General features: G+C 63.7%; 206 protein-coding genes, 1 other RNA gene, 2 pseudogenes and 1 riboswitch (1 of these 210 running past the window's edge). Of the genes and pseudogenes, 82 read left to right on the forward strand and 127 right to left on the reverse strand.

Annotation, left to right across the window (positions count from 1 at the left end; genetic code table 11):
• Window positions 1-62 precede the first annotated feature (62 nt).
• The 13 genes from LJY18_RS04720 to LJY18_RS04780 form a co-directional block, all read right to left on the reverse strand.
• On the reverse strand, window positions 63-1,916 hold the full coding sequence (locus tag LJY18_RS04720) for a Na/Pi cotransporter family protein (protein ID WP_238040632.1): 1,854 nt from the start codon (window positions 1,914-1,916) through the stop codon (window positions 63-65).
• Window positions 1,917-1,937: 21 nt separating this feature from the next.
• Window positions 1,938-2,276 carry a multidrug transporter gene (locus LJY18_RS04725; RefSeq protein WP_238040633.1) on the reverse strand — a complete coding sequence of 113 codons (339 nt, stop codon included), beginning with the start codon at window positions 2,274-2,276 and terminating at the stop codon, window positions 1,938-1,940.
• Window positions 2,277-2,353: 77 nt separating this feature from the next.
• Window positions 2,354-2,932: a lysophospholipid acyltransferase family protein gene (locus LJY18_RS04730; protein ID WP_238040634.1), complete on the reverse strand. Its 579-nt coding sequence runs from the start codon at window positions 2,930-2,932 to the stop codon at window positions 2,354-2,356.
• A gap of 27 nt (window positions 2,933-2,959) precedes the next feature.
• Complete coding sequence (gene mutM / locus LJY18_RS04735; RefSeq protein WP_238040635.1) at window positions 2,960-3,772, reverse strand: bifunctional DNA-formamidopyrimidine glycosylase/DNA-(apurinic or apyrimidinic site) lyase; 813 nt, start codon at window positions 3,770-3,772, stop codon at window positions 2,960-2,962.
• Between the two features lie 238 nt (window positions 3,773-4,010).
• Window positions 4,011-4,400 (reverse strand): glycine cleavage system protein GcvH, encoded by a 390-nt coding sequence (gene gcvH, locus LJY18_RS04740; RefSeq protein ID WP_238040636.1) that lies wholly within the window; start codon window positions 4,398-4,400, stop codon window positions 4,011-4,013.
• 383 nt (window positions 4,401-4,783) lie between these two features.
• Window positions 4,784-5,881 carry a glycine cleavage system aminomethyltransferase GcvT gene (gcvT, locus tag LJY18_RS04745; RefSeq protein ID WP_238040637.1) on the reverse strand — a complete coding sequence of 366 codons (1,098 nt, stop codon included), beginning with the start codon at window positions 5,879-5,881 and terminating at the stop codon, window positions 4,784-4,786.
• A 205-nt stretch (window positions 5,882-6,086) separates the two neighbouring features.
• Window positions 6,087-7,703: an ABC transporter permease gene (locus LJY18_RS04750; RefSeq protein WP_238040638.1), complete on the reverse strand. Its 1,617-nt coding sequence runs from the start codon at window positions 7,701-7,703 to the stop codon at window positions 6,087-6,089.
• A gap of 134 nt (window positions 7,704-7,837) precedes the next feature.
• Complete coding sequence (locus LJY18_RS04755; protein WP_238040639.1) at window positions 7,838-8,839, reverse strand: extracellular solute-binding protein; 1,002 nt, start codon at window positions 8,837-8,839, stop codon at window positions 7,838-7,840.
• Window positions 8,840-9,043: 204 nt separating this feature from the next.
• Window positions 9,044-10,261 carry a 2-octaprenyl-3-methyl-6-methoxy-1,4-benzoquinol hydroxylase gene (locus LJY18_RS04760; RefSeq protein WP_238040640.1) on the reverse strand — a complete coding sequence of 406 codons (1,218 nt, stop codon included), beginning with the start codon at window positions 10,259-10,261 and terminating at the stop codon, window positions 9,044-9,046.
• Window positions 10,262-10,270: 9 nt separating this feature from the next.
• A complete protein-coding gene (locus LJY18_RS04765; RefSeq protein ID WP_238040641.1) occupies window positions 10,271-10,753 on the reverse strand; it encodes a DUF4442 domain-containing protein in 483 nt (160 codons plus the stop codon).
• Window positions 10,754-10,756: 3 nt separating this feature from the next.
• Window positions 10,757-11,944 carry a 2-octaprenyl-6-methoxyphenyl hydroxylase gene (gene ubiH / locus LJY18_RS04770; protein WP_238040642.1) on the reverse strand — a complete coding sequence of 396 codons (1,188 nt, stop codon included), beginning with the start codon at window positions 11,942-11,944 and terminating at the stop codon, window positions 10,757-10,759.
• A 4-nt stretch (window positions 11,945-11,948) separates the two neighbouring features.
• On the reverse strand, window positions 11,949-13,283 hold the full coding sequence (gene pepP, locus LJY18_RS04775) for a Xaa-Pro aminopeptidase (protein ID WP_238040643.1): 1,335 nt from the start codon (window positions 13,281-13,283) through the stop codon (window positions 11,949-11,951).
• A 35-nt stretch (window positions 13,284-13,318) separates the two neighbouring features.
• Window positions 13,319-13,873 carry a YecA/YgfB family protein gene (locus LJY18_RS04780; RefSeq protein WP_238040644.1) on the reverse strand — a complete coding sequence of 185 codons (555 nt, stop codon included), beginning with the start codon at window positions 13,871-13,873 and terminating at the stop codon, window positions 13,319-13,321.
• A 156-nt stretch (window positions 13,874-14,029) separates the two neighbouring features.
• Between LJY18_RS04780 and LJY18_RS04785 the strand changes: the two genes are divergently transcribed.
• The 4 genes from LJY18_RS04785 to LJY18_RS04800 all read left to right on the forward strand — a co-directional run bounded on the left by LJY18_RS04785 (window position 14,030) and on the right by LJY18_RS04800 (window position 15,414).
• Window positions 14,030-14,239, forward strand: a complete 210-nt coding sequence (locus tag LJY18_RS04785; protein WP_238040645.1) for a TIGR02449 family protein — start codon at window positions 14,030-14,032, stop codon at window positions 14,237-14,239.
• Window positions 14,236-14,556, forward strand: a complete 321-nt coding sequence (locus tag LJY18_RS04790) for a cell division protein ZapA (RefSeq protein WP_238040646.1) — start codon at window positions 14,236-14,238, stop codon at window positions 14,554-14,556. Before LJY18_RS04785 ends, LJY18_RS04790 begins: the two co-directional genes overlap by 4 nt.
• A 33-nt stretch (window positions 14,557-14,589) precedes the next feature.
• A non-coding RNA gene (gene ssrS, locus LJY18_RS04795) (6S RNA) lies at window positions 14,590-14,768 on the forward strand.
• A gap of 49 nt (window positions 14,769-14,817) precedes the next feature.
• Entirely contained in the window at window positions 14,818-15,414 is a 597-nt protein-coding gene (locus tag LJY18_RS04800; RefSeq protein WP_238040647.1) for a 5-formyltetrahydrofolate cyclo-ligase, read from the forward strand.
• A gap of 42 nt (window positions 15,415-15,456) precedes the next feature.
• Here LJY18_RS04800 and LJY18_RS22475 read toward each other — a convergent pair whose 3' ends face one another.
• Complete coding sequence (locus LJY18_RS22475; RefSeq protein WP_269137667.1) at window positions 15,457-15,588, reverse strand: hypothetical protein; 132 nt, start codon at window positions 15,586-15,588, stop codon at window positions 15,457-15,459.
• Window positions 15,589-15,786: 198 nt separating this feature from the next.
• Between LJY18_RS22475 and LJY18_RS04805 the strand changes: the two genes are divergently transcribed.
• Complete coding sequence (locus tag LJY18_RS04805) at window positions 15,787-16,236, forward strand: EVE domain-containing protein (protein ID WP_238040648.1); 450 nt, start codon at window positions 15,787-15,789, stop codon at window positions 16,234-16,236.
• Window positions 16,237-16,301: 65 nt separating this feature from the next.
• Window positions 16,302-18,143, forward strand: a complete 1,842-nt coding sequence (locus tag LJY18_RS04810; RefSeq protein ID WP_238040649.1) for a sensor domain-containing diguanylate cyclase — start codon at window positions 16,302-16,304, stop codon at window positions 18,141-18,143.
• Window positions 18,144-18,233: 90 nt separating this feature from the next.
• Here the strand turns inward: LJY18_RS04810 and LJY18_RS04815 are convergent, their stop codons facing one another.
• A complete protein-coding gene (locus LJY18_RS04815) occupies window positions 18,234-18,647 on the reverse strand; it encodes a flagellar basal body-associated protein FliL (RefSeq protein ID WP_238040650.1) in 414 nt (137 codons plus the stop codon).
• A gap of 177 nt (window positions 18,648-18,824) precedes the next feature.
• On the opposite strand from LJY18_RS04815, the gene LJY18_RS04820 reads away from it, so the two are divergent.
• Complete coding sequence (locus tag LJY18_RS04820; protein WP_238040651.1) at window positions 18,825-19,802, forward strand: NADPH:quinone oxidoreductase family protein; 978 nt, start codon at window positions 18,825-18,827, stop codon at window positions 19,800-19,802.
• Between the two features lie 115 nt (window positions 19,803-19,917).
• Here the strand turns inward: LJY18_RS04820 and LJY18_RS04825 are convergent, their stop codons facing one another.
• The 4 genes from LJY18_RS04825 to trxA form a co-directional block, all read right to left on the reverse strand.
• A complete protein-coding gene (locus tag LJY18_RS04825) occupies window positions 19,918-20,886 on the reverse strand; it encodes a CDP-6-deoxy-delta-3,4-glucoseen reductase (RefSeq protein ID WP_238040652.1) in 969 nt (322 codons plus the stop codon).
• Window positions 20,887-20,986: 100 nt separating this feature from the next.
• A complete protein-coding gene (ubiD, locus tag LJY18_RS04830; protein ID WP_238040653.1) occupies window positions 20,987-22,453 on the reverse strand; it encodes a 4-hydroxy-3-polyprenylbenzoate decarboxylase in 1,467 nt (488 codons plus the stop codon).
• Between the two features lie 185 nt (window positions 22,454-22,638).
• On the reverse strand, window positions 22,639-23,898 hold the full coding sequence (gene rho / locus LJY18_RS04835) for a transcription termination factor Rho (RefSeq protein ID WP_238040654.1): 1,260 nt from the start codon (window positions 23,896-23,898) through the stop codon (window positions 22,639-22,641).
• A 246-nt stretch (window positions 23,899-24,144) separates the two neighbouring features.
• A complete protein-coding gene (gene trxA, locus LJY18_RS04840; protein ID WP_079203790.1) occupies window positions 24,145-24,471 on the reverse strand; it encodes a thioredoxin TrxA in 327 nt (108 codons plus the stop codon).
• Between the two features lie 234 nt (window positions 24,472-24,705).
• On the opposite strand from trxA, the gene ppx reads away from it, so the two are divergent.
• The gene (ppx, locus tag LJY18_RS04845) at window positions 24,706-26,208 is read left to right on the forward strand and encodes an exopolyphosphatase (protein WP_238040655.1); all 1,503 of its coding nucleotides are present in this window, start codon (window positions 24,706-24,708) and stop codon (window positions 26,206-26,208) included.
• Here ppx and ppk1 read toward each other — a convergent pair.
• A complete protein-coding gene (gene ppk1 / locus LJY18_RS04850) occupies window positions 26,195-28,405 on the reverse strand; it encodes a polyphosphate kinase 1 (protein WP_238040656.1) in 2,211 nt (736 codons plus the stop codon). The two genes, ppx and ppk1, sit on opposite strands and share 14 nt — an antisense overlap.
• Window positions 28,406-28,422: 17 nt before the next feature.
• Window positions 28,423-29,436, reverse strand: coding sequence for a porphobilinogen synthase (hemB, locus tag LJY18_RS04855; RefSeq protein ID WP_238040657.1), 1,014 nt, complete (start codon window positions 29,434-29,436; stop codon window positions 28,423-28,425).
• A gap of 739 nt (window positions 29,437-30,175) precedes the next feature.
• Here hemB and elbB point away from each other — a divergent pair.
• Entirely contained in the window at window positions 30,176-30,835 is a 660-nt protein-coding gene (elbB, locus tag LJY18_RS04860; RefSeq protein ID WP_238040658.1) for an isoprenoid biosynthesis glyoxalase ElbB, read from the forward strand.
• A 96-nt stretch (window positions 30,836-30,931) separates the two neighbouring features.
• A complete protein-coding gene (locus tag LJY18_RS04865) occupies window positions 30,932-31,402 on the forward strand; it encodes a thioesterase family protein (protein ID WP_238040659.1) in 471 nt (156 codons plus the stop codon).
• Window position 31,403: 1 nt separating this feature from the next.
• Here LJY18_RS04865 and LJY18_RS04870 read toward each other — a convergent pair whose 3' ends face one another.
• Window positions 31,404-31,856 (reverse strand): YaiI/YqxD family protein, encoded by a 453-nt coding sequence (locus tag LJY18_RS04870; protein ID WP_238040660.1) that lies wholly within the window; start codon window positions 31,854-31,856, stop codon window positions 31,404-31,406.
• A gap of 139 nt (window positions 31,857-31,995) precedes the next feature.
• Window positions 31,996-32,471 (reverse strand): annotated as a pseudogene (locus LJY18_RS04875) (FTR1 family protein); the annotation flags it as partial.
• Between the two features lie 264 nt (window positions 32,472-32,735).
• On the opposite strand from LJY18_RS04875, the gene LJY18_RS04880 reads away from it, so the two are divergent.
• The gene (locus LJY18_RS04880; RefSeq protein WP_238040661.1) at window positions 32,736-33,509 is read left to right on the forward strand and encodes an SDR family NAD(P)-dependent oxidoreductase; all 774 of its coding nucleotides are present in this window, start codon (window positions 32,736-32,738) and stop codon (window positions 33,507-33,509) included.
• A 15-nt stretch (window positions 33,510-33,524) separates the two neighbouring features.
• Here the strand turns inward: LJY18_RS04880 and rhtB are convergent, their stop codons facing one another.
• From rhtB to LJY18_RS04900, 4 genes are all read right to left on the reverse strand, one after another.
• Window positions 33,525-34,154 carry a homoserine/homoserine lactone efflux protein gene (rhtB, locus tag LJY18_RS04885; RefSeq protein ID WP_238040662.1) on the reverse strand — a complete coding sequence of 210 codons (630 nt, stop codon included), beginning with the start codon at window positions 34,152-34,154 and terminating at the stop codon, window positions 33,525-33,527.
• Between the two features lie 80 nt (window positions 34,155-34,234).
• Complete coding sequence (locus LJY18_RS04890) at window positions 34,235-34,999, reverse strand: TerC family protein (protein WP_238040663.1); 765 nt, start codon at window positions 34,997-34,999, stop codon at window positions 34,235-34,237.
• A gap of 6 nt (window positions 35,000-35,005) precedes the next feature.
• Window positions 35,006-35,593 (reverse strand): mechanosensitive ion channel family protein, encoded by a 588-nt coding sequence (locus LJY18_RS04895; RefSeq protein ID WP_238040664.1) that lies wholly within the window; start codon window positions 35,591-35,593, stop codon window positions 35,006-35,008.
• Window positions 35,590-37,500, reverse strand: a complete 1,911-nt coding sequence (locus LJY18_RS04900) for an ATP-binding cassette domain-containing protein (protein ID WP_238040665.1) — start codon at window positions 37,498-37,500, stop codon at window positions 35,590-35,592. The genes LJY18_RS04895 and LJY18_RS04900 overlap by 4 nt, the downstream gene beginning before the upstream one ends.
• A gap of 50 nt (window positions 37,501-37,550) precedes the next feature.
• On the opposite strand from LJY18_RS04900, the gene LJY18_RS04905 reads away from it, so the two are divergent.
• On the forward strand, window positions 37,551-38,015 hold the full coding sequence (locus tag LJY18_RS04905) for a TIGR02444 family protein (RefSeq protein ID WP_238040666.1): 465 nt from the start codon (window positions 37,551-37,553) through the stop codon (window positions 38,013-38,015).
• On the opposite strand, the gene LJY18_RS22480 is transcribed toward LJY18_RS04905, so the two are convergent.
• The 8 genes from LJY18_RS22480 to LJY18_RS04950 all read right to left on the reverse strand — a co-directional run bounded on the left by LJY18_RS22480 (window position 38,012) and on the right by LJY18_RS04950 (window position 46,309).
• Entirely contained in the window at window positions 38,012-38,941 is a 930-nt protein-coding gene (locus LJY18_RS22480; protein ID WP_330872714.1) for an AlgP family protein, read from the reverse strand. The two genes, LJY18_RS04905 and LJY18_RS22480, sit on opposite strands and share 4 nt — an antisense overlap.
• Window positions 38,942-39,360: 419 nt before the next feature.
• A complete protein-coding gene (rsd, locus tag LJY18_RS04920) occupies window positions 39,361-39,849 on the reverse strand; it encodes a sigma D regulator (protein WP_238040667.1) in 489 nt (162 codons plus the stop codon).
• A 404-nt stretch (window positions 39,850-40,253) separates the two neighbouring features.
• Complete coding sequence (locus LJY18_RS04925) at window positions 40,254-41,501, reverse strand: heme biosynthesis HemY N-terminal domain-containing protein (RefSeq protein ID WP_238040668.1); 1,248 nt, start codon at window positions 41,499-41,501, stop codon at window positions 40,254-40,256.
• Window positions 41,498-42,646 (reverse strand): uroporphyrinogen-III C-methyltransferase, encoded by a 1,149-nt coding sequence (locus tag LJY18_RS04930; protein WP_238040669.1) that lies wholly within the window; start codon window positions 42,644-42,646, stop codon window positions 41,498-41,500. The genes LJY18_RS04925 and LJY18_RS04930 overlap by 4 nt, the downstream gene beginning before the upstream one ends.
• 16 nt (window positions 42,647-42,662) lie before the next feature.
• Entirely contained in the window at window positions 42,663-43,436 is a 774-nt protein-coding gene (locus tag LJY18_RS04935; RefSeq protein ID WP_238040670.1) for a uroporphyrinogen-III synthase, read from the reverse strand.
• A complete protein-coding gene (gene hemC, locus LJY18_RS04940; RefSeq protein WP_238040671.1) occupies window positions 43,433-44,371 on the reverse strand; it encodes a hydroxymethylbilane synthase in 939 nt (312 codons plus the stop codon). The genes LJY18_RS04935 and hemC overlap by 4 nt, the downstream gene beginning before the upstream one ends.
• A 112-nt stretch (window positions 44,372-44,483) precedes the next feature.
• Window positions 44,484-45,230, reverse strand: coding sequence for a LytR/AlgR family response regulator transcription factor (locus LJY18_RS04945; protein ID WP_238040672.1), 747 nt, complete (start codon window positions 45,228-45,230; stop codon window positions 44,484-44,486).
• Window positions 45,227-46,309: a sensor histidine kinase gene (locus LJY18_RS04950; protein ID WP_238040673.1), complete on the reverse strand. Its 1,083-nt coding sequence runs from the start codon at window positions 46,307-46,309 to the stop codon at window positions 45,227-45,229. Before LJY18_RS04950 ends, LJY18_RS04945 begins: the two co-directional genes overlap by 4 nt.
• Window positions 46,310-46,565: 256 nt before the next feature.
• Between LJY18_RS04950 and argH the strand changes: the two genes are divergently transcribed.
• Window positions 46,566-47,960 (forward strand): argininosuccinate lyase, encoded by a 1,395-nt coding sequence (argH, locus tag LJY18_RS04955; RefSeq protein ID WP_238040674.1) that lies wholly within the window; start codon window positions 46,566-46,568, stop codon window positions 47,958-47,960.
• Window positions 47,961-48,068: 108 nt separating this feature from the next.
• Here argH and LJY18_RS04960 read toward each other — a convergent pair whose 3' ends face one another.
• On the reverse strand, window positions 48,069-48,734 hold the full coding sequence (locus LJY18_RS04960; protein WP_238040675.1) for a glutathione S-transferase family protein: 666 nt from the start codon (window positions 48,732-48,734) through the stop codon (window positions 48,069-48,071).
• A 142-nt stretch (window positions 48,735-48,876) separates the two neighbouring features.
• Here LJY18_RS04960 and LJY18_RS04965 point away from each other — a divergent pair, with 142 nt between their 5' ends.
• The 3 genes from LJY18_RS04965 to LJY18_RS04975 all read left to right on the forward strand — a co-directional run bounded on the left by LJY18_RS04965 (window position 48,877) and on the right by LJY18_RS04975 (window position 52,511).
• The gene (locus LJY18_RS04965; RefSeq protein ID WP_238040676.1) at window positions 48,877-49,155 is read left to right on the forward strand and encodes a hypothetical protein; all 279 of its coding nucleotides are present in this window, start codon (window positions 48,877-48,879) and stop codon (window positions 49,153-49,155) included.
• Window positions 49,156-49,292: 137 nt separating this feature from the next.
• Window positions 49,293-49,538 (forward strand): TIGR02647 family protein, encoded by a 246-nt coding sequence (locus LJY18_RS04970; protein WP_238040677.1) that lies wholly within the window; start codon window positions 49,293-49,295, stop codon window positions 49,536-49,538.
• Between the two features lie 117 nt (window positions 49,539-49,655).
• Complete coding sequence (locus LJY18_RS04975) at window positions 49,656-52,511, forward strand: class I adenylate cyclase (RefSeq protein ID WP_238040678.1); 2,856 nt, start codon at window positions 49,656-49,658, stop codon at window positions 52,509-52,511.
• A gap of 42 nt (window positions 52,512-52,553) precedes the next feature.
• Here LJY18_RS04975 and rnk read toward each other — a convergent pair whose 3' ends face one another.
• The 3 genes from rnk to cyaY all read right to left on the reverse strand — a co-directional run bounded on the left by rnk (window position 52,554) and on the right by cyaY (window position 53,610).
• Complete coding sequence (rnk, locus tag LJY18_RS04980) at window positions 52,554-52,961, reverse strand: nucleoside diphosphate kinase regulator (RefSeq protein ID WP_238040679.1); 408 nt, start codon at window positions 52,959-52,961, stop codon at window positions 52,554-52,556.
• 120 nt (window positions 52,962-53,081) lie between these two features.
• Complete coding sequence (locus tag LJY18_RS22645; protein WP_372867054.1) at window positions 53,082-53,390, reverse strand: DUF1289 domain-containing protein; 309 nt, start codon at window positions 53,388-53,390, stop codon at window positions 53,082-53,084.
• A complete protein-coding gene (gene cyaY / locus LJY18_RS04990; RefSeq protein WP_238040680.1) occupies window positions 53,278-53,610 on the reverse strand; it encodes an iron donor protein CyaY in 333 nt (110 codons plus the stop codon). The genes LJY18_RS22645 and cyaY overlap by 113 nt, the downstream gene beginning before the upstream one ends.
• Window positions 53,611-53,916: 306 nt before the next feature.
• On the opposite strand from cyaY, the gene lptM reads away from it, so the two are divergent.
• From lptM to LJY18_RS05020, 6 genes are all read left to right on the forward strand, one after another.
• Window positions 53,917-54,042 (forward strand): LPS translocon maturation chaperone LptM, encoded by a 126-nt coding sequence (gene lptM, locus LJY18_RS04995; protein ID WP_238041117.1) that lies wholly within the window; start codon window positions 53,917-53,919, stop codon window positions 54,040-54,042.
• A gap of 9 nt (window positions 54,043-54,051) precedes the next feature.
• Complete coding sequence (gene lysA / locus LJY18_RS05000; protein ID WP_238040681.1) at window positions 54,052-55,305, forward strand: diaminopimelate decarboxylase; 1,254 nt, start codon at window positions 54,052-54,054, stop codon at window positions 55,303-55,305.
• 10 nt (window positions 55,306-55,315) lie between these two features.
• The gene (gene dapF, locus LJY18_RS05005) at window positions 55,316-56,146 is read left to right on the forward strand and encodes a diaminopimelate epimerase (RefSeq protein ID WP_238040682.1); all 831 of its coding nucleotides are present in this window, start codon (window positions 55,316-55,318) and stop codon (window positions 56,144-56,146) included.
• On the forward strand, window positions 56,143-56,847 hold the full coding sequence (locus LJY18_RS05010; protein WP_238040683.1) for a DUF484 family protein: 705 nt from the start codon (window positions 56,143-56,145) through the stop codon (window positions 56,845-56,847). The genes dapF and LJY18_RS05010 overlap by 4 nt, the downstream gene beginning before the upstream one ends.
• A 94-nt stretch (window positions 56,848-56,941) precedes the next feature.
• A complete protein-coding gene (gene xerC / locus LJY18_RS05015; RefSeq protein ID WP_238040684.1) occupies window positions 56,942-57,838 on the forward strand; it encodes a tyrosine recombinase XerC in 897 nt (298 codons plus the stop codon).
• Window positions 57,835-58,530 (forward strand): HAD family hydrolase, encoded by a 696-nt coding sequence (locus LJY18_RS05020; RefSeq protein WP_238040685.1) that lies wholly within the window; start codon window positions 57,835-57,837, stop codon window positions 58,528-58,530. Before xerC ends, LJY18_RS05020 begins: the two co-directional genes overlap by 4 nt.
• Window positions 58,531-58,548: 18 nt before the next feature.
• Here LJY18_RS05020 and sutA read toward each other — a convergent pair whose 3' ends face one another.
• The 4 genes from sutA to glnK all read right to left on the reverse strand — a co-directional run bounded on the left by sutA (window position 58,549) and on the right by glnK (window position 62,134).
• A complete protein-coding gene (gene sutA / locus LJY18_RS05025) occupies window positions 58,549-58,875 on the reverse strand; it encodes a transcriptional regulator SutA (RefSeq protein ID WP_238040686.1) in 327 nt (108 codons plus the stop codon).
• A gap of 234 nt (window positions 58,876-59,109) precedes the next feature.
• Entirely contained in the window at window positions 59,110-60,360 is a 1,251-nt protein-coding gene (locus LJY18_RS05030; protein ID WP_238040687.1) for an ammonium transporter, read from the reverse strand.
• An 80-nt stretch (window positions 60,361-60,440) separates the two neighbouring features.
• Window positions 60,441-61,754 carry an ammonium transporter gene (locus LJY18_RS05035; RefSeq protein ID WP_238040688.1) on the reverse strand — a complete coding sequence of 438 codons (1,314 nt, stop codon included), beginning with the start codon at window positions 61,752-61,754 and terminating at the stop codon, window positions 60,441-60,443.
• Between the two features lie 41 nt (window positions 61,755-61,795).
• Entirely contained in the window at window positions 61,796-62,134 is a 339-nt protein-coding gene (gene glnK / locus LJY18_RS05040; protein WP_003096476.1) for a P-II family nitrogen regulator, read from the reverse strand.
• Window positions 62,135-62,542: 408 nt separating this feature from the next.
• On the opposite strand from glnK, the gene LJY18_RS05045 reads away from it, so the two are divergent.
• A complete protein-coding gene (locus LJY18_RS05045; protein WP_238040689.1) occupies window positions 62,543-62,815 on the forward strand; it encodes an accessory factor UbiK family protein in 273 nt (90 codons plus the stop codon).
• Window positions 62,816-62,849: 34 nt separating this feature from the next.
• Window positions 62,850-64,346 carry a YifB family Mg chelatase-like AAA ATPase gene (locus LJY18_RS05050; protein WP_238040690.1) on the forward strand — a complete coding sequence of 499 codons (1,497 nt, stop codon included), beginning with the start codon at window positions 62,850-62,852 and terminating at the stop codon, window positions 64,344-64,346.
• A 254-nt stretch (window positions 64,347-64,600) separates the two neighbouring features.
• Here the strand turns inward: LJY18_RS05050 and LJY18_RS05055 are convergent, their stop codons facing one another.
• A complete protein-coding gene (locus tag LJY18_RS05055) occupies window positions 64,601-65,527 on the reverse strand; it encodes a LysR substrate-binding domain-containing protein (protein ID WP_238040691.1) in 927 nt (308 codons plus the stop codon).
• Window positions 65,528-65,652: 125 nt separating this feature from the next.
• On the opposite strand from LJY18_RS05055, the gene LJY18_RS05060 reads away from it, so the two are divergent.
• Window positions 65,653-67,083, forward strand: coding sequence for a NorM family multidrug efflux MATE transporter (locus LJY18_RS05060; protein WP_238040692.1), 1,431 nt, complete (start codon window positions 65,653-65,655; stop codon window positions 67,081-67,083).
• On the opposite strand, the gene LJY18_RS05065 is transcribed toward LJY18_RS05060, so the two are convergent.
• Window positions 67,053-68,726: a putative bifunctional diguanylate cyclase/phosphodiesterase gene (locus LJY18_RS05065; protein WP_238040693.1), complete on the reverse strand. Its 1,674-nt coding sequence runs from the start codon at window positions 68,724-68,726 to the stop codon at window positions 67,053-67,055. The genes LJY18_RS05060 and LJY18_RS05065 overlap by 31 nt on opposite strands.
• Before the next feature lie 267 nt (window positions 68,727-68,993).
• Here LJY18_RS05065 and rep point away from each other — a divergent pair, with 267 nt between their 5' ends.
• Both rep and LJY18_RS05075 read left to right on the forward strand, forming a co-directional pair.
• On the forward strand, window positions 68,994-71,003 hold the full coding sequence (gene rep, locus LJY18_RS05070) for a DNA helicase Rep (protein WP_238040694.1): 2,010 nt from the start codon (window positions 68,994-68,996) through the stop codon (window positions 71,001-71,003).
• Between the two features lie 27 nt (window positions 71,004-71,030).
• Entirely contained in the window at window positions 71,031-71,603 is a 573-nt protein-coding gene (locus tag LJY18_RS05075; RefSeq protein ID WP_238040695.1) for a xanthine phosphoribosyltransferase, read from the forward strand.
• Here LJY18_RS05075 and LJY18_RS05080 read toward each other — a convergent pair.
• From LJY18_RS05080 to dadA, 6 genes and pseudogenes are all read right to left on the reverse strand, one after another.
• Entirely contained in the window at window positions 71,587-73,710 is a 2,124-nt protein-coding gene (locus LJY18_RS05080; RefSeq protein WP_238040696.1) for an acetyl-CoA hydrolase/transferase C-terminal domain-containing protein, read from the reverse strand. The two genes, LJY18_RS05075 and LJY18_RS05080, sit on opposite strands and share 17 nt — an antisense overlap.
• Window positions 73,711-73,835: 125 nt before the next feature.
• The gene (locus LJY18_RS05085) at window positions 73,836-74,252 is read right to left on the reverse strand and encodes a c-type cytochrome (RefSeq protein ID WP_238040697.1); all 417 of its coding nucleotides are present in this window, start codon (window positions 74,250-74,252) and stop codon (window positions 73,836-73,838) included.
• Window positions 74,253-74,372: 120 nt separating this feature from the next.
• Complete coding sequence (locus LJY18_RS05090) at window positions 74,373-74,921, reverse strand: cupin domain-containing protein (RefSeq protein WP_238040698.1); 549 nt, start codon at window positions 74,919-74,921, stop codon at window positions 74,373-74,375.
• A gap of 101 nt (window positions 74,922-75,022) precedes the next feature.
• A complete protein-coding gene (gene alr / locus LJY18_RS05095) occupies window positions 75,023-76,096 on the reverse strand; it encodes an alanine racemase (RefSeq protein ID WP_238040699.1) in 1,074 nt (357 codons plus the stop codon).
• 127 nt (window positions 76,097-76,223) lie between these two features.
• Window positions 76,224-76,561: pseudogene (locus tag LJY18_RS05100) on the reverse strand (RidA family protein).
• Window positions 76,536-77,834: a D-amino acid dehydrogenase gene (gene dadA / locus LJY18_RS05105; protein ID WP_238040700.1), complete on the reverse strand. Its 1,299-nt coding sequence runs from the start codon at window positions 77,832-77,834 to the stop codon at window positions 76,536-76,538. The pseudogene LJY18_RS05100 and the gene dadA overlap by 26 nt, the downstream one beginning before the upstream one ends.
• A gap of 155 nt (window positions 77,835-77,989) precedes the next feature.
• On the opposite strand from dadA, the gene LJY18_RS05110 reads away from it, so the two are divergent.
• Entirely contained in the window at window positions 77,990-78,478 is a 489-nt protein-coding gene (locus tag LJY18_RS05110) for an Lrp/AsnC ligand binding domain-containing protein (RefSeq protein WP_238040701.1), read from the forward strand.
• 22 nt (window positions 78,479-78,500) lie between these two features.
• On the opposite strand, the gene LJY18_RS05115 is transcribed toward LJY18_RS05110, so the two are convergent.
• The gene (locus LJY18_RS05115; protein ID WP_238040702.1) at window positions 78,501-78,854 is read right to left on the reverse strand and encodes a YkgJ family cysteine cluster protein; all 354 of its coding nucleotides are present in this window, start codon (window positions 78,852-78,854) and stop codon (window positions 78,501-78,503) included.
• Between the two features lie 175 nt (window positions 78,855-79,029).
• Between LJY18_RS05115 and LJY18_RS05120 the strand changes: the two genes are divergently transcribed.
• Window positions 79,030-80,343, forward strand: a complete 1,314-nt coding sequence (locus LJY18_RS05120; RefSeq protein ID WP_238040703.1) for an NAD(P)/FAD-dependent oxidoreductase — start codon at window positions 79,030-79,032, stop codon at window positions 80,341-80,343.
• Window positions 80,344-80,395: 52 nt separating this feature from the next.
• Here the strand turns inward: LJY18_RS05120 and LJY18_RS05125 are convergent, their stop codons facing one another.
• Window positions 80,396-80,641: a DUF1127 domain-containing protein gene (locus tag LJY18_RS05125; RefSeq protein ID WP_238040704.1), complete on the reverse strand. Its 246-nt coding sequence runs from the start codon at window positions 80,639-80,641 to the stop codon at window positions 80,396-80,398.
• Between the two features lie 180 nt (window positions 80,642-80,821).
• On the opposite strand from LJY18_RS05125, the gene LJY18_RS05130 reads away from it, so the two are divergent.
• On the forward strand, window positions 80,822-82,243 hold the full coding sequence (locus LJY18_RS05130) for an aminotransferase-like domain-containing protein (protein ID WP_238040705.1): 1,422 nt from the start codon (window positions 80,822-80,824) through the stop codon (window positions 82,241-82,243).
• On the opposite strand, the gene LJY18_RS05135 is transcribed toward LJY18_RS05130, so the two are convergent.
• On the reverse strand, window positions 82,240-83,403 hold the full coding sequence (locus tag LJY18_RS05135; RefSeq protein WP_238040706.1) for an MFS transporter: 1,164 nt from the start codon (window positions 83,401-83,403) through the stop codon (window positions 82,240-82,242). The two genes, LJY18_RS05130 and LJY18_RS05135, sit on opposite strands and share 4 nt — an antisense overlap.
• 221 nt (window positions 83,404-83,624) lie before the next feature.
• Window positions 83,625-85,118 carry an aldehyde dehydrogenase gene (locus LJY18_RS05140; RefSeq protein ID WP_238040707.1) on the reverse strand — a complete coding sequence of 498 codons (1,494 nt, stop codon included), beginning with the start codon at window positions 85,116-85,118 and terminating at the stop codon, window positions 83,625-83,627.
• Between the two features lie 230 nt (window positions 85,119-85,348).
• Between LJY18_RS05140 and LJY18_RS05145 the strand changes: the two genes are divergently transcribed.
• Entirely contained in the window at window positions 85,349-86,686 is a 1,338-nt protein-coding gene (locus LJY18_RS05145; protein WP_238040708.1) for an aspartate aminotransferase family protein, read from the forward strand.
• A gap of 23 nt (window positions 86,687-86,709) precedes the next feature.
• Entirely contained in the window at window positions 86,710-87,075 is a 366-nt protein-coding gene (locus LJY18_RS05150; RefSeq protein WP_238040709.1) for a cupin domain-containing protein, read from the forward strand.
• A 224-nt stretch (window positions 87,076-87,299) separates the two neighbouring features.
• Here LJY18_RS05150 and rpmG read toward each other — a convergent pair whose 3' ends face one another.
• Window positions 87,300-87,455: a 50S ribosomal protein L33 gene (rpmG, locus tag LJY18_RS05155; protein ID WP_079203857.1), complete on the reverse strand. Its 156-nt coding sequence runs from the start codon at window positions 87,453-87,455 to the stop codon at window positions 87,300-87,302.
• A 10-nt stretch (window positions 87,456-87,465) separates the two neighbouring features.
• A complete protein-coding gene (gene rpmB / locus LJY18_RS05160; protein WP_010489195.1) occupies window positions 87,466-87,702 on the reverse strand; it encodes a 50S ribosomal protein L28 in 237 nt (78 codons plus the stop codon).
• Between the two features lie 362 nt (window positions 87,703-88,064).
• Between rpmB and LJY18_RS05165 the strand changes: the two genes are divergently transcribed.
• Complete coding sequence (locus LJY18_RS05165) at window positions 88,065-89,654, forward strand: ABC transporter substrate-binding protein (RefSeq protein WP_238040710.1); 1,590 nt, start codon at window positions 88,065-88,067, stop codon at window positions 89,652-89,654.
• 30 nt (window positions 89,655-89,684) lie between these two features.
• Here the strand turns inward: LJY18_RS05165 and radC are convergent, their stop codons facing one another.
• Window positions 89,685-90,359, reverse strand: a complete 675-nt coding sequence (gene radC / locus LJY18_RS05170) for a RadC family protein (RefSeq protein WP_238040711.1) — start codon at window positions 90,357-90,359, stop codon at window positions 89,685-89,687.
• A 240-nt stretch (window positions 90,360-90,599) separates the two neighbouring features.
• Here radC and coaBC point away from each other — a divergent pair, with 240 nt between their 5' ends.
• The 5 genes from coaBC (at window position 90,600) to LJY18_RS05195 (ending at window position 96,525) form a co-directional block, all read left to right on the forward strand.
• Window positions 90,600-91,808, forward strand: coding sequence for a bifunctional phosphopantothenoylcysteine decarboxylase/phosphopantothenate--cysteine ligase CoaBC (gene coaBC, locus LJY18_RS05175; protein WP_238040712.1), 1,209 nt, complete (start codon window positions 90,600-90,602; stop codon window positions 91,806-91,808).
• A 30-nt stretch (window positions 91,809-91,838) separates the two neighbouring features.
• Window positions 91,839-92,294 (forward strand): dUTP diphosphatase, encoded by a 456-nt coding sequence (dut, locus tag LJY18_RS05180; RefSeq protein ID WP_238040713.1) that lies wholly within the window; start codon window positions 91,839-91,841, stop codon window positions 92,292-92,294.
• A gap of 41 nt (window positions 92,295-92,335) precedes the next feature.
• Entirely contained in the window at window positions 92,336-94,903 is a 2,568-nt protein-coding gene (locus tag LJY18_RS22650) for a phosphomannomutase/phosphoglucomutase (protein ID WP_442964470.1), read from the forward strand.
• 24 nt (window positions 94,904-94,927) lie between these two features.
• Window positions 94,928-95,833 (forward strand): acetylglutamate kinase, encoded by a 906-nt coding sequence (argB, locus tag LJY18_RS05190; RefSeq protein WP_238040714.1) that lies wholly within the window; start codon window positions 94,928-94,930, stop codon window positions 95,831-95,833.
• A gap of 245 nt (window positions 95,834-96,078) precedes the next feature.
• A complete protein-coding gene (locus LJY18_RS05195) occupies window positions 96,079-96,525 on the forward strand; it encodes an acyl-CoA thioesterase (RefSeq protein WP_238040715.1) in 447 nt (148 codons plus the stop codon).
• A gap of 32 nt (window positions 96,526-96,557) precedes the next feature.
• Here the strand turns inward: LJY18_RS05195 and LJY18_RS05200 are convergent, their stop codons facing one another.
• Window positions 96,558-97,151: a DUF4124 domain-containing protein gene (locus LJY18_RS05200; RefSeq protein WP_238040716.1), complete on the reverse strand. Its 594-nt coding sequence runs from the start codon at window positions 97,149-97,151 to the stop codon at window positions 96,558-96,560.
• Window positions 97,152-97,176: 25 nt separating this feature from the next.
• Window positions 97,177-97,818: an orotate phosphoribosyltransferase gene (gene pyrE / locus LJY18_RS05205; protein WP_238040717.1), complete on the reverse strand. Its 642-nt coding sequence runs from the start codon at window positions 97,816-97,818 to the stop codon at window positions 97,177-97,179.
• Window positions 97,819-97,911: 93 nt separating this feature from the next.
• On the opposite strand from pyrE, the gene LJY18_RS05210 reads away from it, so the two are divergent.
• Window positions 97,912-98,691 (forward strand): exodeoxyribonuclease III, encoded by a 780-nt coding sequence (locus LJY18_RS05210; protein ID WP_238040718.1) that lies wholly within the window; start codon window positions 97,912-97,914, stop codon window positions 98,689-98,691.
• A gap of 61 nt (window positions 98,692-98,752) precedes the next feature.
• Here the strand turns inward: LJY18_RS05210 and LJY18_RS05215 are convergent, their stop codons facing one another.
• Both LJY18_RS05215 and rph read right to left on the reverse strand, forming a co-directional pair.
• A complete protein-coding gene (locus tag LJY18_RS05215; RefSeq protein WP_238040719.1) occupies window positions 98,753-99,121 on the reverse strand; it encodes a DUF4870 domain-containing protein in 369 nt (122 codons plus the stop codon).
• Window positions 99,122-99,152: 31 nt separating this feature from the next.
• Window positions 99,153-99,875, reverse strand: coding sequence for a ribonuclease PH (gene rph, locus LJY18_RS05220; RefSeq protein ID WP_238040720.1), 723 nt, complete (start codon window positions 99,873-99,875; stop codon window positions 99,153-99,155).
• Window positions 99,876-100,130: 255 nt separating this feature from the next.
• On the opposite strand from rph, the gene LJY18_RS05225 reads away from it, so the two are divergent.
• The 6 genes from LJY18_RS05225 (at window position 100,131) to LJY18_RS05250 (ending at window position 105,651) form a co-directional block, all read left to right on the forward strand.
• Window positions 100,131-100,994, forward strand: a complete 864-nt coding sequence (locus LJY18_RS05225) for a YicC/YloC family endoribonuclease (protein ID WP_238040721.1) — start codon at window positions 100,131-100,133, stop codon at window positions 100,992-100,994.
• A gap of 113 nt (window positions 100,995-101,107) precedes the next feature.
• Window positions 101,108-101,728 (forward strand): guanylate kinase, encoded by a 621-nt coding sequence (gene gmk, locus LJY18_RS05230; RefSeq protein ID WP_238040722.1) that lies wholly within the window; start codon window positions 101,108-101,110, stop codon window positions 101,726-101,728.
• A 187-nt stretch (window positions 101,729-101,915) separates the two neighbouring features.
• Window positions 101,916-102,179: a DNA-directed RNA polymerase subunit omega gene (gene rpoZ / locus LJY18_RS05235; protein ID WP_238040723.1), complete on the forward strand. Its 264-nt coding sequence runs from the start codon at window positions 101,916-101,918 to the stop codon at window positions 102,177-102,179.
• A 60-nt stretch (window positions 102,180-102,239) separates the two neighbouring features.
• Entirely contained in the window at window positions 102,240-104,348 is a 2,109-nt protein-coding gene (spoT, locus tag LJY18_RS05240) for a bifunctional GTP diphosphokinase/guanosine-3',5'-bis pyrophosphate 3'-pyrophosphohydrolase (protein ID WP_238040724.1), read from the forward strand.
• A 127-nt stretch (window positions 104,349-104,475) separates the two neighbouring features.
• Complete coding sequence (locus LJY18_RS05245) at window positions 104,476-104,856, forward strand: RidA family protein (protein ID WP_238040725.1); 381 nt, start codon at window positions 104,476-104,478, stop codon at window positions 104,854-104,856.
• Between the two features lie 54 nt (window positions 104,857-104,910).
• The gene (locus tag LJY18_RS05250) at window positions 104,911-105,651 is read left to right on the forward strand and encodes a hypothetical protein (RefSeq protein ID WP_238040726.1); all 741 of its coding nucleotides are present in this window, start codon (window positions 104,911-104,913) and stop codon (window positions 105,649-105,651) included.
• A 173-nt stretch (window positions 105,652-105,824) separates the two neighbouring features.
• Here the strand turns inward: LJY18_RS05250 and LJY18_RS05255 are convergent, their stop codons facing one another.
• A complete protein-coding gene (locus tag LJY18_RS05255) occupies window positions 105,825-106,691 on the reverse strand; it encodes an SDR family oxidoreductase (protein WP_238040727.1) in 867 nt (288 codons plus the stop codon).
• A gap of 95 nt (window positions 106,692-106,786) precedes the next feature.
• On the opposite strand from LJY18_RS05255, the gene LJY18_RS05260 reads away from it, so the two are divergent.
• From LJY18_RS05260 to LJY18_RS05270, 3 genes are all read left to right on the forward strand, one after another.
• Window positions 106,787-107,713, forward strand: coding sequence for a hydrogen peroxide-inducible genes activator (locus LJY18_RS05260; protein WP_238040728.1), 927 nt, complete (start codon window positions 106,787-106,789; stop codon window positions 107,711-107,713).
• Window positions 107,714-107,723: 10 nt separating this feature from the next.
• A complete protein-coding gene (recG, locus tag LJY18_RS05265; protein WP_238040729.1) occupies window positions 107,724-109,799 on the forward strand; it encodes an ATP-dependent DNA helicase RecG in 2,076 nt (691 codons plus the stop codon).
• Between the two features lie 97 nt (window positions 109,800-109,896).
• A complete protein-coding gene (locus LJY18_RS05270) occupies window positions 109,897-111,303 on the forward strand; it encodes an aminoacyl-tRNA deacylase and HDOD domain-containing protein (RefSeq protein WP_238040730.1) in 1,407 nt (468 codons plus the stop codon).
• Between the two features lie 142 nt (window positions 111,304-111,445).
• Here the strand turns inward: LJY18_RS05270 and LJY18_RS05275 are convergent, their stop codons facing one another.
• The 12 genes from LJY18_RS05275 to glcD all read right to left on the reverse strand — a co-directional run bounded on the left by LJY18_RS05275 (window position 111,446) and on the right by glcD (window position 123,725).
• On the reverse strand, window positions 111,446-112,198 hold the full coding sequence (locus tag LJY18_RS05275; RefSeq protein WP_238040731.1) for a hypothetical protein: 753 nt from the start codon (window positions 112,196-112,198) through the stop codon (window positions 111,446-111,448).
• 79 nt (window positions 112,199-112,277) lie between these two features.
• Window positions 112,278-112,670 carry a helicase gene (locus LJY18_RS05280; RefSeq protein ID WP_238040732.1) on the reverse strand — a complete coding sequence of 131 codons (393 nt, stop codon included), beginning with the start codon at window positions 112,668-112,670 and terminating at the stop codon, window positions 112,278-112,280.
• Window positions 112,671-112,851: 181 nt separating this feature from the next.
• A complete protein-coding gene (locus LJY18_RS05285; protein ID WP_172148432.1) occupies window positions 112,852-113,124 on the reverse strand; it encodes an HU family DNA-binding protein in 273 nt (90 codons plus the stop codon).
• A 188-nt stretch (window positions 113,125-113,312) separates the two neighbouring features.
• Window positions 113,313-114,497 carry an NAD(P)/FAD-dependent oxidoreductase gene (locus LJY18_RS05290; protein ID WP_238040733.1) on the reverse strand — a complete coding sequence of 395 codons (1,185 nt, stop codon included), beginning with the start codon at window positions 114,495-114,497 and terminating at the stop codon, window positions 113,313-113,315.
• 88 nt (window positions 114,498-114,585) lie between these two features.
• On the reverse strand, window positions 114,586-114,753 hold the full coding sequence (locus LJY18_RS05295) for a rubredoxin (protein WP_079203890.1): 168 nt from the start codon (window positions 114,751-114,753) through the stop codon (window positions 114,586-114,588).
• A gap of 152 nt (window positions 114,754-114,905) precedes the next feature.
• On the reverse strand, window positions 114,906-115,073 hold the full coding sequence (locus LJY18_RS05300; protein ID WP_079203891.1) for a rubredoxin: 168 nt from the start codon (window positions 115,071-115,073) through the stop codon (window positions 114,906-114,908).
• Window positions 115,074-115,280: 207 nt separating this feature from the next.
• Window positions 115,281-116,978 (reverse strand): L-lactate permease, encoded by a 1,698-nt coding sequence (locus tag LJY18_RS05305; RefSeq protein ID WP_238040734.1) that lies wholly within the window; start codon window positions 116,976-116,978, stop codon window positions 115,281-115,283.
• A 175-nt stretch (window positions 116,979-117,153) separates the two neighbouring features.
• Complete coding sequence (locus LJY18_RS05310) at window positions 117,154-119,331, reverse strand: malate synthase G (RefSeq protein ID WP_238040735.1); 2,178 nt, start codon at window positions 119,329-119,331, stop codon at window positions 117,154-117,156.
• A 90-nt stretch (window positions 119,332-119,421) separates the two neighbouring features.
• Complete coding sequence (locus LJY18_RS05315) at window positions 119,422-119,823, reverse strand: heme-binding protein (RefSeq protein ID WP_238040736.1); 402 nt, start codon at window positions 119,821-119,823, stop codon at window positions 119,422-119,424.
• Between the two features lie 117 nt (window positions 119,824-119,940).
• Window positions 119,941-121,158 carry a glycolate oxidase subunit GlcF gene (glcF, locus tag LJY18_RS05320; RefSeq protein ID WP_238040737.1) on the reverse strand — a complete coding sequence of 406 codons (1,218 nt, stop codon included), beginning with the start codon at window positions 121,156-121,158 and terminating at the stop codon, window positions 119,941-119,943.
• Between the two features lie 3 nt (window positions 121,159-121,161).
• A complete protein-coding gene (glcE, locus tag LJY18_RS05325) occupies window positions 121,162-122,220 on the reverse strand; it encodes a glycolate oxidase subunit GlcE (RefSeq protein ID WP_238041119.1) in 1,059 nt (352 codons plus the stop codon).
• 5 nt (window positions 122,221-122,225) lie between these two features.
• On the reverse strand, window positions 122,226-123,725 hold the full coding sequence (glcD, locus tag LJY18_RS05330) for a glycolate oxidase subunit GlcD (RefSeq protein WP_238040738.1): 1,500 nt from the start codon (window positions 123,723-123,725) through the stop codon (window positions 122,226-122,228).
• Between the two features lie 256 nt (window positions 123,726-123,981).
• Between glcD and glcC the strand changes: the two genes are divergently transcribed.
• The 6 genes from glcC (at window position 123,982) to LJY18_RS05360 (ending at window position 130,192) form a co-directional block, all read left to right on the forward strand.
• Window positions 123,982-124,758, forward strand: coding sequence for a transcriptional regulator GlcC (gene glcC, locus LJY18_RS05335; RefSeq protein ID WP_238040739.1), 777 nt, complete (start codon window positions 123,982-123,984; stop codon window positions 124,756-124,758).
• Window positions 124,759-124,937: 179 nt separating this feature from the next.
• Window positions 124,938-125,489 (forward strand): chorismate--pyruvate lyase family protein, encoded by a 552-nt coding sequence (locus LJY18_RS05340; protein ID WP_238040740.1) that lies wholly within the window; start codon window positions 124,938-124,940, stop codon window positions 125,487-125,489.
• Window positions 125,490-125,568: 79 nt separating this feature from the next.
• The gene (gene ubiA / locus LJY18_RS05345; protein ID WP_238040741.1) at window positions 125,569-126,480 is read left to right on the forward strand and encodes a 4-hydroxybenzoate octaprenyltransferase; all 912 of its coding nucleotides are present in this window, start codon (window positions 125,569-125,571) and stop codon (window positions 126,478-126,480) included.
• Window positions 126,481-126,687: 207 nt separating this feature from the next.
• The gene (phoB, locus tag LJY18_RS05350; RefSeq protein WP_238040742.1) at window positions 126,688-127,377 is read left to right on the forward strand and encodes a phosphate regulon transcriptional regulator PhoB; all 690 of its coding nucleotides are present in this window, start codon (window positions 126,688-126,690) and stop codon (window positions 127,375-127,377) included.
• Window positions 127,378-127,435: 58 nt separating this feature from the next.
• The gene (gene phoR / locus LJY18_RS05355) at window positions 127,436-128,770 is read left to right on the forward strand and encodes a phosphate regulon sensor histidine kinase PhoR (protein WP_238040743.1); all 1,335 of its coding nucleotides are present in this window, start codon (window positions 127,436-127,438) and stop codon (window positions 128,768-128,770) included.
• Between the two features lie 81 nt (window positions 128,771-128,851).
• Window positions 128,852-130,192 carry a hemolysin family protein gene (locus LJY18_RS05360; RefSeq protein WP_238040744.1) on the forward strand — a complete coding sequence of 447 codons (1,341 nt, stop codon included), beginning with the start codon at window positions 128,852-128,854 and terminating at the stop codon, window positions 130,190-130,192.
• A 5-nt stretch (window positions 130,193-130,197) separates the two neighbouring features.
• On the opposite strand, the gene LJY18_RS05365 is transcribed toward LJY18_RS05360, so the two are convergent.
• The 10 genes from LJY18_RS05365 to doeA form a co-directional block, all read right to left on the reverse strand.
• Complete coding sequence (locus LJY18_RS05365) at window positions 130,198-131,067, reverse strand: DMT family transporter (RefSeq protein ID WP_238040745.1); 870 nt, start codon at window positions 131,065-131,067, stop codon at window positions 130,198-130,200.
• A gap of 66 nt (window positions 131,068-131,133) precedes the next feature.
• The gene (locus LJY18_RS05370) at window positions 131,134-131,925 is read right to left on the reverse strand and encodes a maleate cis-trans isomerase family protein (RefSeq protein ID WP_238040746.1); all 792 of its coding nucleotides are present in this window, start codon (window positions 131,923-131,925) and stop codon (window positions 131,134-131,136) included.
• A 1-nt stretch (window position 131,926) separates the two neighbouring features.
• A complete protein-coding gene (locus tag LJY18_RS05375; protein WP_238040747.1) occupies window positions 131,927-132,871 on the reverse strand; it encodes a cyclodeaminase in 945 nt (314 codons plus the stop codon).
• Complete coding sequence (gene eutB / locus LJY18_RS05380; RefSeq protein WP_238040748.1) at window positions 132,858-133,853, reverse strand: hydroxyectoine utilization dehydratase EutB; 996 nt, start codon at window positions 133,851-133,853, stop codon at window positions 132,858-132,860. Before eutB ends, LJY18_RS05375 begins: the two co-directional genes overlap by 14 nt.
• 73 nt (window positions 133,854-133,926) lie before the next feature.
• Window positions 133,927-135,333: an aspartate aminotransferase family protein gene (locus LJY18_RS05385; RefSeq protein ID WP_238040749.1), complete on the reverse strand. Its 1,407-nt coding sequence runs from the start codon at window positions 135,331-135,333 to the stop codon at window positions 133,927-133,929.
• Between the two features lie 74 nt (window positions 135,334-135,407).
• Window positions 135,408-136,880, reverse strand: coding sequence for an NAD-dependent succinate-semialdehyde dehydrogenase (locus LJY18_RS05390; protein ID WP_238040750.1), 1,473 nt, complete (start codon window positions 136,878-136,880; stop codon window positions 135,408-135,410).
• A 221-nt stretch (window positions 136,881-137,101) separates the two neighbouring features.
• Window positions 137,102-137,578, reverse strand: coding sequence for an Lrp/AsnC family transcriptional regulator (locus tag LJY18_RS05395; RefSeq protein ID WP_238040751.1), 477 nt, complete (start codon window positions 137,576-137,578; stop codon window positions 137,102-137,104).
• Window positions 137,579-137,748: 170 nt separating this feature from the next.
• Window positions 137,749-138,810, reverse strand: coding sequence for a TRAP transporter substrate-binding protein (locus tag LJY18_RS05400; protein WP_238040752.1), 1,062 nt, complete (start codon window positions 138,808-138,810; stop codon window positions 137,749-137,751).
• 56 nt (window positions 138,811-138,866) lie between these two features.
• The gene (doeB, locus tag LJY18_RS05405; protein ID WP_238040753.1) at window positions 138,867-139,925 is read right to left on the reverse strand and encodes a N(2)-acetyl-L-2,4-diaminobutanoate deacetylase DoeB; all 1,059 of its coding nucleotides are present in this window, start codon (window positions 139,923-139,925) and stop codon (window positions 138,867-138,869) included.
• Between the two features lie 16 nt (window positions 139,926-139,941).
• Entirely contained in the window at window positions 139,942-141,129 is a 1,188-nt protein-coding gene (doeA, locus tag LJY18_RS05410; RefSeq protein ID WP_238040754.1) for an ectoine hydrolase DoeA, read from the reverse strand.
• Between the two features lie 359 nt (window positions 141,130-141,488).
• Between doeA and ehuR the strand changes: the two genes are divergently transcribed.
• The 3 genes from ehuR to LJY18_RS05425 all read left to right on the forward strand — a co-directional run bounded on the left by ehuR (window position 141,489) and on the right by LJY18_RS05425 (window position 144,869).
• The gene (ehuR, locus tag LJY18_RS05415) at window positions 141,489-142,889 is read left to right on the forward strand and encodes a MocR-like ectoine utilization transcription factor EhuR (RefSeq protein WP_238040755.1); all 1,401 of its coding nucleotides are present in this window, start codon (window positions 141,489-141,491) and stop codon (window positions 142,887-142,889) included.
• A gap of 148 nt (window positions 142,890-143,037) precedes the next feature.
• Window positions 143,038-143,574, forward strand: a complete 537-nt coding sequence (locus LJY18_RS05420; RefSeq protein WP_238040756.1) for a TRAP transporter small permease — start codon at window positions 143,038-143,040, stop codon at window positions 143,572-143,574.
• A gap of 17 nt (window positions 143,575-143,591) precedes the next feature.
• On the forward strand, window positions 143,592-144,869 hold the full coding sequence (locus tag LJY18_RS05425) for a TRAP transporter large permease (RefSeq protein ID WP_238040757.1): 1,278 nt from the start codon (window positions 143,592-143,594) through the stop codon (window positions 144,867-144,869).
• 239 nt (window positions 144,870-145,108) lie between these two features.
• On the opposite strand, the gene LJY18_RS05430 is transcribed toward LJY18_RS05425, so the two are convergent.
• Window positions 145,109-146,005 (reverse strand): peptidoglycan DD-metalloendopeptidase family protein, encoded by an 897-nt coding sequence (locus LJY18_RS05430; protein ID WP_238040758.1) that lies wholly within the window; start codon window positions 146,003-146,005, stop codon window positions 145,109-145,111.
• A 239-nt stretch (window positions 146,006-146,244) separates the two neighbouring features.
• Between LJY18_RS05430 and LJY18_RS05435 the strand changes: the two genes are divergently transcribed.
• Window positions 146,245-146,550 (forward strand): hypothetical protein, encoded by a 306-nt coding sequence (locus LJY18_RS05435; RefSeq protein ID WP_238040759.1) that lies wholly within the window; start codon window positions 146,245-146,247, stop codon window positions 146,548-146,550.
• A 269-nt stretch (window positions 146,551-146,819) separates the two neighbouring features.
• Here the strand turns inward: LJY18_RS05435 and LJY18_RS05440 are convergent, their stop codons facing one another.
• From LJY18_RS05440 to LJY18_RS05465, 6 genes are all read right to left on the reverse strand, one after another.
• On the reverse strand, window positions 146,820-147,743 hold the full coding sequence (locus LJY18_RS05440; RefSeq protein WP_238040760.1) for a response regulator: 924 nt from the start codon (window positions 147,741-147,743) through the stop codon (window positions 146,820-146,822).
• Between the two features lie 95 nt (window positions 147,744-147,838).
• Window positions 147,839-148,570 carry a phosphate signaling complex protein PhoU gene (phoU, locus tag LJY18_RS05445; RefSeq protein ID WP_238040761.1) on the reverse strand — a complete coding sequence of 244 codons (732 nt, stop codon included), beginning with the start codon at window positions 148,568-148,570 and terminating at the stop codon, window positions 147,839-147,841.
• Window positions 148,571-148,747: 177 nt separating this feature from the next.
• Entirely contained in the window at window positions 148,748-149,581 is an 834-nt protein-coding gene (pstB, locus tag LJY18_RS05450) for a phosphate ABC transporter ATP-binding protein PstB (protein ID WP_238040762.1), read from the reverse strand.
• 67 nt (window positions 149,582-149,648) lie between these two features.
• Window positions 149,649-151,325 (reverse strand): phosphate ABC transporter permease PstA, encoded by a 1,677-nt coding sequence (pstA, locus tag LJY18_RS05455; RefSeq protein WP_238040763.1) that lies wholly within the window; start codon window positions 151,323-151,325, stop codon window positions 149,649-149,651.
• Between the two features lie 15 nt (window positions 151,326-151,340).
• Complete coding sequence (locus LJY18_RS05460; protein WP_238040764.1) at window positions 151,341-153,626, reverse strand: ABC transporter permease subunit; 2,286 nt, start codon at window positions 153,624-153,626, stop codon at window positions 151,341-151,343.
• Between the two features lie 181 nt (window positions 153,627-153,807).
• Complete coding sequence (locus LJY18_RS05465) at window positions 153,808-154,776, reverse strand: PstS family phosphate ABC transporter substrate-binding protein (protein WP_238040765.1); 969 nt, start codon at window positions 154,774-154,776, stop codon at window positions 153,808-153,810.
• Between the two features lie 280 nt (window positions 154,777-155,056).
• Between LJY18_RS05465 and LJY18_RS05470 the strand changes: the two genes are divergently transcribed.
• Window positions 155,057-155,461, forward strand: a complete 405-nt coding sequence (locus LJY18_RS05470) for an acyl-CoA thioesterase (RefSeq protein WP_269137669.1) — start codon at window positions 155,057-155,059, stop codon at window positions 155,459-155,461.
• A gap of 811 nt (window positions 155,462-156,272) precedes the next feature.
• On the opposite strand, the gene LJY18_RS05475 is transcribed toward LJY18_RS05470, so the two are convergent.
• Window positions 156,273-157,373: a TRAP transporter substrate-binding protein gene (locus LJY18_RS05475; protein ID WP_238040766.1), complete on the reverse strand. Its 1,101-nt coding sequence runs from the start codon at window positions 157,371-157,373 to the stop codon at window positions 156,273-156,275.
• 190 nt (window positions 157,374-157,563) lie between these two features.
• On the opposite strand from LJY18_RS05475, the gene LJY18_RS05480 reads away from it, so the two are divergent.
• Together LJY18_RS05480 and LJY18_RS05485 are read left to right on the forward strand one after the other, a co-directional pair.
• On the forward strand, window positions 157,564-158,109 hold the full coding sequence (locus LJY18_RS05480) for a TRAP transporter small permease subunit (protein WP_238040767.1): 546 nt from the start codon (window positions 157,564-157,566) through the stop codon (window positions 158,107-158,109).
• On the forward strand, window positions 158,102-159,478 hold the full coding sequence (locus tag LJY18_RS05485; protein ID WP_238040768.1) for a TRAP transporter large permease: 1,377 nt from the start codon (window positions 158,102-158,104) through the stop codon (window positions 159,476-159,478). The genes LJY18_RS05480 and LJY18_RS05485 overlap by 8 nt, the downstream gene beginning before the upstream one ends.
• 298 nt (window positions 159,479-159,776) lie before the next feature.
• Here LJY18_RS05485 and LJY18_RS05490 read toward each other — a convergent pair whose 3' ends face one another.
• Both LJY18_RS05490 and LJY18_RS05495 read right to left on the reverse strand, forming a co-directional pair.
• Window positions 159,777-160,562: a general secretion pathway protein GspB gene (locus LJY18_RS05490; protein ID WP_238040769.1), complete on the reverse strand. Its 786-nt coding sequence runs from the start codon at window positions 160,560-160,562 to the stop codon at window positions 159,777-159,779.
• A 4-nt stretch (window positions 160,563-160,566) separates the two neighbouring features.
• Window positions 160,567-162,294 (reverse strand): AAA family ATPase, encoded by a 1,728-nt coding sequence (locus tag LJY18_RS05495; protein WP_238040770.1) that lies wholly within the window; start codon window positions 162,292-162,294, stop codon window positions 160,567-160,569.
• Window positions 162,295-162,501: 207 nt separating this feature from the next.
• On the opposite strand from LJY18_RS05495, the gene LJY18_RS05500 reads away from it, so the two are divergent.
• From LJY18_RS05500 to LJY18_RS05510, 3 genes are all read left to right on the forward strand, one after another.
• A complete protein-coding gene (locus LJY18_RS05500) occupies window positions 162,502-163,863 on the forward strand; it encodes a sigma-54 dependent transcriptional regulator (RefSeq protein ID WP_238040771.1) in 1,362 nt (453 codons plus the stop codon).
• Between the two features lie 134 nt (window positions 163,864-163,997).
• Entirely contained in the window at window positions 163,998-164,240 is a 243-nt protein-coding gene (locus LJY18_RS05505) for a hypothetical protein (protein ID WP_238040772.1), read from the forward strand.
• A 402-nt stretch (window positions 164,241-164,642) separates the two neighbouring features.
• Window positions 164,643-164,718: riboswitch (cyclic di-GMP riboswitch) on the forward strand.
• 61 nt (window positions 164,719-164,779) lie between these two features.
• Complete coding sequence (locus LJY18_RS05510; RefSeq protein WP_238040773.1) at window positions 164,780-167,092, forward strand: Ig-like domain-containing protein; 2,313 nt, start codon at window positions 164,780-164,782, stop codon at window positions 167,090-167,092.
• An 85-nt stretch (window positions 167,093-167,177) separates the two neighbouring features.
• On the opposite strand, the gene LJY18_RS05515 is transcribed toward LJY18_RS05510, so the two are convergent.
• The 17 genes from LJY18_RS05515 to LJY18_RS05595 form a co-directional block, all read right to left on the reverse strand.
• A complete protein-coding gene (locus LJY18_RS05515; protein ID WP_238040774.1) occupies window positions 167,178-170,144 on the reverse strand; it encodes a DUF11 domain-containing protein in 2,967 nt (988 codons plus the stop codon).
• 1,438 nt (window positions 170,145-171,582) lie between these two features.
• Complete coding sequence (locus LJY18_RS05520) at window positions 171,583-173,802, reverse strand: hypothetical protein (protein WP_238040775.1); 2,220 nt, start codon at window positions 173,800-173,802, stop codon at window positions 171,583-171,585.
• A gap of 763 nt (window positions 173,803-174,565) precedes the next feature.
• On the reverse strand, window positions 174,566-176,758 hold the full coding sequence (gspD, locus tag LJY18_RS05525) for a type II secretion system secretin GspD (RefSeq protein ID WP_238040776.1): 2,193 nt from the start codon (window positions 176,756-176,758) through the stop codon (window positions 174,566-174,568).
• An 18-nt stretch (window positions 176,759-176,776) separates the two neighbouring features.
• Window positions 176,777-177,454, reverse strand: a complete 678-nt coding sequence (locus tag LJY18_RS05530) for a hypothetical protein (RefSeq protein WP_238040777.1) — start codon at window positions 177,452-177,454, stop codon at window positions 176,777-176,779.
• Window positions 177,451-178,044 carry a type II secretion system protein GspM gene (gene gspM, locus LJY18_RS05535; RefSeq protein ID WP_238040778.1) on the reverse strand — a complete coding sequence of 198 codons (594 nt, stop codon included), beginning with the start codon at window positions 178,042-178,044 and terminating at the stop codon, window positions 177,451-177,453. The genes LJY18_RS05530 and gspM overlap by 4 nt, the downstream gene beginning before the upstream one ends.
• Window positions 178,041-179,147: a PilN domain-containing protein gene (locus tag LJY18_RS05540; RefSeq protein WP_238040779.1), complete on the reverse strand. Its 1,107-nt coding sequence runs from the start codon at window positions 179,145-179,147 to the stop codon at window positions 178,041-178,043. The genes gspM and LJY18_RS05540 overlap by 4 nt, the downstream gene beginning before the upstream one ends.
• A 43-nt stretch (window positions 179,148-179,190) precedes the next feature.
• Window positions 179,191-180,093 carry a general secretion pathway protein GspK gene (locus LJY18_RS05545; protein ID WP_238040780.1) on the reverse strand — a complete coding sequence of 301 codons (903 nt, stop codon included), beginning with the start codon at window positions 180,091-180,093 and terminating at the stop codon, window positions 179,191-179,193.
• Entirely contained in the window at window positions 180,071-180,736 is a 666-nt protein-coding gene (locus LJY18_RS05550; protein ID WP_238040781.1) for a prepilin-type N-terminal cleavage/methylation domain-containing protein, read from the reverse strand. The genes LJY18_RS05545 and LJY18_RS05550 overlap by 23 nt, the downstream gene beginning before the upstream one ends.
• Window positions 180,733-181,134, reverse strand: a complete 402-nt coding sequence (locus tag LJY18_RS05555) for a type IV pilus modification PilV family protein (RefSeq protein ID WP_238040782.1) — start codon at window positions 181,132-181,134, stop codon at window positions 180,733-180,735. Before LJY18_RS05555 ends, LJY18_RS05550 begins: the two co-directional genes overlap by 4 nt.
• The gene (locus tag LJY18_RS05560; protein WP_238040783.1) at window positions 181,118-181,648 is read right to left on the reverse strand and encodes a GspH/FimT family pseudopilin; all 531 of its coding nucleotides are present in this window, start codon (window positions 181,646-181,648) and stop codon (window positions 181,118-181,120) included. Before LJY18_RS05560 ends, LJY18_RS05555 begins: the two co-directional genes overlap by 17 nt.
• Complete coding sequence (gspG, locus tag LJY18_RS05565) at window positions 181,629-182,087, reverse strand: type II secretion system major pseudopilin GspG (protein ID WP_238040784.1); 459 nt, start codon at window positions 182,085-182,087, stop codon at window positions 181,629-181,631. The genes LJY18_RS05560 and gspG overlap by 20 nt, the downstream gene beginning before the upstream one ends.
• 14 nt (window positions 182,088-182,101) lie before the next feature.
• On the reverse strand, window positions 182,102-183,322 hold the full coding sequence (locus LJY18_RS05570; protein ID WP_238040785.1) for a type II secretion system F family protein: 1,221 nt from the start codon (window positions 183,320-183,322) through the stop codon (window positions 182,102-182,104).
• Window positions 183,323-185,044 carry a type II secretion system ATPase GspE gene (gene gspE / locus LJY18_RS05575; RefSeq protein WP_238040786.1) on the reverse strand — a complete coding sequence of 574 codons (1,722 nt, stop codon included), beginning with the start codon at window positions 185,042-185,044 and terminating at the stop codon, window positions 183,323-183,325.
• A gap of 155 nt (window positions 185,045-185,199) precedes the next feature.
• The gene (locus LJY18_RS05580) at window positions 185,200-186,396 is read right to left on the reverse strand and encodes an ABC transporter permease (RefSeq protein ID WP_330872719.1); all 1,197 of its coding nucleotides are present in this window, start codon (window positions 186,394-186,396) and stop codon (window positions 185,200-185,202) included.
• Window positions 186,396-187,610: an ABC transporter permease gene (locus tag LJY18_RS05585; protein WP_238040788.1), complete on the reverse strand. Its 1,215-nt coding sequence runs from the start codon at window positions 187,608-187,610 to the stop codon at window positions 186,396-186,398. Before LJY18_RS05585 ends, LJY18_RS05580 begins: the two co-directional genes overlap by 1 nt.
• A complete protein-coding gene (locus LJY18_RS05590; protein ID WP_238040789.1) occupies window positions 187,597-188,292 on the reverse strand; it encodes an ABC transporter ATP-binding protein in 696 nt (231 codons plus the stop codon). The genes LJY18_RS05585 and LJY18_RS05590 overlap by 14 nt, the downstream gene beginning before the upstream one ends.
• The gene (locus tag LJY18_RS05595) at window positions 188,289-189,434 is read right to left on the reverse strand and encodes an efflux RND transporter periplasmic adaptor subunit (protein WP_238040790.1); all 1,146 of its coding nucleotides are present in this window, start codon (window positions 189,432-189,434) and stop codon (window positions 188,289-188,291) included. The genes LJY18_RS05590 and LJY18_RS05595 overlap by 4 nt, the downstream gene beginning before the upstream one ends.
• A 138-nt stretch (window positions 189,435-189,572) precedes the next feature.
• Here LJY18_RS05595 and LJY18_RS05600 point away from each other — a divergent pair, with 138 nt between their 5' ends.
• Together LJY18_RS05600 and LJY18_RS05605 are read left to right on the forward strand one after the other, a co-directional pair.
• Window positions 189,573-190,490 carry a D-hexose-6-phosphate mutarotase gene (locus tag LJY18_RS05600; protein ID WP_238040791.1) on the forward strand — a complete coding sequence of 306 codons (918 nt, stop codon included), beginning with the start codon at window positions 189,573-189,575 and terminating at the stop codon, window positions 190,488-190,490.
• A 264-nt stretch (window positions 190,491-190,754) separates the two neighbouring features.
• Entirely contained in the window at window positions 190,755-191,213 is a 459-nt protein-coding gene (locus LJY18_RS05605; RefSeq protein WP_238040792.1) for a GNAT family N-acetyltransferase, read from the forward strand.
• Between the two features lie 161 nt (window positions 191,214-191,374).
• On the opposite strand, the gene LJY18_RS05610 is transcribed toward LJY18_RS05605, so the two are convergent.
• The 4 genes from LJY18_RS05610 to purE form a co-directional block, all read right to left on the reverse strand.
• Window positions 191,375-191,908: a DUF3299 domain-containing protein gene (locus LJY18_RS05610; RefSeq protein ID WP_238040793.1), complete on the reverse strand. Its 534-nt coding sequence runs from the start codon at window positions 191,906-191,908 to the stop codon at window positions 191,375-191,377.
• Between the two features lie 202 nt (window positions 191,909-192,110).
• Window positions 192,111-192,356 carry a GlsB/YeaQ/YmgE family stress response membrane protein gene (locus LJY18_RS05615; RefSeq protein WP_238040794.1) on the reverse strand — a complete coding sequence of 82 codons (246 nt, stop codon included), beginning with the start codon at window positions 192,354-192,356 and terminating at the stop codon, window positions 192,111-192,113.
• 132 nt (window positions 192,357-192,488) lie between these two features.
• On the reverse strand, window positions 192,489-193,574 hold the full coding sequence (locus LJY18_RS05620) for a 5-(carboxyamino)imidazole ribonucleotide synthase (RefSeq protein WP_238040795.1): 1,086 nt from the start codon (window positions 193,572-193,574) through the stop codon (window positions 192,489-192,491).
• A 98-nt stretch (window positions 193,575-193,672) separates the two neighbouring features.
• Window positions 193,673-194,164, reverse strand: coding sequence for a 5-(carboxyamino)imidazole ribonucleotide mutase (gene purE, locus LJY18_RS05625; protein WP_238040796.1), 492 nt, complete (start codon window positions 194,162-194,164; stop codon window positions 193,673-193,675).
• Window positions 194,165-194,590: 426 nt separating this feature from the next.
• Between purE and LJY18_RS05630 the strand changes: the two genes are divergently transcribed.
• From LJY18_RS05630 to LJY18_RS05655, 6 genes are all read left to right on the forward strand, one after another.
• Window positions 194,591-195,550 carry an SGNH/GDSL hydrolase family protein gene (locus tag LJY18_RS05630; RefSeq protein WP_238040797.1) on the forward strand — a complete coding sequence of 320 codons (960 nt, stop codon included), beginning with the start codon at window positions 194,591-194,593 and terminating at the stop codon, window positions 195,548-195,550.
• A 620-nt stretch (window positions 195,551-196,170) separates the two neighbouring features.
• Window positions 196,171-197,163: an AraC family transcriptional regulator gene (locus LJY18_RS05635; protein WP_238040798.1), complete on the forward strand. Its 993-nt coding sequence runs from the start codon at window positions 196,171-196,173 to the stop codon at window positions 197,161-197,163.
• Between the two features lie 123 nt (window positions 197,164-197,286).
• Window positions 197,287-198,321: a histone deacetylase family protein gene (locus tag LJY18_RS05640; RefSeq protein WP_238040799.1), complete on the forward strand. Its 1,035-nt coding sequence runs from the start codon at window positions 197,287-197,289 to the stop codon at window positions 198,319-198,321.
• 89 nt (window positions 198,322-198,410) lie between these two features.
• Window positions 198,411-199,520, forward strand: a complete 1,110-nt coding sequence (locus tag LJY18_RS05645; RefSeq protein WP_238040800.1) for a polyamine ABC transporter substrate-binding protein — start codon at window positions 198,411-198,413, stop codon at window positions 199,518-199,520.
• Between the two features lie 191 nt (window positions 199,521-199,711).
• Window positions 199,712-201,121: an aminotransferase class III-fold pyridoxal phosphate-dependent enzyme gene (locus tag LJY18_RS05650; RefSeq protein WP_238040801.1), complete on the forward strand. Its 1,410-nt coding sequence runs from the start codon at window positions 199,712-199,714 to the stop codon at window positions 201,119-201,121.
• 50 nt (window positions 201,122-201,171) lie between these two features.
• Window positions 201,172-201,918, forward strand: coding sequence for a helix-turn-helix domain-containing protein (locus tag LJY18_RS05655; RefSeq protein WP_238040802.1), 747 nt, complete (start codon window positions 201,172-201,174; stop codon window positions 201,916-201,918).
• Here the strand turns inward: LJY18_RS05655 and LJY18_RS05660 are convergent.
• A complete protein-coding gene (locus LJY18_RS05660) occupies window positions 201,915-202,823 on the reverse strand; it encodes a LysR substrate-binding domain-containing protein (protein ID WP_238040803.1) in 909 nt (302 codons plus the stop codon). The genes LJY18_RS05655 and LJY18_RS05660 overlap by 4 nt on opposite strands.
• Before the next feature lie 314 nt (window positions 202,824-203,137).
• Between LJY18_RS05660 and LJY18_RS05665 the strand changes: the two genes are divergently transcribed.
• The 4 genes from LJY18_RS05665 (at window position 203,138) to LJY18_RS05680 (ending at window position 208,286) form a co-directional block, all read left to right on the forward strand.
• Window positions 203,138-204,562 carry an aspartate ammonia-lyase gene (locus LJY18_RS05665; RefSeq protein ID WP_238040804.1) on the forward strand — a complete coding sequence of 475 codons (1,425 nt, stop codon included), beginning with the start codon at window positions 203,138-203,140 and terminating at the stop codon, window positions 204,560-204,562.
• A gap of 103 nt (window positions 204,563-204,665) precedes the next feature.
• A complete protein-coding gene (locus tag LJY18_RS05670) occupies window positions 204,666-205,925 on the forward strand; it encodes a dicarboxylate/amino acid:cation symporter (protein WP_238040805.1) in 1,260 nt (419 codons plus the stop codon).
• A 182-nt stretch (window positions 205,926-206,107) separates the two neighbouring features.
• Window positions 206,108-207,517 carry a mechanosensitive ion channel family protein gene (locus LJY18_RS05675; protein ID WP_238040806.1) on the forward strand — a complete coding sequence of 470 codons (1,410 nt, stop codon included), beginning with the start codon at window positions 206,108-206,110 and terminating at the stop codon, window positions 207,515-207,517.
• 148 nt (window positions 207,518-207,665) lie between these two features.
• The gene (locus LJY18_RS05680) at window positions 207,666-208,286 is read left to right on the forward strand and encodes an FMN-binding negative transcriptional regulator (protein WP_238040807.1); all 621 of its coding nucleotides are present in this window, start codon (window positions 207,666-207,668) and stop codon (window positions 208,284-208,286) included.
• Window positions 208,287-208,297: 11 nt separating this feature from the next.
• Here the strand turns inward: LJY18_RS05680 and LJY18_RS05685 are convergent, their stop codons facing one another.
• Window positions 208,298-209,116: a helix-turn-helix domain-containing protein gene (locus LJY18_RS05685; RefSeq protein ID WP_238040808.1), complete on the reverse strand. Its 819-nt coding sequence runs from the start codon at window positions 209,114-209,116 to the stop codon at window positions 208,298-208,300.
• Window positions 209,117-209,267: 151 nt separating this feature from the next.
• Between LJY18_RS05685 and LJY18_RS05690 the strand changes: the two genes are divergently transcribed.
• The 3 genes from LJY18_RS05690 to LJY18_RS05700 all read left to right on the forward strand — a co-directional run bounded on the left by LJY18_RS05690 (window position 209,268) and on the right by LJY18_RS05700 (window position 212,296).
• The gene (locus tag LJY18_RS05690) at window positions 209,268-210,713 is read left to right on the forward strand and encodes an alanine/glycine:cation symporter family protein (protein WP_238040809.1); all 1,446 of its coding nucleotides are present in this window, start codon (window positions 209,268-209,270) and stop codon (window positions 210,711-210,713) included.
• A gap of 64 nt (window positions 210,714-210,777) precedes the next feature.
• A complete protein-coding gene (locus LJY18_RS05695; protein ID WP_238040810.1) occupies window positions 210,778-211,767 on the forward strand; it encodes an asparaginase in 990 nt (329 codons plus the stop codon).
• Between the two features lie 73 nt (window positions 211,768-211,840).
• Window positions 211,841-212,296, forward strand: coding sequence for a GNAT family N-acetyltransferase (locus tag LJY18_RS05700; protein WP_238040811.1), 456 nt, complete (start codon window positions 211,841-211,843; stop codon window positions 212,294-212,296).
• Window positions 212,297-212,302: 6 nt separating this feature from the next.
• Here LJY18_RS05700 and glsB read toward each other — a convergent pair whose 3' ends face one another.
• The 5 genes from glsB to LJY18_RS05725 form a co-directional block, all read right to left on the reverse strand.
• Entirely contained in the window at window positions 212,303-213,211 is a 909-nt protein-coding gene (gene glsB / locus LJY18_RS05705; RefSeq protein ID WP_238040812.1) for a glutaminase B, read from the reverse strand.
• 359 nt (window positions 213,212-213,570) lie between these two features.
• Window positions 213,571-213,873 (reverse strand): P-II family nitrogen regulator, encoded by a 303-nt coding sequence (locus LJY18_RS05710; RefSeq protein WP_238040813.1) that lies wholly within the window; start codon window positions 213,871-213,873, stop codon window positions 213,571-213,573.
• A gap of 1 nt (window position 213,874) precedes the next feature.
• A complete protein-coding gene (locus LJY18_RS05715; protein ID WP_238040814.1) occupies window positions 213,875-214,816 on the reverse strand; it encodes a sodium-dependent bicarbonate transport family permease in 942 nt (313 codons plus the stop codon).
• A gap of 122 nt (window positions 214,817-214,938) precedes the next feature.
• On the reverse strand, window positions 214,939-216,765 hold the full coding sequence (gene oadA / locus LJY18_RS05720) for a sodium-extruding oxaloacetate decarboxylase subunit alpha (protein WP_238040815.1): 1,827 nt from the start codon (window positions 216,763-216,765) through the stop codon (window positions 214,939-214,941).
• Between the two features lie 69 nt (window positions 216,766-216,834).
• Window positions 216,835-218,250 carry an acetyl-CoA carboxylase biotin carboxylase subunit gene (locus LJY18_RS05725; RefSeq protein WP_238040816.1) on the reverse strand — a complete coding sequence of 472 codons (1,416 nt, stop codon included), beginning with the start codon at window positions 218,248-218,250 and terminating at the stop codon, window positions 216,835-216,837.
• Window positions 218,251-218,435: 185 nt separating this feature from the next.
• Between LJY18_RS05725 and LJY18_RS05730 the strand changes: the two genes are divergently transcribed.
• Window positions 218,436-219,398, forward strand: coding sequence for a LysR family transcriptional regulator (locus tag LJY18_RS05730; RefSeq protein WP_330872716.1), 963 nt, complete (start codon window positions 218,436-218,438; stop codon window positions 219,396-219,398).
• Here LJY18_RS05730 and LJY18_RS05735 read toward each other — a convergent pair.
• Window positions 219,340-219,564, reverse strand: coding sequence for a PA3496 family putative envelope integrity protein (locus LJY18_RS05735; protein ID WP_238040817.1), 225 nt, complete (start codon window positions 219,562-219,564; stop codon window positions 219,340-219,342). The two genes, LJY18_RS05730 and LJY18_RS05735, sit on opposite strands and share 59 nt — an antisense overlap.
• 176 nt (window positions 219,565-219,740) lie before the next feature.
• Window positions 219,741-220,607: a transcriptional regulator HexR gene (gene hexR / locus LJY18_RS05740; protein WP_238040818.1), complete on the reverse strand. Its 867-nt coding sequence runs from the start codon at window positions 220,605-220,607 to the stop codon at window positions 219,741-219,743.
• A 113-nt stretch (window positions 220,608-220,720) separates the two neighbouring features.
• On the opposite strand from hexR, the gene zwf reads away from it, so the two are divergent.
• The gene (gene zwf / locus LJY18_RS05745) at window positions 220,721-222,208 is read left to right on the forward strand and encodes a glucose-6-phosphate dehydrogenase (protein ID WP_238040819.1); all 1,488 of its coding nucleotides are present in this window, start codon (window positions 220,721-220,723) and stop codon (window positions 222,206-222,208) included.
• Window positions 222,209-222,296: 88 nt separating this feature from the next.
• Here zwf and LJY18_RS05750 read toward each other — a convergent pair whose 3' ends face one another.
• Together LJY18_RS05750 and LJY18_RS05755 are read right to left on the reverse strand one after the other, a co-directional pair.
• Window positions 222,297-222,683, reverse strand: coding sequence for a c-type cytochrome (locus tag LJY18_RS05750; RefSeq protein ID WP_238040820.1), 387 nt, complete (start codon window positions 222,681-222,683; stop codon window positions 222,297-222,299).
• A gap of 208 nt (window positions 222,684-222,891) precedes the next feature.
• Entirely contained in the window at window positions 222,892-225,768 is a 2,877-nt protein-coding gene (locus LJY18_RS05755) for a putative bifunctional diguanylate cyclase/phosphodiesterase (RefSeq protein ID WP_238040821.1), read from the reverse strand.
• Window positions 225,769-225,999: 231 nt separating this feature from the next.
• Here LJY18_RS05755 and uvrD point away from each other — a divergent pair, with 231 nt between their 5' ends.
• Window positions 226,000-227,853, forward strand: the 5' portion of a protein-coding gene (gene uvrD / locus LJY18_RS05760) for a DNA helicase II (RefSeq protein ID WP_238040822.1). It continues 336 nt past the right edge of the window; the window shows 1,854 of its 2,190 coding nt (coding positions 1-1,854); it begins with the start codon at window positions 226,000-226,002; its stop codon lies off the right edge, out of view.

Here is a 227,853-nt window from a genome sequence, read left to right on the forward strand (position 1 = left end):
GCCGCCGGAATCTGCGCAACCCAGCTTGGCGCCGACACGACTCGCCAAAAACCCTCGGAGTCTCAATCCGACCGGATCAGCGGTCCATCCTCGTCCACCAGTTGGCGCAGCGGGCGGAACAGTTCGTTACCCTCGCCCTGCCCGAGCAGCAGCACGTTGCGCAGGCTCTGCGTGATACGACTGACATAGCCCAGATCATTCATCAGCGAGCTGGCCTGCTGGCCATTCAGCCGGTGTTCGCGCACAGCGGCGAACAAGCGCTGGCGAAAGGCGCTGTCGAAGTCGGCCGCGCCCTCGTCGAGCAGATGCAGGCGCTCATCCCAGAGCGTATCGGGCAGCTCGAGCTGGCCCAGTTCGCGCACTTCGTGAAGCACCCCGAGCAGGTGTCGACGCAGCTCGAGATAGCTCTGACGGGCACTGCTGTCGTCCTGACGCAGGTAGCGACCGAGATTTTTCTGCAAATGCTTGGCATCTTTCACCGCATCGACCAGTTGCAGCGCTGCCAACTGGCAGCTGACCCAGAAGTGCTGATGCGCCTCATCGAGACTGACTTCAAGGCGACTCATGAAGCTCAGCAAGTCGCTGTACACCCCCTTGATGTGCCGCTGATAGAGTTGCTCGGCATCCAGCGCCCGCGGATCGGGGCGCGCGCTCAACAGGCGTTCGTCCTGGCGACTGCGTTCGAGCTGATCCACCGGCACATAGAGCGCGTGGCAAATCACCTCCAGACTGAGACGGGCCAAGTGTTGCAACTCCAGCACCACCGCTTGAGCCGCGCTATCGGCACTGGCCAGGGCGCTGTCGTCCAGGTAACGGGCGCGCGTCGGCTCAGTCGCCGGTTCGGCCACCTCGGTGATCAGCACCCGGGGTTCTTCGCGGTCGGGCAGCCAGCGCTCCAGCAGATCCGCCAGCCAACCTTGCCACGGCCAGAACAAGCTCACGCCCATGGCGTTGAACAAGGTATGGAACAGCGCCAGCTGAATCAGCAGGTTGCCACCAAGGCCCATCGGCGCCGTCAGCCACTGCACCAGCAGGGCCAATGGCATCAGCAGGGCCAGCGCCAGGACGCCGGTGGTCAGGTTGAACAGCACATGCGCCAGGGCCAGCCGCTGTCCGGCACGGGAACCGCCGAGGGCGCCGATCACCGCCGTTACCGTACTGCCCAGGTTTGAACCGATGGCGATTGCCAAGCCCTGTTCCAGCGCCAGCTGGCCACCCGCCAGGGCCGTCAGGGTGAGCATCAGGGTGGCATGGCTGGACTGCAGCAACACCGTGATCAGCAAGCCTGCGCCAATAAACAGCAGATGGCCGGCAATGCCGGGCAACTGATAGTGCAGGGGATTGAAGTCGCCGGCCACGCTGGAGAAGCCGGTCTTCATCTGGTCAATGCCAAGAAACAGGAAGGCCACACCCAAGACCACCCGACCGACAGCAGGCCCTCTCGGCCCGGTGAAACTGCCGAGCACGCCAAACACCAGCAAAGGCAACGCCAGGGGGCCGAGACTGACGTTCTGCCCAGCCAGGGCCAGCAGCCAGATACCACTGGTGGTGCCCAGGTTGGCACCAAACAGGATGGCGACTCCCGCCGCCAATTGGATCAGGCCGGTACTGAGGAAGGCGATGGTCAGCAGCGACACCAGTGAACTGGACTGCACCAGCATGGTGGCGCTCACGCCGAACATCAGGCTTTTGAAGGGCGTGGCAGTGCTCAGCGCCAGCAGGCGTTCCAGCTTGCCGCCGGCCAACTGGCGCAACCCTTCCTCGAGGCACTGCATGCCGAACAGGAACAGTGCCAGGCCGGCACAAAGGCCAAGCCAGCCGGCACTGAACCAGAAGCTCAGGGCCAGCAGGACAAACAGGAAAATCCAGCTGAGCGACCGTAATCGCAGATGCAGGTGGCGGTCGGACTCAGGCATTCAGTGCGCGGTCATGGGCAATCACTGACGCTTGTTGTAACCATCCCCGGTGCATCCCAGGCAGCGCACGAAGGCCGCCTTGCCCGGCTCGACCACCAAGGCCCGGCCGGCCTCACCAATACCACCACCGGTGGCAGCGAACGGCAACGCCACGACAAATACCCCGGCACCGATCACGGTAGCGGCGATCAGCAAGGGACGGGCAATCAGCAGATCCGCCACCATCGAGAAGGCACCTGGCGCCTCCGCCGTGTAGAGCGGATCGCCACTGGAATTTTGCACCACTTCCGCCTGTGCCGGCAGCGCCAGCAAGCCAGTGGTCAGCGCCAGGACAACAGCGGTTGAGCGAAACAGTTTCATCAGGGCGATCCTTCAGCTATTAGGAGTCAGTGCCAGTAACTATAACAGCGCTCTTGAAATTGTCAGCGTGACGTCCGTCAATCGCCATGAAAAGCGTACTCAGGTTTTTTCGGGATATACGGCCGGAAGAAGGCGAAAATTTCCTTGAGATCGGCCGCCTCGTCGCCCGTGGGCCAGAAGGTCGGGCCAATCACCGCGCGGCGATGCTGATAATCCAGAGCGCAGAGCACGATGGGCACACCGGCACCTTGCGCTATGTGGTAGAAGCCCATTTTCCAGCGAGCAACCTGCTTGCGCGTGCCTTCGGGCGACAGCACCAGGATGAACTGTGCGTGGTCACGAAAGGCCTGCACCGCCTGCTCAACGGTGTTGTGCTGACGATCGCGAAAGATCGCCAGACCGCCCCAGGCTCGCATCAGAGCGCCAAACGGCGGCCGAAAAATCGTTTGCTTGCCAAACCAGCGCACATTCAGGCCCAGGACGAACTTGACCGCGATAAAGATCACAAAGTCCCAGTTCGACGTATGGTGCGCACCGATCACCACGAACTTGTCGAGCTTCGGCAACTCGCCTTCAATGCGCCAGCCCATCAGCTTCAGGACGCCACATCCCAGCCATTCGGCCAGGCGGTTGCGCGGCGGGTAATTAGCGGACATCTCGGCCTCGGCGGTTGCTGTCGTCTGTCAGCGCTGGCAGCGCGGGCAGTAGACACTGGCGCGCTGCCCCAGCTTGAGCTCACGCAAAGTGGTGCCGCAGCGCTTGCAGAACTCGCCGCCGCGGCCATAGACGAACAACTCCTGCTGGAAATAGCCCGGCTGGCCGTCACCGCCGACGAAGTCCCGCAGGGTGGTGCCGCCGCGCTCGATGGCATGGGCAAGGATGCGCTTGATCTGTTCCGCCAGGGTCATATAGCGCGCCCGGGAAATCGAACCGGCTTCGCGCCTTGGGTCGATACCGGCGGCGAACAAGGCTTCGCTCGCATAGATATTGCCGACCCCGACCACCACCGCGTTGTCCATGATGAAGGGTTTGACCGCCATCGACCGGCCACGCGACTGCTGATACAAACGCTCGCCGTCGAACGACTCGGTCAGCGGTTCCGGACCGAGCTTGCTGAGCAGCACGTGATGCAAGGGATCAGTGCTCCAGAGCAGCGCGCCGAAGCGCCGCGGGTCGGTGTAGCGCAGCGCCAGGCCGGACTCCAACTCGATGTCGACATGCTCATGCTTGGCCGCCGGTAGACCGCACTCGACCAGACGCAGGCTGCCGGACATACCCAGGTGACTGATCAGGCTGCCGGTCTCGGCCTTGATCAACAAGTATTTGGCCCGCCGCTCGACACACTCGATGCGCTGGCCGGACAAGCGCACATCCAGGTCTTCCGGGATCGGCCAGCGCAAACGACGCTCGCGCACAATCACCTGGGTAACCCGCTGGCCCTCGAGAAAGGGAGCGATACCGCGGCGGGTGGTTTCGACTTCGGGCAGTTCAGGCATGGGCAATCAATCGGGCAGACAGGGGGTAGCGGATGTCTACCTTAGCAGGAAACCGCCCCTACCCAGGCGTTGGCGATGCCGCTGAACCGTCAGGCAACGGACGCAGGCGGGCATCACCAGGAGGATCAACGGCGCGTGAAATGCCCACAGCTCGACATCGCGAGACTCCATCGACCTGGGCAATACCGCGCACCCTGCGCACAAACCAGCCCGACAGGGCCGGTCTGGCGCGAGCCGATCAGGCGTCGTCGCCGGCTGCAGCCTTGTAGGCGGCCGCATCGAGCAGCTTGTCCAGCTCGCTGACATCGCTTGGCTTGAGCTTGAAGAACCAGCTGGCATAGGGGTCGCTGTTAACGCTCTCGGGACTGTCGGCCAGATCCTGGTTGATCGCGATCACCTCGCCGCCCACCGGCGTGTAGATATCGGATGCGGCCTTGACCGACTCCACCACCCCGGCCTCCTGACCGGCTGCCAGGGTCTTGCCGACTTCCGGCAGTTCGATAAAGACCACGTCGCCCAAGGCTTCCTGAGCGTGATCGGAAATACCGACGGTGACCGTGCCATCGGCTTCCAGGCGGGCCCATTCGTGGCTGGTGGCGTAACGCAGATCGGCGGGGATAGTGCTCATGTGTCGTTCCTCGTAAGACATGACGGCGACCGCGCCGTCAGGAGAATTTAGCAGGGGTTGGTCATAGTGGGTGCTTACAAAAGTAGCGAGCGATCGCCAGGCAAGGCGAAATCAGCCGAAACGCAGCGCAGCGGAGTAACCGCCGCCGGCTGCCCCGTAGGGCGAGCGAAGCAAAAACGCAGTGTACGAGTAGTACATGAGCATTTTAACTGGGCTCGCACTCGAGGCTAACTTCAACGCAGCATGGTCGAGCGCAGTAATGTGTAAACACCCTCTTAGCGAAAGCACGTCATTGCAACCATAGCGCACACAACCGCACCCAGCGGGTGGCGGCGCGTCCGGATCCATCCGGGTTACAGGCTTGAAGCAGCCTGCAGTCGCGTTCAGATCAGGGCCTTGCCGTGGCGAACAAACATCGGCTTGACCACCCTGACCGGAAACCATTTACCGCGAATCTCGACTTCGGCGCGATCGCCAGTGGCGGTCGGTACGCGCGCCAGGGCGATGGACTTGCCAAGGGTCGGGGAGAAGCTGCCGCTGGTAATCTCGCCCTCGCCCACCCCGCCAACCCTCACCACCTGATGGGCGCGCAGCACGCCACGCTCCTCCAGCACCAGACCGACCAGCTTGGACTGGGTACCAGCGCGCTTCAGTTCTTCCAGTACCTGGCGCCCGACAAACTGGCGACCGGCCGGTGCCCAGGCGATGCTCCAGGCCATGTTGGCCGCCAGCGGCGTGACGTTCTCGTCCATGTCCTGGCCGTACAGGTTCATCCCGGCCTCCAGGCGCAAGGTATCGCGCGCGCCCAGGCCGATCGGCGAGGTGCCGGCGCCGACCAGGTCATTGAAGAACGCCACAGCCTGATCGGCCGGCAACATGATTTCCAGGCCATCCTCACCGGTGTAGCCGGTGCGGGCGATAAACCAGTCGCCTTCGGCCAGACCCTGGAACGGCTGGAGCTCGTGGATCAGGGCGGCGCGGGCCTGGCTCACCAGTTCACAGGTCTTGGCGCGGGCATGCGGGCCCTGGATCGCGAGCATGGCCAGTTCGCTGCGCTCATTCAGCTCGACGGCGAAAGCACCACTCTGCTGACGCATCCAGGCCAGATCCTTGTCGCGGGTAGCGGCATTGACCACCAGACGATAGCCGCTCTGCCCCTCGGCCGAGTCGGTGAGGTAGACGATCAGATCGTCGATCACCCCACCTTGCTCGTTGAGCATGGCGCTGTACAGGGCCTTGCCGGAGAGCTGCAGACTCTCCACGTCATTGGCCAGCAGGTGCTGCAAATAGGCCTTGGCCTGACTGCCGGATACATCGATCACGGTCATGTGGGAAACGTCGAAGACCCCACAGTCGCGACGCACCTGGTGATGCTCCTCGACTTGCGAGCCATAGTGCAGCGGCATGTCCCAGCCACCGAAATCGACCATCTTGGCACCTAACGCGAGGTGCAGGTCATAGAGAGGGGTGCGCTGTCCCATGGGTGTCTCCTTCCGGGCTTGGCGAAGCTGCGGGCTAGTGCTGAAGCCGGCTGAGCCCTTTGCATCAGGGCACTGGCACGAGCTGTGGTAATGACGCGCCGCAGCGAATGGCGCGCATTGTAGCCGCAAGACCGCGGCGGGTCATCTTGGCCGTAGGCCATACTCGCGAAGCAGTACGCCGCATGGACCGGCGGCGCGGCCCGCCCTAGCCAGCCCGCCGCGCCGAGCGGCGGATCAGCAGGATCACCGGCAGCAGGCCGACCAGCACCAGGGTCAGGGCCGGCAACGCAGCGCGCGCCCATTCGCCCTCGCTGGTCATCTCGAACACCCGCACCGACAAGGTGCCCCAGCCGAAGGGGCGCATCAGCAGGGTCGCTGGCATTTCCTTGAGCACATCGACGAACACCAGCAGCGCCGCCGACATCGCCCCCGGAACCAGCAGCGGCAGGTAGACCCGGAAGAACAGGCCAATGCCGCCGACACCAAGGCTGCGCGAGGCTTCCGGCAACGACGGCCGGATCCGCGCCAGGCTGTTCTCCAGCGGGCCGTATGCCACCGCCATGAATCGAATCAGGTACGCCAGCAACAAGGCCGACAGGCTGCCGAGCAGGATCGGCTTGCCGGCGCCGCCGAGCCAAGTGGACAGCGGAATCACCAGTTCGCGGTCAAGCACACTGAAGGCCAGCATGATTGCCACTGCCAGCATCGAACCCGGCAACGCATAGCCGAGATTGGCCAGACTGACGGTCGAGCGCATCAACCGGGTCGGCGCTTGACGGCGGGCGAAGGCCAGCAGCAAGGCCACACTGACCGTGATTAACGCGGCCATGCCACCGAGGTAGAGGGTGTGCAGAATCAGGGCGGTGTAGCGCTCGTCCAGGTCGAAACGACCGCGCTGCCAGAACCACACCAGCAACTGCAGCACGGGAATCACGAAACCGCAGGCGAACACCAGGCCGCACCAGGCGCTGGCGGCCAGTGCCTGGCCACCCTTGAGGTGATAGAGCGCCTTGACCCGGGGCCGCTCGCTGACCGGGCGCACGGCGCCGCGGGCACGCCGCTCGCCATAGAGCACCAGCATCACCGCGAGCAACAGCAGACTGGCCAGTTGGGTGGCACTGGTCAGGCTGTAAAAGCCGTACCAGGTCTTGTAGATGGCCGTGGTGAAGGTATCGAAATTGAACACCGAGACCGCGCCGAAATCAGCCAGGGTCTCCATGATGGCCAGCGCCAGGCCGGCACCGATGGCCGGCCGCGCCATCGGCAGGGCCACCCGCCAGAACGCCTGCCAGGGGCTCTGCCCAAGCACCCGCGCCGCCTCCATCAGGCCCTTGCCCTGGGCCAGAAAGGCATTGCGCGCCAGCAGGTAGACATAGGGGTAGAACACCAGCACCAGGACGATGATCACGCCGCCAGTGGAACGCACCGGCGGCAGGCGCAAGCCGGCGCCAAACCAGTCGCGCAGCAAGGTTTGCAGCGGCCCGGCGAAGTCCAGCAGGCCGACGAAGACAAACGCCAGGACATAGGCAGGAATGGCGAAGGGCAGCATCAGCGCCCAATCCAGCCAACGCCGCCCGGGAAATTCGCAGAGACTGGTCAACCAGGCCAGGCTGACGCCGAGCACAGTGACGCCGACCCCGACCCCGAGCACCAGCATCAGGGTATTGCCGAGCAGGCGCGGCAACTGGGTCTGCCACAGGTGCGCCCAGATCTGCCGATCCACCTCATGCCAGCTGAACAGCAGCACGCTCAACGGCAGCAACACCAGCAGGGCAACGGCAAAGGCGATGGGGTACCAGCGACGCTGGGCAGGAAGGGCCACGCAGAATCCTCGAAACTATGTTTTCGACGGCATAAACACAACGCCCCGGACTAAGCCGGGGCGTGGAGTATAACTGCAGCCTTGAGCAGGAAACCGAATCGAACCTGCCGTAGGCACTCAGACACTGACCTGAATCAGTTCCAGCCGGCGCGATCCATCAACATGATCGCTTCGGCCTGACGCTTGCCGGCCACTTCCAACGGGATGCTGTCGGCCTTGAAGCTGCCCCAGGCTGCGACTTCGGCGGAAGGTGCGATCTGCGGATTGGCCGGGAATTCCTGGTTCAAGCTGGCGAACAGACCCTGGGCTTCCCCGCTGGTCATCCACTCCAGCAGCTTCTGGGCAGCCTCGGCGTGGGGCGCGTGTGCGGTGACACCGGCACCGGACAGGTTAACGTGCACGCCACGGTCAGCCTGGTTCGGCCAGAACAGCTTGGCCTTCAAATCAGGCTGCTGTTTGTGCAGACGACCGAAGTAGTAGGTATTGACGATGCCGACATCGCATTGACCGGCGTCGATGGCCTGGATCAGCGCGGTGTCGTCGGGGAACACGTCGGTCGCCAGGTTGGCGACCCAGCCCTTGATCAGCGACTCGGTTTTCTCGGCGCCATGGGTTTCGATCAGGGTGGCGGTCAGTGACTGGTTGTAGACCTTCTTGCTGGTGCGCAGGCACAGGCGGCCTTCCCAATTCTTGTCAGCCAGGGCCTCGTAAGTGGACAGCTCCTGCGGCTCAACCCGCTCGGTGGAGTAGACGAGGGTCCGCGCGCGCAGCGACAGGCCGGTCCAGGCGCCGGTGCTGGAACGGTACTGAGGCGGAATATTGGCCTCGATCACCTCGGATTTCAGCGGCTTGAGCACACCCTGCTGCTCGGCCTGCCAGAGGTTGCCTGCATCCACGGTGATCAGCATGTCGGCGGGGGTGTTCTCGCCTTCGGCCTGCAGGCGGGCCAGCAGCGGCGCTTCCTTGTCGGTGATGAACTTCACCGCGACACCGGTCTTGGCGGTGTAGGCATCGAAGACCGGCTTGATCAGTTCGTCGATACGGGCGGAGTAGACCACCACTTCATCGGCAGCCTGGACTGCGCCGGCCAGCGCGGTGAGGGTGAGAGCGGCAAACAAACGCTTACTTACCTGCATGGATCTTGCCTCTAGAGCGAAGGTGAGTCGAGACATCAAATAATAGTGAATGTCATTTCGTTTCTCAACCATTGTTCGCCGCGCAGACATTATCCGCCATGACTTGGGTCAATCCTTGCCAACCTTTTAATCCGCAGCAGGGCGCGCCGCGCCGCTAGAGGCGCAGCAACGGCTGATCCAAAGGGGAGAGCGGTGGCGACGGCTTCAGACGCGCGCCAGTTCCGGCAAGTCGCCACTGAGGCCCAGCGCCTGGCGGACGAACAGCGCCTTGGCCTCGGGCAATTCATCGACCCAGTTGAGGCCAGCGTTGCGCAGCCAGCGCAGCGGTAATGGATCGGCCTGGAACAGCCGCTCGAAACCCTCCATCGCCGCCATCATCGCCAGGTTATGCGGCATGCGCCGACGCTCGTAGCGACTCAGTACGCGCTCATCGGCCAGACGCTCGCCACGCGCCAGGGCATGCAGCAGCTCCTCGGCCAGCACGGCAGCGTCGAGAAAGCCCAGGTTGACGCCCTGCCCGGCCAGCGGGTGGATGCTGTGCGCGGCATCGCCGATCAGCGCCAGCCCATCTTCGATGTAACGCTTGGCGTGGCGCTGGCGCAACGGAATGCACAGCCGCGGATCGGCGTGCAGCACCGCGCCCAGGCGATGCTCGAAGGCCTTGCCCAGTTCGACACAGAAACCGTCGTCGTCCAGCGCCATCAGCCGCTGGGCCTCGCTCGGCGTGACCGACCAGACGATCGAACACCAGTGCTCGCCTGGCGCAGATGCCAAGGGCAGAAAGGCCAGCGGACCGTCGTCGGTAAAGCGCTGCCAGGCCGTGGCCTGGTGCGCCTCGGCGCAGCGCACGCTGGTGACGATGGCATGGTGCAGGTAATCCCACTCGCGGGTGGCGCAACCAGCCAGGCGGCGTACCGCCGAGTTGGCCCCATCGGCGGCGACCAGCAAGGGCGTGCGCAACTGGCGGCCGTCGGTCAGGGTCAGCAGCCAGTCGTCGCCGGAACGGCGCAACTGCTCCAGGCGAGCGTTGTTCAGCAGGCCGACATTGCCGTCGTGCAGACGCTCGAGCAAGGCGTCCTGCACCACACGGTTCTCGACGATATGGCCGAGCGTCTCGGCATGCACGCTGGCCGCACTGAAGTGAATCTGCCCGGTACCGGAACCGTCCCACACCTGCATCTCGGCATAGGGGCTGCTGCGGCGGGCGGCGACGCCCTGCCACACGCCGAGCCGCTCGAGCACCCGCTGACTGGCGATCGACAGCGCACTGACCCGCGGTTCGAAGGCCGCGGCAGGGTCGAACGGCTTGACGCTGAGCGGCCCGCCGTCGATCAGGAGAATGTCCAAGCCCTGCTCTTGCAGGGCCAGCGCCAGGGCGCTGCCGACCATACCGGCACCGACGATGATCAGATCCGCACGCATGTTGATTCCTTAAACTGCCTGTCGGGCACGGGGCTTGAGCCGCACGTACAAGGTCTTGTGCACCCGCGCCACCAGGGTTCCGGCGCCGTCACGCACCTCGACCTGAAGCTCGGGCAGGTATTTGTCACCAGCGGCGGTCTGCGCACGGATGTCCTGCAACAGCTCGTCGCCGATGCTGAAGTCGGCGTACACCGAACCTTTGCCCGGCGCGATGAAGTCGATGCTGGCGGCCTTGTCCCAGACGATATAGTCGCGCCCGAGGTTCTCCATCAGCATCAGCATGAAAAACGGATCGGTCATCGAATACAGACTGCCGCCGAACTGGGTGCCGACATAGTTACGGTTGTACCAGCCCAGGCCCATCCTGACCTGTACCTGGCGGAAGTCCGCGCCGATATGCCGCACCCACACCCCGGCGCCCAGGTAGGGCGGATAGATATTCATCGCCCAGCGCAGCATCCGCGCCTTGCGCGCCAAACGGCGAGCCGTCATGGCCTAGCGCTCCACACGGGTGCCCAGGCCCATGGCCTGGCGGGCAAACCAGCGCTTGGCCGGCGGCAGCAGGTCCAGGCCAAGCAGGCCCAGGCCGCGCCCGGCGGCCAGCAGCGGTTCACCACTGCTGAACAAGCGAGTGACCTGATCGGAAAAACCCACGGTCAATTGCTGGTCGACCCGCTGCCGCCGCAGGTAACCCTGCAAGGTGGCCAGATCGCCCAGGGGCGCACTGCTGGCCTGAAGCGTCTCGGCCAACGCCAAGGTGTCGCGCAGGGACAGGTTGTAACCTTGTCCCGCAATCGGGTGCAGGCTGTGCGCGGCATTGCCGAGCACCACCAGATGGGCGCGCACCTGTTCTTCGGCCGCGGTCAGCGCCAGCGGATACAGGTGCCGCGCACCAACCTGGCGCAAGGCGCCGAGGCGATAACCGAAGGCCTGCTGCAATTCCTCGAGAAAGCCTGCCTCATCCAGCCGCAGCAAGCGCTCGGCATCTGCCGTCGAGCGAGTCCAGACCAGCGCACAGCGCTGGTCTGCCAGAGGCAGCATGGCCATCGGCCCCTCTGCGGTGAAGCGCTCGAAGGCCTGCCCCTGGTGATCGTCCTGCGGACTGATATTGGCGATCAGCGCACTCTGACCGTAAGGCTTGTGGCTGACGCCAATGCTCAACTGCTCGCGCAGGCCGGAGCGGCCACCATCGGCCAGAATCGCCAGGTCGCAGGCCAGGCTGGACTCATCATCCAGGGTCAGTCGATAACCCTGCTCCTGCGCATCCAGGCGAGTCACCTGGGCCGGGGTGCGCCAACTGACCACCTGCGGATCCAGGGCCTGCCACAGGCACTGGCCCAACCAGGCGTTTTCCACCACATAGCCCAGCGCCGGCACGCCCTCGTCCTTGGCGCTCAGGCGCGCCGCGGCAAAGCGGCCGCGATCGGATACGTGGATCTGCCGTATCGGTTCGGCGCGCTCACTGATGGCCTGCCACAAGCCAAGGCGCTGGTAGATCAGCCGCGTGCCGTAGGACAGCGCAGTAGATCGCGCATCGTAGCTCGGCTGATAACCTTCGCCCGGCGCAAAAGGCTCGATCAGGCTGATGCGCCAGCCGCGCACCTTGGCCTCGTCCTGCAGGGCCAGGGCCAGACTGGCGCCGACCAGGCCGCCGCCGATGATTGCCAGATCGACTCGCTGCATGGGTTCAGGCCGCCACTGTGGGCGCGGCGGCCATCAGCGCCTCGATCTCGGCGACGGATTTCGGCACGCCATGGCTAAGCACCTCGCAACCGCTCTTGGTCACCACCACGTCATCTTCGATGCGCACACCGATGCCGCGCCATTTCTTCGCCACAGTGGCGTTGTTCACCGCGATGTAGATGCCCGGCTCGACGGTCATGGCCATGCCGACCTCCAGCACCCGCCACTCGCCGCCAACCTTGTAGTCGCCAACATCGTGCACGTCCATGCCCAGCCAGTGACCCGCGCGGTGCATGTAGAAGGGCTTGTAGGCCTCGGCGGCGATCAGCTCGTCGACCTCGCCCTGCAGCAGGCCCAATTCCACCAGGCCGGCGGTGATCACCCGCACCGTGGCTTCATGGGCTTCGTTCCAGTGCTTGCCCGGGGCAATGTGCTTGAACGCCTCCTCGTTGGCGGCCAGCACCAGCTCGTAGATGGCCTTCTGCTCGGGCGAAAACCTGCCGCTGACCGGGAAGCAGCGGGTGATGTCGCTGGCGTAGCAGTCGATCTCGCAGCCGGCGTCGATCAGCACCAGGTCACCGTCCTTGAGCGGTGCGTCGTTCTCGCGGTAGTGCAGGATGCAGGCATTCTTGCCGGCAGCGACGATCGAGCCGTAGGCCGGCATCTTCGCCCCGCCCTTGCGGAATTCGTAGTCCAGCTCGGCTTCCAGGTGGAACTCATGCAGGCCGGCACGGCTGGCCTGCATGGCGCGCACATGGGCGCGCGCGGAAATCTGCGCGGCCTCCTTCATCACCTTGACCTCGTTGGCCGATTTGTACAGGCGCATGTCGTGCAGCAGGTGGTCGAGGGCGACGAACTCGTTGGGCGGCTGCGCACCTTGACGCGCTTTGGAGCGGATCACGTTGATCCAGTCCATCAGGTGCCGGTCGAACTCCTGATTGGTGCCCATGGCGTAGTACACCCGCTCGCGGCCTTCGATCAGACCGGGGAGGATGTCGTCGATGTCGCTAATCGGGAAGGCATCGTCGGCGCCGTAATGGCCGATCGCGCCGTCCTGACCGGCGCGCAGACCATCCCACAGCTCGCGCTCGGGATCGCGTTCGCGGCAAAACAGCACGTATTCGCCATGTTCGCGGCCGGGAATCAGCGCGATTACCGCCTCCGGCTCGGGGAAGCCGGAGAGGTACTGAAAGTCGCTGTCCTGGCGGTAGACGTGTTCGACGTCGCGGTTGCGGATGTACACCGGCGCCGCCGGCAGGATGGCGATGCTGTTGGGCTCCATCTGCGCCATCAACGCCTTGCGCCGACGGGCGTATTCCGACTTGGGGATGCTGATCATGGGCAGGCTGGATCCATTTCTAAGGCGTAAAGAAGTCAGTGCAGCGACGGTTTGGCGGCTGCGGCTACAGGCTTGCTGCATTCACTGAACAGCAACAGCGGGGCCACCCGCAGGTATTCCATCACTTCCATGTAGTCGTTCTCGCCATCCTCCGAGTCTTCCAGGGCGTTCTGCACCTGGGCAATGGCCGAGAGATCCTGCAGCACCTCCATCGCCTCGGCGCTCAGGGCGCTGTCACGTGCGGTCAGGCCGAAGCCGCCGAGGAAACCCTGGCACCACTGGCCCAAGGCAACGGCACGCTCGCGCAGCGGCGCGTCATCGGATGGCAACAGCAGCACCACTGTGACCTCGTCACCGGACAACTCGCCCTTGACCATCTCCTGCAAACCAATCAATGCCTGGCGCACATTGTCTTGCGGCGCGGCGCCAAGCAACTCGGCGGCATCCACCAGCCAGGCGTCGACATCGAAGCCGGCACCGGCACAACTGCGGCCCAGCAGCAGGCCATGCAGCTCGGCCGGGGAAACGGGATGGCCACTGCTGGCGAGCAGGGCGGCGAAAGCGGTATAAGGAGAACTTGAAGTCGGCATAGATCACTAGGCGCCAAGCGGCGCAATCACTAGAATGAAGGTCTCGTATCCTAGCACCGGCAGGCGCGCCAAGACCATCCAAGGCCGGCGCAAGGTTTGACCTCATCCGGGTACAAGCCTATATAGTCCGGTCAATCCTTGCCTTAGCGAGACCCCATGGAAGACGTCGACCTGCACGCCCTCACGACCAAGCTGGACCAGCTGATCCAGCGCGTCGAGCAGCTCAAGGCCCACAATCGGGTTCTCCTGGCCAATGAACAGGCCTGGCGCGAGGAGCGCGCCCATCTAATCGAAAAGAACGAAATGGCCCGGCACAAGGTCGAATCCATGATTTCGCGCCTCAAAGCCCTGGAGCAGGACTCATGACCCAGTCGAATACCGTTACCGTCCATATCCTGGACAAAGAATATTGCATCGCCTGCCCGCCAGGTGAACACACCAACCTGGAAAGCGCCGCGCATTACCTGGACGGCAAGATGCGCGAGATCCGCAGCAGTGGCAAAGTCATCGGCGCCGATCGCATAGCGGTCATGGCCGCACTGAACATCACCCACGACCTGCTGCACAAGCAGGACAACCTAGACCAGCAAACGACCTCGACCCGCGATCATGTGCGCGACCTGCTCCAGCGCGTCGACCATGCCCTGGCCAACGATGAAGATGACGATGGCCAAGCTCGCTGATTGCGGCGCAGTGGTTTCAGGTATACTGGCCGCCGCTCCCTGGAGTGTGCGCCAGTTGGTGATGTCCCTGAGCCGATACGCACAAACCCGGGGGTTGCTTATTGAGGCCGGTGTGCATGTCCGCCTGACGGAAAGCCTTAACGCCTCATGCAACCTCCACCTTGAACTTTCGGGTTCAAGGGCTAAGCCGACAGCGGCACGTCGGGGAGTCTTCCTTTCACACCTGCGGCCTTCTGCCGGCAGCAGGTGCCACGCCTGACCATGCTCGACTCAGCCGACCTGACCCGCCCGCAATTGCGCCGCCTGCTGCGGCAAAAGCGCCGCGCCCTCAGTCCTCAAGCGCAACGCCGGGCCGCCCGCCAGCTGTACCGACAGCTGGCCCAACACCCGCTGTTTCGGCGCGCCAGACATATCGCCCTGTACCTGCCCAACGATGGCGAAATAGACCCCACGCAGCTGTTACGCGCGGCTCAACGCCGCGGCAAGGCCACCTACCTGCCGATACTCAATCGCTGGCCGCGCAGCAAAATGGTGTTTCAGCGCGTGCATCCGCACGAGACCCTGAAACCCAATCGCTTTCGCATCCCCGAGCCGCACCACAATCGTGCACAGCAACGCAAGGTATGGGCACTGGACCTGGTGCTGCTACCGTTGGTCGGCTTCGACCGCCACGGCGGACGCATCGGCATGGGCGGCGGCTTTTATGATCGCAGCCTGGCGTATCGCGGGGTGCGCAAAAAATGGCACAACCCGACCTTATTGGGCCTGGCGCATGAATGTCAGCAGGTAGATCGGCTGGCACTGGCCAGCTGGGATGTGCCGCTCAAGGCGACGGTGACGGATAAGGCGTGGTACTGAGCTGCATTTGGTGGCGCCGCGATCCCTGCGGCGCATGGCGGATCAAGGCTGCCGGGAGACGTTAACGGGCACATCACCCTGGCGCTCCCATTGGCTCTGGGTGTAACCCGTAGTGACCACACCCAGGCTGAACAGGACGACTAATACCCACAAAAGATCTGGTTTACGTTTCATTGGATGCCTCCCCCTTCGAGGCATGCTGCGCACGGTGGACCGGCGGCTTTATTTTTATCGGCCGTAATATCTGTCTGGCGCAAAGGCCTGCATTGTCTGCCTACTGCCACAACCAAGCAATTTCTGGCGCCAAACGGTCGTCAGCTGCGCGTACGACCATCAGCACGCAGCAAGGACCGACTTAAGGGAGCAAAGTTCATGCCTTATTGGCTGATGAAATCGGAACCCGACGAACTGTCGATCCACGACCTGCAGCGCCTCGGCCAAGCTCGCTGGGATGGCGTGCGCAATTATCAGGCGCGCAACTTTATGCGCAGCATGCAGATTGGCGATCAGGTGTTCTTTTATCACTCCAGCTGCCCAGAACCGGGCATCGCTGGCATCGCCTGCATCAGCAGCCTCGCCTATGCCGACCCGACGGCGCTGGATCCGCACAGCCATTACTTCGACGCCAAGGCCAGCAAAGAGAAAAATCCCTGGAGCGCGGTCGACGTGACCTTTGTCGAAGCCTTCAGCCGGGTCATCCCCCTGGCCGAACTGAAGGCGCAAAGCGCCTTGCTGGAACTGCCCCTGGTGCACAAAGGCAGTCGTCTGTCGGTGATGCCGGTCAGCGCCGAACAATGGGCGGCAATCCTCGCGCGTCGCTGAGCGAGCTCTGGCGCAGTGAACCGGCACTGTGCTATGACATGAGCGACTCTTCGCGGATCCAGTCTATGCTGCGCTCTCAGTCCTCTTGGGCCACTCGCTTGGCGCTGGCAGCCTTGCTCCTGGGCCTGTGCCTGGCCAGTCTGCTGCTTTGGCAGCGACTGCTGTCCGCTCAGCAGGAGCGTGTCGCCGAACGCGTCGACTACCAGGCGCGCGGTCTTGCCCGACAACTGGAAGCCAGCCTGCACGATCAGGTCGACGGCCTGCGCCGCATCGCCCTGCAATGGAATTACCGCGGGCGCATCCCGCTGGACGAATGGCTGCTCGACTGCCGCTTCTCGCTCGAGCGTTTCAAAGGCTACCAGGCGATCCAATGGCTCGACGCCGACCTGGCGATGCGCTGGATCGAGCCCCTGCAGGGCAACGAAGCGGCCCGGCAATTCCGCCTGACCCCGGCCCACCCCAACTTCAACCTGGCCATTCGGGCCAAGGCCTCGGGCGAGCCCCGCTTCTCCAACAGCTTCGCCCTGCTCCAGGGCGGGCGCGGTTTCATTCTCTATACCCCGCTGTATATCCGCGACGCCCAGCAGGTGCGGGTATTCGACGGTTTCCTCCAAGGGGTGTTTCGCGTCGAGCGCCTGATGGACGAATTGCTCATTCCGCTCGACAACGGGGACTTCAGCGCCTACCTGCTAGAAGCGGGCCGGCCAATCTACAGCCACGAACAGCCCGATGCCCTCGACGCCCTGCAGCAGGAGGTGCCGCTTGACCTGTTGAACAACCAGAACTTTGCCCTGCGCCTGAAGCCCACCGAACAGTTGGTGCAACGACTGGCCACCCCCCTGCCGCAAGTCGTCCTCGGTGCCAGCCTGACCATCAGCGTGTTGATGGTCGCGGCCCTCGGTCTGGCGCTGGCCAATGCGCGGCGCGCCAGCGCTCTGCAAGCTGGCAACCGGCGCCTGAACGATGAACTGGAGCAGCGCGAACAGATCGAGCAAGTGCTGCGCGACAGCCGTGAACGCCTGCAACTGGTGCTCGACCTGACCGACTCCAGCCAAGACGGCCTGTTCATCATCGACCCGCAGAGCCGCGACATCCTGCACATGAACCAGGCCACCTACGGCAGCCTGGGCTACAGCGCAGAAGCCTTCCGCGCACTGCTCAAGCAGGATCCGGAACAGCTGCTGCCGGGCTACCACGACTGGCTGGAGAACGTGCGCCTGGCCCAACAGGACAAGCTGCCAGGCATCTTCCAGCAGAAGATGCTCCGGCACGACGGCAGTGAACAGGCTGCGGAAATCAGCGCACAACTGGTGCGGGTCAACGATCACGAATACCTGATCGGGGTAACCCGCGACAATAGCCAGCGCCTGCAACTCGAAGCGCAGCTGCAACGCCTGTCGCAGCAGGACGGTTTGACCGGCCTGTACAACCGACGCTTTTTCGACAGCCAACTCAATAGCGAGTGGCGCCGCCTGCGCCGTCAAGGCACTGCGCTGACCCTTCTGATGCTGGATATCGATTACTTCAAGAGCTACAACGACCAACTTGGCCATCTGGCTGGCGACGATGCACTGCGCCAGGTTTCCGAGGTCCTGCACACGAGCCTGCAGCGCGAGGGCGACAGCGCCTGCCGCTACGGCGGCGAGGAGTTCGCCATCATCCTCGCCGATACTGGGCTGGAGGGCGGCCTGCATGTCGCCTATCGGGTTCAGCAACTACTCGAAGCGCTGAACCTCGCCCACCCGACCAACCCGCCGGGGCGCCTGACCCTGAGCATCGGCGTGGCGGTTGTCGAACCAGGCAGCGGTGAGTCGCCAGACCTGCTGGTCGCACACTGCGACCAGGCGCTTTACCGCGCCAAGCACGAGGGCCGCAACCGCATCTGCGTCTGGCAGGGCGAGGCATGAGGCTAGGTGTCCGACCCGCGAGTCCAACGCACCCTATGCTCCCCCTTCAGCCGCAAAGCTGCAGCCGCGTGGCCGCCTTGCGCGCTGGCGTTACTGAATGATCAGGTTGTTGAACAGCAGGTCGTCCACCAGCGGCTGGCCTTCTTCCTGGGTGATGACGTCCTGCACCTGCTTGAGCGCTTCCTGGCGCAAGACCTCCTTGGCGCCGGCGGCAGCTATGCCCTCCTCGGTCTGCTGGGAAAACAGCATCACCAGCTGATTGCGAATCAGCGGCTCGTGGTGCTTGACCTTGGCCTCGGCTGCAGCACCGCTGACCCGCAGCGCGATGTCCGCCTTGTAGAACTTGAGCTTGGGTCCCGAACCGAAATTACCCACCAACGCCGGCACCAGACTGACATAGGCAACCGTCGGCGGCGCGCCCTCTTCCGGTTCTTTCTCCGCTTCCTCGGCGAATGCCATCACAGGCAGGGACAGGGCCAACAACAGTGCGATCCAGACTTTCACAGGGGGTAATCCTCCACAGGGGCGCCTAGCATAGCCATAGCCGGGCCGCAGCCCAACCCCTGGCGCGCGTGAAACAGCCCCCATACTTATGCCGCGCCATCAGACACGACCATGCTCGTTGACCGAGCGCCCCCCCCCTCTACACTGCAAAACCATCATCCGCAGAGGAAACGCCCGATGAAAGCCATGCTGTGCAAAGCCTTCGGCCCCGCCGAAACCCTGGTACTGGAAGAAGTCGCCAGCCCCGAAGCGAAGGCCAACGAAATCCTCCTCGAGGTGCATGCGGCCGGGGTCAACTTCCCCGACACCCTGATCATCGAGGGCAAATACCAGTTCAAGCCGCCCTTCCCCTTCTCCCCCGGCGGCGAAGCGGCAGGTGTGGTGGCGGCGGTGGGCGAGAAGGTCAGCCACCTGAAAGTCGGGGACCGGGTGATGGCCCTGACCGGCTGGGGTAGCTTTGCCGAACAAGTCGCGGTACCGGGCTACAACGTCATACCGATCCCGCCGAGCATGGACTTCACCAGCGCCGCCGCCTTCGGCATGACCTATGGCACCTCGATGCACGCGCTCAAACAGCGCGCCAACCTGCAACCGGGAGAAACCCTGCTGGTGCTTGGCGCCTCCGGTGGCGTCGGCCTGGCGGCGGTGGAAATCGGCAAGGTCATGGGCGCCCGGGTGATTGCCGCGGCGAGCAGCGCAGAGAAGCTGGCCGTGGCCAAGGCCGCTGGCGCCGACGAGCTGATCAACTACAACGACAGCAACCTGAAAGATGAAATCAAGCGCCTGACCGGCGGCAAGGGTGCCGACGTGATTTACGATCCGGTGGGTGGCGACCTGTTCGATCAGGCCGTCCGCAGCATCGCCTGGAATGGCCGCCTGCTGGTGGTCGGCTTTGCCAGCGGACGCATCCCCGAACTGCCGGTCAACCTGGCCCTGCTCAAGGGTGCCGCCGTGGTCGGGGTATTCTGGGGCTCTTTCGCCCAGCGCCAGCCGCAGGACAACGCCGCCAACTTCCAACAGCTGTTTGCCTGGCATGCCGAGGGCAAGCTCAAGCCGCTGGTCTCGCAAACCTTCCCGCTGGAGCAGGCCGCCCAAGCGATCGACACCCTCGGCCAGCGCAAGGCCGTGGGCAAGGTGGTGGTCAAGGTTCGCTGAGCCGGTAGCCGGTAGGGTGCGCCGTGCGCACCATCAGCCCCACGCAGGAATATCGGTGCGCGCAGCGCACCCTACGGAAAAGCCGCCCTCAGGCGGACATTCTCATGGGCGTCAATCAGCCCCTGGGCGCGTAGGCGAAAACGTCGGCGCGCATCTGCCGGGCATCCATGCCGGCTTCGACCAGGGCATCGAGGGTCGCGTAGACCATGCTCGGCGAGCCACTGGCATACACGTGCAATGGCTTGAGGTCGGCGAAGTCCTCGCGCACCGCCTCGTGCAACAGGCCGCAACGGCCCTGCCAGTCACACCGATCGCTGACCACCTGATGCAGAAACAGGTTCGGTAACGACTGCCACTCGGCCCAGCAGGGCAGCTCATAGAAATCTTCCGGCCGACGCGCGCCCCAGTACAAGTGCACGGGGTGGGGAAAGCCAGCCGCGCGGCAGTGCTCGATCAGGCTGCGCATCTGCGCCATGCCGGTACCGGCGGCGATCAAGACCAACGGACCGGCCGGCAACTCGGCCAGGTGGGTGTCGCCAAACGGCATCTGTATCTGGGCGAAGCCCTGCCCGCGCAGGTGCTCGATGACCGCGATACTGGACGGGTCACGCGCCAGAATATGCAATTCCAGCTCACGTCCGGACTGCGGCGCCGACGCCAGGGAAAAGGCCGCGTACTCACCCTCCGCCCGTTGCAGCAGCAGATACTGGCCCGCGTGATAACGCGGCAACTTGCCCGCCGGTGCACGCAGGCGCACCCGGAACACGTCGCCACCGGCGTCGTGGCATTCGATCAGCTGGCAGTTCAACTCGCGCACCGGCAGTTCGCCAGGGGCCAGCACGCCATCCCAGAGCAGCACACACTCCTGCTCGGGCTCGGCCAGGCAGGCGAAAACCTCGCCATGCTCATGGATTTGGCCCGCCTGACGCACCCTACCGTTGACCAGCAGGGCCGCACAAATATGACAGTTGCCATTGCGACAGCTCTGCGGGCAGTCATAACCGAGCCGGCGCGCCGCATCGAGGATGCGCTCGCCACGCTCGACTTCGAGCACGGCACCTGAGGGTTGCAGAGTAACTTTCATAGCATTTTCAATCCAAAGCACAAACCCGCGGCCTTGCCCGGGTTGCGCGCGCATTGCAGTAAGCGCGGCCGCAGTCGCGCGGATATCCAGCCACGCCGCATCAGTCGATCCCCAGCTGAGCCCAAAGATCGTCGACCCGGCGCTTGACCGCCTCATCCTGAACGATCGCCCGACCCCATTCGCGGCTGGTTTCACCCGGCCACTTGTGGGTGGCGTCCAGGCCCATCTTGCTACCCAGACCGGATATCGGCGAGGCGAAATCCAGGTAATCGATCGGCGTGTTATCGATCAGCACGGTATCGCGCTTGGGATCCATGCGTGTGGTGATGGCCCAGATCACATCATTCCAGTCGCGTGCATTGATGTCGTCGTCGGTGACTATGACAAACTTGGTGTACATGAACTGGCGCAAAAACGACCAGACACCGAGCATTACCCGCTTGGCATGGCCGGGGTACTGTTTCTTGATGGTCACCACCGCCATGCGGTACGAGCACCCTTCGGGCGGCAGGTAGAAGTCGGTGATTTCCGGGAACTGCTTCTGCAGGATCGGCACGAACACCTCGTTCAGCGCCACGCCGAGGATCGCCGGCTCATCCGGCGGACGGCCGGTGTAGGTGCTGTGGTAGATCGGCTTCTGCCGGCGGGTGATGCGCTCGACGGTGAACACCGGGAAGCGGTCCACCTCGTTGTAGTAGCCGGTGTGGTCGCCATAAGGGCCCTCATCGGCCATCTCGCCGGGATGAATCACCCCTTCGAGGACGATCTCGGCGCTGGCCGGCACCTGCAGCTCACTGCCCCGGCACTTGACCAACTCGGTGCGGTGGCCGCGCAGCAATCCGGCGAAGGCGTACTCGGACAGACTATCCGGCACCGGGGTGACCGCACCGAGGATGGTCGCCGGATCGGCGCCCAGGGCCACGGCCACCGGGTAAGGGCGATCCGGGTACTTCTCGCACCAGTCACGGAAGTCCAGAGCACCACCGCGATGGCTGAGCCAGCGCATGATCAGCTTATTGCGACCGATCACCTGCTGGCGATAGATCCCGAGGTTCTGCCGCTCCTTGTTTGGCCCCTTGGTGATGGTCAGGCCCCAGGTGATCAGCGGACCGACATCGCCCGGCCAGCAGGTCTGCACCGGCAACTTGCCGAGGTCGACGTCATCGCCCTCCTCGATCACTTCCTGGCAGGGCGCGTCTTTCAGCACCTTGGGCGCCATGGCCAGCACCTTCCTGAAGATCGGCAGCTTGGACCAGGCGTCTTTCAGGCCTTTCGGCGGCTCCGGCTCCTTGAGAAAAGCCAGCAGCTTGCCGATCTCGCGCAGCTCGCTGACCTCTTCCGCGCCCATACCCAGGGCTACCCGCTTGGGCGTGCCGAACAGGTTACCGAGCACCGGCATGTCGAAGCCCGTGGGATTTTCGAACAGCAGCGCCGGGCCACCCTTGCGCAGGGTGCGGTCGCAGATTTCGGTCATTTCCAGCACGGGAGAAACCGGCGTCTGGATGCGTTTGAGTTCGCCGCGCTGTTCCAGTCCGCGGATAAAGTCGCGCAGGTCGCGATACTGCATGCAGGAGCCTCGTGTGGGGCGTTCCAGTCGGGGCGCAAAGTTTAGCGCCGAACTGGGTTATTCAGAAGGTTTGGCAGTGCGCAGACACACAAAAGCCGGGTTTCCCCGGCTTTTTCGTAACGGGCCGAACCAAGGTCGTAGTGAACGGAGGTCAGCCCGCAGTTAACGCGGCGCAGTCGATAGTCTTACTTGCGGCGCATCGACATGAAGAACTCTTCATTGGTCTTGGTCGCCTTCAACTTGTCGATGAGGAACTCGATGGCAGCAACTTCATCCATCGGGTGCAGCAGCTTGCGCAGGATCCACATGCGCTGCAACTCGTCTTCGGCGGTCAGCAACTCTTCGCGACGGGTGCCGGAACGGTTGATGTTGATGGCCGGGAACACGCGCTTCTCGGCGATCCGACGGTCCAGGGGCAGCTCCATGTTGCCGGTACCCTTGAATTCTTCGTAGATCACTTCGTCCATCTTTGAGCCGGTTTCCACCAGCGCGGTGGCGATGATGGTCAGCGAACCGCCTTCCTCGATGTTACGCGCGGCGCCGAAGAAGCGTTTCGGCTTCTCCAGGGCATGGGCGTCGACACCACCGGTGAGGACCTTGCCGGAGCTCGGGATCACGGTGTTGTAGGCACGTGCCAGACGGGTGATGGAGTCGAGCAGAATGACCACATCCTTCTTGTGTTCGACCAGGCGCTTGGCCTTCTCGATCACCATTTCGGCAACCTGCACGTGGCGGGTTGGCGGCTCGTCAAAGGTGGAAGCGACCACTTCGCCGCGCACGGTGCGCTGCATTTCAGTCACTTCTTCCGGGCGCTCGTCGATCAGCAGGACGATCAGGTGGCACTCGGGATTGTTGCGCGCGATGTTCGCCGCGATGTTCTGCAGCATGATGGTCTTGCCGGCCTTGGGCGGCGCCACGATCAGGCCGCGCTGGCCCTTGCCGATCGGCGCGCAGAGGTCGATCACCCGGCCGGTGATGTCTTCGGTGGAGCCGTTGCCGGCTTCCATGATCAGACGCTTGGTGGGAAACAACGGCGTCAGGTTCTCGAACAAGATCTTGTTCTTGGCGTTCTCTGGGCGATCGTAGTTGATCGTATCGACCTTGAGCAGCGCGAAGTAACGCTCGCCTTCTTTCGGCGGGCGGATCTTGCCGACGATGGTATCGCCAGTACGCAGGTTGAAGCGGCGGATCTGGCTCGGCGACACGTAAATGTCATCGGGGCCGGCGAGATACGATGCATCCGCGGAGCGGAGGAAGCCGAAACCGTCCTGGAGAATCTCCAGCACGCCATCACCGGAGATTTCCTCACCGCTTTTAGCGTGTTTTTTCAACAGCGAGAAAATCACGTCCTGCTTGCGCGAACGGGCCATGTTTTCCAGGCCCTGTTGTTCGGCGAGTTCCAGCAGTTCGGTGATCGGCTTTTGCTTGAGTTCGGTCAGATTCATAGGAATGACGTAATCATGAAGGAGGGGAAATAAGCTATTCAGCTTGGGAGGCCGCGCCGCTATAAAAGGCGATTGGATCGCCAGCGTGTATCGAAGGTATTCGCGTAGGAATCCGTCGGCGACGGCTTGCAGGGGGCTGCATAGGAAATGCAGCGAGGCCGAATGTAACACCGGTTTTATCGATACGTCCAGCACTCAGACAGAAAAAACCCCGCAATTAGCGGGGCTTATCATCTGCACCAGCGCTTAGATATTGCTGTCGAGGAAGGCCGCCAGTTGCGACTTCGACAACGCGCCAACCTTGGTCGCTTCGACGTTGCCGTTCTTGAACAACATCAGGGTCGGGATACCACGCACGCCATATTTTGGCGGGGTGTCCTGGTTTTCGTCGATGTTCAGCTTGCAGACTTTCAGCTTGCCTTGGTAGGTCTGGGCGATTTCGTCCAGAACCGGGGCAATCATCTTGCACGGGCCGCACCACTCAGCCCAGTAGTCAACCAGCACCGGACCTTCGGCCTGGATTACATCCTGATCGAAACTGGCGTCGCTGACATTGGTGATGAATTCGCTCATGGAAAGTCTCCGTGTTCGGAAGCAAAAGATGGTCGACATCATAGCCCGGCTTTCCCGACACAGGAAGGCGAACACCATTGAGACTATCTATAAGCCTTGGTAAAGAACCGCGCAACTCAAGCCGTAAACGACCGACCGTCCGGCGCAAGACAACGGCCTGCGACATCAGTATGCGTTGGCGTACCCCACCTATCGTGGCAGGATGTCGGCGTTCCGCATTGAGAAAGCCCCATCATGCCGCATACCCCTGCAGAGTCATTTCCCTTGATCGCAGCCATCGACCTGGGCTCCAACAGCTTCCACATGGTGTTGGCCAAGGCCGATCACGGCGAACTGCGCATCCTTGAACGCCTGGGCGACAAGGTGCAGCTGGCCGCCGGCATCGACGAGCGGCGCCTGCTCAACGAGGAAGCCATGCAACGCGGCCTCGAGTGCCTGCGCCGATTCGCCCAACTGACCGCCAGCCTGCCGGAGGGTGCGGTGCGCATCGTCGGCACCAATGCCCTGCGCGAGGCGCACAACCGCGGCGAATTCATCCGCCGCGCCGAGGAAATCCTCGGTCATCCGGTCGAAGTCATCTCCGGCCGCGAGGAAGCGCGACTGATCTACCTCGGCGTGTCCCACAGCATCGCCGACACCCCGGGCAAGCGCCTGGTGACCGATATCGGTGGCGGCAGTACCGAATTCATCATTGGCCAACGCTTCGAGCCGTTGCTGCGCGAGAGCCTGCAGATGGGCTGTGTGAGCTACACCCAGCGCTACTTCAAGGACGGCAAGATCACCCCGGCCCGCTATGCCCAGGCCTATACCGCGGCCCGCCTGGAAATCATGGGCATCGAGCATGCCCTGCGCAGGCTCGGCTGGCAGGATGCCGTCGGCGCGTCCGGCACCATCAAGGCCATAGGCCTGGCGATCCAGGCTGCTGGACTGGGCAGCGGCGAGATCAACCCGGATGGCCTGGCCTGGCTCAAGCGCAAGGTGTTCAAGCTCGGCGACGTGGAGAAGCTCGACCTCGGCGGCATCAAACCGGATAGACGCGGAATATTCCCGGCCGGCCTGGCCATTCTCGAAGCGATTTTCGATGCCTGCGAGATCGAGCGCATGACGCACTCCGAAGGCGCCCTGCGCGAAGGCGTGCTCTATGACCTGCTCGGCCGCCATCATCACGAGGATGTGCGCCAGCGCACCCTGAGCGCGCTGATGGAGCGCTACCACGTCGACCTGGAGCAAGCGGCTCGGGTCGAGCACAAGGCCCTGGAAGCTCTCGATCAAGTGACTGACAGCTGGGAGCTGGGTGACGAATGGCACCGCGAACTGCTGGTCTGGGCCGCGCGGGTGCATGAACTGGGCCTGGACATCGCCCACTACCAGTATCACAAGCACGGCGCCTACCTGATCGAACACTCCGACCTGGCCGGGTTCTCACGCCTGGATCAGCAGATGCTCGCCCTGCTGGTGCGCGGTCACCGGCGCAACATTCCCAAGGACAAGCTCGGCGAATTCGGCGAAGAAGGCATCAAGCTGATCCGCCTGTGCGTACTGCTGCGTTTCGCCATCCTCTTCCATCACATCCGCGGTACCCAAGCGATGCCCAAGGTGCAGCTGCAGGCCAGCGCGCAGAGCCTAGAAATCGTCTTTCCCGACGGCTGGCTGGAGGCCAACCCGCTGACCCAAGCGGATTTCGCTCAGGAAGCGGGCTGGCTCAAGCGCATCGAGGTCGAACTCAGCGTGCGCTGACCAACGGCACGGTCAACTTCTCCAGCAATCCGGCCTGCGCGCTACGCGGGTTCTGGTTGCCGGTCGGGCTGCTGCGAAGGTAGCGGCCGTCCGGCTGCAGCACCCAGCTCTGGGTGTTGTCGGTCAGGTAGGCCTCCAGCTCCTTCTTCACCCGCATGATCAGCTTCTTGCCCTCCACCGGGAAACAGGTCTCGACACGCTTGTCCAGATTGCGCTCCATCCAGTCGGCGCTGGACAGGTAAATCTTCTCCTCGCCCTCGTTGAGGAAGTAGAACACCCGCGTGTGCTCGAGGAAGCGACCGATGATCGAGCGCACCTGGATATTGTGCGACACCCCCGGGATACCCGGGCGCAGGCAGCACATGCCGCGCACCACCAGATCGATGCGCACCCCGGTCTGACTGGCCTTGTACAGCGCACGGATGATCTTCGCGTCGGTCAGCGAATTGAACTTGGCGATGATGTGCGCCGGCTTGCCCTCGCTGGCCTGGGCGGTTTCCTTGGCGATCAGCTCGAGCAGGGTTTTCTTCAGGGTGAAGGGCGCGTGCAGCAGCTTCTTCATGCGCAGGGTCTTGCCCATGCCGATCAGCTGGCTGAACATCTTCGCCACATCCTCGCCGAGGGCCACATCGGCGGTGAGCAGGCTGTAGTCGGTGTACAGCTTGGCGTTGCCGGCGTGGTAGTTGCCGGTGCCCAGGTGCGCGTAGCGGACGATCTCGCCGCTCTCGCGGCGCAAAACCAGCATCATCTTGGCGTGGGTCTTGAAACCGACCACGCCGTAGATCACCACCGCACCGGCCGCCTGCAGGCGGCTGGCCAGGGCCAGGTTGGACTCTTCGTCAAAGCGCGCGCGCAGCTCGATCACCGCGGTGACTTCCTTGCCGTTACGCGCGGCCTCGACCAGCGCATCGACGATTTCCGAGTTGGCGCCGCTGCGGTACAGGGTCTGCTTGATCGCCAGCACATGCGGGTCTTTCGCCGCCTGACGCAGCAGATCGACCACCGGCGTGAAGGACTCGAACGGGTGCAGCAGGAGAATGTCCTGCTTGCTGATCACACTGAAGATGTTGTCGCTGTTTTGCAGCAGCTTGGGGATTACCGGCGTGAACGGCGGGTATTGCAGCTCCGGATGGCTGACCAGGCCGGTGATGCTGAACAGACGGGTCAGGTTGACCGGGCCACTGACCCGGTACAGCTCGCTCTCGCTCAGGCTGAATTGCTTGAGCAGGTAATCCAGCAGCGGCCGCGGACAGGTGTCGACCACCTCAAGACGCACCGCATCGCCGTACCGCCGCGAGAACAGCTCGCCGCGCAGGGCACGCGCCAGGTCTTCGACGTCTTCGGTATCCACCGACAGGTCGGCGTTGCGGGTCAGGCGGAACTGGTAACAGCCCTTGACCTTCATGCCCTGAAACAGGTCGTCGGCGTGGGCGTGGATCATCGAGGAGAGGAACACGTAGTTGTCGCCGGGGCCGCCAACCTCCTCCGGCACCTTGATGATCCGCGGCAGCAGGCGCGGCGCAGGAATGATCGCCAGGCCCGAATCACGGCCGAAGGCATCGATGCCTTCCAGCTCGACGATGAAGTTCAGGCTCTTGTTCACCAGCAAGGGAAACGGGTGGGTCGGGTCCAGGCCGATCGGCGTGATGATCGGCGCGATCTCGTCGCGGAAGTAGCGACGCACCCAGGCCTTCAACTTGGTGTTCCAGTGACGCCGGCGGATAAAGCGCACCTGGTGCTTTTCCAGCGCCGGCAACAGGGTGTCGTTGAGAATCGCGTACTGGCGACTGACCTGCTCGTGCGCCAGCTCGGAAATCCGCGCCAGCGCCTGATGCGGCTGCAAGCCATCGGCAGCGGCCTGTTCGCGGGCGAAGTTGATCTGCTTCTTCAAGCCGGCGACACGGATCTCGAAGAACTCATCCAGGTTGCTGGAGAAAATCAGCAGAAACTTCAGTCGCTCCAGCAACGGGTAGGACTCATCCAGCGCCTGCTCCAGCACGCGGATATTGAATTGCAGCTGCGATAACTCGCGGTGGATATACAGGCTGCTGTCGTCCAGGCTTGGCACCACCATGGGCGGTGCCGGCGTGGGCACGGGCGCGGGCGCTTCGATCGGCGGCAGGATTTCCGCTGGCAGTTCGGCGGCGACCGCTTCGGCAGTCTGCAATTCGCTCGGGGTGAGTCCTTCGGTAGTCATTGGATCGTCCTGCGGGACTAGTGCCCCGGCTGTAACAGTTCTGCCGCGCGAACGGCGAAATAGGTAAGGATGCCATCGGCACCGGCACGCTTGAAAGCGGTCAAGGATTCGAGAATCACCGCCTCGCTCAACCAGCCGTTCTGGATCGCGGCCATATGCATGGCGTACTCGCCACTGACTTGATAGACAAAAGTTGGCACCCGGAATTCCTGTTTGACCCGCCAAAGAATGTCCAGATAGGGCATGCCCGGCTTGACCATCACCATGTCGGCGCCTTCGGCCAGGTCGGCGGCCACTTCGTGCAATGCCTCGTCACCATTGGCCGGGTCCATCTGGTAGCTGGCCTTGTTGGCCTTGCCCAGGTTGGCTGCCGAGCCCACGGCATCACGGAATGGCCCGTAGTAGGCGCTGGCGTACTTGGCCGAGTAGGCCATGATGCGCACATTGGGGAAATCGGCCAGTTCCAGGGTCTCGCGGATGGCCTGCACCCGACCGTCCATCATGTCCGAGGGTGCGACCACCTGGGCACCCGCCTCGGCATGCGACAACGCCTGTTTGACCAGGGCATCGACGGTGACGTCGTTCTGCACGTAGCCGTCTTCGTCGAGGATGCCGTCCTGGCCGTGGGTGGTGAAGGGATCCAGGGCCACGTCGCTGATAATCCCCAGCTCCGGGAAGCGTGCACGCAGGGCGCGAATCGCGCGCTGGGCAATGCCCTCGGGGTTCCACGCCTCGCTACCGTCCAGGGACTTTTTCTCCAGCGGCGTCACCGGAAACAGCGCCAGCGCCGGAATGCCAAGGGCCACCCACTTATCCGCTTCCTGCAGCAGCAGGTCGATGGACAGCCGCTCGACACCCGGCATCGAGGCGATTGCCTCGCGGCGGTTGTCACCGTCAAGCACGAACACCGGCAAGATCAGGTCGTCGACACTCAAGCGATTCTCGCGCACCAGGCGCCGGGAAAAGTCGTCGCGACGGTTGCGCCGTAGGCGTGTGGTTGGAAACAGGCGATTGGCAGGGGTAAAGCTCACAGCAGACTCCATAGCCCGTAGAAACGGACGAGCGTGACAGTTATAAGCCACCATTATGACTAAATGATGACGATCGCAGGCACAACTGCGCCAATGCGTCGCGGCAGCCTGCAGTTATTGTGACCACCACGCCCACTGGCGTCGAGCGCCACGCCGCCCCCCGAACGGTGCAAGGGCGTGGACTGAGCGCCTGATCCTATGGTCGCCACCGTGCTCGAAAACCTCCTGCCGCAATTTGGCAATCTCGCGGCGCTTCTCGGCACTTTTCTCGAAGGCGAGAGGTCGTTACTGGCGGCCTGACTGGCACGGCACGGCACGGCACGGCACGGCACGGCGGCCTGATGCTGTGCGCCCTGCGATACCTACGCGAGCGACCCGCAGTATGTCTTCGCCGCGCCGCTGCTGAGTGCCCTGGGCTTCTGGCTATGCCCGCGCCGTACTGCCAACAGAGCCAGGGCGCTGATCAACATTCAGCCCCAGCAGATATCGCCCGGAGGATCTAATTCACCCCAGGCCCATATCGCTGCCAAAGCCCAGCGGCTAGGATTAGCTTCAGGATCCTAACCGTGACGTACCGAGTCTTTCACGGCGCCCCATATCAACCTGAACCTACCCAGGCCGATGCTGATGCGCCCGCCCCACACAGCCATACACCCCATCCAACTTGTCGAGGGGCGGCCGCAGACTAGCCATAATCTGCATAGCTACCTTGGCCCAGCCCAGTGATCAGGAGTTTTCAATGACCAGAAAAGTAGCAGTGATTCTTTCCGGTTGCGGCGTTTACGACGGCGCCGAGATCCATGAAAGCGTGATCACCCTGCTGCGCCTCGACCAGCGCGGCGCCGAGGTGCAATGCTTTGCGCCGGACGTGCAACAATTGCATGTGGTCGATCATTACAGCGGCGATGAAATGGATGAGAAGCGCAATGTCCTGGTAGAGGCCGCACGCATCGCCCGCGGCAAGATCAAGGACGTGCGCGAACTGCATGTGGACGATTTCCACGCCCTGATCATGCCCGGAGGCTTTGGCGTGGCCAAGAATCTCTCCGACTTCGTCCTCAGCGGCGCCAACTGTACAGTGCAGCCCGACGTACTGAGCGCCGCCCAAGCCTTCGTCAAGGCCGGCAAACCGGTCGGCATGATGTGCATCGCCCCGGCCCTCGCGGCCAGGATCTTCGGCCGCGGCGTGGTCTGCACCATCGGCAACGACCAGGAAACCGCCGACGCCCTGACGCAGATGGGCGCAATCCATCAAGAGTGCGAGGTCAGCGAGATTGTCGAAGACCACGCCAACAAGCTGGTCACCACGCCGGCCTACATGCTCGCCCAATCGATCAGTGAAGCGGCCTCGGGTATTAACAAGCTGGTCGACCGGGTACTCGAGCTGACCCACTTCTAGGCCGAACCCGCCAATGCGCGCGGCACACCCGCCGCGCCTCTGGCCAAGCACGGCGACCTGCTGCAGCGTGGGTAACATCTCGCAAAGGCAGGCGCCATGACCACCCCAGCTCTCGAACTCAGCCCAGAACTGCAACAGGCGGTAAGCGGCTTTTTCCAACGCATTCCGTTCAATCAGATGCTGGGGATCCAGCTCGGCGAACTGAGTCCGCAGCGCGTGACCATGCACTTGCCGATGCAGGGTGCGCTGATTGGCAACTTTGTCCATGGCATCCTGCATGGCGGGGTAATTGCCTCGCTACTGGATGTCGCCGGTGGCGCCATGGCGCTGATCGGCGCCTTCGACAAGCACCAACACCTGTCCAACCAAGAGCGCATGATGCGACTGTCCAAGCTGGGCACCATCGACCTGCGCATCGACTACCTGCGCCCCGGTCGCGGCCAGCACTTCACAGCCAGCGCCATGCTGCTGCGTTCCGGCAACAAGGTCGCGGTGGTGCGCAGCGAACTGCACAGCGATGACGGCACCCTGATCGCGGTAGGTACCGGCACCTATCTGTGCGGCTGAATCAGATGCGCAAAAGCCGGGTCAGGATGCGGTCCAGGCTGTTGGCAAAGGCCTGTTTGTCGCGGTCGCCGTAGGGCCCCTGACCGCCGCCAATCTGCCCCTGCTCGCGCAGCTCGGTAAACAGGTTACGCACCGCCAGCTTGTCGCCCATATTGCTTTCGTCGAATTCGCGACCGCGCGGATCGAGAGCAGCAACGCCTTTTTTCACCAGGCGATCGGCCAGCGGCACATCGCTGCAGATGACCAACTCACCCGGCTGAGCATGCTCGACCAGGTAATCGTCGGCCGCATCAGGTCCACTGGGCACCACAATCAAGCGCACACAGGCATAGGCAGGTTTGGTCTGTGCCTGCCCAGCCACCAGCAACACCTCGAAACGCCGCTTCAGGGCGAACTTGACCACCTGATCCTTGGCCCCCTTCGGGCAGGCATCAGCATCTATCCACACGCGCATCGACTCACGAACTCCCTAGACTTGAAGGCATATCCGGCAGTTCAAGTGAACTGCCGCAGTGCAGCAGGCCTGCGCATCAGCCGGCACCAACCTGCCCACGCCGCTCGCCAAGCCAGCTGCGACCATAGAACACCACAATAGCGAGCAGCGCCAGGCCCCAGCCCAGGTGCACGCTACGCACCGCCTGCTGTTGTCCCGTGTTGCGCAGGAAGGCGAGGATCGCCGCCAACACCAGGATGACCTCCAGGCCTTCGCGCAGCAGGATCAGCAGGCTGGAGAAGAAACTCAGCGAATCCGAAAGGCCGTTCCCATCGAGCAAGGCGGCAGACTTGCCCAACTCGATCTTGGCGACCTCCAGGCGCTGTGCCGCCTGGGCTACCGAGAGACCATCCTGCAACGCTTGCCGGTACGCCATCAGCGCCTTTCGGTGGCTTTGCGCTGCAGCGGATCGAGGTTGTTCAAGGCGCTCTCGACCAGTTCGAAACCTTCCAGGTAGGCGCCGACTGACAGGTCGTAGGCCTGCTCCCGCTCGCTGCGGCGATAGGCCGCCAGACTCTGCTCCAGGCTCGTGCGGGTATGTTCGATCAGTTGTAGCGGGCCGCGCAGCGGCTGCGGTCGCCGGATAATCGGCGCCCAGGTAGCCCAACAGGTGCAGGGCTTGGGCTGCCTGCGCAGACGTGTCGGCCAAGGCATTCAGGCTGCAGAACGCCAGCAGGGGCAGGAGCAGCCAGCGGAGCAAACGAGAAGGAGAGTGCATATAGGAGCCAATCACAAATACGAATGAATGGCGTTTCAGTTGTTGCCGGCCCGACCCTTTACCTCAAGCCCCCAGCCTTGAATAATCCGTGACAATTCGTCGCAAACACCGGAGCAGCCCTGATGAGCCTATGGAATCGTCTGCAGGAACCCGCCGCTGCGCTAGTCTGCGGAGCCAGCCGAGGCATTGGCCTGGCCCTCACCGCGCAACTTCTGCAGCGAGAGGATGTAGCCTGTGTCTGGGCGATTGCCAGGCACGCCAGCGACTCGCCGGGGCTGGCGGCCCTCGTCGCAAGGCATGGCGAGCGCCTGCGGCGCCTCGACGTGGATGCCTGCGATGAGGCTGCCCTGAGCCGACTGGCTACGCAATTAAGTGACAACGTGCCACGCCTGCACCTGCTGCTATGCACCGCCGGGGTGCTGCAGAGCGGCGCAGCGAAAGCCGAAAAGGGCCTCGCCCAACTGGACTTGCAAGGCCTGCAGGCGACTTTCCAGGTCAACGCCTTCGCCCCGATCCTGCTGCTCAAGCACCTGCTGCCGCTACTACGCGGCCGCCACCCCTGCACGGTCGCGGCGCTGTCAGCGCGGGTCGGCTCGATTGGCGACAACCGCCTCGGCGGTTGGTACAGCTATCGCGCCAGCAAGGCCGCGCTGAACCAGCTCCTGCACACCGCCAGCATCGAGCTGAGCCGGCTGAACCCGAACAGTTGCGTGCTCAGCCTGCACCCCGGCACTACCGATACCGCGCTGTCGAAACCCTTCCAGGCCAATGTGCCAGCGGAGCAACTGTTCACCCCGCATTTCGCGGCCGAGCGCTTACTGGCCCAGGTGGCGCGTCATGGCCCGGAACAGACCGGCAGTTTCTGGGCCTGGGACGGCCAGCCGATTGCCTGGTGACGTATCCAGCGAAGCTCAGACCGGCGCGCGCCGCACCGTGGCCAGCAACGCGGCGGCGCCGACGAACAGAGCGCCGAAGGTGCGGTTCATGATGCGCTGCTGCCGCGGCGAACGCAGCGCCCGCAGCAGCCGCGACGCCAGGCCGGTGTAACCGGCCATGACGATCAGGTCGACACAGATCATGGTCACGCCCATCACCAGGTACTGCATCAGCAGCGGTGCCTGCGGGTTGAGGAACTGCGGCAGCACCGCGAGCATGAAGACAATGGCTTTGGGATTGCTGAAGTTGACCAGAAAGCCGCGCAGCACCAGGGTCAGCGGCCGGCCGATGGGGCGCTCGGCGGGTGCCGCCATGTCGCTGGGCAGCGCCTGCCACTGCCGATAACCGAGATACACCAGGTAGACCACGCCGAACCACTTGATCAGGCTGAAGGCCAGCTCCGAAGCCGCCAGAATCGCCCCGACGCCGGCGGCGACGATGGCGATCTGCAGGGCCAGGCCCAGTTGCAGGCCCAGGGCGTTCCAGTAACCGCGCAGAAAGCCGTACTGCAGCCCTGCGGACATCGAGGCAATCGCCCCGGCCCCCGGCGACAGACTGATGATCCAACAGGCGACGAAGAACGCGAGCCAGGTTTCCAGTGCCATGGCGATACCTCAAACAGGTCGATAAAAAAGGGGCAGGCCTTAGCCTACCCCTTGTCGTTGACTGCGCCCAGCCGGCTAACTCAGTCCGGCGAACCCTTGCGCAAGTGCACCGGCTCCATCTCTTCCTTGCGCGCCCGGGCGCGGGCGGTGCGCATACGGATATTGACGGCTTCCACCGCCAGCGAGAAGGCCATGGCGAAGTACACGTAACCCTTGGGCACATGCACGCCGAAGGCTTCGGCGATCAACACCGTGCCGACCACGATCAGGAACGACAGCGCGAGCATCTTCAGGCTCGGGTGCTTGTCGATGAAATCGCTGATGGTGCCCGCCGAAAGCATCATCACGATCACCGAGATGACGATGGCTGCGACCATCACCGGCACGTTGTCCACCAGACCGACCGCAGTGATCACCGAGTCCAGCGAGAAGACGATATCGATGATCGCGATCTGCACGATGATGCCCATGAAGCCGTAGGCCTTGCCGCCGGAAGCCTGCCCCTCCTCCTCGCCTTCCAGGCTGTGGTAGATCTCCGCGGTGCTCTTGAACAGCAGAAACAGACCGCCGAACAGCAGGATCAGGTCGCGCCCGGAAAACCCCTCACCGAAGACCTGGAACAGATCCGTGGTCAGACGCATCACCCAACTGATCGACAGCAGCAGCAGGATCCGCGTGCCCATGGCCAGGGCCAGGCCGAAGAAGCGTGCCTTGGGCTGCTGATGCTTGGGCAGGCGGCCGACCAGGATAGAGATAAAGATGATGTTGTCGATGCCGAGGACGATTTCCAGCGCCGTCAGGGTCAGAAAAGCGACCCAGAGTTCAGGGTTGGCGAGCCATTCCATAGAAACTTAAACCTCGAGATTGCGTGCGGAGGGAAGAGTGCCATTACGCCAGCGGCGTACAGCTTTCTGGAAGAACAGGCTGTTGGGAATCTGCACCCAAGTGCCCGGGGCATCGCCGCTGAGGTCTTCCAGGGTGGTATAGAACAGGTTGATGTCCAGGACCCTGCCACGGACCCCGGGCTTGTCGGCACTCTCGATCACCTCGACGCAGTCGCCAATGCGGAACGGTGTCAGGATGAAGATCAACAGGGCGCAGAACATATTGGACAACACGCTCCAGATGGCGAAGAACGCCACCGCCGCCACCGCAATAAATCCGGTGAGCGCCGTCCACAGCACCTCTGCGGAAACGCCCAAACGTTCCAGCACCAGCATGCAGGCACTGCCGGTGATCAGCCAGCGCAGGCCTCCGCGTAGTGGGTGCATGAACCCCGCTGGCAGCTGTGGGTAACGCGAGCCCATACGGCCAAGGCCTCGCGCCAGCAAAAGCTGCAGCAGCCACGCCAACAACACAATCAGCAGCACCTGGCCGGCACGCAGCAGCGGCTCGCGGTAGGTGCTCAACCATTCCCAGCTGAATACCTCGACACTCAACTGGCCGCCTCCAAGTCGGCCTGCAAGGCCTCAAGGGTTTCCAACGCGTCCATCCAGCGTTCTTCCAGGTCGGCTTCACGACCCTTGAGCTTGGCTTGCTCGGCCAGCGCGTCGCGCAACTGGTTCTTGCTGACCGCTTCGTAGATCGCACTGTCACCCAAGCGGGCTTCTACGGCAGCCAGGCTCTCATGCAGTAGGCCGAGTTCCTTTTCCAGCTTGTCGGCCTCACGCTTGAGCGGCGCCAGTTGCTGACGTAGCGCCGCAGCGGCCTGCCGCTGGGCGCGCTTGTCGGTTTTATCCAGGTTACTGTCAGCGTTGCCGACCGGCGCCTGGCGCACACGGTAATCCACCAACCAGCGTGCATAGTCCTCGAGATCACCGTCGAACGGCTGCACCCGGCCATCGGCAACCAGGAAAAATTCGTCGGTGGTGCTTTTCAGCAAGTGCCGGTCGTGGGAGACCACCACCACGGCGCCGGCGAATTCCTGCAGGGCCATGGTCAGCGCCAGGCGCATTTCCAGGTCGAGGTGGTTGGTCGGCTCATCGAGCAGCAGCAGGTTGGGCTTGCCCCAGGCAATCAGAGCCAGTGCCAGGCGCGCTTTTTCGCCCCCGGAAAAATTCAGCACGGGTTCATCGCAGCGCTGACCGCGGAAATCGAAACCGCCGAGAAAATCGCGTAGCGTCTGCTCGCGCTCGGTGGGCGCCAGACGCTGGAAATGCAGGAGCGGACTGGCCTTGTCGTCCAGGGCGTCGAGCTGGTGCTGGGCAAAATAGCCAACCACCAGGTTCTCGCCCAGCTGCAGGCGACCGCTGATGGGCTGCAACTCGCCCGCCAGGTTCTTGATCAGGGTCGATTTACCGGCGCCGTTGGGCCCGAGCAGACCGAGGCGCGCGCCGGGCGCCAACTGCAGCTTGACCTGCTCGAGCACCACCTTGTCGCCATAGCCGAGACGGCCTTCACTCAGGTCCAGCAGCGGGCTGGATATCTTGCTGGCCTCGCGAAAGGTGAAGTCGAACGGCGAGTCGACATGCGCGGCGGAGAGCTCCTCCATGCGTTCCAACGCTTTGATCCGGCTCTGCGCCTGGCGCGCTTTGGTCGCCTGGGCCTTGAAACGGGCAATGTACTTTTCCATGTGCGCGCGCTGCGCCTGCTGCTTCTCGAACGCCTGCTGCTGCTGAGCCAGGCGCTCGGCGCGGGCGCGCTCGAAGGCCGAGTACCCACCGCGGTAGAGGGTCAACTTGCGCTGTTCGACGTGTGCGATGTGATCGACCACCGCATCGAGAAAGTCGCGGTCATGGGAAATCAGCAGCAGGGTGCCGGGATAACTCTGCAACCAGCCTTCCAGCCAGAGGATTGCATCCAGATCCAGGTGATTGGTCGGCTCGTCGAGCAACAGCAGATCGGATGGGCACATCAGCGCCTGGGCCAGGTTCAGGCGCATGCGCCAGCCACCGGAGAAATCACCGACGCGGCGATCCATCTGTGCACTTTCGAAACCCAGGCCGGCGAGCAATTTACGCGCACGCGCATCGGCCGCATAACCATCGAGGTTATCCAGCTCGGTATGCAGGCGCGCAATCGCGACGCCATCGTGCGCTGCCTCGGCCACGGCCAGCTCGGCCTGGACCCGGCGCAGCTGTACATCGCCATCGAGCACATAATCCACCGCCTGGCGCTCGACCGCGTCGATCTCCTGACGCATGTGGGCGATGCGCCAGTCTGCAGGGATCAGGCAATCGCCCGCATCCGCGCTGAGCTCGCCGCGCAGCAAGGCGAACAGGCTGGATTTGCCGGCGCCATTGGCACCGATCAGGCCGGCTTTTTGGCCGGGATGCAGGGTCAGCTCGGCGTCTTCTAGCAGACGCTGCGGGCCACGCTGTAAAGTGAGGTTCTGGAGTCGTATCATAATGGCGGCGGAGTCTACCAGAATCGCCCGCTGCATACCCGGAAAGCACCATGCATCCTGACCTGTGGCGTTTCGCCGAAGCCCTCTATCGCCGCCCCGGCGTCGAGACCGCCTGCCTGCAATTGCAGGCTCAGGGTAACGATATCTGCCTGCTGCTCTGCGGCGCCTGGCTTGGCCGCCGCAATGTGGCCTGCAGCACCGAACGAGCCGACTGCCTGCGCGCCTTAGCCCAGCCCTGGCAGCGCGAGGTGATCAGCGCGCTCAGGCACGTCCGCCAGCAATGGCGCACAGCCGCTCAGCACGACAGCGCTCTGGCAGCACTGCGCGAACAGATTAAACAATTGGAACTGGCGGCCGAACGCGAACTGCTGCAACGCCTGGCGTCATGCTGCCATGACTGGCCAGGCGATACGGTCGAGGGCATGCAGGACTGGCTGCACACGCTGGCCCTTGTAACCACGACAGCCGACCGCGACGCACTGCATCTGCTGCACGCCGCAGCCCGACAAGTTTAGGACGCTGTCGGCGGGGGGCTGCCTGCAGGTACGGCGGCGGCCGCGACGGGCTGTGCCGGCGAGCTGACAACCGCAGGCTTAGCGGCGGCTGGCTTTTTCGCTGTGGGCTTGGCGGCAGCTTTAACCGCAGGTTTCGCCACTGGCTTACTCGCTACGCTGGTTGCTCCAGGCTTGGCGGCCGGCTTGGCCACAGGCTTGGCCGTGCTGGCGGCCCCCGGCTTCTTCGCTGCCGGCTTGGCCGGTGCCTTGGCGGCTGGCTTGGCGCCGGCAGGAGCAGCGGCTACTGGCTTCGCCGCGGACTTAAGCGGTGCCTTGCCGGCCGGCCGGGCAGCGGCGCCTGCGGGTTTGCTTGCCGCGGCCTTACTGGCAACCGGCTTGGCGGCAGCTTTGACTGCCGGCTTGGCCGCGGGCTTGCTAACCGCCTTGGCAGGCGCTTTGCTCGCCGCCGGCCTGGCAGTGGCCTTGGCTACCGGAGTCTTGGCAGCGACCGGCTTGACGACTACGGGCTTGGCTTCGTGACGACCCAGAGCCTTGCTGGCCGCCTCCTTGACCTTGCCTATGCCTTGGGCGAGCTTCAGGCTTTCCTGGGCGTCACGCTTGAGCTTGACGATATAGTTGCGGGTCTCGCTCTGCCGATCCTTGAGGGTATCGAGCAGATCTTCCAGCTCGGCCACCGCATCCTTGGCCTTGGCCTGCGCCTTGGACTTGCCCGCCACGGCAGCATCCTGCAACTTGACTCGCGCGTTATGCAGCTTTTCCTGGGCCTTGCCGCGTTGCTTTTCCAGCTTGCCGAGCAGCTTTTCAGCATCGATCAGCGCCCGTGAACACGCATCCTCAAGATGCTCGAGCAAGCTGCTGGAAAGTTGATGAAGCAGGTGCAGCGGGGTACTTACCGATTTCTTCTTGGTGTTCTTTTTGGCCGACATAGCGCGCCTCCGGGCGGATGTAGATGCAACTCATACTAGCAGCCTGCCGGAGAATAGTAATTGGCTCCCAGTTTGTAGCCAGGCGCCGAGGAACGCAGTCCAACCAAATCTTCCAGCGCGCGTTCACACGGCGCTAGCAGCGTAACTCCGGCCGATGATCTCGAAGAGGGAGAGCGACTACGCCAGGGAGTCCGAAAGTTCGAACGCGTCAGGCGACTGCCTGAGGGAATTGGCAGGCAGCTGGTTGCGACAGGACAAACACTCTAAAAACAGCCAGCGGGGCGGTGAAGGACACCCCCACCACCGCGAAGACCAGGCCAACCCTGCTCAAGAGTGCCAAGCTGACGCTTGGCGGTCGAGCAGGTGCTGCTCGACAGAGGGCAATTGAACCGCTACTGGCAGGCGGCTGAAACCGCCTGCTAGAGCACGGGGGCCGCGGCCGGGGCCACAACCTGCTGCTGATGCGCGTTATGCAATACTTCAATCAAGCAATCTTCCAGCTCGAAACGTTCGTGCAGCAACGCCCCCAAGCGCTGGAGCTCTTCGCCCAAGGGCACGCCATCGTGGCAATCACCATTGTCGCAACGGTCGTTGAACGTCAGCGCCACCTCGGTGATCACTTCGATACGTGGATAGATTTGCTTGGCCAGGTCGAGGCCACGCTGATCGCCAAAGGCCTTGGCTTCATTGGTCAGCTGTTCATAGACTTCGAAATGCCCCGCGGACACGTAATCGACCAGAATTTCGCAGAACCTCTGCAAGGCTTGCGCATTGGTAATTGGTGCTTGTGGGGAATTGCTGATGGCCGTGTAGGCACTCACCAATTCCTGGCGTTCCTGCAACCAGCGATCGATCAGCAGGTGAACACCGCCCCAACGTTCCTGAGCGTTCTGACAACTATCGAGCATGATGGCCTCACTTCCCTTATCGGTATTTCTGATATACGTCCGATCCGAGACGGTTTTTTGTCAATCGGCACATAGTCTTTGAATAGCAACCACAAAACGGCAGCTTTCCGGCGGTGCTTGCGAGCCAGATTATGCTCGCTAACCTGCGTCATCAAGGCGCTTGGTCGAGAAAATTTCATACGAGCGTTTAATCGGTGTCCCGCGCAGCGTCTGGCCTGCAGAAACTCAGCCAAACTTCACTAGACGCTTGCTTGCACTACAACATATGCAGACCCACTTGCCCAGCATGGGTTGAGTAATCAGCCCCATACCATGATCGACATCAAATGGATCGGCGCAATATCATCGGCCATCATCGGCCGCGATGCGTCCCTGCCGCCCCAGCCCCTGGGCACATTCGCCTATCAGCTGACGGCCGGCGCAGGCAGCGGCAGGCTGTTCAGGCGCTGATCGAGTAGCCCCAGCCCTTCCTGAAACAAACGATTGCTCTGCTCGGTCTCTCCCAACCTGGCCAGTAGACGCGCCAACTCTGCACAGGTTTCCGGGTGGCGCTGAAACACCAGGCTCGTCTCGAAATATTCTTTGGCCTTGCCCCACAGCTGACACTGCAAACACAGCCGACCCAATGTCAGCAACAGACCCGCATCACTCGGATGCTGCTTCAACCAGCCCTCGGCAGCTTGCAGCTGGCGCGCCGGATCGCGCCCTCGCAGCAAGCCATAGAGTCGTACCAGGCGACCGTCGTAGCTGCGCTTGAGTGCCGCATGCAGTAATTCTTCAGCTTCAGGTTCTGCGCCCAGCACACGCAAGCGCTCGGCATACACCGCCAGCAACTCCGGCTCCTGGCGGTGCGCTGATGACAGCTGCTGCCAGGCTTGCGCCAGCGCCGCCAAAGCATCCTGCCCGCCGACTTCGTCCATCCGACCGGCATCCGCCAGCCGACCACACCAGGCCTGCCGCTCCAGCTCGGCCAACTGGGCATCAGCGAGAACCTTGCCCTTGCGCAACTCTGGTAGCAAGCCGAGCAACGCCGACCAATCGCCGCGCTGCACATACAGCTGCTGCAGCTGACGCAGCACCAGTTGGTGGTGAGGGTGTCGCTCGTTCATCACCTGCAAGGTCTCCAGCGCCGCATCGACTTGACCACGCGCCACCTGCAATTCGGCATGGGTCAGGCCGATAGCCAGCTCGGCCTGCGGCTGACGCGTGAGCGCCTGCTCAAGCAACTGATCACTCTCTTCCAGCTGCCCCAGCTGGTGCGCGGCACGAGCGGCCCCCAGGTAATAGGCCAGGGGTTGCTCCTCGCCTTCGGCGGCTCGGCGCAAATGGCGCAAGGCCGGAGCCCAGCGACCTTCGGCCAGATCGAGAAAACCCTGCTCGCGGGCCAGGCGCACGCGGCGACGGCCATGCAGGCGCGACCAGGGATTGACCAGCCCACCCGAAGTGATCACCAGGCGCAGCAGCAGACGCAGCAGGTGGAGCGACAGCCAGACCACCGCGATCAACGCGAGGAAAGCCCACAAGCTCGACTCATAGCGAAAGCCCTGGTAGGCGAACAACACGTAGCCCTTGTGCTCGGCTACAGCCAGGGCGAGCAATGCCAGCCCCGCAGCGACCGCCAGCACGACGAGCAGTAGATAGACGCGCTTCATGGGCGAGTCTCCTCCACGTTCGGCAGCGCTTCAGCCGGCGCGTCACGCTCGAGTCGCTCGCGCGCCGACTGCTTGCGCTGGATATAGGCCTGCACCGCGCTGAGCGAACCACTCAGGTCCGGCGCAGCCACCTCGACCGGTTGCTCGAGCAACTCCGCAATGCGGGCACGCAAGGCACGACTGCTGGGATTCTCCAGATCGAAATGCGCATCCAGCACCTCGCGCGCCTGCACCAGCGACTGCCGATATACCGGGGTCTGCCCATGCAATGCAGCCCATTGCGCCTGTTCCAAGGCCAGACTAAGAGCCAGGCGCACCTGCGTCAGACTCTGCCCGGCGAGCAGCGGTCGAATATTCTGATCGGCATTGAAGTCAATGCGGAAATACTGCGACAGGGTCTCCAGCCACTGCGCCCACCAACTGCTGCCATCACCCTCGGCAGCCAGATCACTGAGCACCCCGCCGGAACTGACGAAGGTCGGGTTCAGCGCATGCAGCTGCGCCGCCTGCTCACGCAATGCCGCCAGCTGGAGGAACAACCCGGTGCGATCGGGATTGACGATTGCGCGCAATGCCTCAAGGCTCTTGGCCAGTTGCTCGCGCGCGGCGAAAGCGGCGGGGTCGTCCTGGCCGCGAAGAATCTCGTCGGCGCCCTGCACCAAGGCTTCGGCACTGTCGATATCCTGCAGGGCCGAAAGACGCAGACTGGCAAGGCGCAACAAGTGCTCGGCCTCGGCCAGACGCCAATCCTGGCGGCTGGCGCCGAGGACCGTCTCCAGGCGCTGATTGAGCAGCTGCTGATCACCTTGCAACTGCGCGACCAAGCGGCGGCGAGCCTCCAGCTCATCGACGCCGGGCAGTTGTTGCAGACGAGCATCCAGACCCTGAGTGCGCTGGGCCAAGACTTCGGCTTGACTGCGCACCTCCGCCAGCTGGCCGAGCTGCTGCTGGTCGCGCACCGCCAGACTGCGCAATTGCCACAGGCTCCAGCCACCCACCACCACGCCCGCCGCCCCCAGCATCAGCGCCAGCAAGACCAGGCTGTTAGCACGTGACGGCGGTTTTGCCGCCGGGGCTGGCGGTGTAACAGTGGGCGCCTCCGCTACCGGCGGCTCTTGATCTTTCGGGGTAGTCGCTTCGCTCACGTATCCATCCTTTGCATCAGAGATCGGGGGCAGGTTGCGCCTGCAACGCCGCCAGCAACGCCGCGGCATTTGCGCCGCGACAGTCCACAATTCGTTCGGCACCAGCAGCCCGCGCCTGCTCAGCCACACGCGGACTGGGCACAAACAAGGGTAGCCGAGCCAGCGACGGCCAGTGCTCGCCTGCCAGCTCACGCAAATGGCCAAAGCCTTGCCCACTGCTGACCACCAGGCCATTCAAGCGTTCCGCCTGCACCCGCTCGACAAGCGTCGCTGGCGGATACTGCGCTGACAATCGACGGTAGAGTGACAGATAGTCGACCTGCACGCCCTGGGTGCGCAAGCGCTCGGCCAGCAACTCCCGGCCACCCTCGCCGCGCAAAATAAGCACCCGCGGCGTGCCTGCCACAGCCAATGCCTGCTGCAACTGCGGCAGCGCCAGCAGAGCCTCGCTGTCATCGCCCTGTTCCGGGTAATGCACCGTCAGCCCATAATTATCGAGTATCTCGGCGGTGGCCGCGCCGACACTGAACCAGGGCTGTTCGGTCGGCGGTTGCGGCCGGTAACGGTCGAGCAACCCCAGACCAAGCCGCGCGGCCGGCTTGCTCACCGCGATCACCGCGCAGTAACGATCGAGTTCGAGGATGGTCGCGCGCTGCTCCGGCGTCTCGGCCAGGGCCTCGATCACCAGCAACGGCAGGCAGCAGCTGTAAACCCCCTGCTCGGCCAAGGTCGCGGCCAGGGCCGCGCACTCCTCGACCGGGCGGGTCAGCAGCAAGCGCCAATTGCTCACTCGGAATCGGCTCCAGCGTAGACGGCTTGCAGGATGTCCGCCGCGCCCTGCGCCAGCAGCGCCTCGGCAACTTGCACGCCGAGTTGCTCGGCCTGTGCCGCCGGCGCGCGGCTTGCCGCCCGCAGCAGCACGCCACCATCGGGCTGGCCAACCAGGCCGCGCAGCCACAACTGCTCGCCTTCGAGCACCGCATAGCAGGCGATAGGCACCTGGCAGCCACCATTGAGCCGCTTGTTCAGTGCCCGTTCGGCGGTGACGCGCAGAGCCGTGTCACGATGGTTCAACGCTGCCAGCAAGGCATGGATCTCGGTATCGGCGCTGCGGCATTCGATCCCGACCGCGCCCTGCCCGCCCGCCGGCAGGCTGTCTTCGACACTGATGGAGGAACGAATGCGTGCGGCAAAGCCCAGGCGAATCAGGCCGGCGGCCGCGAGAATGATGGCGTCGTACTCGCCCGCATCCAGCTTGGCCAGACGGGTATTGACGTTGCCGCGCAGAAACTGGATCTGCAGGTCGGGCCGGCGGGCCAACAACTGCGCCTGGCGACGCAAGCTGGAGGTACCGACCACACTGCCGGCTGGCAGGGCATCCAGGCTGTCAAAACTATTGGAGACGAAGGCGTCACGCGGATCCTCGCGCTCGCAGATGCAAAACAGGCCCAGGCCTTCGGGGAAGTCCATGGGCACATCCTTCATCGAATGCACGGCGATGTCAGCCTCATGCTCGAGCAGGGCGGTTTCCAGCTCCTTGACGAACAAGCCCTTGCCACCGATTTTCGCCAGCGGCGCATCGAGCAGCTTGTCGCCGCGGCTGACCATTGGCACCAGGCTGACTTGCAGACCCGGATGAGCCAGCTCCAGGCGAGCCTTGACATGTTCGGCCTGCCACAGGGCCAGGGCGCTTTTACGGGTGGCGATACGGATTTCGCGGGGCATGGGCAATTCCAGAAAACGGACTGCCCGGAATAATAACAGGGGCCGCACAGTGGGTGTGCGCGGCGTGGAAATGGGCAGCCTGCGCCACACTTCTCATGCCCGGCCAACCCCGCTACAAATTGTTCATCAGCTTGCGCACCCCGGCCACGTGCCGGCGGCTGACGATCAGCGCGTCACCATTGAGGCCCTTGAGAAATAGCTGGAAATGCCCGAGTGGCGTGCGCTGCAGGCGCTCGATGCGCTCACGGGCAACCAGGGCGTTGCGATGGATGCGCACGAAACGATCGCCAAACTCGTCTTCCAGCGCCTTCAGCGGCTCGTCCAGCAGCACTTCGCCGCCGGCATGGCGCAGGGTCACGTATTTATGGTCGGCGATGAAGAAGATGACCTCATCGAGTGGAATCAACTCGATGCCCTTGCGCGTGCGCGCACTGATATGGCTGCGCGGGCCTACGCCACTCTCCGCAGCGGGACGCGTCAGGGCGGCGAGTTGCACCCGGTTTGGCCGCTCGGCCTTTTTCAGCGCCTCGCTGAGGTGCTCGGCACGCACCGGCTTGACCAGATAGCCCACCGCGCTGACCTTGAACGCCTCCAGGGCGAATTCGTCATGGGCCGTGCAGAAAATCACCGCTGGCGGCGCTTCGCGCTCGCAAAGTTTGGCGGCGACCTGCAGGCCATCGAGGCCCGGCATACGGATATCCAGCAGCACGACATCCGGCTTCAGGCTGTCGATCAGGGTAAGGGCCTCTTCGCCATTACTCGCAGACGGCTCGAGGACACGGTAGCCATCGAGCTCGCCGACCATACGGCTCAGGCGCTCACGGGCCAGGGGTTCATCATCGACGATCAGGACATTCATAGGACACGGGCTTCCTGCGTGAGTCTCGCACAAGGATAGCGTAGACAGGTGAAGTGGCGGCCGTCACGGCGCTCCACGCTGAGACTGGCCCGCGGCCCGAAAAGTGCCGCAAGACGCGCATCGATATTACCCAGCGCCTGGCGTGTCCCACGCGAGGGCAGCTGCTCGTGTTGCTCCTCATAAGGGTTGCTGACGCATAACTGGAAGACCCCATCGGTATAGCTCGCCTCGACACGCACCAAGCCACCCTCGATGCGGGGCTGGATCCCATAGATCAAGGCGTTCTCCAGCAATGGCTGCAGCGTCAGCTGCGGAATCGGCAAATCGTTAGGCACATCGACCACCTCCCATTGCAACTGTAGTCGCTCGCCGAGGCGATAGTATTCAATCGACAGATATCGCTTGGCCAGCTCCAACTCTTCACTCCAGGGCACCAGGTTGCCGGGGTTGGCCAAACTGGCGCGAAACAGGTCAGACAGATCCAGCACGGCCTGCTCGGCCTTGAGCGGATCGATCACCACCAGGCTGGCGATGCTGTTCAAACTGTTGAACAGAAAGTGTGGCCGAATCCGCGCTTGCAAAGACTCGATGCGCGCGCGCAACTCCGCCTGTTCCTGCCTTCGCCATTGGCTCTGCAGATAGAAATAGCGTAGCAGCAGCGCAGACATGATCATGCTGATCAACGCGTGGCGCAGGTAAAGCTTGACCTCGCCCGCATGCGGCAGCGGCCCGCCAAGGTTGTAATAATCGGCCACCGCGGTGCAGGCGAGCGTAAGCCCGACCACGATCAGGCAGCACAACAGGCCGGCCAGAGCCGCACGCCAGCGCGCCAGCAAGGGTCGCAGACGACACAGCAGGGCCGCCGACAGCAACAGGATCCACTGCACGAACAGCGAGGTCAGCGCCAGGCGCACCCAGTCGAAGCCCGGCAACATCGGCTCGGCCAGCACCAGCACCAGCACCAGCAACTCGGCCAGCAGGACCATGCTCAGCAGCGCTTCCGGCTCGCACAGCTCCGGGACGAAGAAGTCGTCGATGGACGCCGGCGGTTTTTTATTGTTCAACCATTGAGTATGCATCGGCGCAGTTTCCCCGCGGCCCGGCCGGGCGGCAAGCGAGCCAGCTGCAGTCGGGCAAAATAAACCGCTTAAATTCGGCCTGGCTCGGCAAACTGTGAGCCAGGCAACACTGCCCATGCTGTCGTGGTACACAACGGCCGACAAACCGACCCGGCGATTTTGCCCGCCAGCCTGTTATTATCGGCGGACTTTTTCCGCCATGCCGGCCGCCACCTGCGGCCCGCCTGTCTTTTAGCGCATTAGCCGAGCGAAGCCCATGAGCACTGAAAAAACCAATCAATCCTGGGGCGGCCGCTTCAGCGAGCCCGTCGACGCCTTCGTCGCCCGTTTCACCGCTTCCGTCGAATTCGACAAGCGCCTGTATCGCCACGACATCATGGGTTCCATCGCCCATGCGACCATGCTGGCCAAGGTCGGCGTGCTGACCGATGGCGAACGCGACAGCATCATCGACGGCCTGACCCAGATCCAGGTCGAGATCGAGGCCGGCCAGTTCGACTGGCGCGTCGATCTGGAAGACGTGCACATGAACATCGAAGCGCGCCTCACCGACCGCATCGGCGTGACCGGCAAGAAGCTACACACCGGGCGTAGCCGTAACGATCAGGTCGCCACCGATATCCGCCTGTGGCTGCGCGACGAGATCGATCTGATCCTCGCCGAAATCACCCGCCTGCAGCAGGGCCTGCTGGAGCAGGCTGAGCGCGAAGCCGAAACCATCATGCCCGGTTTCACCCACCTGCAAACCGCCCAGCCGGTGACCTTTGGCCATCACCTGCTGGCCTGGTTCGAAATGCTCAGCCGCGACTACGAGCGCCTGGTCGATTGCCGCAAGCGCACCAATCGCATGCCGCTGGGCAGCGCCGCGCTGGCCGGCACCACCTACCCGATCGACCGCGACGTCACCGCCCGGCTGCTCGGCTTCGACGCCATCGGCGGCAACTCGCTGGACGGCGTGTCGGATCGCGACTTCGCCATCGAATTCTGCGCCGCCGCCTCCATCGCCATGATGCACCTGTCGCGCTTCTCCGAAGAACTGGTGCTGTGGACGTCCGCGCAATTCCAGTTCATCGACCTGCCGGACCGCTTCTGCACCGGCAGCTCGATCATGCCGCAAAAGAAAAACCCCGACGTACCCGAACTGGTGCGCGGCAAGACCGGCCGCGTATTCGGCGCCCTGACCGGCCTGCTGACCCTGATGAAGGGCCAGCCGCTGGCCTACAACAAGGACAATCAGGAAGACAAGGAACCGCTGTTCGACGCCGCCGACACCCTGCGTGACTCGCTGCGCGCCTTCGCCGACATGATCCCGGCGATCAGACCCAAGCACGCGATCATGCGTGAAGCGGCGCTGCGTGGCTTCTCCACCGCCACCGACCTGGCCGATTACCTGGTGCGCAAGGGCCTGCCGTTCCGCGATTGCCACGAGATCGTCGGCCATGCCGTGAAGTACGGCGTCGACAACGGCAAGGACCTGGCCGAGATGAGCCTGGACGAACTGCGCCAGTTCAGCACGCAGATCGAGCAGGATGTGTTTGCGGTATTGACCCTGGAAGGCTCGGTCAACGCACGCGACCATATTGGCGGCACCGCACCGAATCAGGTGCGGGCGGCGGTCAACCGTGGCCAGGCGCTGCTGGCCACTCGTTAGCCTCTAGCCGGCTGTTACGCGGCGCGTCCTGCGCCGCATGAATTCAGGTATCGAGCACCGCCGCGGGTGCTCGATACCTGCAGTTGGCCAGCGTTAGTTCACCAGTGCTCAGCCTTTGGCCTTGGCCTGAGCCATCGCTATGAACGCTGCCATCGCCGCGTCTTTATCCGCAGCGATGCGTTTGACGTGCGGATTCTGGTTGAGCAGCACGAGTAGTTCCTGGGCTGCCGAGAAGTCGGCGAGCAGATCGAGACCGAACAGCTTCTTCGCCACCCCACACGCCAGGTCGAGGCTGTAGAGGAAGTAGATATCGGCGAGGGTGAAGCTATCGCCCGCCACATAAGGGGTAAAGCTGCCGTGACGCTTGAGCGTGTCGATACCGGCCAGCAGCTCGGCCTTGCACTTGCTTTTCAAGGCGGAGGAAATCTCCGCGCCGAAGAATGCTTCCGGGTAACCAATCCGCGCGGGCAACTCGATATACAGCTCGATCTCCTTCATCAGCGCGCGCACCTGGGCACGGGCGAAGGGCTCGCTGGGCAGCAATGCCTGCCCCTCAGTGCACTCTTCCAGATACTCGAGAATAGCACTGGTCTCGCTGATGAAACCCTGCTCGACCCCCAGCACCGGCACCTTGCCACGCGGACTGATACTGAGAAATTCGTCGCTCTGGTTGCCGTAAAGGGTCACGACCTCAAATTCCAGCCCCTTCTCGAGCAAGGCCAGCTTGACCATGTTGAAGTAGTTGCTAACGGCAAATCCGTATAGTTTGAACATTCTGTCAGGCTCCAGGCCAGGGGATGGATAGTGAGAGTTATAGCCCTTGGGGCACTATCCCAGCCAGCCATATCAGAGCAGTGAATGGCGCGGGCGCTGTCACGCTGGCACACTGCATGCTCAATCCACGGATAAGCCAGCCATGAGCGAACACGACGAAAACGAAGACGAAACCTTTGCCGAAGAAACGCTGATCCAGGCCATCGAGAATCAGATCGAGGCCGCAGAGCCGCCTGCCGCCCTGGCAACCCTGAACAAGTTGAGCCTGGTCGGCTACGAGCGGGAAGAAATCCTGCAACTGATGGCGATGGTGCTGGCCCATGAGATCAAGGCCATGCTCGACGAAGATCGGCCATTCGATGGCACGGCTTACGAGCAAGCCCTGCGTGCACTGCCGCAATTGCCAAAAGAAACGTCCTGACGCTAGTCGCATAGTCCTGCGCACAATCTCGCGTCTCGCTACACTGCACACACCCGCGCCTCGCTTCATTCACGCGGGCCTCAACCAGTCGGGCACAAGCGCTGCCCGGCCCCTGTTTACAAGAGCCTGGAGCACTTATGTCCTTTACCCCTGAGCTGGTTGCCGAACTGGATCTTCTCGCCCTGTATAACCTGGGCAACACCCAGGAAGGCCTCAAGGTTCACCATGTTGCCGCCCCGCAAGCGATTGCCGCGGCTAAACGCCTGCATGCCAAAGGCCTGGTCACCCAGGACGATGGCGGTTACCTGACCAGTCTGGGACTGGATGCAGCTGAGCACGCGCAAGTCTTGCTGACCATTCTCAACGTGACAGAGACCGCCTGACCCGCCGGCACGCCCCGCGCCGCCCGCGCCAGCGGGCAATGGCGTGGGCGCTGTGGCACTCCTACCTGCACTTCGCCACGGCCGACCGTCTTGGCGCATTGCCCGCCGAGCCTGCGCATGAGCCGTACCCAGGAAATTCGCCCGGATATCGATGACGGCATCGACCGCAAGGTGCTGGCTCAACTGCGCGCACGCTTTCTCAAGGTCAATGACGGTCGCCTGCAGCGCGCCATGCAGGCACTGTCGACCCGCCAACAGCTGGTCCTGAAGCTGCTGCCGCTGCTGTTTCACGTCAATCATCCGTTGCTGCCGGGCTATGTCTCAGGCCTGACACCAGCCGGGCTGAGCGGCTTCGAGCCTGGCGACGACCTGCTCGCCGAGGCGCAGCGACTGACCCGCTCCTTTGCCTACAAGGCGCGCCGCGGCAACAGCGCACTGCCACTGCACGGGCTGTTCCTGATGGGAAGCCTGGGCACCGTGGCCCAGGCCGAGCAAAGCGATATGGACCTGTGGGTCTGTCACGCGCCCGATCTCAGTGCCCAGGAAATCGCCGAGCTGCGCAAGAAGTGCGACCAGATAGAAGCCTGGGCGGCGACCCAGGGCACCGAAGCACATTTCTTCCTGATCGACCCGGTGCGCTTTACCATCGGCGACCGCGAGGCGCAGCTGACCTCGGACGACTGCGGCACCACTCAGCACTACCTGTTACTCGATGAGTTCTACCGCACGGCGATCTGGCTGGCCGGGCGCACCCCGCTTTGGTGGCTGGTGCCGGTGTACGAGGAACAGCGCTACCACGCTTACATCGGCATCCTGCTGAGCAAGCGCTTCATCCGCGCCGAGGAGGTGCTCGACCTTGGCCATCTGGCGCAGATCCCACCGAGCGAATTCATCGGCGCGGGCATGTGGCAGCTGTTCAAGGGCATCGAGTCGCCGTACAAGTCGGTTCTCAAGTTGCTGCTCACCGAGGTCTACGCCAGCGAACACCCCCAGGTGCAATGCCTGTCGCTGCGTTTCAAGCAAGCGGTTTACTGCAATCGCCTCGACCTCGACGAACTCGATCCTTACATCGTGGTTTACCGCCGCCTGGAGGAATACCTGAGCGGACGCGGAGAAACCGAGCGACTGGAGCTGATCCGCCGCTGCCTGTACCTGAAGATCAATAAAAAACTCAGCCGGCCGTCGCGCGACCGCCACAAAAGCTGGCAACGCCTGCTGCTCGAGCGCCTGACCAGCGACTGGAACTGGGACAGCCGGCAACTGGCGATGCTCGACAGTCGCAGCCAGTGGAAGGTGCGCCAGGTCAGCGCCGAGCGCCGCGCCCTGGTCAACGAACTGACCTACAGCTACCGCTTCCTCTCGCAGTTCGCCCGCGACGCCCAGGCTGGCAGCTCGCTCAACAGCCGCGACCTCGGCGTGCTGGGTCGGCGCCTGTATGCCGCCTTCGAGCGCAAAGCCGGCAAGATCGAATTCATCAACCCCGGCATCGCCCCAGACCTGGGCGAGGACACCCTGACCCTGGTGCGGGTACCCAAGACCGAAATCAGCGAAGATGATCAGTGGGCCGTATTCAACGGCAGCCTCGGTGCCCAGGAGTGGGCGGATTTCGCCCCGCTCAAGCGCGCTCGCGAGCTGGTGGAACTGCTCGCCTGGTGCCACCGCAATGGCGTGATCGACAGCAGCACGCGGTTGTCACTGCATCCTGGCGACAGCGACCTGAGCGAGTTCGAGCTGTCCAATCTGCTCGCCAGCCTGCAACAGGCGGTGCCGCTGCCGCTGCCTCCGATCGAGGAGCGCGCACTGTTACGCGCCAGCGTACCCGGCGCGGTGCTGTTGCTGGTCAATGTCGGTATCGATCCGCTCAAGCAGCACAGCCAGATGAACGTGCACATGACCACCGAGCGGACTGATGCCCTGGGTTATTCCGGGGTCCGCGAGAACCTGATCCTGACCATCGACCAGGTCAGCCTGAACAGCTGGAACGAACTGCTGGTCAGCCGCTATGACGGCCCCCATGCGCTGCTCGACTGCCTGCGCGACTTTCTCAACAGCCTGCCGGCCAGCGGCAGCAAAGCCAACCTGCAGGTGCGCTGCTTCTGCCGCAACCGTGCCGCGACCATCGCCGAGCGGGTCGAGGAGCTGTTTCGCGACACCTTGGACAACTTCGCGGGGACGCAGCACAACCGCTACCTGCTGCAAATCAAGCAGCACTACCACCTGCTCGAACTGACGCCGGGCCAGGTCAGCCACACAGCCCTGACAGGCATGCCGGCGCTGCTCGAACACCTCGGCAAGGAGCAACCGGGCTACAGCCGGCTGCACCTTGACCGTAACGCGCTGGAAGGCGACGACCTGGCCTTGATCCTGCCGCTCGGCCGCCCCGAATGCATCCAGGTGTTCTACCGTCGTCACGACAACAGCGAGCTGGCCGAACTGACCCTGCTCGACGAACACAACGCGCTGTGGCGGCAGAGCATGCCGTTTCGCGACGAGCAAAGCCTGCTTACGCCACTGCAACGCTTCCTGCAATCGCTGCTGTACCGGCGCAATGCCTTGCTGCCGCTGGACAGCCCGGTGCCGTCGAACGCATTGGAGGTGCAGTATTACGAAGTACTCCCGGCGGCGCCGCTGCGGGCCCGCCAGGTGGAACTGCGCGCGCCGCCGCAAGCGCCGGTGAGCCACCCCTTCTACGACGTGCAGGCGATTGTCGAACCCGTCGACGGCAAGCGCGCCAACGTGACCCTGTATTGCAACCACCGCGAGTTTTCCGAACTGGAATATGCCGGCAACCTGTTCGCCGCCGTGGCCCGGCACATCCTCGCCCAACGCCGCGACGGCGAGCGCTACCCCTGCTACATCACCGACCTCGACCTGTCAGCCGTGCTCGGCGACGGGCGCGCCCAGACCATTCACTACCTGCGCTACAAGGCTCGCCTGGAAGCAGCCCTCAATGCGGCGCTGCAAAAAGCCTGACCAGGCGGATCGGCGCGCAGCCAGGGTCTGCCGAACAGCCGTTCAGCGGCTGTATTCGCCGGCCGCTTCCGGCTGGTATTCCACGGCCAGCAGGGTCAGCTTCAACTCCTTGCCACTGGGCGCAATCCAGTCGATATGCTGGCCGACACTCAGCCCCAGCAGCGCACTGCCCACTGGCGCGAGAATCGACACACAGCCTTCTTTGCCGGTGTCCTGTGGGTAAACCAGGGTCAGGTGATAGTCCTTGCCGCTGCTTTCTTCGCGACAATGCACCCGCGAGTTCATGGTAACCACCCCAGCCGGCACCTGGTCGTGGCCAATCACGTCGGCCCGATCCAGCTCGGCCTGCAGGGCGACAGCACCCGGGCCGAACTCCTCCAGGCTGTCGAGCAAACGTTCCAACCGCTGCAAATCGAGACGGGTAATGGTAATTGACGGTGCACTGGACATGGTCAGCTCAACTCTCCTTTACTGAGTGCTTAAAAAGCAAAACCCCGTCTGCTAGAGACGGGGTTTTGCGCAAGTCGAGTCGACCGTATCACAGCCATTCAAATAAACAAGGCCGGCCGATCAGCCTTGACGCTGCGGCAAACGCGCCTGGGCAGCCTGGCAAATAACCCGGCGACGCGAATGATCGGCACTGCCCCATTCGAGGATCTCGTTGAGTAAACGGCCACAACCCAGACACATATCTCGCTCGTCCAGGCAGCACTGACGCACACAAGGCGAGGCGATTAGCGCCTCAGCGGGCGAAGCGCCAGCTGACTCAGAGCTCTTCAAACTCAAGGTTGGCTCCAGATTGCTCCAGGGTGATGCGTGCGAGCATTTCACCCAGCAGCTCATCGCTGCTGTCGCAAATCCAGCGCTCGCTGGCCTCATCGTAATCGAAGTGGAAACCGCCGGAGCGGGCCGCCAGCCACAACTGACGGATCGGCTCCTGACGGCTGAAGATCAGCTGCGTGCCATTCTCGAAACGCACGGTCAGCACACCCGCCGAGTTTTCCAGGTCGAGATCCAGGTCGCAGTCATCGAAAATGTCTTCCACCGCTTGCTGTACGGTATCGACCAGATCGTGAAAGCGGGCTTCGGTCAAACTCATTGCGGATGTCCTCGAAAAATTCAGGTAGTGCAGAAAAGTACCAGGCGCTCTGGGCACGGTTGCGCGCGATGGCCAGACGGGAGCCGCTGAACCGGGCACAAGGTAGTGTTCGATGCTTGCTTCGCAGGTCCAGCATAGCGGGTCGAGCAGGCGACGACGCGCAGTATACCTTGCTCAATGCGCATGATCCGCACCTCACCCCGGACGCGGGGAAAGCCCCGTCGGACGGGAATCCTGGCGCATAGGCAAGGCGTCGGGGGGCCGGTATACTCCGGCGCAATCATGCTTTATTACAAGGACTTCACCATGAAGCGGCTGTTTACTGCCCTTATCGCACTTGTCGCCGTCAGCACCTTGCTTACCGGCTGTGGCCAGAAAGGCCCGCTGTTCCTGCCGGAAGACAGCAAGCCCGCGCCCGCACAAAACCAATAGGGACAGCTCATGAACGCCTTCAACTACCGCGACGGTACGCTGTTCGCGGAGGGCGTGGCCCTGTCCGCCATCGCCCAACGCTTCGGCACGCCGACCTACGTCTACTCGCGAGCGCATATCGAGGCGCAGTACCGCGCCTATGCCGATGCCTTGCAAGGCATGCCACACCTGGTCTGCTTCGCCGTCAAGGCCAACTCCAACCTGGGTGTGCTGAACGTCCTGGCCCGCCTCGGCGCCGGCTTCGACATCGTCTCGCGTGGCGAGCTGGAACGCGTCCTGGCTGCTGGCGGCGAGCCCGACAAGATCGTCTTCTCCGGCGTCGGCAAGAGCCGTGACGACATGCGTCGCGCCTTGCAAGTCGGCGTGCACTGCTTCAACGTCGAGTCCACCGATGAGCTCGAGCGCCTGCAGCTGGTCGCCGCCGAGCTGGGCGTGAAAGCGCCGGTGTCGCTGCGGGTCAATCCCGATGTAGACGCCGGCACCCACCCGTACATCTCCACCGGCCTTAAAGAAAACAAGTTCGGCATCGCCATTGCCGACGCCGAGGACGTGTACATCTGCGCCGCGCAGCTGCAGAACCTGGAAGTGGTCGGTGTCGATTGCCATATCGGCTCGCAGCTGACCAGTCTGCCGCCCTTCCTCGATGCCCTCGATCGTCTGCTCGCACTGATCGACCGCCTGGCCGAACGCGGCATCCGCATCAATCACCTGGACCTGGGTGGCGGCCTCGGCGTGCAATACCGCGACGAGCAGCCGCCGTTGGCCGGCGACTACATCAAGGCGGTGCGCGAACGCATCCAAGGCCGCGACCTGGCCCTGGTGTTCGAGCCGGGTCGCTCGATCGTCGCCAATGCCGGCGTACTGCTGACCCAGGTCGAATACCTCAAGCATACCGAGCACAAGGATTTCGCCATCGTCGACGCGGCGATGAACGACCTGATCCGCCCGGCGCTGTACCAGGCCTGGATGGACGTGGTGGCGGTGCAGCCGCGCGATGGCGCGACGCGCAACTACGACATCGTCGGACCGATCTGCGAGACCGGTGACTTCCTGGCCAAGGATCGTGACCTCGCACTGGCCGAGGGCGACCTGCTGGCAGTGTGTTCGGCGGGCGCCTACGGCTTCGTCATGAGCTCCAACTACAACACCCGCGGCCGCGCCGCAGAGGTGATGGTAGATGGCGACCAGGCCTTCGAAGTGCGACGTCGCGAGAGCCTCAGCGAACTCTTTGCGGGCGAAAGCCAGCTGCCGCCAGCACCATAAGGGCACCCTGATGTTATTGCGCTTTACCAAAATGCACGGCCTCGGCAACGACTTCATGGTCCTCGACCTGGTCAGCCAGCACGCGCATATCCAGCCCAAGAACGCCAAGCAGTGGGGCGATCGCCACACCGGCGTTGGCTTCGATCAACTGCTGCTGGTGGAACCACCGAGCAATCCGGACGTCGACTTCCGCTACCGCATCTTCAACGCCGACGGCTCGGAAGTGGAGCAGTGCGGCAATGGCGCGCGCTGCTTCGCCCGCTTCGTGCTGGACAAGCGGCTGACGATGAAGAAGCAGATCCGCGTGGAAACCAAGGGTGGCATCATCGAACTTGACGTGCGCCCCGACGGCCAGATCAGCGTGAACATGGGCGCGCCGCGCCTGGAGCCGGCGCAAATCCCCTTCCAGGCCGATCAGCAAGCCTTGAGCTACTGCGTCGAGGTCGAGGGCCAGGCGATCGAACTGGCCGCCGTGTCCATGGGCAACCCGCATGCCGTGCTGCGCGTCGACAACGTCGACAACGCCCCGGTACATGAACTGGGGCCGAAACTGGAACACCATCCGCGCTTTCCACAGCGGGTCAATGTCGGATTTCTGCAAGTCATCGACCGCCACCATGCCAAGTTGCGCGTATGGGAACGCGGTGCTGGCGAAACCCAGGCCTGCGGCACCGGTGCCTGCGCGGCAGCAGTGGCGGCGATTGGCCAAGGCTGGATGGACTCGCCAGTACAACTCGAACTGCCCGGCGGCAAGTTGTCCATCGAGTGGGCAGGCGTGGGCCAGCCCGTTATGATGACCGGACCCGCCATGCGCGTGTACGAAGGACAGGTTCGCCTATGACCGATCAGCAGGATTCGCCCACCACCCTCGAACTCGACTCGGCTACGGTGGCTGACTACTTGCGCCTGCACCCGGAATTCTTCGTCGACCACGACGAATTGATTCCCGAGTTGCGCATTCCGCACCAGCGTGGCGATACCATCTCACTGGTCGAACGCCAGGTGAAGCTGTTGCGCGAGCGCAATATCGAGATGCGCCACCGTCTCTCGCAGTTGATGGATGTGGCCCGTGACAACGACCGCCTGTTCGACAAGACCCGCCGGCTGGTGCTCGACCTGCTCGATGCTGCCAGCCTCGAAGAGGTGGTCATCACCGTGGAAGACAGCCTGCGCCACCAGTTCCAGGTGCCCTTCGTCAGCCTGATCCTGTTCAGCGATTCACCGCTAGCGGTCGGCCGCTCGGTCAGCAGTGCGGAAGCGCATCAGGCCATCGGCGGCCTGCTGGCCGGCGGCAAGACCATCTGCGGCGTGTTGCGCGAGCATGAACTGAACTTCCTGTTCGGCGAAAGTGAAGCCAAGCAGGTCGGTTCGGCAGCCGTGGTCGCACTGTCCTATCAGGGCCTGCATGGCGTGCTGGCAATCGGCAGTGTCGACCCGCAGCACTACAAGAGTTCCCTGGGCACCCTGTTCCTCGGCTACATCGCCGAAGTCCTGGCCCGGGTCCTGCCGCGCTTCGCCACGCCGCTGCGTTCGGTGCGATGACAGCTCGCAGGCCGGGAGGATGACGCCGTCTTCATCCTCCCGCCGCCGGCAATCGCTTCACGCTTTCCACCTGCCGCACTAGCCAGGAGCTTCCATGCAAGAGCAACTGGCCGCCTACCTCGAGCACCTGCGCAGCGAGCGCCAGGTCTCCAGGCACACCCTCGACGGCTACAGCCGCGACCTGGCCAAGCTCCTCGCATACTGCGAGCGCGAGCAGATCGCCGCATGGCCAGCGCTGGACACCCCGCGCCTGCGCCGGCTGATCGCCCGCCTGAATCTCGAGGGCCAGTCCAGCCGCAGTCTGGCTCGCCTGCTCTCGGCCACGCGCGGCCTGTACCGCTACCTGATCCGCGAAGGTCATTGCCAGAATGATCCGGCCAGCGGCCTGGCGCCGCCCAAGGGCGAGCAGCGCCTGCCGAAAACCCTGGATGCCGACCGCACCGCTCAGCTACTCGACGGCGCGATCGAGGACGACTTCATCGCGCGCCGCGATCAGGCCATGCTCGAGCTGTTCTACTCCTCCGGCCTGCGCCTGTCCGAGCTGGTCGGCCTGAACCTCGACAATCTGGACCTGGGCGACGGTCTGGTGCGGGTCCTGGGCAAAGGCAACAAGACCCGCGAATTGCCGGTCGGGCGCATGGCGCGCCAGGCCCTGGAACAGTGGCTACCCTTGCGCGCCCTGGCCAACCCGCGGGATGGCGCGGTATTCATCAGCCAGCAAGGTCGCCGGCTCGGCCCGCGCGCGGTACAACTGCGCGTGCGTCAGGCCGGGGTGCGCGAACTCGGCCAGAATCTGCACCCGCACATGCTGCGCCATTCGTTCGCCAGCCATATGCTGGAGTCCTCGCAGGACTTACGCGCGGTGCAGGAACTGCTCGGGCATGCCGACATCGCCACCACCCAGGTCTATACGCACCTGGATTTCCAGCACCTGGCCACGGTGTATGATCAGGCCCACCCACGGGCCAAACGCAAAGGCAGCAGCGAATGACCATCAAGTTGATCACCTTCGACCTCGACGACACTCTCTGGGACGTGACCCCGGTGATGCTGGACGCCGAAGCGACGCTGCGGAACTGGCTGGCGCTGCATGCGCCACGCCTGGGCGCGGTGCCGGTCGAACACCTGTGGACGATTCGTGCGCGCTTGCTCCACGACGAACCATCGCTCAAGCATCGCCTCAGCGAACTGCGCCGGCGCATTCTCCACGACGCCCTGATTGGCGCCGGCTACCCCCTCAGCGAGGCCGTAGCGCTAGCCGAATGTGGCTTCCAGGTGTTTCTCGCCGCACGCCATCAGGTCGAGTTGTTCGCCGAAGTGCACCCGACCCTGGAGACCCTGGCCAATCGCTTTCAGCTCGGGGTGATTACCAATGGCAATGCCGATGTACGCCGCCTGGGCCTGGCCGACTACTTCCAGTTCGCCCTGTGCGCGGAAGAACTCGGGATCGGCAAACCCGACCCCAAGCCCTTTCAGGAAGCACTCAAGCGTGCAGGCGTTGCCGCGCAGCACGCCGTGCATATCGGCGACCACCCCAGCGACGATATCGCCGGCGCCCAGGCTGCCGGCCTGCGGGCGATCTGGTTCAACCCGCAGGACAAAGCCTGGGAAAGCGATAAGCGCGCCGATGGCGAAATTCGCAGCCTGGCCGAATTGCCAGCGCTGCTGCATAGCTGGGTATAGGCCGGGCCTGCAAACGCCTTAGATAGGGCGGCTGCCGTATTTGCTGTCAGGCTTCTTCGGTGGGTCGGAAACCACATTGGGCTCGACCTCCTGCACCTTGCCACCGCGCGCCAGATAGTCCTCCATGGCGCGCGCCAAAGCATCGCGGTCCTTCTGCTTGGCTTCAATACTCGGCAGCTCCTCAACACTGACCGCCGCCTTGGTTTTGGCCTTGCTCTTGCTCGTGCTGACGACTTCGTCACCGTCGTCGTCACCGCTGTCGACGTCATCGGCGGCAGACATTTCCTCGCCACTGTCCTCGTCAGCCCCGTCGAGCTCGTCTTGTTCCAGATCTTCGTCGCTCATGTTCAACCTCATGACTTGCGAAAAGCAGGTTAGTTATAGCCCAGCGACGCAATCTTTCGCACGTCACCGGAAAATTCAAATGGCCTTGCCTGGCAAAGCCCCCAGCCGTTTCTCGCGCTGGTCCGGATAAGTACCACAGCCTTCGCATAACAGTACTTATCGGCGCGCATTCTAGCGCGCTGTCAGAAAAAACAAAGGGCGCCTTTAGGCGCCCTTGTTCTAAATCATCGGCAATCAACTTTTAGTGAATTCCGGATAAGCTTCCATACCGCATTCGGCGATATCCACGCCCTCGTATTCTTCTTCCTCGGTGACGCGCAGACCGATCACCAGCTTGATGATCGACCAGACGATCAGGCTGGCGATGAAGACCCAGGCGAAGATGCAGGCCAGACCGAGCAACTGGGCACCAAGGGTGGCATCCGGGTTGGTCAGCACCACCGCCAACAGCCCCCAGATACCGGCCACGCCGTGCACGGAAATGGCACCGACCGGATCGTCGAGTTTGAGCTTGTCCAGGCCGAGGATAGAGAACACCACCAGCACGCCACCGACGCCACCGATCAGGGTCGCCTGCAGGGCGCTCGGGGTCAGCGGCTCGGCGGTGATCGCCACCAGGCCGGCCAGGGCACCGTTGAGCGCCATGGTCAGGTCGGACTTGCCGAACAGGATGCGCGCCACGATCATCGCCGCGATCAGGCCGCCGGCGGCGCCCATGTTGGTGTTGACGAACACCTGGGCCACGGCGTTGGCGTCTTCGATGGTGCTCATCTTCAGCTGCGAGCCACCGTTGAAGCCGAACCAGCCCATCCACAGGATGAAGGCACCGAGCGTGGCGATCGGCAGGTTGGCGCCCGGAATGGCGTTGACCTGGCCATTGGCGCCGTACTTGCCCTTACGTGCACCGAGCAGCAGGACACCGGCCAGAGCGGCGGCAGCACCTGCCATGTGCACCACGCCGGAACCCGCGAAATCAAGGAAGCCAGCTTCGTTAAGGAAGCCCGAACCCCATTTCCAGAAGCCCTGCACCGGGTAGATAAAACCGGTCATGACCACGGCGAACGCCAGGAAGGCCCACAGCTTCATGCGCTCGGCCACGGCACCGGAGACGATCGACATACAGGTTGCGGCAAACACCACCTGGAAGAAGAAGTCCGAACGAACCGAGTAGTAGGGCGCATCGTCACCGCCACCCAGAACAGACTCGACGCTGTTCTCGTCACCGATCAGGAAGCCCAGGCTTGGCAGGATGCCGCCTTCCGGACTGGAGTACATGATGTGATAGCCGATCACCAGGTACATGACGCTGGCTACCGCATACAGGGCGATGTTCTTGGTGAGGATCTCGGTGGTGTTCTTCGCCCTTACCAGGCCAGCTTCGAGCATGGCAAAACCCGCCGCCATCCACATCACCAGAGCACCGCAAATCAAAAAGTAGAAGGTATCGAAGCCGTACTGCAGTGCAGTCAATGCTGTGTTATCCATGGTTCACCTCTTGCCGGCGCGCTTTTATAGCGCTGTTCGGTTAAGTCGCCCGGGGTTGGCTCCGGGCGCACTCCGTGTGCTTACAGGTTGTAGCCACGCTCGTTGTGCAGGGCGAGATCGAGACCGACCGTCTCTTCCTCGTCACTGACACGCAGGCCCATTACTAGGTCGATCACTTTCAGAATTACGAAGGTCAGCACTGCGGTATAGACCACCGTGAAGGCCACTCCCTCGAACTGCACCCACAACTGCGCGGGGATATCCTCCACTGTGCCGAAACCACCCAGCGCCGGCGCAGCAAACGCCCCGGTGAGAATGGCGCCGACTATGCCGCCTACGGCATGCACGCCGAAGACATCCAAGGAGTCGTCATAGCCGAATTTGCGCTTCAGGCTGGTCGCGCAGAAGAAACAGATCACCCCTGACGCCAAGCCGATGACCAGAGCCCCCATCGGTCCGGCAGTACCGGACGCTGGAGTGATGGCCACCAGGCCCGCCACTGCACCGGAGGCAATGCCCAGCACGCTAGGTTTGCGATGGGTGATCCACTCGGCAAACATCCAGCTCAGTGCCGCCGTCGCCGTGGCGATCTGCGTCACCAGCATGGCCATCCCGGCGGTACCGTTGGCAGCCAGAGCCGAACCGGCGTTGAAGCCGAACCAGCCGACCCAGAGCATGCTCGCGCCGATCAGGGTGTAACCGAGGTTATGCGGCGGCATCGCGGTCGTTGGGAAGCCTTTACGCTTACCCAGCACCAGACAAGCCACCAGACCGGCGATACCTGCGTTGATATGCACCACAGTGCCACCGGCGAAATCCAGCACCCCCCAGTCCCACAGCAGGGCACCGTCACCGCCCCACACCATATGCGCCATGGGGGCATAGACGATGGTGAACCAGACAATCATGAACACCAGCATGGCCGAGAACTTCATGCGCTCAGCGAAGGCGCCGACGATCAGGGCCGGCGTGATGATGGCGAAAGTCATCTGGAAGGTGATGAACACACTTTCCGGAATGCCTGCCACCAGACTGTCGCTGGTCAGGCCAGCGAGAAAGGCATGCGACAGGCCGCCGACGAAGGAATTGAAATTGACCACCCCCTGCTCCATGCCGGCGGTGTCAAAGGCCAGGCTGTATCCGTAGACAACCCAGATCACACTGATCAGACCCGTGATAGCGAAGCACTGCATCAGCACCGACAGGACGTTCTTCGAACGCACCATGCCGGCATAGAACAGGGCCAGCCCCGGAATGGTCATGAACAGCACCAGGACAGTCGCGACCAGCATCCAAGCCGTATCGCCGCCATTTAGAACTGCCTCCTCGGCCATGGCAAAGCCAGGAACGAGAGACAAAAGGGCTCCTAGCCCTGCGATTTTTCGCAGAGTCATTGGGGGTACTCCTGGGGCGTGGGGGGGGTTCGCGGGCTTAGTTAGATTGCGTCGGTATCGGTTTCGCCGGTACGGATGCGAATCGCCTGTTCCAGGTTTACAACGAAAATCTTGCCGTCACCGATCTTGCCAGTGTTGGCGGCCTTGGTGATGGCCTCGATGACGCGATCCAACTGATCATCAGCGATGGCCACGTCAATCTTTACCTTGGGTAGAAAATCGACCACGTATTCAGCGCCGCGGTACAACTCGGTGTGACCCTTTTGCCGACCGAAGCCCTTGACCTCGGTTACGGTAATGCCCTGCACGCCGATTTCCGACAGTGACTCACGGACGTCGTCCAGCTTGAACGGCTTGATGATGGCAGTGACTAGCTTCATGAAACTTTCTCCCGTGTAAGGTGGACTTGCCCCAGGAATTACGAACCCGGCTCAAGTCTAAGCGCTGTGTCTGGCTTTTGTAATGTATCGCTAGCCCCAAGGGACAACAGCGATACCCACCAACCGCTCCTGACGAAACACATCTCGCTTCGCCTAACGCACCGGAACTGCATCGGTGCATTCATCACAGTCGACTAAGCAGAAAGCTTGCCATATCACATAAAGTCTATTTATTTCAGGTGGTTAAGATAAATCACCGGCACCTGACATGGCCTCGACAGGCGACCAGTGCTCGATATCGGTGCGCTCATGTAACCACCTATGCGCAAAAAGTGTGCAGCCGTGGCCGCGTCGGCCCACAGCGAGACTGCGTGCTACACTGGCGCCGTCTGATCCTGGAAACCTGCCATGTTGCCGCCCAAAGCTCTGCTCGACGCACTCAGTTCCCACGCTTCGCGCCTGTTCAACGGCGAAACGCCTCTACCCCGCAGCGAATTCGAAGCCCAGTTCAAGGCCTTGCTGCAGAGCGGTTTCAGCAAGCTCGACCTGGTCAGCCGGGAAGAGTTTGACAGCCAGATGGCGGTCCTCGCCCGCACCCGTGCCCGCCTTGAAGCACTGGAAGCCAAGGTTGCCGAGCTGGAAAGAGACCCCGCGCAAGCCGCTACACCGCCGACCGAGTAACCCGCTCGCACGGCTGACGATCAAGGAGTGATCGATGTCCCTGGCCATAGTCCACAGTCGCGCCCAAGTCGGCGTCGAGGCGCCCGCCGTCACCGTCGAGGCACACCTGGCCAATGGCTTGCCGTCGCTGGCGCTGGTCGGTCTGCCCGAGACCGCGGTCAAGGAAAGCAAGGACCGGGTGCGCAGCGCCATCCTCAACTCAGCCTTCGATTTTCCGCCGCGGCGCATCACCCTGAACCTGGCCCCAGCTGACCTGCCCAAGGACGGCGGGCGCTTCGACCTGGCCATCGCCCTGGGAATTCTCGCCGCCAGCGGCCAGGTGCCAAGCGGCGCCCTGGATCAGCTCGAGTGCCTGGGCGAATTGGCCTTATCCGGCGCCGTACGTCCAGTGCGGGGCGTATTGCCCGCCGCCCTTGCGGCCCGCGCCGCCGGACGCACCTTAGTGGTGCCTAAAGCCAACGCCGAGGAAGCCAGCCTGGCCTCGGGGCTGGTGGTGATCGCCGTGGAACACTTGCTCGAGCTGGCCGCGCACCTCAATGGCCAAGCGCCAATCGCGCCCTATCAGTCTCTGGGCTTGCTGCACCGCAACCTGCCCTATCCCGACCTGGCCGAAGTGCAGGGGCAAGTCGCCGCCAAACGCGCCCTGCTGGTCGCCGCCGCCGGATCGCACAACCTGTTGTTGACCGGCCCTCCCGGCACCGGCAAGACCTTGCTGGCCAGCCGCCTGCCCGGCCTGCTGCCCCCCCTGGACGAGCAGGAGGCGCTGGAAGTCGCCGCCATCCATTCGGTGGCCAGCCACACCCCACTGGATGCCTGGCCCCAGCGGCCCTTCCGCAACCCCCATCACAGTGCCTCCGGCCCGGCCCTGGTCGGCGGTGGCAGCCGCCCGCAACCCGGGGAAATCACCTTGGCCCATCAGGGCGTGTTGTTCCTGGATGAACTGCCCGAGTTCGACCGCAAGGTGTTGGAGGTGCTGCGCGAACCCCTGGAAAGCGGGCAGATCGTCATCGCCCGGGCCCGCGACAAGGTGCGTTTCCCGGCGCGCTTCCAGCTGGTCGCGGCAATGAATCCATGCCCCTGCGGTTTTCTCGGCGACCCCAGCGGCCGCTGCCGCTGCAGCACCGAACTGATCCAGCGCTACCGCGGCAAACTGTCTGGACCACTGCTCGACCGCATCGACCTGCATGTCACGGTGGCGCGGGAAGCCACCGCCCTGCATGTCCCCCCCAGCGACGGCGCCGACACGGCTACCGCTGCCGCCCTGGTGGCGCGCGCCCGGCAACGGCAAATCCTGCGCCAAGGCGTGGCCAATGCATTCCTCGACCTGCCCGGCCTGCGTCAGCACTGCAGCCTGCACGCCACCGACCAGGCTTGGCTGGAAAACGCCTGCGAACGCCTTGGCCTGTCGTTGCGCGCGGCACACCGGGTGCTCAAGGTGGCGCGCACCCTGGCCGACCTCGAACAGGCCGAACAGATCGCCCGCAACCACCTGGCCGAAGCGCTGCAGTACCGCGGCCACCCGCAGAGCTGAGTGCTTGCCTGGCATCGAGCCGCAATGACCAGCAAGCATGCGTCCGGGCGTCTGGATGAGCCAGCTTGCTGCCGATCGGGCGATATGTGCAGATCAAAAGCATCGCCGGAGCGCCGAACCGCAGCAAGGACTAGGCGTTCTCTGGCACCCACACAGCTTGCGGCACGAGAGCGCTCCGCCGAAGAAGGCGAGCGAACGCCTGCAAGGGATTGTGGCGCACCGCCCAACCGGAGCATGGCTCTTCCAGTAGCTGCTCAAGCAATACGCTGCACCTGCGGCAACTGCATCGCCGCGACCTCGGCGACCAGATAATCGCGCAAGCGCAGGTAGCGCTCCTGACCACGTCGCGCCTTGGGCCAGACCAGGTAGTAGCTGCAGCCGCTGGGCACCGCGCAGGGCCAGGGCAGGCCGAGCCGGCCCTGGGCGACATCCTCGGCGACCATCACCAGATCGCCGATCGATACGCCGTAGCCGCGCGCGGCGGCGACCATGCCCAGCTCCAGGGTGTCGAACACCTGACCGCCCTTGAGCGGCACCTGCTCGGCCAGCCCCATGGCTTGCAGCCACTGGCGCCAATCGCGGCGGTCCGGGGTCGGGTGCAGCAGTTCGGCGCCCTGCAGCCGCGCCAGATCCCAGGGGCCATCCTCGACCGCCTCGGGCGCGCAGACCGGGATCAGCCACTCGTCGAACAGCAGGACGCTGCCCCACTCCTCGGTAAAACCACCGCTGCTCAGCAACACTGCACAATCGAATGGCTCATGCAGGAAGTCGACTTTGTCCACATCCATCCAGGCGCTGGTCAACTGCACCTCGATATCGCGGTTTTGCAAACGAAAGCGCGACAAGCGTGCCAGCAACCAGCGCATGGTCAGGGTCGAGGGTGCCTTCAGGCGCAGGATTGCATCGTCGGCGCGCAGGCTGGTGCAGGCCCGTTCCAGGGCATCGAAGCCTTCCCGCAGCCCGGGCAGCAGCATGCGCGCCGGCTCGGTCAACTGCAGGCTGCGCCCGCGGCGCTCGAACAGGCGGCAGGCAAAATGCTCTTCCAGAGTGCGCACATGCCGGCTCACCGCGCTCTGGGTGATCGCCAACTCCTCGGCGGCGCGGGTGAAGGAGCTGTGCCGGGCCGCCGCCTCGAAGGCCCGCAAGGCATACAGCGGCGCCAAACGACGGTTTTTATCCATGAGTATTAATCATGCCTGACATGGTTATTTTCCTTTTGTGCGAGTGCTGAAGACTCCGGAGAATCGCGACATTCTCCGCTCGCCCGGACAACCCGGGCAAGCCTTCTTACTGAGCCAGACTCATCATGCCGCATGCCCTTCGCAACGAACTCGGCGCCATCCTGCGTCTGGCCGGCCCCCTGATCGCCGCCCAGCTGGCGCATGTGCTCATGGTCTTTACCGACACCGTGATGATGGGCTTGCTCGGCCCACAGGCCCTGGCCGGTGGCGGCCTGGGCGCGGCCAGCTATGCCTTCGTGTCGATTTTCTGCGTCGGGGTGATCGCCGCGGTCGGCAACCTGGTGGCCATTCGGCATGGCGCCGGCGATGGCGCGGGCGTCACCCGCCTGACCCAGAACGGTCTCTGGCTCGGCTGGGGCCTGGCCTTGCTGGCCGGGATAACACTGTGGAACCTTGAGCCGGCGCTGCTGCATGTCGGCCAGTTACCCGCCAACGTCACTGGCGCCACGCAGTTTCTCGGCACCCTGATCTTCGCCCTGCCCGGCTATATGACCTTTATGGCGCTGCGCGGCTTTACCGCCGCGATCGGGCGTCCCGGCCCGGTGATGGCCATCAGCATTGGCGGCGCGCTGGCCAACGGGGTGCTCAACTACGCGCTGATCAAGGGCTGGTTCGGCCTGCCCCATCTGGGCCTGGCCGGCATCGGCCTGGTCACCGCGCTGGTGATGAATGCCATGGCCCTGCTGCTGGCCTGGCACGTACTGCGCCACCGCGCCTACGCCGACTATCCGCTGTGGCGCGGCCTGTTGCGCCCGACCTGGCGCGAGCTGCAAGAGCTGTTGCGCCTGGGCCTGCCGATTGGCGGCACCTATGCGGTGGAGTCCGGCTTGTTCGCCTTCGCCGCGCTGTGCATGGGTGCCCTCGGCAGCCTGCAACTCGCCGCGCACCAGATCGCGATCATGTCGGTGTATGTGGCCTTCATGGTGCCGGTGGGCTTGTCCTACGCGGTGACCTTCCGCATCGGCCAGCATTTCGGCGCCGGTCGCCTGCTCGAAGCACGTCGTGCCGGACGCCTGGGCATCGGCATCGGCGCTACGTGCATGCTCGGCTTCGCGGCGCTGTTCTGGCTGGCGCCGCAGTGGGTGGTTGGCTTGTTTCTCGACCCGCTCGACCCGGCCTACGCCAAGGTGGCGGCCCTGGCGACAAGCCTGCTGGCGATCGCCGCCTGGTTCGAGTTTTTCGACGGCATCCAGAGCATCGCCATGGGTGCGATTCGCGGCCTCAAGGACGCCAAGACCACCTTCGTCGTCGGACTCGGCTGCTATTGGCTGATCGGCGCGCCGCTGGCCTGGCTCCTGGCCTTCCCACTGGGCTGGGGCGCGCAAGGGGTGTGGTGGGGCTTGGCCAGCGGCCTGGCCTGTGCCGCCATCGGCCTGACCCTAGGCTTCGAGTGGAAGACCGCCCGGCTGCTGCAGCCAGGGCGGGCCGCCTGCCTATCCACTGGCGAAGCGGACGGCGCCCGCCCCTACGGGCTGAGCAGTCCTGACAACGGTTGACGCATGCCGAACACCAGAAAGCGCGCCAACTCGTTCAATGGCATCGCCTTGCTGATCAGGTAGCCCTGCACCTGGTCGCAGCCAAACTCGCGCAAGAGGGCCAGTTGTTCGGCGTTTTCCACGCCTTCGCCGACCACCTGCAGATTGAGGTTATGGCCCAGATTGATCATTGCCCGCACCAACTGGCGACTCTCCGGGCGCTGATGCATGTCGCCGACGAAGCTCTTGTCGATTTTCAACAGGGCGATCGGCAGGCTACTGAGGTGGACGAAGGAGGAGAAGCCCGTGCCGAAGTCGTCCAGGGAAAAGCGCACACCCAGTTGACCGAGCGCCAGCATGGTCTGCTGCACCTGATCACTGCGGCGCATCACGGCAGTCTCGGTCAACTCGAACTCCAGCCAGCGCGCATCGACGCCACGCTCTGCGATCAAGCGGCTGAGAGTCGGCAACAGCTGACTGTCCTGAAACTGGCGGAACGACAGGTTGACCGCCATATGCAGCGCCGGCAGACCGCGTCCGCGCAACCATTGCATATCGCGCAGGGCCCGGGAAATCACCCAGTAGCCGAGCGGCACGATCAGGCCGCTTTCTTCGGCCAGGGGCACAAATTCATTGGGTGCCAGCAGGCCGCGCTCGCGGTGGCGCCAGCGCACTAGCGCTTCGAGGCCAACAATGCGCCCGGTCTGCAAACACAGGCGCGGCTGATAATGCAGCTCGAGCTCGTCGCGCCGCAGCGCCCGGCGCAGCTCACTTTCCAGCTCGGCCTGGCTGCGCGTGCCGCGACCGGTTCGTTCGTCGAAGACATGGAAGGTGCAGCCTTGCTGGCTCTTGGCTTGCCGCATGGCGATATGCGCATGCCACATCAGCGAGTCCGCGCCCCCATCGGCACGTACGTAGGCCACGCCAATGCTGCAACCGATCAACAGACTCTCACCGTCGACCCAGTAAGGTTCGGCCAGGGCTTCGGTAATGCGCTCGACCAGACGCGGCGCACGCTGCGGATCGCTGCGCACATCGAGCAGCAAGGCAAACTCATCACTGCCCAGCCGGGCGATCTGATCCCCAGCCTGCAACTGCGCCTTGAGGCGCGTCACCACTTGCCGGATCAAGAGATCGCCGGCCCGGTGGCCGAGGGCATCGTTGGCATGACGAAAATTGTCCAGATCGAGGTGCGCGAGTGCCAGGCCGCGTCCCTGGCATTCGGCCAGACGGGCCGCAAGCAGCGTCTGGAAGCCCTGTCGATTGGCGATGCCGGTCAGCGCATCCTGCTCGGCCAGGCGCTGCAGGGTTTCCTGCAGACGCCCCTGCTCACGCACATAGCGCAGGCAGCGACGCAGCACATCGACGCTGAGGACGTCACGCACCAGCCAGTCGCAGACCCCGGCGGGGGCCTCGGCAGGTTCCTCTTCGAGCAACAGGATGATGGGTAGAGGACAGACTCCCGCCGCTGGCCGACGCGCCTCGGTGGTCAGCAGCAGGCCATTGATCGGGGTATCGAACAAACTGCTGGCCGCCGCCCATGAGGGCGCGGTGATCAGCGGGAAGATACTACCCAAGGCGCCCAGCCGCTCGCGCAATAGCTCGGGCCACTCTGGCGTTTCAGCCAGCAGAACCAGCCGCAAGGGTTCGTCGAGCGCGGACAATCAACCTCCCAAGGCCTCAAAGAGAGTCGGCGGGACACCGCCAACTGCGCCGAAATCGACTTCTAATCAGGCACATCCGAGTGCCACTGTCGCGCATCCTGCATTAAAGACAAAAAACTGACAAGCGCCGTCAGAGTACTGGATTACAAGAAATATCCAAGCCTGGCGTACTGCCAGTACGTACTCCATCGCACAACGCCAGAGGATTCAGGCACAAATCTCAGGGCCTGCTAAAATGCGCGCCCATTCCCCGCGACGATTGATGCAATGTCCCGACTGAACCCCCGGCAGCAGGAAGCCGTGAACTATGTCGGCGGCCCTCTTTTGGTGCTCGCCGGTGCCGGTTCCGGCAAGACCAGCGTAATCACGCGCAAGATCGCCCACCTGGTGCAGAACTGCGGCATCCAGGCTCGCCACATCGTCGCCATGACTTTCACCAACAAGGCCGCCCGGGAGATGAAGGAGCGGGTCGGCAGCCTGCTCAAAGGCCCCGAGGCGCGCGGCCTGACGGTCTCGACCTTCCACAACCTGGGCATGAATATCATCCGCAAGGAGTATGCGGCGCTGGGCTACAAGCCGGGCTTCTCGATCTTCGACGAGGGCGACATCAAGGCGCTGCTCAGCGACATCATGCAGAAGGAATATTCCGGGGATGATGGCGCCGATGAGATCAAGAACTACATCGGCAGCTGGAAGAACGAACTGATCATGCCCGACCAGGCCCTGGCCGAGTCGCGCAACCCCAAGGAACAGACCGCCGCCATCGTCTACCTGCACTACCAGCGCACGCTCAAGGCCTATAACGCGGTGGACTTCGACGACCTGATCCTGATGCCGGTGAAGCTGTTCCAAGAGCACCCGGACATCCTGGAAAAGTGGCAGAACCGCATCCGCTACCTGCTGGTCGACGAATACCAGGACACCAACGCCAGCCAGTACCTGCTGGTAAAACTGCTGGTCGGCATGCGCAACCAGTTCACCGTGGTCGGCGACGACGACCAGTCGATCTACGCCTGGCGCGGCGCGCGCCCGGAAAACCTGATGCTGCTGAAGGAGGATTACCCCTCGCTGAAGGTGGTGATGCTGGAGCAGAACTACCGCTCCACCAGCCGCATCCTCAAGTGCGCCAACATCCTCATCGCCAACAACCCCCACGCCTTCGAGAAGCAGCTGTGGAGCGAGATGGGCATGGGCGACGAGATCCGCGTGATTCGCTGCAAGAACGAGGACGCCGAATGCGAGCGGGTGGCCCTGGAGATCCTCACCGAGCACCTGCGCACCGACCGCCCCTACAGCGACTACGCGATTCTCTACCGCGGCAACTACCAGGCCAAGCTGATGGAGCTGAAGCTGCAGCACCACCAGATTCCCTATCGCCTGAGTGGCGGCACCAGCTTCTTCGCCCGTCAGGAGGTGAAGGACCTGATGAGCTACTTCCGTCTGCTGGTCAACCCGGACGATGACAACGCCTTTCTGCGGGTGATCAACGTGCCGCGCCGCGAGATCGGCTCCACCACCCTGGAAAAACTCGGCAACTACGCCACCGGGCGCAAGATCAGCATGTACGCCGCCGCCGGCGAGATGGGCCTGGGCGAACACCTGGACGCGCGCTTTACCGAACGCCTGGCGCGCTTTACCAGGTGGATGGACCGGGTGCGCCAGGAGTGCGCGCAGAACGATCCGATCGCCGCGATCCGCAGCATGGTGATGGACATCGACTACGAGAACTGGCTGCGCCAGAACGCCTCCAGCGACAAGGTCGCCGACGCGCGCATGGGCAACGTCTGGTTCCTCGTCGAGGCGCTGAAGAACACCCTGGAGCGCGACGAAGAAGGCGAAATGACCATCGAGGACGCCATCGGCAAGCTGGTCTTGCGCGACATGCTCGAGCGTCAGCAGGAGGAAGAGGAAGGCGCCGAAGGCGTGCAGATGATGACCCTGCACGCCTCCAAGGGCCTGGAATATCCGTCGGTGTACATCCTCGGCGTGGAGGAGGAAATCCTCCCGCACCGCTCCAGCATCGAGGCCGATACCGTCGAGGAAGAGCGCCGCCTGGCCTACGTCGGCATCACCCGCGCCAAGCGCAACCTGACCATGACCTTCGCCGCCAAGCGCAAGCAGTACGGCGAGATCATCGAGTGCTCGCCAAGCCGCTTTCTCGATGAGCTACCGCCCGAAGACCTGGTCTGGGAAGGCCAGGACGACGCCCCCCCCGAAGTCAAGGCCGCCACCGGCAACTCGGCGCTGGCCAACATGCGCGCCATGCTGAAAAAATAACCCGCCGCAGACCACGAGAGCCCACCCATGCAAGCACTGAAGCAGAAAATCATTGACGAAGGCCTGGTGCTCTCCGACCAGGTACTCAAGGTCGATGCCTTTCTCAATCACCAGATCGATCCCGCGCTGATGCAGCAGATCGGCCACGAATTCGCCCTGCGCTTCGCCGGCCTGGGCATCAGCAAGATCGTCACCATCGAGGCCTCGGGCATCGCCCCGGCGATCATGGCCGGCCTGGAACTCGGCGTGCCGGTGATCTTCGCCCGCAAGTACCAGTCGCTGACGCTCAAGGACGACCTCTATACCGCCAAGGTGTTCTCCTTCACCAAGCAGACCGAGAGCACCATCGCCATCTCCGCCAAGCACCTGACCAGCGCCGATCATGTGCTGGTGATCGACGATTTCCTGGCCAACGGTCATGCGGCCAAGGCGCTGATTGACCTGATCCGGCAGGCTGGCGCCAGCATCGCCGGGGTCGGCGTGGTGATCGAGAAGTCGTTCCAGGCCGGCCGCGCCGAACTGGACGCGCAAGGCTACCGGGTCGAATCCCTGGCGCGCATCCACTCGCTGGAAGGTGGCCAGGTCAGCTTTCTCGACTAGTCGCCTGCAGGCTCGCCAGCAGCAAACGCCGGTACAGGGCCTCGCGCAACCCCTGCGGCCGGGCCAAGCCCATACGCGTCAGCTGCGGCATGAAGGCGGTGGCCGGCGGTGCAGCCAGCACGGCCTTGCCCAGCGCCACCACCGCCCCCAGCCTGGCTCGGGGCTTGAGCCAGTCCAGTGCGCGCAGCAGGTCGCGCTCCTCACCTGTGAAGTCGCAACCCAGCGGATACTCGCCGAAGAGCGCCGAATGCCGCGCCTGCACCGTCTGCAGGCGCTGCGGGCGATTGTCGGCGAAGCGCGGATCGAGGCGAAAATCCTTAGGCAGCTTGCCCGCTTGCTGCGCCTGGGCGATCAGCCCGGGCTGAAAACGCGAATCACTGATCGCCAGCAGCGCCTCTATTACCTCGGCATCGGTCTTGCCGCGCAGGTCGGCGACACCGTATTCGGTCACCACCATGTCGCGCAGGTGGCGGGGGATGGTGGCATGGCCGTAGCGCCAGACGATGTTCGAGCTGACTCGCCCAGCGGCCTCGCGCCAACTGCGCAGCATCAGAATCGAGCGCGCGCCCTCCAGCGCGTGAGCCTGGGCGACGAAGTTGTATTGCCCGCCAACGCCGCTGAGCACGCGGCCGTCCTCCAGCTGATCGGCCACCCCGGCGCCCAGCAGGGTCATGCAGAACACCGAGTTGAGAAAGCGCGCATCGCGGCGCTGTAGGCGCTTGAGTGGCTCGTCGCCATAGAGCTCATTGATAAAGTGAATCCCGCACATGGCGAAATGCGCACGTTGATCCGGCGCCAACGCCCCCAGGCGTCGATAGAAATCTGCCGGGCCGAGAAAGAAGCCGCCATGCAGCACCGCCCCGCCGGCAGCCGGGCGCAGGTAATCGCGCAGCGCATCCTGGGTCTGCCGATGGCTCAGCTCGCTCGGCAGCTGCCGGCCATCGGGCAGTTGCAGATAATCGCCGTACACCTGCAGCGCCGGGTCCAGCAGGCCGACGGCCTGCAGCCAGGCCAGGCTCTGCGCATCCAGCCGGCTCGGCACGCCGGCGTCGAGCAAGAGCTGCACGCTGCGCGGCCGCCCCTCGCCGTCCAGCGCGCCGGCAACGGCCAACTGTTGCACGCGCACGTCGGGATACACCCGCCGGCGCACTATGCCGGCCTCGGCCAGGGCCAGTAATCCGTTGACGAACATTTCACTGCAGCCATACAGGCCTTCGGCGAAGGGCTGCAGCTCAGCGGCCTGGCCCACCACCGCCCCCGGCAGTTCCGCCAGCAGCGCACGGTAGCCGCTGTTGTCAGCCTGCCGGGCCAACAGCGCCGCACTCACCGCGTCGCCCATCGCACCGATGCCGATTTGCAGGGTACCGCCGTCCCGCACCAGGCTGCTGGCATGCAGGCCGATGCAGTGATCCTGCACGCTGACCGGCATGTTCGGGGTGGAGAACAGTGGACTGCGCTCCACCTCCTGCAGCTGCAGGTCGAAGCTGTCGCGCAGCACCTGCGCCGCACCCGCCATATAGGGCAGCGCCTCGTGCACCTGGGCCAGGCAGAGAATGGTTTCCCCGGCCAGGCGCCGCTTGGCCAGCAGCGGCAGCAGGTCCAGGGTGACATCCGGGTTGCAGCTGAGGCTGAAGTGTTCAGGCCTCTGCGGATCGCAGGCGACCAACTGGGCAATCAGATTCACGCCCTTATCGTTGAGGTCGCGGGCCACATGGCTGTAATTGCAACTGATGTAGTCCCGTTGCGCTGGCGGACTGTTCAGCAGGCTGCCCGGTTGCAGGTAGAACTGTTCGATCTGCACATTGGCAGGCAGGCGGTCGGCGCGCAGGTCGGCGAGAAAGTCCAGCTCGGGATAGTCGCCGTAGAGGCGCTCGACCAAAGGCTCGAGAAAGCGGCGCTGCAGATCGTGCGAAGCGCGCGGGCGACCCAGGCACAAGGCCGTGTAGATGGTCAGTCGGCGCTGCGGCAACTGCTTGATCCGCGCGTACAAGGCATTGACCCAGCGGTTCGGCTTGCCCAACCCCAAGGGCAGGCCCAGGCGAATCGGGCCCTGGATGTCCTGCACAACACGCTCTACGGCTTGCTCGATGGAACATAACTGCGGCATCTGGCGATTCCCGACTGCATCCCTGAGAGTTTCAGTCTGGACCCTGCAACAGGCTTTGCATGACAACAGCGCGGCGCCCAACGCAAAAAGCCGCCCGAAGGCGGCTTTTATCGCAGCGCTGGATCTTACAGGCCGGACATCTTCTCGATGGCGGCGCGCAGCTCGTCATCCGAGCAGTCGGCACAGGTGCCCTTCGGCGGCATCGCGTTCAGACCCGCGATCGCATTCGCCAGCAAGCCATCGACACCATTGGTCGCACGAGCCTGCCACGCCGGCGTGTCACCGACCTTCGGTGCGCCGAGCACGCCAGAGGTATGGCAAGCGGCACAGTGCTTGGCAATGACGTCGTCTGCAGTGCGCGCAGCGCCACCAGCAGCGGCGGCCACGGTCTCGATGCCCTTGCATTCTTCGCCCATGATGCAGACTTCACCAACCGGCTTCAGACGTTCGGCGATGGCCTCATCGGTCGTGGCCTGAGCAGTCACGGCCCACATTGCCAAGACGGCAGCCGGCGCTACCAGCATTTTCTTAATCAGATTCACGGTACACCCTCATCGTGGCTAGTCACGCCCGCGGCCACGGTTTCGCGAGCGGGCGACAGTATAACGGGAAGCCTGCCAGGCTGAAACAACCCAGATTGTCGCAGGCCGGCACGCTGCCGCTTAGAAATTCGCCGGAGTAGTGGCGCTGATCAGCCGCGCCGGTTGCTCAAACGGATTGCGGAAGCGGTGCGGCCGGGTGCTCTCGAAGTAGTAACTGTCGCCTGGCTCGAGAATGAATACCTGCTCGCCGACGGTCAGTTCGAGGCGCCCTTCCACCAGCAGGCCGGTTTCCTCGCCTTCATGGGTGTACATATCGTCGCCGGTATCGGAACCGACCGGATAGGTTTCGTCGAGCAGGGTAATCGCCCGGTTCGGGTGGGTCTTGCCCACCAGCTTCATGCTGATCGCACCACTGTGGATATCCGTGAGCTCGCCTGCCCGGTAGACCACCTGGGTCAGGTTGTCCTGCTCAGCGTCCTGGGAGAAGAACTCCACCAGCGACATGGGGATACCCGCCAACACCTTTTTCAGCGAACTGATCGAGGGGCTCACGCTGTTCTTCTCGATCATCGAAATAGTGCTGTTGGTGACGCCTGCCCGCTTAGCGAGTTCACGCTGGGAAAGGCCTTTGAGTTTGCGAATGGATTGCAGTCGAATACCGACGTCCAATGCTGGAGCCCCCTCGGGAAGATACGGAAAAGTGTCCGTATCATGGCAACAGCGTTCAGTATTTACAACACCCTGATTGCAATTCCTGCCCAGTAGCGGGCTCAGCCCTCGGAATAGAGCAGCGGCACCCGGCGCAGGTTGCAGAAAAGCTGGTAGGGAATGCTGCCGGCGCGGATCGCCACGTCGCTGGCGAGGATATTCCGCCCCCACAACTCGACCCGACTACCGAGACCGGCGCCGGGCAGGTCGCTGAGATCGACGCAGAGCATGTCCATCGAGACCCGGCCGATCAGCCGGCTCGGCAGGCCATCGACCAGCACCGGGGTGCCGGTCGGCGCATGCCGCGGGTAGCCGTCGGCATAGCCCATGGCGACCACGCCAACGCGGGTCGGCCGCTCGGTGACGAAGCGCGCGCCATAGCCGACCGGCTCGTCGGCCGGCAGTTCGCGCACGCTGATGATCTTCGATTCCAGGGTCATGACCGGCTGCAACTGGGCGGCCACGGCCTGCGTCTGTTCGAACGGCGTGGCGCCGTAGAGCATGATGCCGGGGCGCACCCAGTCGCTTGGTATCTGCGGCCAACCGAGCACGGCCGGCGAGTTGCGCAGGCTAATTTCCGCCGCCAAGCCCTGGCGCGCCTGCTCGAACACTGCCAGTTGCTCGGTGCTGCGCGGGCAATCCAGCTCGTCGGCACGGGCGAAGTGGCTCATCAGCACGATCTTCGCCACCTTGCCGCTGGCCAGCAGGCGGCGATAGGCCGCCTGGTAGTCGGCCGGATGCAGGCCGACACGGTGCATGCCCGAGTCCATCTTCAGCCACACCGTCAGCGGCGTACCCACGGACGAACGCTCGATGGCCTCCAGCTGCCACAGTGAGTGCACCACGCACCAGAAGCCATGCTGCTCGATCAGGGCCAGCTCGTCCGCCTCGAAGAAGCCTTCCAGCAACAGGATCGGCCCGCGAATGCCGGCTTCGCGCAGCTGCAGGGCCTCTTCGATGCAGGCCACAGCGAAACCGTCGGCCTCGGCTTCCAGCGCCTGCGCGCAGCGCACCGCGCCATGTCCATAAGCATCGGCCTTGATCACCGCCAGCGCCTTGGCGCCGGTGACCTCACGGGCTAACCGATAGTTGTGACGCAGGGCTTGCAGGTCGATCAGGGCACGGGCTGGACGCATGGCAGGGCACTTCTTGTCGTTGAATAGCGGGGGATGCTGCGCATCGATCCCGGGGTTCGCGGATTGCTGATTAAAAAAGCCCGGCGGGACAGCCGGGCAAAAGCCAACAGAATTGGCGTGCAGAGGCTCAGACCGCTGCCACCACCATCATCTCGACCAGCACAGCGGGCGTGTACATCGCCGCCTCGACGCAGATGCGGCCAGGCGCGGCGCCTGGCGTGACCCAGGCGTCATAGACCTGGTTGAGACCGGCGTAGTCGCGCGCCATGTCCTTGAGGTAGATGGTCACGACTTGTCGCTGCCGGCCTCGGCCAGCATCGCATCGATGTTGGCCAGGGTCTCGCGGGTCTGCTGCACGATATCGCCGCGGTAATCATCTGCCAACTGCCCGGCCAGGTAGACCGTGCCGTTGTGGATGTTGATTTCGCTGTAACGGGTTTCAGTGCGCAGGCGCTGGATTGACATGCTTCGCGGCCTCTGGGGAACGGCTGTAACGGAAGATATCCAGGCCCTCGCTGCTGATCTGCGGGCGTCTCGATGCCATCAAGTCGGCGAGGAAACGACCGGAGCCGCAGGCCATGGTCCAGCCCAGCGTGCCGTGGCCGGTATTCAGGAACAAATTGCTGAAGCCGGTGGCACCGACGATCGGCGTGCCATCCGGGGTGGCCGGACGCAGGCCGGTCCAGAACTCTGCCTGCTGGAGATCGCCACCTTGCGGGTAGAGGTCGGCGGTGATCATTTCCAGGGTCGCGCGGCGGCGCGGGTTCAGGCTCAGGTCGAAACCGGCGATCTCGGCCATGCCGCCGACCCGGATGCGATTGTCGAAGCGGGTGATGGCGACCTTGTAGGTCTCATCGAGGATGGTCGAAGTCGGCGCCATGTCGCCATTGGTGATCGGCACAGTCAGCGAATAGCCCTTGAGCGGGTAGATGGGCGCGCGAATGCCCAGCGGCTTGAGCAGCTGCGGGCTGTAGCTGCCAAGGGCCAGCACGTAGCGATCGGCGGTTTCCAGCTTGCCATCGATCCATACGCCATTGATCCGGTCGCCAGCAAAGTCCAGGCGTTCGATGGTCTGGCCAAAGCGGAACTCGACGCCCAGCTGCTTGGCCATCTCGGCCAGCTTGGTGGTGAACATCTGGCAGTCGCCGGTCTGGTCGTTGGGCAGGCGCAGGGCACCGGCCAGCTTGTGCTTGACCCCGGCCAGGGCCGGCTCGACCCGGACGATGCCTTCGCGGTCGAGCAGCTCGAAGGGCACGCCCGACTGCTTGAGCACGGCGATGTCCTTGGCCGCGTTGTCGACCTGAGCCTGGGTGCGGAACAGCTGGGTGGTGCCCAGGCGGCGGCCTTCATAGCCGATGCCGGTCTCGGCACGCAGCTCGTCGAGGCAGTCGCGGCTGTACTCGGACAAGCGCACCATGCGCTCCTTGTTCACCGCATAGCGGCTGGCGGTGCAGTTGCGCAGCATCTGCGCCATCCACAGGTACTGGTCGATATCGGCGGTGGCCTTGATCGCCAGCGGAGCGTGCTTCTGCAGCAGCCACTTGATGGCTTTCAGCGGCACGCCCGGCGCAGCCCAGGGCGAGGCATAACCGGGGGAGACCTGGCCGGCGTTGGCGAAGCTGGTTTCCAGGGCAGGGCCGTCCTGACGGTCGACGACCACCACCTCGAAGCCCTGGCGAGCCAGGTAGTACGCACTCGCCACACCCACCACACCGCTACCCAGTACCAGAACCCGCATCGTCATCTCCTCGCCGCGACTATGCGCTGGCGTTTTTTGTTTTGAGCGTTGATGCGCGCAGTATATTGAGCACTAGCCAGTGCCTTTCACTATATATATAACTATATTTGGCGAGAATTCTTGGCAAAATCGACTTAAACGGAGGGGCATCCCCCATGCGCACCCAGCATCAGAGCCGTCGCGAACTGGACAAGATCGACCGCAATATCCTGCGTCTACTGCAGGAGGACGGGCGTATCTCCTTCACCGAACTGGGCGAACGGGTCGGCTTATCGACCACGCCCTGCACCGAGCGGGTCCGCCGCCTGGAGCGCGAAGGCATCATCATGGGCTACCACGCCCGCCTCAATCCGCAGTACCTCAAGGCCAGCCTGCTGGTGTTCGTCGAAATCAGCCTGGACTACAAGTCCGGCGACACCTTCGAGGAGTTCCGCCGCGCCGTGCTCAAGCTGCCGCATGTGCTGGAGTGCCACCTGGTCTCCGGCGACTTCGACTACCTGGTGAAAGCGCGGATCAACGAGATGGCCAGCTACCGCAAGCTGCTCGGCGACATACTGCTCAAGCTGCCGCACGTGCGCGAGTCGAAGAGTTACATCGTCATGGAGGAGGTCAAGGAATCGCTGACGCTACCCATTGCGGAATAGCTCGCCGGCGGCGCGGCGCAGCCTACACCAGCACCTGGCGGGTGCTGGCGATCAGCTGGTGTACCTGCCGTTCGACATGCGCCTCGATCGGCGTCTCCGGCCCTCGCCCATGCGGACAGGGCAGGCTTTTGCTCGTGCCGAACAGGCGACAGATCAACGGCCGCTGGTCGTAGACCTCGCAGCCCTGCGGCCCGAGGTGCACGCAATCCAGTTCGGCCAGCGCGGCGTCATGGGCGGCATCGCTTTTCACCGGCAGACGGGCCATCTCCTCGGATGAGGCAGTGACCGGTCCACAGCAATCGTGACAGCCGGGCACGCAGGCGAAACTGGGAATCTGCAAACGCAACTGGTCAATCTTGCGGCTGGTGCAACTCATGGCAGCGCTCCTGACTGAATGGCGGCATGGTAACCGCTGGCCGGCCATACTCGCGGCGAATCCACCGGCTTTACCGACGAAACTCGGATTATTTGCCGATTGCCTCTTGGCGTTTGGCGAAGTTGACGCTTATTCTTCGTAAAATTTTCCAAACACAATAATCAGGATTTCACACATGAACGCCCGCGTTCACCAACCGGTCCACAACATCCAGCACGCCGCCTCCTACTACGCCGCCAGCGCCAATCGGCAACTGGCCTATCCAGCACTGGAGGGTGAGCTGCGCGCTGACGTTTGCATTGTCGGCGGAGGTTTTTCCGGCCTCAACACGGCAATCGAGCTGGCCCAGAAAGGCCTCTCGGTGGTGTTGCTCGAGGCCCACAAGATCGGCTGGGGCGCCAGCGGGCGCAATGGCGGCCAGCTGATTCGCGGGGTCGGCCATGGCGTCGAGCAGTTCGAGCCGGTGATCGGTGCCGAGGGCGTGCGTGAGTTGAAGCTGATGGGCCTGGAGGCGGTGGAAATCGTCCGCCGCCGGGTCGCGCAGTTCAATATCGACTGCGACCTGACCTGGGGCTATTGCGACCTGGCCAACAAGCCCAGCCACCTGAACGGCTTCGCCGCCGAAAAGGCCGAGCTGGAAAGCCTCGGCTACCACCATGAACTGCGCCTGCTGCAGCCGCAGCAGATGCACGAGGTGGTCGGCTCCGAGCGCTACGTCGGCGGCCTGATCGACATGGGCTCGGGGCACCTGCACCCGCTCAACCTGGCCCTCGGCGAAGCCGCCGCCGCGCAGTCGCTGGGCGTGCAGCTGTTCGAGGACTCGACGGTCACGCGCATCGACTACGGCAGCGAGGTCCGGGTCCACACCGCCCAAGGCGTGGTGCGTGCGGCTCACCTGGTGCTCGGCTGCAACGCCTACCTGGGCCAGCTGAACCCGACCCTCGGCGGCAAGGTACTCCCCGCCGGCAGCTACGTGATCGCCACCGAGCCGCTTTCCGAGGCCGAAGCCCGCGCCATCATTCCGCAGAACATGGCGCTGTGCGACCAGCGCGTGGCCCTCGACTACTACCGCCTGTCCGCCGATCGGCGCCTGCTGTTCGGTGGTGCCTGCCATTACTCCGGACGCGACCCGGCGGACATCGCCGGCTACATGCGCCCGAAAATGCTGGCCGTCTTCCCCCACCTGAAAGACGTCAGGATCGACTACCAGTGGGGCGGGATGATCGGCATCGGCGCCAACCGCCTGCCGCAGATCGGTCGGCTCAAGAACCAGGCCAACGTCTACTATGCCCAGGCCTATTCCGGCCACGGCGTCAACGCCACCCACCTGGCCGGCAAACTGCTGGCCGAGGCCATCGCCGGCCAGGCCAGCCGCGGCTTCGACCTGTTCGCCCAGGTGCCGCACATGACCTTCCCGGGCGGCCAGCACCTGCGCTCGCCGTTGCTGGCCCTGGGCATGCTCTGGCATCGCCTGAAAGAACTGCTGTAACCCCACCAACGGCCCGCCGCGCTGCCGCCATGGCGGCGCGGCGGGCCGCCAGCTAGAGCTTCCAGAACGGTCGCAAGGCTTCGCGACGCGCCTGTTCGGCGCTCAACCCGACATCCTTGAGCTGCTCCGCGCTCAACTCCAGCAGTGCGCGGCGGGTGCTCAGGCGGCGGCGGAACAACCGCCAACGCTCGCCCAGGGTCGCCGCCGCGCGGCCCTCACCATTCAGCCGCCCGCTACGGGCCGCCCCCTGCAACTCCTCCGACGCCAGTGTCAGCCGTACATCGCTCAGCCCGTTCATCGCCTGCTCCTGCCCGAAAGCCTTATGGGAGACCATGATGGCGGGCGGCGAAAAACCATGACAGACTCAAAATTATCTTATGTGATCCATACAGATCCCGCCGAAACGCCTCTGAATGGCAGATTTATCGCCGATCTGTATGGCTATGTGCATAGCCAGATAAACCGCGGAGCAACTGTCATGACCCTGTACGTTAATCTGGCCGAGCTGCTCGGCGCCCGTATCGAGCAGGGCCTGTACCGTCCCGGCGACCGCCTGCCCTCGGTGCGGGCCCTCAGCCAGGAACATGGCGTCAGCCTGAGTACCGTGCAGCAGGCCTACCGTCACCTGGAGGATCTCGGCCTGGCCACGCCACGGCCGAAGTCCGGCTACTTCGTGCCGCCGGAGCGTCAGGTGCCGGCGCTGCCACAGGTCAACCGGGCGGCGCAACGGCCGGTGGAGGTGTCGCAGTGGGACCATGTGCTGGAGCTGATCAGCAGCTCGCCGCAGCGCGACCTGCTCCAGCTCGGCCGTGGCCGTCCGGACATCGCCAGCCCCACGCTCAAGCCGCTGCTGCGCATGCTGTCGCGCCAGGCCCGACGCCAGGACCCCGAGGTGCTGACCTACGGCTGCATCCGCGGCGAACTGCGCCTGCGCGAGCAGATCTCGCGGCTGATGCTCGACTCGGGTTGCCGGATTGCCGCCGAGGACATCGTCATCACCACCGGCTGCCACGAGGCGCTGTCGGCGTCGATACGCGCCATCTGCCAGCCCGGCGACATAGTCGCGGTGGACTCGCCGAGCTTTCACGGGGTGATGCAGGCCCTCAAGGGCTTCGGCATGAAGGCGCTGGAATTGCCCACCGACCCGCTCACCGGAATCAGCCTGGAAGCCCTGGAACTGGCCCTGGAACAATGGCCGATCAAGGTCATCCAGCTCACCCCCAACTGCAACAACCCGCTCGGCTACATCATGCCCGAGGCCAACAAGCGCGCCCTGCTGGCCCTGGCTCAGCGCTACGATGTGGCGATCATCGAGGACGATGTCTACGCCGACCTGGCCTTTAGCTACCCGCGTCCGCGCACCATCAAGTCTTACGACGAGGATGGCCGGGTGCTGCTCTGCAGCTCCTTTTCCAAGACCCTGGCGCCGGGTCTGAGGGTCGGCTGGGTCGCCCCCGGCCGCTACCTGGAGCAGGTCCTGCACATGAAGTACATGGGCACCGGCAGCACCGCCCAGCTACCGCAACTAGCGCTGGCCGAGTTCCTCGCCGCCGGCCATTTCGAACCGCACCTGCGGCGCATGCGCGCCCAGTACCTGCAGGGCCGCGACCTGATGGTGGACTGGATCAGCCGTTACTTTCCGCCCGGCACTCGGGTCAGCCGGCCCCGGGGCGGCTTCATGCTCTGGGTCGAGCTGGACCCGGGCTTCGACAGCCAACGGCTGAACCGCGAACTGAAACCGCACAAGATTCAAATCGCCCCGGGCAGCATCTTTTCCGCTGCCGGCAAATACCGCAACTGCCTGCGCATCAACTACGCGGCCAAGCCCAGTACGGAAATCGAACAGGCGGTGCGCCGGGTCGGCGAGAGCGTCGCCGAACTACTGGCGGAGATGGGCTAGTCGCCGCGCACCGAGGTGGCCGCACCGAACTGGTCATCGCCGCCCTGACCGCGCCAGGCCAGCACCACGAACACGGCGGCGCCCAGCGCCATCAGCAGTGGCAGCGCATGACCACTGACCCACTGGCCACCCGCGCCGGTGGCCAGCGGGCCGACCAGGCAGCCGATGCCCCAGAGTTGCGCCACATGGGCATTGGCGCGCACCAGCTCATCGTCGCGGTAGCGCTCGCCGATCAGGATCAGCGACAGGGTGAACAGCCCGCCGGCGCTGGCGCCGAACAGCACCAGCAGCGGCCAGATCAACGGCGTATGCAGCAGCAGCGGGATGGCCAGGCTGGCGCCCAGCAGAATCAGCCCGCACCCACGGAACAGCGTGCGCCGCGACATGCGGTCGGCCAGCAGGCCGATCGGCAGTTGCAGGGCGGCATCGCCGACCACCACCACGCTGACCATGAACAGCGCCACCTCCTGAGTGAAGCCCTGACGCAGGCCATAGATCGGCAACAAGGTCAGCATCATCGCCTCGAACGCGGCGAACAGCATCACCGCCCAGGCGATGGCCGGCAGCTTGCGGCAGAATGCTGGCAGGCCACGCCCCGAGGCACTATGGGCGTCCACCCGAGGGGCGCCCGTGCGACCCCAGAGGATCAACGAGCCGCCGATCAGCAGGCCGACGCCCGCCCAGAAACCCTGATCGGTGCTGGTGCCCAACGCCGTCAGCAGTAGCGGCCCACACAGTTGGCTCAACGCATAGCCGGTGCCATACAGGGCGACCAATCGGCCGCGCCACTTCTCCACGGCCAGTTGGTTGATCCAGCTTTCGCCGAGGATGAACACCACAGTCAGCGCCACGCCGATCAGCAGGCGCAACAGCAGCCACACCGCATAGCTCTGCATCAGCGCCAACAGGCCCACGGACAGGGCGCCAACCAGCAGGCACAGCTGCATCAGCCGAGTGGTGCCGAAGTACGCCGCCAACCGGCCGGCCAGGGATGCGCCGAGCAAGACGCCCACTGCCGGAGTCGCCGCCATCACGCCGATGGCAAAGGAGTCATAGCCCCAACCCTCCAGGCGCAGCGACACCAGCGGCATGGTCACCCCGAGGGCCAGGCCGATGCTGATGACCGCCGAGCAGACCGCGAAATAGGTACCCCAACGCATTGCCAGACTCCTTCATGTCGTGGCCGGGTGACAAAAAAAACGGCCGGGTTTCCCAAGGAAACCCGGCCGCAGGTGTAGCTCATGAAGAGCCGGCCCCGAAGGGCGGACCTATCCAGCACCGCGGGCTGCAGATGGGGCCGGGCGGCAATCCGCTGCAGCCCGCCTCACGCTCGTCGGTACCTCTTGCTCGCGGTGGGCTAATGCACACCCTGCCTAAGCGGTTACAACTTGATCCAGGTGGCTTTCAACTCGGTGTACTTGTCGAAAGCATGCAGCGACTTGTCACGGCCGTTGCCGGACTGCTTGAAGCCGCCGAACGGCGCGGTCATGTCGCCGCCGTCGTACTGGTTGACCCACACGCTGCCGGCGCGTAGCGCCTTGGCGGTCAGGTGGGCCTTGGACAGGTTGCTGGTCCAGACCGCCGCCGCCAGACCATAAGGCGTGTCGTTGGCGATGGCCACGGCTTCTTCCGCCGAATCGAAACCGATCACCGACAGCACCGGGCCGAAGATTTCCTCGCGGGCGATGCGCATGGCATTGCTCACGCCATCGAAAATGGTCGGCTCGACATAGGTTCCGCCGGTTTCTTCCATCACCCGCTTGCCGCCAGCCACCAGCTTGGCGCCCTCGTCGTGACCGGCCTGAATGTAGCTCAGGACATTGTTCATCTGGGTAGTGTCGACCAGTGCGCCGACATTGGTCGCCGGATCCAGCGGGTTGCCCGGTTTCCAGGTCTTGATCGCCGCGACCACCAGCGGCACGAACGCGTCCTTGATCGAGTTCTCCACCAGCAGGCGCGAGCCGGCGGTGCAGACTTCGCCCTGGTTGAAGGCAATGGCGCCGGCGGCGGCTTCGGCGGCAGCCTGCAGATCCGGGGCATCAGCGAAGACGATATTCGGGCTCTTGCCGCCGGCCTCGAGCCAGACGCGTTTCATGTTCGATTCGCCAGCGTAAATCATCAGTTGCTTGGCGATCTTGGTCGAACCGGTGAACACCAGGGTATCGACGTCCATGTGCAGGGCCAGGGCCTTGCCCACGGTGTGGCCGTAACCCGGCAGCACGTTGAACACACCGGCAGGGATGCCGGCCTCGATGGCCAGCTGGGCCAGGCGGATACCGGTCAGCGGCGATTTCTCGGAGGGCTTGAGGATCACCGAATTGCCGGTGGACAGCGCCGGGCCGAGCTTCCAGCAACTCATCAGCAGGGGGAAGTTCCACGGCACGATGGCCGCGACCACGCCAATCGGTTCACGGGTCACCAGCCCCAGCTGGTCATGCGGCGTGGCGGCCACTTCATCATAAATCTTGTCGATCGCCTCGCCGCTCCAGCGGATCGAGTTGGCCGCACTGGAGACGTCGATACCCAGGGCGTCGCTGATCGGCTTGCCCATGTCGAGGGTTTCCAGCAGCGCCAACTCTTCGCCGTGCTGGTCGATCAGCTCGGCGAAACGGAGCATCACGGCCTTGCGCGCGACCGGCGCCAGGCGTGACCAGACGCCGGAATTGAAGGTACTGCGGGCGTCCTGTACCGCCAGTTCGGCATCGGCCAGGTCACAACTGGCGACCTCTACCAGCATGCGCCCGTCCACCGGGCTGATGCACTCGAAGGTCGCGCCGGAGGCTGCCGCGCGGTATTCACCATGAATAAAGGCACGGCCTTCGATTTTCAGGGTATTGGCGCGCTGTTCCCAGTCGTCGCGAGTCAGGCTAGTCATTCGAGCATCCTCTATCAGTAAAAAGTGCCGCGGAGTCGGCGCGCACTGTCAATAATTCTGCAAGGCCGCGAAGGGCCAAATCCTGCTGGCAACACTAAACCAGAGGGCTGCACCTTTTCAATATTTTTTACAAAGAGCGATAAACCCCCTTGTCATGTTCGTTTTATTAAACATAGACTGCGCGAAATCGCCCCCTCTGCCCCCTTTCCTCGCGCGTCCGGATGGCCAGCATGACAACCGACTACAGCTCTCAACTGAACAGAAAAACAAACAGTCTTGACGATTTCTGGATGCCATTCACCGCTAATCGTCAATTCAAGGCCAAGCCGCGCCTGCTGGACAGCGCCGAAGGCATGTATTTCACCACCGACGACGGCCGCAAGGTATTAGACGGCACCGCCGGGCTTTGGTGCTGCAATGCCGGCCACGGCCGCCGGGAAATCACCGAGGCGGTGAGCAAGCAGATTGCCAAACTGGATTTTGCCCCGACCTTCCAGATGGGTCACCCGCTGCCCTTCGAGCTGGCCAGCCGCCTGGCCGAGATCGCCCCGGCCGGGCTGAACAAGGTGTTCTTCACCAACTCCGGCTCGGAATCGGCCGACACCGCCCTGAAGATCGCCCTGGCCTACCAACGCGCCATCGGCCAGGGCAGCCGCACCCGCCTGATCGGCCGCGAACTGGGTTATCACGGTGTCGGTTTCGGCGGCATCTCGGTCGGCGGCATGGTCAATAACCGCCGCGCCTTCCCGCTGCAGCTGCCCGGCGTCGACCACCTGCCGCACACCCTGGACATCGCGCGCAACGCCTTTAGCCGCGGTCTACCGGAGTTCGGCATCGACAAGGCCGACGAACTTGAGCGCTTGGTCAGCCTGCACGGCGCCGAGAACATCGCCGCCGTGATCGTCGAACCGATGTCCGGCTCGGCCGGGGTGGTGCTGCCGCCGGTGGGCTACCTGCAGCGCCTGCGCGAGATCACCCGCAAGCACGGCATCCTGCTGATCTTCGACGAGGTCATCACCGGTTTCGGCCGCGTCGGCCTGGCCTTCGCCGCCCAGCGCTGGGGCGTCACCCCGGACATCATCACCACCGCCAAGGGCCTGACCAACGGCGCCATCCCGATGGGCGCGGTATTGGTCGACGAGAAGGTCCATGACGCCTTCATGCAAGGCCCCGACGGCATCGAACTGTTCCATGGCTATACCTATTCCGGGCACCCGGTCGCCTGCGCCGCCGCCCTGGCGACCCTGGACATCTACCAGCGTGACCAGCTGTTCGACCGTACGATCGAGCTGGAAGGCTACTGGCAGGACGCCCTGCACAGCCTGCGTGACCTGCCCAACGTGATCGACATCCGCGCCATCGGCCTGGTCGGCGGCGTGCAACTGGCGCCCAGCGGCCAAGGCGCCGGCAAACGCGGCTACCAGGTGTTCGAGCAGTGCTTCTATAACGACCTGATGGTGCGGGTAACCGGCGATACGCTGGCCATGTCGCCCCCGCTGATCGTGGAAAAAGCGCAGATTGATACCCTGGTGGAAAAACTCGCCGATTCGATCCGCCAAGCCAGCTAACCGCCCCGACCCGGAACCCCACCATGACTATCGAACAGATCCTCGACTTCGCCCAAGCCAGTACCGCCGCCGAGCATTACCGCCCGGCACCGGAAAAAATCCTCAAGGGCGACCCCGAGCAAAGCGTGCGCAACCACTATGGCAGCCCGTGCGGCCAGTTCAATGCCGGCATCTGGGAAGGCGCGGTCGGCCAGTGGACGGTCAACTACAGCGAGCACGAATACTGCGAAATACTCCAGGGCGTGTCCGTGCTGCGCGATCAGGACGGCAACGCCAAGACCGTGCGCGCCGGCGACCGCTTCGTCATCCCTGCCGGGTTCTCCGGCACCTGGGAAGTGCTGGAAGCCTGCCGCAAGGTCTACGTGATCTTCGAACCAGCAGCGCACTGACCGGCTCTCTATTCATGCGTCACCCTTTAGCCCGCATTGTGCGGGCTTTTTTTTGCACGGCGTATGGCCGATTCTGGCGAACGACCCGAGGGGCGACCCGCCTCACTCCACAGCCACTGACCTGCTCGACAGCTTGGCCACAGACAGCCCAAGCTGCCGGGATAAATCGCAGCCATGAAAAAGCCCGCCATGAGGCGGGCTTTTTCGACAAGAGCCGGGATCAATTACTTGATCTTGGCTTCCTTGTAGTTCACGTGCTTACGTACAACCGGATCGAATTTTTTAATTTCGAGTTTGTCCGGGGTGGTGCGTTTGTTCTTGTCGGTGGTGTAGAAATGGCCGGTACCGGCACTGGACACCAAACGGATCAGTTCGCGCATGACTTACTCCTTAAACCTTTTCGCCGCGAGCACGCAGCTCGGACAGAACGACGTCAATACCACGCTTGTCGATGCAACGCATGCCTTTGGCAGAGACGCGCAGACGCACGAAACGGTTCTCAGACTCGACCCAAAAGCGGTGATGCTGCAGGTTCGGCAGGAAACGACGACGGGTTTTGTTGTGTGCGTGGGAAACGTTGTTCCCGGTTACCGGACCCTTACCGGTAACTTGACAGACTCTCGACATGCCTCAGCCCTCTAAAACCACATGCCCAACCCGGCATGGGTTGGCCGCTTAACTTGAATGTCATTGGCGCTCAGCGCCGCGTTTCTCGAGGGTCTTACCGGCTACACCTGAAAGTGCAAGCACCGGGCCCCTACAAAAGAGCGCTGCTTTATACCAGAAAGCCCAGAGTGCAACAAGGATAAACGCACTTTAGCGATACAGCCGCATGCCGCCAAATACCTGGATCCAGGCCACCGGCGCAGGCCGTACCAGCCGCCTACCACTCGTCGACAAGCCCGCTGTTCTGCCAGTGCTTTATGGTCTAGGGTAAAACCCTGGCCGGCGCGCCGACGGGCGCGCACCGCATTATCAAGGAGTTTGTCATGCGCCTCGCCACCCAAACGCTGCTATTGACCAGCCTGTTGAGCCCCCTCTTGCTTCAGGCAGCCACCCTCAGTGTGTGCACCGAAGCCAGCCCGGATGGCTTCGACGTGGTGCAATACAACTCGCTGACCACCACCAACGCCTCGGCCGATGTCCTGATGAACCGTCTGGTGGAATTCGATGCCGACAGCGGGCAGCTACTGCCGAGCCTGGCGCAAAGCTGGCAAGTCAGCGAGGACGGCCTGGGCTACAGCTTTGTCTTGCGCGAGGATGTCGCCTTCCACGAAACCGACTACTTCAGCCCCAGCCGTCCGCTGACCGCCGATGACGTACTGTTCAGCTTCCAGCGCATGCTCGACCCGGATCACCCCTGGCACAAGGTTGCGCCTGGTGGCTATCCTCACGCCCAGTCGATGCAATTACCCAGCCTGATCACAAGCATCGACAAGCTCGGCGAGCACAGCTTGCGCTTTACCCTGAGCCGCCCCGACGCCACCTTCCTCGCCACCCTGAGCATGGGCTTCGCCTCGATCTATTCCGCCGAGTACGCCGACCAGTTGCTCGCAGCCGGCACCCCGGAGCGGCTCAACAGCCAGCCGATCGGCAGCGGCCCCTTCGTCTTCAGGCGCTTCCAGAAAGACGCCACGGTGCGTTATGAGGCCAACCCCGAGTACTTTGCCGGCACGCCCGCAGTAGACAGCCTGGTGTTCGCCATTACCCCGGACGCCAATGTGCGCCTGCAGAAGCTGCGCCGCGGCGAATGCCATATCGCCCTCTCACCCAAGCCGCAGGACGTGCAAACCAGCGCCGCCGACTCTGACCTGAAGAGCGTGCACACCGCCGCCTTCATGACCGCCTTCGTCGGTATCAACAGCCAGCATCCACCCCTGGATAAAACCGCCGTGCGCCAGGCGATCAACCTGGCCTTCGACAAGGCCAGCTATTTGCAAGCGGTGTTCGAGAACAGCGCCGAGGCGGCCAACGGCCCCTACCCGCCCAACACCTGGAGCTATGCCACAGAGCTGCCCGGTTATGCCCATTACCCGGACAAAGCCCGCGCCCTGCTGGCCGAGGCAGGCCTGCCCGACGGCTTCAAGACCACCATCTGGACCCGCCCCAGCGGCAGCCTGCTCAACCCCAACCCGAGCCTGGGCGCCCAGTTGCTACAGGCCGACCTGGGCAAAGTCGGCATTCAGGCCGAGATCCGCGTGATCGAATGGGGCGAGTTGATCCGCCGCGCCAAGGCCGGCGAACACGACCTGCTATTCATGGGCTGGGCCGGCGACAATGGCGACCCGGACAATTTCCTTACCCCGCAATTCGCCTGCGCCTCGCTCGAGTCGGGACTGAACTTCGCCCGCTACTGCGACCCGCAACTGGACAAGTTGATCGCCGCGGGCAAAACCACCAGCGACCAGGCGCAGCGCAGTCGGATCTATAAGGATGCGCAGCGGATCATCCAGCAGCAGGCACTGTGGCTGCCCCTGGCCCACCCGACCGCCTATGCCCTGGTCCGCAAGGGGGTCGAGGGTTATAAGGTCAGTCCCTTCGGCCGCCAGGATTTTTCCAAGGTGCGCCTGGCCCCCTGACAGCCGCCAGACCGGAGATGCTGCCCCCAGCTACAACCAGCCGTACTCGGCCATCGACAGCGGCTCGCCGTCGCCGACGATGAAGTGATCGAGCACCCGCACATCGACCAGCTCCAGCGCTTCCTTCAGACGCCTGGTCAGCACCCGGTCCGCCTGACTCGGCTCGGCCACGCCCGAGGGATGGTTATGGGTCAGAATCAGCGCCGCGGCGTTGTGCGCCAGCGCACGCTTGACCACCTGGCGGGGATAGACACTGGCGCTGTCGATGGAGCCGTGGAAGAGCGCCTCGAAGGCCAGCACCCGATGCTTGGCATCAAGAAACAGACAACCGAACACCTCGTGTGGCTCATGCCGCAGCAGGGCCTTGAGGTAGTCGCGCACCGCCTGCGGACTCTCCAGCGCCGAATCACGCCGCAACTGCTCGGCCAGATGCCGGCGGGCCATCTCCAGCACCGCCTGCAACTGGGCGAACTTGGCCGGGCCGAGCCCCAGACGTTGGCTGAAGGACGGCAAATCCGCCTGCAGCAGCGCGCGCAGCCCGCCAAAATCGCCCAGCAGGTGGCGCGCCAGGTCCACCGCGCTCTGCCCGGTCACGCCGGTACGCAGGAAGATCGCCAGCAATTCGGCGTCGGTGAGGGTAGCGGCCCCCTGGGCCAGAAGTTTCTCCCGCGGGCGTTCCGCCGCAGGCCAATCACGAATGCTCATAGCACCTCCCTGTCGAGCCCTGAGCCAGCCTCCCCTGAAACGGCCTCGCGGCCTCGGTCCGGCAAGCTCCCAGCGCCGCTTTTCCACGCGGCTGCTGTGCTATCTTAGCCCATCTTTTTGCGCGGCGACCGGCCTGGCGGCCGGTCGGACTTGGGACTCTGTCCTACTGCAAAAGCCCAACGGTCTGCCAGGCAGGCGTCACCGTCGCGGCGTACATCCACCCCAAGACAAGGCAGGCCTATGCAGCGGCTATATCGAAAACGCATCGTTCTCGGCGTGGGTGGCGGCATTGCCGCCTACAAGAGCGCAGAACTGGTTCGCCGCCTGCGCGATCAGGGCGCGGAGGTGCATGTGGTCATGACCCGCGGCGGTCGCGAATTCATCACGCCCTTGACCCTGCAGGCCCTGTCCGGCCACCCGGTCCATCTTGATCTGCTCGATCCCGCTGCCGAAGCCGCCATGGGCCATATCGAGCTGGCCCGCTGGGCCGACCTGGTACTGATCGCCCCGGCCACCGCCGACCTGATGGCACGCCTGGCCCAGGGTGTCGCCGACGACCTGCTGACCACCCTGGTGCTGGCCACCGACGCCCCGGTAGCCTTGGCGCCGGCGATGAATCAGGCGATGTGGCGCGACCCGGCCACCCAGGCCAACGCCCAGCTGCTGCGCGAGCGCGGCCTGCGCCTGTTTGGCCCCGCGGCAGGTAGCCAGGCCTGCGGCGACGTCGGCCTCGGCCGCATGCTCGAAGCCGATGACCTGGCGCAATGCGCCGCCGACTGCTTCCAGAACCAGGCCCTGACCGGCAAGCACGTGCTGATCACTGCGGGGCCGACCCAGGAAAACATCGACCCGGTGCGTTACATCACCAATCACAGCTCCGGCAAGATGGGCTTCGCCCTCGCCGAGGCCGCCGCCGAAGCCGGTGCCAGGGTCACCCTGATCAGCGGCCCGGTGCACCTGCCGACCCCGGACCGGGTCAACCGCATCGACGTGGTCAGCGCCCGCGACATGCTCGCTGCCTGCGAAGCCGCCATGCCCTGCGATCTGCTGATCGCCGCGGCCGCCGTCGCCGACTACCGCCCGGAAGTGGTCGCGCAGCACAAATTGAAGAAAGACCCTACCAGCGGCGACGGCTTGCTCCTGCAAATGGTGCGCAACCCGGATATCCTCGCCACCCTGGCGGGACGCGTCGACCGCCCCTTCAGCGTCGGCTTCGCGGCCGAGACCGAGAACCTGCTGGGCTATGCCTCGCGCAAGCTGCAGGACAAGAACCTCGACCTGATCGTCGCCAACGACGTGGCCAACCCGAGTATCGGCTTCAACAGTGAGGAAAACGCCATCACCATCATCGATCGCGACCTCCAGCAAAGCAGCTTCGCGCAAACCAGCAAAGGCAAGATCGCCCGCCAACTGGTGGACTTTATCGCCGACCGCCTGCACCGCGCCTGATGCACTCATTCACCGACCGCAGAGCCTGACATGCACGCTTTACAAGCCAAAATCCTCGACCCGCGTCTGGGCAGTGAATTTCCCCTGCCGCAGTACGCCACGCCCGGCTCCGCCGGCCTCGACCTGCGCGCCATGCTTAAGCAGGAACTGATCCTGGAGCCCGGGCAAACCGTGCTGATCCCTACCGGCCTGTCGATCTATATCGGCGACCCCGGCCTGGCGGCGCTGATCCTGCCGCGCTCGGGCCTTGGCCATAAGCACGGCATCGTCCTGGGCAACCTGGTCGGCCTGATCGACTCCGACTACCAGGGCGAGCTGATGGTCTCCTGCTGGAACCGCGGCCAAAGCGCGTTCAGCATGGCCATCGGCGAGCGCATAGCCCAGCTGATCCTGGTGCCGGTGGTGCAGGCACACTTCGAACTGGTCGATGAGTTTGATCAGAGCCAGCGCGGCAGCGGTGGCTTTGGCCATTCCGGCAGTCACTGAGTAATCCCCCCTTTCAGGATGAACCGCCAAGGAGACGTTCGATGAAACGCTTCAAGCGCACCGCCAAGGACGCCAGCAGCCCGGCCGGGCGGCCGCCCGGCACCGGCAGACAGACCGCAAACGCCCTGCTGCCGGGCCTGCCGGCCGTTATCGGCGGCGTGCTTCTAGCCGGCGCGCTGCTCTGGTTCGGCCTGTTCAGCAGCATGCAGCAACAGCAACAGCAGCAACTCGCCCAGGCCTGGGGAGGCGCGCAAGCGGCAACCTTGCAACAGGCAGTGCGCCAGCTGGCCGCCGACACCAGCGCCGCGGCGCGCAATCCCGAACTGCTACAAGCGCTGCAAAGCCACGACAGCCAGCAGGTGCGGGCGGCCGAACGCAATCTGCGCTACTGGGATGGCGTGATCGATGCGCACCTCAATGCGCGCGGCGAAGCCGTGCAGGACATGGGCCGGGACGCCCCGATGAACTTTGCTGCGCTGGACATGCTGCGCCGTGTGGAAAACGGCCAGACGCCTGCGGCCGAGGCTTACAAGATCGGCCAGCGCTGGCTGGTCTACAGTGCAGCGCCACTGCGCCAGGGTGATGATCAACCGGCACAGGGCACCCTGCTGCTGGCCGTCGAGCTGAACCGCCTGCTGGCCACCTTGCCGCCGCTACCGGCCGACGCGGGCCAACTGCAACTGATTCAGCAATTCGGCAACACCGCCGGCCAACTGCTGACGCAACGCGGCCAAGCACAGGGCGAAGCCCAACGCCTCGATAGCGGCAATCCGCACTGGCAGCTTAGCTTCACGCCAGGCCCGAGCCTGACCGCAGCGGCCTTCTCCCCCACATTGCCTGGCTTGGCGACTCTGCTGGCACTGGCCGGCGCCCTGCTTGGCCTCTACCTGGTGTACCGCGACCAGCAACGACGCCTGCACAAGGATGCGTTGCAGCTTGAGAAGCTGATTAAAGAACTCTCGGCCGGCAAAGCCGTCAAAGCTTTCAGCCCGAGCCTGCCGGCGCTCGACAACCTGGTACAGACCCTGGCCCGCCTGGCGCGCCAATCCAGTAAATCCGTGGACAATCACCACAGCGCCAGCAGCGCTTCGCCCGCAGCGGAACCCAGCCAGACGGCTGGACTGATCGATCCGCTGTTTCAAGACACCGATATCCTCGATATCGACATTCTCGACGAAGACCAGGATCTCCTGGGACTGGAGCAACCCCCCGTTATGAATTCGCAAAATCCAGCACCACAAGTGCCCGCCGACATCTTCCGCGCCTACGACATTCGCGGCGTGGTCGGCAGCAGCCTGACCGCGCATACCGCCTACTGGATTGGCCGCGCGATCGGCTCGCAGAGCCTGGCGCAGGGCGAGCCGAATATTGCAGTGGGCCGCGACGGCCGCCTGTCAGGGCCAGAACTGGTCCAGCAACTGATTCAGGGCCTGCTCGACTGTGGCTGCAACGTCAGCGATGTCGGCATGGTGCCAACCCCGGTGGTCTACTACGCCGGGCACATCCTTGCGGGCAAATCCGCAGTGATGCTCACCGGCAGCCACAATCCACCGGATTACAACGGTTTCAAGATTGTCATCGCCGGCGACACCCTGGCCAATGAACAGATTCAGGCCCTCAAGACCCGCATCGACACCAACGATCTGGTCAGCGGCGTCGGCACGGTTGAGCAGGTCGATGTGCTGGAGCGCTATTTCAACCAGATCCGTGACGATATCGCCACGGCCAAACCGCTGAAGGTCGTGGTCGACTGCGGCAACGGTGCCGCCGGGGTAATCGCCCCGCAGCTGATCGAAGCCCTGGGCTGCACCGTGATCCCGCTGTTCTGTGAGGTTGACGGCACCTTCCCCAACCACCACCCGGATCCGGGCAAGCCGGAAAACCTGGTCGACCTGATTGCCAAGGTCAAGGAAGAGCAGGCAGACCTGGGCCTGGCGTTCGACGGCGACGGCGACCGGGTCGGCGTGGTGACCAACAAAGGCACCATCATCTACCCGGATCGCCTGCTGATGCTGTTCGCCAAGGACGTGGTGTCGCGCAATCCAGGCGCCGACATCATCTTTGACGTCAAGTGCACCCGCCGCCTGACCCCGCTGATCAGCGGCTACGGTGGGCGCCCGGTGATGTGGAAAACCGGCCACTCGCTGATCAAGAAGAAAATGAAGGAAACCGGCGCACTGCTGGCCGGCGAAATGAGTGGCCATATATTCTTCAAGGAACGCTGGTTCGGCTTCGACGATGGCATCTACAGCGCCGCCCGCCTGCTGGAGATCCTCAGCCAGGACAAGCGCGATGCCGAACAGGTGTTCGCCTCCTTCCCCTGCGATGTTTCCACCCCGGAAATCAACATCTTGGTTACCGAGCAGAGCAAATTTAGCATCATCGACAGCCTGCAGCGCGACGGCCACTGGGGCGAGGCCAACCTCACCACCCTGGACGGCGTGCGCGTCGACTACCCTAAGGGCTGGGGCCTGGTACGTGCCTCCAACACCACGCCGATGCTGGTGCTGCGCTTCGAGGCCGATACCGAGGAAGAGCTCGAACGCATCAAGGAAGTCTTCCGCGCGCAACTGCACAGCGCTGCACCCGATATCACTTTGCCGTTTTGATTGAGATTAGCCATGGAGTCCCGCATGACCCTCGAACGTGATGCCGCCAGCAACGTCGCCAAAGTTCTGTCCGAAGCGCTACCGTATATCCGCCGATTCGTCGGCAAGACCCTGGTGGTCAAATACGGTGGCAACGCCATGGAAAGCGACGAACTGAAAACCAACTTCGCCCGCGACATCGTGTTGATGAAGGCGGTCGGCATAAACCCGGTGGTGGTGCATGGTGGCGGTCCGCAGATCGGCGACCTGCTCAAGCGCCTGTCGATCGAGAGCCACTTCATCGACGGCATGCGCGTGACTGATGCACAAACCATGGACGTGGTGGAAATGGTCCTCGGCGGCCAGGTCAACAAGGACATTGTCAACCTGATCAACCGCCACGGCGGCAGCGCCATCGGCCTGACCGGCAAAGATGCCGAACTGATCCGCGCCAAGAAGCTCACCGTAACCCGCAAGACCCCGGAGATGACCACCCCGGAAATAATCGACATCGGCCACGTCGGCGAAGTCATCGGGGTCAATACCGACCTGCTCAACATGCTGGTCAAGGGTGATTTCATTCCGGTCATCGCGCCGATCGGCGTCGGCTCTGAAGGTGAGTCCTACAACATCAACGCCGACCTGGTCGCCGGCAAGGTCGCCGAAGCCTTGAAGGCCGAGAAACTGATCCTGCTGACCAACATCGCCGGCCTGCTCGACAAGCAGGGCGAGGTGCTCACCGGCCTGACCACCGAACAGGTCGATGGCCTGATCGCCGACGGCACCATCTACGGCGGCATGCTGCCAAAGATCCGCTGCGCTTTAGAAGCGGTTCAGGGGGGCGTGACCAGCGCGCACATCATCGACGGCCGGGTACCCAACGCGGTGCTGCTGGAAATCTTCACCGACAGCGGTGTCGGCACCCAGATCTGCAACCGCAAGCGCCAGTGAAACCGGCTACCCGCAGATCAGCCCGACGGGGTCGGGCCGATCTGCCCCTTGAATAGGCTATGCCCCATTGGCGTCTTGAGGATAAACGCAGGGCGGGCTAAGGCGGATCGCCGCCCAGCCCACCCTTCAGCAGCGAGTTGCACCAGCGCACTGGAGCAGCGCCTTGAATACACCCGCCAACCACTGCCGTGCTGCGGCTGCGCGTCGAAGCTATACCGGCCTCAACAACAGTGCGGAGCCTCGCCATGACTGCCACACCGTCCCGTGACACCTTCCGCTTCTTCCACCCGCTGCGGGTGCGCTGGGCCGAAGTCGACCCGCAGAGCATCGTGTTCAACGGCCATTATCTGACCTACGCCGATGTCGCCATCACCGAATACTTTCGCACCCTGGGCATTGCCTACCCGGCCGACCTGAGTCGCGACGGCGGCGACTTCTTCGCGATCAAGACGGTACTCGAGTATCTGGCGCCCGCGCGCTTCGACGACCTGCTGGAGATTGGCGTACGCGTGGGCCGGCTGGGGCGCTCCAGCCTGAGTTTCAACCTGGGCATCTGGCGCGGGGACGAAGCGCTGACTGCAGGTGAAGTGATCTACGTGCATGCCGACGGCACCAGCCGCAGCAGCCGGCCTCTACCGCAGTGGTTGCGCGACAAAGTGCGCGGCTATGAGCGCTGCGCCCCTCAGGATTAACACCTACAGGCCGATTGAGGTCCGAGCGCCAGCTAGCGTCGCTTGCCCAGCAGCTCGCCGAGACGCTGGCTATCGGCAGCGAAGCTGGCCTGCGCCTGTTTGCGCGCGTCCTGGTAGCGGGCAATCTCCTTGTACTGACGCAGCTGTTCATCTTTCTGGTTAGCGATCTGCACCAGCAGCTGCTCCGGCACTTTACGCCCGGCACGCTCATGATCCGCCGCCTGGCTCTGCAAGTTGTCCTGCTGCAGGCGCGCCGACTGCAAATTGCTGCGCGCCACGCCGATCAAACCGTCCAGTTCGGCCAGCTTGCGATCGCGGGCACGGTCGATGTCCTCGGGCGTGCTGTACAGACGCAGCAGCTGGGCATCGGATTTGGCGCGGGCCTTGTCGGCCAGCAAACGCTGCATTTCCTCGGCGCTCGGGGCCGGCGGGATGACCTTGATCACCCGCCCCTGATCATTGAGCACCTCATAGCCCTTGCCGATGAACTCCGGCGGTACGCCCTGACGACCGAGCACGGTAACGCCCTGATCGTCGGTATAGCGATACAACTCGGTGGCACCCGCAACAATCGGCAGCAGCAAACCGAACAACAGCGAACAACGAAGCAGAGCCGGTTTGCACATCGAGGCAGCACCCTAGGTCGAGGAGTTAGATTCCATATTCGGCGCGATAGGCTTGCACCGCAGGCAGATACTGCTTGAGTTCGGCATCGTCTGCCAGGTATTCCAGCACCAGCTCCAGCGACACGATGCTCACCACCGGCATGCCGAAATCGCGCTCGACCTCCTGGATCGCCGACAACTCGCCCTGGCCACGTTCCTGGCGATTCAGGGCAATCAGCACGCCCGCGGCTTGCGCGCCCTGGGCCTGGATGATCTGCATCACCTCGCGAATCGCAGTGCCGGCGGTGATAACGTCGTCGACGATCAGTACCTTGCCGGCCAGCGGCGCACCGACCAGGGTGCCACCTTCGCCATGATCCTTGGCCTCCTTGCGATTGAAGCACCAGGGCACATCGCGCTGATGATGCTCGGCCAGGGCCACAGCGGTGGTCGCTGCCAGCGGGATGCCCTTGTAGGCCGGACCGAACAGCACATCGAAGGCAATCCCGCTGTCGACCACGGCGGCGGCGTAAAACCGCCCCAGCCGGGCCAGCGCCAGACCGCTGTCGAACAGACCGGCATTGAAGAAATACGGGCTGGTACGCCCCGACTTGAGGGTGAACTGACCAAAGCGCAGAACCCCACGCTCAATGGCAAATCGAATGAAATCGCGCTGGTACGCTTGCATGAAAAGTCCCGGACGGCACGGATTTAGCTAGGAATTTAGCTTATTGGAGACGAGCTCGGGTATCATACACGCACGTGTTTTTAGGGGCCATTTATGCGGATCATCAGTGTGAACGTGAATGGTATTCACGCTGCAGTCGAGCGCGGTTTGCTCAGTTGGCTGCAAGCACAGAATGCCGACGTCATCTGCCTGCAGGACACCCGCGCCTCCGCCTTTGAGCTGGACGACCAAGCCCTCCAACTGGATGGCTATTTCCTCTATGCCTGCGATGCCGAAGTGCCCAGCCAAGGTGGCGTGGCACTGTATTCGCGGTTGCAGCCCAAGGCGGTAATCAGCGGCCTCGGCTTTGAAATGGCCGATCGTTATGGGCGCTACCTGCAGGCCGATTTTGACAAGGTAAGTATTGCCACCTTGCTGCTGCCATCCGGGCAGGACGGCGATGAGAGCTTGAATCAGAAATTCAAGTTCATGGACGACTTCACCCATTACCTGGACAAGCAACGGCGCAAGCGCCGCGAGTACATCTATTGCGGCTCGCTTCACGTGGCGCACCAGAAGCTCGACGTGAAGAACTGGCGTGACTGCCAGCAATCACCGGGCTTCCTCGCCCCCGAGCGGGCCTGGCTGGACGAAGTGATCGGCAGCATGGGCTATGTCGATGCCCTGCGCGAAGTCAGCCGCGAAGGCGATCAGTTCAGCTGGTGGCCGGACAGCGAGCAGGCCGAGATGCTCAACCTGGGTTATCGCTTCGACTATCAACTGCTCACTCCGGGCATGCGCCGCAGCGTGCGTTCGGCGCGCCTGCCGCGCCAGCCGCGCTTCTCCCAGCATGCGCCGCTGATCGTCGATTACGACTGGATTCTCAGCGTCTAGGCTAATTCGCAGCGACAAAAAAGCCGGCATCGCGCCGGCTTTATTGTTTCTGCAGCTAGACCTACTTCACCACGCGCCAGCAGATCGGGTAGCGATAGGCTTCCCCGGCGTTGGCCTTGATCCCGGCAATAATCGTCAGCACCAGCGCGCTGACGCTGACCAGCAGCATCAGCGGGAAACCGATCACCACCCAGGCCAATATGCCGCAAACGATCATGGCCAAGCTGAAGGTGATCTGAAAGTTCAGCGCCTCCTTGCCCTGCTCGTTGACGAAGGGGTCGAGATCCTTCTTCAACTGCCAGACGATCAAGGGCCCGATTACATTGCCAATCATCGGCACCAGAAACCAGAAGAACGCCGCATAGTGGCAGAACATCGCCCACTGCCGGGCCTCTGGAGTGGGGGTCGGCACAAGATCCTGCGGTTCCATGGTCACCCTCCTTAGCAGAGCGTCAAACGTGTCAGTCGGCCAATGCCGCCTGCTGCAACTCGAACAGCTCGGTCACGCCCTTATGCGCCAGTGCCAACATGGCGTTCAGCTCTGCCGGCTGGAACGGCGCGCCTTCGGCGGTGCCCTGCACCTCGATGAAGCCGCCACTGCTGGTCATCACCACGTTCAGGTCGGTTTCTGCGGCGGAGTCTTCCAGGTAGTCCAGATCGAGCACCGGCTCGCCCTGGTACATGCCGACCGACACCGCAGCGATCATCTGCTTGAGCGGATCGCCACCTTTCAGGCCGCCGCGTTTCTTGATCACTTTCAACGCATCGATCAGTGCCACCATGGCGCCGGTGATCGAGGCAGTCCGCGTACCACCATCGGCCTGGATCACGTCGCAGTCGACATACAGGGTGTTTTCACCCAGCTTGCTCATATCCAGCGCGGAGCGCAGCGAGCGGCCGATCAGGCGCTGGATTTCCAGGGTACGCCCGCCCTGCTTGCCACGGCTGGCCTCGCGCTGGTTACGCTCACCGGTGGCACGCGGCAGCATGCCGTACTCGGCGGTCAACCAGCCCTGGCCCTGACCCTTGAGGAAGCGCGGCACGCCCGACTCGACGCTGACCGTGCAAATCACCTTGGTGTCGCCAAACTCCACCAGTACCGAGCCCTCGGCATGCTTGGTGTAGTTGCGGGTGATACGGATCGAGCGCAACTGATCGGCGCTGCGGCCACTGGGACGTTTCATCAAGGAATACCTGCTCTGAATAGAAATCTGCGGGCCATTATAGGGCGCGTGCGCCAGCAACGACATGCCGAATTGGGAGCGACCGACGCACTGCGCTACAATCTCGCGCTTTTAACCATGGAAGTCGCGTAGCGACACCCTCCCTGTACCGCGCGCAGCGCCGGATGAGGGTGGCGAGCGCCCCGTTGCCTTCCATGACTCCACGCGCCCTGCATGACAGGCCCGCCAGTACCGACTTTCCGCGAGGTTCGCCCCATGATCCACAGCATGACTGCCTTCGCCCGCGCCGAGCAGGCCGGGACCAATGGCACCCTGACCTGGGAGCTGCGTTCGGTCAACCACCGCTACCTGGAACCACACCTGCGCCTGCCAGACGCCTTCCGCGACCTCGAAGGCGCAGTGCGCGAGGCGCTGCGCAATGGCCTGTCGCGCGGCAAAGTCGAATGCACCCTGCGCATCGCCGAAGACAGCGCCGGCAAGCCCCTGCAAGTGGACCGCGAGCGCGCCGCCCAACTGGTCGCCGCCGCAGAAAGCGTCGCCAGCCTGATCAAGCACCCGGCGCCACTCAACCCACTGGAAGTCTTGAGCTGGCCCGGGGTGCTGGTCGCCGATGCTGCGGATCCGCAAGCGCTCAACAAAGCCGCCCTGAGCCTGTTCAAGCAAGCGCTGGACGAGCTCAAGCAAAGCCGTTCGCGCGAAGGCCACGAACTGGCCAAGCTGCTTAACGAACGCCTGGACAGCATTGACGGCGAAGTTGCAGCCCTGCGCGAATTAGTGCCGCAGATGCTCGCCATGCAACGCCAGAAAATTCTCGACCGCAGCGCCGAGCTACAGGCCGAACTCGACCCGCAGCGCCTGGAGCAGGAACTGGTGATACTCGCGCAGAAAAGCGATGTCGCCGAAGAACTGGATCGCCTGAGCACCCACGTCAGCGAAGTGCGCCGTGTACTCAAGACTGGCGGCGCAGCCGGCCGGCGCCTGGACTTCCTGATGCAGGAACTCAACCGCGAAGCCAACACCCTCGGCTCCAAGGCGTTCGACACACGCAGCACCCAGGCGGCAGTCAACCTCAAGGTGCTGATCGAGCAGATGCGCGAACAAGTGCAGAACATCGAGTAAAAATTGCTGCATCAGGCAATGTAGTTACCAATAGGGAATGAGGCGACCTAAGCCGTCGCTCGCTAAGCGTTCAAGCCCTGAAACAATAGAAAAGACCGTCCCAGGAAGCTCTTATGGCCATCACCACCGGCACCCTCTACATCATTTCCGCCCCGTCCGGCGCCGGCAAGACCAGCTTGGTCAAGGCGCTGATCGACAGCGAAGCGCAGATCCGCGTGTCGGTCTCGCACACCACGCGAGCCATGCGCCCAGGCGAGGTGGAAGGGGTGAATTACCACTTCACCAGCCGCGACCAGTTTCACGCGATGATCGACAACAGCGAACTGCTCGAGCACGCCGAGGTATTCGGCAACCTCTATGGCACGTCACAAGCCTGGGTCGAGCAGACGCTCATCGAAGGCTTTGACCTGATCCTGGAAATCGACTGGCAGGGCGCCCAGCAAGTGCGCCACCTGATGCCCCAATCCAAGTCCATCTTCATCCTGCCGCCAACCCAGGAGGCGCTGCGTCACCGCCTGACCAATCGTGGCCAGGACAGCGGCGAGATCATCGAGCAGCGTATGCGCGAAGCGGTCAGCGAAATGAGCCATTACGTCGAATACGACTACCTGCTGATCAACGACGATTTCGCCCACGCCCTCAGCGACCTGAAGGCCATCTTTCGTGCCAACCAGCTGCTGCAAAGCCCGCAACAGCAACGCCATCGCGGCCTGCTCAGCGAGCTACTGGCCTAAGGGCGGCAGCTCGCTGTAAGCTCCGAGCTAGCTGCAGCGCAGCCTCGAACAGGTCATGTGCCGCTTATGACATAACCTTATAGTCGCTGAAAACAAAGCTTCCATTAATGCTGGTTGTTTTTTAAACTACTCAGTCCGCTCGCCCATCTGGGCTCAGCCTTATTTTGCATATGCTACGAGGAAGACCATGGCTCGCGTTACCGTCGAAGATTGCCTGGATCACGTTGAGAACCGTTTTGAACTGGTCATGCTCGCCACCAAGCGTTCGCGCCAGCTCGCCACCGGCGGCAAAGAGCCGAAACTCGCGTGGGAAAATGACAAGCCTACCGTGGTCGCCCTGCGTGAAATCGCCGCTGGCCTGATGAGCTACGACGTCATCGCCCAAGACGAAATCATCGAAGAAGAGCCGCTGTTCGCGGCCTTCGAGGATGAGGCTAGCGAGCCTCTGTAAGCCTATGCCTGGACGAAGTCGTGGGGCGCGGGGTCATAAGAATCGGCACGGAGAACATCCATGCCGAGCATAGACGCCTTCGCCGATCGACTTTCGAGCTACCTGGATAACGACCAGGTAAATCTGGTCCGGCGCGCCTATTACTACGCCGAACAGGCCCACGACGGCCAACGCCGTCGTAGCGGCGAAGCCTACGTCACCCACCCGCTGGCGGTGGCGAACATCCTTGCCGACATGCACATGGACCATCAGAGCCTGATGGCGGCCATGCTGCATGATGTGATCGAAGACACCGGTATCGCCAAGGAAGCGCTGAACACCCAGTTCGGCGAGACCGTGGCCGAACTGGTCGACGGGGTCAGTAAACTGACCCAGATGAACTTCGAGACAAAGGCTGAGGCACAGGCCGAAAATTTCCAGAAGATGGCCATGGCCATGGCCCGCGATATTCGGGTGATTCTGGTTAAGCTGGCCGACCGCCTGCACAACATGCGCACCCTGGAAGTGCTCTCTGGCGAGAAACGCCGGCGCATTGCCAAGGAAACCCTGGAAATCTATGCCCCCATCGCCAACCGCCTGGGTATGCACAGCATGCGCGTGGAGTTCGAGGACCTGGGGTTCAAGGCCATGCACCCGATGCGCTCCGAGCGTATCCGCGCCGCAGTGCGCCGCGCCCGTGGCAATCGCAAGGAAATCGTCAACAAGATCGAAGACTCGCTGACCCACTGCCTGGCCCGCGAAGGCCTGGAAGGCGAGGTACTGGGCCGCGAGAAGCACATCTACGGCATCTACCAGAAGATGCGCGGCAAGCGTAAGGCGTTCAACGAGATCATGGACGTCTACGCCTTCCGCATCGTGGTCGACAAGGTCGACACCTGCTACCGCGTGCTCGGCGCCGTGCACAACCTGTACAAGCCGCTGCCCGGGCGCTTCAAGGACTACATCGCGATCCCCAAGGCCAACGGCTACCAGTCGCTGCACACCACCCTCTTCGGCATGCACGGCGTGCCCATCGAAATCCAGATCCGCACCCGCGAGATGGAAGAGATGGCCAATAACGGCATCGCCGCTCACTGGCTGTACAAAGCCAACGAAGAAGACCAGCCGAAAGGCACCCACGCCCGGGCCCGCCAGTGGGTCAAGGGCGTGCTGGAAATGCAGCAGCGCGCCGGCAACTCGCTGGAATTCATCGAAAGCGTGAAGATCGACCTGTTCCCGGACGAGGTCTACGTGTTCACGCCCAAGGGCCGGATCATGGAGCTGCCCAAGGGCTCGACCGCGGTCGACTTCGCCTACGCGGTGCACACCGACGTCGGCAACACCTGTATCGCCTGCCGCATCAATCGGCGCCTGGCGCCCTTGTCCCAGGCCCTGGAAAGCGGGTCAACCGTGGAAATCGTCAGCGCCCCGGGCGCACGACCGAATCCTGCCTGGCTCAATTTCGTGGTCACCGGCAAGGCGCGCACGCATATTCGCCATGCCCTCAAGCTGCAACGCCGCTCCGAGTCGATCAGCCTCGGCGAACGCCTGCTCAACAAGGTACTGGCGGGCTTCAACAGCCATCTGGACAAACTGGTTCCCGAACGCGTGCAGGCGGTGCTCGGTGAATACCGCCACGAAGTGATCGAGGACCTGCTGGAAGACATCGGCCTGGGCAACCGCATGGCCTATGTGGTGGCGCGCCGCCTGCTGGCCAGTGACAGCGAGCAACTGTCGAGCACCGAAGGGCCGCTGGCGATTCGCGGCACCGAAGGTCTGGTACTGAGCTATGCAAAATGCTGCACACCGATTCCCGGCGACCCGATCGTCGGCCACCTTTCCGCCGGCAAGGGCATGGTGGTGCACCTGGACAGCTGCAGGAACATCAGCGAAGTCCGCCACAACCCGGAGAAGTGCATCCAGCTGTCCTGGGCCAAGGACGTGGTCGGTGAATTCAATGTCGAACTGCGTATCGAACTCGAGCACCAGCGCGGCCTGATCGCCCTGCTGGCTGGCAGCGTCAATGCTGCCGACGGCAATATCGAGAAGATCAGCATGGACGAACGCGACGGCCGCATCAGTGTCGTGCAACTGGTGGTCAGCGTGCATGATCGCGTGCACCTGGCCCGGGTGATCCGCAAGCTGCGCGCGCTCAAGGGCGTGATGCGCATCACCCGCGCACGCACCTGACCCCATGCTGACAAAGCCACTCAAGCAGACTGGATCTCGATCCGGCGCATTCATTCAATTCCCTGGTGGGCTAAAGCGGACCGCCGCACGGCCCACCCTTGCAACCACGACCAATCAGGAAACCCTCATGAGCAAGAGCGTTATTACCAGCGACAAAGCCCCGGCAGCCATCGGCACCTATTCCCAGGCGATCAAGGCCGGCAACACCGTCTACATGTCCGGGCAGATCCCATTGGATCCGCAAACCATGGAGCTGGTCGAAGGATTCGAAGCACAGACCGTGCAGGTCTTCGAAAACCTCAAGGCCGTCATGGAAGCCGCTGGCGGCTCGTTCAAGGACGTGGTCAAGCTGAACATCTTCCTCATCGACCTGGCGCACTTCGCCACCGTCAACGAAGTCATGGGCCGTTACTTCCAGCAGCCATACCCGGCCCGCGCCGCCATCGGCGTAGCCGCGCTACCCAAGGGCGCCCAAGTGGAAATGGACGCCATCCTGGTACTCGAATAAGCCCTCCGGCGGGGCACTGCGCCCCGCCAACCCCTCTCGTCCAAGGAATGGCTCATGCGCCCCCTTCTCGCGGTCTTACTCAGCACCTTGCTGCTCAGCGGCTGCGCCGGCAAACCAGTCGACCCCAGCGGCACCTGGATCAACCAGGCGGCGATCGATGCAGCTAGCGAAGGCGGCAAGCTGCGCGAAGCACTGCTCGCCTATGGCCCCAACCTGGAATGGCGGATTCAGCCGCAGCGCCGGCTCGCCACCTACAGCAACGGTTTCGAGCAGGGCGAAGGCCAATTGCTCGACGACGGCGCCCACCGTTGGCGGGTCGATTTCTACGCCGACTATCACGAGTCACTCAGCCTCAGCGGCGGCGAACTGCTGCAGGCCGCCAGCGACAGCTGGCCGGAGCAACGCTTTACCCGTCCGGCAACCCCCGCCGACGTGGATATGCCGTTGGGCAGCAGCTTCGAGCAAGCCCTCTACCGCGCCTACCTCGGCGGCCACTGGACGATCAGGCAGGGCCTGGGCGACGGTGCCCTGGTGCTGTTCCAGCCTGACGGCCGCGTTGAAGGCCTACCCGGTGCCGAGCGCTACGCCCTGTGCCTGGCCGGCGACTGCGCCGCGATGAACGGTGAATTCGACAGCATCTGGCTACAACTCGGCGAGCAGGGCCAAGCCTGGCTGTTCGAGCGCGACGACCGGCATCTGAGCATCTTCGAGGCAATCAATCGTGCGCAGAGCGATGAAATGCCTGATTACCACAAGGGCGAACTGCGCTGGCGGCTTGAGCGCATGACCCGCTAGATTGCATCCCCAGGGGCAAGGCCTGTGACATCGGGTGGATGACCCTTTTTATCCACCCACCAATCGCGATGAGGGAAGAACAAGGCGCCAGATCCCGTAGCCCGGAGGCAATCCAGGCATGGGCTGACCGGCGATAGATCTCCCCCGATTGTGCCAAGACCCGGCCTGAGGATTTAGGTGAGCAAGGGTGGCTGCAATACCGCGGCATAGCCCTCACGATAGCTCGGGTACTGTGGCGCCCAGCCCAATGCGCGAGCGCGGGCGTTGCTGCAACGCTTGCTGCCGGCACGACGCACGCTGGACTGTTCGGCCCAGTGGCTGACGCCCAACTGGCCGCGCAGCCAGGCCACCACCTCGTGCAGCGGCGCCGGCTCGTCGTCGACGCCGAGATAACAGTCATCCAGTGCCACCCCACGGTCATCGGCTTGCAGCAGGAATGCCAGCAAGCCGGCGGCATCGTCGACGTGAATGCGGTTGCCATACAGCGGCGGCTCGCTCGCCACCTGGTAGCCCTGACGTACCTGCCCGAGCAGCCACTCCCGGCCCGGCCCGTAGATGCCGGTCAGGCGTACCACGCTGGCGGCAATGCCGCTGGTCAGCGCCAGCTGCTCGGCTTCCAGCATCACCCGTCCGGAAAAGCCCGTGGCCTCGGCCGGCGAGGCCTCGTCGACCCATTCACCGCCTTGCTGGCCATAGACCCCGCTGCTGGAGACGAACAGCAGGCGCCTGGGCCTTTGCCCATGCTCGGCTAACCAGCCGAGCACTCGGCGCAGGCCGGCGACGTAGGCGACGCGGTAACCGGCCTCGTCACGCTCGGTCGCCGCCGCGCAGTACACCAGGTAATCCAGTCCATCCGCAGGCCAGCCAGGCGGACAAGCGTCGGCCTGCAGATCCCCGGAAACCGGCAGGATTTGCGCGGGCAACCGTTCGACTGCACGCCGCAGGCCGTGCACCCTCCAGCCCGCCGCCGCCAGCCGCAGGCCCAGACGGGTACCGACATCGCCGCAACCGGCAATCAACAGACTTGGGCACGTCGACATGACACTCTCCATCAATTCACTGGCAGACAGTCTAGCCCGGTTGGTTGATTGCAATGCAAAGGCTATGCTTGGCAGCACATCAATGGATAAACACTATGACCCTCACCGAGCTGCGCTACATCGTCACCCTGGCCCAGGAACAACACTTCGGCCGGGCCGCCGAGCGCTGCCATGTCAGCCAGCCAACCCTGTCGGTGGGGGTGAAGAAGCTCGAGGACGAACTCGGCGTGTTGATCTTCGAGCGCAGCAAGAGCGCGGTGCGCCTGACCCCGGTCGGCGAAGGCATCGTCACCCAGGCGCAGAAGGTACTGGAGCAGGCCCAGGGCATTCGCGAACTGGCCCAGGCCGGCAAGAACCAGCTGACCGCGCCACTGAAGATCGGCGCCATCTATACCGTCGGCCCCTACCTGTTCCCCCACCTGATCCCGCAGTTGCACCGGGTCGCGGCGCAGATGCCGCTGTATATCGAGGAAAACTTCACCCATGTGCTGCGCGACAAGCTGCGCACCGGCGAGCTGGACGCGATCATCATCGCCCTGCCGTTTCAGGAAGCCGACGTACTGACGCTGCCACTCTACGACGAGCCGTTCTATGCGCTGCTGCCAGCCGGCCACCCCTGGGCGGCGATGAAGACCATCGACAGCAAGCTGCTCAACGACAAGAGCCTGTTGCTGCTCGGCGAAGGCCACTGCTTCCGCGACCAGGTACTGGAAGCCTGCCCCAGCCTGCGCAAGGGCGGCGAAGAACACGCCCAGCACACCACCGTGGAGTCCAGCTCGCTGGAAACCATCCGCCACATGGTCGCCTCCGGCCTGGGCGTCTCCATCCTGCCGCTCTCGGCGGTGGACAGTCACCACTACGCCCCCGGGATTATCGAAGTGCGCCCACTCAGCGCCCCGGCACCATTCCGCACCGTGGCCATCGCCTGGCGCGCCAGTTTCCCGCGGCCGAAAGCCATCGAAATCCTGGCCGACTCGGTTCGCCTGTGCTCGGTGGCCCGCCCTCAAGCAAAAACCGCCTAAGGCGCGCCCCATGACCGAGCTCGCGGCGGTTTCCGTCACCGCACTGAAAGGCGTCGGCGCCGCCCTGGCCGAGAAGCTTGCCAAGGTCGGCCTGGAAACCCTGCAGGATGTGCTGTTCCATCTGCCGCTGCGTTATCAGGATCGCACGCGCATCGTGCCGATCGGCGAACTGCGTCCCGGCCAGGACGCCGTGGTCGAGGGCACGGTCGCCGGCGCCGATGTGGTCATGGGCCGCCGCCGCAGCCTGCTGGTGCGCCTGCAGGACGGCAGCGGCACCCTGAGCTTGCGCTTCTACCACTTCAGCCAGGCGCAGAAAGAAGGGCTGAAGCGCGGCACCCAGGTGCGCTGCTATGGCGAAGTACGCCCCGGCTCCTCGGGCCTGGAGATCTACCACCCGGAATACCGCGCACTCTCGGCCGGCGAACCGATTGCCGTGGAGCAGACCCTGACGCCGATCTACCCGAGCACCGAAGGCCTGACCCAACAGCGCCTGCGCAGCCTGAGCGAACAGGCCCTGGCCCGCCTCGGCCCGCACAGCCTGCCGGACTGGCTGCCCCGCGAACTGGCCCGCGACTACCAGCTCAGTCCGCTGGACCAGGCGATTCGCTACCTGCACCGGCCACCACCGGACGCCGACCAGGCGGAACTCGCCGAGGGGCGCCACTGGGCGCAGCACCGCCTGGCCTTCGAGGAGCTGCTGACCCACCAACTGTCCCTGCAACGCCTGCGTGAAAGCGTGCGCGCCCAGCAGGCGCTGGCACTGCCGATTGCCAAACGTTTGCCCCAGCAGTTCCTCGACAACCTGGGCTTTGCCCCCACCGGCGCGCAGCTGCGGGTCGGCGCCGAGATCGCCTACGACCTCAGTCAGGACGAGCCCATGCTGCGCCTGATCCAGGGCGACGTGGGTGCCGGCAAGACCGTGGTCGCGGCCTTTGCCGCGTTGCAGGCGCTCGAGGCTGGCTATCAGGTTGCCCTGATGGCGCCCACCGAGATCCTCGCCGAACAGCACTTCCTCAATTTCAGCAAATGGCTGGCGCCGCTCGGCGTCGAAGTCGCCTGGCTGGCCGGCAAGCTCAAGGGCAAGGCCCGTGCCGCGGCGCTGGAGCAGATCGCCGGTAGCGCGGCCATGGTGGTCGGCACCCATGCGCTGTTTCAGGACGAGGTCAAATTCGCCCGGCTAGCCCTGGTGATCATCGATGAGCAGCACCGCTTCGGCGTGCAACAACGCCTGGCCCTGCGTCAGAAGGGCGTCGGCGGGCGCCTGTGCCCGCACCAGCTGATCATGACCGCCACGCCCATCCCGCGCACCCTGGCGATGAGCGCCTATGCCGACCTCGACACCTCGATCCTCGATGAGCTGCCGCCCGGCCGCACGCCGGTGAACACCCTGGTGATCGCCGACAGCCGCCGCCCGGAAGTGATCGAACGGGTCCGTTCGGCCTGCAGCGAAGGTCGCCAGGCCTACTGGGTCTGCACCCTGATCGAGGAATCCGAGGAGCTGACCTGCCAGGCCGCCGAGACCACCTTCGCCGACCTGGTTGGCGCACTCGGCGGGCTGCATGTCGGCTTGATCCACGGGCGCATGAAGCCTGCGGAAAAAGCCGCGGTGATGGACCAATTCAAGCAGGGCCACCTGCAATTGCTGGTCGCCACCACTGTGATCGAAGTCGGCGTCGACGTCGCCAACGCCAGCCTGATGATCATCGAGAACCCCGAGCGCCTGGGCCTGGCACAACTGCACCAGTTGCGCGGGCGAGTCGGCCGCGGCAGCGCCGCCAGCCATTGCGTGCTGCTCTACCACCCGCCGCTGTCGCAATTAGGCCGGGAACGACTTGGCATCATGCGCGAGACCTGCGATGGATTCGTCATCGCCGAAAAGGATCTGGAGCTGCGCGGACCGGGGGAAATGCTCGGCACCCGGCAAACCGGCCTGCTGCAGTTCAAGGTCGCCGACCTGATGCGTGATGCCGACCTGCTGCCGGCCGTGCGCGATGCCGCGCAAGCCCTGCTGGAACACTGGCCGCAGCATGTCAGCCCACTGCTCGAGCGCTGGCTGCGGCATGGCCAGCAATATGGACAAGTGTGAACCAGTTCACAGGGCGCCCGTCGCCTCAACCCGCCCCCCCACTGGCCTGCTGTTTATACTTCGGGCACATGCGCCCCCCATCGAACCGGATTTCGTTATGAGTGATGTAGCCCTCGCCCCAGACACCGCAGCAACCCCGCCGCCGGTGATCGTGCAATTGCTGGATAAACTCGGCCTGAGCTATCGGGTGCACAGCGAGCATTCCGGCGTGCCCGCCTCCCAGCGCGTACAAGCGGTGCTGCTCGATGATGCGGTTGGCGCCTTGTTGGTGCTCTATCCGCAGAGTCAACTGCTCGCGCTGGATCGCCTGGCCGAACTGACCGGGCGCAAACTCGTCGCGGTGAAACCCGAGCGCCTTGAACGCATGCTTGGCAAGCATGCCCTGCGCGTACTGCCTGGCCTGCCGCAGTTGACCAGCTCGCCCTGCCTGTACGATGAGCGCCTGCTGCAAGAGCCAAGCCTGTTCATCGAATCCGGCCAACCCGGCGTTCTCCTGGAAATGCCCAGCGCAGCCTTCAAGAGCCTGCTGAGCAAGGCCAGCGCCGCGCGTATCGGCGAGCCGTTGAGCAATATCCGCCTCAACCTCGACCGCCCGGACGATGACCGCGCCGAAATCACCCAGGCGGTGCAAGCCTTCACCGCGCGGCGCATCCAGCAACGCCTGGAAGAAACCATCGAAATCCCGCCACTGGCGGAAACCGCACAGAAGATTATCAGGCTGCGGGTCGACCCGAATGCCACGGTGGACGACATCACCGGCGTGGTCGAAACCGACCCGGCACTGGCCGCCCAGGTGGTCAGCTGGGCGGCATCGCCCTACTACGCCGCACCCGGCAAGATCCGTTCGGTGGAAGACGCCATCGTTCGCGTACTGGGCTTCGACTTGGTGATCAATCTGGCCCTCGGCCTGGCCCTGGGCAAAACCCTCAGCCTGCCCAAGGATCATCCGCAACAGGCCACGCCCTATTGGCAGCAGGCGATCTACACCGCCGCGGTGATCGAGGGTCTGACCCGCGCCATGCCCCGCGCCCAGCGCCCGGAGGCAGGACTGACCTACCTCGCCGGCTTGCTGCACAACTTCGGCTACCTGGTGCTGGCGCATGTCTTCCCGCCGCACTTCTCGCTGATCTGCCGGCACATGGAAGTCAATCCGCACCTGTCGCACAGCCATGTCGAGCAGCATCTGCTGGGCATCAGCCGCGAGCAGATCGGCACCTGGCTGATGCGCTACTGGGACATGCCCGAAGAGCTGGCCAGCGCGCTGCGCTTCCAGCACGATCCCGAGTATGCCGGCATCCATGCGGCCTACCCGAACCTGGTGTGCCTGGCGGTCAACCTGCTGCGCAACCACGGTATCGGTGCCGGCCCGCAGTCCGACCTCCCGCAGAGCCTGTTCGATACCCTGGGCCTGAGCCGCGAGAAGGCCGAGGAGGCGGTGAACAAGGTGCTCGCCGCCGAAGTGGCCCTACGCGAACTGGCGAACCAGTTCCATTCTCCGGCTTGAGGCCGCCGGAAACCCCCGACTGACGAGAGCACTTGAATGATGCGGACGAGCCAACGCCGATCGACCGCTACAGTGGGCGGGCTTCAGCCCACCTGCGTATAGCCCGGGCATACCCGGGCCAAGACAGCGGACTGCGGTGATCCTAGCGCTTGGTCGCAGCCTTTCTGAGCGCCGTCCGGCGCTCGGCGAACAGCCTCGGCAACACCTCTGTGCAGCCTTCCAGCAACCGCGCGACCGCCGGCTGCTGATACAGCGCAGTGTATTCGGCCAGCTGTGCGCTGGGCATCTGCCGATAGGCATAGAGCATGAAGGATTCCACTGCTTCGGCACTGGAGGCCATGAGCGCCGAGGCCTGGCCAGCGGTCTGCTCGCTCATGGCCTGCTCGTCCAGTGTCTCGCCACGCGCCATGATGGCTAGCAGCGCCTGGGTCTTGCCCACTTCATAACGCAGCAGTCCGGCCAAGGTGGTGGTGTGCGCCGCCGCATCGAGACGCCGCACCAGCACCACGCGGTCTTGGCGCGGCGGGCGCTGGGCAAGCTGTGCGCGGTAACGGCTCAGGGCCTCGCCGCCGTCCGCACCGACCGCCCGCTCCATCGCGCTGAAGCGCTTGGCGATCGGACTGCCGAGCACAGCCTGGATCTGCTGCAACTGGGCCTGGTCGAATCTGCCCGCGAGATGCTTGGCCAGATCCAGACACAGCGCATCAGCGGCGAAGGCCTCGCCCAATTGCGCCTGCTGCTGCTCGCTCAGGCCACGCCGCAGTAAGGGCGCACTCTGTTCGCAGAGCAGGCGAATGCCGGCCAGCTCGAACACCGGGGCAAAGGCATCGACGCTGGCCGGGGCGGCGCACACCAGGTTGCTGAGCAGCAGCAGTGCAAAAATCGACAAGCGCATAAGCGGACACCTACAGTGATTGCGCCCAGCCTAGCGAATGGCGCCAGTGCCGGCCAGCGGCACTGACCGGCACTGTGTATCAGGCAGCTTTCTTCTCGCTGGTTTTCTTTTTCGGCATCAGGTACTTGGTCAGCCCCTGGAACCAGATCACCAGCGCCGGGTTTCCCTGGATCTGGATGTCCTTGTTCTGGATGCCCTGCATGAAAGCCAGCTGCTTGTTCTTTGCGTTCATGGTGGCGAAGCCGTAGGCGGCATCCTTGAAGCCCAGGGCAAAGGCCGGCTGGCTGGCCGGGCCACGCTTGCTGCTGATGCGCTGGTCTTTGACGATGAAGTGACGAGCAACCTTGCCGTCCAGCGTGTGTAACTGGAACACCATGTCGCGGTCGATCAATTGCTGCTGGAAAGCCGGGTTATCGCGACTGGCCTTGGCCATCAGGCGCCCCAGCATCCACAGGAGAAAACGGAATTTCATGCGCACGGTCTCGACGAGGGAAGGAAATTGGCGGCGCATTGTAGTGTGTTTTGCACGCGACTACAGCCCAGCCTCGAGGCGGGTGGACCATATGAGCGAAGGTCGAACGTCAGGCTGCCCTAGCGGGCTTGACTAAACCGGGGAAGGAACCCGGAGCCAGCCGGCTCCGGGCTGACGAGGCTCAGTTGACCGCGTCTTTCAGGGACTTCCCCGGCTTGAAGGCGACGGTGTTACTGGCCTTGATCGTGACCGGCTGGCCGGTTTGCGGGTTTTTGCCGGTGCGAGCACCGCGGTGACGCTGCACGAAAGTGCCAAAGCCCACCAGAGTGACACTGTCCTTACGGTTCAGTGCACCGGTGATTTCTTCCAGTACGGTGTTGAGTACGCGATTTGCCTGATCTTTGGTCAGATCCGCCTTTTCGGCGATGGCGGCGGCGAGTTCCGGTTTACGCATAAATGCCCCTTTGACGGTTTTTTGTTGTTGTGTCCGTGCTGCTCATCCAGAACAGCGCCCAAGGCGTCGCAACAGCTCTACGCTGCGGCAGACCACAGGGAGAATGGCATGTGATGCGGACCTGCGCCAGTCTTGTCCGACAGTTTAAATGGACAGTTTCAAGGCATTTCCGACAGAACGACTGCCATTCACGCCAGTAACGCCGGCAGTTGCTTATTCAGCGCCAGCTTTTCCTGCACGGCCGTTCCGGTCAAGGCATAGCCGAGCAGATTACCGGCGGCATCGCGGCACAGTGCCTTGATGTCGCCCCCACTGCCCTCAACCGTCCACTCGCCCTGCAGGCCGCGCGGCGGCGGCGAAACCACCAATGGGCACACCGGCGTTTTTACCGTCACCGGCATCGGCCCGTAACTGACCGAGGTCGGTTTGCCCGCCAGGGTCTGGGCCAGGGCGCGGGCGCAGTGCATCAGCGGCATGACGTACTGCAGGTTGAGGCCATCGACCTCGGCGCAATCGCCCAGGGCATAGATGTTGGCGTGGGAGCTGCGCAGTTCACGATCGACCATCACCCCACGGTTGACCGCCAGGCCAGCGGCCAGCGCCAGGTCGATCCGTGGGCGCAGGCCGACCGCCGAGAGCACCAGATCGCAGGCGATCAGCGTGCCATCGGACAGGCGTCCTTGCAGGCCATCATCGGCGCGGTTGAGGCTGGCCAGCACCGGCCCGAGGTGGAAGCGCGCGCCGAGGCTTTCCAGGCCCGCCTGGACTGCCGCCGCCGGCGCCGGATGGAGCAAGCCGGGCATCACCTGCTCGCAGGGCGCGACCAGCTCGATCTGATAACCGCCTAGGCTGAGGTCGTTGGCAAACTCGCAGCCGATCAGGCCGGCGCCGAGCAGCAGCACGCGTTTTTTCCCGGCCACGGCGGCGCGAAAGCGTGCGTAGTCTTCCAGGTCGTTGATCGGCAGAATCGCATCCTGGGCATCGCCTTCGACCGGCACCCGAATCGGCTCGGCGCCCCAGGCCAGCACCAGGTCGCGATAAGCCACTGCCTCTTCGCCGATCCACAAGCGGCGCTGGCCCGGATCTATCCCGGTGATGCGGGTATGGGTGTAAATCTCGGCCTTGAGCTGTTCGGCCATGGCCCCGGGTTCGGCCATGCTCAAACCATCGGCATCCTTGTGCTTGCCGAAGCCGGTCGACAGCATCGGCTTGGAGTAGGAGCGACCATCATCGGCGCTGATTAGCAGCAACGGGGTTTCGCTGTCCAACTTGCGAAATTCACGGGCCAAGTTGTAGCCGGCCAAGCCGGTACCGACTATCACCACGGGTGCAACTTCGGGTGCAACCACGGGCGTCGCCACAGCTGTACTCATCTTCACGTCCTCAATCGGCAAAACAGGGTCACGGCCTCAGGCTGCCGCCACTGCATGGAGTCTTTACGGGGGTCCTGGGCCTGCTGGCTCAGCTGATTTCGATCATCTCGAAATCCTGCTTGCCGGTGCCGCAATCCGGGCACAACCAATCGGCGGGGATGTCTGCCCAGCGGGTACCCGGAGCAATGCCTTCTTCCGGTAGGCCTGCCGCTTCGTCGTAGATAAAGCCGCAAACGATGCATTGCCACTTGCACATAGAGCACCTGCGCGTTGCGAAAATTTTTCTGACCCTAGCGCAATTGCCCGCCACCCGCCAAGCCTGGGACACGCCCCTGCTAGCCCGGCCAGCGCTGATCGCACCCAAAAAAAACGGCGACCCTGGGGTCGCCGTGTTTTTTATGGCTGAGATCAGCCGATTTCGATCATCTCGAAATCCAGCTTGCCCACTCCGCAGTCCGGACACAGCCAGTCTTGCGGTACATCTTGCCATGGCGTACCCGCGGCGATGCCTTCGTCAGGCCAGCCCTGGCTTTCGTCGTAAATCAATCCACAGACCACACATTGCCACTTCTTCATAACGTCCTCAGGGGTAACTCGGGTAGTGCATGCTGGCACGCTACCGCAAATGCGCGGGTGCGCCAAGCCGGTGGCCGGGCAATTGCGCCCAGCGGCAGGCTGACCGAGGCTGGGTCGCCCGCCAGATGGCGGGCAACCCAGCCCAGAAACCAGCACTGACCCTGGCAAACCTGACGCAGCCAGGCTCGACAGGTTTTGCCAGCCCCGTTAACCCACCATCAGCGGATCGCTGATCGCCATGCCATACATGGCGATCATGGTCAGGCTACCGGCTGCCAGGAGGTAGTACAGGGTCGGCAGCATGGTCTTGCGCAGGGTGATGCCTTCCCGCCCGAGCAAACCCACGGTGGCCGAGGCTGCTACCACGTTGTGGATCGCGATCATGTTGCCCGCGGCCGCACCCACCGATTGCGCCGCCACCATCATCGCGCCAGACACGCCGAGCAGGCCGGCGGTGTTGAACTGGAACTGCGAGAGCATCAGGTTGGACACGGTGTTGGAACCGGCGATAAAGGCGCCCAGCGCCCCCACGGCCGGAGCGAAGAACGGATACACATCGCCCACGCTATTGGCCACCAGCTGCGCCATGGCCACCGGCATCGACACCAGATCAGACCCGTTGACCCCGGAGTTGATCAGGATTCGCACCATCGGAATGGTGAAGATCAACACGAAGCCGGCCCCCAGCAGGGTACGGCTCGATTCGCTGACCGCGGCCTTCAACTCGCTGAAACGCATGCGGTGCAGGAAACAGGTCACGATAACCACCATGCACAGGATGCCACCCGGCAGGTACAGCGGTTGCAGGCTACCGGAAACGCCCGTCTCGCCGAGGATGTCCGTCCAGCCGAAGCTGACTGCGATCAACGCGGCCTTGAGCTCGGGGAAGACCCGCGAGGCCACCAGGAACACTGCCAGCAACACGTAAGGGGCCCACGCCATAGGCACGGACACCGGGGCCTTGCCCGCGACGTCCTCGATCTTCATCTCGATCTTGCCCATCCACTCGGATGGCCAGTCCTTTGCCTCGGCGAAGTCCCAGGTCTTTTTCGGCAGCAGGAAGCCCGCCTTGGCGGCCGGCACGACGATGGCCAGACCGACCATGGCGCCGATCATCGACGGGAACTCAGGACCGAGGAACACCCCGGCAGCCATGTACGGCAAGGAGAAGCAGAGCGCAGTGAAGATCGCGAATGGCGCCACCGCCAGGCCTTCTTTCCACGACTTATTCTTGCCGAAGAAACGGGTCATGATCATCACCATGATCAGCGGCATCAGCATGCCGATCAGGCCATGGGTAATCGCCACACGCGAGTAGATCAGGTGGAAGAACACTTCCCAGTTACTGTTCAAGGCCAGCAACTGCTCGCTCATGCCGACCTTGTCCAGGCCGCCGGCCACGCCCACCAGAATCGGGGTACCGACCGCACCGAACGACACCGGCGTGGACTGCACCATCATCCCCAAGACCACTGCGGCCAAGGCCGGGAAGCCCAGGGCCACCAGCAGTGGCGCCGCCACCGCGGCAGGCGTGCCGAAGCCGGAGGCGCCCTCGATGAAGCAGCCGAACAGCCAGGCGACAATCAGGGCCTGAATCCGCCGGTCTGGAGTGATGCCGGCAAAGCCGTGGCGGATGGCAGTGATGCCACCGGAGTGTTTGAGGGTGTTGAGCAGCAGAATCGCACCGAAGATGATCCACAGGATCGCGGCGGTGAGTACCAACCCTTGCAAGCTGGAAGCCACGACCCGATTGAAGGACATATCCCAGGCGGTCAGGCCGATAGCAGCGGTGAGCAGGAAGATCACCGGCATGGCGTACTTGGCCGGCCAGCGAAAGCCGATCAGCAGCACACCTGCCAGCACCAGAGGCACGAAGGCCAGGATGGACAGTAGCGTTTGATTCATGAGAGGTCCTTTTTAGTTGTTGTGAACCACAGTTGCCCGGAGTGACCCGGTATCACGCATCGGAGCTTGTCAGGCCCGCGAATACCGCCCCTGGGCTGCGCCCATGCCGGTATCCATGCTCAAAAGCCCCGGGCGCATGTGTGCACGGGGCCGAATATCAGTTATCAGTGATGGCTTATGCCTGCTGCTTGAAGCGCAAACGCCAGGCGTGCAGCAGTGGCTCGGTATAGCCGCTGGGCTGCTCGCGGCCCTTGAACACCAAGTCGCTGGCGGCCTGGAATGCGGCCGAAGCAGCATAGTTGGTTGCCATCGGACGATACAGCGGGTCGCCGGCATTCTGCCCATCGACCACCTTGGCCATGCGCTGCAGGGTCTCCTCGACCTGCGCCCGCTCGACCACACCGTGATGCAACCAGTTGGCAATGTGCTGGCTGGAGATGCGCAACGTGGCGCGGTCTTCCATCAGGCCGACGTTATGAATATCCGGCACCTTGGAACAACCGACACCCTGCTCCACCCAGCGCACCACGTAACCGAGGATGCCCTGGCAGTTGTTGTCCAGTTCCTGCTGGATATCCGCATCGCTCCACGTGCGCTCGGCCGCTACCGGTACCGTCAACAGATCGTTGAGCAGGCCGTCGCGCTCGGCGGCGAAGTCGATGCTTTCCAGTTCACGCTGCACCGCCTGCACGTCCACCTGGTGGTAGTGCAAGGCATGCAACACGGCGGCGGTCGGCGATGGCACCCAGGCGGTGTTGGCGCCGGCTTGCGGATGAGCGATCTTCTGCTTGAGCATGTCTGCCATCAGGTCCGGCATGGCCCACATGCCCTTGCCGATCTGCGCGCGGCCGCGCAGGCCGCAGCTCAGCCCGACCAGCACATTGTTGCGCTCGTAGGCCTGAATCCACTTGGTGGTTTTCATGTCGCCCTTGCGCAGCATCGGCCCGGCTTCCATGGCCGTGTGCATCTCGTCGCCGGTACGGTCGAGGAAACCAGTGTTGATGAAGGCCACCCGCGTGCTGGCGGCGGCGATGCAGGCCTGGAGGTTGACGCTGGTGCGCCGCTCCTCGTCCATGATGCCCATCTTCAGGGTGTTGCGTGGCAGCTCGAGGAGGTCTTCGATACGAGCGAACAGCTGGTCGGCGAAGGCCACTTCAAGCGGGCCGTGCATCTTCGGCTTGACGATATACACGCTACCGCTGCGCGAGTTGCCCTTGCGCTTGAGGTCATGCAAGGCGATCAGGCTGGTCATCACGCCATCGAGAATGCCTTCGGCAATCTCGCGACCCTCACCATCGAGGATCGCCGGATTGGTCATCAGGTGACCAACGTTGCGCACGAACATCAGCGAACGACCATGCAGGCTGAGACTGGCACCGTCGGCGCCGGTGTATTGACGATCCGGATTGAGACGGCGAGTGATGCGCTTGCCGCCTTTGTCCAGCTCCTCGCTGAGGTCGCCCTTCATCAGGCCCAGCCAGTTGCGGTAGATCAGCACCTTGTCGTCGGCATCGACGGCGGCGACCGAGTCTTCGCAATCGAGAATGGTCGACAGCGCCGCTTCCATCAGCAGGTCCTTGACCCCGGCGGCATCGGTGGCGCCGATCGGGCTGTTGGGGTCGATCTGGATTTCCACGTGCAGGCCGTGATTTTTCAGCAGCACGGCCGTTGGCTCATCGGCCTCGCCCTGATGACCGAGAAACTTCTCCGGCTGCTGGAGCGCGGTCTGGCTGCCGTTCGCCAGGGTCACCCGGAGCTGGCCGTCGACCACCTGGTAGCTTACGGAATCGACATGGCTGCCGCTGGCCAGCGGCGCGGCCTGATCGAGGAAGGCACGGGCGAAGGCAATCACCTTGGCCCCACGCACCTGGTTGTAGCCGGGGCCTTTCTGCGCCCCGCCCGCTTCGCTGATCGCGTCGGTTCCGTACAGGGCATCGTACAGCGACCCCCAGCGAGCGTTGGCGGCGTTCAGCGCGTAGCGCGCGTTCATCACCGGCACCACCAACTGCGGGCCGGCCTGGCTGCTGATCTCGCTGTCGACATTGGCGGTGCTGGCCTGTACCTGGGCCGGTGGCGGCAGCAGGTAACCGATGGCTTCGAGGAAGGCACGATAGGCCGGCATATCCGTCACCGGACCCGGGTTGGCGCGGTGCCATTGGTCCAGCTCGGCCTGCAGACGATCGCGCTCGGCCAGCAGCGCGCGATTCTGTGGCGCCAGGTCGTGCACCAGGGCATCGAAGCCCGCCCAGAAAGCGGCGCTCTCGAGACCGCTGCCCGGCAGCACTTCTTCATCAACGAAACGTTGCAGGTTGGCGGCCACTTGCAGGCGCTGGCAGTTCACGCGATCGGTCATCTTTGACTCTCCAATTCAGTTATCCCCTGCCCCGCGACAACAACGGCGGGGGTCAGGGATTGTTCGGCGCTGGGCGCCGCTCTATTGCGTTCAGGCCAGGGCGGCAATACCGGCCTTGGCGACCTGGGCGTCCTGATCGGCTTTGACCCCGGACACGCCAACCGCACCAATCACCTGGCCGTCGACGATCAGCGGTACGCCGCCTTCGAGGGACGTCAGCAAGGGGGCCGACAGAAAGGCACTGCGGCCGCCGTTGACCATGTCCTCGTAACCCTTGGTCTCGCGCCGACCGAGGGCCGAGCTGCGCGCCTTCTCGCTGGCGATGTAGGCCGCGATCGGTGCGCAACCATCGAGGCGTTCGAGGGCCAGCGGATGACCGCCGTCATCGACCACGGCAATGGCCACGGCCCAGTTGTGCTGCTGCGCTTCGGCGCGGGCAGCGGCGAGGATGCGGGCGACTTCGGCTTGACCCAATACGGATTTGCTTTGCATGTGTGGTTTCTCATGATTGATTGGCGCGTAATGCGCGAATTCGTGGCCCGGATACAACCCGGGAGTTTTCGGCCGTTCCGGACTGCATCCGGACTCCTAAAGCGAGGGCCGCGGCCCTCAGCCCATGGCGTCCTCGACCACCTCGATCCAGTGGCGCACGGGGGTACGCCCGGCGCCATCGAGATGGGTCTGGCAGCCGATGTTGGCGGTGACGATCACCTCCGGCGTTCCGCTTTCCAGGGCGTCCATCTTGTTGTCGCGCAACTGCCGGGACAGCTCTGGCTGAGTGATCGAATAGGTTCCGGCCGAACCGCAGCACAGGTGCCCGTCGGCCACCGCGGTGAGCTGGAAGCCCAGACGGCTGAGCACGCCCTCGACGGCGCCGCCGAGTTTCTGCGCATGCTGCAGGGTGCACGGGCAATGGAAGGCCAGGCGCTGGTCGCTGCGCACGCCGAGCGCTTCCAGCGCCTCGCCGCGCAGCACTTCGACCAGGTCCTTGGCCAACTCGCTGACCCGCTTGGCTTTCGCCGCGTAGGCCGGGTCATGCTCGAGCAGGTGGCCGTAATCCTTGACGAAGGCGCCGCAGCCGCTGGCGGTCTGCACGATCGCTTCGGCGCCGACCTCGATCGCCGGCCACCAGGCATCGATATTGCGCCGGGCACGCTGCAAACCCTGCTCCTGGGCGTTGAGGTGATAATCCACGGCGCCGCAGCAACCGGCCTCGCGGATCGGCGTGACGCTGATGCCGAGACGATCGAGCACCCGAGCACTGGCGGCGTTGGTGTTGGGCGACAGGCCCGCCTGCACGCAGCCCTCGAGGATCAACACCCGGCGGTCATGGCGCATCGGCGGTCGCGGCTTGGCCGGGTGGATCTGTCGCGGCAACTTGGCCTTGAGCACGGCCGGTAGCAACGGGCGGAACGCCTCGCCGGTCTGGACCAAGGCCTTGAACAGCGCCGGACGCGGCACTAGGGCGCGCAGGCTTTCGCGCAGCACGCGCTGGCCCAGCGGACGCGGCACGGCCGCGTCGACCACCGCGCGGCCGATATCCAGCAGGTTGTGGTAGTCCACCCCCGACGGGCAGGTGGTTTCGCAGTTGCGGCAGGTCAGGCAGCGGTCCAGGTGCAACTGGGTCTTGGCCGTGACTTGATTGCCTTCGAGCACCTGCTTGATCAGGTAGATACGCCCGCGCGGGCCGTCCAGCTCGTCGCCGAGCAGCTGGTAGGTCGGGCAGGTGGCATTGCAGAATCCGCAATGCACGCAGCTGCGCAGGATGCTTTCGGCTTCTTCGCCGCGCGGCAGACGCTTGGCCTGTTCAGTTAAATTCGTCTGCACGGCTTAAACCTCGGCATACATGCGGCCAGCGTTGAAGATCCCTTGCGGGTCGAGCTGGGATTTCAGCTGGCGGTGATAGCGCAGCAAGGGCGCGGCCAGGGGCTGGAACGGGCTGTCGCAGACCCCGGCAGTGAAGCAGGTGGCATGGCCACCGGCGGCACTGACGATGCTGCGGATCTGCGCCGCCTCGGCAGTGGATTTCAGCCAGCGCTGGGCACCGCCCCAGTCGATCAACTGATCGCCGGGCAAGCTCAGCACCGCGCTGTTGTTCGGCAGAGACAGGCGCCACAAGGGTCGCGGGTCGGCGAAGAAGGCCAGGCGCTGCTCGTTCAGCTGCTGCCAGTAGGTCGGGTCGAGCAGCTCGCCACCGAGGCTCTTGCGCGCGGCAGCCACCGAACCTTCGCCACCTTCCAGGCGCAGGTGCAGGGCGCGGCCGTCATGACTGGCGGCGCTCAGCGGGATCGGCTGCTGGCCCCACTCGGCGAGTTTGCGCAGGGCGCTCTCGACATCCATCGGCAGGCGCAGGCTGAGGCACTCACGGGGCTTGGGAAGCACCTTGAGCGACACTTCGGTGAGCAGCCCCAGGCAGCCGAAACTACCCACCAGCAGGCGCGACAGGTCATAACCGGCGACGTTCTTCATCACCTCGCCGCCGAAGCGCAGGTGCTTGCCGTGGCCGGTGATCAGACGCGTACCCAGGACCATGTCGCGGACCGAGCCGACCCAGGGCCGCCGTGGGCCGGACAGCCCCGTGGCGACCATGCCGCCGACGGTGGCACCGCCAGCGAAGCTCGGCGCCTCACAGGTGAGCATCTGCCCGGCCTCATCCAGCGCCGCCTGCAATTCGACCAGCGGGGTGCCGGCGCGGGCAGTGATCACCAGCTCGGTCGGGTCGTAGCTGACAATGCCACGGTGGGCGCGGCTGTCGATCACCTCGCCGGTGACCGGGCGGCCAAGAAATGCCTTGCTGTTGCCGCCCTGAATACGCAGCGGCAACGAATTGTTGAGGGCGTGATTGACCTGTTCCAGCAGCGCCGTGCTGGCATCGAAATCATGCGGCATGACCATCAGAAACGCTCCAGGTCGGGAAAGGGCAGCTGGCCGTGGTGCACATGCATGGCGCCGAATTCGGCGCAGCGATGCAGGGTCGGGATGTTCTTGCCGGGGTTGAGCAGGCCCTTGGGATCGAAGGCTGCTTTCACCGCGTGGAACAGGGTCAGCTCGTCGCTGTTGAACTGGGCGCACATCTGGTTGATCTTCTCGCGGCCGACGCCGTGCTCGCCGGTGATGCTGCCGCCGACCTTCACGCAGAGTTCGAGGATCTTGCCGCCGACGGCTTCGGCGCGCTCCAGCTCGCCGGGCTGGTTGGCATCGAACAGGATCAGCGGGTGCATGTTGCCGTCGCCAGCGTGGAACACGTTGGCCACGCGCAGGCCGTACTCGGCGGACAGCTCGGCGATGCCGCGCAGCACACCGGGCAACTCGCGGCGCGGAATGGTGCCGTCCATGCAGTAGTAGTCCGGCGAGATGCGCCCGACCGCCGGGAAGGCGTTCTTGCGTCCGGCCCAGAACCTGACCCGTTCGGCCTCGTCACGGGCCAGGCGCACTTCGCTGGCGCCGGCCGCCTCCAACACCACACGTACCCTTTCGCACTCGTCGCGCACGTCGGCTTCGACGCCGTCCAGTTCACACAGCAGGATGGCCTCGGCCTCGACCGGGTAGCCGGCATGGATGAAGTCTTCCGCGGCGCGGATCGCCAGGTTGTCCATCATCTCCAGGCCGCCGGGAATGATGCCGGCGGCGATGATGTCGCCCACCGCGCGCCCGGCCTTTTCCACCGAATCGAAGCTGGCCAGCAGCACCTTGGCCACCTGCGGCTTGGGCAGCAACTTGACCGTGACCTCGGTGATGATGCCGAGCATGCCTTCCGAGCCGGTGAACAGCGCGAGCAGGTCGAAACCCGGTGCATCCAGGGCATCGGAGCCCAGGGTCATGCGCTCGCCCTCGACCGTAAGGACCTCGACCTTGAGCAGATTGTGCACGGTCAGGCCGTATTTCAGGCAATGCACGCCGCCGGCGTTCTCGGCCACGTTGCCGCCGATCGAACAGGCGATCTGCGAAGACGGATCCGGCGCGTAATACAGTTCATAAGGAGCGGCGGCCTGGGAAATCGCCAGGTTGCGCACGCCGGGCTGGACCCGGGCGAAACGCCCAGCCGGGTTGACCTCGAGAATCTTGTTGAAGCGCGCCATCACCAGCAGGATGCCCTGCTCCAACGGCAAGGCGCCGCCGGACAAGCCAGTGCCGGCGCCGCGTGCCACCACCGGCACGCCGCGCTGATAGCAAAGTTTGAGCAGACGCTCGACCTGCTCGATGCGCTCGGGCAGCACCACCAGCATCGGCGTGGCGGTGTAGGCCGAGAGGCCGTCGCATTCGTAGGGTTTGAGGTCTTCCTGGGTATGCAGCACGTCCAGGTCGGGCAGTTGCTCGCGCAATGCGGCCAGCAGGGCTGGCTTATCGACTGCGGGCAACGGGCCATCGACGCGCTCGTCGTACAGAATGCTCATGGCAGGCTCACTCGTGTGGCGTAGCGGGTGTAGTCGTTATGGCGCATCCGCACAGCGGTGCGCTAGTTGTGCACCATGTTTAGCCCCTGGCAATTCTGACGTCCACCTCCATCCATACTGGTATGACCAGTTTTTTTAGACTCGTGCATCACCACTTATCGACTCAGGCTTTGCCCTGCATGACTAAGGCGCTTATATTCGTCAACTGAATTTCGACAAACCCTAGCTGGTCATACCAGTCAGCGAGTGCACCAGAATGGATCTAGAACAGCCCGCAGCACGCCGCCAGGTCAGCGATGTAGTGGCCGAAAAAATTGAACGGTTGATCGTCGATGGCGTGCTCAAGGTGGGCCAGGCCCTGCCCTCGGAACGACGCCTGTGCGAGAAGCTCGGAATTTCCCGTTCGGCACTGCGCGAAGGGCTCAAGGTGCTGCGCGGGCGCGGCATCATCGAAACCGCCCAAGGCCGCGATTCGCGGGTCGCGACCCTGAACGGGGCGCGCGACGCCAGCCCGCTGATGCACCTGTTCAGCTCGCAGCCGCGCACCCTGTTCGATCTGCTTGAAGTACGCGCCCTGCTCGAGGCCGAGTCGGCGCGCCTGGCGGCCCTGCGCGGTACCGATGCGGATTTCGTCCTGCTGACCCGCCGCTACGAGGAAATGCTCGACGCCCACAACGAGCCGCCGAGCGAGGTCGAACCGCGCGAACATGCGCGCCTCGACCACGCCTTCCACCTGGCCATCTGCGAGGCATCGCACAACCCGGTGCTGCTGCACACCCTGCAATCGCTGACCGACCTGATGCTCAACTCGGTGTTCGCCTCGGTCAACAACCTCTATCACCGACCACTGCAGAAACGCCAGATCGACCGCCAGCATGCCCGGCTCTACCACGCGGTCATCGAGCGCCTGCCGGAGCAGGCGCAACGCGCCGCCCGCGAGCACATCCTCAGCATCCGCGACAACCTCAAGGAGATCGAACAGGAGGAACAGCGCCTGGTGCGCGCGACCATGAGATTGGAAGGCTGGTCGTGATCGGCCGGGGGCAGCCTATGGTGGGTTAGGCGCGACAGGCAGAGCCACCTCGGGCACCTGACTCGGCGCATCAACCCCGTGGCCGCTGGCAGCTGTTGGGTTACGCGCCGCTAACCCAGCCTACGCCTGCGGACGTCCGTGCTAGACTCGCGCGCTTCCGATTTGAGGTGAATTCTGTCGTGCCCCATGCCGCCCTCGCCCATCCGCCGCACTGGCTGACTGCCAGCCAACTGCACCCGGCCCCGGCTGCCGGGGTGCGCGAATGGCTGTTCAATCAAGAGTCGCTGACCCGCAGACTGACGGCCTTGTCCGCTGACGGCTTTAGCGTCAGCCCGTTGGTCGAGGGCTGGCAGCGCTTGCGCAGCGACGAATGCAGCGCCCTCAAGGTCGCGGCCGGCAGTCAGGGCTGGGTGCGTGAAGTGTATTTGCGCGGCCATGGCCAACCCTGGGTGTTCGCCCGCAGCGTGGCGGCGCGCAGCGTTCTGCAGGGCTCCGGCCTGGCCCTGGATCAGCTGGGCAGCCGCTCGCTCGGCGAACTGCTGTTCAGCGACCGCGCGTTCGACCGCAGCACCCTGCAGGCCTGCCGATTCCCGGCGGCCTGGCTGCCCACCGAAGTGCGTGCAGAACGCCTGTGGGCACGTCGCTCCTGCTTCAGCCGCGGCGCCCTCGGGGTGCTGGTGGTCGAAGTGTTTCTGCCCGAGTTCTGGCCGGCAGCCGGGATCGAGGCCTAGGGCCGCTCTTTCTGTATCGATCCACCCTTCGCGCCCAGCGCCCGTATAATCCGCCGCACCCCGCCCGGAGAAGCGCTCGATGTACACCCGCCTGCTCAAATCGCTGAATCGCCTGCATCCCCGCACCTGGGACTTCATCCAGCTGATGCGCCTGGAAAAGCCCATCGGCATCTACCTGCTGCTCTGGCCGACGCTATGGGCCCTGTGGGTCGCAGCCGAAGGTGTGCCGAGCGCGAAAAACCTGTTTATCTTCATCGTCGGAGTGATCCTGATGCGCGCCGCCGGCTGCGTGATCAACGACTACGCCGACCGCAACTTCGACGGCCACGTCAAACGCACCCAGGCGCGGCCCTTGGCCAGCGGCAAGGTGACGCCGCGCGAGGCGCTGATCCTGTTCGCCGTGCTGCTGGCGCTGGCCTTTATCCTGGTGCTGCTGACCAACGCCGCGACCATCTGGCTGTCTTTTGGCGGCCTGGCCCTGGCCGCCTGCTACCCCTTCATGAAGCGCTATACCTTCTATCCCCAGGTGGTGCTCGGCGCGGCGTTTTCCTGGGGCATGCCGATGGCCTTCACCGCCGAAACCGGCAGCCTGCCGCCGGAGGCCTGGCTGCTGTTCATCGCCAACCTGCTGTGGACGGTGGCCTATGACACCTACTACGCCATGGCCGACCGCGAGGACGACCTGAAAATCGGGGTGAAATCCACCGCCATCCTGTTCGGCGAGGCCGACCGCCTGATCATCGCCATCCTTCAGGGCCTGACCCTGCTGTGCCTGCTGCTGGCCGGCAGTCGCTTCGAGCTGGGCCTGCCCTTCCATCTCGGCTTGGTAGTGGCGGCCGCCTGCTTCGCCTGGGAATACCACAAGACCCGCAACCGCAAGCCGATGGCCTGTTTCAACGCCTTCCTGCACAACCACTGGGCGGGGTTGGCGATTTTCCTCGGCATCGTGCTGGATTACGCGCTGCGGGCACAGCCGAGCGTTTTGCCCTGAGGCAGGGCCGGGCTACTATCCAGGCTCCCCCGCCCAGTTATGCGAGACAAGGCCGCCGATGTCACTCAATCCCCCTGCCATCGAGGCCCGCACAACCTCATTGCCCATCCCGTGTAAGGCACGCCGCTGCCCCTGCCTGTCACATGGCTGCAATAATTCCGTTATCTAATGCCACGCATGACAGTAGAACGACTTGAGGCTGGATCCATGGTTGGCAAGAACATTCTGATCGTCGATGACGAAGCACCGATCCGCGAAATGATCGCGGTGGCCCTGGAAATGGCCGGTTACGAGTGCCTGGAAGCGGAGAATAGCCAGCAGGCCCATGCCATCATCGTCGACCGCAAGCCCGACCTGATCCTGCTCGACTGGATGCTCCCCGGCACCAGCGGCATCGAACTGGCACGCCGGCTCAAGCGTGACGAGCTGACCTGCGACATCCCGATCATCATGCTCACCGCCAAGGGCGAAGAAGACAACAAGATCCAGGGCCTGGAGGTCGGCGCCGACGACTACATCACCAAGCCGTTCTCGCCGCGCGAACTGGTCGCCCGCCTCAAGGCCGTGCTGCGTCGCGCCGGCCCCAGCGACAGCGAGGGACCGATCGAAGTCGGCGGCCTGCTGCTCGACCCCGTCAGCCACCGGGTGACCATCGATGGCACGCCGGCCGAGATGGGCCCGACCGAATACCGCCTGCTGCAGTTCTTCATGACCCATCAGGAACGTGCCTATACCCGCGGCCAGTTGCTCGACCAGGTCTGGGGCGGCAACGTCTACGTCGAGGAACGCACCGTCGATGTGCACATCCGCCGCCTGCGCAAGGCGCTCGGCGAAGCTTACGAAAACCTGGTGCAGACCGTGCGCGGCACCGGCTATCGTTTCTCCAGCAAGAGCTAGCGCTATTCCCGGCCGATGATGGCGCGGGTTAGGATTGCCGGCTTGCCTCTGCGGCTCAATGGATCGATTGGCGGATGACTCCCAAGTGAAGCAAAACTGGCGTGGCACTGTGGTGCGCAGTCTGCTGTTGTTAATCGGCGCCAGCCTGCTGCTCGGCCTGCTCACCGGCGAGTATGCCTGGGCGCTGGCCACCGGCCTGGCCATCTACCTGGGCTGGACCCTGAACCAATTGCTGCGCCTGCACAAATGGCTGAAAGAACACCAGCCGGACGAGCCACCACCGGATGGCTATGGCCTGTGGGGCGAGGTGTTCGACAGCATCTACCACCTGCAACGACGCAACGAGAAAGCCCGCGGCCGCCTGCAGGCGGTGATCGATCGGGTGCAGGAATCCACCGCCGCGCTGAATGACGCAGTGATCATGCTCGACAGCAACGGCAATCTGGAATGGTGGAACCGCGCCGCGGAAACCCTGCTTGGCCTGAAAACCCCGCAGGACAGTGGTCAAACGATCACCAACCTGCTGCGCGACCCGCGCTTCGTCGAATACTTCGAGCGCGGCAGCTACCTCGAACCGCTGGAGTTGCCTTCGCCGCTCAACAACCGTCGGCGCCTGCAGTTCCATATCACCCACTACGGCAATCGCGAGCACTTGATGCTGGTGCGTGACGTCACCCGCTTGTTTCAGCTCGAACAGATGCGCAAGGACTTCGTCGCCAACGTCTCCCACGAGTTGCGCACGCCGCTGACGGTGATCAGCGGTTACCTGGAAACCCTGCTGGACAACGTCGAAGACGTCAACCCGCGCTGGCTGCGCGCGCTGCAGCAGATGCAGCAGCAGGGCGGGCGCATGCAGAGCCTGCTCAATGACCTGCTGTTGCTGGCCAAGCTGGAAGCCACCGACTACCCCTCGGACAACCAGCCGGTGGCGGTCGACCTGCTGCTGTTGAGCATCAAGAGCGACGCCCAGGCGCTGTCCGGTGAAAGCATGCACCACATCAGCCTGGAGGCCGACCCGCATTTGCGTCTCAAGGGCAGCGAGGCGGAACTGCGCAGTGCCTTCTCCAACCTGGTGTTCAATGCGGTCAAGTACACCCCCGCGGAAGGCGAGATTCACATCCGCTGGTGGGGCGACGAGCAGGGCGCGCACCTCGCGGTGCGAGACAGCGGCCTGGGCATCGAGGCCAAGCACCTGCCACGCCTGACCGAACGCTTCTACCGGGTCGACTCCAGCCGCGCGAGCAACACCGGCGGTACCGGCCTGGGCCTGGCCATCGTCAAGCATGTGCTGCTGCGCCACCGCGCCCGCCTGCAGATCGTCAGCAGCCTGGGCAAGGGCAGCACCTTCACCTGCCACTTCCCCAGCACTCAAGTGGTGCGGCGCGACAGCTAAGCCGCCGCGGTCGATGCGCAGGCTTGCAAAGCCGCTTGCTTGGCCCCACCCTCTAGCGGTCATTGGCCTACCGAAACCTTTATGGACCCCTCCACGAGTCTCACCGTCACTACCTTTTTCGCCGATTTCGGCCTCGTTCTCTTCGCCCTGTTGCTGGTGCTGCTCAACGGCTTTTTCGTCGCCGCCGAGTTTGCCATCGTCAGGCTGCGTGCCACCAAGGTCGAGGCCCTGGCCAACCAGAACGGCTGGCGCGGACATATCCTGCGCACTGTGCACAACCAGATGGATGCCTACCTGTCGGCCTGCCAACTGGGCATCACCCTGGCCTCGCTGGCCCTCGGCTGGGTCGGCGAGCCGGCCTTCGCCGAACTGCTCACCCCGCTACTCGGCGCCATTGGCATCGAGTCGGCCAAGCTGGTGCACGGCATTGCCTTCTTCACCGCCTTCTCGATCATTTCCTACCTGCATATCGTGGTGGGCGAGCTGGCACCGAAGTCCTGGGCGATTCGCCAGCCCGAACTGCTGTCGTTGTGGACGGCCGCGCCGCTGTATCTGTTCTACTGGGCCATGTACCCGGCGATCTTCCTGCTCAATGCCAGCGCCAACGCCATCCTGCGCATTGCCGGCCAGGGCGAACCGGGGCCGCATCACGAGCACCATTACAGCCGCGACGAACTCAAGCTGATCCTGCACTCCAGCCGCGCCAGCAACCCCAGCGACCAGGACATGCGCGTGCTGGCCTCGGCGGTGGAACTCGGTGAACTGGAAGTGGTGGACTGGGCCAACTCCCGTGAAGACTTGATCTACCTTGAGCTCAACGCCCCGCTGGACGAGGTGTTCAGCGTGTTTCGCCGGCACAAGTACAGCCGCTACCCGATCTTCGACGAAGCCGCCGGCGAGTTCGTCGGCGTGCTGCACATCAAGGATCTGCTGCTGCACCTCTCCCTGCTGGAGATGCTGCCCTCGGCGCTGAAACTGGCCGAGTTGATGCACCCGATCGAACGGGTTGGCCGGCATATGCCGCTGTCCAACCTGCTCGAACAGTTCCGTCAGGGTGGCTCGCACTTCGCCCTGGTCGAAGAAGCAGACGGCAAGGTCATCGGCTACCTGACCATGGAAGACGTGCTCGAAGCCCTGGTCGGCGATATTCAGGACGAACACCACAAGACCGAGCGCGGCATTCTCGCCTATCAGCCGGGCAAGTTGCTGGTGCGCGGCGACACGCCGCTGTTCAAGGTCGAACGCCTGCTGGGGGTCAACCTCGACCATATCGAAGCGGAAACCCTGGCCGGGCTGATCTACGAAACCCTCAAGCGCATGCCCGAGGAAGAGGAAGTGCTGGAAGTGGAGGGGCTGCGCATCATCGTCAAGAAGATGAAGGGACCGAAGATTGTCCTGGCCAAGGTCCTCAGGCTGCAGTGAGCGGCTCAAGCGCTCACTGGCCGTGGACCACGCCGCCAGCTCAGCAGGCTGTGACCGAGCAGCGCGAGGAGAATGATGCTGCCGCCCAGCAGTACCTGGCCACCCGGGGCCTCGTCGAGCAGCCACCAGACCCATAATGGCCCGAGCACCACTTCCAGCAGCAGCAACAAGCCCACATCGGTGGCGCTGATCCAGCGCGGCCCGAGCTGAATCAGCATGAACGCCAGCGGTAGCAACACTCCGGCCATCAGCGCCAGTACCAGCCACTGCTGTGCGGCAAGAGTCGGGGTGCCGCCGAAGACGAACCCCAGCAGCGACACCAACAGGGCGCCGGGAATCAACGCCGGACTCATGTCCACCGCCGGTTGGCTGCGCGCCAGGGTGAAATTAACGGCCAGCAATGTGGCGGCCGCCAGCGCCAGCAGACTGCCGGTCAGGCTGCTATCCGGTGACTCATCGGCGACGATCAACAGGACGCCCCCGAGGCAGACCAGTATCGCCAGCAGAGTGCGCAGGGCCAGGCGCTCGCCCAGCCAAAACCAGGCCAAGGCGGCAGCGATCAATGGCGACAGGCTGAAGATCAACAGGGTACTGGCCGCCCCGGCCAGGCCTATGGCGTGGACGAAACACAGCGTACTGAAACAGTAGCTCAGCGCGCAGCCGACGCCGGTCCAGCCGCAACGGCAAAATGCTCCGGGTAGCGCGCCGCGATAGCGCCAGGTCAGCAGCAGGCCCAGGCCGATCGCCATCAGCAGACCGCGCCATGCCAGGATCTGCAGGGCATCGCCGGACAGCCAGCGTAGCACCAGGGCATCCGGTGAAATCACCAGCATGCCCAGGGCGGTCAGGAGCAAGCCCTTCTGTCTGTCCTGCACTTTTTCTTCCTTGTATGACTGCCCAACGGTAGCCGCGAAGGGTATCGCTGCGCTCAACCCATACCGCTAGCAGCCTGCCAGGCGACTATCGCTGAGCAGGCTGCCGAAGTCCGCCGGCCGGTGCACGCAACCGGCCAGTTGCAGGGCATGCCAGAACATCGCCTGGTTACTGGAGATCACCGGCAGACCCAGGCTGCGCTCCAGCTCGGCGAGCATACCCAGGGTGCGCAGGTTGGTGCAGGCGAGAAACAACGCGTCGACCCGCTGACCGATCAGCAGCTCGCGCGCCGCCTGCTCAATCGCCGCCTCGGGAATTCGCGGGATCTCGGCATCCTCCAGCACGGCGAAGGTACCGAAGGCCACCACCTCGTGGCCAGCCTGCTCCAGCCCCTGGCAGAGCGGGTAGTTGACCTCGCCGATGTAGGGTGTGAGCACTGCGATGCGTCGGGCGTCGAGACCGCGCAAAGCAGCCTTGACCGCACTCCAGGGATTAGTCACCGGGACGCCCGGGTGCGACTGGCTGATCAGCCGGGTTACCTCCTGCTCACCGATCAACATGCTGCCGGAGGTGCAGCCGAATGCCAGCACGTCCAGCGGCAAGCCCGGCACCAGCTGCGCGCTGGACTGAGCGAGTCCCTGTGCCAGAGCGCGCAGCCCCTCGGGGGTGACTTTAGGGCTGCAGGGGGTGCGGGTGCTGTACAGCTCAATGCGCTCGCCGAGTAACTGGCGCCATTCGTTTTCCAGAGTAAAGTCGCTGGCCAGTTGCACCAGGCCGATGCGCACATGGCTGTCATCCGCGGCGCGCTGATGCTCGTAGATGCGTTGCCATTTCTGAAAACCGGCGAAGGACAGTGACATCTCAAGCCCCCTCGAGCAGGTGCGCAGCGTAGTTGGCGATCGCGGTGTCCTGCACCCCGGTTCCGGTCAGGTCGCACACCGTGATCTGCTCGGCCGCAGTGCGCGCCTGGCAGCCTTCGGCGATCAGACTGCCCAGCTCGAATACCTCGCGCTCAAGCGCCGGGGCGTGATGCAGTTCGCCGAGGGTCTGAGACTGACTGAGGCGATCGACCACCACTATGTCAGCGTTGGCCAGGATGGCCGGCTCCAGTTCGTTCTTGTGCGGATTGTCCGAGCCCATAGCGGTGACATGCACCCCCCTGGGCAGGTCGCTCCAGCGCAGCACAGGTTCGCGCGCCGGGGTAGTGGTGATGACGATATCGGCCTGGGCGCAGGCACTGGCGGCGCTGGCGTGCACGGTCACCGGCAGGCCGTGATAGGCACGCATATGGGTGGCATAGGCCTCGGCCTTTGCGCGGTCGCGGGCGTGTACATGCACCTCGCGGATGTCGCGTACCAGGCGCAGGGCAGCGACCTGCAGCTCAGCCTGCAGGCCTGCACCGATCACCGCGACGCTGCGTGCATCGGTGCGCGACAGGTGCTTGGCGGCGATGGCGCCGGCCAGCGCGGTGCGGATGTCGGTCAGGTAGCCCTCGTCGAACAGCACCGCCTCGACCAGCCCGGTCTTGGCCGAGAACAGCAGCATCAAACCGTTGAGGCTGGGCAGACCGAGCGCGGGGTTATCGAAGAAGCCGGGACTGATCTTGATCGCGAAGCACGGCCAGCCGCGAATATGCGCGGTCTTCACGTCGACCTCGCCGTTGCTTTCGACGATATTCATGCTGAGGATCGGTGGCATCTCGACCTCGCCACGACCGAGGGCGGCAAAACCAGCTTCGACCGCCTCCAGGGCGGCCTGATCCAGTTTCACCCGCTTGGCAATCTGCTGGCGGTTATAGATCTGCATAGGGGCGCTCTCCGGCCAGGCGGCAGGCCTCGGCAAAGGTTTTATTCGACAGGTTCTGGCCACTGACCACCAAGGCCACCCGCCGTCCAGACAGGTCGAGCCGGTACTGCTCGACGGCGGCGACACCAACGGCAGCGGCGCCTTCGACCAACATCTTTTCCTCATGCAGGAAGTGCAACATGGCGCGGGCGATCTGCGTCTCGTCGACCTTGTAGCCGCGGTCCATGTAGCGCTGGGTCATGGCGAAGGTCCAGGCGTTGTCCAGGCCAATGCCGCCGCCCAGGCTGTCAGCAAGCGACGCCACCTCGGGCACCTGCACCGGATGGCCGGCGGCCAGGCTCTCGAGCATCGCCGCGCCCTGGTTCATGCTCACCCCGATCACCTCGGCCCGCGGGTTGATGGCCTTGACCGCCAAGCCGACGCCGGCAATCAGGCCACCACCGGACAGGCCGGCGAACACCAGGTCGGTGTCGGGCTGCTCCTCCATGATCTCCAGGCCGCAGGTGCCCTGGCCGGCGATCACCAGCGGGTCGTCGAAGGGCGAGACATAGGCCAGGCCCTGCTCGTCGCGCAAACGGCGCGCCTCGACGTCGGCCTCGTCCTGGGCTTCACCATGGATCACCAGCTCGGCACCGCTCTGGCGCAGGGCCTCGACCTTGTTCTCCGGCACCAGACGCGAAATGCACACCGTAACCGGGATGCTCAGGTGCCGTCCGGCATAGGCCAGTGCGCGACCGAAGTTGCCGGTGGACATGGTCACCACGCCACGCGCGCGTTGCGCGGTGTCCAGGCCTAGCAGTGCATTGGTCGCACCGCGCAGCTTGAAGGCGCCGGTCGGCTGCAGGTTGTCCAGCTTCAGCCAGACCTCGCAGTTCCAGCGTTGCGACAACGACTCGGAGCGCACCAGCGGGGTGCGCAGGACTAACCCGGCAATGCGCTGGCGCGCCAGGTAGATGTCATGCAGGGTTAGTTCGTGGTGCATACAAATCCCCAACAGTCAGTGAAACCAACAAGCCGGAGACCTTGCCGCCCCCGGTTCTGACTAGCGGCAAGCCTTACTTGGCCTGCCAGGCGCCGCTGCTGATCAGCTTGTCGGTGACCTTGTTCACCGCGCGTTCGGCGCGGCCGACAATGTCATCCACATCATCACGGGTGACCACCAACGGCGGCGCGAAGCCAAGGATGTCGCCGTGCGGCATTGCGCGTGCGATCAGGCCTTCCTCCATACAGGCGGCAGAGATCATCGGGCCAACCTTGAGGCTGGGGTCGAAGTGCTGGCGCTTGCTACGGTCGCTGGAGAATTCCAGGGCCGCCAGCAAGCCGATACCGCGAACCTCGCCGACCAGCGGATGCTCGGCGAAAGTGGCCTGCATGCGCTGCTGCAGGTAGGCGCCGGTATCCCGAGCGTTGCCAGTAAGGTTCTCGCGGTCGATGATGTTCAGGTTGGCGATGGCCGCGGCGATGCCAATGGGGTGACCCGAGTAGGTATAGCCATGGCCGATGGCGCCGAACTGGTCGGTGCCCTGCTCCAGCACCTGCCACACGCGCTCGCCGACGATGACCCCGGACAACGGTTGGTAGGCCGAGGTCAGGCCCTTGGCCACGGTAATCAGGTCTGGCTTCATTTCGTAGTACTGCGAGCCGAAGTCCACACCCAGACGACCGAAACCGCAGACTACTTCGTCGGCAATCAAGAGGATGTCGTACTTGTCCAGCACCTTGCGGATCTCCGCCCAGTAGCCCTGTGGCGGCGGCACGATGCCGCCGGTGCCGAGTACCGGCTCGCCGATCATCGCCGCGACAGTGTCCGGGCCTTCGGCGAGGATCATTTCCTCGAGTTTTTGCGCGCAATAACGGGAGAAATCCAACTCGCTCATGGCGTCGTCGGGGCGGCGATAGTAGACCGGCGCGACGGTGTGCTTAATGCGTTCCAGGGGCAGGTCGAAGTGGGCATGAAACACCGGCAGGCCGGTCATGGAACCGGAGGCGATGCTCGAACCGTGGTAGCCGCGGTCGCGGGAGATGACCTTCTTCTTCTCCTTGCGGCCGAGGATGTTGTTGTAGTACCAGACCAGCTTGAGCTGGGTCTCGTTGGCGTCCGAGCCGGACATGCCGTAGTAGACCTTGCTCATGCCCTGACCGGCGAGCGTTACGATGCGCTCGGATAGCGTGGCCAGGCCTTCGGTCGTGTGGCCGACATAGGTGTGGTAGTAGGCCAGTTGCTTGGCCTGCTCGTAGATTGCCTCGGCCATCTCGGTGCGGCCGTAGCCGATGTTCACGCAATACAGGCCGGCGAAGCCATCGATGAACTCGTTGCCCAGCGAATCCTGGATGCGGATGCCCTTGGCACCGGTGACGATCCGCGCCGGGCTCTCGCCGTGGGCGTGCTGTTTGAGGTGGGTGGAGGCGTGAAACACGTTCTGGCGGTCGATCTCGATGATCTTCTGGGTGTCGATAGTCATGGCATTGCCCTCATGTAATTCGTGAATGGTGTTGGCGCGGATCTCAACTGATGACCGCACGAGCGCAGTAGCTTTCAACTGCCGCTGGCACTGGGTAGGCCACCCAGGCAGTAATATTTGATCTGGCTGTACTCATCGAGACCGTGGCGCGAGCCTTCACGACCGAGACCCGATTGCTTAACGCCGCCGAAGGGCACGGCGGGGCCAGTCATCTTCACCGAGTTGACGCTGACCATGCCGAACTCCAGGCCACGCAGCAGTTGCCAGACCTGGCGCATGTCGTAGCCAAAGACATAGGCGGCCAGGCCATACTCCGTGTCGTTGGCCTGGTCGATCAGCTGTTCCAGGTTGTCCCAGGCCAGCACACCGGCCACCGGGGCGAAGTTCTCCTCGCGATAGACGCGCATCTCGGGCGTCACGTCGGCCAGCAGGGTCGGGATGAAGAAGTTGTGGCCGGGAGCCAGACTTTGATCGCCGACCAACAGTCGTGCCCCCTTGGCCACAGCGTCGTCCACCAGTTCCTGGGCCTTGGCCACCGCCTTGGCGTTGATCAGCGGGCCCTGATTGACCCCGCGGACCAAGCCATTGCCAACAGTCAGTTCGCCCATGCGCCGGGCGAACGCGGCGAGAAAGGGCTCGTACAGCGAGCGATGGACGAAGATGCGGTTGGCTGCCAGGCAGTCCTGGCCGGTGGTCTGGAACTTGGCGTCAATCGCCGCCTGGGCGGCCTGCTCCACGTCCATGTCCGGCAGGACGATGAAGGGCGCGTTGCCGCCCAGCTCCATGGAGCACTTCTTCACCGTGGCCGCGGCCTGCTGCAGCAGCAGACGGCCGACCCGGGTCGAGCCGGTGAAGGACAGCGCCTTGACCTTGTCGCTGGCGCAGAGCACCTGGGAAACCATCTGTGGTTCGCCGGTGATGACGTTGAATACCCCGGCGGGGAAGCCGGCGCGCTCAGCCAGCTCGGCCAGTGCCAGGGCAGAGAACGGCGTCTCGCCGGCTGGCTTGACCAATACGCTGCAACCCACGGCCAGCGCCGCGGCGGCCTTGCGGGTGATCATCGCGCAGGGAAAGTTCCATGGCGTGATCAGGGCCACCACGCCGATCGGCTCACGCACGCTGCCCAGCTGTGCATTGCGGATATGACTGGGGATGGTCTCGCCGTAGGCACGCCGCGCCTCCTCGGCAAACCAGCGAATAAAGGAGGCGGCGTAGTCGATCTCACCACGCGACTCGTCGAGAGGCTTGCCCTGCTCCAGGGTCATCAGCCGGGCCAGGTCTTCCTTATTGTCCACCAGCAGATCGTGCCACTTGTTGAGGATCACACCGCGGGCATCCACCGACAGCGCGCGCCAGGCCGGGAAGGCGGCTTGCGCAGCTTCGATGGCTTGCTCGACCTGACTGGCGTCGAGCTGGGCGCAACGGCCGATGGTGTCATCGCTAGCCGGATTGAAAACGGCTTCATCGCGCCCCTCGTGGCCGGCGACCCATTTGCCGTTGACGTAGGCCAACTGGCGGACCAGGCGTGGATCTTTAAGCATATGCATGGACAGCGTCCCCTCTTCAGGTCTGGTCGCTGCGAGTTCGCGGCCAGAGCGTGGTGCGTGTTTACAGCGTCCACTTTAGGGCTTGTCGGACGACGGCTTTTTCTCTTCAGGGGGTGACTGGGCTGTGTTTTTTTTCTTTTCCGGTGGCTTACCGAGGTTTTTTTCTGCACCTGGGCGCGGCAAATACCAACGGCCACCACCAGGATTAGAGAGAGCCTCAGTTACTCTTCTTCACCCTCGAGCAATAGCGCAGGCTCGCTGTGTTTGATGGTCTTGGTGACGATGTAGGTGAAGTAGCGCTCGATGCCCAAGTCAGCCATCAGCCAGCGGTCGATCAGGCGCTGGTACTGGTCGATGTCACGCGCCATGACCTTGACGATGTAGTCGATACCGCCGCCGGTGGCGTAGCACTCGGTTACTTCGGGGCAGTCTTGCATGGCACTTTCGAAGCGCTGGAAGGCTTCGCGGCTATGCTGCTTGAGGCTGATTTCGACCATCACAGCGGCACGCTTGAACAGCATCTCGGTGTTCAAAATGGCGCCATAGCCGCGGATGATGCCAGCGTCTTCGAGGCGCTTGACCCGTTCCCAGCAGGGGCTGATAGACAGGCTGATGGCTTCGGCCAGGCTGGATTTGGTGATCCGCCCGTTACTCTGCAGGATGCGCAGAATCTTCAGGTCGTAACTGTCCAGACGCATAAACCGCTCCACGGCGAAAAAAGGCTATGTCGTGGGTTGGTCGGCAGGCTTGGCGCTGCGCCCAGTCCTTCCTGCGTGTGCACGGCACATCCTGCAGGAGCAGCCACCGCGCACCGCATATCCGAAACATAGCTAAAATACACCGGCGAGCTGACCCGCCGGCACAGGGCTTACTGCTGTTTCAACGCAGCAACTTCCTGTTCTTCCAGCACGGCAATTTCCTGCTCCAGCGCCTTGAGCACGGTACCCGCTTCGGGACCGGCCAGGTCCACCAGTTTGTCGCGCATCGGCTGACTGGCCTTGCGGAAGGCCGCTTGCTCTTCCTCATTCAGGTGCACCAACTGGATACTTGGCTTGGCCTGCTTGATCTTCTCCAGGCGCTCGTTGTTGTACTTCGCCTGGGTCTCGAAGATATAAGGCGCCAACTCACCCACGGTCTCGTCGATGATCGTGCGTTGCTTGGCTGGCAGGCCCTGATACCAGGACTCACTGGACAGTACGGCGACGGTGAACTGCTGATGACCCGACCAGGTCATGACATCGTTGACCTCATAGAACTTCATTTCCTCAATAGCGAAGACCGGGTTTTCCTGGCCGTCGATCATCTTCAACTGCAGGGCGCCATATACCTCGGAATAGGGCAACGGCGTCGGCACTGCACCGAACGACTTGTAGGTCTCGACCAACATCGGCGAGGCCATCACACGCATCTTCACGTTGTCGAAATCGGCCGGCTTGCGCACCACCTTGTTGGTGGTCCAGACCATAGCGCCTTCTGGGTACATGCTCAGCAGGCGTAGGTTGCGAGTCTTCAGCTTGTCGGCGATGGGGCCATAAATGGTCGGGCTTTCGGTGAGCAGCTTGAGGTTGACCTGGTTGTTCTGGGACAGCAGATAGGGCACCGAGAACACCTGCATGCCTGGGGCAGTCGAACCGAGAATGCCGGTCGAGCCGTGAGTGAACTGCAGGACGCCGTTGGCTACCAGTTCGGTGAGATCCTCCGACTCGCCCAAGGCACCGTAGGGATAGACGGTGACGCTGATGTCACCTCCGCTCTTCTCTTCCACCAGCTGCTTGAACTTTTGCGCATAGGCGTCCTGGACGCTGCCACTGATTTCCTCCAGCGCGAACTTCCACTCTTCTGCAGCGGCCGCAAGGCCCGCCTGACTAATCAGGGTCAGGCCTATCGCTGCAGCCAGGCCCGCTTTCTTCAGTTTGCTTAGTGTGCTCATGATGAGGTCTCCGCTTGCTGTTATTGTCATGGAATTACGACCGAGCTAGCCGGCCTTCAACCTTCGACGATGTCGGCGATCACCGCCAGGGTGTCGCCGATGTCCACCAGTGCGGGAAAACGCCGGGCTACCAGCAGCCCATCCCGTTCTGCGCGATACTCCACGGCCGGCGTGCCGGTGCGCTCGAAAGCATGCACCCGCGCCACCAAATCGCCGTGCTGCAGTCGGTCGCCCAGGCTGCGTGTGAGTTCAAGAATGCCGCGATGGGTGCTCTGCACGTAGCAGCTGGCATCCGGCATATCCAATTGCATCAGCGGCTCTTGTTCCAGCTCCGGCTCACCATCGAGGATCCCGGCGAATTTGAGGAAGTTGCGCACGCCACGATCGGCCAGGGCCATGGTCTGTGGCGTACTGGTGCCGCCACCACCCAATTCGGTAGTGACGAACACCTTGCCCTGGGCCTCCACCGCGGTGTCATAAAGCGAGGCGGCGTCCAGTTCGAAGAGGAGCATGCTGGCGGCGGTACCGAACAGCCGCGCACCTTCGATGCATTTGGCTTCCTGCTGCGGGTCGGGCAGCCGATGGGCAGCGGCGAACGGCAGGATGTCCAGGGTCTTGCCGCCGGAATGAATGTCCAGGGCGTAGTCGCACAACGGGATCAGGTAGCGCTGAAAGTAATCGGCTATGCGTTCGGTCATGCTGCCATTGGGGCTGCCGGGGAACGAGCGATTCATGTTGCCCTTGTCGATCGGTGAGGTTCGGCTGCCGCTCTGCACCGCTGGGTAGTTCATCGCCGGAACGATGATCACCCGGCCACGCACATCTTCGGCACACAACTCATTGGCCAGTTTGAGCAGGCTGGTGATGCCCTCATATTCATCGCCGTGGTTGCCGCCGGTGAGCAGCGCGGTAGGACCTGCGCCGTTCTTCACCACACTGACGGGGATCATGATGCAGCCCCAGGCCGACTGATCGTGGGAATACGGCAACTTGAGAAAGCCGTGCTGCACACCGTCACGGTCGAAATCGACAGTGGTGCTAACAGTGGTTGCGCGAACCTCGGCTACGCTCGAACGCGGGCTCGCCTGCAGTTCCGCTTCAGGTGAAATATTCATGGTTGCGCTACTCATCTCAGGCCTTAACAAACAACTGTCGCGGGAAGTCGCAGAGGGTTTCCGCCCCGCCCTCGGTGATCAGGATGCTTTCGGTGGTCTCCAGACCCCAGTCGTCCAGCCACAGGCCCGGCATGAAGTGGAAGGTCATGCCCGGCAGCAACACTGTAGTGTCGCTCTCGCGCAGGCTCATGGTGCGCTCGCCCCAATCCGGCGGATAACTCAGCCCGATGGGGTAGCCGCAGCGGTTATCACCGCGGTCATAACCATAGCGGCGCAGGGTGCTATTCAGCTCTCGGGCGATGTCGCCACAGGTATTGCCGGGCTTGGCCACGGCCAGACCGGCTTCGAGACCGGCATTGATTGCCTCCTCGGCCTTGCGAAAAGCCGCCGACGGCTCACCCAGATAAAGGGTGCGTGAAAGCGGGCAGTGGTAGCGCTTGTGGCAGCCGGCGATCTCGAAGAAGGTGCCCTCACCCTTCTTGAAGGGCCGGTCGTCCCACGTCAGGTGCGGCGCCGAGGCATCCTTGCCGGACGGCAGCATGGGCACGATGGCCGGGTAGTCGCCGAACTTGCCCTCATGGCCGATACAGGCCACCCGGTAGATCTCGCCCACCAGCACGTTCTTGGGCAGACCCGGCTCGACCATCTCGATAATCGCTCGGTGCATGTTTTCGACGATCCGCGCGGCAACCCGCATGTACTCGATTTCCCGAGGCGACTTGAGCGCCCGGCACCAGTTGACCAGGCCGGTGGCATCCACCAACTGCGCCTGCGGCAGACCGCGCAGCAATGCCTGGTGCGACGTGGCGCTGTAGTAGTAGTTATCCATCTCCACACCGATCACCCCGCCGATCAGCCCACGCGCGGGCAGCACTTCCTGGCACAGGTAGTCGAGGGCGTGATGCGGCGGGTTCATTACATAGCGGTCACTGTAGGAGGCGATATTCTCCTCGGCCAGATAAACGGTGCGCCGCGCGCCATTGGCATCAATACCCCGGCCGAACCACAGCGGCTCGCCCTCTTGGCCGACCACCACGCATTGCGGGGTATAGAAGGACCAGCCGTCATAGCCGGTGAGCCAAGCCATGTTGGAAGGATCATGCACGATCAGGGTTGCGACCCCACGCTCGGCCATGGCGACACGCACCTTGGCCAGGCGCTGGGCGTACTCTGCACGGCTGAAATTCAGCGCAATTTCACTCATGAAAGTATCTCGAAAATGAACGCCGAGACGTTCCGGCTTATGACTGCCCCGCGGCCATCGACCCCTGGAGCGGTGTTCATCCAGCCTGCGACCGGAGCAATTGCTGGTGACACGCTCTGGCGGGCGGCACAACGAACAGCAAGACGGGGAAGCGCAGGCCGACCAGTGCGGTGATACCGAGGTGACGACAATTGCTCCATGAGCCTCCCGAGTTGCTGGGTTCCGGCATGCGACCCTAGTGACCGCCATGCTGATAATTGTACTGACACCTGTTAAAGTAACCGAATCAAGTACAGGTCAATCTCTGTTGAAGCCCATACTATTATCATTACAATCATCGTCAAGAGATTTATTGTCCCATGACAATTGACCTGAAACCCTTTATACGTTCCGGCCAGCCCAAGTACCTGGCCATCGGCAACGCCCTGAACGAGGCGATCAACGCCGGCGCACTGCAGCCGGGCAGCAAGCTACCGACCCACCGCGAACTGGCCGAAACCCTTGGGGTCAGCGTGCAGACGGTAAGCAATGCCTATGCCCATGCCGAAAAACAGGGCGCCATCTATGCCCAAGTCGGCAGTGGCACCTTCGTGCGTAGCCGCCAGGTCAGCCACGAGTCGGACTACCTGTCCACCGACGAACATGAAGACCCCAGCCGCGGCATCGACCTGTCCACCGCTCACCCGGTATGCACGGCACGCCACGTCAAGCTGTACCGCGCAGGGCTTGAGCGCCTGGCCCGGGAAGGCCGCGATGACTTCATCACGTCCTTCAACCCGACTCAGGGCCTGACCCAGCACCGCGAAGTGGTCTGCGCCTGGCTGGCACAACAGAAAATGCCGGCCAACCCCGACCACATGCTGTTCTGCAACGGAGCTGCCCATGCCCTGACTATCGCCATGGCCACGGTGCTCAAACCCGGCGATACGGTGCTCTGCGAGCAGGAGACGTGCATGCTGCTACTGGCCCTGGCGCAGACCCTGCATTTCAATCTCAAGGGCCTGGCCACAGACGACCAGGGCTTGCTGCCCGAGGCGCTGGACGCGGCCTGCCGCCAGGGCGGTGCCAAGGTGCTGTTCTGCACCCCGACCATGAACAACCCGACCAGCGACACCATGGGCCTCGAACGGCGCCAGGCAATCGCCGAGCTGGCCAGACGCCATGACCTGACCGTGGTCGAAGATGATGTCTATGGCGCACTGCAGCCAGATCGCGCACCGCCGCTGTCGGCGCTGATTCCCGAGCGCAGCTTCTACGCCACCAGCCTGACCAAGGTGACCCTGCCCGGCATGCGCGCCGGTTACCTGGTTACCCCGCCACACCTGGTGCAACAGGCTATCGGCCGACTGCGCAGCACCACCTGGATGGCCACCCTGATGCCCTTCGAGATCGCCAGCTGGTGGATGCAGGACGGTACCCTGGAGCGCATGATCGCCTTTCAGCAGCAGGAGTTTGCGACACGCCAGCTAATGGCTCGCGAGCTGCTGACCGGCTGTAGTTACAAGGCCCACCCCAACGGCATGCATATCTGGGCCGAACTACCCGGGCACTGGCAGCCGGAAAAGTTCGTTCGCCGCGCACGCCAGGAAGGGGTAATGATCTTCCCGGCCGAGCCTTTCCTGCCCCACGCCGATCGCAGCAACCAGCACATACGCATCAGCCTGGGCGCCGAACAGAGCCGCTCGCGCCTGCACAGCGGCTTGGCCACACTCAATAGCCTGATCGACGAGACACCGGCGCCGATGCATTTCGTGTTCTAAATCAGGGCAAAAAGCAGTTCATTCGCACAAAAACAAAGCGCGTGTACTGATTCAAATAATTAATTGACATGATTTTTTGCCAGGGATATGGTCTAGCCTCCACAACAATAAAAGTCCTTGTTGCCATGGCAACAGACTGGAGGCGGCAATGACTTGGTTGCGTAGGTTGGACTGGTTACTGGAGAGGTTCGAGGCATTCATCCTCGCCAGCTCGATCCTGCTGATGGCGCTCAACTCAGTCAGCAACGTATTCGGCCGCTACCTGTTTAACCAGAGTCTGTACTTCTCCGAAGAACTCAATCAGTTCCTGATCATCTTCGTCACCTTCATCGGCTGCAGCTACGCCGCACGGCATAACCGCCACATCAGCATGAGCGCCTTCGCCGAACAACTGACTGGCAAGCCGGCCGCCGCCAGCATGCTGCTTATCAACCTACTCACAGCCGCCCTCCTACTCTGGCTAACCTGGGCGGCAATCGGGTACGTGCAATCGGCCGCGAACATCGGCCGCGCCTCCTCGGCGCTGCAGGTACCGCTGCACTATATCTACCTGCTGATTCCCTTGGGGCTGGGCATGAGCGGCCTGCAATACCTGCGTCATGCCTTCACCCAGCTGCTGGTATTGCTCGGCTACCGCGAGGCACCGCCACGGCATATCGACGCCCCCCTCCCGCCACAAGCCTGAGTCCGCGCCTCATGGATATGACCACCACTCTCCTGATCATCATGCTGGTTCTGCTACTGGCAGGGTTTCCCATGATGACCACTTTGCTGGCCGCCGCCGCTGCCGGGTTCCTGTTCTTTTTTCAGATGGGTCCGGAGTTCATCATCCAGCAGATGATTGCCGGTATCCGCCCCTCCGCTCTGGTGGCGGTGCCGATGTTCATCCTCGCCGCCGACATCATCACCCGCGGGGCCACCGCAAACCGGCTGCTGGATGTGGCCATGGCCTTCGTCGGTCATATACGCGGAGGCATGGCAGTGACCACCGCGCTGAGCTGTGCGATGTTCGGCGCCTTGTCCGGCTCGACCCAGGCGACGGTGGTCGGGGTGGGCAGCATCATGCGGCCAAAAATGCTGCAACAGGGTTACAAGGACAGCTTCGCCATGGCGCTGATCATCAACGCCTCGGATATTGCCCTGCTGATCCCTCCGAGCATCGGCATGATCATCTATGGCGTAGTCTCGGGTACCTCGGTGGCAGAACTGTTCATCGCCGGCATAGGTCCCGGCCTGCTGCTGATGACACTACTGGCTGGCTACTGCTACATCTATGCGCGGATGAAGGGTATCCCCCTTGGCGATAAATTCAGCTGGAGCGAGCGCCTGCGCACCTGTCGTCGCGCCATCCTGCCACTGCTGCTACCGGTGATGACGATTGGCGGCATTTACACCGGGGTGTTCAGCCCCACCGAAGCCGCCGCGGTGTCAGTGCTCTATGCTCTGATCCTGGAAATGCTGATCTTTCGCCGGGTCAAGCTCAGTGACCTGTCCAACATTGCGCTCTCGACCGGCATGATCACCGCAGTGGTGTTCATCCTGGTGGCGGCCGGCTCGGCATTTTCCTGGGTTATCTCCTTCGCCCAGATCCCGCAGCAGATCCTCAGCGGGATAGGCCTGCTGCAAGCCTCACCGACCGAACTGCTGATCATAATTTCGATCGCCTTCTTCATCGGCTGCATGTTCGTCGACCCCATCGTAGTGATGCTGATCCTGGTGCCGATCTTTGCCCCAGCGGTGCGCCTGTCCGGCCTTGACCCGGTGCTGGTGGGCACTATCGTTACCCTGCAAGCTGCCATCGGCTCGGCCACGCCCCCCTTCGGCTGCGACATTTTCACAGCCATCGCGGTGTTCCGCCGACCCTATATTGATGTAATCCGTGGCAGCTTTCCGTTTTTCCTGATCCTGCTGCTGATGTCGGTGCTGCTGATCATGTTCCCACCGATCACCCTGTTCCTGCGTGATCTGGCCTTCCGCTAGCCAATAGTCACTGAGCTTGCAGTGCACCTCCGAGCAGGGAGAACCTGGAAAAGCACCGCCTGAGCCAACGAGGCGCAAGCAGAGCCCTTGCCAGGGCCAATCAAGGTTTGTCGGGCTGCGCGGCCTATCTGGATGGCTAACGCTTCGCTCAATACTCGCCAACTACCCTTGTCAGCGCGAGGGTCGTAGAGGAAACGGCTTGGTTCTTCGCGCGTATGGCTTGCCGCTTGAAGCGGCTCTCAATCACCACCGACGGCGAAATTCGGCAGGCTGTTGACCGGCTGGAGGAAATCGAAGGGGATGGATTCCAAGGCCAGGCCGACGTTGCGCTGCACCACGAAGTGCAGGTGCGGACCGGTGCTGTTACCAGTATTGCCGGAACGTGCGAGCATGCTGCCAACTTGCACACGATGCCCTTCCTGAACCTGTACCGAGCCCTTCATCAGGTGCAGGTAGACGCCCATGGTGCCATCGTCGTGCAGGATGCGCACATAGTTGCCGGAGGGGTTGTTGCCGCGCCCGCTCTGCTGGTTCTCGGTCTTGACCACCACACCGCCGCGCGCCGCGATAATCGGCGTGCCTTCGGGCATGGCAATGTCCAGGGCGTAGCGGCCTTTTGCGGTGAAGTGACTGTACTTACCGTTGGCGCCCTGGCTCAGGCGGAAGGGGCCGCCACGCCAGGGTAGCGGGTAGTTCTTCTGCGTCGGCAGCAGGCGTGGGTCGCCCAGGGCGTAACGCAGTTTCGGCGTGTAGCGCAGCGGCTTGCTGGCATCGCGCGCAGTCAGTGTGGCGAGGCGGATCTTGCTGCGTGGCGGCAACACCCAGGAAATGGGTTTGGTCGGGGCGCCGATGGCGTTGTCGATCTGTTCCAGCTTCAGTTCGATCTGCACCGGCGCATACAGGTCGTTGCGCACCAGCAGGGTGTCGCCGGCCGCATGCTTCTGGGTTTCCAGCTTCACCTGGTTGTCCAGGCGCTCGACCATGCGGTCGCGGAAAACGAACACCTGGGCACCCGCCGTCGCTTTATCGGTATAGGTCACCACACCGTTGGCATCGGTGTACTTGTAGATGGTCAGGGCTGCGGCCTGGCTGGCAACGAGCAGCAGGACGCAGAACAGGGTCGGTCGAAAGGGCATGGGCTCACGGGCGGTTTTGGGCTTTCCAAGATCCTGAAGACTAGCAGCGCGACTGCATGCATGCGAGGGCCGGGGCTGTGGAATGTGATCTCGCGCATCCACATCGCCCTGAGCCCGTACGACTTTTTGACGCGACGCCTGAGCAGGCTAGTCTCAAAAGACGGGCCGACATCGAACGAGCCACCAGGCAACACGAGCGTGCCTTGACTGCCATGAGGGTTATGACCATGCGAACCTCTATGTTTAACGCCCTGCTGATCGACAAACCGCTACGAGAGATTTTCTGGTTCTACGGGGTGATTCCCAGCAATATTCTCTGGGCCGTAACGCTCGCGGTGTATTTCAGCGGCGCCGCACTGGCGACGGTCATACTCATGTTTGCCGTGCTACTGGGCTATACCGCCTGGATAATCGGCGAAATCTGGCGTTGCAGTGACAACGTGAATAATCCAACCCACGGTGAAATCGCCCGCGTCCTGACCGCCGCCTGGGCGATCAATACGCTGCTGCTGACTGGGTTCCTGCTGATGCAGCGCCTGGGGTGAGTAGCCCTGGAGCGCGGGTGGAAAACGCTCGCATACTGCGGCCTCCCGCATGAAGTGATGGCTTAAGCTGCGACCCCATTAGCTCGAGCAAGCCGCGATCCGTAGGGTGTCACTCGCCGCAGGCAGTGCACCGTGGTTCATCGGCGCGGCGAGAATCCGGCGGGCTGTCGCTTCGCTCCGAGCGGATCGCCGCCCGGGCCGCCCTACGCTCCGAACGGATCGCCGTCCGAACCGACCTGGATGCGTTGCCCCATGACCTGAGTCGCGGATCAAGCGCCGGGGACGAAGTGCTTCTGCGTCGTCCCGCGAGCGATCAGGCGCGACAGGTAGTCGAGTTTCTGTGGGTCGCGGTCGACGAACTTGAACGTCAGCAGCAGCCATTCACTGTCCGGCTTGGGTTCCAGCGCCGCCACCGCGTGCAGGTAGCCGTTTAGCCGCGCCACCTCGCCCCCTTCGCCCTGCTCCAGATCGAGCACCGCGCTCTCGAGCACTTGCGGCAACAGTTCGGCGCGCTTGACCACCAGTTGAGCATCTTTGAGGCTGAGCGCCTTGATCACACAGTTCATGGTGCCGCCAGGCAGGCGCAATTGCCCCTGACCACGTCCGCCAGGGGCCTGCCCCGCCGATTTGGCCGAAGCGGCTGGCGCTGCGGCAGCCTCCTGGCGCGCCAATAAGGCCTCTGCCGGAGCGGTGGCCGCTGGCTTGCTCACCTGGGCCTGACCGCCGCCGGTCAGCGCCGCCAGGGAGTCATTGGCGAAGCCACCACTGCTGAGCATTTTCGGCGGCGCACTGGCCGCCAGGGCTTGCAGCTTGCCGGCACGGCTCAGGGCCTTCTTGACCTTGGTCACTAACTGCTCGTTGGAGAAGGGCTTGCCAATGAAGTCGGAAACACCGGCCTGGATCGCCTGGATCACGTTGTCCTTGTCGCCACGGCTGGTGACCATGATGAAAGGCACGGTCTTCAGGGTGTCCTGCTCACGGCACCAGCTGAGCAACTCGAGCCCGGACATCTCGGGCATTTCCCAATCGCAGAGAATCAGGTCGATGCTTTGTCGGCCGAGCAGTTGCTGGGCTTTGCGCCCGTTGACCGCTTCGACAATCTGCACGCCGGGAAAGTGGTCGCGCAGGCCCTTTTTCACCAGGTCACGGATAAAGGTTGCATCGTCCACTACCAGTACGCTGACTTTGCTCATCGGCCACTCCCGTTCGAATGGCTCCCAGCATAAACGCGGCGAATGACCAAAGGCTAACCCTAAAGTGGCTGTTCGCCACTTTTGCTGGCCAAGAGTCAGCGGTCTTTGCCGGTGCCTTCTACTTCTTCCTTCATGCGGGTCAGGCCCATGTGCTTCACATCGGTGCCACGGACCAGATAGATCACCAGCTCGGCGATATTGCGCGCGTGATCACCGATACGCTCCAACGAACGCAGGGCCCAGATGATGTTGAGCACCCGCGAGATCGAGCGCGGGTCTTCCATCATGTAGGTGACCAGCTCGCGCAGGGCGGTCTTGTATTCGCGGTCGACGGTCTTGTCGTACTGCGCCACCGACAGGGCCAGGTCGGCATCGAAACGGGCGAAGGCGTCCAGCGCCTCCTGCACCATCCGGCGTACCTGATCGCCGATATGCCGCACTTCCACGTAACCGCGTGGCGCTTCGCCTTCCTCGCACAGGAGGATGGCGCGCTTGGCAATCTTGGTCGCTTCGTCGCCGATGCGCTCGAGGTCGATCACCGATTTGGAGATGCTGATGATCAGGCGCAGGTCGCCCGCAGCTGGCTGGCGACGGGCAAGGATGCGCACGCACTCCTCATCGATGTTGCGCTCCATCTGGTTGATCTGGCCATCGATCTCACGCACTTGCTGGGCCAGACCGGAGTCGGCATCGATCAGCGCGGTGACCGCATCGTTGACCTGCTTCTCGACCAGGCCGCCCATGGCCAGGAGGTGGCTGCGTACCTCCTCCAGCTCGGAGTTGAACTGCTGGGAGATGTGCTGGGTGAGGTTGTCTTTGTTGATCATTGATTCGCTCCGCGAAAGCTGCCGGCTTGGGTGGCCGTGGTGCGCACGGCGCACCCTACACGTTGAGTTCAGCACTAAGGCCCTTGGAAAATTCTCTCTGGCGCGAAGGGCGCACGCTGACAGTACGAGTAGTACGGCAAGCGCGCCCGACAAAGCCAGGGAGTATTTGCCATGGCCTTAGCCGTAGCGGCCGGTGATGTAGTCTTCCGTCTGCTTCATCTCTGGGTTGGTGAACAGCCGATCGGTATCACCGAACTCGATCAGTTTGCCCATGTACATGAAGGCGGTGTAATCCGACACCCGCGCCGCCTGCTGCATGTTGTGGGTAACGATGACGATGGTGTACTTGGATTTCAGTTCGTAGATCAGCTCTTCGACCTTGAGGGTGGAGATCGGGTCGAGCGCCGAGCAAGGCTCGTCGAGCAGCAGCACTTCCGGCTGCACCGCCACGGTGCGGGCGATCACCAAGCGCTGCTGCTGGCCGCCAGACAGACCCAGGGCCGACTCGTGAAGACGGTCCTTGACCTCGTCCCACAAGGCCGCGCTTTTCAGGCCCCACTCCACCGCCTCATCGAGCACACGCTTCTGGTTGATGCCCTGGATGCGCAGGCCATACACCACGTTCTCGTAGATGCTCTTGGGGAAGGGGTTGGGCTTTTGGAACACCATGCCGACGCGACGGCGCAGCTCGGCGACATCTTCGCCCTTGCGGTAGATGTTGCGCCCGTCGAGGTTGATTTCACCCTCCACGCGGCAGCCGTCGACCAGATCGTTCATCCGGTTGAAGGTGCGCAACAGGGTCGACTTGCCGCAACCGGACGGGCCGATAAACGCCGTCACGCGCTGCTTGGGGATCTTAAGCTTGACGTCGAACAGCGCCTGCTTGTCGCCGTAGTACAGGTTCAAACCTGGCACCTGAATCGCCACGGTTTCCGCGTCCAGATTCAGGCCCTGCTTTTCCCGGCCGAGGGCCGTGATGTCGATGCCGTGTGTGTGTGCTTGGTGCTGCATGGGATGCTCCCTACGCTAACAATTCGGTATCACGCTGGCTGCCACTATGGCAGCCAACGAAAAGGATTTAGTGATCCAGCGCCTTGTACTTCTCACGCAAGCGGTTACGCATGAACACCGCGGTGAGGTTAAGAATCGCGATCACCAGCACCAGCAGCAGCGCCGTGGCGTAGACCAGCGGTCGCGCTGCCTCGACGTTGGGGCTCTGGAAGCCGACATCGTAGATGTGGAAACCCAGGTGCATGATCTTCTGATCCATGTGCAGGTATGGGTAGTTACCGTCCAGTGGCAGACTCGGCGCCAGCTTGACCACGCCGACCAGCATCAGCGGCGCCACTTCACCGGCGGCACGCGCCACCGCGAGGATCAGGCCGGTCATCATCGCCGGGCTGGCCATTGGCAGCACCACGCGCCAGAGCGTCTCGATCTTGGTCGCACCCAGGGCCAGGGAACCTTCACGCAGCGCTCGCGGAATCCGTGCCAGGCCCTCCTCGGTAGCGACGATCACCACCGGCAGGGCAAGAATCGCCAGGGTCAGCGAAGCCCACAACAGCCCTGGCGTCCCGAAGGTCGGCGCCGGCGCTGATTCGGGGAAAAACAGCCGGTCGATCGAGCCACCCAACACATAAACGAAGAAGCCCAGACCGAACACCCCATAAACGATTGCCGGGACACCGGCCAGGTTGTTCACCGCGATGCGGATAGTTTGGGTCAGCGGTCCCTGCTTGGCATACTCGCGCAGATAGATTGCCGCGATCACGCCGAACGGGGTGACGATGACCGCCATGATCAGGGTCATGATCACTGTGCCGAAGATCGCCGGGAAGACGCCGCCTTCGGTGTTGGCCTCGCGCGGATCGTCGCTGACGAACTCCCACAGCTTGGCGCCGTAGAACTGCAGCTTGCCGAGGCTGGACATGGCGTTTGGCTGGTAGGCCCGTACCACCTTGCCCAGGCTCAGTTCGACCTCGCGGCCATCGGCAGTGCGCACCGTGATGCTGTCGCGATTAAAGGCTCCGTAAAGCGCAATCAACTCGGTTTCCAGCACCTTGTACTCGGCATCCCACTGCGCCCGATCCACATCCAGATCGGCCTGGGCCTGCGCATCCAGCTCGCCCTGCAGCTCCAGCTTACGGGTTTGCAGGCGAATGCGCTCGAGCCCGGCATTGATCCGACCGATGTCTTTCTTTTCCAGGCGCACCACTTGCGCATGCAGCTCGTCGACCCGAGCCAGGCGCGCCTGCAGTTCCTCCCAGGCACCATCGCCCTCGGCGACCAGCTGGCCACTTTCCTTGACGTTGACCAGATAGCCATAGAGGTTGCCCCACTCACGACGCTCGAAGGCGCTGAGGGTTGGCGGGGTGCGCTGGTTGCTCAACCATTCGCCCACGACCCAGGTGAAGTCGGCGCCGTAGAGGTCGCGGTTACCCACCTTGAACAGCTCGCGGGTCATGAACTCACCACCCTCGGCCGCCACCGGCAGACCCGATGCGGCCAGACGTGCACGCGGGATCTCTTCGAGCTGAGTGATCTCGCCGGCCATCACCTTGGCTTCCTGGCCAGGCACCTGATAATCGGCTTCGATGAGGTCAGCCGGCCAGAAATGGGCGAGGCCACGGGTGGCGATCACGGCGAGCAGACCCAGGGTCATGATCACAGCGATAGACACCGCGCCGGCGTTCATCCAGATCCACGGCGAACCGCTTTTAACCCAGGCTTTTACGGAGTTGTTTTTCACGGACATATACCTTCCAGAGCCTTAGAGCGACGCGTACTTGACGCGCAGACGCTGGCGCACCAACTCCGCGAGCGTGTTCATGACGAAGGTGAAGCTCAGCAGCACCAGCGCCGAGAGGAACAGCACCCGGTAATGCGTACCGCCCACCGCCGATTCGGGCATTTCCACCGCCACGTTGGCGGCCAGGGTGCGCAGGCCCTCGAAGATGTTCATGTCCATGATTGCAGTGTTACCGGTGGCCATCAGTACGATCATGGTCTCACCGACCGCACGGCCCATGCCGATCATCACGGCAGAGAAAATACCGGGGCTGGCGGTGAGGATGACCACCCGGGTCAGGGTCTGCCAGGGCGTCGCCCCCAGCGCCAGCGAACCGAAGGTCAGACTCTTGGGCACGCTGAACACGGCATCTTCGGCAATCGAGTAGATGTTCGGAATCACCGCGAAGCCCATGGCCAGGCCGACCACCAGAGCGTTGCGCTGGTCGAACGGAATACCCAGATCATTGCTCAACCAGGCGCGCATGTTGCCATCGAACAGCCAGACTTCCATCTGACCACTCATGCCCAGCGAGAGAACGCCGACCAGCAGAATCACCGGGATCAGCAACGCGGCTTCCCAGCCGTCCGGCACCGCCAGGCGGATCGACTCGGGCAGGCGACTCCAGGCAAACCCGGCCAGGAGGATGCCGATCGGGGTAAAGATCAGCAGGCTGAAGATGCCTGGTAGATGCCCCTCGACATAGGGCGCGAGGAACAGGCCAGCAAAGAAGCCGAGGATCACCGTCGGCAGCGCTTCCATCAACTCGATCACCGGCTTGATCTTGCCGCGCATCGACGGCGCCATGAAGTAGGCGGTATAGATAGCCGCGGCAATCGCCAGCGGCGCCGCCAGCAACATCGCATAGAACGCGGCTTTCAGGGTGCCGAACGCCAGTGGCGCGAGGCTCAGCTTGGGTTCGTTGTCGGTGCTGGCAGAAGTCGACTGCCAGACGTAATCCGCCTGGTCGTAGTTTTCATACCAGACCTTGCCCCACAGCGAACTCCAGGAGACTTCCGGGTGCGGATTGTCGATGAACAGGCGCTGCAATTGTCCTTGCGACTCGACCACTATGCGGTTGGCGCGCGGCGACAAACCGGCCAGGGCCGCACCATCGGCCACCGGCTCGACCAGCAGGGTGCGGTGCGCGGTGCTGTGGAAGATACCCAGGTTGCCTTCGGCATCCAGGGCAATGAAGCCCTTGCGCCGCTCTTCCGGGAGAATCTGGGTGATGGCGCTGTCGCCCATCTGGAAGCGGCGAATGGACTTCAGGTACTGCTTGCCGTCCTCGTCGCGGACCATGAACCACTGCTGGATGGCGCCCTTGGTGTCGCCGATCATCAGCGAGATACCACCGAGCAACGCTGTTGCATTGCTGACGGCAGTGGTGCCGTCGCTGAGCAGCTTGTAGCGGCCATTCAGCGCCTTGGTACGCAGACTGAAGACATCCGCCGTGGCGCGACCGTTGATCACATACAGCCACTGATGACGCGGATCGACGATCAAGGCCTTGATCGGCTCGGAGATCTGCGGCAACGCGATGCGGTCCTCACTGAGGCTCACCTCGCCAGTCATCATGTTTTCTTCACGACCGAGGCTGAGCACCTGCAGTTCGGCACCGGTAGAACCGGTCAGCAGCAGCGTGCCGCCGTTCAGGCTGACGCCTACATGATCCAGCGGGCGACCTTGCTCATCCAGGGTGATCGCGGCTTCACCAAAGGGGTAGCTGATCCGCGGCGTAATGGTTTTCACGTCGTTCGGGTAACTGACCGGGTAGGCATGCTCGAACACCAGCACCTGGCCATTGGACAGACCCAAGGCCACCCGATTGCTGCCCGGCTGATCCTGAGCTACCGAGACGATCTGGCTAGCGGCCGGCAATGGCAGGTCAACGGCGCTCAGCTCGGCCATGTTCTTGGCATCGAAGAACTGCACCTGACCGCGCTCATTGAGGCGCATGGCCACCCGGTTCTGCTCTTCCACCGCCATCAACAATGGCTGGCCAGCTTGCGCCAACCAGGCAGGCTGCACCGGCTCTCGGGTATCGAGATCAGCACCCTGGAACATCGGCAAGACGATGTAGGCCAGGTAGAAGAAGATCAGGGTAATGGTTCCAAGCACCGCCAAGCCGCCGATGGACACACACCAGCGAGCCAGGTGATCCTTCAGCGCACGGATACGCCGCTTGCGGAGCAAGGCCGGCGTGTTGAAATCCAGTCTTAGGGCTTTGGGCGAGTCGGTCACGGTTTCACGAGCCAGGTCATTCATAGTAAGAGCATCTCTGCGCGGCCATGAGCGCGCCGTAATTTCATTCGTGGCACAGACTGAATAATGTAGCCAGCTTATGTGACAGAAAAGTTACAGCATACTGACAAAGCGACGCCCGCCTCTCTATTCGAGAGGCGGGCGTCGCTACAAAGTTGGCGTCCCTGCCAGTAGAGCCAGGTGCTTACAGACCCAGATCCTTCATGGTTTTCTCAACCACTTTGCTCGGCAGCGGGATGTAGCCGTCCTTGACCACGACTTCCTGACCCTGCTTGGACAGCACCAGCTTGACGAACTCGGTGTCCAGCGGGCTCAGGGCCTTGTTCGGCGCCTTGTTGACATACACGTAGAAGAAGCGCGCCAGCGGGAACTTGCCAGCCAGGGCATTTTCTTCGTTGGCTTCAAAGGCTTCGCCACCCTTCTTGGACAGCGGCACAGCCCGAACGCTGGAAGTCTTGTAGCCAATACCCGAATAACCGATGGCATTCAGGGTGCTGGAGATCGACTGCACCACGGAGGCCGAACCCGGCTGCTCGTTGACGTTAGCCTTGAAGTCGCCTTTGCACAGCGCTTCTTCCTTGAAGTAGCCATAAGTGCCGGATACCGAGTTACGACCGAACAGTTGCAGCGGCTTGGTCGCCCACTCGCCGGTCAGGCCCACGTCACCCCAGGTCTTGATGTCGCTGGCGCCACCGCACAGGCGGGTGCTGGAGAAGATCGCATCAACCTGCTCGATCGACAGGCTCTTGATCGGGTTGTCCTTGTGCACGAATACCGCCAGGGCATCAATGGCAACCGGAATGGCGGTCGGCTTGTAGCCATACTTCTGTTCGAAGGCCTGGACTTCGCTGTCCTTCATGGTCCGGCTCATCGGCCCCATGTTGGCTGTGCCTTCAGTCATCGCGGGCGGCGCGGTGGAGGAACCGGCGGCCTGAATCTGGATATTGACGTTCGGGTAGCTCTTTTTGAACTCTTCCGCCCACAAGGTCATCAGGTTGGCCAGCGAGTCGGAACCGACGCTCGACAGGTTACCCGACACGCCAGAAGTTTTTTCATAGGTCGGCAAAGCCGGGTCGACACCGGCAACCGCAGTGGCGGCGGCGACGCCAGCGGCGACGAAAGTCATGGCTGTCATCAATCGCTTAAGTTTCATGCCTTGCTCCTAACAGAATTTAGTGTTGGATTGAACGAGCCCAAGTATCTGCAGCTCCTGTGACCAATCTATGAAATCAATGTGACAGTTAGATGAATGCCGGGGGACTTTACTGCCAGCGCCCTGCCGATCCTTGCCTAGCAAGCGGCAAAGTGCCATGTTCGCTCAGCGACCACTCAGTCGGTATACTCATCAAACCCGCATTCTTGTGGGCGCGCAGGCCGCTGCATGTAGTGGCTTCGCCCCTGTAACAACAACCGCGCCGCGAGCCATACTCGAGATGAACGACAACTTCGAACAGGATGACCCGATTCCCCAAGGCGATCTGGCATTGCAGATCACCGCGCTACCACGCGAAACCAACGGTTTCGGCGACATCTATGGTGGCTGGCTGGTATCGCAAATGGACTTGGCCGGCACGGCTATGGCCAGCAAGGTCGCCGGGGGGCGCGTGGCAACGGTGGCAATCGATCGTATGGCCTTCCTGGTGCCGGTCGCTGTTGGTGCGCAACTGTCCTTCTACACCCAGGCGCTCGAGATAGGCCGCAGTTCGATCCAGATGCTGGTCGAAGTGTGGAGCGACGACCCGCTGTCCAGCGAATGGCGCAAGGTCACCGAAGCGGTATTCGTCTTCGTCGCCATCGACGGCAGCGGCCGCACCCGCCCGGTACCAGCGCGCCGCTGAGGCTACCCGGGTAGCCCTTGTATTGCCTGGCCGCTCGCAATACGGCGAACGGGTACCCCTGCCCGCACGAAAAGCGGGCCTAAACCTGCCAGAGAACACCCATTAGTTGCGCCATCAGGTTGCGCCTGCTCAAACCTGTAACCCGGTGAATTCCAGCCGGCTGTTGACCTCCCTCGATAACTCCCAAGTACGCCCTTGGTTAGGTGCAGGGGTAGAGAGATAAACGGTCCATGACTGGCCAAGGAAAGACTGAAAAGACTGTCTTTAATACGCCTGAGCCCATATCAGGTCGATCCATCGCACTTCATTGCTACAGGGAGTCAGCCACCGCGACTGATTCCGCCCAAAGAAACAACATGCACTCCAAGCCAGGGCCTGAAGATCGCTTAAGCCTCAACTACTACATGAACAAGTTGATCACAAAGAAAAACCAAGGCTTGAACTTTGGGGAGTATCTGTTCGGATCGTCCCTAACAGAACACCTCGTGCTGGATGGATTGCAATAAAGGCACCGGATCAGCAGTGATTCTCAGTGACTACCGCCGACGCTTCATTGCGAACGGTGCGGGAGGAGAACATAGCGGGTGTACTGCAATTGTTTGGCGCGCGGAGCCGGAATATCGCCGTAGCGTGATCCCTGGCCGCTTACGCTGGCACGGCTGCTAATGCTCATCGGGATGCTTGTGAGTGGACGCTGGCCGCTACCGCCGCGGGGATCACTGGCGGCCCCTGCCGAACGGATGAATGCTTTGCCGCCAACCGGCCTCCACGCGCCACACACGCTTGGAGGCCGGCATTTTCTGGCTAGAAATCAGCCGCGGATGTTGTAGATGTCTTTTTCGGCGTTTTCGGCATAGTCGTAGAGACGCTGCAGATAGGCTTTTTGCTGCGCCCATACCTTGGTCGCCGCCGGATCGGCTGCGGCCGAGGCGTCGACCACTTCAGCGGCCATTATTTTCAGTTTGGCCAGCACCTCGTCCGGCAGGCGGCGCACTTCAACACCCTCGCCCTTGAGTTGCTCCATGGCTTCCATGTTGCGCGCGTCATAGTCGTCGAGCATGTCAGCATTCACTTCGCGCGCGGCAGAACGAACGATGGCCTGCAGATCGGCCGGCAGGGTTTCCCAGGCCTTGATGTTGATGTCCAGCTCGAACAATACGCTCGGCTCCTGCCAGCCCGGGGTGTAGTAGTACTTGGCAGCCTTGTGCAGGCCCAGCGCCTGGTCATTGTACGGGCCGATCCACTCAGTGGCGTCGATGGCGCCGGTCTGCATGGCGGTGAAGATCTCGCCGGCCGGCATATTGACCACGGTACCACCCATCTTGGTCAGCACTTCACCGCCCAGCCCAGGTGTGCGCATTTTCAGGCCCACGAAGTCATCAACCGAGTTGATTTCCTTGTTGAACCAGCCGGCGGTCTGCACGCCAGTGTTGCCACAAGCCATCGGCAGCACGCCGAAGGGCTTGTAGACCTCTTCCCACAGTTCCATGCCGCCACCCTTGTGCAGCCAGGCATTCATTTCCTGGGCATTGGGGCCAAATGGCAGGGCGCAGAAGAATTGTGCGGCCGGCACCTTGCCTTTCCAGTAGTAAGGCGCGCCATGGCCCATCTCGGCGGTGCCGCGGGAGACTGCATCGAATACTTCCAGTGCCGGAACCAGTTCGCCCGCAGCATAAAGTTTGATTTTCAGGCGGCCTTTGCTCATCTCATCGACCAGCGTGGTAAACCGTTCCGCGCCGACACCAACGCCAGGAAAATTCTTCGGCCAGGAAGTAACCATCTTCCAGCTGAAAGTCTCACTACTCGCACCTTCTTGGGGCTTGGCGGCAGTTTCAGTCTCTTTATTGCAACCCGCCAATGCGGTGGCAGCAAGACCTACACCTGCAGCTGCGAGAATTTGACGACGCTTCATGTAATAACTCCTTGTTGTTGTATTAATGGTCTGAGCGCTGGGATCGCCAGTATTCAGCTATATGTTGAGTATCACAGCTATCGGCACCTCTCAAGCTTAGTAACTACGTACGTAGTACTGCAGGTTGCTACGCTCTTACCCACCCGCCTAGAATTGTCGGGTTTCCTGGCCATAATAATAAGGATCTGCCATGTCGAATCATCCCCCTCCCCTGCTCGGCTTAGCGCGCCTCCTCGACGCATTTAATGCCCGCCTGGGTAAGGCCTGCGCCTGGCTCACCCTGTTTCTGGTTATCGGCACCGCGACTGTAGTGGTGTTGCGCTACGGCTTTGGCATTGGCGCCACGGCGTTGCAGGAAGCCGTACTCTACGGCCACGCGCTGGTATTCATGGGTGCCGCGGCCTGGGTGTTGCAGCGCAATGGTCATGTCCGCGTGGATATTTTCTACCAGAAATTCAGCTACCGCCGTCAGGCCTTGGTGGAAATTTTCGGCACCCTGCTGTTTCTTCTCCCCGTATGCCTGTTCCTTGGCTGGAGCAGCTGGGATTACGTGGGCAACTCCTGGAAAACCCTGGAGGCTTCGAGCGAGTCGGGCGGCCTGAAGTTCGTTTATCTACAGAAGAGCATCATCCTGGTGCTGGTATTCAGCCTGGCGCTGCAAGGAATCTCCAACTTGATCAAATCCGCCTACATCCTCAGCGGTCACCTGCCTGCGCCGGAGGTGAAGCATGGTTGAGTTAATGGCGATTCTGCTGTTTATCAGCATCTGCGCGGCCTTGATGGCTGGCTACCCGGTGGCCTTCACCCTCGGCGGCGTGTCCCTGCTGTTTGCCGGCATCGGCATGCTCACCGGCACCTTCGATGGCGGTTACCTGAACGCTCTGCCCAACCGCCTGTTTGGCATCATGAACAACCAGACCATGCTGGCAGTGCCACTGTTTGTCTTCATGGGGGTAATGCTGGAGAAGTCGCGGGTAGCCGAAGACCTGCTTGAGTCCATGTCGCGGTTGTTCGGCACCCTGCGCGGCGGTCTGGCAATTTCCGTGTGTGTGGTCGGCGCATTGCTCGCCGCCAGCACCGGCATCGTCGGCGCCACCGTGGTAACCATGGGCCTGTTGGCCCTGCCAACCATGCTGCGACGTGGTTACGACCCGGCCGTGGCCACCGGCACCCTGGCAGCCACCGGCACCCTGGGGCAGATCATTCCGCCATCGATCGTGCTGGTACTGCTGGGTGACGTAATGTCCAGTGCCTATCAGCAGGCGCAGCTGAAGCTGGGCATCTTCTCGCCCAAGACCGTCTCGGTCGGCGATCTGTTCGTTGGCGCACTGCTGCCCGGCCTGCTGCTGGTCAGCCTGTACATCCTCTACATCATCGGCGTTGCCATCTTCCAACCGAAGAAGCTGCCGGCGCTGCCCCAGGAAGAACTTGGCCCGATCGAGTGGGGCAAGCTGTTCAATGCTCTGGTGCCGCCATTGTTGCTGATCGGTGCGGTACTCGGCTCGATCCTCGCCGGTTACGCCACCCCAACCGAAGCAGCGGCCCTCGGGGCGCTCGGGGCCATGTTGCTGGCCTTGTATAAACGTCAGCTGAACTTCGGCCAGTTGCGTGAAGTGGCCTATGGCACTACCGAGATCAGCGCCATGGTGTTCCTGATCCTGATAGGCGCCTCGCTGTTCTCCCTGGTGTTCCGCGGCTTCGGCGGCGAAGTCATGATCGAGGATATCTTCGCGCAATTGCCAGGCGGCGTACTCAGCGCCTTCTTCCTGGTGATGGTGGTGATCTTCCTGCTCGGCTTTATCCTCGACTTCATCGAGATCACCTTCGTCGTGGTGCCGATTGTCGGCCCGGTATTGCTGGCCATGGGCCTTGATCCGGTCTGGCTTGGCGTGATGATCGCGTTGAACCTGCAGACCTCCTTCCTCACCCCGCCATTCGGCTTCGCCCTGTTCTACCTGCGCGGCGTGACCCCCAGTTCGGTACCGACCAGCACCATCTACAAGGGCGTGCTGCCCTTCATCCTGATCCAACTGTTCTTGTTGGTGATCGCCTACATCTTCCCCGGCCTGATTACCTGGCTGCCGGAACAGGTGTACGGCAAGTAAGCACCCTGCCCCTCGCGCATTAAAGCGCAGGGGCCACCCCCACGATGTTCACGGTGCCTTGGCAACCTCGGCGGGCAGCGCCTTGCCCGCAGTACGCCACATCGGGCGGCGTCACGCGGGCCAACCAATTACCTCGATCAATTTACGAGCTGTAGGGTGTCGCTCACCGCAGGCAGCGCACCATCGATCACCCGCACGACGCAGATCTGCTGCGCTGCGAACGGATCGCCGCCCGGGTCAGCCGCCCAGTGCGGGCGCGATCGCTTCTGGCACAGCGCAGCCTTTATGCCCGCTGCGGTCAGTTGAAGCCAAACCAGAATTTATCGCCGTTGTAACTGAAGACGATGCCGTCACGGGCGATCTGCTGCAGTTTCAACTGCGCGGACAGCTGATCGCCTTCGCGCAACGTGCGGCCACTCACCCGGATAAAACGTGCGGCTGGATCGCTCGAGTAGATATGTGCGCTGAAGGCCATCTCGCGGATCTGCTTCTGCACATCAGCAGGCAAGGTCTTCCAATGGTTGACCCCGCTGAGGACTTCTTCAGGCGGCGCCTCAGCTCTCACCGGCAGCGCTTCGCGGACAACCGGCGGCACTGCGCGCGCTGGCGCTGGAGGCGCTGCAACACCGAGGCTGACCGGCATGTCGAGCACGACACGCGGACTCTCGCGCATGCCAGGAGCGACTGCCGACGCGCCTTCAGTGCTGGCTGCAGCCTCATCATCGAGACGAATTTTCACCCCCGCCATGCCCTGCAGCGCAGGCAAGCCGGGGGCCTGTTCTGTCGGCTGGGGCAGCGCCAGCGGTATGGAGTCCGGCGAGGCTGGTTGCAGAGTGGCCGGTTCGACAGCGGGCGCGCTGGCGGCTGGCGTCTCCTGCACGTTGCTCGGCGCCGCGCCGAACAGCATCCATGCCAGGCTCAGCAGCAGGGCCACCAGAGCGGCCAGGGCCAGCCACTTCCACAGGTGATCGGTCCACTTGCGCGACTGCACCTTGCCGAACTCCGGCTGCGAGTCGATGTGCGGGATCTCACCGCGGTTACGCTGGCTTTCGGAGTGTTTCAGGGCATTGAGGATGTAAGACATGGACTCACTCCCCCTCCGGTTCGGTGACCGTCAGCTGCGGGATGTCCGCGTCGGTCAGACTGCTGAGCTGGATCAGGGTCTGCGGCCCGACCACGGCATCGGTGATCAGTTGATAGTGGTGCTGGAAGGCCAGAACCTGCAGTTGCAACTCCTGATCGTAGTGTTCGCCGCGGGTTGTCGTGGGAGTACGTCCCTGCAGCCAGGCCATCTGCGCATCCAGCCAAGGCACCAGGGCACTGCGCGCCTCGGGACGCAACGGTGCCTGGTAGCCGGGCGGCATGCGCCAGAGCACCAGTTGATGCTGCTGCATCCAGCTACGCAGCTCGGCCAACTCGACCGTACGCACCTCGCCGGCGATATTCAGGCGCGCCAGGCCCGCGCGTGGCTCGACGCCAATCAGGGTGGCATAGAACGATTGTCCGGCAGCATTGAACAGGTTGATCACCGCCGGCAGGTTCAATTTGAGCAGCTCGTCGAGATCGACTGGCTGCAGCAGGCAGCCCAGCTTGTGCAAGCGAGCAAACTGGCAGACCACCGGTGCACCGCTCGGGTTGTACTCGATCCCCCAGAGCTGGAACAACGCCTGATAGGCCAAGGGCTCGGTCGCGCCCAGATCGGTGCCGTCCGGCCATTGCCAGTTGGCCGGGCTGGACGGCGGCTCGCTCGGCGCTGCGGCGACCACAGGTTCCTCGATGAGTAGTTCGCCCGAATCCAGCCCCCGGGGTTCGGGCTCGTGCTGCGGCGCCAGCGGCTCGACAGGTGGCAACAAGGCCTCTGCCGAAGCCTGCACCTCGGCTGGTACTGTCGGCAGCAGGCCAGCCAACAGGCCAGGCCCACCCGGATACCAGAAGACCATCCCCAGCAACAGACCAACCAAGGCCAAGGACAGCAGCGCCAGGCGCCAGCGCGGCGCTGAAACGGCCTGCTGGCCGCGCACTTCACGTGCCGCCCGCCCCAGCACTCCCCAGCCGACCTTGCCGCGGCGCTCGACGAAGGCACCCAGCAAGGCCCGGTCGCAGATGATATTGACCATCCGCGGTACACCACCGGTCAGCCGGTGCAGGCGCCAGAGAGCGGCGCGGGTGAACAACGGCGCATCGCTGCCGCCGACCGCCAGGCGATGACTGACATAGGCGCCCAACTCGGTGCGGGACAGGGCATTGAGATGGTAACGAGCGGTGATTCGCTGATTGAGCTGACGCAGCTCCGGACGGGCCAGCTTATCCAGCAGCTCGGGCTGACCGATCAGGATGATCTGCAACAGCTTCTGGCTGCTGGTTTCCAGGTTGGTCAGCAGGCGGATCTGCTCCAGCACGTCGAGACTAAGATTCTGTGCCTCGTCGATGATCAGTACGGTATTGATGCCCTTGGCATGCACGTCCAGCAGGTGGGCATTGAGCGCATCGATGTATCCCTTGATCTGGCTCCGGCTGTGTTGGTAGGGGATTTTCAGTTCGTCGCAGATAGCTTCCAGCAACTCGGTGATGCTGTATTTCGGGTTGAGGATGAATGCCACCTCTGCCGAGTCGGGCAATTGCTCAAGCAGGCAGCGGCAGACAGTGGTCTTGCCCGTACCGACATCACCGGTCAGCAAGACGAAGCCGCCGTTACAGTTGATGCCATACAACAAACTGGCCAGCGCCTCACGATGCTGCGCGCTCAGGTAGAGGTAGCGCGGGTCGGGCGCAATGGTGAATGGCAGATCTGAGAAGCCGAAATACTTGCTATACATGGTTCATCGAACCTCGCAAAGCTCAGCAAAACTATAGAGTTCCTGACGCCGGTTTCCAGTCCTGATTCGACACCCATCGGTGTAATAGCCGGTCGCCACTCCTTTCGTCGCCTAGCCTGAAAAAACTCCAATAGTGAAACTACGCTTGTATAGCGTAGTAACGGAAAGGAAGAGTAGTAAGGCTAAAGTGTACAAGAGGCTTAACAAATGCCTGCCACCGCCCAACAGTTATTGGATGAACCACGTCGTGCACTGCTTTTTGATCTGTCCAACGACGAACGGTTCTCCTCTAACCTTCACGTAACCGACTGGGTCTTCGACCGCATCACCTCGTCGAGCAACAACTTGGCTTTGCTCAAGCAGCGCCCCTATAGCGTTGGGGTCGCCTTCCTGCCCAGTAGTCTCTCGGAAGATCAGCGCGAACAGGTCGAAACCTTGCTCAACACCGACGAGAATCTTTCCTGGGTCGCCCTGACCAATCCGGCCAATCTTGAGAACCCGGAATTCCGCCAACTGATCTATGAGCACTTCTACGATTATTTTTCCCTGCCGCTCAACGACAGTGCCCATCTGAGGTGCGCCCTCGGCCACCTGCATGGCATGTCCAAACTGCGTCACACGGAAGACCACCTGCTGCAGCCGATCGAAGAGTTTCACATGGTTGGCAGCAGCAAGCAGTTTCTCGGCATCTTCGACCAGATCCGCCGCGTCGCCACGGTCGATGCGCCCGTGCTGATTCGCGGGGAAACCGGGGTGGGCAAGGAAATGATCGCCCGCGCCGTGCACCAGCGTTCGCGCAATCGGGGTGGCCCCTTCGTGGCGGTGAACTGCGGCGCCCTGCCGGAAACCCTGATCCATGCCGAACTCTTCGGCTACGAAAAAGGCGCGTTCACCGGTGCTTACAAGCGCAAGATCGGACGCATCGAAGCCGCGCAGAATGGCACCATCTTTCTCGACGAGATCGGCGACCTGCCGCAGCAGCTACAGGTCTACCTGTTGCGTTTTCTCGAACAGAAGACCATCGAGCGACTCGGCGGCAACCAGAGCCTGACCAGCAACGCACGGGTGATCGCCGCGACCCACGTCAACCTGGAGCAGGCGGTGAGCGAGGGCCGTTTTCGCGAAGACCTCTACTACCGCCTCAACGTGCTCAGCATTGAAGTGCCGCGCCTGGCGCAACGCAACAGCGACATCGAATTGCTGGCCCGCTTCTTCCTGCACAAGTTCGCCAAGGAACAGGGCAGCGTGGTGCGCGGATTCACCCGCCAGGCAGTCGCCGCCATGCAGAGCTACGACTGGCCAGGCAATGTTCGCGAGCTGATCAACCGGATCAGGCGTGCCCTGGTGATGAGCGAGAACCGCATGATCACCCCGCGGGACCTGGGCCTGGCAGAGATAGACACCAGGGTTGAGATCGAACCGCTGGAACAGGTGCGGGCACACGCCGAGGAAGTGGCGGTGCGCAGTTGCCTGAGTCAGTCAATGAACAATGTCTCGCATGCTGCCAAGCTGCTTGGGGTATCCCGTGTCACCCTGTACCGGATGATGGATAAATACGGCATCCGCTGATGCGCTCTGTAACCCAAGCTGAACAATTGGCTTGGGTGGCATTTTATGCCATTAACATAACCAGTTGAATAATAAAGAATAAGTAAACATGGCTGGCTTTTTGCAATCTTCTTCCCATGCAGGGAGGAGCCGCCATGTACGATCATGCTCAACGTGCGACCGACCACCAAGCAACACCGAACAGCCGCAAGGATGAAGACCCGACAGCATCGGACCATGACACTGGCCCGACCGCTTTTCCGGTATTCGCCGACCCGCCCTTCTTTACCTGGCAAACCCTGCACCGCAAGCATGTCGTGTTCCAACAGGTTCATCCCAGTGTCCAGCCGCTGATCCTGCTATGGGACGAAGTCGACGACAGCGAAATGCTGTCCTGAGGCCTGATGGCACTGTGACACAGGCCTCACCAGCCACCTCCCCACCGATAGACGGTCGATTTCGCCCCTCCCCCCCGCGTTACTCCTTCGCTCCCTCTGCTACAGGCCTTTGGCCCTCAATCTGGAAAAGTTCCAGATCGTTTTTTAACCAATTCGCCTTGTCGTTATTACTCAACTGTATAAAAAACGTACAGCCAGCATGCTAGATTTCGCCCCCATTACACATGTACAGAATATGAACACTGCTGATGTGTAGCTGAAACAGGAAATACCCCCGCTGCCTTGGCAGTGAACAGTGAGGTTTTGAAGATCGGCCAGTGAGCGTTACAGCTTGGGTGTGATCGAGGGGCTTTTAACCAGGTAGCTCGCTACCCCGTGTAACACCGATACAGAAAGCTCCTCTCCCGACAAAGGCATAACCAGGGCAACCTGGCGACGCAAAGTTACGGGCCCCAGATGGGGTCGCCGGACTGCCGAAGGAGAAACTCCCTCATGGACAGCCGTGAAGAGGATCTTTTCTGACTTGATCAGGAGAGACCATGCGCGTGTCCAAGCCCTACGCCACATCCATGCTGTGCATTCTGGCCCTAAGTGCCGGGCTGACATTTGCCGCGGAATCGAACACCCCTGCCGCAGGACGTCCTGTGCAGGAGGCTCATGAAGCTGCTGCGGCGCACACCACTGAACTGCTCGGCCTGAACAAGCGCCTGCAGACTGCTGCCGCCAGCGAGCGCTCGCAACTGCGCGAACAACTCATCAGCAAGGCCGAACAACGCCGCCAACTGCTCACCGAACTGGCCCAGAGCAACCCAGCAGAGGTGCTGCGCGTCGCTATTCCAGACGACAAGCAAAAAGGCATGCCCGCCGAGGTGGTGGCCAAGCTGGAACAGCGCGTCGAACTCGATGGCGAACTGCAAGTGGTCTACGAAGACTACGAGAACGGCGACCACAAGCTGCGTCACTTTCTCAAGACTCCCTTTGGCGAGCGCTTCGAGCTGCGCCTGGCCAACGCTCAGCGCGAATGGCGCAGCGGTCTCAGCGTGCGCGCCCAGGGCGTGCTGCTGGAAAAAGCCAATGGCGTGAATGGCCCAATCCAGGGTGACCTGGTGGTCAACGATGATGACAGCGGCCTGCTCCTGCTCGCCGATGGCGCCGTCACCAGCGCCACCGGAGAACTGGCCTACGACCTTCCCAACGCCACGGGTGCCCAGCGCACCCTGGCGATCCTGGTCAACTTCCAGGACAAGCCCAGCGACAAGCCCTGGACCACCAGCCAGGCCAACAGCCTGGTATTCGGCGACGTCAGCAATTTCTTCAAGGAAAACTCCAGCCAGCAGACCTGGCTCAGCGGCGATGTTGCCGGCTGGTACACCATCCCGGTCAACAGCACCGTGTGCGACGGCTTCGCCATCGAGCAAAATGCCAAGGCGGCGGCCCAGTCGGCCGGTTACAACCTCGGCAACTACGAACGCTTTGTCTTCATCTTCCCGCAGAACAGCGCCTGCGGTTACAGCGGCATGGGTCAGGTCGGCTCCACGCCGTCCAGCGCCTGGATTCACAACAGCCTGAACCTGCGCACCGTAGGCCATGAGATGGGTCACAACCTCGGTCTCTACCACGCTCATGCCCTGGACTGCGGCGACACTACCCTGGGCAGCAGCTGCACCAGCCAGGAGTACGGCGACACCCTCGACATCATGGGTTACTCCGGCACCGTTGGGCATTTCAACGGTTTCAGCAAGGAACGCCTGGGTTGGCTGGCCAGCAGCAACATTATCAACGTCAGCAGTGCCGGCAACTTCACCCTGAAGCCAAGCTCTGCCCAGACCACCGGCGGCAAGCTGCTGAAGATCGCCAACGGCGTCGACAGCAGCGGTGCTCCTCGCTACTACTATGTTGAATACCGTCAGCCACAGGGCTTCGACGCGAAGATCACCGATCGCGGCGTGGTCGATGCCAACAACGTGTTCAATGGCGTGGCCGTACACCAGGCCAGCCCGAGCAACGGCAACAGCAGCCAGTTGCTGGATATGACCGCCGGCAGCAACTTCGTCGACATGAAGGACGCCGCCCTCACCGGTGGCCGTAGCTTCAGCGACAGTGGCATGACCCTCACCACCCAGTCGACCGATGCCAGCCAGGCCCTGGTCACCGTCGATTTCGGCGGCGGTGGCGGCAGCACCCCGACCTGTACCCGCAGCGCACCCAGCGTTAGCGTCAGCCCGGGCCAGAGCACCTGGCTGGCCGCCGGCGGCAGCTTCAGCTACACCGTCAGCGTCACCAACAAGGACAGCAGCGCGTGCTCCAGCAGCAGCTTCAGCCTGAGCCCGAGCAAACCCAGCGGCTGGAGCACTAGCCTGGGCAGCACCAGCCTCAGTCTGGCACCCGGCGCCAGCGCCAGCACCACACTGAAGGTCACCTCGCCGAGCAGTGCCGTCGACGGTTTCTACAGCGTCGGCAGCAGCGCTACCGCCAATGGCCTGAGCGCCAGTGGCAGTGCCAGCTTCGTGATCGACAACCCTACCAGCGTGAGCAACCACGCGCCGACGGCGGTGAATGACACTCCGTCGTTGAGCAGCGTCACCTCGATCAACGTGCCGGTACTGGCCAACGACAGCGATCTGGATGGCGACAAACTGAACATCGTCGCCTTCACCCAAGGCAGCAAGGGCAGCGTCAGCCTCAACAGCGATGGTAGCCTGCGTTACAGCCCGGCCAATTCGTTCAAGTCCGGCGACCAGTTCAGCTACACCATCAGCGACGGCAAGAGCAGCGCCTCGGCGACGGTCAGCATCAGCCTGCAGTCGAGCAGCAGCACCGGCGGTAAGGGCAACGGCAAGGGCAAGCCGTGAAGCCATAAAAAAACGCGGGGCCAGGGGCCCCGCGCCATGCTTGTTTGCAGCGCCCGGGGGTCTCCAGCCCCCGGGCGTTTTTTCGTCAGAACGAGTTGTCGTTTGCCAACGGGCAACCCAGGTTGTTATCGGCATCCAGTTCCGATGCCAACATCAGGATGGTGGCCCGATCCTTGGTGGCCAGTGCCGCGTTGACCGCAGCAATCACCTCAGCCGTGCTCCGCGGGAAGTCCACATCCGGATGGGCGCTGTTGAGCAACGATGCCACGGCGGCACGCAGCAGAATCTCTGCAGCACCGACCAGGTTATCGCCACCTCCATAGTTCAGCGCATCCATCAGGGAGTCGCCGCCCAGGTTGTTGTTGATCACGCCATTCGGCAGGCTGAACACCGAGGTGAGCAGCTGATTTGGGGCGTAACCGGTTGGCGGCCAGCTTCCCGGGCTGTTCTTCCAGAAGCCCGGAGTGCAACCTTCGAACTCAGGCGGCGGTGGCGGTACTTCGCAGGTCGCTTGCGCCGGACTGCTTTCTACCGGCGAACTTTCCACTGCATCTGTCGCCTGGGCTACCACGGTATTGGTGTAGGTGCCGTCCTGGGCCGGTGTGTAGCTACCGTTGTAGTTGGCCGAAGCCCCCGGAGCCAGATCGCCGATGTTGAAGATCACGTCGTCCGAGGTGTCGCCTGGCGTAGCGTTGTCGTCCACGACTATCACGCCCAGCAGCGCCACGTTACCGTTGTTGGTCACGGTGCCGTCGAACAGGATCGCCTCGCCGAAAGCCGGTGCGTCTGTGCACTGCTTGGTCACCAGCAGATCAGGGCTGACATCGGCTGCGCAGTTGGCCGAAGCATCGGCCTGCACCGGAGTCTGGGTCAGCGCATCGGTACCCGAAGCGATCACCATATCGGTGGAGCCGCTGCTACCCAGAACGCCGAAGCCGCCGCTGTACGGTGCCGAGGCCCCAGGAGCGAGGCTGATCGGACCGAGCACGGTGACATCGTCACCCGGAACCCCCGGAGTGCCATTGTCGTCGACCACGGTGACGTTATTCAGCACCACGTTACCGGTGTTGCTCACGATGCCGTTAAACAGCACGTCGATACCGGTACCGCCGGCATTGATGCTGGCGCTGCAGAACTTATCGACCGCGATGTTCGGCAGTACATCAGCCGCGCAGTTGGCCGAAGCATCAGCCTGCACCGGAGTCTGGGTCAGCGCATCGGTACCCGAAGCGATCACCATATCGGTGGAACTGTTGCTGCCGAGAACGCCGAAGCCGCCACTGTACGGAGCCGATGCCCCAGGAGCGAGGCTGATCGGGCCGAGCACGGTGACATCGTCACCCGGAACCCCCGGAGTGCCGTTGTCGTCGACCACGGTGACGTTATTCAGCGCCACGTTACCGTTGTTGGTCACCATGCCGTTGAACAGCACGTCGATACCGGTACCGCCGGCATTGACGCTGGCGCTGCAGAACTTATCAACTTGGATGTTCGGCAGTACGTCGGCCGCGCAACTGGCATTGGCCATGGCCTCTACCGCATCACCACCGAGCACAGCCGTACCAGTGGCCACCACATTGTCGGTGGAACTGTTAGTGCCACTGACGCTGAAGCTACCGTTGTACGGTGCCGAGGCGCCGGCATCCAGATTGCCGATATTGAAGGTGACATCGTCAGCCAGGTTACCCGGGGTGCCGTTGTCGTCCACTACCTGGACGTCTTTCAGTGCCACGTTACCGCTGTTGGTCACGGTGCCGTTGAACAGGACATCGATGCCCGTACCACCGCTGTCGATACTGGCGGAGCAGAACTTGTCGACAACGATCGCCGGGGCGAGGTCAGGCGCGCAACTGGCATCGGCGGTAGCCGTCACTGTTGTGCTGGCACGATGGCCTTCGGCAGTTACCTGGTCCTCGGCCGGAATGGCCAGAGTGCTGTAACTACTGTTGTACGGCTGCGATTCCCCTGGAGCCAGGGTTGCCGGACCGAACACTACAACGTCGTCGCCGGTCTCGCCCGGGGTGCCCATGTCATCGGTGACGGTGACATCGTTCAGGGTCAGGCCGCCGTCATTGGTGACCACGCCGTTGAAGCTGACCAGGATGCTGTTACCACCATCGCTGGCGTCCACCTCGGCGGTGCACTCCTTGGTAACGGCGATGCTGCACAGGTCGAAGTCACCCAGCACGAAGTCCTTCAGCTGAGCGGTTTCAGAACGCGACGAACGGGTCTCGGCGAGGAAACTGCTGAAGCAAGGCACGTCGCCGCCGAGCAACGCGGACACGTTGATACCACCCTCGAAGAAGCTCTCGAATGGCAGGCCGCTACCGGATTTAGGCGTATAGGGCCAAATCGGTTCGCCAGTCAGGTTGCCGACATTGGTGATGGCGCAGGCGAGCTTGTCGCCGTTACCGTCGCACTTGGCATTGGCCGAGCTGTAAAGCTCGTCCAGGTTGTCAGCTACGTTGTCATTGTCCGCATCCAGCGGATCCCATTCGTAGACCTTGATCTCCGGCTGGGCGTTGGCGCCCTGGGGATACTCCACCAAGACCAGCAGGTCACCTCGCTGGTCGCCGTTACGGCCTACGTGCTGGCCCTGGAAGGTGCCGTTAGGCCCCAGGCCGACTTTGTCCTGGAAGAACCAGAAGCCGGCAAAGGCATCACCAGCGTTGGCAAAGCGATCCAGACCGAAGTAGATGATCAGGTCGCCGACCGAGTGCACCGCCGTTTCCTGTCCAGGTTGCACCGTGTAGCCCGCCGCATAGGCGTTGGTGATGTCGTCCTTGTCGGGCACCGCGCCATCCTTGTGGCGCCAGTCGGTCACATCGTTGATGTCCTTGGAACCGCCTTGCCAGAAAATGGACAGCGGCGCCGGATCGGCCAGAATGCCGGTGAAGGCCGCCGGGCTGCCCGCCTGGGTGCCCAGGTACAGGCTGTCCCAGTCGTCGCCAGAGGTGGCACCAACATCCAGAGTGTTGCCGTCGAGTTCGAAGAGTCCTGGCGGATTGCCGTCCACGGCGTATACGCCCGCCGTGGTCGTTATTCCCGCCACCAAAGCCGCTCCGAGCAGACAGCGCGGTAGTGAGCGTAGAAAGTTTCGCGAGTGCATAGCCTTGCTCCCTTGCCCCCGGCTGCGCAATCCCTGGCGGTTGGGGCGTTGAGACCCTGTCACCACGAGCCGGGCTTCCTGACCGGGGTCGATCGACCACTGGACGATCATTCGTGGCGCAAGGTATGCGGAATATCGGCCCTGTATGACGACTGCCCTGCTGCCGCGGGACCTGACCGGAGACCAGCAGTCTCCTCGCGAACATACACACAATTACCATGCCATAACTTCAAGTTATTGATTTTTATCTATTTTATTAAGAACCCTGATCAACCAAAGGCGTCCTTCGAGTGTCCTCGTCGGCAACCATGGCGATTTCTGTCCAGCCGATGAAACAGGTTGCCAGGTTGCTCAGTGCATCATTTCCGGCTGGGCCACTGGGCATGCGGCTTTGCGCCAGCAATAGATTCACTGCGCTTGTTCAGCGACGGAAACAACAACGCCTGGATAGCCAGGGCGTACGGTCAAAAAGAAATCGGCACAGTCCACGAAAGCCTCTGGATAGAGCCTCCGCGATCGAAATTCAAGGCGTCACAGTCGGTTAAACATGGCCGTCTGCCAGCGTTGCGCAGGATTTAGCCGCCATGCCGATCTGTATCGGTGAGCGAACGGTTACCGCGCTATATTTTCATTGCGCGAACAGATGCTTCAGCAATGAACGCAGGTCTTTCAGCCTTGTAACAGTCGCGGCGGTGGATGACGCGGCGCGCTGAATGGTGACCGCATTGAACCGGGATACGGTCAGTGGCGTCGGGCCGGCACCTGCGCTGACCCATCAGGCGACGGCTGACGCCATAGGTGCAAGAGGCAAGCCTGCAGCGTTGGCCTGGGCTGGAGCGAAGGAGAGCCGGATGTGCAGCAGGAGGACAACAAACCATGCCCCGCTGGATGTTAGCGTCGCGACTGCCTCATGGGAGCGGCCGGGCGGCGCTGCGCTTTAACCGCGGGGCTTAGAGGGTTATCGCGGATGAATCCTCCCCTGCAAAAACGCTGGTGCCCTTGCAACAGCTGGTGGCCTGTACGGCTGGCTGGTTAACTCAAACGCACTGATCCAGTTATCACCTGTGACAGGCCCGACTTCGAGGCGAAGCCTTTGGCTTGGCGCCCGGCCCATGACGGGCAGCCCTGCGGCCTGCATTCGCCGCGGGGCGCGCCTCCCACTCGGCAGACCCGCCCAGCTTGTATGTGGGAGGCCCGACCTCAAGGCGTAGTTTCTGTGCTCTTGGCAACGGACTACAAGAGCTTGGCGGCCTTACAGAGGACTCTCACCTCCGAGTGAGTGCGCCCTGCCGGGCGCACACAAAAAAGGGCGCTGCACGGCAGCGCCCTTCGTGGTTGATTGCCGCGGCCCTCTCCAGGGGCCGCGCAGCTTATTGGTTAGTTAGGGGCAGAGTACGCATGAGGCATCGGCAGTCAATGGGCCGAGCGGCGTACCGCTGAGCACCCCGGTGCCTGCAGCACTGGCGGTGTTATTGAACGCCACACCGCCTGGCAGGGTCAGCGCACCGATGATGTTCTGACCATCGGGGCGATAGGTCTGCTGGAGAACCACAACTTCACCGTTATCCATGCTGCCGGTGCAGCTGTTGCCCGTACAGGAGAGGTTGGCGCCACCGGACATTTTCACCAGGGTCTGCACATCAGAATCACTGATGGTCACGTTGACCAGATCCTCGTTACCGGTGTTGGTCACGGTGATGACGTTACCGACTTCGACCACTACCTGACCGTTGTCGATCACCAGTTGCACGCCAGTGCCACCCCCGATGGTGTCATCGCAAACCTTGCTGATGGTCAGATCCGGGTTCAGGTTCGGTGCGCAGCTCGCATCGTCAAAGGCGCTGACCGTATCGCTGTTGTCGAAGAAGTTGGCACCGCTGGCGGTCAGGGTGTTGCTGTGCGACGGCGTGCCGCTGCTCACCTGAGCGCTGTAGGCCAACTGCTCGCCGGCGGCCAGGTCGCCACCATTGCTGAAGGCCGCTTCACCTCCATCGACCACGCCATTCTTGTTGGCATCACGCACCACGGTCAGGTCGCCGAAGCTGAACACGGTATCGCTCAGCATGACGTTGACCAGCTTGACGTTGCCGGTGTTGGCCACCGTACCGACGATGTCGGCGACGAAGGTGTCACCGTTGGCGATGTTGGGATTGATGCAGTCCTTGAACACCGAAATACCTGGGGTGCCTTGCGGCGGGCAGGTCGCTTGCGCGGTTTCCGTATCGATCGGCACGGTATCGGACGCGTCCTCGAAGAACGCCAGGCTCACGGTGTCGGTGAAGCTGGTCTGATCATCGAACTGGGTGACCACGTAGCTACCCTCGTAACGCACCGTCTCACCAGCGCCCAAAGTAAAGGTCGCCTTGCTCGCCGGCAGCGTATTGAGTCCAGCCGGCACAGCGTCGCCGCCGTCGCAGCCATCGCCACCCACATCGAAGCACACGGCGTCAATGGTCGAACCGGTTTGGTCATCTTCCAACTCGACGTACAGCGCCAGTCCGCCGGTGTTCACGGCGGTGCCGTCGAAGGCCACGTCGACCTGATCACCGACCTGGTTGATGGTCGCTTCGCAGTTCTTGGTGACGTTGGCGCCGCAGACATCGAAGCCGCCCAGAGCGAAGTCCTTCAGGGTCGCGGTCTCCGAACGCGAGGCACGGGTCTCGGCCAGGAAGGAGCTGAAGCACGGCGTACCGCCGAGCAACTGGGTGACGTTGATGCCGCCCTCGAAGAAACTCTCGAACGGCAAGCCGCTGCCGGACTTAGGCGTATAGGGCCAGGCCGGCTCTCCGGCCAGATCAGTCAGGTTGCTGATGGCGCAGGCCAGCTTGCCACCGAGCTGATCGCACTCGGCATTGCTCTGGGTGATCAGCAGATCGAGGTTGGTGGCAACGTTGTCGCCGTCCAGGTCGAGCGGGTCCCATTCATAGACCTTGATCTCGGGCACGGCGCCCGACGCCTGTGGATACTCCACGAGGACCAACAGGTCGCCCGGCGCATAGTTGGCATCACCAGGCAGGCCGACCCGGGCCACGTGTTGGCCACTGAACTGGCTGCCGCTAATGGCCACATCGTCCTGGAAGAACCAGAAACCGGCGAAGGCGTCACCGCTGTTGGCATAGCGGTCCAGGCCGAAGTAGACGATCAGGTCGCCAGCCTCGTGCACCGGGTCACCGACCGCAGAGGCGTCGCTACAGAGCACCGCCGTTCCGCCGGCATTCAAGCAGACATCGGCGGGGTTGTTGAAGGCGGCTGCATAGGCGTTGGTGATGTCGTCCTTGTCCGGCACCGAACCGTCTTTCTGCCACCAATCCGTCACATCATTGATGTCCTTGGAGCCGCCCTTCCAGTAGATGGTCTGCGGCGCCGGGTCGGCGAGGATGCCGGTAAAGGTAATCAGGTTGGCAGGCGTTGCGCCGCCATAGAGTGCGTTCCAGTCGGTCCCGGGTGCACCGCCATCTTCAACTGTATTGCCCTCCAGTTCGAACAGACCTGGCGGGTCGCCGTCGATGGCCTGAACCATGGTCGTGCTGGCGATGCCAGCGGCAAAAATAGCGCCGAGTAGACAGCTCGGCAGCTTTCTCAGTAAGTGCTTCGTGTTCATCAGTCTGCTCCTTCACCACACGCAGAGACGTGTGGTGTTCAGCCGTCCATTCATTCCATCTGGAATGGCGCCGGTGCCGTGTTGGCCTTAGACCGACGGGAAGACTGTGCCTGTGTGCAGGGTGCTAGCGGACTCCGACAGGTTTTTACCAATCACCACTTCACTATCGAAATCCCTCTCCGGAGGACATCCGACTCTCCTCGTCGCTTAAGCAGTCAATTCGCGTGCCATGTTTTTAACAATTTGTTTTATAAGGGTTTTTTAAAAGGATCAGGACGCGAAAAGATCTAACGGCAACGCCAGAGGAGCGATTGCAGGGGAAGTTGTTAAGCCTGGCTGACAGCGGATTCTTCGGCGGGCCGCAAAGAACGCTTAAAAACGCAGTATTTTCATGGGCTTGGCCACTTGCACTGGTGACATCGGCTGTACCGTCACCGTGACAAGCGCCGCCGCTATCGGGCCGGTTGGGATTGCTGGGGATGCCGCAGCGCTTGGAGTGGCGCTGTTTGCCGACTCACGCGGTCGGCGAGCCCGGTAGGCGAGGGAAGCCCGCCCTGCCTGGCTTAACCGCGCAGGTGCAAAGCGTGTGTGGGGGAGGCCCGACCTCGGGGCAAAGCTTCTGCTCTTGGAAGCGGACGACAGGCGTCCGGCAGTCCGGCAGTCCTGCGGCCTGCATAGGCCGCAGGGTGCGGCTCCTGCCGGCCGGGGGCCAGACCAAGTCCAGAGCTAAACAAACTGGCCGTTCAGGGCATTAGCCAAGCGTCTAAAGCTGACGCCCCTGGCCCTGCCAGGCGTCCTGGGGCAGGGTCACGTCCTTGAGCTTGTTGCGGTACTCCTGGGTGACGTCACGGGCCTCGTTGAGGCTGGTCACCGCCGTCGGGGTGATCATCACCACCAGTTCGGTGCGGCTGGTGCTCTTGCCCTGACTGCCAAACAGCCAGCCGAGTACCGGCACATGGCGCAGGTAGGGCAGGCCGGCGTTGCTGCGGTCGTTGTTCTCCTTGATCAGGCCGCCGAGCACCAGGGTCTCACCGCTCTGGATCGCCACGTTGGTGGTGATCCGGCGCTGGTTGATGGTGGGCGAGTCGATGCCCGAGGTGGCGGTGGCGGTGACGTCGTTCACCTCCTGGGTAATTTCCAGCACGATCAGGCCGCCGGAGTTGACGCGCGGTTTCACCTCCAGCAATACCCCGGTATCGCGGTACTGAATGGTGCTGGTGACCAATGCCGAGGGATCGCCGGGTTGGTTGATGACGCCACTGGTGTTGGTGGTTTCCGAGGTGCGCACCGGTACCTGGTCGCCGACACGAATGGTCGCGGTGTGGTTGTCCAGCACCATCAGGGTCGGCGAAGACACCACGTTGATCTTCGAGTCCGATGCCAGCAGGTCGAGCAGCACGCGGGTACCCGCCGCGTTGAACACGCTCAGCGAGCCGGTGGGGCTCAGGTCGGTCGGGGTGACGATGGGGAACTGGCCGAGGGTGCCGCGGATATTCTTGTTGTCGGCGGAACTCTTGAAGAACCACTGCAGGCCGTAGCGCAGTTCGTCCTCCAGCTGGACCTCGACGATGGTGGCCTCCACCAGCACCTGCAAGGCCAGTACATCGAGCTTCTGGATCGCCTGGAGGACCTTGTCGTAGTCACTCGGCGTGGCCATCACCAGCAGCGCGTTGTTCTCCTCGTCGGCAATGATGCTGACCTGGCCGACATCCAGGCTCGAGCCGTCACCAGCCAAGGCGAGCGCCTGCGGCGCGCGCACCGCAGCGGCCGGGGCCGGGGCCTCGCCATCCGCCGCCGGGGCACTCGTCGGGGCCGACTGCCGAGGCACGCGCTGCTCTTGCTCGCCATCCGTGGCACCTCGCCCTTCGAACAGCTGAGTGAGGATTTCCGCCATGTGCTCGGCCTTGCCATTCTGCACATGGTAGATGTGCATGTTCGGCCCCTGGCCGCCCTCGGTCCGGTCCAGGCGTTCGACCCAGGCGCGGGCGTCATCCAGGTACTTGGCCTGGGGCGTGATCACCAGCAGCGCATTGAGCCGCTCGATTGGCAGGAAGCGCACCATGCCGGCGAGCGGACCGCCGGCCGAGTCGCCGAAGATCGCTTCCAACTCCTTGAGTACCACCGGCGCTTCCACCTGCTGCAGACGGAACAGGCCGACTGACATGCCGCGTAATTGATCGACATCGAACACGCGCACGGTCTCGCGGATATTGTTCAGCTCCTCCGCCGTGCCGGCAACCAGCAACAGGTTGCGCGTCTCATCGACACGCATCAGGCCTTTGACCGGCTTGAGCGGCTCGAGAATCTTCTGCAGTTCGGCCGCGGAAATGTAGCGCAGAGGAATGACCAGCAACTGGTACCCGCGCAGCTCATCCGGGTTCAGCCGAGGCACCAGCGCGCCCGACGGGGCGGCGTCGATAGGCACCACCTCATAGAAATTCCGCGATTTCACCAGCACCGCGCCATTGACCTGCAACAGCGCCTCCAGGGTTGGCAGCAAGGCCTCGCGGGTCAGTGGCCGACTGGTCTGCAGGCTGACCGTGCCGCTGACGTTCTTGTCCAGCACATAGTTCTTGCCGAGGATCTCGCCGAGGATGATCTTGACCACCTCGGCAATCTCCATCTGCTGGAAATTCAGGGTGATCTCCCCTTCCTCGTCCACCGGCACGCGGGTCGCCGCGCCGAGATTGACCATGCTGCCCGAGCCTCGATAAATTTCCACGCGCGGGCCAGTGGCGACGACCTCGGACAGGCCAACCGAGTCGCTGCGCAGCGGCTGCCCCTCCGGGCGCGGCTGACGCACGCCGCTCGGCGCTGGCGCCTCGGCCTGTTCGGTCTTGTGCCCCCATGGGTTGTCGAAGGTGGCCCGGTCGCCGCCCGGAATCGCCGCACAGGCTGCCAGCAGCAAATAGCTGCCGAACTGAAGGGGACGGGCCACGATCCTGAACATATTCATCGAGATTCTCCTGTACCCCTACTGAGCCGGCGCGGCGGGGGCCGGCGTGTCCGCAGGGGGGGTTGTGTTGTCCGTCGACGTCGCCGGCACGCTGGGAACAGCCGGTGTGCCCGGCCGGGGTGCCTGGGGCACAGGCGCGGCACCGGGCTCAGCCGGTGGTGCAGTGGCGACCGGTTCACGCAGCGGCATGCGCACTTCACTGTCGCCATTGCTGAGCAGCACGTAGTCGCTGCCAATCTGTTCCAGGCGCCATTCATCTGCGAGCGCCATACCCAGCTCCAACAGCAGACGCTGGTCGCCCTCGCGCTCGCTGAAACTGGCCAACTGGCGCCCCTGCTCCAGCGCGATGCCGCTCAGCCGCCAGGCCTCGCGCAACTGCTCGGCATCCAGGTTCTCCTGCGGCTCATCCTTGAGCGCCGGCGGCAGTCGGGTACTGCTGAACAGTGGCCGCTCGATCATCTCCTGGTACTCGCTAAAGGGCGGGGTAACGCCTGCTGGTTCGTCCGCCTCTGCCATGGCGGGAGCGGAAGTGGTCTCGGGCTCTGGCTCTGGCTCTGGCTCGGTAGCGACAGGCGTTTCCGGCTCTTCCTCGGCGGCCTTGAGGGCGGCAACCACGGCCGGCAGGAGCAGCAACACGATCAACACCAGCACGACCGGCCGCCAGTGGGCACGCAGCAGGTTCAGCAGCGCTTTCATGGCGTCGCCTCCTGGGCAATGAAGCCCTTGAGATCGAAGGTCACATCCAGCGACGGCACAGCCTTGAGATCCGCCGCTCGACGCAGGCGCCGCATGTCGACCCGCGGGTTGCTCAACACCACGATATTTTCCACCAGCAGCAGCGGCTCGTGGTTGGCCAATTCATAGAGCAGACGCACCAGTTGTTCGGTTTCGCCGCGCAGGTGCACCTTGAGGCCCACCGCCGGCACGGGCGCCTCGACATCCTCGCGGCTGAGAATCTGGGTGCTGACCACCTGCGCCCCAGCCTGACCGATCAACTGACCGATCTGCTGTTGCAGTTCGGCGCTGGCCAGGGCTGGGCGTGACTCGGCGAACACCAGGCGCAGCATCGGATCGTCTTGCTTGAGTTCTGCCAGGCGCGCCTCCTGGGCTGGCAACTCGGCAACCAGGCGCTGATAGACCTCCAGGCGTTGCTGCAGATCGGCAATGACCTCCTCGTCGGACTGGAAACGGCTGAGCAGCGGGCCGATCACCAACCACAGCAGCAGACTGACCAGGGTCAGCAGGATCAAGACGGCCAGCAACTGACGCAAGCGCAAGGGAATCATGGCGCCTCCTGCAGGGACCGACGCTCGGCGATCAAGCTGAAGCGATCCTTCTGAGTGCGTGGATTGCTGGTAATTGGTGAGGCGTAAGTGACGTTCTGCAGGGTCTTGGATTGTTCGAACAGGCCAATCAGTGCCGAGGCCTCGGCCGACTCACCCTCCAGGCGCACCCGTTCGCCGGTCAGTTCAAAGCGGCTGAGCCAGGTGCTGTCCGGCAGGAGCCGGGTCAGTTCGTTGAGAATATTCAGCACGTCGGCAGCCTGGGCCTGCTGCTCGGACAGATAAGCGCGCCCGGCCTCCAGGCGCTTCAGCTCATCGCGCACCGCCGCCGCACGTTCGGCGGCCGCCTTGGGCGCACCCAGTTCGTTGGCCAGACGTTCGGCACGCTGTTGTTGTTGCCAGAGTGGCAGCGCGGCCAGTGCGACCAGCCCCACTAGCGCGGCAATCTGCAAACGGCGATTACCGCGCCAGCCGCCGCGCTTGCGCAGCAGCCCGCCGGGTAACAGGTTGATCGGCTGAGCGTGGCGGCGGGCATCGTCTTCAGCCCGGGTGACCAGCGCGGGGTGGACGGCCAAAGCCTCCAGGCGTCTGAGCAGTTGGTCCAGGTACTCGCGCGGCACCACCAGCAGTTCAACCTGCAGGCGCTGATGGCGGCGATCGCGCTCGAGGATGCGATAACCGAAATAGACCTGCTCAGCGGTGAAGGGCGTGTGGCGATCCATCTCGAAGCGCAGCACGTTGCCCAGCCCTGCCTCGGTGGCGGCCGGCAGGCTCAGCATCTTGCGCAGCACCTTCTGCTCGGGAAGCAACACGACCACCTGAGAGGCCTTGGCCTCGCGGGCGAGCAGCGCTTCAACCAGCGTGGGCGGCCATTCGCCCTCCGCCCCCAGGGGCATGCTGACAAGGGTCTCGCGCTGACTGAAACTGCCGAAAGCGAGGCTGCACTGATCCTGGTGCAGGATGACAAACAACAGATTACCGCGCCGCCGCAGGCGTTCCCGCCACTGCGCCGGGATCAGACCGAGCAGCTCGCCGCTCCACCATTGCCAAAAGCGCTGGGCCATGGCAATCACGGAATCCGTCGCTACCTGTAAAGCATTGTTCATTGGTTGGCCCTTTGCTCAAGGACGTTGCAATTTCAACACGCCATTACTGCTGGATGCTGTCTTGGAGAACTTCCACACCTTGTCTACGGCCGAGGCCACGCAGGTGAACCAGTACCTGTTGCCGAACCTTTACACCCGTTTCCAAAGATGTATCGGTAACGATAGAGTAGTTGACCCCTGGCGCATTGGGTGCCAACAAACTCGGATCCACTCCCACCAGCAGTGGCGGCCGCTGACCACTTTCGTAGTTGCGGCGGCGCTCCTCGATAAAGCGATCGATGCTGTCCGCGCTGATCCCCGGCAACGCCAGCAATACCTCGCGCGGCGCCACCAGCGGATTGACCTCGGCCTTGTTCGAATACAGGGTCAGGGCCGGCAGCACTTGCTGGTAGAGCGCCTCGTCGATGCCCAGCACGCGGCGCAATTCCTCCAACCGCTCGAAGGGTCGATTGGCCGGCGCTCGCAGGCCCACAGCCAGGTACTGCTCCTCTTCGGCACCGTCCGGATGCAGCAGGTCATCCTCGTCGCGCCAGTCGAGGATCGCATCGACCTGGGCCAGCGCGGCCTTCTCGTCCAGCCCCACCGACTCGAACAAGCCCACCAGCAGTTGCGGGTCGGCCTCGTTCAGGTCGATCTTGCCCTGCTCGTCGAACAGCGCCACGTCGACACTGATGCCGTCCAGCTCCATGCTGCGCGTGCCGCCATCGGCCAGCCAGCCAGACGTGTTGGCCTGCAGCAGGCTCCACACGCCCCAATTGACCCCGGCCTCGGCAACATGCCGGGCACTCGCCGCCTGGCGCGCATTGCTGGCCAGGCGCAGCTCGGTACGGCTACCGGCCGACAGGTTGAGGGCAATCAGCGACAGCAGCACCAGCAGCCAGAGCACGCCGACCAGCGCCACACCGGTCACGCGCCGGCCTGGATCAGCGACTCTTGACGATGGCATAGGCCATATTCCTCGGTGCCACCAAAAGCTCCGCGGCATCACGACGCTGACGCGGCGGTGGGGTCAGGCGCAGCAGTACTGGCATGTTAGGCTGGCGCTGCCATTGGCTCTGCCACTCCAGCGCCCCATCGGGGTGGCGTTCCAGGTAGCCGAAGCGCCAGGCCTGGGGCATAGCCGCCACCAGCACCTCATACTCGCCGGTACTGGCCAGGGTGTCGGCCAACAGCGACCAGTTGAGTTCCTCGCTCTCCAGGTACGGCATGTAGCGCATCTGCAATTGCCAGCTCAGATCCTGCTCGATGAGCTGCTTTTCCTGCACCAGTTGCACCCAGTAGAGCTGCTCGCTGTCGTCCAGGGCGGGTAGCCGAGCCGTGAAAATAAGCTGTTGCTCGTCGCCGTATAAGGCCATCTGCTGCAGCCCTTGGTCATCGCGCAGCGAGACGGCCTGGGGACTTTCCAGAAGCCGGCGCAGCAGGGACTGGGTCAGGTAGCGCAGTTCCATCTGCTGCTGGCGCAATTCGGCCGCATGCCAACTGCGCAGCGCCACATGCAGGCCGCCGTAGGCGAGCATTGCCACCAGACTGGCCAGGGTCAGTGCCACCAGCAGTTCGACCAGGGTGAACCCGCGGCTTGCCGGCTTCATGGCGTCTCCTGCAGCAAGCGGATGGTGCTCAGGCTGACCTGCTCGCTGGAGCCTCGGCCCCAACTGACCGAGACCCGGATCAGCCAGGGCGTGATGCTGTAGCGCGCGCCGGCTTCCTGATTGTCGAACTGGTAGGGCTCGATCTCGCTCTGCCAGCGATAGCCGCGATCCAGCTTGCCCTGATGCTGGCCGCGGCTGCCACTGTCGAGACGGACAAGTACATCCGCCAGCTGCGACTCGGCCAGTTGCAGGGCCTCCTGATGACGCTCGGCGACAGCCAGCGAGTTCAGCGATTGCGAGACGATGCGCATCAGCACGCTCATGCTCAGGCTGAGGACCAGGAAGGCCACCAACACCTCAAGCAGGGTGAAGCCGCGCTCGCTATTGATCCGCCTCACCCTCGCCCTCCTGCTGCCGCACGCTCTGGCGCGGCCGACCCGCGGCTTCATCCGGAGAGCCGCGCTGCACCCGCCCACTCAGCCAGTCGACGCTGATGTCTTCGCTACGGCCTTGCTCCAGCGACAGGCTGAGACTACCGCCGGAGGAATCGCCACGCGGGTAGAACAGGATCTGCGCGGCGCCCGTCATCGTGTCACCCTGGCCCGGCCCGCCAACCAGCGTCAGGCTGAACTGTTCCGGCAGGATGTAGGGCTGTTCCCGATCGCTGAGCAACAGACCGCCACTGTCGACGTCCTGACTGATCGCCACCCGCGTCCCGGTGAGGATCGCCTGGCTCCGCGCATGCCGCAGCAGCGCGACCAACTGGCGGCTCTCGGCCTCCAGGCTGAGGCCCGGCAGAATACGCTGGAACGCTGGCCCGACCAGGCTGATCGCCAGGCTGGCGATCACCAGCACCACCAGCAGCTCCAGTAGGGTGAAGCCGCCGGCTCGGCTACTCCCAGCTGCGCACATCGCGGTCCTCTCCTTCGCCCCCCTCGCGGTTGTCGGCGCCCAGGCTCCAGAGGTCGAAGTCGCCGTGCTGGCCGGGTGCGCTGTAATGGAACTCGTTGCCCCAGGGGTCCTTGCGGATCACGTTTTTCTTCAGGTAGGGGCCATTCCAGCCGTCGACGTTGTTCGGCTTGGTGATCAACGCCTCGAGCCCCTGGTCGCTGCTCGGATAGCGCCCCAGCTCCAGGCGATAGAGGTCCAGGGCCGAACTCAGCTCCTGAATCTGCAAGGCGGCCGCTTTGGTTTTCGACCCGCTCAATTGCTTGAATACCTGCGGGCCTACCAGGCTGGCCATCAAACCGAGGATCACCAGCACCACGAGGATTTCCAGCAGGGTAAAACCGGCACTGCGCCGTTCTGTATGGATGAAGAAAGACAATGTGGATCTGCTTCGACTGTGCATGCGTTTCTCCCTGGTTAAATCGGTATTTCGGTAATACTCATGATGGCTACCAGCACCGAGAGGATGATGCCGGCGATCAGCACGCCGAGACCGACGATCAGCATCGGCTCCAGGATCGCCAGCATGCGCTGGATGGCAACCTCGACCTCGCGATCATAGGTATCCGCCACTTTCAGCAGCATTTCGTCGAGACGGCCTGTTTCTTCACCCACCTGGATCATCTGCAGGGCCAGCACCGGAAACACTCCGGAAGCCAGCAACGGCGCGGCCAGTTGCCGACCCTGCTTCAGACTCTCGGCGGCGATACCGACCTGCTCCACCAGCAACTGGTTGCTCAGGGTCTGGCGGGCGATGTTCAGCGCCTGCAGCAGCGCCACCCCACCGGTCAGCAGGGTGCCCAGGCTACGGGCAAAACGGGCGGTTTCGATGCGCTGGCGCAAGGACCCGAACAGCGGCAGGCGCAGCATCAGGCGATCCCACTGCAGGCGATAGCCCGGCTGCTTGAGCAACTGGCGCCAGCCCCAGACTGCCGCCAGCACCAGCAGCAACAGCCAGACCGCTGAGCCACGCAGCACTTCGGCCACGCTGATGACGATCTGGGTCGACAACGGCAGCGCCGCGCCCATGTCGTCGAACAGCTGGCGGAACTGCGGAATCACGTAGGTGAGGATCACCAGCAGCGAGGTCACCGACACGCCCAACAGGATCACCGGGTAGATCAGCGCCGACACCAGGCGATCGCGCAACGACTTGCTGCGCTCCAGGTAATAGGCCAGGTTGTTCAGCCCCTCGGCCAGGTCGCCGGCCACTTCCGAGGCCTGCACCATGCTGATGTAGAAGCCGGAAAACAGCTCCGGACGCTCGGAAAGAATCCGCGACAGGCTGACGCCACGGCGCACGCCTTCCTGGATCGGGCTGATCAACTGCTGCATGGGCGCATCGACACTGACCCGCAGCATGATCTCCAGCGAGCGATCCAGCGGCACCCCCGACTGCAGCAGCGAGGCCAGGTGCTGGGTGAACAGGATCACCAGCTTCTTGCTCCGCGACGCGCCCAGCAGGCTGCTGAGGTCGAGCTGCAACCAGGCCTGCCAGCCACGCTGGGGGCCGATTTCGATCGGGATCAGCCCGCGCGTGCGCAACTGCTCGAGCACTGCCTGCTCGTCGGCCACCTCCAGTTGGCCCTGCTGGACCTCGCCGTTGTCGCTTACCGCGCGGTAGTGAAACAGTGGCATCTAGCCCTCCTGGGTAACGCGCAGCACTTCTTCGATATTGGTGGTGCCATCCAGCGCCTTCAGGCAGCCGTCGTCGTACATGCTCAGCATGCCTTCCTCGCGCGCCACCTGGCGCAGCGCGCCGGCGTCGGCGTGTTCGAGCACCAGGCGACGGATCGGATCACTGAGTGTGAGCACCTCGATGATGGCGATCCTGCCGTGATAGCCGGTGCCGTTGCAGGCGCTGCAGCCCTTGGACCGGTAGAGGGTCACCGGCCGGTCGCCCGCCAGGCGATCGAGGCGCAGTTCGTGGAGCATCTCCGCCAGCGGCTGGTAGGGCTCGCGGCACTCCAGGCACAGCTTGCGCACCAGGCGCTGGGCCAGCACCGCATTCAGGGTCGAGGTCAGCAGGTAGTCCTCGACGCCCATCTCCAGCAGGCGGGTGATGCTGCTCGGCGCATCGTTGGTGTGCAGGGTCGACAGCACCAGGTGGCCGGTCAGGGCCGACTGGATGCAGATGCGCGCGGTCTCCAGGTCGCGCATCTCGCCGACCATGATCACGTCCGGGTCCTGGCGCACGATCGAGCGCAGGGCGTTGGCGAATGTCAGGCCGATGGCCGGCTTGACCTGGATCTGGTTGACCCCCTCGAGCTGGTACTCGACCGGGTCCTCGACGGTGATCAGCTTGCTCTCGCTGGTATTCAGGGTGTTCAGCGCGGTGTACAGGGTGGTGGTCTTGCCGCTGCCGGTGGGGCCGGTGACCAGCAGCACGCCGTGGGGGATCTTCAGCACGCTCTGCAGGCGTTGCAACGGCTGCTCGCTGAAGCCCAGGGCGGCGAAATCGAGGACCACGCTCTCGCGGTTGAGCAGGCGCAGCACCACGCTCTCGCCGTGCATGGTCGGCGCCGTGGAGACGCGGATGTCGAGGTCGTTGCCCTGCACGCGCATCTCGATCCGGCCGTCCTGCGGCAGGCGCCGCTCGGCGATGTTCAGCCGCGCCATCAGCTTGATCCGCGAGATCACCGCCGGCGACAGCTGCACCGGCGGCGCCTCGGTTTCCTGCAATACACCGTCGACCCGGTAGCGCACCTTGAGCCGGCTCTCGAACGGCTCGACGTGGATGTCCGAGGCGCGCAGCTCCACCGCGCGCTGAATGATCAGGTTGACCAGGCGGATCACCGGCGCCTCGCTGGCGCGGTCGCGCAGCTGTTCGACGTCCTCGACCGATTCCTGCTCGCTGGCCTCGACCCGCGAGAGGATGTCGCCCATCTGGCTCTGGCCCTGACCATGCATGCGCTCGATGGCCGCATCGATCTCCGAGCTCAGCGCTACCCGCGGGGCAATCTGGCAGCCGGCCGCCAGGGTCAGCGCCTCCAGCACGAATTGGTCCTGCGGGTCGGCCATAGCCACCAGCAGCTCGCCATCGTCGAACTCCAGCGGCAGCGCCCGGCACTCCTTGAGGAAGCGATAGGACAGCCGCTCGGCCAGCAGCGGCGCGGTCGGAAAATCGCTGGCGGCAACCCGCGGCAGGCCGAGCAACAGTGACAACTGCTGGGCGATATCCTGCTCGGAAACCAGGCCCAGGCGATTGAGCAGGGTCGCCAGTGGGGTGCTCTCGGCCTGCCCGGCCTGCATGCGCAGCACCCGGTTGTAGTCGGCTTCATCCAGGCGACCGGCCTTGACCAGCGCCTGGCCGATATCAAGCGGTTCGTCAGGCGATACATCACCTTGTGCGGCAAGCATAGTGTTCCAACCTCGGGCCCGACCTACTGCACACGAATCCTTCGTGATCGCTCAACGCCCAGCATGATCCAATTCGATTTTGCGACACGCTTCACTATAGACGCTGGCTTCTGCGACGTCGGATTGCCACTGCGCAAGCCAGATCGACGGCGAGGCTATTCGCTGCGTAATGCATCCACCGGATGCAGACGCGCCGCACGGCGTGCCGGGGCGATGCCGGCGAGCAGGCCGATCACCGCCGACAGCAGCAGGGCCAGCAGCAGAAAACCGGGGGCCAGGCTCAGCGGCAAGGCGGGTACGGCCAGGTGCAGACCGAGCAACAGCAGGCCCATCAGCAGCAGGCCGAGTGCGCCGCCGGCCAGCGACAGCAGCGCGGCCTCGGCCAGGAACAGCCCGAGCACCTGCCGGTCGCTGGCGCCGATGGCGCGCAACAGGCCGATCTCGGCGGTGCGCTCGGCCACCGTGGTGGTCATGATGGTGAGAATGCCCACCGCCCCGACCAGCAGCGAGATGCCGCCGAGGGCGCCGATGGCGATGGTCAGGGTGCCGAGGATGCGGTCGAGGCTGGCGAGCATGTCGTCCTGGGTGGTCAGGGTGAAATCCTCTTCGCCGTGGCGTTCGAGCAACAGCCGGCGCACCCGCTCGGCGAGCTGCGCAGAGCTGGTTCCGGCATTGAACACCAGGTCGATCTCCATCAGCCCCTCGCGGTTGAACAGGCTCTGTGCCCAGTCCACCGGGATGTAGGCGATGTCGTCGAGGTCGTAGCCGAGCAGCTGGCCCTTCTCCTCCATCACCCCGATCACCCGGAAACGCACGCCACCGACGCGAATGCGCTCGCCCAGCGGATTGGCTTCGCCAAACAGCTCGCGCTGCAGCTTGTGGCCGAGCACCGCGTAGGGCGGCGAACGGCCATCGCGCGCCTCGGGCAGGAACTGGCCAAGGGCCAGACGGAAGCGCCAGGCCTCGGCCAGTTGATGACCACCACCGATGATGTCGCTGCGCCGGCTCATGGCGCCGAACTGGATATCGCCGCTGCCCTGGATGATCGGCACCACCGCCTCGACATGCGCCAGATGGCGCAGGGCGTCCGAATCGGCAAGGGTCAGCGGGCGCACGCTGCTGAGGATGCCACCCATGCCGCTGGTCAGGGTCTTGCCCGGGTTGACCGCAATGATGCGCGTGCCGAACTGCGAGAAGTTGTCCAGCACATACAACCGCAGGCCCTCGCCGATTGCCGTGAGCAGGGCCACCGCGGCGATGCCGATGGCCACCCCGAGCAGGGTCAGCAGGCTGCGCAACGGGCGGCTGATCAATGCCGAGGCGGTCAGCCGGAAGCCGTCTTCCCAGCGCATCATGTCCGCGCTCCCGGCGGCCGCAGCGCCTCCAACGGTTCCAGGCGCGCGGCCTGGTTGGCCGGCAGCCAGGCGAACAGCAGCGCCGCCAGCAGGGCCAGTAGCAACGAGCCGGCGCGCGCCCAGCCCGGGGTCTGCAGCGGGATATCCCACAGCTGGCGGCCGAACCAGAGCAGCAGCTCGCTCAGCACCAGCCCGGCCAGGCCACCGGCCAGGGCCAGCAGCGCGGCCTCGCCGACGAACAGCAGGCGCACCTGCCCCGGACGCGCACCCAGGGCCTTGAGCAGGCCGATCTCGGCGGTGCGCTGGTTCACCGCGATCCAGGTCACGTTCATGATCAGGATGCCGGCCACCAGCAGGCTAATCGCGGCGATTCCGGCCAGGGCCAGGCCGAGCGCGTCGAGGATGCCTTCAAAGGCGGCGAGCAGGCTGTCCTGGCTGATCAGGGTGACGTCCTCCTTGCCCTCGTGGCGAGCGGCGATGGTCTCCAGGATCTGCCGCTTGGCGCTGGCCAGGAACTGCGGCCCGCGCACCTCGACCAACACCCGGAACAGCCCCTCGCGGTTGAACAGCGCCTGGGCGCTGGCCACCGGGATGATCAGCATCTCGCCGAAGTCCATGCCCAGCGATTCGCCGCGCTCGCTGAGGATGCCGACCACCCGGAAGCGCCGGTCGCCGGCGCGCAACCACTCGCCGAGCGCCGGCCGGCTGCCGAACAGCTCGCGGCGCAGGGTCGCGCCGATCACGCAGACTGCCTCGGCCTGGTCCAGCGCCATGGCCGGGAGGATCTGCCCCTGAGCCACCCCGAGCTGGCGGATGGCGAAGAATTCGTGGCTAGTACCCAGGGTGAAGGCCTCGCGCGAGCGGTTGCCGACGTTGACCTCGACCTGGCCGGCCTGCAGCGGCGCCACCCGGCGCACGCCGGGCAGGCGGGCGATGGCCAGGGTGTCGCCGAGGGTCAGGTCGCGGGTGGCCAGGCCGGTGATCGGCGGCATGCCGCCGGTGGTTTCCTTGCGTCCGGGCAGGATGCTCAGGGTGTTGTGGCCAAGCAGGGAAAACTCGCCGACGACGAACTGCCGGGCGCCCTCGGCCAGGCCGGTGAGCAGGTTCACCGCGACCACGCCGATGGCGATCGCCAGCAGCAGCATCAGGCTGCGCGAGCGGTGCCCACGCAGGGCGCCGAGCATCAGCCCCAGGCTATCAGCGCCGCGCATCGCCCTGGCCCTGCTGGAGGTCGTCGATGATCCGCCCGTCGAGCATGCTCAGGCGCCGCCGCGCCCGCCCGCCGATGGCGGGGTCGTGGGTCACCACCAGCAGAGTCAGGCCCTCGCCATTGAGCTCCTCGAGCAGCGCCACCACCTCGGCGCCGGAATGGCTGTCGAGGTTGCCGGTGGGCTCGTCGGCCAGCAGCAGGCTCGGCTGCATGACCATGGCGCGGGCGATCGCCACCCGCTGGCGCTGGCCGCCGGACAGCTCGGCCGGCCGGTGGCGGACCCGGTCGCCAAGGTTCAAGCGCTCGACCAGGCGCGCGCTGCGGCGGCGCCGCTCGCCGGGATCGAGGCCGGCCAGGACCATCGGCAGCTCGATGTTTTCCAGGGCGGTGAGGCGCGGGATCAGGTGATAGGACTGGAACACGAAGCCGATATGCCGGCTGCGCAGGTCGGCCCGGCGGTTCTCGTCGAGTGCCGCGGTGGCCTCGCCATTGAGCCAGTATTCGCCGCTGTCCGGCGCATCGAGCAGGCCGAGAATGTTGAGCAGGGTCGACTTGCCCGAGCCGGATGGGCCCATTACCGCCAGGTACTCGCCGGCCGCCACCTCTAGGTTGACCGCGTCCAGGCCCATGACCCGCTGATCACCGAGGACGAAGCAGCGGGTCACCTCGCGCAGGCGGATCATGGCGGCCCCGGCTCCTGCGGGGTCACCGCCACCCCGTCGGCCAGGCCCTCCTGCTCCAGGCTGGCGAGGATGCGCTGGTCCTCGGCCAAGCCATCGAGCACCTCGGTCCAGCGCCAGTTGCCCAGCCCGGTGCGCACCTGCACCTCGCGCAGCACGCCGGCGGCGGGGTCGTAGCGCAGCACCCGCTGGCCCTCCAGCAGGGTCTCGGTGGGGATGCGCAGGGTATCGACATGCTGCTCGAGGAGAATCTCGACGTCGGCGCTGTAGCCGGTGAGCAGCGCCACATCGGCCGGCACTGCGTCGAAGCGCACCTCGACATCGACGGTGCGCGCCTGTTTTTCCAGATCGCGGACGAAGGGCGCGATGCGACTGACCGTGCCGGCGAAACGGCGCTCGCGAAAGGCATCCAGGCTGACCCGCACCGGCATGCCCAGGCCCACGCGCGAGGCGTCCACCTCGTCGATCGGCGCCTCGACATACAAACAACTGTCGTCGATCAGATCGACCGCCGGCGGGGTCGGGATTCCCGGCGGCGAGGGCGTGACGAACTCGCCGACCTCGCCGTTGATCTCGGCGATGATCCCGGCAAAAGGCGCACGCAGCGTGGCCTGATCGAGCAGCGCACGCTGCAGGGCCAGATTCGCCTCGGTCTCGCGAATCGCCGTGGCGGCGGCGCTGCAGGCCAGTTCGGACAGGCGCGCGCGGGTGGCGCTCCGATCGACCTGATCCGCGGCCACCAGCTGACGCTCCTGCAGCTTAGCCAGACGCTGATAGTCGCGGCGATCCAGGCCGGCCTGCAGGCAGCGCTGCTGGCGCTGGTTACGCTGGCCATCGAGGCGCGCCTCGACCTCGCGCACGCGGGCCTGCTGCTCATCCTGACGCAGACGCATCAGTACCTGGCCGGACTCGACCCGTTGGCCTTCCTCGACCAGACGCTCGCTGACCTTGGCGCCCAGGTTGAACGACAGCTGGGTGCGTCGGCAGGCCTTGAGCGTGCCGGCGCGGGTGTTGGCCACCTGGGTCTCCACCGGCCCGCGCTGCACCGCAATCAGGCGCACCGGCAAGGGCTGCGGCCGGGTCCACCACCAGAACGCCGCCACCACGCCGAGCAATAGCAGCACAGCCATCAACATCTTGCGCATCGCACCCTCCCTTCGCTGGTGTTCAGCCTAGGTCAGCGGGAACCACGCAACAATGCGCCAGGTCAGCGAATGCCGCGGTCTGGCCTTTGCCGGCACAGCGGTTCACACTTTCTCTCAACGCAATAGAGGAACGCAGCCATGAGCGCAGCCGAACAACGCCCGCTGGTCGAGCGGGTGGAAATGAACCAACTGCCCTGCTGGCGTGTACGCACCGCCAACGCCGAACTGCTGGTCGCGCAACAGGGCGCGCAGATCCTCAGCTACCAACGCGATGGCGAGCAGCCGTTGATCTGGCTCAGCAAACAGGCCGAATTCGCGCAAGGCCAGGGCGTGCGTGGCGGGGTGCCGGTGTGCTGGCCCTGGTTCGGCGACCTGCGGCGCAACCCGCAAGAGGTGCAGGCGATGTACCAGGGCGGCAGCCTGGTGCCGGCCCACGGCCTGGTGCGGGCGCTCGACTGGCAGCTACTCGGCATCGACAGCCAGGACCACAGCGTGGTCCTCGAATTCGTCTTCAACAGTGTCGAGCAGCCGCAGACGGAATGGCCGCACGCCGCCGAACTGAAGCTGCGCATCCGCCTCGACGACCAGCTGCACCTCGAACTTGAGACGCGCAACCTCGGCGACACGCCTTTGGCCTTCAGCCAAGCCCTGCACAGCTACTTCGCCGTCAGCGATATTCGCCAGGTGCGCGTCGAGGGACTCAGGGGCTGCAGCTACATCGACACCCTGGACAACTGGCTGGAACGACAACAGAGCGACACCCTGAGCTTTCACGGTGAAACCGACCGCATCTACCTGAATACCCCGGCGCAACTGAGCATCGTCGACCCCGCCTGGCAGCGGCGCATCCAGCTCCGCAGCAGCGGCTCAGCCTCGGCCGTGCTGTGGAACCCTTGGATCGACAAGGCCCGCCGCCTCTCGCAATTCGCCGAAGACGCCTGGCAAGGCATGCTCTGCGTCGAGCACGCCAACGTCCTCGACGATCACGTCCTGCTCGCCCCCGGCGCCCAGCACCGGCTCAGCGTCAGCCTGTGGAGCGAAGCGCTGCCGGCCTGAGACGATTAACCGCTGACGGCTTGATTGCCGTCAGCGGCGCTGCGCATAGGATAAGTAAAGGAGCGAAAGTTTCGGGTCTTTCTGTTAACAAAGGCCCGCTATATTGGAACGGTAACTGACAGTTGCGAATGGCCTGAAACGGCCAGAAGCGGTCATTCCGGAATAAAAATAAATCTGTCCCCTTTTCACCGTTGCGCTTGACCCTATTCCCTCCTTCCGGCCACAAGCGCGTACTGATCAAAAATGAACAAGGAAGAACCCCACATGCCCCGCCTGGTTTGGCTGCGCGACCATATGCAACATAGCGACACCCTGGCGCAGTGGCTGCATCAGCAGTTCGCATACGAGTTTATCGAGCAGCCATTGGCCGACTGGCAGCGCGAATTCGCGGAAGGCCAGGGCAACGGCGAATGGCAATGCCTGATCGCCCTGGAGAATGACCAGCTACTTGGCGGTGCTGCACTCGCCGCCAACGACTTGCCCGAACGCCCGGAGCTGGGTCCCTGGCTCGCCTGCGTCTTTATCGCCCCGCAGGCAAGGAAGCGAGGCCTGGCGGAACAGCTGATAGAAGGCATCTGCGCGGCAGCAAAGGCCAACGGCACCACACCGCTGTACCTGCACACCCATGATCGCAGCGACTACTACGCCAAGCGTGGATGGCAGATGCAGGAGTGTTTTCAGGCCTGGGGCAAGGAGCAGTGGTTGATGCTGCGGGATCTTTGAACTTGCCTAGGTTTGAAGCCGAAGGCGGAGAGCAAACCTGAATCGCCCCCATTTCCATAGACAGGTCTGAGCGTCCGCTCTTGGCCGACTCCGGCCTGTCACGACCGGCCGCAGTCGACCTATTGTGCACGCTCAGAAACGTCCACAGAAACAGGGTCGATTCAGAGATCCTCTTCCTCTACCAGCCTCACAGTCCCGGCATCCAGCGCATAGGCCGCATCCGCCAGCTCGTTGCTGACCGGCTCCACCTGCAAGGTGCCGCTGACCCAGAGCGGGGCGTAGATGTCTTCCAACTCGATACCCGCCGGGTAGCGCACCAGCACCAACTGGTTGGGGGGCGGTGGCGGGACGTGGATGCAGGCGCCGGGATAGGGGACCAGGAAGAACAGGATGCTGCGGCCCTGGGCGTCGGTTTCCAGGGGCACGGGGTAGCCGCCCAGGCGGATTGGTTTGCCGTCGAGGGCCGCTACGGTCTTGGTCGAGTACATCACCGCGGGCAGGCGCTTGTCCTGCTGACGGAGGCCACTGGGATCGTAGAAGGTGCCGTCCTGTTCGGGACTGTCGTGGCTGATTTCCGGCATGGCTTCGAGGGCCTGGCGGTCTTCCTCCGGCATCAGCTCGAGCCAGTCGGTTTCCGGCAGCTCGGCGCGGGCTAGGCTGCTCAGGAGCAGGAGGGACAACAGCAGGTGACGCATGGCTGTACTCGCAGATGATCGGGACGCGAAGGACTCAGAGGTTGTGGAAATATCGAGCGCCGTAGCGAGAGCGTCTCCTGGTGTTCGCGGCAAGGCGCGTTAAGAGAAAAACAGGGGTGTTCAGTGAGCTAAATGACCCTGTTTTTCGCGTAACGCAACGCCAGCAGCGGACGTCAGGGGGCGGTCGCAGTAGGCGAGAGTCTCAACCCTTCTTGAGTGCGCCATAGAGTATCAGCAGGACCACCGCGCCGATCACCGCGCCGATGAAACCCGCCCCCTGGCCCGCCTGGTAGATGCCCAGCGCCTGCCCGCCGTAGGTCGCGGCAATGGCGCCGCCGATGCCGATCAGGATGGTCATGATCCAGCCCATGCTGTCGTCGCCCGGCTTGAGGAAGCGTGCAATCAGGCCAACGATCAGGCCGATGAAGATGGTGCCGATAATGCCCATGACAGGTCCTCCAAATAGGTAAGTGTGCCGGGGCGGAGAAACGCCATGGCATTAGGCTATCGGATTGATGGAAGCCGCGGAGGTTCCGTGAAAAGTCGCTGGCGCCCGCTGCAGCCGGCGCCAGAGACCACTTCAGGCCTTGTTGATCAGCGCCTCGACGGCCGCTATCTGCTGGTCCAGAGTGGCGCGATCGGCGCAACGCAGGGTGGCGTGGCCGACCTTGCGGCCGACCTTGAAGGCCTTGCCGTAGTGGTGCAGGTGGCAGTCGTCGATGGCGATCACCTTGTCCACCGGCGGTACTTCGCCGATGAAGTTGAGCATGGCGCTCTCGCCGACCTTGGCGGTCGAGCCCAGCGGCAGGCCGGCGACGGCGCGCAGGTGGTTCTCGAACTGGCTGCACTCGCTGCCTTCGATGGTCCAGTGCCCGGAGTTGTGCACGCGCGGGGCGATCTCGTTGGCCTTGAGGCCGCCGTCGACCTCGAAGAACTCGAAGGCCATCACGCCGACGTAGTTGAGCTGGCTCAGCACGCGCCCGACGTAGTCCTCGGCCAGGCCCTGCAGCGGGTGGTCGCTGCTGGCAATGGACAGGGCGAGGATGCCGCTGTCGTGGCGGTTGTGCACCAGCGGGTAGAAGCGCGTCTCGCCATCGCGGCCGCGCACGGCGACCAGCGAGACTTCGCCGCTGAAGGGCACGAAGCCCTCGAGGATGCAGGGCACGCTGCCCAGCTCGGAAAAGGCGCCGGCCACGTCTTCGGGCTGGCGCAGGACCTTCTGGCCCTTGCCGTCGTAGCCCAGGGTGCGGGTCTTGAGCACGGCCGGCAGGCCGATGCTGGCGGCCGCGGCGTCGAGATCGGCCTGCGAGTGGATGTCGGCGAATTCCGGAGTGGGAATGCCCAGCTCCTTGAACATCGACTTCTCGAACCAGCGATCGCGGGCGATGCGCAAGGACTCGGCGCAGGGGTAGACCGGCACGAACTGGGAGAGGAAGGCCACGGTCTCGGCCGGTACGCTCTCGAACTCGAAGGTCACCAGATCGACTTCATCGGCCAGTTGGCGCAGGTGATCCTGATCGCCGTAGTCGGCGCGGATATGCTCGCCCAGCGCCTGGGCACACGCATCCGGTGCCGGATCGAGAAAGGCGAAGTTCATCCCCAGCGGAGTGCCCGCCAGGGCCAGCATACGGCCGAGTTGGCCGCCACCGATTACACCGATTTTCATGCTTCTACCTCTTCAAATGCCGCAAGCGCCTGCGCGGTACACAGCCCATGGGTGGTGCCCGCGATGCCACGATCCGGCCAGGAATGCCTGGCAGGCCATCACGCCTGACGCGGGTCCGGATTATCCAGCACGGTGTCGGTCTGCTCCTGGCGGAACTGTTTCAGCGCCGCGTGGAACTGCGGGTGCTGGTGACCGAGGATGCTCGCCGCCAGCAAGGCCGCGTTGATCGCACCGGCCTTGCCGATGGCCAGGGTGGCGACCGGAATGCCGGCCGGCATCTGCACGATCGACAGCAGCGAATCGACGCCCGAGAGCATCGCCGACTGCACCGGCACGCCGAGTACCGGCAGGTGGGTCTTGGCCGCACACATGCCCGGCAGGTGAGCAGCGCCACCGGCACCGGCGATGATCACCTGGATACCCCGGCTTTCAGCTTGCTCGGCATACTGGAACAGCAGGTCCGGAGTGCGGTGGGCAGACACCACTTTGACTTCATAGGGGATGCCCAGCTTGTCCAGCATCTCGGCGGTGTGGCTAAGGGTGGACCAATCGGACTTGGAGCCCATGATCACGCCAACCAGTGCGCTCATCGTCGTGCCTCTTTTATTTGGCGCCTCACGGCGCGTCAAAAACCAACAAGCCACGCAGAGGGCGTGGCTTGTCATGTTCGGGTCAAACCCGCGAGCAGGCGGGTTTTAAGGCGGCGCAGTATAACGTAACGACACAAAGAGCGCCCCCCCTGCATGACCGTCCGTCCGCCGGGGCTGGTGCGAGGGGCCGGGGCCTTTCTCTCTGTAGCGAGAGGCAGCCAAAGCGTGCCGCCCGCGCGCCAGCAACCGCCTCGCCGTCATCAGCCGTCGCGCAAAGCGCTGACGCCCCTATCGACGAACGGCCCCCCGACGCCGCCAGTGCGGCAGTGCCGTCGACTAACCTGATACCTGCTTGCAGTTGTTTATCCCGGTAGTCGACTTGTTCAGGGGGCCAACCTTTCCTCGTAGAAATAGAGGGCATCTGAAATGAAAGCGATATCAACCAACAGATGGACGCTGATAGGTCTCTTGGCGCTGGCCCTGCTGGCGCCCAACTGGGCGACGGCGCAGGTGGCCTTCAACCGCATCGTGGTGTTCGGTACCAGCCTGTCCGACCCCGGCAACGCCTTCGCCCTGATCCGCCGTCAATCGACCCCACCCTACGCCAACCTCGACGCGCTGCTGGTGCCTGACGCGCCCTATGCCAGAGGCGGCCACCACTTCAGCAATGGCGCCACCTGGATCGAGCAGTTCGCCCGCCCGCTGGGCCTGGCTGCCAGCGTGCGCCCGGCCTTCGTCGGCGCCAATGACGGTGCGAGCAATTACGCGGTGGGCGGCGCACGCGCACGCGAAGACGGGATCAACGCCAACCTGTCGTTGCAGGTCGATACCTTTCTCTTCGACGCTGGCGGCATGGCGCCGGCCGATGCGCTCTACGTGCTGGAGATAGGCAGCAACGACATCCGCGATGCCCTGGTCGCGGGCCCGGGCGGCGTCACCGTCGTCACCGATGCGCTGGCCGCCATCGGCGCCAACCTCAATGTCCTGTACGCGGCCGGCGCCCGCCACTTCCTGGTGGTCAACGGCCCCAACCCCGGCCTGACACCTGCCGTGCGCACCCTCGACGCGATCAGCCCAGGTGCCATTCAGGCGGCCGGATTCTTCGCGCAATTGTTCAACGCCGGCCTGGAGGCACTGCTGGCGGGCTTGGACGGGGCACCCGGGATCGAGATCGCCCGGCTCGATCTGTATCAGAAGTTCAACGAGCTGGTGGCCGATCCGCAGGCCTTCGGCCTCAGCCAGGTGGAGAACGCGTGCATCACCCCCGGGCTACCGCCCTTCACCTGCCAGGCCGTCGATGACTTCCTGTTCTGGGACGGCGTCCACCCGACCACTGCCGTGCACGCCATCTTCGCCCAGGACACGGCCTTCGCCCTGACCCAGTAGCGGCGCCGAGACAGGCAGCCTGAATCTGCATAGTGAGGGTGGAAAAGGCCGCGCCGTTTTCCACCCGACATGCCCGTGAGTAATCGGGCCCCAGCCGCCCCAGCGTTTGCAGGCGGGCCATCCCTGGCTGGCCCAACGGGGCGGTCCAAAGACCTGCCACAAGGCCGCTGCAGCATTGGGCTTTGCGAATGCGCATAACCCCGACTTACCAGGGGACACCCATTAGCCGGTCAGCGCCCTGCCATTGCTCTGCACTGGCCGCACTTTCGGGTTTCGCCCCTGCGGCGAGCTACGTCTTCTTTGCCCCGCATCGGCGTCCGGTGCAAAAATCAAGTAACCAAGAAGGCCGCACACCGCACATCCGGCCCTGGCGGCGCCGGGGTTTGCGAACACCGGCTTCAACGCCTGCGCATCACCCCTGATCGAGTCGGCTCAGCATCTGCCGGGCGACAACCTGAACCGAGTGTCAGCTGCAGACCGATCCCCTGTTTCGGCAGCAGCCCGAAACGTCAGTGAATTTTTCCCAGGAGCGGCAGATAACGCCGGTCAAATCCAATCCGCCCATCTTCGCGGTATGCTTCTTGCCTTGTTTCATTGCCCAAACCCTGCGGATGCCGCCGATGTTGCATGCCCACCTGACCACCCTCCACGTGGTCTCGCTGATCCTCGAACTGCTCGCCGACCAGCCTGACTCGACCGAGGCCCTGCTGGCCGGCAGCGGCATCCAGGCCAGTGACCTGGCGTGTGGCGAGCAGCGCATCACCCGTACCCAGGAACTGCAGGTGTGCGCCAACGCCCTGACCCGCCGTACCGACCTCGGCCTGGAGCTGGGCCGGCGCCTGCACGTGTCGTCCTACGGCCTGCTCGGTTACGCCGCGCTGTCGAGTGCCACCTTTGGTGACGCCTGGCGGCTGCTGTTGCAGTATCCGGCCCTGCTCGGCACCTACTTCAAGCTGGACCTGACGGTAGAGGGCGAACTGGCCTGGGTCAGCGCCGCCGAGTACCGCCACGAGCCGGCGCTGGAACAGTTCAACGTGGAAATGTGCCTGGCCTCGCTCAAGCTGACCTGCGACGACTTGCTTGGCCAGCCGCTGCCACTGGCCGCGGCGCAGTTCAGTTATCCACAGCCGGCCTACGTCGAGCGCTATGCCGCGAGCTTCGCCTGCCCGCTGCAGTTCGACGCCGCACGCAACGCCTTCGCCTTCCCCGCCGAGTGGCTGCAGCGGCGCCTGCCGCTGGCCGACCCGGTCACCCACCTGGATATGCTCGACCGCTGCCGCAGGCAGAATGCCGAATTCACCACCCGCCAGGCTTGGCTGCAGCGGGTGCGCGAGGAGCTCGCCAGTCACCTGGCCGAGCCGCCGGGGCTGGAGCAGCTGGCCCAGCAGATGCACTGCTCGCCGCGCACCCTGCGCCGCCACCTGCAGGAGCTCGGCACCCACTACCAGGAACTGCTCGACGAGCTGCGCTTCGAACGCGCCAAGGCCCTGCTCGGCCAGGAGGACTGGCCGATCTGCCGCATCGCCGAGGAACTGGGCTTCAGCGAGAGCGCCAGCTTCCGCCATGCCTTCCAGCGCTGGAGCGGGGTGGCGCCGAGCCATTTTCGCGGCTGAGCAGGCGCTGTGGCCGGCAAATTTGGCCACTTCGATCCCCTATTGGCCATTACCAGCGTTTTCCCAGCAGCCGGCACGGCGAACAATGACTCCCACAACAAGACGCCTGGGAGCCACCTGCACATGCTGACCTACTACAGCGACGATCATCACCTGCACCACGGCAGCTGCGAGCTGATCGACGGCAAGCTGATGCCTTGCTTCGAGAAGCCGCAACGCGCCGACCACATCCTCGCGCGGGTCAAGGATCGCCAGCTCGGCGAGGTGCGTGCGCCCAGGGACTTCGGTCGCGCGCCGATCGAACGCGTCCACAGCGCCGCCTATCTGGACTTCTTCCAGGGCGCCTGGACGCGCTGGCAGGCCCAGGGCGGCAAGGGCGACCTGCTGCCCTACACCTGGCCTGCGCGCACCCTGCGCCAGCAACTGCCGACCAGCCTGCATGGCCAGCTCGGCTACTACAGTTTCGACGCTGGCGCGCCGATCACCGCCGGCACCTGGCAAGCCGCCTACAGCGCCGCCCAGGTGGCGCTGAGCGCCCAGGCCGAGATCGCCGCCGGCGCCCACAGCGCCTTCGCCCTGTGCCGGCCGCCGGGTCACCACGCCGCCGGTGATGTGATGGGCGGCTACTGCTACCTGAACAACGCCGCCATCGCCGCCCAGGCCTTCCTCGACCAGGGCCGGGCCAGGGTGGCGATCCTCGACGTCGACTATCACCACGGCAACGGCACCCAGTCGATCTTCTACGAGCGTGGCGACGTGGTGGTCACCTCGATCCACGGCGACCCGGCGGCGGAGTTCCCGTTCTTCCTCGGCTACGCCGACGAATGCGGCACGGGCGCCGGCGAGGGCTGCAACTTCAACTACCCGCTGCCGGCCGGCAGCGACTGGGCCGCCTGGTGCACGGCGCTGGAGCAGGCCTGCCAACGTATCGCCGAGTCCGCCGCCGAGGTGCTGGTGGTGTCGCTGGGGGTGGATACCTTCAAGGACGACCCGATCTCCCAGTTCAAGCTCGACAGCCCGGACTACCTGCGCATGGGCCAGCGCATTGCCGCACTCGGCCTGCCGACCCTGTTCGTGATGGAGGGCGGCTACGCGGTGGAGGCCATCGGCGTCAACGCGGTGAACGTGCTGGAAGGTTTCGAAGCGAGCAATTCGTAGGCTGGATGACGCTCTTCTCATCCAGCCCGCGCAACTCCCACGCGCCCGAGCGCGGTGGACAGAACCACAATAAGATTGGAGTGACCTCGATGAACAGAATCACCCAGCTATTTGCCGCGACCCTGGTCGCTACCGCGCTGTGCGGCGCGGTCCAGGCACAAACCCCGGAGAAGCAGCGCGAGCTGCGCGTGTTCAACTGGGCCGACTACATGCTGCCGTCGGTACCCAAGGAGTTCCAGGCCAAGTCCGGCATTCAGCTGACCTGGGACGTGTTCGACACCAACGAGGCGCTGGAAGCCAAACTGCTTACCGGCAACTCGGGCTACGACCTGGTGGTGCCGACCAACACCTTCCTCGACACCGAGATCAAGGCCGGGGTGTTCCAGAAACTGGACAAGAGCCAGCTACCGAACTGGAAGCACCTCGACCCGGCACTGCTGGAGCTGATGACGGCCAACGACCCCGGCAATGAACACGCGGTGCCCTACATGTACGGCACCGTGCTGATCGGCTTCAATCCGGAGAAGGTCAAGGCCGCACTCGGCGAGGAAGCCCCGGTGAACAGTTGGGATCTGATCTTCAAGGAAGAGAACGCCGCCAAGCTCGCGCAGTGCGGGGTGACCATGCTCGACTCGCCGGGCGAGATCCTGCCGATCGCCCTGCATTACCTGGGCCTGGACCCGAGCAGCACCAAGGCCGAGGATTACGACAAGGCCACCGAACTGCTGCTGAAGATCCGCCCGCACGTGCGCTACTTCCACTCGGCCAAGTACATGAACGATATCGCCAACGGCAACATCTGCGTGGCCATCGGCTACTCGGGCAGCTTCTACCAGTTCGCCAACCGGGCCAAGGAAGCCGGCAACGGCGTGGTGGTCGACTGGCGCCTGCCCAAGGAAGGCGCACCGCTGTGGTTCGACTCCTTCGCCATCCCGGCCAGCGCCAAGAACGTTGACGAGGCCCACGCCTTCCTCGACAACCTGCTCGACCCCGAGGTGGTGGCGCCGATCAGCGACTTCCTCGGCTACCCCAACCCGAACAAGGACGCCATGGCGCTGGTCAGCGCAGAGATCCGCGACAACCCCGACCTGACCCCGACCGCCGAGGCACAGAAGACCCTGTATGTGCTCAAGCCACTGCCGCTGAAGACCGAGCGCCTGCGCACCCGCGCCTGGACCCGGATCAAGTCGGGCACCTGAGGCCGCGTTTGCAGCGCCGGGAACACGCAAGCCCCTCTTGCCTGCAGGCAGAGGGGCTTCGTGGCTGAAGACCGCACCCCTGCCTGCCGCCTAGCGGATGGCCGCTGGATGTTTCGCGCGGACCCGCGCGAAAAACCACCGCACGAAATGGCTGGCAGACTGGGGCAAACGCCCTAAGTCAGGAGCCACCCATGAGCCACCCCGTCGAACTGCCCGAAGTCGTCACCGCCCTGCCGGGCCCGCGTAGCCGTGAACTGTTTGCCCGCTACACGCCGCACATGACCGGCAGCAACGCCGACCACAGCATCTATCCGCTGGTGGAAAGCAGCCGGCGCGGCGACCTGATCGTCGATGCCGACGACAACCGCTTCGCCGATCACCTCTCGGCCTGGGGTGCCTCGCCCTATGGTCCGACCCCGCCCTCGGTGCGCGAGGCCATGGCCAAGGCCTGGGACCGCCACGGCATGCAGATCAGCGGCTGGCTGAACAATGACGCCGCCCTGCCGCTGGTGGAGAAGCTGGCGCAGATCGCCCCCGGGCGGATCAACCGGGTCGAGTACTCGGTGTCCGGCACCCTGGCCGTGGAAGGCGCGGTGAAGTTCATGCGCGAGGCCAGCCGCCGCCCGCTGATCATCACCTTCGGCGGCCAGTACCACGGCGAGTCCACCTACATGACCGCCGGCGCCTCCAGCGACCTGTCCAACGTTTCCTCGGGGCGCAGCCAGTTCGTCTCCGGGGTGGTCATGGTGCCCTACCCCAACCGCTTCCGTTCGGCCTTCCGCAAGGGCCCCGGCCCCTTCGACGACTGCGAGGTGCTCGACTACCTGGAGTACCTGCTGGTGCAACAGGTCCACCCCGGCCAGATCGCCGGCGTGCTGATCGAGCCGGTGCTCGGCGAAGGCGGCATCCATGCCCCGTCGCAGGCGTTCTGGGACCGGCTGGGCGCGCTGTGCAAGCGCTGGGGCTGGCTGCTGTGCCTGGACGAGGTGCAGACCTGTATGGGCCGCTGCGGCGAAATGTTCGCCATGCAGCGCTGGCAGAACATCGACCCCGACCTGATCCTGCTCGGCAAGGCCTTTGCCGCCGGCGGCCAGCCGATCGCGGCGATCCTCGGCACCGACGAGGTGATGGCCCATACCGACCTGCACCTGGGCAGCACCTACGGCTTTGCCCCCGCCGCCTGCGCCGGCGCCCTGGCCGGCATCGAGCTGATCGAGGCTGGCGGTGTGCTGGAAAATGCCCGCCTGCTGGAGCACCTGTTCTACGAGCACATGCGCCCGCTCAAGCAGGAGATCGAGCAGATCGGCGATGTCCGTGCGGTGGGCGCCATGGCGGCCATCGAGTTCGTCCAGAGCAAGGCCAGCCACGCACCGGCCCCAGCCTTCCAGTACGCAGTGCACCATGCCGCACTGCGCCGCGGGGTACTCGGCATCAGCCAGCGCGGCAAGTGGCACTACCGCCTGCAGCCGGCGTTGGCCATGTCAGCCGAGGTGTTCGAATTCAGCTGCCGGGCGATTGCCGACGCGATTCGTGAAGTGGCGGCGAACCCGCCGCAGGAGGCGGGCAGCATTCAGGAGGCGGCCGCTAGCGCCCTGCGCTGAGGCCAACGACTGGGCTAGTATGCGCGACACGTTTCCACCTCGGAGTGAGCATGCCGCCTGACGCCCTGAGCACCGCCACCCTGCGCATCGTCGACCAGCACAACGCCTGTTGGGGACGCGGCGATGTCGCCGGGGTCGAGGCGCTGTACCACCCGCAGATGCAGTTCATCGAGCACTTCAGCGGTCGCTGCTATGAGGGCGAGGCCCTGCGCCGGCACGTGCGCGCGATCATCGCGCGCAGCGCGCTGGACACCCTCGAATACCTCGACCGACCACGGGTGGATGGCGATACCGCCTTCCTCCGTTACCGCGAGGTGATCCGCTCGGCCGATGGCAGCGCCCTGCTCAGTTTCTCCGCCTGCGATGCGGTGCGGGTGGCGGACGGGCTGATCGTCGAGATCAACGAATATGCCCTGGTGCAGCAACCGGCCGGCGCCTCGAAACCGCAGAACGCCGCGCGCAAGATCGCCCTGGGACCCCGCGCCCTGGGCTACCTGCTGAATGACCTGGCGCTGTATTTTGAACGGCAGCAGCCCTACCTCGACCCGGGGCTGTCACTGCCAGCGGTGGCCGAGGCCTGCGGCTATACCCGCAACCAGATTTCCTATGCCCTGAACCAGGGGCTGGGTCTGACCTTCTACCAGTACGTCAACCGCGCGCGGATTGCCCATGTGCTGGCCAGCGATCCGGCCGTGGGTATTCTCGAGCGCGCCCGCGCCGCCGGCTTTCGCTCCACCAGTACCTTCTATGCCGCCTATCGTGCCGTTACCGGCCAGGCGCCTGGCCAGCGCAACTAGCTTCCCCCGAGCTCGCCACTCTCCAGCTTGCGCCACAACAGCCTGACCGCTGCCTTGCGCACCAGGGCGCAGCGGTACAGGCGGATTTCCAGCGGCACCCGCCATTGCTCGTTGCCGCACACCGCCAGCTCGCCGCGGGCCAGCTCGGCGGTGACCGACAGGCGCGGCACCCAGGCCACCCCCATGCCCTGCAGGGCCATGCTCTTGAGGCTGTCGGCCATCGCGGTCTCGTACACCGTGGTCGAGCGCAATATGCGCTGGCGCAGCAGCAGGTTGACCGAACGACCGAGGAAGGCGCCGGCACTGTAGGCCAGCAGCGGCACGCTCTGGCCGCTGTCGAGATCGAACAAGGGGCGACCTTCGCCATCCACCGCACACACCGGCAGCATCTCGGTGTGCCCCAGGTGCAGCGAGGGAAAGATTTCCGGGTCCATCTGCAACGAGGCGTCCGGGTCGTAGTAGGCGAGGATCAGGTCGCAGCTGCCTTCACGCAGCGAGTGCACCGCCTCGCCGACGTTGGTCGCCACCAGCCGCGTCTGCAGGGGCAGGCCTTCGCGGCGCAAGCGGGCGATCCACGCGGGAAAGAAACCCAGGGTCAGCGAATGCGCGGCGACTATCTGCAGCACCTCGCCCTGCTTGCCTTCGAGGTTATGCAGGTGACGCACCACCTCGCCGAGCTGCTCGACCAGGCTGCGCGCGGTGACCAGGAACAACTGGCCGGCCTCGGTCAGCTCGACCGGGGTGCAGGCGCGGTTGACCAGGGTCAGGCCGAGCATGTTCTCCAGGCTGCGGATGCGCCGGCTGAAGGCCGGCTGGGTGACGAAGCGCTTTTGCGCCGCCTGGGAAAAACTGCGGGTGGCGGCCAGGGCGACGAAGTCTTCCAGCCATTTGGTTTCCAGGTTCATGGATCGTTTCCGTAGATACTCCGTTGAACGTCAAGCCCCAGCCCGTCCCGCGTAGGGTGGGTCGGGCCGCGCAGGTTGGCCGCCTGCCGCCATTGCCAAACATCAGGCCGCGTCACAAGCGCATGCGGGATACGGTCCGCTGTACGGCGCCGCTAATTCACCCCTACTACGCTCGCCGGCAATTCGGCGTCACGCCGACATTATGCCGATTATGCATACCCTAGCGCTTAACAGCATTAGCCAGCTTCTGGCCACAGCCCTTAATCTACGGGGCATCGCGGCGACAGCCGTATTCTTCAGAGACCTCCCCCATCATGTCCGCTGCCGCATCCTTCCGCGTCGAAAAAGATTTGCTCGGTACCCTCGAAGTCCCTGCCGAGGCCTATTACGGCATCCAGACGCTGCGCGCCGTGCATAACTTTCGCCTGTCCGGCGTGCCGCTGGCGCACTACCCCAAGTTCGTCACCGCCCTGGCCATGGTCAAGCAGGCGGCCGCCGACGCCAACCGCGAACTGGGTCACCTCAGCGCGACCAAGCACGCGGCGATCAGCGAAGCCTGCGCGCGGATCATCCGCGGCGATTTCCATGAAGAATTCGTGGTCGACATGATCCAGGGTGGTGCCGGCACCTCGACCAACATGAACGCCAACGAGGTGATCGCCAACATCGCCTTGGAGGCCATGGGTCATGCCAAGGGCGAGTACAAGTACCTGCACCCGAACAATGACGTGAACATGGCGCAGTCGACCAACGACGCCTACCCGACCGCCATCCGCCTCGGCCTGCTGCTCGGCCACGACACCCTGCTGGCCAGCCTCGACAGCCTGATCGGCGCCTTCGCCGCCAAGGGCGAGGAGTTCGCCCACGTCCTGAAGATGGGCCGCACCCAGTTGCAGGACGCGGTGCCGATGACCCTCGGCCAGGAGTTTCGCGCCTTCTCCAACACCCTCGGCGAAGACCTGGCGCGCCTGCGCAGCCTGGCGCCGGAACTGCTCACCGAGGTCAACCTCGGCGGCACCGCAATCGGCACCGGGATCAACGCCGACCCACGCTACCAGCAGCTGGCCGTCGACCGCCTGGCCGCCATCAGCGGCCAACCGCTGGTGCCGGCCGCCGACCTGATCGAAGCGACCAGCGACATGGGCGCCTTCGTGCTGTTCTCCGGCATGCTCAAGCGCACCGCGGTCAAGCTGTCGAAGATCTGCAACGACCTGCGCCTGCTCTCCAGCGGCCCGCGCACCGGGATCAACGAGATCAACCTGCCAGCGCGCCAGCCGGGCAGCTCGATCATGCCCGGCAAGGTCAATCCGGTGATTCCGGAAGCGGTCAACCAGGTGGCCTTCGAGATCATCGGCAACGACCTGGCCCTGACCATCGCCGCCGAGGGCGGCCAGTTGCAGCTCAACGTCATGGAGCCGCTGATCGCCTACAAGATCTTCGACTCGATCCGCCTGCTGCAGCGCGCCATGGACATGCTGCGCGAGCACTGCATCGTCGGCATCACGGCCAACGAGGCGCATTGCCGCGCGCTGATGGAGAACTCCATCGGCCTGATTACCGCCCTGAACCCCTACATCGGCTACGAGAACGCCACCCGCATCGCCAAGCTGGCCCTGGAAAGCGGCCGCGGCGTGCTGGAGCTGGTGCGCGAGGAGCAACTGCTGGACGACGCCACCCTGGCCGACATCCTCAGCCCGGAAAACATGATCGCGCCGCGCCTGGTGCCGCTCAAGGCCTGAACCCGGCGCGACCCCGCGCCTGAAACGGCGCTCGGTTCGCCGAGCGCTACCGCGCCAGACCGCGCAGACGGTCAGCCTAATAACAACAACAGACGGTACACGCATGAACCAGAGCACGACCCTCACCTCCCCCTGGCGCCTCTGGGGGCGCCTACCCCTGTGGCAACAAATCCTCATCGGCCTCACCCTCGGCGTCGCCACCGGCATCGCGTTCAAGCAAGACGCCCTGATCCTGGCGCCGCTCGGCGCACTGTTCCTCAATGCGATCAAGATGCTCATCGTGCCGCTGGTGTTCGTCTCCCTGGTGGCCGGCATCACCTCCATGCAGGACAGCGCCAAGCTTGGCCGGATCAGCGTCAAGACCATCGCCATCTACCTGGTCACCACCGCCTTCGCGGTAAGCATCGGCCTGCTGTTCGGCGCCCTGTTCGCACCGGGCGAAGGCATGAACATGGTCGCCAGCGCCGGTAGCGAGGCCAAGCAGGCGCCTACGCTGATCAGCATTCTGGTCGGCCTGGTGCCGAGCAACCCAGTCAGTGCGTTTGCCGAAGGCAACATCCTGCAGATCATCGTGTTCGCCATCGCCCTGGGCGTGAGCATGAACCTGATCGGCGACAAGGCCGCACCGGCGATCAGGCTGTTCGACAGCCTGGCCGAGACCCTCTACAAGCTCACCGACCTGATCATGCGCCTGGCCCCCTATGGCGTGTTCGCCCTGATCGCCGGGGTGGTCGGCAGCCACGGCGCCGAGGTGCTGCTGCCGCTGGCCGGAGTGATCGGGGTGATCTACCTGGCCAGCCTGGCCCATGTGCTGCTGGTCTACGGTGGCCTGCTCGGACTGCTCGCCCGGCTCAGCCCGCTGCGCTTCTTCCAGGGCATCGCCCCGGCACTGGCGGTGGCCTTCAGCACCTCAAGCAGCGCCGGCACCCTGCCGGTGTCGATCGAATGTGCGCGCAATAACCTCGGCGTGTCCGAGGGCGTGGCCGGCTTCGTGCTGCCGGTCGGCGCGACCATCAACATGGACGGCACCGCCATCTACCAGGGCGTGCTGGCGCTGTTCATCGCCCAGGCCTTCGGCGTCGACCTGACTGCCGGCCAGTACCTGATGATCATCCTCACCGCCACCCTGGCCTCGATCGGCACCGCCGGCATACCGGGTGCCGGCCTGATCATGCTCGGCCTGGTGCTCAGTTCAGTCGGTCTGCCGCTGGAAGGCGTGGCCCTGATTGCCGGCATCGACCGCATCCTCGACATGGCACGCACCACGGTCAACGTCGCCGGTGACCTGATGACCACCACCCTGGTGGGGCGCAGCGAGAACGAACTGGACCAAACCATCTATAACAGCGACAACCCGCAGTAAAGCGGCCAACGCTGCCCTCCACAACGCCCCGTGAACCTCGTGTTCACGGGGCGTTGTGCTATTGGCTTGCGGCCGCACTAGCCGCCGCCCCATCGACCCGCTGTGCACTGGGTCAGTCAGCGTTTTGCGCATCCGTGTAGGCTAGTGTTTTTTACTGTCGCCTTATTTCGGAGCCGCCTGCGATGACGTTCTCAATCAAGCCCTCGCGCAATAGGCTGCTGGCATTAGCGCTGCTGCTTATTTTATTGCCGGGCCACGTTGCCTTGGCGCAAAGCGAAGACGCGAGCCTTTCTGAGCCGGTCGCCGCGGCGGCTATCGAAGCAGAGGCGACGCAGAGCGATGAGACGATTCAGGCGCGCATCGAGAATATTTTTGCCGAACTGGAGCCGCTGCGCGGCGTCACGGTGTATGTCGGTGGCGGCGTGGTCATTCTGCGTGGCGAGGTAGCCAATGAAATGGCGGCGCAGCAAGCCCAGCGCTTGGCAGGCCGGCTCGCCGGGGTGGTCACGGTAACCGACGAAATGAACAGAACCCTGGCCGTGGCCGACAACGTGCGGCCGGTGATTGAGCGCCTGCGCACGCAAAGCATGAGTTTTATAAAAGCACTGCCTTTGATTGGCCTGGCGCTGCTGGTTTTAACCGCCTTTGTTCTGCTGGGCAATTTCATCGCCGGCCGGCAGTTTTTATGGCGGAAAATAGCGCCCAATCCCTTCCTCGCCGACCTTATGGCCCAGGCCACGCGCGTGGTCATCCTGTTGCTGGGGATTATCCTGGCGCTGAATTTATTGGGCGCTGCATCGGTTATCACCGCCATACTCGGTGGCGCCGGGGTCATTGGCCTGGCCATCGGTTTTGCCGTGCGCGATACGGTGGAGAATTACATCTCCAGCGTGATGCTCAGCCTGCGCCAGCCGTTCCGCGCCAAGGATCACGTGATCATCAATGACATCGAGGGCATCGTCGTGCGCCTGACCTCGCGCGCCACGATTTTAATGACCCTCGACGGCAACCATATGCGCATCCCCAATGCGGCGGTGTTCAAGGGCATCATCCTCAATTACTCGACCAACCCGGAACGGCGCTTTGAGTTCGAACTCGGCGTGGATGCCGACGATGACCCGGTGGCCGCGATGCAGGCGGGCCTGGACGCCATCAGCAGCCTCGACTTTATCCTGCAAGAGCCCGAGCCCGACGCGCTGATCAACACGGTGGGCGACTCCAACATCGTGCTGACCTTCTACGCCTGGATCGATCAGCACCAAACCAATTTTGCCAAAGCCCGCAGCCTGGCTATTCGCGCCGCCATGCGTGCGCTGCAAGCACAGGGCTTCACCTTGCCGGAGCCGATTTATCGGTTGCGCTTCGATCCCGAGGTCAACACCGCGCTGTTTAGCGCGCTGGATAGCAAGAGCACTGGCGCCACCCCACTCACTAGCCACGCGAACAAGAATGAGCCTCCTGCAACCCGAGTGGAGCGTGGCGATGCGGTGCTCGATGTCACCCCGGACAAACACCTGGAGCAGAAAGTGGACGCGGAAATCCAATCTGACCCAGGCAATGACCTGCTCGACAAGGACGTGCCGCATGAATAAAACCGCCCTTGGCTAGAGACCTGCTTCAGAGCCGCCGGCGGCCAAGCCAAGGCGCGATGTCGACTGTGCCGGTAAAAGTCGCCGCAATTGCCGCTTATCCGGCCCGGCACCGCGCGCTAGGATGGGGCCTCGCCGCCGGAGTCCCGTCATGTACACGCCACCCGCGTTCCGTCAAAACGACCTCGCCCTGCTGCATCAGCAGATCAACGCCTGCCCACTGGCAACGCTGGTAAACCAGGGCGCAAACGGCCTACAGGCCAGCCACCTGCCGCTCCTGCTGGCCACCGACGAGGGCGAATTCGGCACCCTCTACGGCCACTTTGCCCGGGCCAACCCACACTGGCGTGAGCTGCTGCAGGGCGAAACCCTGGCCATCTTCCAGGGGCCACAGGCCTACATCAGCCCCGCGTGGTATCCGAGCAAGGCCGAACACGGCAAAGCCGTGCCCACCTGGAACTACATTGCCGTGCACGCACGCGGTCAGGCGCAGCTGATTGAAGACAGCGAGGGGTTGCTGCAGTTGGTCAGCCGTCTCAGTGCCCAGCATGAGGCCGGACGCGAGCGGCCTTGGGCGGTCAGTGATGCACCCACGGACTATATCGACACGATGCTGCGCGCCATTGTCGGCTTCGCCCTGCCGATCCAGCGCCTTGAGGGCCAATGGAAACTTAGCCAGAACCGCACGGACGCTGATCGCGACGGCGTGCATAAAGGCCTCAGTGCCAGCCCTGTCGCCGCAGACCAGGCACTCGCGACACGCTTGAGCTGAACGGCTGCGCCTTACTCAATCTCGAAAAGACCATTGCGGATCTGCGCACCAGCCAAGCGCTGCCGGATATCAGCGTCGATGCGCGGATCATCCGGGCTGTAGAGCATCACCTGGCGGTAGGCGTTGACCCGGTTGATCTCGCTGCCGAGAAACTCCCAGACCACCCGGGTGCAGGCCGGGGTGCGCAGGTCGCCGCTGGAGACCCCGGTCTTCAGGCCGTTGAGGCGGGTGATGCGGCTCTTGAAGCTGGGGATCAGGATGGTCTGGCTCATCTCGTTGCCGGTCAGCGATTCGTAGTCGATCAGGAACAGCCGGTCCTGCAGGTAGAAGGCCGCGCCCAGGTAGCGACAGCGCACCCAGTCCTCGGCCTTGCCGCTGTCGGCGCGTGACGGCTCCTGGCGCTCCTGGCGCTCGAACAGGAAGCTGCCGCGCTCCTCGCGCAGCTGTACCAGCGACAGCAGGATCTGCCCGGGCACCGACATGCAGTTGGCGTACTCGAAGTAGTAGCCGCAATAACGCGACAGGCTGCTGGCGTGCTCACGCAGCGGCTGGAAGAAGTCCAGCAACGGGTCGCCAGCCAGCCGCGGGGCCTGACCGGCGCTACGCGCGCCGACCAGGTCGGCGAACTGTTCGCCCGGCAGGCTCAGCTCGTAGGCCTCGACGCCGAAGAAATCGCAGATGCGCTTGAGGTTGTAGGCAGTCGGCCGACTCTGCCCGCTGAGGTACTTGTTGAACTGGGCCCGGTTGATCGCCAGCTTGCGACACACCTCGGCGATCGAGCGGTAGTGGCTGCACAGCAGCTTGAGGTTGTCCCCCAGATAATCCGACATGCTGCTGTTCCTCTTGGCGCGAGCGACGCGATTGTAGCATCAACTCGCATCAGATCGCCGCCACCCGCGAAATTGCATGGCAGGCCGCTGTGCTCAACCATTCGTCCCTAGCATTTTTTCCTCACAGAACAACAAGAGAGACTCTCCCGCCATGCTCGATATTCTCAACGACCTGATCTGGAGCAAGCTGCTGATCGTCATGCTGATCGGCCTTGGTCTGTACTTCACCGTGGCCTCGCGCTTCGTCCAGTTCCGCTACTTCGGCAGCATGTTCCGCATCTTCAGCGAGGCCTTCAAGCACCAGCCCGGTCAGCTCAGCTCGTTCCAGGCCCTGATGCTCAGCGTCGCTGGCCGCGTTGGCGCCGGCAACATCGCCGGGGTTTCCGTGGCGATCATGCTCGGTGGCCCGGGCGCGATCTTCTGGATGTGGATGGTCGCCTTGGTCGGCATGGCCACCAGCTACTTCGAATGCTCCCTGGCCCAGCTGTACAAGCGCCGCGAGCCCGACGGCAGCTACCGTGGCGGCCCGGCCTTCTACATCGAGCACGGCCTCGGCCAGCGCTGGCTGGGCATCGTCGTCTCCCTGCTGCTGCTGGTGACCTTCGGCTTCGGCTTCAACGCCGTGCAGTCCTACACCGTGGCCAGCTCGCTGCACGACACCTTCGGCCTGCCCACCTACCTCAGCGGCATCGCTCTGGTGGTGGTGATCGGCCTGATCATCTTCGGCGGCATCAAGCGCATCGCCAAGATCGCCGACGTGCTGGTGCCAACCATGGCCTTCTCCTACATCGCCATGGCGATGTATGTGATCGGCAGCAACATCGACGCGGTTCCGGCCACCCTGACCCTGATCTTCAACAGCGCCTTCGGCCTCGAGCCGGCCTTTGCCGGTGGCATCGGCGCGGCCATCATCATGGGCGTCAAACGCGGCCTGTTCTCCAACGAAGCCGGCCTGGGCAGCGCGCCCAACGTCGCCGCAGTGGCCGAGGTCAAGCACCCGGTCGCCCAGGGCATCGTGCAGTCGCTCAGCGTGTTCATCGACACCATCATCCTGTGCAGCTGCACCGCGCTGATCATCCTGCTCTCCGGCGTCTACCAGCCGGGCATGGACGTGTCCGGCGTGATCCTGACCCAGACCGCCATGGCCAGCGTGGTCGGCGAATGGGGCCGGGTGTTCGTCAGCGTCGCCCTGCTGCTGTTCGTCTTCACCACCCTGATCTACAACTACTACCTCGGCGAGAACGCCCTCGGCTTCTTCACCAGCAAGCGCTGGCCGGTACAGGTCTACCGCGTGCTGGTGGTCGGCCTGGTACTCTGGGGCTCGATGCAGGACCTGGGCACCGTGTTCGCCTTCGCCGACGTCACCATGGGTCTGCTGGCCATCGCCAACCTGGTCGCCCTGGCCCTGCTGTTCAAGGTCGGCCTGCGCCTGATGCGCGACTACGACAGCCAGATCAAGGCCGGGGTCAAATCGCCGGTGCTCGATCCCAAGCAGTTCGCCGACCTCGATCTCGATCCAGCAGTCTGGCCGGCCAACCCGGCGAGCCAGCCAGAAGTCGATCTCGGTGCGATTGGCGATGGCGTGTACCAACGCTGAGTCGCTAACGATGTGATACACAGGGGGCTATGGCCCCCTGTTTTTTTATCTGAGGAGAGCCTTGATGGCTATAACAAAACTCCTGGTGCTCTACACCGGCGGCACCATCGGCATGCAGATGAGCGCAGACGGCCTGGCGCCCGCCTCCGGCTTCGAGGCGCGGCTGCGTGCCCAGCAAGCACAGGAACAAACGCGTCAACTGCCCAACTGGATCTTCCGCGAACTGCTGCCGCCGATCGACAGCGCCAACATGAGCCAGGCCAACTGGCTGGCGATGGTCGCGGCGATCCGAAGCGGCGTCGAGCAGGACGGCTGCGATGCCGTGCTGGTGCTGCACGGCACCGACACCCTGGCCTACAGCGCCGGCGCCCTGAGCTTCCTGCTGCTCGGCCTGCCGGTTCCGGTGCTGCTGACCGGCTCGATGCTGCCGGCCGGCGCCGCAGGCAGCGATGCCTGGGCCAACCTGTTCGGTGCCATGGACGCGCTGCAGCAGGGCGTTGCGCCCGGCGTGCACCTGTACTTCAACGGCCAGCTGATGCATGGCGCGCGGGTCAGCAAGCTGGCCAGCGCCACCTTCGGCGCCTTCGCCGAACTGCCGCGCCTGCGCCAGAGTCCACGCGCCGAAAGCATCCCCGCCAGCCTCGATTACCGCCAGCCACGCCAACCGGTCAATCTCGCGGTGCTGCCGTGCTTCCCTGGCATCCAGGCGGCGCATGTCAGCGCCCTGCTCGACAGCGGCGTACGCGGCCTGCTGCTCGAGTGCTACGGCAGCGGTACCGGGCCCTCGGATGACGCCGCGCTGCTGGTGGCACTCAAGGCGGCCCATGAGCGAGGGGTGGTGCTGGCGGCGGTCAGCCAGTGCACGCATGGCCATGTCGAGTTCGGCGTCTATGCTGCGGGGAGCAAACTGGCCGGGGCCGGCCTGGTCTCGGCCGGCGGCATGACCCGCGAAGCCGCGCTGGGTAAGCTGTTCGCCCTGCTCGGCGCTGGCCTGAGCCAGGCCGAGACGGAACACTGGTTCGCCCTGGATCTGTGCGGTGAGCGTGCCGACTAGCCAGCGCTGCGGGACTTGCAGCGCAGCCCTAACAGTTTCAGGATGACTGATTCAACCCACAGGAGGTCGCACGATGGCCGTTCGCATTCCCGCCGAGATCCGTCCCGTCAGCGCCGCCGACCATGCCGCCTGGCTGCCCCTGTGGCAGGGCTATCAGCGCTTCTACATGACCGAGATTCCAGCGGCCACCAGCGACGTCACCTGGCAGCGCTTTCTCGATCCGGCCGAACCGATGCATGCCGCCCTCGCCTGGCATGAAGGCAAGGCCATCGGCCTGGTGCACTGGATCTACCACCGCTCGACCTGGACCGTCGGCGACTACTGCTACCTGCAGGATCTGTTCATCGCCAAGGACGTGCGCAGCAGCGGCGTCGGCCGCCAACTGATCGAACACGTCTACACCCAGGCCCTCCAGGCAGACTGCGCGCGGGTGCACTGGCTGACCCACGACACCAACAGCAAGGCCATGCTGCTGTACGAGCGCGTCGCCGAGCGCTCGGGTTTCGTGCAGTTCCGCAAGCTACTCTGAGTCGGTTCAGAACACCGACCAGCCAATGCGCTGGCTGAGCAGCTCCAGCGCCGCCATGCCGACCAGGGAGTTGCCGGCGGCGTTCAATTCCGGTGACCAGACGCAGACGCTGAAACGCCCCGGCACCACCGCGACTATGCCGCCGCCAACCCCGCTCTTGCCCGGCAGACCGACCCGGTAGGCGAAGTTACCGGCCTCGTCATACAGGCCGCTGGTGGCCATGATGGCGTTGACCTGCTTGGTCTGCCGCGAGGTGAGGATCTGCTCGCCGCTGTGCAGGCAAAACCCATCGTTGGCCAGGAAGCAGAAGGCGCGGGCCAGGTCGATACAGTTCATGCGCAAGGCACAGTAACTGAAGTAGTTGCGCAACACCGTCTCGACATCGTTATGGAAATTGCCGAAAGACTGCATCAGGTAGGCCGCGGCCGCGTTGCGCGCGCGGTGCTGGTATTCCGAATCGACGACCCGGTTATCCACCGCTATCTCGGGGTTGCCGGCCAGGCGACGGACGAAGTCGCGCATCGACAGTACCGGCGCGGCAAAGCGCGATTGGTTGATGTCGCAGATCACCAGAGCACCGGCGTTGATGAAGGGGTTGCGCGGCCGACCGCGCTCGAACTCCAGCTGCACCAGCGAGTTGAACGGTTGCCCGGATGGCTCGTGGCCCAGCCGCAGCCAGATATCCTCGCCGGAATGCCCGATGGCCTGCACCAGGCTGAACACCTTGGAGATGCTCTGCACGGAAAACGCCGTATGCGCATCGCCGGCACAGAACAGCTCGCCTTCGTTGCTGTAAACCGCGATGCCCAGCTGGTTGCCCGGCACATCGCCCAGCGCCGGAATGTAATCGGCCACTTTGCCCCGGCCGATCAGCGGGCGGACTTCATCGAGGATTTCCTTCAACAGCGCTTGCATGCTCGGACTCGCCGTAATGCCCGGGCAAACCCCGGGCGATAGCTGATAGACGCCCGCTGCCTGAGGCTGATCACACTCGCGCCCTCCTCCCCGGATTGCGCTTACGCTTATCGGGCGACTCCTGAATCCTGGAGTTTATATTCCGCTGCAAGGCCCGCATACCACCCCCGGATAAGCCTTGGCGCGATCCGCGGCCGGCCTCGAAGCTTGTGAATCGCTCGAGCGCCGTGGCGAAGCCATGGCAAGACGCAGCAGCGATCCGTTCGGTGTCTAGCGACAGCCCGCCAGAGTGGTGGCGCCGCGATTTATCCAGGCTAGCTCGGCCGCGGGCACTGCAGGCGGGCTTTATTGACAGCGCCTCAGAATTTCTCCGGGCGCAGCACCTCCACCTGCGCCAGGTAGCAGACCATGGCAAAGTTGGCGTAGTACTGATCCTGCAGGTGGGCAGCGAGGCGTTCGGCGATGTCCCGGGCGCAGATGATTTCCACCCGGATATTGCCCTCGGTGTCCCAGCCGGCGCTGCGCACGCCACGGCCGCCACGGCCGCGGGCGTCGGAGATGGTCCAGCCGGGCGCGCCGAGTGTTTCCAGGTCGGCCAGCAGCTTCTTCTCCAGTGCGGCTTCGCAGATCACGGTGAGCAGGGTGCGGGTGTGTGCATTCATCTCAGAGTCCCCAGGCAATCAGTTGTTCGGCCAGCATCAGGTACAGCGGGATGCCAATCAGGATATTGAAGGGGAAGCTGATCCCCAGGGAGGCGGTCAGCGATAGCGACGGATTGGCTGCGGGCAAGGCCAGGCGCATGGCTGCCGGAACGGCAATATAGGAGGCGCTGGCCGCCAGGGTCGCGAGCACGGTGGTGCCACCCAGCGACAGGCCCATCAGGCGTGCCAGCAAGGCGCCGATCAGGGCGCCGAGCAACGGCATCAGCAGGGCGAAACCAAGCAGGCGCAAACCGAACTGCTTGAGCGCGCCAAGCTGACCGGAGGCGATCAGGCCCATCTCCAGCAGGAAGAACGCCAGCACCGGCTTGAACATGCTGGTGTACAGCGGCTCCAGCGGCTTGATTGCCTCCTTGCCGGCCACTGCGCCGATGATCAGGCCGCCGAGCAGCAGCATGATGCTCTTGCCGAGGAAGATCTCCCGGCCCAGCTCGCGCCAGTCGGTATCGCGGGCCAGGCCCTTGGCCAGCAGGATGCCGACCAGAATCGCCGGAATCTCCAGGATCGCCACGAACAATGGCATGTAGCTCTCGAACTCGATGCCACGGGCCAGCATGAACGCCACGACCACGGCGAAAGTACCGGCGCTCACCGAGCCATAATGCGCCGCCACCGCCGCCGCATTGACCCGGTCGAAATTCAGGGCGCGCAGCACAGCAAAGGCCAGCACCGGCAACACCACGCCCAAGCCCAGCACCAGCGCCGCCTGGCCGAGCAGCTGCAGGCTGGCCTGCTCCGCCAACTCGACGCCGCCATGCAAGCCGATGGCCAGCAGCAGGACGATGGACAGGGTTTCATAGAGCGCCGGCGGCAGCTTCAGCTCGCTCTTCAACAGACCGGCACACAGACCGAAAAGAAAAAACAGCACCACCGGGTCAAGCCCCATTACCGCCTCCATCGCCCATGACTGTCCGGCGTTCAGTTAAAAAAAGGGAGCCTTGCGGCCCCCCGAGGGAAAAAGTTGCGGCGCCTTGAAGCCATCCCGCGATGGCGTTCACTGCTGCGCCTTTACTCGATCTCGATCAGCACCTCGCCTGGATTGACCCGGTCGCCCTTGACCACATTCACCGCCTTTACCGTCCCGGCGATCGGCGCCTGCACCTCGGTCTCCATTTTCATCGCCTCGCTGATCAACACCGCCTGCCCGGCTTTCACCGTATCGCCTTCCGCGACCAGCACATCGACGACATTGCCCGGCATGCTGGTGCTGACGTCACCCGGCGCACTGGCCTGCTTGCGCTTGCCACTGGCGCCCGCGCCCGCGACGAAGTCGTTGAGCGGCTCGAACACCACCTCTTCCGGCATGCCGTCGATGGACAGGTAGAAGTGACGCTTGCCCTCGCCCTTGACGCCGACGCCGGTGATGTCGACCCGGTAGCTTTCGCCGTGCACGTCGATAACGAACTCGGTCGGCACCCCGGCGCCCCCGGCAGTGGCCACGCCACCACCCTCGGGGATCGGCAGCAGCGGTTCCGCCCTGAGGGTGCCGGCTTCGCGCTCCTCGAGGAACTTACGGCCGATGTCGGGGAACATGGCATAAGTCAGCACGTCCTCTTCGGACCTGGCCAGCAGGTTGATCTCTTCGCGCAGCTTGGCCATTTCCGGCTTGAGCAAATCGGCCGGGCGCACGTCGATCACTTCTTCGCTGCCGATCGCCTGCTTGCGCAGTTGCTCGTTGATCTTGCCTGGCGCCAGGCCGTAACGGCCCTGCAGGTAGAGCTTCACCTCGTTGGTGATGGTCTTGTAGCGCTCGCCAGCCAGCACGTTGAACACCGCCTGGGTGCCGACGATCTGTGACGTCGGGGTCACCAGCGGCGGATAACCGAGGTCTTCGCGGACCCGCGGAATCTCCGCGAAGACCTCGTTGATCCGATGCAGCGCGCCCTGTTCCTTGAGCTGGTTGGCCAGGTTGGACATCATCCCGCCCGGCACCTGGTTGACCTGCACGCGGGTATCCACCGCGGTGAATTCGCTCTCGAACTGGTGGTACTTCTTGCGCACGGCATAGAAGTACAAGCCGATCTCCTGCAGCAGCTCCAGGTCCAGGCCGGTGTCGTATTCGCTGCCCTTGAGCGCGGCGACCATCGACTCGGTACCCGGATGGCTGGTGCCCCAGGCGAAGCTGGAGATGGCGGTGTCGATATGCTCGGCACCCGCCTCAACGGCCTTGAGCTGGCACATCGCGCCCATGCCCGAGGTGTCATGGCTGTGGATGAACACCGGCAGGTCGACCTCGGCCTTCAGCGCCTGGACCAGCTCGAAAGTGGCATAGGGGGTGAGCAGGCCGGCCATGTCCTTGAGCGCCACCGAGTCGACGCCCATGGCCTGCATGGCCTTGGCCTGGGCGACAAAGGCCTCGACCGTGTGCACCGGGCTGGTGGTGTAGGCGATGGTGCCCTGGGCATGCTTGCCGGCGGCCTTCACCGCCGCGATGGCGACGCGCAGGTTACGCACGTCGTTCATCGCGTCGAAGATGCGGAACACATCGATGCCGTTGGCCGCCGCCTTGGCGACGAAGGCCTTGACCACGTCGTCGCTATAGTGGCGATAGCCGAGCAGGTTCTGCCCACGCAAGAGCATCTGCAGGCGGGTATTGGGCAGCGCCTTGCGCAGTTCGCGCAACCGGGTCCAGGGGTCTTCCTTGAGGAAGCGCACACAGGCGTCGAAGGTCGCGCCGCCCCAGACTTCCAGCGACCAGTAACCAACCTGGTCGAGCTTGTCGCAGATCGGCAGCATGTCGTCCAGACGCATGCGCGTGGCCAGCAGCGACTGGTGAGCGTCACGCAGGATGGTGTCGGTGACGGCGATGCGTTTCGGCTGGTGGGTCTTGCTCATCTTGGTTCTCCTGACGCCCGGATCGGATCCGTGGCTGCAACTGCCGGACTGGGTCCGAGCTACGATTCGTTAGAGCCCGGCGTGGGCGGCGATGGCGGCGGCGACGGCCAGTGCCAGCTCTTCGGGCTTGCGCTTGATCGAGTACTGGGTCAGTTCCGGGTGGCTTTCGACGAAGCTGGTGTTGAACTGGCCGCTACGAAATTCCGGGTTGCGCAGGATTTCCTGGTAATAGGCCGCGGTGGTCTTCACCCCCTGCAGGCGCATGTCGTCCAGGGCGCGCAGACCGCGGTCCATCGCCTCTTCCCAGGTCAGCGCCCAGACCACCAGCTTCAAACACATCGAGTCGTAGTAGGGCGGAATGGTGTAGCCGGTGTAGATCGCCGTGTCGGTGCGCACGCCGGGGCCGCCGGGCGCGTAGTAGCGGGTGATCTTGCCGAAGCTGGGCAGGAAGTTGTTCTTCGGATCCTCGGCGTTGATGCGGAACTGCAGGGCGAAGCCCCGGTGGATGATGTCTTCCTGCTTGACCGACAGCGGCAGGCCGGAGGCGATGCGGATCTGCTCGCGGACGATATCGATGCCGGTGATTTCTTCGGTGATGGTGTGCTCCACCTGCACCCGGGTGTTCATCTCCATGAAGTACACCTCGCCCTCGGCCAGCAAGAACTCCACGGTACCGGCGTTCTCATAGCCCACCGCCTTGGCTGCGCGCACCGACAGGTCACCGATATAGGCGCGCTGCTCAGGAGTCAGCTGCGGACTGGGAGCGATCTCGATGAGCTTCTGGTTGCGCCGCTGGATCGAGCAGTCGCGCTCGTACAGGTGCACCACATTGCCGAAGCTGTCACCGAGAATCTGCGCCTCGATATGCTTGGGATTGACGATGCACTTTTCCAGAAAGACTTCAGCCGAGCCGAACGCCTTGGTTGCTTCGGAGATCACCCGGGGGAAGGCCTGCTCCAGCTCTTCGCGCGAGTTGCAGCGGCGGATACCACGACCGCCGCCACCAGAGGTGGCCTTGAGCATCACCGGGTAACCGATACGCTCCCCTTCGGCCAGGGCCTCGGTAATATCGGCGACGTTGCCTTCGGTGCCGGGGGTGACCGGCACGCCTGCCTTGATCATGCTGCGCCGCGCTTCGGTCTTGTCGCCCATGCGGCGGATCACCTCGGCGGACGGCCCGATGAACTTGATCCCGCGCTCGGCGCAGATCTCCGCCAGCTCGGCATTCTCGGAAAGAAAGCCGTAACCGGGATGCAGAGCATCGCAGCCGGTTTCCACCGCCAGATTGACCAGTTTGCGCGGGTTCAGGTAACCGGCCAGGGGATCGTCACCAATGCCATGGGCCTCATCGGCACGCTTGACGTGCAGGGCCATGCGGTCGGCGTCGGAGTAGATGGCCACCGAGCGAATGCCCATTTCGGCGCAGGCGCGCACGATACGGACGGCGATCTCGCCGCGGTTGGCAATCAGGATTTTCTTGATCACGCGTGCTTCCTCGACCCAGGGGACAGACAGACAGTCGTTAGTGACAACTACCCATTCACCCTACGCTCGCGTGCTGGATAATCGAAATCAATAATAATTTGCTTGGCCATAAGTCATAGCTTATACACTCGACTGAAAGCTCCGCCGCAAGGCTTAATCCAGCAGTCCGCCGAACGAGGTACCCCGTGCGCAAATCCATGATGCGCATCACCCTGCGCCAACTTCAGGTGTTCCGCTCGGTGTGCCAGCAGCGCTCCTACAGCCGCGCCGCCGAAGACATGTCACTGACCCAGCCGGCAGTCAGCCTGCAAGTCCGCCAGCTGGAAGAGCTGCTCGGCCAGCCGCTGTTCGACTACGTCGGCAAGAAGCTCTACCTGACCGACGCCGCCGAGGCCCTGCAACGGGCCAGCGCGGATATTTTTGGGCGCCTGGAAAGCCTCGACATGCAACTGGGCGACCTACAAGGCTCCCTGCAGGGACAGTTGAGCCTGGCCGTGGAATCCAGCGCCAAATACTTCAGTCCGCACCTGTTCGCCGCTTTTCGCAGCCAGTACCCGGAAGTCAGCTTGCAGCTGGTGGTGACCAATCACGCCCAGGCCCTCAAGCGCCTGAGCGCCAATCGCGATGATTTGCTGATCATGTCCCAGGTGCCGACGGATCTGAATCTGGAGTTCCTGCCCTTCCTCAACAACCCGATCGTCGCGGTGGCACCAGCGACCCACCCGCTATGCCAGCAGGGGCCCCTGACCCTGCAAGACCTCACCGCCTGGCCACTGCTGGTGCGCGAACGCGGCTCGGGTACCCGCCTGGCCGGCGAGGAATATTGCAACCAGAAACGCGCGCACTTCGCCCAGACCCTGGAGGTCGGCTCGACCGAGAGCCAGCTCGAAGGGGTGCTTGCCGGCCTCGGCCTGGCGCTGCTGCCACGCCATGCCGTGCGCCGCGAACTGGCGTGTGGCGCACTGCGCGAGTTGCCGGTGGCGGAACTGCCATTGCTGCGCAGCTGGTGCCTGGTACATCCGCGCGGCAAATACCTGTCGCCGGTAGCCCAGGCGTTCTTCGCCTTCGTGCGCGATCAGCGCAGCCAGATCAACGCCCTGGCTGAACGCTTCGCCGAGCCGGCGCCTGAGCGGCGGTCAGGTAGTTAGCGGCGACCAGCTCCGGGAAATCGATCAATTGCTGCTGCAACTGCCGACGCTCGGCGTAGCTTTCGATGGCGCGGCGGTATTCCATACGCCGCTGATCGAGCAACTTGCGCCGGCTTTTCGCATCAGTGCTGACGTGTGACTGCGCTTCATCTAAATAACGAGGCATATCAGGTCTCCCAGGCTGAATAACGGGAGTTACAGAGTCCGCCTGGGATATGACGCTTTGAGGGCAAGACGATGAAGTTGCGATGAACCCGGGCCCCTGCAGCCCATGCCGGGGACCCGCCGCGGCACTGCAGGTGGAGAACTGCAGAACTCGCTCATCGAAACAGGGACGGAGCGCTAGTCCTCGTGCAGCTTCACCGACTTGGGCGACAGGCGCAGGCTGCGCAAGCTGCGCTTGACGCTCTTCAGGTGGTTGACCAGGCTCGGCCCGCGGGCCATGGCCACGCCCATGGCCAACACATCGATCACCACCAGGTGGGCAATGCGCGAGGTCAGCGGGGTATAAATCTCGGTGTCTTCCTGCACGTCGATGGCCAGGTTGACCGTAGCCAGGTCGGCCAGCGGGGTCTGGCTGGGGCACAGGGTGATCAGGGTCGCGCCGCTTTCACGCACCAGGTTGGCGGTGATCAGCAGGTCCTTGGAGCGGCCAGACTGGGAGATGCAGATGGCCACATCGGTCGGTTTCAGGGTCACCGCGCTCATCGCCTGCATGTGCGGGTCGGAGTAGGCAGCGGCCGTCAGCAGCAGGCGGAAAAACTTGTGCTGGGCATCCGCCGCCACCGCCCCGGAGGCGCCGAACCCATAGAACTCCACGCGCTGGGCCTGAGCACAGGCGGCAATGGCACGCTGCAAAGCCTTCGGGTCGAGATTCTCGCGCACCTCGATCAGGGTGTGCAGGGTGGTGTCGAAGATCTTCAGGCTGAAGTCGGTGACCGAGTCGTCTTCATGGATTGCGAACTGGCCAAAGCTGGCGCCAGCGGCCAGGCTCTGTGCCAGTTTCAACTTCAAGTCCTGGAAACCGCTGCAGCCGATAGCACGACAGAAACGCACGATGGTTGGCTCGCTGATGCCGACGCTGTGGGCCAGGTCGGCCATGGAACTGTGCATCACCGCGGCCGGGTCGAGCAGCACATGGTCGGCCACTTTGAGTTCCGACTTGCGTAACAGATGGCGCGACTGGGCGATGTGCTGCAACAAATTCACGGGCATGGGCTCGGGTTGAAATATGACGAATACGTTGTGCCATCTTCATCCGAGAGAGGACTCGGTTATGATCGGGGCACGCCGTGGGTGTAGTGACTTTGTAGTTATACTACATGGTCGACGCCCCCGCACGGCTAAACCGAGTCGGAGTTCCCGCTTTGAGCATTCCCTGCGACATGCTGGTCTTTGGCGGTACGGGCGACCTGGCCCTGCACAAGCTGCTGCCAGCGCTCTACCACCTGCACCGCGTCGGTCGGCTGCACACCGACATGCGCATCCTCGCCCTGGCGCGCAGCCAGCACAGCCGCGCCGCCTACCAGGCCCTTGCCGAACGCCGCTGTCGCGCCCAAGTGGCGCGCGCCGACTTCGACAACGAGACCTGGCAGGACTTCGCCGCACGCCTCGACTACTTCGCCATGGATGCTAGCCAGAGCGCCGATTTCGGCCGCCTGGCCAAGCACCTGGGCGCCGCCGACGAGCGCGTGCGGGTCTACTACCTCGCCACCGCCCCCGACCTGTTCGAAGACATCGCCTCGCACCTGCAGATCGCCGGCCTGGCCGGGCCCCATGCGCGCATCGTGCTGGAAAAACCGATCGGCCACTCGCTGCCGTCGGCGCAGGCGATCAACGCGGCGATCGGAGCGGTATTTGACGAGTCGCGGGTCTTTCGCATCGATCACTACCTGGGCAAGGAAACCGTGCAGAACCTGATGGCGCTGCGCTTCGCCAACGCCCTGTTCGAGCCAGTGTGGCGCGCCGGGCACATCGACCACGTGCAGATCAGCGTGTGCGAGACCCTCGGCGTGGAAAATCGCGGCGCCTACTACGACAACGCCGGCGCCATGCGCGACATGATCCAGAACCACCTGCTGCAACTGCTCTGCCTGGTGGCCATGGAAGCGCCGGTGCGCTTCGATGCCGAGGCGGTGCGCAACGAGAAGGTCAAGGTGCTCGAGGCACTGAGACCCATCTCCGGTCTCGACGTGCGCGACAAGACCGTGCGCGGCCAGTACAGCGCCGGCAAGATTGGCGGGCAGGAAGTACCGGCTTACTACTTCGAGAAGAATGTCGACAACGACAGCGATACCGAGACCTTCGTCGCCCTCCAGGTGGAGATCGAGAACTGGCGCTGGGCCGGCGTGCCCTTCTACCTGCGCACCGGCAAGCGCCTGGCGAAGAAAACCTCCGAGATCCTTATCCAGTTCAAGCCGGTGCCGCATCAGCTGTTCGGCAACGGCGAGGCCAATCGCCTGCTGATCCGCCTGCAACCGGAGGAGTGCATCAGCCTGCAACTGATGGCCAAGAACCCCGGCAAGGGCATGCACCTGGCGCCAGTCGAACTGGACCTCAACCTGGCCCAGGCGTTTCGCCAGAAGCGCCGCTGGGACGCCTACGAGCGCCTGCTGCTGGACGTGATCGAAGGCGACTCGACACTGTTCATGCGCCGCGACGAAGTCGAAGCGGCCTGGAGCTGGATCGATCCGATCATCAATGGCTGGCAGCAACACCACCAGAGCCCGCGACCCTATCCGGCCGGCAGCAGCGGGCCGGAGCAAGCCAACCTGCTGCTGGAACTGGCGGGACGCAAGTGGATGGAGTGAACGGACGCATGCGGCCTTGACCCGCCGAAGATGCCGTGTGGGAGTCAGGCGGGTGGCGCTGTGGCATTGCCACCCAGCGGGGCGTGGCTTACTTCAGTGAACTCAGGAAGCTGATCAGGTAATCCTGTTCTGCCGGATCGGTGATGGAGACATGACGCATGCGGGTGCCCGGAACCAACGCCTCGTTGTCGCTGATCCACTTGCGCAGGTTGTCTTCACTCCAGGTGATCCCCGAAGCCTGCATGGCTTTCGAGTAGGCGAAACGGGGCACGGAAGCCGCCGGACGACCCACCACACCAAACAGGCTGGGGCCGAAGGCGTTCTCGCTGGTATCCAGCGAGTGGCACGCCGTGCAGTGGTGGCTGAACAGCTGGCGGCCGGCCGCTTCCATGCCGCCCTCTGCTGCCTGGACCAACGGGGCCGCAGCCAAAGCGGTGCATAACAACGCCAATGATGATGACAGACGCATTTTCATTCTGTAATTCCCTCTCTGATGACTAGGCAATAACAGTATATTTTGTAGGCCTTTTGTACGGCTCTTGTACAAAAGCCGCAATTGCATGGCACCAAAGTACTTTTCTGGAGCAAGCCAGGGACGGCGCCCGATTGCGCGAGGGCGCCCTGGAGGGAAGGGTGGGGGCGCGCGCAGGTGCAGGAGCCAATAGGCTGGCTCCCGGGTCACCTCAGCGAGCGTCGGCCTGGTCGCGCAGCAACTGGGCGAATTGCTCCGCCGGCACCGGTTTGCTGATCAGGTAGCCCTGAATCTCGTCGCACTGCTGGGCCTTGAGGAAGTCCATCTGCGCCTGGGTTTCCACGCCCTCGGCGACCACCTTCAACTCCAGGCTATGGGCCATGACAATGATCGCGCGGGTAATCGCCGCATCCTCGCCTCCGAGCGCCAGATCGCGGATGAAGGTCTGGTCGATCTTCACGTAGTCCACCGGGAAACGCTTGAGGTAGCTGAGCGAGGAGTAACCGGTGCCAAAGTCGTCGATCGCCAGTTTCACCCCCAGATCACGCAGCTGCTGGAAGGTGCTGATGACGCTTTCGACGTTGTCGAGCAACTGACTCTCGGTCAACTCGAGTTCGAGAAACTGGGGCGCCAGGCCGGTTTCGTCGAGCACCTGGCGCACCAGGCTGGTCAGTTTGCCCTGGCGCAACTGATGCACCGATAGGTTCACCGACACACGGATCTGCGCCAGGCCCTGCAGCTGCCAGTCCCGCGCTTGCTGACATGCGCGGCGCAGGACGAACTCGCCGATCGGCGCGATCAGCCCGGTCTCCTCGGCCAGGCCGATGAAATCCCCCGGAGGCACCAGGCCGCGCTCCGGATGGCGCCAGCGCACCAGTGCCTCGGCGGCATTCAGACTGTCGTCGGCCAGGCACAGCTTGGGCTGATAGAACACCTCCAGCTGGTGCTCGTCGATCGCCTTGCGCAGCTGGGTTTCCAGCTGCAGGCGCTCCAGGGTGCAGGCCTGCAGGTTGTCGGTGAAGAACTGGAAGGTATTGCCGCCCAGGTGCTTGGCGTGCTGCATGGCCATGTCGGCCTGGCTGACCAGGGTGGAGATCTCCCGCGCGTTGTCCGGCAGCAGGCTGATGCCCAGGGAGGCACTGACCACCAGCTCCTGGCCGCCGACGGTCATCGGCAGGCGCAACTTGGCCAGCAGGCGGCTGGCCATGCGCGCCAGGGTCGAGAGGCTGCCATAGGAATCAAGCAACACGGCGAATTCATCGCCGGACAGACGCGCAATGGTGTCGGCCTCGGGCATTGCCTGGCTCAGGCGCCGGCTCATCTGCCGCAGCAATTGGTCGGCCACTTCATGGCCCAGGCTGTCGTTGAGCCACTTGAATCGATCCAGGTCGACATGCAACAGGGCCAGGCCGCGCCCGCTCTGCCGCGAACGCTGACTGGCCTCGTGCAAGCGAGACTTGAACAGGCTGCGGTTGGCCAGGCCGGTGAGTTCGTCGTAGTGCGACAGATAGCGCAGACGCTCCTCGGCCTCGCGCCGCGACGACAGGTCGGCAAAGAACCCGACGATATGACTGACCAGCCCGCGCACATCGCGCACCACCTTGAGCTGCAGCAGTTGCGGGTAGAGTTCGCCGTTCTTGCGCGTCTCGATCAATTCGCCTTGCCAGTGGTCGCCGCGCTCCAGCTCCAGGCGGATCAGCTGATATTGGTGACGCGTGTCGCGGCTGCTGATCAGGCTGGCGACACTCTTGCCGAGCACATCTTCCTGGCGATAGCCGGTGACCTGGCTGAATGCCTGGTTGACCGCCAGCAGGCGGTAATCCGGATCGAGAATGACGATGCCTTCGCTGGCCGCCTCGAACACCGTAGCGGCCAGCCGCTGCTGCTCTTCCTGCTGCTTGCGCGAGGTGATGGTGCGCCGCGTACCGAGCATGCGCAGCACCCGGCCCTGGGCATCGCGCTCCACTGCGCGGCCGCGATCCTCGACCCAGACCCAGTGGCCATCGGCATGTTTGACCCGGTATTCGATCTGATAACCGTCGCTGCGACCTTTCATGTGCTCGACCAGGGTCCGGCGCAGCAACGGCAGATCGTCCGGGTGCAGGCGCGGCTTGAGGTCGCGCAACATGGCCTGCACCGCCTCGGGTTCGAGACCGAAGATTTCCTTGAGCTGCGAGTGGTGCACTTCATCGCTCTGCAGATTCCAGTCCCACAGTCCCAGCTCGCTGGCCTCCAGGGCCAGGGCCAGGCGCGCCTCGCTCTTGCTCAGGGCGTGGGTGGCGTCATCCAGCTCCAGGGTGCGTTCGGCCACGCGCATTTCCAGCTCATCATGGGCCGTGCGCAACTTGCCTTCGGCCCGGCGGCGCTGCTCGACTTCGCGGGCCAACTCGTCATTGAGTGCCTCGGCCTGATGCCGGGCGTGTTCCAGACGGCCTATCAGCCCCTGATTCTGGAAGCGCTGCAACAGGCTGCGCAGCACCAGGCGGTTGACCTGCCAGGCCACCACCAACAGGGCCACCAGCAGGATGCCACCGAGCATGCCCCAGCTGCGCTGCAGGCTGTGCTCGCTGAGCAGCAAATACGCCACAGAAGGCAGCAGGCAGGGCAAGGCGAAGGTCAGGAACGCCGACAGGCTGACGGCATAGGCCACGCTGGCGGACAGGATCGCCGCGGCGATCAGGCCGTAGACCAGACCCTGCTGGTAGAACACATCGGCCGGCACCAGGGCGATGGCGGCGAAGGCCAGGGTCAGACCCGAGGCACCGGCGCCAAACAGGAAGTTGCGCCGCCAGTGCGCTTGCACCTGGAGGCTCGGTTCGGCGCGATTGAAGGCGCTGACCTGAAGCAGGCGCAGAACGGCCAGCAACACCAGCCAGATCAGCCAGCCGGAGAGCAGGACACGGCTCTGCGGCGCCCAGAGCAAATAGGCGCAGGCCAGGCCATTGAGCAGCATGAATAGCGTAGGCACCCACGAGCCCTGATACAGCAGGCGGGTACGTTCGATGGCGATATCCGTGGCGAATTGCTGACGAATCTCGTGTGCACTGTCCGGCGTCAGTTCGGCAGCGGCGCTAGCGGTCTGGGTCATAGGCTATTTTCTTGTAATGGGTGCCTAGGTCGGCGGAGCATACCCGAGCTAGACGCATCGCCCAACAATCATCGGTGCAAAATGATAGGCCCATCAAGCAACTTGGCACGTCCAGAATGACCTGCGACATCCACCCGGCAAGGTGACTTACCGGTCGTCCACGGCCCCCCGTGTAATCACGCGCGGCTTCGCCGGTTTGCCCTCGTTGTCGCCGCCGCCTAGAATGCCGCGATGCAAAATGACCCCGAACTCCTGATCGCTTCTCTCAACGATGCCCAGCGCCAAGCCGTAGCGGCCAGCCTGGGCCGTCAACTGGTACTGGCCGGCGCCGGCTCCGGCAAAACCCGGGTGCTGGTGCACCGTATCGCCTGGCTGATCCAGATCGAAAACGCTTCGCCACACAGCGTCCTCTCGGTGACCTTCACCAACAAGGCCGCCGCCGAGATGCGTGCGCGCATCGAACAGATGCTCGGCGTCAATCCGGCCGGCATGTGGGTCGGCACCTTCCACGGCCTGGCTCACCGATTGCTGCGCGCGCACTGGCAGGAAGCCGGTCTGGCGGAGAACTTCCAGATCCTCGATTCCGACGATCAACAGCGCCTGGTCAAGCGGGTGATCCGCGAACTGGGCCTGGACGAGCAGCGCTGGCCGGTCAAGCAGGCGCAATGGTTCATCAACGGGCAGAAGGACGAAGGCCTGCGGCCGAAGAACATCCAGCCCGGTGGCGACCTGTTCCTCGCCACCATGCTGAAGATCTACGAGGCCTACGAGGCGGCCTGCGCCCGTGCCGGGGTGATCGACTTCTCCGAACTGCTGCTGCGCGCCCTTGACCTGTGGCGCGACAAGCCGGGCCTGCTCGAGCATTACCAGCGACGCTTCCGGCATGTTCTGGTGGACGAATTCCAGGACACCAACGCTGTGCAGTACGCCTGGTTGCGCCTGCTGGCCCAGGGCGGCGACAGCCTGATGGTGGTCGGTGACGATGATCAGTCGATCTACGGCTGGCGCGGGGCCAAGATCGAGAATATCCACCAGTACAGCCGCGACTTCCCGGACGCCGAAACCATCCGTCTGGAGCAGAACTACCGCTCCAGCGCCGGCATCCTCAAGGCCGCCAACGCGCTGATCGCCAATAACCAGGGCCGCCTGGGCAAGGAACTGTGGACCGAAGACGGCGACGGCGAGCCGATCAGCCTGTATTCGGCGTTCAACGAGCACGACGAGGCTCGCTACGTGGTCGAGTCGATCGAGGACGCCCTGCGCAAGGACGGCCTCAAGCGCAGTGAAATCGCCATCCTCTACCGCTCCAACGCCCAGTCGCGGGTGCTCGAAGAAGCCCTGCTGCGCGAGAAGATTCCCTACCGCATCTATGGCGGCCAGCGCTTCTTCGAACGCGCCGAGATCAAGAACGCCATGGCCTATATGCGCCTGCTCGACGGCCGCGGCAACGATGCGGCGCTGGAGCGGGTGATCAACGTGCCGGCCCGTGGCATTGGCGAGAAGAGTGTCGAAACGATCCGCGCCTACGCCCGTGAACATGATGTGGCGATGTGGGAGGCGATTCGCTTGATGGTCGCCAACAAGGCGCTGCCGGCCCGCGCGTCCGGCGCCCTGGCCGGCTTTGTCGAGCTGATCGAGAACCTCTCGGCCAAGGTGCTGGAAATGCCGCTGCACCTGATGACCCAGACCGTGATCGAGCAGAGCGGGCTGATCGCCTACCACCAGGCCGAGAAAGGCGAAAAAGCCCAGGCGCGGATCGAGAACCTGGAGGAACTGGTCAGCGCCGCACGCGCCTTTGACCATGACGGCGACGAGGAGTTGAGTCCGCTGCAGGCCTTCCTCGGCCATGCCTCGCTGGAGGCCGGCGACACCCAGGCCGCGGAAAACGAAGACAGCATCCAGCTGATGACCCTGCACAGCTCCAAGGGCCTGGAGTTTCCCCAGGTGTTCCTGGTGGGCATGGAAGAAGGCCTGTTTCCGCACAAGATGAGCCTGGAAGAACCCGGCCGGCTCGAGGAAGAACGCCGCCTGGCCTATGTCGGCATCACCCGCGCCATGCACAAGCTGGTGATCAGTTACGCTGAA

Source organism: Pseudomonas sp. MMS21 TM103, assembly GCF_022132145.1.
In the GTDB taxonomy this organism is placed as follows: domain Bacteria; phylum Pseudomonadota; class Gammaproteobacteria; order Pseudomonadales; family Pseudomonadaceae; genus Aquipseudomonas.

Bases quoted from the DNA above. Each gene is read 5' to 3' on its own strand.
- rpmG (WP_079203857.1), bottom strand. From the start codon at position 87,455: ATGCGCGAACTGATCCGTTTGGTGTCCAGTGCCGGTACCGGCCATTTC.
- LJY18_RS04810 (WP_238040649.1), top strand. From the start codon at position 16,302: ATGCTGCGCTCTCAGTCCTCTTGGGCCACTCGCTTGGCGCTGGCAGCC.
- LJY18_RS05465 (WP_238040765.1), bottom strand. From the start codon at position 154,776: ATGAAACTTAAGCGATTGATGACAGCCATGACTTTCGTCGCCGCTGGC.
- LJY18_RS05290 (WP_238040733.1), bottom strand. From the start codon at position 114,497: ATGAGTACAGCTGTGGCGACGCCCGTGGTTGCACCCGAAGTTGCACCC.
- LJY18_RS05735 (WP_238040817.1), bottom strand. From the start codon at position 219,564: ATGCCTCGTTATTTAGATGAAGCGCAGTCACACGTCAGCACTGATGCG.
- LJY18_RS05300 (WP_079203891.1), bottom strand. From the start codon at position 115,073: ATGAAGAAGTGGCAATGTGTGGTCTGTGGATTGATTTACGACGAAAGC.
- glnK (WP_003096476.1), bottom strand. From the start codon at position 62,134: ATGAAGCTAGTCACTGCCATCATCAAGCCGTTCAAGCTGGACGACGTC.
- LJY18_RS05215 (WP_238040719.1), bottom strand. From the start codon at position 99,121: ATGGAACCGCAGGATCTTGTGCCGACCCCCACTCCAGAGGCCCGGCAG.
- glcC (WP_238040739.1), top strand. From the start codon at position 123,982: ATGGATCTAGAACAGCCCGCAGCACGCCGCCAGGTCAGCGATGTAGTG.
- hemC (WP_238040671.1), bottom strand. From the start codon at position 44,371: ATGCCCCGCGAAATCCGTATCGCCACCCGTAAAAGCGCCCTGGCCCTG.
- LJY18_RS04820 (WP_238040651.1), top strand. From the start codon at position 18,825: ATGAAAGCCATGCTGTGCAAAGCCTTCGGCCCCGCCGAAACCCTGGTA.
- LJY18_RS05750 (WP_238040820.1), bottom strand. From the start codon at position 222,683: ATGAAAATGCGTCTGTCATCATCATTGGCGTTGTTATGCACCGCTTTG.
- LJY18_RS05115 (WP_238040702.1), bottom strand. From the start codon at position 78,854: ATGAGTTGCACCAGCCGCAAGATTGACCAGTTGCGTTTGCAGATTCCC.
- LJY18_RS04880 (WP_238040661.1), top strand. From the start codon at position 32,736: ATGAGCCTATGGAATCGTCTGCAGGAACCCGCCGCTGCGCTAGTCTGC.
- LJY18_RS05600 (WP_238040791.1), top strand. From the start codon at position 189,573: ATGAGCGCAGCCGAACAACGCCCGCTGGTCGAGCGGGTGGAAATGAAC.
- LJY18_RS05430 (WP_238040758.1), bottom strand. From the start codon at position 146,005: ATGCCCTTTCGACCGACCCTGTTCTGCGTCCTGCTGCTCGTTGCCAGC.
- LJY18_RS04725 (WP_238040633.1), bottom strand. From the start codon at position 2,276: ATGAAACTGTTTCGCTCAACCGCTGTTGTCCTGGCGCTGACCACTGGC.
- phoU (WP_238040761.1), bottom strand. From the start codon at position 148,570: ATGATCAACAAAGACAACCTCACCCAGCACATCTCCCAGCAGTTCAAC.
- LJY18_RS04890 (WP_238040663.1), bottom strand. From the start codon at position 34,999: ATGGAATGGCTCGCCAACCCTGAACTCTGGGTCGCTTTTCTGACCCTG.
- rpoZ (WP_238040723.1), top strand. From the start codon at position 101,916: ATGGCTCGCGTTACCGTCGAAGATTGCCTGGATCACGTTGAGAACCGT.
- LJY18_RS04805 (WP_238040648.1), top strand. From the start codon at position 15,787: ATGCCTTATTGGCTGATGAAATCGGAACCCGACGAACTGTCGATCCAC.
- LJY18_RS05420 (WP_238040756.1), top strand. From the start codon at position 143,038: ATGACTTGGTTGCGTAGGTTGGACTGGTTACTGGAGAGGTTCGAGGCA.
- LJY18_RS05050 (WP_238040690.1), top strand. From the start codon at position 62,850: ATGTCCCTGGCCATAGTCCACAGTCGCGCCCAAGTCGGCGTCGAGGCG.
- LJY18_RS04780 (WP_238040644.1), bottom strand. From the start codon at position 13,873: ATGCCGACTTCAAGTTCTCCTTATACCGCTTTCGCCGCCCTGCTCGCC.
- LJY18_RS04765 (WP_238040641.1), bottom strand. From the start codon at position 10,753: ATGACGGCTCGCCGTTTGGCGCGCAAGGCGCGGATGCTGCGCTGGGCG.
- LJY18_RS04870 (WP_238040660.1), bottom strand. From the start codon at position 31,856: ATGCGCGTGTGGATAGATGCTGATGCCTGCCCGAAGGGGGCCAAGGAT.
- LJY18_RS04720 (WP_238040632.1), bottom strand. From the start codon at position 1,916: ATGCCTGAGTCCGACCGCCACCTGCATCTGCGATTACGGTCGCTCAGC.
- LJY18_RS04905 (WP_238040666.1), top strand. From the start codon at position 37,551: ATGCATCCTGACCTGTGGCGTTTCGCCGAAGCCCTCTATCGCCGCCCC.
- LJY18_RS04950 (WP_238040673.1), bottom strand. From the start codon at position 46,309: ATGCATACTCAATGGTTGAACAATAAAAAACCGCCGGCGTCCATCGAC.
- LJY18_RS05390 (WP_238040750.1), bottom strand. From the start codon at position 136,880: ATGCATATGCTTAAAGATCCACGCCTGGTCCGCCAGTTGGCCTACGTC.
- LJY18_RS05590 (WP_238040789.1), bottom strand. From the start codon at position 188,292: ATGATCCGCCTGCGCGAGGTGACCCGCTGCTTCGTCCTCGGTGATCAG.
- LJY18_RS05210 (WP_238040718.1), top strand. From the start codon at position 97,912: ATGCGGATCATCAGTGTGAACGTGAATGGTATTCACGCTGCAGTCGAG.
- LJY18_RS05245 (WP_238040725.1), top strand. From the start codon at position 104,476: ATGAGCAAGAGCGTTATTACCAGCGACAAAGCCCCGGCAGCCATCGGC.
- LJY18_RS04760 (WP_238040640.1), bottom strand. From the start codon at position 10,261: ATGCGTGCGGATCTGATCATCGTCGGTGCCGGTATGGTCGGCAGCGCC.
- LJY18_RS05055 (WP_238040691.1), bottom strand. From the start codon at position 65,527: ATGGATAAAAACCGTCGTTTGGCGCCGCTGTATGCCTTGCGGGCCTTC.
- gspG (WP_238040784.1), bottom strand. From the start codon at position 182,087: ATGCACAGTCGAAGCAGATCCACATTGTCTTTCTTCATCCATACAGAA.
- gspE (WP_238040786.1), bottom strand. From the start codon at position 185,044: ATGCTTGCCGCACAAGGTGATGTATCGCCTGACGAACCGCTTGATATC.
- xerC (WP_238040684.1), top strand. From the start codon at position 56,942: ATGCAAGAGCAACTGGCCGCCTACCTCGAGCACCTGCGCAGCGAGCGC.
- coaBC (WP_238040712.1), top strand. From the start codon at position 90,600: ATGCAGCGGCTATATCGAAAACGCATCGTTCTCGGCGTGGGTGGCGGC.
- LJY18_RS05545 (WP_238040780.1), bottom strand. From the start codon at position 180,093: ATGCCATCGTCAAGAGTCGCTGATCCAGGCCGGCGCGTGACCGGTGTG.
- LJY18_RS05135 (WP_238040706.1), bottom strand. From the start codon at position 83,403: ATGCGTTGGGGTACCTATTTCGCGGTCTGCTCGGCGGTCATCAGCATC.
- LJY18_RS05470 (WP_269137669.1), top strand. From the start codon at position 155,057: ATGAACGACAACTTCGAACAGGATGACCCGATTCCCCAAGGCGATCTG.
- doeB (WP_238040753.1), bottom strand. From the start codon at position 139,925: ATGAATATTTCACCTGAAGCGGAACTGCAGGCGAGCCCGCGTTCGAGC.
- LJY18_RS04755 (WP_238040639.1), bottom strand. From the start codon at position 8,839: ATGCAGGTAAGTAAGCGTTTGTTTGCCGCTCTCACCCTCACCGCGCTG.
- LJY18_RS05045 (WP_238040689.1), top strand. From the start codon at position 62,543: ATGTTGCCGCCCAAAGCTCTGCTCGACGCACTCAGTTCCCACGCTTCG.
- ppk1 (WP_238040656.1), bottom strand. From the start codon at position 28,405: ATGACTACCGAAGGACTCACCCCGAGCGAATTGCAGACTGCCGAAGCG.
- LJY18_RS05315 (WP_238040736.1), bottom strand. From the start codon at position 119,823: ATGCAAAGCAAATCCGTATTGGGTCAAGCCGAAGTCGCCCGCATCCTC.
- LJY18_RS22475 (WP_269137667.1), bottom strand. From the start codon at position 15,588: ATGAAACGTAAACCAGATCTTTTGTGGGTATTAGTCGTCCTGTTCAGC.
- LJY18_RS05540 (WP_238040779.1), bottom strand. From the start codon at position 179,147: ATGAACAATGCTTTACAGGTAGCGACGGATTCCGTGATTGCCATGGCC.
- LJY18_RS05145 (WP_238040708.1), top strand. From the start codon at position 85,349: ATGACAACCGACTACAGCTCTCAACTGAACAGAAAAACAAACAGTCTT.
- LJY18_RS05150 (WP_238040709.1), top strand. From the start codon at position 86,710: ATGACTATCGAACAGATCCTCGACTTCGCCCAAGCCAGTACCGCCGCC.
- purE (WP_238040796.1), bottom strand. From the start codon at position 194,164: ATGAGCGCACTGGTTGGCGTGATCATGGGCTCCAAGTCCGATTGGTCC.
- elbB (WP_238040658.1), top strand. From the start codon at position 30,176: ATGACCAGAAAAGTAGCAGTGATTCTTTCCGGTTGCGGCGTTTACGAC.
- LJY18_RS05480 (WP_238040767.1), top strand. From the start codon at position 157,564: ATGTCGAATCATCCCCCTCCCCTGCTCGGCTTAGCGCGCCTCCTCGAC.
- LJY18_RS05060 (WP_238040692.1), top strand. From the start codon at position 65,653: ATGCCGCATGCCCTTCGCAACGAACTCGGCGCCATCCTGCGTCTGGCC.
- dadA (WP_238040700.1), bottom strand. From the start codon at position 77,834: ATGCGGGTTCTGGTACTGGGTAGCGGTGTGGTGGGTGTGGCGAGTGCG.
- LJY18_RS04800 (WP_238040647.1), top strand. From the start codon at position 14,818: ATGCTCGACTCAGCCGACCTGACCCGCCCGCAATTGCGCCGCCTGCTG.
- LJY18_RS04825 (WP_238040652.1), bottom strand. From the start codon at position 20,886: ATGAAAGTTACTCTGCAACCCTCAGGTGCCGTGCTCGAAGTCGAGCGT.
- LJY18_RS05585 (WP_238040788.1), bottom strand. From the start codon at position 187,610: ATGCGCGGCGCTGATAGCCTGGGGCTGATGCTCGGCGCCCTGCGTGGG.
- LJY18_RS05425 (WP_238040757.1), top strand. From the start codon at position 143,592: ATGACCACCACTCTCCTGATCATCATGCTGGTTCTGCTACTGGCAGGG.
- LJY18_RS05475 (WP_238040766.1), bottom strand. From the start codon at position 157,373: ATGAAGCGTCGTCAAATTCTCGCAGCTGCAGGTGTAGGTCTTGCTGCC.
- LJY18_RS05130 (WP_238040705.1), top strand. From the start codon at position 80,822: ATGACCCTGTACGTTAATCTGGCCGAGCTGCTCGGCGCCCGTATCGAG.
- LJY18_RS05610 (WP_238040793.1), bottom strand. From the start codon at position 191,908: ATGCGTCACCTGCTGTTGTCCCTCCTGCTCCTGAGCAGCCTAGCCCGC.
- LJY18_RS05500 (WP_238040771.1), top strand. From the start codon at position 162,502: ATGCCTGCCACCGCCCAACAGTTATTGGATGAACCACGTCGTGCACTG.
- LJY18_RS04945 (WP_238040672.1), bottom strand. From the start codon at position 45,230: ATGAATGTCCTGATCGTCGATGATGAACCCCTGGCCCGTGAGCGCCTG.
- LJY18_RS04965 (WP_238040676.1), top strand. From the start codon at position 48,877: ATGAGCGAACACGACGAAAACGAAGACGAAACCTTTGCCGAAGAAACG.
- LJY18_RS04970 (WP_238040677.1), top strand. From the start codon at position 49,293: ATGTCCTTTACCCCTGAGCTGGTTGCCGAACTGGATCTTCTCGCCCTG.
- pyrE (WP_238040717.1), bottom strand. From the start codon at position 97,818: ATGCAAGCGTACCAGCGCGATTTCATTCGATTTGCCATTGAGCGTGGG.
- LJY18_RS04975 (WP_238040678.1), top strand. From the start codon at position 49,656: ATGAGCCGTACCCAGGAAATTCGCCCGGATATCGATGACGGCATCGAC.
- LJY18_RS05165 (WP_238040710.1), top strand. From the start codon at position 88,065: ATGCGCCTCGCCACCCAAACGCTGCTATTGACCAGCCTGTTGAGCCCC.
- LJY18_RS22480 (WP_330872714.1), bottom strand. From the start codon at position 38,941: ATGTCGGCCAAAAAGAACACCAAGAAGAAATCGGTAAGTACCCCGCTG.
- LJY18_RS05375 (WP_238040747.1), bottom strand. From the start codon at position 132,871: ATGCAGATCTATAACCGCCAGCAGATTGCCAAGCGGGTGAAACTGGAT.
- LJY18_RS05260 (WP_238040728.1), top strand. From the start codon at position 106,787: ATGACCCTCACCGAGCTGCGCTACATCGTCACCCTGGCCCAGGAACAA.
- LJY18_RS04960 (WP_238040675.1), bottom strand. From the start codon at position 48,734: ATGTTCAAACTATACGGATTTGCCGTTAGCAACTACTTCAACATGGTC.
- LJY18_RS05435 (WP_238040759.1), top strand. From the start codon at position 146,245: ATGTTTAACGCCCTGCTGATCGACAAACCGCTACGAGAGATTTTCTGG.
- rep (WP_238040694.1), top strand. From the start codon at position 68,994: ATGTCCCGACTGAACCCCCGGCAGCAGGAAGCCGTGAACTATGTCGGC.
- LJY18_RS05490 (WP_238040769.1), bottom strand. From the start codon at position 160,562: ATGTCTTACATCCTCAATGCCCTGAAACACTCCGAAAGCCAGCGTAAC.
- LJY18_RS04785 (WP_238040645.1), top strand. From the start codon at position 14,030: ATGGAAGACGTCGACCTGCACGCCCTCACGACCAAGCTGGACCAGCTG.
- LJY18_RS05440 (WP_238040760.1), bottom strand. From the start codon at position 147,743: ATGAGCAAAGTCAGCGTACTGGTAGTGGACGATGCAACCTTTATCCGT.
- LJY18_RS05460 (WP_238040764.1), bottom strand. From the start codon at position 153,626: ATGAATGACCTGGCTCGTGAAACCGTGACCGACTCGCCCAAAGCCCTA.
- LJY18_RS05680 (WP_238040807.1), top strand. From the start codon at position 207,666: ATGTACACGCCACCCGCGTTCCGTCAAAACGACCTCGCCCTGCTGCAT.
- LJY18_RS05615 (WP_238040794.1), bottom strand. From the start codon at position 192,356: ATGGGCATTATCGGCACCATCTTCATCGGCCTGATCGTTGGCCTGATT.
- LJY18_RS05385 (WP_238040749.1), bottom strand. From the start codon at position 135,333: ATGACTATCGACACCCAGAAGATCATCGAGATCGACCGCCAGAACGTG.
- glcD (WP_238040738.1), bottom strand. From the start codon at position 123,725: ATGAGCATTCTGTACGACGAGCGCGTCGATGGCCCGTTGCCCGCAGTC.
- LJY18_RS05700 (WP_238040811.1), top strand. From the start codon at position 211,841: ATGGCCGTTCGCATTCCCGCCGAGATCCGTCCCGTCAGCGCCGCCGAC.
- LJY18_RS05080 (WP_238040696.1), bottom strand. From the start codon at position 73,710: ATGCCGCAGTTATGTTCCATCGAGCAAGCCGTAGAGCGTGTTGTGCAG.
- rph (WP_238040720.1), bottom strand. From the start codon at position 99,875: ATGAAACGTCCCAGTGGCCGCAGCGCCGATCAGTTGCGCTCGATCCGT.
- eutB (WP_238040748.1), bottom strand. From the start codon at position 133,853: ATGCACCACGAACTAACCCTGCATGACATCTACCTGGCGCGCCAGCGC.
- radC (WP_238040711.1), bottom strand. From the start codon at position 90,359: ATGAGCATTCGTGATTGGCCTGCGGCGGAACGCCCGCGGGAGAAACTT.
- gcvT (WP_238040637.1), bottom strand. From the start codon at position 5,881: ATGGGACAGCGCACCCCTCTCTATGACCTGCACCTCGCGTTAGGTGCC.
- LJY18_RS05030 (WP_238040687.1), bottom strand. From the start codon at position 60,360: ATGGATAACACAGCATTGACTGCACTGCAGTACGGCTTCGATACCTTC.
- LJY18_RS05270 (WP_238040730.1), top strand. From the start codon at position 109,897: ATGAGTGATGTAGCCCTCGCCCCAGACACCGCAGCAACCCCGCCGCCG.
- oadA (WP_238040815.1), bottom strand. From the start codon at position 216,765: ATGAGCAAGACCCACCAGCCGAAACGCATCGCCGTCACCGACACCATC.
- LJY18_RS05485 (WP_238040768.1), top strand. From the start codon at position 158,102: ATGGTTGAGTTAATGGCGATTCTGCTGTTTATCAGCATCTGCGCGGCC.
- alr (WP_238040699.1), bottom strand. From the start codon at position 76,096: ATGCGTCCAGCCCGTGCCCTGATCGACCTGCAAGCCCTGCGTCACAAC.
- cyaY (WP_238040680.1), bottom strand. From the start codon at position 53,610: ATGAGTTTGACCGAAGCCCGCTTTCACGATCTGGTCGATACCGTACAG.
- spoT (WP_238040724.1), top strand. From the start codon at position 102,240: ATGCCGAGCATAGACGCCTTCGCCGATCGACTTTCGAGCTACCTGGAT.
- LJY18_RS05495 (WP_238040770.1), bottom strand. From the start codon at position 162,294: ATGTATAGCAAGTATTTCGGCTTCTCAGATCTGCCATTCACCATTGCG.
- argB (WP_238040714.1), top strand. From the start codon at position 94,928: ATGACCCTCGAACGTGATGCCGCCAGCAACGTCGCCAAAGTTCTGTCC.
- LJY18_RS05605 (WP_238040792.1), top strand. From the start codon at position 190,755: ATGCCCCGCCTGGTTTGGCTGCGCGACCATATGCAACATAGCGACACC.
- dapF (WP_238040682.1), top strand. From the start codon at position 55,316: ATGTTATTGCGCTTTACCAAAATGCACGGCCTCGGCAACGACTTCATG.
- LJY18_RS05655 (WP_238040802.1), top strand. From the start codon at position 201,172: ATGCCGCCTGACGCCCTGAGCACCGCCACCCTGCGCATCGTCGACCAG.
- LJY18_RS22650 (WP_442964470.1), top strand. From the start codon at position 92,336: ATGAAACGCTTCAAGCGCACCGCCAAGGACGCCAGCAGCCCGGCCGGG.
- rnk (WP_238040679.1), bottom strand. From the start codon at position 52,961: ATGTCCAGTGCACCGTCAATTACCATTACCCGTCTCGATTTGCAGCGG.
- LJY18_RS05370 (WP_238040746.1), bottom strand. From the start codon at position 131,925: ATGTCACTGTCCTTCGCCGGTTTTCAGAAATGGCAACGCATCTACGAG.
- LJY18_RS05195 (WP_238040715.1), top strand. From the start codon at position 96,079: ATGACTGCCACACCGTCCCGTGACACCTTCCGCTTCTTCCACCCGCTG.
- LJY18_RS04925 (WP_238040668.1), bottom strand. From the start codon at position 41,501: ATGAAGCGCGTCTATCTACTGCTCGTCGTGCTGGCGGTCGCTGCGGGG.
- pstB (WP_238040762.1), bottom strand. From the start codon at position 149,581: ATGCAGCACCAAGCACACACACACGGCATCGACATCACGGCCCTCGGC.
- gspD (WP_238040776.1), bottom strand. From the start codon at position 176,758: ATGAATATGTTCAGGATCGTGGCCCGTCCCCTTCAGTTCGGCAGCTAT.
- LJY18_RS22645 (WP_372867054.1), bottom strand. From the start codon at position 53,390: ATGAGGCCAGCGAGCGCTGGATTTGCGACAGCAGCGATGAGCTGCTGG.
- LJY18_RS05285 (WP_172148432.1), bottom strand. From the start codon at position 113,124: ATGCGTAAACCGGAACTCGCCGCCGCCATCGCCGAAAAGGCGGATCTG.
- LJY18_RS05520 (WP_238040775.1), bottom strand. From the start codon at position 173,802: ATGAACACGAAGCACTTACTGAGAAAGCTGCCGAGCTGTCTACTCGGC.
- phoB (WP_238040742.1), top strand. From the start codon at position 126,688: ATGGTTGGCAAGAACATTCTGATCGTCGATGACGAAGCACCGATCCGC.
- LJY18_RS05255 (WP_238040727.1), bottom strand. From the start codon at position 106,691: ATGTCGACGTGCCCAAGTCTGTTGATTGCCGGTTGCGGCGATGTCGGT.
- mutM (WP_238040635.1), bottom strand. From the start codon at position 3,772: ATGCCTGAACTGCCCGAAGTCGAAACCACCCGCCGCGGTATCGCTCCC.
- gmk (WP_238040722.1), top strand. From the start codon at position 101,108: ATGGCCATCACCACCGGCACCCTCTACATCATTTCCGCCCCGTCCGGC.
- LJY18_RS05140 (WP_238040707.1), bottom strand. From the start codon at position 85,118: ATGACTAGCCTGACTCGCGACGACTGGGAACAGCGCGCCAATACCCTG.
- LJY18_RS05010 (WP_238040683.1), top strand. From the start codon at position 56,143: ATGACCGATCAGCAGGATTCGCCCACCACCCTCGAACTCGACTCGGCT.
- LJY18_RS05305 (WP_238040734.1), bottom strand. From the start codon at position 116,978: ATGAATCAAACGCTACTGTCCATCCTGGCCTTCGTGCCTCTGGTGCTG.
- rhtB (WP_238040662.1), bottom strand. From the start codon at position 34,154: ATGGCACTGGAAACCTGGCTCGCGTTCTTCGTCGCCTGTTGGATCATC.
- gspM (WP_238040778.1), bottom strand. From the start codon at position 178,044: ATGATTCCCTTGCGCTTGCGTCAGTTGCTGGCCGTCTTGATCCTGCTG.
- LJY18_RS04900 (WP_238040665.1), bottom strand. From the start codon at position 37,500: ATGATACGACTCCAGAACCTCACTTTACAGCGTGGCCCGCAGCGTCTG.
- LJY18_RS05675 (WP_238040806.1), top strand. From the start codon at position 206,108: ATGACGTTCTCAATCAAGCCCTCGCGCAATAGGCTGCTGGCATTAGCG.
- zwf (WP_238040819.1), top strand. From the start codon at position 220,721: ATGGTCGACGCCCCCGCACGGCTAAACCGAGTCGGAGTTCCCGCTTTG.
- LJY18_RS05715 (WP_238040814.1), bottom strand. From the start codon at position 214,816: ATGGGGCTTGACCCGGTGGTGCTGTTTTTTCTTTTCGGTCTGTGTGCC.
- LJY18_RS05225 (WP_238040721.1), top strand. From the start codon at position 100,131: ATGATCCACAGCATGACTGCCTTCGCCCGCGCCGAGCAGGCCGGGACC.
- LJY18_RS05640 (WP_238040799.1), top strand. From the start codon at position 197,287: ATGCTGACCTACTACAGCGACGATCATCACCTGCACCACGGCAGCTGC.
- LJY18_RS05360 (WP_238040744.1), top strand. From the start codon at position 128,852: ATGGACCCCTCCACGAGTCTCACCGTCACTACCTTTTTCGCCGATTTC.
- LJY18_RS05710 (WP_238040813.1), bottom strand. From the start codon at position 213,873: ATGAATGCACACACCCGCACCCTGCTCACCGTGATCTGCGAAGCCGCA.
- LJY18_RS05275 (WP_238040731.1), bottom strand. From the start codon at position 112,198: ATGCGCTTGTCGATTTTTGCACTGCTGCTGCTCAGCAACCTGGTGTGC.
- LJY18_RS05510 (WP_238040773.1), top strand. From the start codon at position 164,780: ATGCGCGTGTCCAAGCCCTACGCCACATCCATGCTGTGCATTCTGGCC.
- rho (WP_238040654.1), bottom strand. From the start codon at position 23,898: ATGAATCTGACCGAACTCAAGCAAAAGCCGATCACCGAACTGCTGGAA.
- LJY18_RS05670 (WP_238040805.1), top strand. From the start codon at position 204,666: ATGAACCAGAGCACGACCCTCACCTCCCCCTGGCGCCTCTGGGGGCGC.
- LJY18_RS05020 (WP_238040685.1), top strand. From the start codon at position 57,835: ATGACCATCAAGTTGATCACCTTCGACCTCGACGACACTCTCTGGGAC.
- ubiD (WP_238040653.1), bottom strand. From the start codon at position 22,453: ATGCAGTATCGCGACCTGCGCGACTTTATCCGCGGACTGGAACAGCGC.
- LJY18_RS05120 (WP_238040703.1), top strand. From the start codon at position 79,030: ATGAACGCCCGCGTTCACCAACCGGTCCACAACATCCAGCACGCCGCC.
- LJY18_RS04790 (WP_238040646.1), top strand. From the start codon at position 14,236: ATGACCCAGTCGAATACCGTTACCGTCCATATCCTGGACAAAGAATAT.
- pstA (WP_238040763.1), bottom strand. From the start codon at position 151,325: ATGTCCGTGAAAAACAACTCCGTAAAAGCCTGGGTTAAAAGCGGTTCG.
- recG (WP_238040729.1), top strand. From the start codon at position 107,724: ATGACCGAGCTCGCGGCGGTTTCCGTCACCGCACTGAAAGGCGTCGGC.
- LJY18_RS05200 (WP_238040716.1), bottom strand. From the start codon at position 97,151: ATGTGCAAACCGGCTCTGCTTCGTTGTTCGCTGTTGTTCGGTTTGCTG.
- pepP (WP_238040643.1), bottom strand. From the start codon at position 13,283: ATGATCAGCATCCCCAAGTCGGAATACGCCCGTCGGCGCAAGGCGTTG.
- sutA (WP_238040686.1), bottom strand. From the start codon at position 58,875: ATGAGCGACGAAGATCTGGAACAAGACGAGCTCGACGGGGCTGACGAG.
- glsB (WP_238040812.1), bottom strand. From the start codon at position 213,211: ATGCAAGCGCTGTTGAAGGAAATCCTCGATGAAGTCCGCCCGCTGATC.
- argH (WP_238040674.1), top strand. From the start codon at position 46,566: ATGAGCACTGAAAAAACCAATCAATCCTGGGGCGGCCGCTTCAGCGAG.
- LJY18_RS05310 (WP_238040735.1), bottom strand. From the start codon at position 119,331: ATGACCGATCGCGTGAACTGCCAGCGCCTGCAAGTGGCCGCCAACCTG.
- rpmB (WP_010489195.1), bottom strand. From the start codon at position 87,702: ATGTCGAGAGTCTGTCAAGTTACCGGTAAGGGTCCGGTAACCGGGAAC.
- LJY18_RS05560 (WP_238040783.1), bottom strand. From the start codon at position 181,648: ATGTGCGCAGCTGGGAGTAGCCGAGCCGGCGGCTTCACCCTACTGGAG.
- ppx (WP_238040655.1), top strand. From the start codon at position 24,706: ATGCCGCATACCCCTGCAGAGTCATTTCCCTTGATCGCAGCCATCGAC.
- LJY18_RS05695 (WP_238040810.1), top strand. From the start codon at position 210,778: ATGGCTATAACAAAACTCCTGGTGCTCTACACCGGCGGCACCATCGGC.
- LJY18_RS05685 (WP_238040808.1), bottom strand. From the start codon at position 209,116: ATGTCGGATTATCTGGGGGACAACCTCAAGCTGCTGTGCAGCCACTAC.
- rsd (WP_238040667.1), bottom strand. From the start codon at position 39,849: ATGCTCGATAGTTGTCAGAACGCTCAGGAACGTTGGGGCGGTGTTCAC.
- trxA (WP_079203790.1), bottom strand. From the start codon at position 24,471: ATGAGCGAATTCATCACCAATGTCAGCGACGCCAGTTTCGATCAGGAT.
- LJY18_RS05395 (WP_238040751.1), bottom strand. From the start codon at position 137,578: ATGCGTCTGGACAGTTACGACCTGAAGATTCTGCGCATCCTGCAGAGT.
- LJY18_RS05505 (WP_238040772.1), top strand. From the start codon at position 163,998: ATGTACGATCATGCTCAACGTGCGACCGACCACCAAGCAACACCGAAC.
- LJY18_RS05595 (WP_238040790.1), bottom strand. From the start codon at position 189,434: ATGCGCAAGATGTTGATGGCTGTGCTGCTATTGCTCGGCGTGGTGGCG.
- LJY18_RS05635 (WP_238040798.1), top strand. From the start codon at position 196,171: ATGTTGCATGCCCACCTGACCACCCTCCACGTGGTCTCGCTGATCCTC.
- lptM (WP_238041117.1), top strand. From the start codon at position 53,917: ATGAAGCGGCTGTTTACTGCCCTTATCGCACTTGTCGCCGTCAGCACC.
- LJY18_RS05400 (WP_238040752.1), bottom strand. From the start codon at position 138,810: ATGAGCACACTAAGCAAACTGAAGAAAGCGGGCCTGGCTGCAGCGATA.
- LJY18_RS05690 (WP_238040809.1), top strand. From the start codon at position 209,268: ATGCTCGATATTCTCAACGACCTGATCTGGAGCAAGCTGCTGATCGTC.
- LJY18_RS05110 (WP_238040701.1), top strand. From the start codon at position 77,990: ATGCGCACCCAGCATCAGAGCCGTCGCGAACTGGACAAGATCGACCGC.
- LJY18_RS05125 (WP_238040704.1), bottom strand. From the start codon at position 80,641: ATGAACGGGCTGAGCGATGTACGGCTGACACTGGCGTCGGAGGAGTTG.
- glcE (WP_238041119.1), bottom strand. From the start codon at position 122,220: ATGCCGCATGATTTCGATGCCAGCACGGCGCTGCTGGAACAGGTCAAT.
- LJY18_RS04730 (WP_238040634.1), bottom strand. From the start codon at position 2,932: ATGTCCGCTAATTACCCGCCGCGCAACCGCCTGGCCGAATGGCTGGGA.
- LJY18_RS05620 (WP_238040795.1), bottom strand. From the start codon at position 193,574: ATGAAAATCGGTGTAATCGGTGGCGGCCAACTCGGCCGTATGCTGGCC.
- LJY18_RS05645 (WP_238040800.1), top strand. From the start codon at position 198,411: ATGAACAGAATCACCCAGCTATTTGCCGCGACCCTGGTCGCTACCGCG.
- LJY18_RS05530 (WP_238040777.1), bottom strand. From the start codon at position 177,454: ATGAAAGCGCTGCTGAACCTGCTGCGTGCCCACTGGCGGCCGGTCGTG.
- ubiA (WP_238040741.1), top strand. From the start codon at position 125,569: ATGTACACCCGCCTGCTCAAATCGCTGAATCGCCTGCATCCCCGCACC.
- LJY18_RS05075 (WP_238040695.1), top strand. From the start codon at position 71,031: ATGCAAGCACTGAAGCAGAAAATCATTGACGAAGGCCTGGTGCTCTCC.
- LJY18_RS05630 (WP_238040797.1), top strand. From the start codon at position 194,591: ATGAAAGCGATATCAACCAACAGATGGACGCTGATAGGTCTCTTGGCG.
- LJY18_RS05570 (WP_238040785.1), bottom strand. From the start codon at position 183,322: ATGCCACTGTTTCACTACCGCGCGGTAAGCGACAACGGCGAGGTCCAG.
- ehuR (WP_238040755.1), top strand. From the start codon at position 141,489: ATGACAATTGACCTGAAACCCTTTATACGTTCCGGCCAGCCCAAGTAC.
- LJY18_RS04865 (WP_238040659.1), top strand. From the start codon at position 30,932: ATGACCACCCCAGCTCTCGAACTCAGCCCAGAACTGCAACAGGCGGTA.
- phoR (WP_238040743.1), top strand. From the start codon at position 127,436: ATGGATCGATTGGCGGATGACTCCCAAGTGAAGCAAAACTGGCGTGGC.
- LJY18_RS05580 (WP_330872719.1), bottom strand. From the start codon at position 186,396: ATGCGCTGGGAAGACGGCTTCCGGCTGACCGCCTCGGCATTGATCAGC.
- doeA (WP_238040754.1), bottom strand. From the start codon at position 141,129: ATGAGTGAAATTGCGCTGAATTTCAGCCGTGCAGAGTACGCCCAGCGC.
- LJY18_RS05295 (WP_079203890.1), bottom strand. From the start codon at position 114,753: ATGTGCAAGTGGCAATGCATCGTTTGCGGCTTTATCTACGACGAAGCG.
- LJY18_RS05280 (WP_238040732.1), bottom strand. From the start codon at position 112,670: ATGAAATTCCGTTTTCTCCTGTGGATGCTGGGGCGCCTGATGGCCAAG.
- LJY18_RS05035 (WP_238040688.1), bottom strand. From the start codon at position 61,754: ATGACTCTGCGAAAAATCGCAGGGCTAGGAGCCCTTTTGTCTCTCGTT.
- lysA (WP_238040681.1), top strand. From the start codon at position 54,052: ATGAACGCCTTCAACTACCGCGACGGTACGCTGTTCGCGGAGGGCGTG.
- LJY18_RS05660 (WP_238040803.1), bottom strand. From the start codon at position 202,823: ATGAACCTGGAAACCAAATGGCTGGAAGACTTCGTCGCCCTGGCCGCC.
- LJY18_RS05250 (WP_238040726.1), top strand. From the start codon at position 104,911: ATGCGCCCCCTTCTCGCGGTCTTACTCAGCACCTTGCTGCTCAGCGGC.
- gcvH (WP_238040636.1), bottom strand. From the start codon at position 4,400: ATGAGCACTATCCCCGCCGATCTGCGTTACGCCACCAGCCACGAATGG.
- LJY18_RS05650 (WP_238040801.1), top strand. From the start codon at position 199,712: ATGAGCCACCCCGTCGAACTGCCCGAAGTCGTCACCGCCCTGCCGGGC.
- ubiH (WP_238040642.1), bottom strand. From the start codon at position 11,944: ATGCAGCGAGTCGATCTGGCAATCATCGGCGGCGGCCTGGTCGGCGCC.
- LJY18_RS05550 (WP_238040781.1), bottom strand. From the start codon at position 180,736: ATGAAGCCGGCAAGCCGCGGGTTCACCCTGGTCGAACTGCTGGTGGCA.
- LJY18_RS05755 (WP_238040821.1), bottom strand. From the start codon at position 225,768: ATGACCCAGACCGCTAGCGCCGCTGCCGAACTGACGCCGGACAGTGCA.
- dut (WP_238040713.1), top strand. From the start codon at position 91,839: ATGCACGCTTTACAAGCCAAAATCCTCGACCCGCGTCTGGGCAGTGAA.
- LJY18_RS05665 (WP_238040804.1), top strand. From the start codon at position 203,138: ATGTCCGCTGCCGCATCCTTCCGCGTCGAAAAAGATTTGCTCGGTACC.